General features: G+C 71.0%; 184 protein-coding genes, 4 pseudogenes and 1 riboswitch (1 of these 189 cut by a window edge). Of the genes and pseudogenes, 100 read left to right on the top strand and 88 right to left on the bottom strand.

Translation table 11 applies throughout. The annotated features are described in order from the left end of the window. A protein-coding gene (locus OG538_RS33545; protein WP_406099307.1) for a phytanoyl-CoA dioxygenase family protein crosses the window boundary here: on the bottom strand, window positions 1-530 show its 5' portion. 322 nt of this gene lie to the left of the window's left edge; 530 of the gene's 852 nt are visible here — the first part of the coding sequence; it begins with the start codon at window positions 528-530; its stop codon lies beyond the left edge, outside the window. Window positions 531-641: 111 nt separating this feature from the next. Between OG538_RS33545 and OG538_RS33550 the strand changes: the two genes are divergently transcribed. The 6 genes from OG538_RS33550 to OG538_RS33575 all read left to right on the top strand — a co-directional run bounded on the left by OG538_RS33550 (window position 642) and on the right by OG538_RS33575 (window position 8,187). Next, the gene (locus OG538_RS33550; protein ID WP_406099309.1) at window positions 642-1,670 is read left to right on the top strand and encodes a LacI family DNA-binding transcriptional regulator; all 1,029 of its coding nucleotides are present in this window, start codon (window positions 642-644) and stop codon (window positions 1,668-1,670) included. Window positions 1,671-1,823: 153 nt separating this feature from the next. Then, on the top strand, window positions 1,824-1,958 hold the full coding sequence (locus OG538_RS33555) for a hypothetical protein (protein ID WP_406099311.1): 135 nt from the start codon (window positions 1,824-1,826) through the stop codon (window positions 1,956-1,958). Between the two features lie 541 nt (window positions 1,959-2,499). Continuing rightward, the gene (locus OG538_RS33560; RefSeq protein ID WP_406099312.1) at window positions 2,500-3,930 is read left to right on the top strand and encodes a non-reducing end alpha-L-arabinofuranosidase family hydrolase; all 1,431 of its coding nucleotides are present in this window, start codon (window positions 2,500-2,502) and stop codon (window positions 3,928-3,930) included. Between the two features lie 1,034 nt (window positions 3,931-4,964). After that, entirely contained in the window at window positions 4,965-6,257 is a 1,293-nt protein-coding gene (locus tag OG538_RS33565) for an extracellular solute-binding protein (protein ID WP_406099313.1), read from the top strand. A gap of 11 nt (window positions 6,258-6,268) precedes the next feature. Further along, on the top strand, window positions 6,269-7,291 hold the full coding sequence (locus OG538_RS33570; RefSeq protein ID WP_406099315.1) for a carbohydrate ABC transporter permease: 1,023 nt from the start codon (window positions 6,269-6,271) through the stop codon (window positions 7,289-7,291). Next, window positions 7,291-8,187, top strand: coding sequence for a carbohydrate ABC transporter permease (locus OG538_RS33575; RefSeq protein WP_406099317.1), 897 nt, complete (start codon window positions 7,291-7,293; stop codon window positions 8,185-8,187). The genes OG538_RS33570 and OG538_RS33575 overlap by 1 nt, the downstream gene beginning before the upstream one ends. Window positions 8,188-8,340: 153 nt before the next feature. On the opposite strand, the gene OG538_RS33580 is transcribed toward OG538_RS33575, so the two are convergent. The 3 genes from OG538_RS33580 to OG538_RS33590 all read right to left on the bottom strand — a co-directional run bounded on the left by OG538_RS33580 (window position 8,341) and on the right by OG538_RS33590 (window position 10,513). Next, a complete protein-coding gene (locus tag OG538_RS33580; RefSeq protein WP_406099318.1) occupies window positions 8,341-8,955 on the bottom strand; it encodes a class F sortase in 615 nt (204 codons plus the stop codon). Between the two features lie 73 nt (window positions 8,956-9,028). Beyond that, a complete protein-coding gene (locus tag OG538_RS33585; RefSeq protein WP_406099319.1) occupies window positions 9,029-9,709 on the bottom strand; it encodes a hypothetical protein in 681 nt (226 codons plus the stop codon). A 612-nt stretch (window positions 9,710-10,321) separates the two neighbouring features. After that, entirely contained in the window at window positions 10,322-10,513 is a 192-nt protein-coding gene (locus tag OG538_RS33590; protein ID WP_406099320.1) for a hypothetical protein, read from the bottom strand. A gap of 206 nt (window positions 10,514-10,719) precedes the next feature. Here OG538_RS33590 and OG538_RS33595 point away from each other — a divergent pair, with 206 nt between their 5' ends. Next, window positions 10,720-11,673 carry a LuxR C-terminal-related transcriptional regulator gene (locus OG538_RS33595; protein WP_406099322.1) on the top strand — a complete coding sequence of 318 codons (954 nt, stop codon included), beginning with the start codon at window positions 10,720-10,722 and terminating at the stop codon, window positions 11,671-11,673. Window positions 11,674-11,846: 173 nt separating this feature from the next. Here OG538_RS33595 and OG538_RS33600 read toward each other — a convergent pair whose 3' ends face one another. Continuing rightward, window positions 11,847-13,739: a BTAD domain-containing putative transcriptional regulator gene (locus OG538_RS33600; protein ID WP_406099323.1), complete on the bottom strand. Its 1,893-nt coding sequence runs from the start codon at window positions 13,737-13,739 to the stop codon at window positions 11,847-11,849. Window positions 13,740-14,144: 405 nt separating this feature from the next. On the opposite strand from OG538_RS33600, the gene OG538_RS33605 reads away from it, so the two are divergent. The 6 genes from OG538_RS33605 to OG538_RS33630 all read left to right on the top strand — a co-directional run bounded on the left by OG538_RS33605 (window position 14,145) and on the right by OG538_RS33630 (window position 20,705). Further along, on the top strand, window positions 14,145-15,188 hold the full coding sequence (locus tag OG538_RS33605; protein WP_406099325.1) for a radical SAM protein: 1,044 nt from the start codon (window positions 14,145-14,147) through the stop codon (window positions 15,186-15,188). Beyond that, the gene (locus OG538_RS33610; RefSeq protein WP_406099326.1) at window positions 15,185-15,877 is read left to right on the top strand and encodes an iron-containing redox enzyme family protein; all 693 of its coding nucleotides are present in this window, start codon (window positions 15,185-15,187) and stop codon (window positions 15,875-15,877) included. Before OG538_RS33605 ends, OG538_RS33610 begins: the two co-directional genes overlap by 4 nt. Further along, a complete protein-coding gene (locus OG538_RS33615) occupies window positions 15,870-16,079 on the top strand; it encodes an aroma-sacti cluster domain-containing protein (protein WP_406099328.1) in 210 nt (69 codons plus the stop codon). The genes OG538_RS33610 and OG538_RS33615 overlap by 8 nt, the downstream gene beginning before the upstream one ends. An 89-nt stretch (window positions 16,080-16,168) precedes the next feature. Further along, window positions 16,169-19,240 carry an AAA family ATPase gene (locus OG538_RS33620; RefSeq protein ID WP_406099329.1) on the top strand — a complete coding sequence of 1,024 codons (3,072 nt, stop codon included), beginning with the start codon at window positions 16,169-16,171 and terminating at the stop codon, window positions 19,238-19,240. After that, window positions 19,237-20,097, top strand: coding sequence for a S8 family peptidase (locus OG538_RS33625; RefSeq protein ID WP_406099331.1), 861 nt, complete (start codon window positions 19,237-19,239; stop codon window positions 20,095-20,097). The genes OG538_RS33620 and OG538_RS33625 overlap by 4 nt, the downstream gene beginning before the upstream one ends. Next, a complete protein-coding gene (locus tag OG538_RS33630) occupies window positions 20,094-20,705 on the top strand; it encodes a GAF domain-containing protein (protein ID WP_406099333.1) in 612 nt (203 codons plus the stop codon). Before OG538_RS33625 ends, OG538_RS33630 begins: the two co-directional genes overlap by 4 nt. 52 nt (window positions 20,706-20,757) lie before the next feature. Here the strand turns inward: OG538_RS33630 and OG538_RS33635 are convergent. From OG538_RS33635 to OG538_RS33675, 9 genes and pseudogenes are all read right to left on the bottom strand, one after another. Next, window positions 20,758-20,976 (bottom strand): annotated as a pseudogene (locus OG538_RS33635) (MerR family transcriptional regulator); the annotation flags it as partial. Between the two features lie 67 nt (window positions 20,977-21,043). Further along, a complete protein-coding gene (locus OG538_RS33640; RefSeq protein ID WP_406099335.1) occupies window positions 21,044-22,423 on the bottom strand; it encodes an MFS transporter in 1,380 nt (459 codons plus the stop codon). Then, the gene (locus OG538_RS33645) at window positions 22,420-23,319 is read right to left on the bottom strand and encodes a DUF6895 family protein (protein ID WP_406099337.1); all 900 of its coding nucleotides are present in this window, start codon (window positions 23,317-23,319) and stop codon (window positions 22,420-22,422) included. Before OG538_RS33645 ends, OG538_RS33640 begins: the two co-directional genes overlap by 4 nt. Window positions 23,320-23,321: 2 nt before the next feature. Continuing rightward, entirely contained in the window at window positions 23,322-24,509 is a 1,188-nt protein-coding gene (locus OG538_RS33650; RefSeq protein ID WP_406099338.1) for a radical SAM protein, read from the bottom strand. After that, window positions 24,506-25,468, bottom strand: a complete 963-nt coding sequence (locus OG538_RS33655; RefSeq protein WP_406099339.1) for a DUF6895 family protein — start codon at window positions 25,466-25,468, stop codon at window positions 24,506-24,508. The genes OG538_RS33650 and OG538_RS33655 overlap by 4 nt, the downstream gene beginning before the upstream one ends. Further along, window positions 25,443-26,639 carry a glycosyltransferase gene (locus OG538_RS33660; RefSeq protein ID WP_406099340.1) on the bottom strand — a complete coding sequence of 399 codons (1,197 nt, stop codon included), beginning with the start codon at window positions 26,637-26,639 and terminating at the stop codon, window positions 25,443-25,445. The genes OG538_RS33655 and OG538_RS33660 overlap by 26 nt, the downstream gene beginning before the upstream one ends. A 295-nt stretch (window positions 26,640-26,934) precedes the next feature. Next, window positions 26,935-27,063, bottom strand: coding sequence for a hypothetical protein (locus OG538_RS33665; protein ID WP_406099341.1), 129 nt, complete (start codon window positions 27,061-27,063; stop codon window positions 26,935-26,937). Between the two features lie 408 nt (window positions 27,064-27,471). Next, entirely contained in the window at window positions 27,472-28,854 is a 1,383-nt protein-coding gene (locus tag OG538_RS33670; RefSeq protein WP_406100410.1) for an MFS transporter, read from the bottom strand. 448 nt (window positions 28,855-29,302) lie between these two features. Beyond that, on the bottom strand, window positions 29,303-30,073 hold the full coding sequence (locus tag OG538_RS33675; RefSeq protein ID WP_406099343.1) for a uracil-DNA glycosylase: 771 nt from the start codon (window positions 30,071-30,073) through the stop codon (window positions 29,303-29,305). A gap of 570 nt (window positions 30,074-30,643) precedes the next feature. Here OG538_RS33675 and OG538_RS33680 point away from each other — a divergent pair. The 4 genes from OG538_RS33680 to rhaS all read left to right on the top strand — a co-directional run bounded on the left by OG538_RS33680 (window position 30,644) and on the right by rhaS (window position 35,491). After that, window positions 30,644-32,173: a sugar ABC transporter ATP-binding protein gene (locus tag OG538_RS33680; RefSeq protein WP_406099344.1), complete on the top strand. Its 1,530-nt coding sequence runs from the start codon at window positions 30,644-30,646 to the stop codon at window positions 32,171-32,173. Beyond that, entirely contained in the window at window positions 32,170-33,225 is a 1,056-nt protein-coding gene (locus OG538_RS33685; RefSeq protein ID WP_406099345.1) for an ABC transporter permease, read from the top strand. Before OG538_RS33680 ends, OG538_RS33685 begins: the two co-directional genes overlap by 4 nt. After that, a complete protein-coding gene (locus OG538_RS33690) occupies window positions 33,218-34,267 on the top strand; it encodes an ABC transporter permease (RefSeq protein WP_406099347.1) in 1,050 nt (349 codons plus the stop codon). Before OG538_RS33685 ends, OG538_RS33690 begins: the two co-directional genes overlap by 8 nt. Window positions 34,268-34,402: 135 nt before the next feature. After that, window positions 34,403-35,491 carry a rhamnose ABC transporter substrate-binding protein gene (rhaS, locus tag OG538_RS33695; RefSeq protein ID WP_406099348.1) on the top strand — a complete coding sequence of 363 codons (1,089 nt, stop codon included), beginning with the start codon at window positions 34,403-34,405 and terminating at the stop codon, window positions 35,489-35,491. A 244-nt stretch (window positions 35,492-35,735) separates the two neighbouring features. On the opposite strand, the gene OG538_RS33700 is transcribed toward rhaS, so the two are convergent. Together OG538_RS33700 and OG538_RS33705 are read right to left on the bottom strand one after the other, a co-directional pair. Continuing rightward, window positions 35,736-36,689, bottom strand: a complete 954-nt coding sequence (locus OG538_RS33700; RefSeq protein ID WP_406099349.1) for an aldo/keto reductase — start codon at window positions 36,687-36,689, stop codon at window positions 35,736-35,738. Next, window positions 36,686-38,605, bottom strand: coding sequence for a hypothetical protein (locus tag OG538_RS33705; RefSeq protein ID WP_406099350.1), 1,920 nt, complete (start codon window positions 38,603-38,605; stop codon window positions 36,686-36,688). The genes OG538_RS33700 and OG538_RS33705 overlap by 4 nt, the downstream gene beginning before the upstream one ends. Window positions 38,606-38,661: 56 nt before the next feature. Between OG538_RS33705 and OG538_RS33710 the strand changes: the two genes are divergently transcribed. The 3 genes from OG538_RS33710 (at window position 38,662) to OG538_RS33720 (ending at window position 41,508) form a co-directional block, all read left to right on the top strand. Beyond that, a complete protein-coding gene (locus OG538_RS33710; protein ID WP_406099352.1) occupies window positions 38,662-39,579 on the top strand; it encodes an amidohydrolase family protein in 918 nt (305 codons plus the stop codon). 106 nt (window positions 39,580-39,685) lie between these two features. Further along, window positions 39,686-40,672 carry an acetylxylan esterase gene (locus OG538_RS33715; protein WP_406099353.1) on the top strand — a complete coding sequence of 329 codons (987 nt, stop codon included), beginning with the start codon at window positions 39,686-39,688 and terminating at the stop codon, window positions 40,670-40,672. A 68-nt stretch (window positions 40,673-40,740) separates the two neighbouring features. Further along, window positions 40,741-41,508: a GntR family transcriptional regulator gene (locus OG538_RS33720; RefSeq protein ID WP_406099355.1), complete on the top strand. Its 768-nt coding sequence runs from the start codon at window positions 40,741-40,743 to the stop codon at window positions 41,506-41,508. A gap of 63 nt (window positions 41,509-41,571) precedes the next feature. On the opposite strand, the gene OG538_RS33725 is transcribed toward OG538_RS33720, so the two are convergent. The 5 genes from OG538_RS33725 to OG538_RS33745 form a co-directional block, all read right to left on the bottom strand. Continuing rightward, window positions 41,572-43,563 (bottom strand): right-handed parallel beta-helix repeat-containing protein, encoded by a 1,992-nt coding sequence (locus OG538_RS33725; RefSeq protein ID WP_406099357.1) that lies wholly within the window; start codon window positions 43,561-43,563, stop codon window positions 41,572-41,574. A gap of 56 nt (window positions 43,564-43,619) precedes the next feature. Continuing rightward, window positions 43,620-44,531 carry a carbohydrate ABC transporter permease gene (locus tag OG538_RS33730; RefSeq protein ID WP_406099359.1) on the bottom strand — a complete coding sequence of 304 codons (912 nt, stop codon included), beginning with the start codon at window positions 44,529-44,531 and terminating at the stop codon, window positions 43,620-43,622. A gap of 13 nt (window positions 44,532-44,544) precedes the next feature. Further along, the gene (locus OG538_RS33735; RefSeq protein WP_406099360.1) at window positions 44,545-45,471 is read right to left on the bottom strand and encodes a carbohydrate ABC transporter permease; all 927 of its coding nucleotides are present in this window, start codon (window positions 45,469-45,471) and stop codon (window positions 44,545-44,547) included. Continuing rightward, entirely contained in the window at window positions 45,450-46,694 is a 1,245-nt protein-coding gene (locus tag OG538_RS33740; RefSeq protein WP_406099362.1) for an ABC transporter substrate-binding protein, read from the bottom strand. Before OG538_RS33740 ends, OG538_RS33735 begins: the two co-directional genes overlap by 22 nt. 357 nt (window positions 46,695-47,051) lie before the next feature. Further along, window positions 47,052-48,329, bottom strand: a complete 1,278-nt coding sequence (locus tag OG538_RS33745) for an alpha-L-fucosidase (protein WP_406099364.1) — start codon at window positions 48,327-48,329, stop codon at window positions 47,052-47,054. A 109-nt stretch (window positions 48,330-48,438) separates the two neighbouring features. On the opposite strand from OG538_RS33745, the gene OG538_RS33750 reads away from it, so the two are divergent. Beyond that, window positions 48,439-49,296: a ribonuclease activity regulator RraA gene (locus OG538_RS33750; protein ID WP_406099366.1), complete on the top strand. Its 858-nt coding sequence runs from the start codon at window positions 48,439-48,441 to the stop codon at window positions 49,294-49,296. Between the two features lie 186 nt (window positions 49,297-49,482). Here OG538_RS33750 and OG538_RS33755 read toward each other — a convergent pair. Next, window positions 49,483-49,887 (bottom strand): annotated as a pseudogene (locus OG538_RS33755) (MerR family transcriptional regulator); the annotation flags it as partial. Window positions 49,888-50,299: 412 nt separating this feature from the next. Between OG538_RS33755 and OG538_RS33760 the strand changes: the two are divergent. Then, a complete protein-coding gene (locus OG538_RS33760) occupies window positions 50,300-51,787 on the top strand; it encodes a SulP family inorganic anion transporter (protein WP_406099368.1) in 1,488 nt (495 codons plus the stop codon). A gap of 141 nt (window positions 51,788-51,928) precedes the next feature. Here OG538_RS33760 and OG538_RS33765 read toward each other — a convergent pair whose 3' ends face one another. After that, window positions 51,929-52,714, bottom strand: coding sequence for a VOC family protein (locus OG538_RS33765; RefSeq protein ID WP_406099370.1), 786 nt, complete (start codon window positions 52,712-52,714; stop codon window positions 51,929-51,931). 600 nt (window positions 52,715-53,314) lie between these two features. Here OG538_RS33765 and OG538_RS33770 point away from each other — a divergent pair. Continuing rightward, window positions 53,315-53,791 carry a DUF5133 domain-containing protein gene (locus OG538_RS33770; protein ID WP_406099372.1) on the top strand — a complete coding sequence of 159 codons (477 nt, stop codon included), beginning with the start codon at window positions 53,315-53,317 and terminating at the stop codon, window positions 53,789-53,791. 184 nt (window positions 53,792-53,975) lie between these two features. Here the strand turns inward: OG538_RS33770 and OG538_RS33775 are convergent, their stop codons facing one another. Beyond that, window positions 53,976-55,466 carry an MFS transporter gene (locus tag OG538_RS33775; RefSeq protein ID WP_406099374.1) on the bottom strand — a complete coding sequence of 497 codons (1,491 nt, stop codon included), beginning with the start codon at window positions 55,464-55,466 and terminating at the stop codon, window positions 53,976-53,978. 241 nt (window positions 55,467-55,707) lie between these two features. Further along, window positions 55,708-56,070, bottom strand: coding sequence for a MarR family winged helix-turn-helix transcriptional regulator (locus tag OG538_RS33780; RefSeq protein WP_406099376.1), 363 nt, complete (start codon window positions 56,068-56,070; stop codon window positions 55,708-55,710). A gap of 567 nt (window positions 56,071-56,637) precedes the next feature. Between OG538_RS33780 and OG538_RS33785 the strand changes: the two genes are divergently transcribed. Beyond that, a complete protein-coding gene (locus OG538_RS33785) occupies window positions 56,638-57,471 on the top strand; it encodes a class II glutamine amidotransferase (RefSeq protein WP_406099377.1) in 834 nt (277 codons plus the stop codon). A 128-nt stretch (window positions 57,472-57,599) separates the two neighbouring features. On the opposite strand, the gene OG538_RS33790 is transcribed toward OG538_RS33785, so the two are convergent. Further along, complete coding sequence (locus tag OG538_RS33790; protein WP_406099378.1) at window positions 57,600-58,178, bottom strand: type 1 glutamine amidotransferase domain-containing protein; 579 nt, start codon at window positions 58,176-58,178, stop codon at window positions 57,600-57,602. Between the two features lie 469 nt (window positions 58,179-58,647). On the opposite strand from OG538_RS33790, the gene OG538_RS33795 reads away from it, so the two are divergent. From OG538_RS33795 to OG538_RS33820, 6 genes are all read left to right on the top strand, one after another. Continuing rightward, window positions 58,648-61,137, top strand: coding sequence for a molybdopterin oxidoreductase family protein (locus OG538_RS33795; RefSeq protein WP_406099379.1), 2,490 nt, complete (start codon window positions 58,648-58,650; stop codon window positions 61,135-61,137). Beyond that, a complete protein-coding gene (locus tag OG538_RS33800; protein ID WP_406099380.1) occupies window positions 61,134-61,616 on the top strand; it encodes a hypothetical protein in 483 nt (160 codons plus the stop codon). The genes OG538_RS33795 and OG538_RS33800 overlap by 4 nt, the downstream gene beginning before the upstream one ends. A gap of 69 nt (window positions 61,617-61,685) precedes the next feature. Continuing rightward, window positions 61,686-62,666, top strand: coding sequence for an iron-containing redox enzyme family protein (locus OG538_RS33805; RefSeq protein ID WP_406099381.1), 981 nt, complete (start codon window positions 61,686-61,688; stop codon window positions 62,664-62,666). A gap of 192 nt (window positions 62,667-62,858) precedes the next feature. After that, window positions 62,859-63,962 carry a glutamate--cysteine ligase gene (locus OG538_RS33810; RefSeq protein ID WP_406099382.1) on the top strand — a complete coding sequence of 368 codons (1,104 nt, stop codon included), beginning with the start codon at window positions 62,859-62,861 and terminating at the stop codon, window positions 63,960-63,962. Between the two features lie 121 nt (window positions 63,963-64,083). Next, window positions 64,084-64,620: a cysteine hydrolase family protein gene (locus OG538_RS33815; RefSeq protein WP_406099384.1), complete on the top strand. Its 537-nt coding sequence runs from the start codon at window positions 64,084-64,086 to the stop codon at window positions 64,618-64,620. Window positions 64,621-64,716: 96 nt separating this feature from the next. Then, window positions 64,717-65,685, top strand: a complete 969-nt coding sequence (locus OG538_RS33820; RefSeq protein WP_406099386.1) for an LLM class F420-dependent oxidoreductase — start codon at window positions 64,717-64,719, stop codon at window positions 65,683-65,685. 51 nt (window positions 65,686-65,736) lie between these two features. On the opposite strand, the gene OG538_RS33825 is transcribed toward OG538_RS33820, so the two are convergent. Further along, a complete protein-coding gene (locus tag OG538_RS33825) occupies window positions 65,737-66,063 on the bottom strand; it encodes a plasmid stabilization protein (protein WP_406099387.1) in 327 nt (108 codons plus the stop codon). Between the two features lie 292 nt (window positions 66,064-66,355). Here OG538_RS33825 and OG538_RS33830 point away from each other — a divergent pair, with 292 nt between their 5' ends. The 5 genes from OG538_RS33830 (at window position 66,356) to OG538_RS33850 (ending at window position 73,750) form a co-directional block, all read left to right on the top strand. After that, complete coding sequence (locus OG538_RS33830) at window positions 66,356-66,967, top strand: endonuclease (protein WP_406099388.1); 612 nt, start codon at window positions 66,356-66,358, stop codon at window positions 66,965-66,967. 635 nt (window positions 66,968-67,602) lie between these two features. Next, entirely contained in the window at window positions 67,603-68,544 is a 942-nt protein-coding gene (locus OG538_RS33835) for an ABC transporter ATP-binding protein (RefSeq protein ID WP_406099390.1), read from the top strand. Continuing rightward, window positions 68,541-69,914, top strand: coding sequence for an ABC transporter permease (locus OG538_RS33840; protein WP_406099391.1), 1,374 nt, complete (start codon window positions 68,541-68,543; stop codon window positions 69,912-69,914). The genes OG538_RS33835 and OG538_RS33840 overlap by 4 nt, the downstream gene beginning before the upstream one ends. Before the next feature lie 4 nt (window positions 69,915-69,918). After that, on the top strand, window positions 69,919-72,669 hold the full coding sequence (locus tag OG538_RS33845) for a phosphoesterase (protein WP_406099392.1): 2,751 nt from the start codon (window positions 69,919-69,921) through the stop codon (window positions 72,667-72,669). Window positions 72,670-72,817: 148 nt separating this feature from the next. Then, entirely contained in the window at window positions 72,818-73,750 is a 933-nt protein-coding gene (locus tag OG538_RS33850) for an aminoglycoside phosphotransferase family protein (RefSeq protein WP_406099393.1), read from the top strand. A gap of 64 nt (window positions 73,751-73,814) precedes the next feature. Here OG538_RS33850 and OG538_RS33855 read toward each other — a convergent pair whose 3' ends face one another. Next, window positions 73,815-74,762 (bottom strand): methionyl-tRNA formyltransferase, encoded by a 948-nt coding sequence (locus OG538_RS33855; protein WP_406099394.1) that lies wholly within the window; start codon window positions 74,760-74,762, stop codon window positions 73,815-73,817. A gap of 248 nt (window positions 74,763-75,010) precedes the next feature. Here OG538_RS33855 and OG538_RS33860 point away from each other — a divergent pair, with 248 nt between their 5' ends. The 8 genes from OG538_RS33860 to OG538_RS33895 all read left to right on the top strand — a co-directional run bounded on the left by OG538_RS33860 (window position 75,011) and on the right by OG538_RS33895 (window position 95,021). Further along, on the top strand, window positions 75,011-76,333 hold the full coding sequence (locus OG538_RS33860; RefSeq protein ID WP_406099395.1) for a lysine N(6)-hydroxylase/L-ornithine N(5)-oxygenase family protein: 1,323 nt from the start codon (window positions 75,011-75,013) through the stop codon (window positions 76,331-76,333). Window positions 76,334-76,392: 59 nt separating this feature from the next. Beyond that, on the top strand, window positions 76,393-77,451 hold the full coding sequence (locus OG538_RS33865; RefSeq protein ID WP_406099396.1) for a FecCD family ABC transporter permease: 1,059 nt from the start codon (window positions 76,393-76,395) through the stop codon (window positions 77,449-77,451). Next, the gene (locus OG538_RS33870) at window positions 77,448-78,509 is read left to right on the top strand and encodes a FecCD family ABC transporter permease (protein WP_406099398.1); all 1,062 of its coding nucleotides are present in this window, start codon (window positions 77,448-77,450) and stop codon (window positions 78,507-78,509) included. The genes OG538_RS33865 and OG538_RS33870 overlap by 4 nt, the downstream gene beginning before the upstream one ends. A gap of 39 nt (window positions 78,510-78,548) precedes the next feature. Next, entirely contained in the window at window positions 78,549-79,412 is an 864-nt protein-coding gene (locus OG538_RS33875; RefSeq protein WP_406099399.1) for an ABC transporter ATP-binding protein, read from the top strand. 93 nt (window positions 79,413-79,505) lie between these two features. Beyond that, window positions 79,506-80,567, top strand: coding sequence for an iron-siderophore ABC transporter substrate-binding protein (locus tag OG538_RS33880; protein ID WP_406099400.1), 1,062 nt, complete (start codon window positions 79,506-79,508; stop codon window positions 80,565-80,567). 37 nt (window positions 80,568-80,604) lie between these two features. Continuing rightward, the gene (locus tag OG538_RS33885) at window positions 80,605-82,392 is read left to right on the top strand and encodes an ABC transporter ATP-binding protein (protein WP_406099401.1); all 1,788 of its coding nucleotides are present in this window, start codon (window positions 80,605-80,607) and stop codon (window positions 82,390-82,392) included. A gap of 58 nt (window positions 82,393-82,450) precedes the next feature. After that, on the top strand, window positions 82,451-93,334 hold the full coding sequence (locus OG538_RS33890) for an amino acid adenylation domain-containing protein (RefSeq protein ID WP_406099402.1): 10,884 nt from the start codon (window positions 82,451-82,453) through the stop codon (window positions 93,332-93,334). After that, window positions 93,321-95,021: an ABC transporter ATP-binding protein gene (locus tag OG538_RS33895; protein WP_406099404.1), complete on the top strand. Its 1,701-nt coding sequence runs from the start codon at window positions 93,321-93,323 to the stop codon at window positions 95,019-95,021. Before OG538_RS33890 ends, OG538_RS33895 begins: the two co-directional genes overlap by 14 nt. Before the next feature lie 150 nt (window positions 95,022-95,171). On the opposite strand, the gene OG538_RS33900 is transcribed toward OG538_RS33895, so the two are convergent. Further along, window positions 95,172-96,287 carry an alpha/beta hydrolase-fold protein gene (locus OG538_RS33900; RefSeq protein ID WP_406099405.1) on the bottom strand — a complete coding sequence of 372 codons (1,116 nt, stop codon included), beginning with the start codon at window positions 96,285-96,287 and terminating at the stop codon, window positions 95,172-95,174. A 203-nt stretch (window positions 96,288-96,490) separates the two neighbouring features. Between OG538_RS33900 and OG538_RS33905 the strand changes: the two genes are divergently transcribed. Next, window positions 96,491-96,703, top strand: coding sequence for an MbtH family protein (locus OG538_RS33905; protein ID WP_406099407.1), 213 nt, complete (start codon window positions 96,491-96,493; stop codon window positions 96,701-96,703). Window positions 96,704-96,790: 87 nt separating this feature from the next. Here the strand turns inward: OG538_RS33905 and OG538_RS33910 are convergent. Then, window positions 96,791-97,069, bottom strand: a pseudogene (locus OG538_RS33910) (formate dehydrogenase); the annotation flags it as partial. Between the two features lie 580 nt (window positions 97,070-97,649). On the opposite strand from OG538_RS33910, the gene OG538_RS33915 reads away from it, so the two are divergent. Then, window positions 97,650-98,408, top strand: coding sequence for an IclR family transcriptional regulator (locus OG538_RS33915; protein ID WP_406099408.1), 759 nt, complete (start codon window positions 97,650-97,652; stop codon window positions 98,406-98,408). Window positions 98,409-98,781: 373 nt separating this feature from the next. On the opposite strand, the gene OG538_RS33920 is transcribed toward OG538_RS33915, so the two are convergent. Beyond that, window positions 98,782-99,195 carry an organic hydroperoxide resistance protein gene (locus OG538_RS33920; protein WP_406099409.1) on the bottom strand — a complete coding sequence of 138 codons (414 nt, stop codon included), beginning with the start codon at window positions 99,193-99,195 and terminating at the stop codon, window positions 98,782-98,784. Window positions 99,196-99,312: 117 nt separating this feature from the next. On the opposite strand from OG538_RS33920, the gene OG538_RS33925 reads away from it, so the two are divergent. After that, window positions 99,313-99,810: a MarR family winged helix-turn-helix transcriptional regulator gene (locus OG538_RS33925; RefSeq protein ID WP_406099411.1), complete on the top strand. Its 498-nt coding sequence runs from the start codon at window positions 99,313-99,315 to the stop codon at window positions 99,808-99,810. Window positions 99,811-100,017: 207 nt separating this feature from the next. Here the strand turns inward: OG538_RS33925 and OG538_RS33930 are convergent, their stop codons facing one another. From OG538_RS33930 to OG538_RS33960, 7 genes are all read right to left on the bottom strand, one after another. Beyond that, the gene (locus tag OG538_RS33930) at window positions 100,018-100,698 is read right to left on the bottom strand and encodes a hypothetical protein (protein ID WP_406099412.1); all 681 of its coding nucleotides are present in this window, start codon (window positions 100,696-100,698) and stop codon (window positions 100,018-100,020) included. Between the two features lie 203 nt (window positions 100,699-100,901). Next, complete coding sequence (locus tag OG538_RS33935; protein WP_406099414.1) at window positions 100,902-101,249, bottom strand: DoxX family protein; 348 nt, start codon at window positions 101,247-101,249, stop codon at window positions 100,902-100,904. A 172-nt stretch (window positions 101,250-101,421) separates the two neighbouring features. Beyond that, window positions 101,422-102,054 carry a class I SAM-dependent methyltransferase gene (locus OG538_RS33940; protein ID WP_406099416.1) on the bottom strand — a complete coding sequence of 211 codons (633 nt, stop codon included), beginning with the start codon at window positions 102,052-102,054 and terminating at the stop codon, window positions 101,422-101,424. 30 nt (window positions 102,055-102,084) lie between these two features. Further along, complete coding sequence (locus tag OG538_RS33945; protein WP_406099418.1) at window positions 102,085-102,870, bottom strand: SAM-dependent methyltransferase; 786 nt, start codon at window positions 102,868-102,870, stop codon at window positions 102,085-102,087. A 148-nt stretch (window positions 102,871-103,018) separates the two neighbouring features. Then, window positions 103,019-104,032, bottom strand: coding sequence for an NAD(P)/FAD-dependent oxidoreductase (locus OG538_RS33950; RefSeq protein WP_406099419.1), 1,014 nt, complete (start codon window positions 104,030-104,032; stop codon window positions 103,019-103,021). Then, window positions 104,029-104,550, bottom strand: coding sequence for an isoprenylcysteine carboxyl methyltransferase family protein (locus OG538_RS33955; RefSeq protein WP_406099420.1), 522 nt, complete (start codon window positions 104,548-104,550; stop codon window positions 104,029-104,031). Before OG538_RS33955 ends, OG538_RS33950 begins: the two co-directional genes overlap by 4 nt. A 12-nt stretch (window positions 104,551-104,562) precedes the next feature. Next, window positions 104,563-105,618: a type III polyketide synthase gene (locus tag OG538_RS33960; protein ID WP_406099421.1), complete on the bottom strand. Its 1,056-nt coding sequence runs from the start codon at window positions 105,616-105,618 to the stop codon at window positions 104,563-104,565. Window positions 105,619-105,736: 118 nt separating this feature from the next. On the opposite strand from OG538_RS33960, the gene OG538_RS33965 reads away from it, so the two are divergent. After that, window positions 105,737-106,609: a UbiA family prenyltransferase gene (locus OG538_RS33965; RefSeq protein WP_406099422.1), complete on the top strand. Its 873-nt coding sequence runs from the start codon at window positions 105,737-105,739 to the stop codon at window positions 106,607-106,609. A 16-nt stretch (window positions 106,610-106,625) separates the two neighbouring features. On the opposite strand, the gene OG538_RS33970 is transcribed toward OG538_RS33965, so the two are convergent. The 3 genes from OG538_RS33970 to OG538_RS33980 all read right to left on the bottom strand — a co-directional run bounded on the left by OG538_RS33970 (window position 106,626) and on the right by OG538_RS33980 (window position 108,280). Further along, window positions 106,626-107,144, bottom strand: coding sequence for a hypothetical protein (locus OG538_RS33970; protein WP_406099423.1), 519 nt, complete (start codon window positions 107,142-107,144; stop codon window positions 106,626-106,628). Window positions 107,145-107,166: 22 nt separating this feature from the next. Further along, window positions 107,167-107,901 carry an SDR family NAD(P)-dependent oxidoreductase gene (locus tag OG538_RS33975; protein WP_406099424.1) on the bottom strand — a complete coding sequence of 245 codons (735 nt, stop codon included), beginning with the start codon at window positions 107,899-107,901 and terminating at the stop codon, window positions 107,167-107,169. Window positions 107,902-108,097: 196 nt separating this feature from the next. Next, window positions 108,098-108,280, bottom strand: a complete 183-nt coding sequence (locus tag OG538_RS33980; protein WP_406099425.1) for a DUF6381 family protein — start codon at window positions 108,278-108,280, stop codon at window positions 108,098-108,100. A 192-nt stretch (window positions 108,281-108,472) separates the two neighbouring features. Here OG538_RS33980 and OG538_RS33985 point away from each other — a divergent pair, with 192 nt between their 5' ends. Both OG538_RS33985 and OG538_RS33990 read left to right on the top strand, forming a co-directional pair. Continuing rightward, window positions 108,473-109,159 carry a ribonuclease H gene (locus OG538_RS33985; protein ID WP_406099427.1) on the top strand — a complete coding sequence of 229 codons (687 nt, stop codon included), beginning with the start codon at window positions 108,473-108,475 and terminating at the stop codon, window positions 109,157-109,159. Window positions 109,160-109,318: 159 nt separating this feature from the next. After that, entirely contained in the window at window positions 109,319-110,050 is a 732-nt protein-coding gene (locus tag OG538_RS33990; protein WP_406099428.1) for a CDP-alcohol phosphatidyltransferase family protein, read from the top strand. On the opposite strand, the gene OG538_RS33995 is transcribed toward OG538_RS33990, so the two are convergent. Next, the gene (locus tag OG538_RS33995; protein WP_406099429.1) at window positions 110,019-110,465 is read right to left on the bottom strand and encodes an adenylyltransferase/cytidyltransferase family protein; all 447 of its coding nucleotides are present in this window, start codon (window positions 110,463-110,465) and stop codon (window positions 110,019-110,021) included. The two genes, OG538_RS33990 and OG538_RS33995, sit on opposite strands and share 32 nt — an antisense overlap. Window positions 110,466-110,679: 214 nt before the next feature. On the opposite strand from OG538_RS33995, the gene OG538_RS34000 reads away from it, so the two are divergent. From OG538_RS34000 to OG538_RS34010, 3 genes are read left to right on the top strand one after another with little or no spacing between them, the layout of a single operon-like run. Further along, complete coding sequence (locus OG538_RS34000; RefSeq protein WP_406099431.1) at window positions 110,680-111,942, top strand: glycosyltransferase; 1,263 nt, start codon at window positions 110,680-110,682, stop codon at window positions 111,940-111,942. After that, on the top strand, window positions 111,939-113,678 hold the full coding sequence (locus OG538_RS34005; protein ID WP_406099432.1) for a lipopolysaccharide biosynthesis protein: 1,740 nt from the start codon (window positions 111,939-111,941) through the stop codon (window positions 113,676-113,678). Before OG538_RS34000 ends, OG538_RS34005 begins: the two co-directional genes overlap by 4 nt. After that, window positions 113,675-114,919 carry a hypothetical protein gene (locus tag OG538_RS34010; protein WP_406099433.1) on the top strand — a complete coding sequence of 415 codons (1,245 nt, stop codon included), beginning with the start codon at window positions 113,675-113,677 and terminating at the stop codon, window positions 114,917-114,919. The genes OG538_RS34005 and OG538_RS34010 overlap by 4 nt, the downstream gene beginning before the upstream one ends. Here OG538_RS34010 and OG538_RS34015 read toward each other — a convergent pair. Then, a complete protein-coding gene (locus OG538_RS34015) occupies window positions 114,888-116,405 on the bottom strand; it encodes a hypothetical protein (protein ID WP_406099434.1) in 1,518 nt (505 codons plus the stop codon). The two genes, OG538_RS34010 and OG538_RS34015, sit on opposite strands and share 32 nt — an antisense overlap. A 113-nt stretch (window positions 116,406-116,518) precedes the next feature. Here OG538_RS34015 and OG538_RS34020 point away from each other — a divergent pair, with 113 nt between their 5' ends. After that, on the top strand, window positions 116,519-117,691 hold the full coding sequence (locus OG538_RS34020) for a glycosyltransferase (protein ID WP_406099435.1): 1,173 nt from the start codon (window positions 116,519-116,521) through the stop codon (window positions 117,689-117,691). Here the strand turns inward: OG538_RS34020 and OG538_RS34025 are convergent. The 5 genes from OG538_RS34025 to gmd are packed head-to-tail and all read right to left on the bottom strand — an operon-like array spanning window position 117,680 to window position 125,253. Continuing rightward, window positions 117,680-118,507, bottom strand: a complete 828-nt coding sequence (locus OG538_RS34025) for a glycosyltransferase family 2 protein (RefSeq protein ID WP_406099437.1) — start codon at window positions 118,505-118,507, stop codon at window positions 117,680-117,682. The two genes, OG538_RS34020 and OG538_RS34025, sit on opposite strands and share 12 nt — an antisense overlap. Beyond that, on the bottom strand, window positions 118,504-119,202 hold the full coding sequence (locus tag OG538_RS34030) for a hypothetical protein (RefSeq protein WP_406099438.1): 699 nt from the start codon (window positions 119,200-119,202) through the stop codon (window positions 118,504-118,506). The genes OG538_RS34025 and OG538_RS34030 overlap by 4 nt, the downstream gene beginning before the upstream one ends. Next, on the bottom strand, window positions 119,199-121,457 hold the full coding sequence (locus OG538_RS34035) for a LamG-like jellyroll fold domain-containing protein (protein WP_406099439.1): 2,259 nt from the start codon (window positions 121,455-121,457) through the stop codon (window positions 119,199-119,201). Before OG538_RS34035 ends, OG538_RS34030 begins: the two co-directional genes overlap by 4 nt. After that, the gene (locus tag OG538_RS34040; RefSeq protein WP_406099440.1) at window positions 121,454-124,243 is read right to left on the bottom strand and encodes a LamG-like jellyroll fold domain-containing protein; all 2,790 of its coding nucleotides are present in this window, start codon (window positions 124,241-124,243) and stop codon (window positions 121,454-121,456) included. The genes OG538_RS34035 and OG538_RS34040 overlap by 4 nt, the downstream gene beginning before the upstream one ends. Beyond that, window positions 124,240-125,253, bottom strand: coding sequence for a GDP-mannose 4,6-dehydratase (gene gmd, locus OG538_RS34045; RefSeq protein ID WP_406099441.1), 1,014 nt, complete (start codon window positions 125,251-125,253; stop codon window positions 124,240-124,242). Before gmd ends, OG538_RS34040 begins: the two co-directional genes overlap by 4 nt. 113 nt (window positions 125,254-125,366) lie before the next feature. Between gmd and OG538_RS34050 the strand changes: the two genes are divergently transcribed. Then, on the top strand, window positions 125,367-126,350 hold the full coding sequence (locus OG538_RS34050; protein ID WP_406099442.1) for a GDP-L-fucose synthase family protein: 984 nt from the start codon (window positions 125,367-125,369) through the stop codon (window positions 126,348-126,350). Window positions 126,351-126,450: 100 nt separating this feature from the next. Here the strand turns inward: OG538_RS34050 and OG538_RS34055 are convergent, their stop codons facing one another. Further along, window positions 126,451-127,953, bottom strand: coding sequence for an exopolysaccharide biosynthesis polyprenyl glycosylphosphotransferase (locus OG538_RS34055; RefSeq protein ID WP_406099443.1), 1,503 nt, complete (start codon window positions 127,951-127,953; stop codon window positions 126,451-126,453). Window positions 127,954-128,371: 418 nt separating this feature from the next. Between OG538_RS34055 and OG538_RS34060 the strand changes: the two genes are divergently transcribed. Beyond that, window positions 128,372-129,631, top strand: a complete 1,260-nt coding sequence (locus OG538_RS34060) for an FAD-binding protein (protein ID WP_406099445.1) — start codon at window positions 128,372-128,374, stop codon at window positions 129,629-129,631. 82 nt (window positions 129,632-129,713) lie between these two features. Here the strand turns inward: OG538_RS34060 and OG538_RS34065 are convergent, their stop codons facing one another. Both OG538_RS34065 and OG538_RS34070 read right to left on the bottom strand, forming a co-directional pair. Continuing rightward, window positions 129,714-130,709 carry an MASE1 domain-containing protein gene (locus OG538_RS34065; protein ID WP_406099446.1) on the bottom strand — a complete coding sequence of 332 codons (996 nt, stop codon included), beginning with the start codon at window positions 130,707-130,709 and terminating at the stop codon, window positions 129,714-129,716. Between the two features lie 63 nt (window positions 130,710-130,772). After that, entirely contained in the window at window positions 130,773-131,603 is an 831-nt protein-coding gene (locus tag OG538_RS34070) for a PP2C family protein-serine/threonine phosphatase (protein ID WP_406099448.1), read from the bottom strand. Between the two features lie 250 nt (window positions 131,604-131,853). On the opposite strand from OG538_RS34070, the gene OG538_RS34075 reads away from it, so the two are divergent. Next, the gene (locus OG538_RS34075; protein ID WP_406099449.1) at window positions 131,854-132,153 is read left to right on the top strand and encodes a DUF1876 domain-containing protein; all 300 of its coding nucleotides are present in this window, start codon (window positions 131,854-131,856) and stop codon (window positions 132,151-132,153) included. A gap of 125 nt (window positions 132,154-132,278) precedes the next feature. On the opposite strand, the gene OG538_RS34080 is transcribed toward OG538_RS34075, so the two are convergent. Next, the gene (locus OG538_RS34080; RefSeq protein ID WP_406099450.1) at window positions 132,279-133,583 is read right to left on the bottom strand and encodes a pectate lyase; all 1,305 of its coding nucleotides are present in this window, start codon (window positions 133,581-133,583) and stop codon (window positions 132,279-132,281) included. Window positions 133,584-133,865: 282 nt separating this feature from the next. Here OG538_RS34080 and OG538_RS34085 point away from each other — a divergent pair, with 282 nt between their 5' ends. Together OG538_RS34085 and OG538_RS34090 are read left to right on the top strand one after the other, a co-directional pair. Beyond that, the gene (locus tag OG538_RS34085; protein WP_406099451.1) at window positions 133,866-134,513 is read left to right on the top strand and encodes a DUF6629 family protein; all 648 of its coding nucleotides are present in this window, start codon (window positions 133,866-133,868) and stop codon (window positions 134,511-134,513) included. A gap of 424 nt (window positions 134,514-134,937) precedes the next feature. Next, complete coding sequence (locus OG538_RS34090; protein WP_406099453.1) at window positions 134,938-135,426, top strand: lamin tail domain-containing protein; 489 nt, start codon at window positions 134,938-134,940, stop codon at window positions 135,424-135,426. 99 nt (window positions 135,427-135,525) lie between these two features. On the opposite strand, the gene OG538_RS34095 is transcribed toward OG538_RS34090, so the two are convergent. Together OG538_RS34095 and OG538_RS34100 are read right to left on the bottom strand one after the other, a co-directional pair. Continuing rightward, the gene (locus OG538_RS34095) at window positions 135,526-137,721 is read right to left on the bottom strand and encodes a hypothetical protein (protein WP_406099454.1); all 2,196 of its coding nucleotides are present in this window, start codon (window positions 137,719-137,721) and stop codon (window positions 135,526-135,528) included. Window positions 137,722-137,786: 65 nt separating this feature from the next. Further along, complete coding sequence (locus OG538_RS34100) at window positions 137,787-139,859, bottom strand: SpoIIE family protein phosphatase (RefSeq protein WP_406099455.1); 2,073 nt, start codon at window positions 139,857-139,859, stop codon at window positions 137,787-137,789. A 203-nt stretch (window positions 139,860-140,062) separates the two neighbouring features. On the opposite strand from OG538_RS34100, the gene OG538_RS34105 reads away from it, so the two are divergent. Continuing rightward, window positions 140,063-141,952 (top strand): rhamnogalacturonan lyase, encoded by a 1,890-nt coding sequence (locus tag OG538_RS34105; RefSeq protein WP_406099456.1) that lies wholly within the window; start codon window positions 140,063-140,065, stop codon window positions 141,950-141,952. Window positions 141,953-142,065: 113 nt separating this feature from the next. Here the strand turns inward: OG538_RS34105 and OG538_RS34110 are convergent, their stop codons facing one another. After that, window positions 142,066-142,737: an alpha/beta fold hydrolase gene (locus tag OG538_RS34110; RefSeq protein WP_406099457.1), complete on the bottom strand. Its 672-nt coding sequence runs from the start codon at window positions 142,735-142,737 to the stop codon at window positions 142,066-142,068. Between the two features lie 182 nt (window positions 142,738-142,919). Between OG538_RS34110 and OG538_RS34115 the strand changes: the two genes are divergently transcribed. Beyond that, window positions 142,920-143,693: an AraC family transcriptional regulator gene (locus OG538_RS34115; protein WP_406099458.1), complete on the top strand. Its 774-nt coding sequence runs from the start codon at window positions 142,920-142,922 to the stop codon at window positions 143,691-143,693. A 226-nt stretch (window positions 143,694-143,919) separates the two neighbouring features. On the opposite strand, the gene OG538_RS34120 is transcribed toward OG538_RS34115, so the two are convergent. After that, on the bottom strand, window positions 143,920-145,227 hold the full coding sequence (locus OG538_RS34120) for a DUF6777 domain-containing protein (protein WP_406099459.1): 1,308 nt from the start codon (window positions 145,225-145,227) through the stop codon (window positions 143,920-143,922). Window positions 145,228-145,525: 298 nt separating this feature from the next. Between OG538_RS34120 and OG538_RS34125 the strand changes: the two genes are divergently transcribed. Beyond that, window positions 145,526-146,812, top strand: coding sequence for a streptophobe family protein (locus tag OG538_RS34125; RefSeq protein WP_406099460.1), 1,287 nt, complete (start codon window positions 145,526-145,528; stop codon window positions 146,810-146,812). Between the two features lie 71 nt (window positions 146,813-146,883). Here the strand turns inward: OG538_RS34125 and OG538_RS34130 are convergent, their stop codons facing one another. The 5 genes from OG538_RS34130 to OG538_RS34150 form a co-directional block, all read right to left on the bottom strand. Beyond that, window positions 146,884-147,894, bottom strand: a complete 1,011-nt coding sequence (locus OG538_RS34130) for a serine/threonine-protein kinase (RefSeq protein ID WP_406099462.1) — start codon at window positions 147,892-147,894, stop codon at window positions 146,884-146,886. After that, window positions 147,894-148,487: a hypothetical protein gene (locus OG538_RS34135; RefSeq protein ID WP_406099463.1), complete on the bottom strand. Its 594-nt coding sequence runs from the start codon at window positions 148,485-148,487 to the stop codon at window positions 147,894-147,896. The genes OG538_RS34130 and OG538_RS34135 overlap by 1 nt, the downstream gene beginning before the upstream one ends. Window positions 148,488-148,496: 9 nt before the next feature. Beyond that, a complete protein-coding gene (locus OG538_RS34140) occupies window positions 148,497-150,848 on the bottom strand; it encodes an FHA domain-containing protein (protein WP_406099464.1) in 2,352 nt (783 codons plus the stop codon). Window positions 150,849-150,960: 112 nt separating this feature from the next. Then, window positions 150,961-152,601 (bottom strand): phosphoglucomutase (alpha-D-glucose-1,6-bisphosphate-dependent), encoded by a 1,641-nt coding sequence (gene pgm, locus OG538_RS34145; RefSeq protein ID WP_406099465.1) that lies wholly within the window; start codon window positions 152,599-152,601, stop codon window positions 150,961-150,963. A gap of 46 nt (window positions 152,602-152,647) precedes the next feature. Further along, window positions 152,648-153,370 (bottom strand): 4'-phosphopantetheinyl transferase family protein, encoded by a 723-nt coding sequence (locus tag OG538_RS34150; RefSeq protein WP_406099466.1) that lies wholly within the window; start codon window positions 153,368-153,370, stop codon window positions 152,648-152,650. 196 nt (window positions 153,371-153,566) lie between these two features. Here OG538_RS34150 and OG538_RS34155 point away from each other — a divergent pair, with 196 nt between their 5' ends. The 9 genes from OG538_RS34155 (at window position 153,567) to OG538_RS34195 (ending at window position 167,334) form a co-directional block, all read left to right on the top strand. Then, window positions 153,567-154,061, top strand: a complete 495-nt coding sequence (locus OG538_RS34155; protein ID WP_406099467.1) for a GNAT family N-acetyltransferase — start codon at window positions 153,567-153,569, stop codon at window positions 154,059-154,061. Window positions 154,062-154,447: 386 nt separating this feature from the next. After that, on the top strand, window positions 154,448-155,599 hold the full coding sequence (locus OG538_RS34160) for a serine hydrolase domain-containing protein (protein WP_406099468.1): 1,152 nt from the start codon (window positions 154,448-154,450) through the stop codon (window positions 155,597-155,599). Window positions 155,600-156,014: 415 nt separating this feature from the next. Next, on the top strand, window positions 156,015-156,425 hold the full coding sequence (locus OG538_RS34165) for a VOC family protein (RefSeq protein WP_406099470.1): 411 nt from the start codon (window positions 156,015-156,017) through the stop codon (window positions 156,423-156,425). A 615-nt stretch (window positions 156,426-157,040) separates the two neighbouring features. After that, window positions 157,041-161,327 (top strand): discoidin domain-containing protein, encoded by a 4,287-nt coding sequence (locus tag OG538_RS34170; protein ID WP_406099471.1) that lies wholly within the window; start codon window positions 157,041-157,043, stop codon window positions 161,325-161,327. A gap of 213 nt (window positions 161,328-161,540) precedes the next feature. Continuing rightward, complete coding sequence (locus tag OG538_RS34175) at window positions 161,541-162,965, top strand: extracellular solute-binding protein (RefSeq protein WP_406099473.1); 1,425 nt, start codon at window positions 161,541-161,543, stop codon at window positions 162,963-162,965. Between the two features lie 79 nt (window positions 162,966-163,044). Continuing rightward, window positions 163,045-164,004: a carbohydrate ABC transporter permease gene (locus OG538_RS34180; protein ID WP_406099474.1), complete on the top strand. Its 960-nt coding sequence runs from the start codon at window positions 163,045-163,047 to the stop codon at window positions 164,002-164,004. Between the two features lie 15 nt (window positions 164,005-164,019). Beyond that, complete coding sequence (locus OG538_RS34185; protein WP_406099476.1) at window positions 164,020-164,979, top strand: carbohydrate ABC transporter permease; 960 nt, start codon at window positions 164,020-164,022, stop codon at window positions 164,977-164,979. Window positions 164,980-165,279: 300 nt separating this feature from the next. After that, window positions 165,280-166,905, top strand: coding sequence for a glycoside hydrolase family 13 protein (locus OG538_RS34190; RefSeq protein WP_406099477.1), 1,626 nt, complete (start codon window positions 165,280-165,282; stop codon window positions 166,903-166,905). A 102-nt stretch (window positions 166,906-167,007) separates the two neighbouring features. Next, window positions 167,008-167,334: a cupin gene (locus OG538_RS34195; protein WP_406099478.1), complete on the top strand. Its 327-nt coding sequence runs from the start codon at window positions 167,008-167,010 to the stop codon at window positions 167,332-167,334. Between the two features lie 42 nt (window positions 167,335-167,376). Here OG538_RS34195 and OG538_RS34200 read toward each other — a convergent pair whose 3' ends face one another. Both OG538_RS34200 and OG538_RS34205 read right to left on the bottom strand, forming a co-directional pair. After that, a complete protein-coding gene (locus OG538_RS34200) occupies window positions 167,377-168,636 on the bottom strand; it encodes an RNA polymerase sigma factor (RefSeq protein ID WP_406099479.1) in 1,260 nt (419 codons plus the stop codon). Continuing rightward, window positions 168,636-168,992, bottom strand: coding sequence for a YciI family protein (locus OG538_RS34205; protein WP_406099480.1), 357 nt, complete (start codon window positions 168,990-168,992; stop codon window positions 168,636-168,638). The genes OG538_RS34200 and OG538_RS34205 overlap by 1 nt, the downstream gene beginning before the upstream one ends. Window positions 168,993-169,147: 155 nt before the next feature. Here OG538_RS34205 and OG538_RS34210 point away from each other — a divergent pair, with 155 nt between their 5' ends. The 3 genes from OG538_RS34210 (at window position 169,148) to OG538_RS34220 (ending at window position 171,831) form a co-directional block, all read left to right on the top strand. Next, window positions 169,148-169,774, top strand: a complete 627-nt coding sequence (locus OG538_RS34210) for a GNAT family N-acetyltransferase (protein ID WP_406099481.1) — start codon at window positions 169,148-169,150, stop codon at window positions 169,772-169,774. Between the two features lie 101 nt (window positions 169,775-169,875). Next, window positions 169,876-170,832, top strand: a complete 957-nt coding sequence (locus tag OG538_RS34215) for an ABC transporter substrate-binding protein (RefSeq protein WP_406099482.1) — start codon at window positions 169,876-169,878, stop codon at window positions 170,830-170,832. A gap of 66 nt (window positions 170,833-170,898) precedes the next feature. Beyond that, a complete protein-coding gene (locus OG538_RS34220) occupies window positions 170,899-171,831 on the top strand; it encodes a carbohydrate kinase (RefSeq protein ID WP_406099483.1) in 933 nt (310 codons plus the stop codon). A gap of 46 nt (window positions 171,832-171,877) precedes the next feature. Here the strand turns inward: OG538_RS34220 and OG538_RS34225 are convergent, their stop codons facing one another. Next, complete coding sequence (locus tag OG538_RS34225) at window positions 171,878-173,170, bottom strand: hypothetical protein (RefSeq protein ID WP_406099485.1); 1,293 nt, start codon at window positions 173,168-173,170, stop codon at window positions 171,878-171,880. 163 nt (window positions 173,171-173,333) lie between these two features. Between OG538_RS34225 and OG538_RS34230 the strand changes: the two genes are divergently transcribed. The 5 genes from OG538_RS34230 to OG538_RS34250 all read left to right on the top strand — a co-directional run bounded on the left by OG538_RS34230 (window position 173,334) and on the right by OG538_RS34250 (window position 178,651). After that, window positions 173,334-175,235: an acyl-CoA dehydrogenase gene (locus OG538_RS34230; RefSeq protein WP_406099486.1), complete on the top strand. Its 1,902-nt coding sequence runs from the start codon at window positions 173,334-173,336 to the stop codon at window positions 175,233-175,235. Next, on the top strand, window positions 175,232-175,384 hold the full coding sequence (locus OG538_RS34235) for a hypothetical protein (protein ID WP_406099487.1): 153 nt from the start codon (window positions 175,232-175,234) through the stop codon (window positions 175,382-175,384). Before OG538_RS34230 ends, OG538_RS34235 begins: the two co-directional genes overlap by 4 nt. A 115-nt stretch (window positions 175,385-175,499) precedes the next feature. Then, window positions 175,500-175,687: riboswitch (cobalamin riboswitch) on the top strand. A gap of 62 nt (window positions 175,688-175,749) precedes the next feature. Then, window positions 175,750-176,790, top strand: a complete 1,041-nt coding sequence (locus tag OG538_RS34240; RefSeq protein WP_406099489.1) for an ABC transporter substrate-binding protein — start codon at window positions 175,750-175,752, stop codon at window positions 176,788-176,790. Continuing rightward, on the top strand, window positions 176,787-177,866 hold the full coding sequence (locus OG538_RS34245; RefSeq protein ID WP_406099491.1) for a FecCD family ABC transporter permease: 1,080 nt from the start codon (window positions 176,787-176,789) through the stop codon (window positions 177,864-177,866). The genes OG538_RS34240 and OG538_RS34245 overlap by 4 nt, the downstream gene beginning before the upstream one ends. Then, window positions 177,863-178,651 carry an ABC transporter ATP-binding protein gene (locus OG538_RS34250; protein WP_406099493.1) on the top strand — a complete coding sequence of 263 codons (789 nt, stop codon included), beginning with the start codon at window positions 177,863-177,865 and terminating at the stop codon, window positions 178,649-178,651. Before OG538_RS34245 ends, OG538_RS34250 begins: the two co-directional genes overlap by 4 nt. A 105-nt stretch (window positions 178,652-178,756) precedes the next feature. Here the strand turns inward: OG538_RS34250 and OG538_RS34255 are convergent, their stop codons facing one another. Further along, window positions 178,757-179,815, bottom strand: coding sequence for a PRC and DUF2382 domain-containing protein (locus OG538_RS34255; RefSeq protein ID WP_406099495.1), 1,059 nt, complete (start codon window positions 179,813-179,815; stop codon window positions 178,757-178,759). Between the two features lie 612 nt (window positions 179,816-180,427). Here OG538_RS34255 and OG538_RS34260 point away from each other — a divergent pair. From OG538_RS34260 to OG538_RS34270, 3 genes are all read left to right on the top strand, one after another. Continuing rightward, a complete protein-coding gene (locus tag OG538_RS34260; RefSeq protein ID WP_406099496.1) occupies window positions 180,428-180,718 on the top strand; it encodes a hypothetical protein in 291 nt (96 codons plus the stop codon). Window positions 180,719-180,869: 151 nt separating this feature from the next. Continuing rightward, entirely contained in the window at window positions 180,870-181,523 is a 654-nt protein-coding gene (locus tag OG538_RS34265; RefSeq protein ID WP_406099497.1) for an adenosylcobinamide amidohydrolase, read from the top strand. A 55-nt stretch (window positions 181,524-181,578) separates the two neighbouring features. Beyond that, window positions 181,579-182,484, top strand: coding sequence for an NAD(P)-dependent oxidoreductase (locus tag OG538_RS34270; protein ID WP_406099498.1), 906 nt, complete (start codon window positions 181,579-181,581; stop codon window positions 182,482-182,484). Window positions 182,485-182,507: 23 nt separating this feature from the next. Here OG538_RS34270 and OG538_RS34275 read toward each other — a convergent pair whose 3' ends face one another. From OG538_RS34275 to OG538_RS34325, 11 genes are all read right to left on the bottom strand, one after another. Next, the gene (locus OG538_RS34275) at window positions 182,508-183,782 is read right to left on the bottom strand and encodes a sulfite oxidase (protein ID WP_406099499.1); all 1,275 of its coding nucleotides are present in this window, start codon (window positions 183,780-183,782) and stop codon (window positions 182,508-182,510) included. Window positions 183,783-183,883: 101 nt separating this feature from the next. After that, window positions 183,884-185,056, bottom strand: coding sequence for a homoserine O-acetyltransferase (locus tag OG538_RS34280; RefSeq protein WP_406100411.1), 1,173 nt, complete (start codon window positions 185,054-185,056; stop codon window positions 183,884-183,886). Beyond that, on the bottom strand, window positions 185,053-186,414 hold the full coding sequence (locus tag OG538_RS34285; protein WP_406099500.1) for a bifunctional o-acetylhomoserine/o-acetylserine sulfhydrylase: 1,362 nt from the start codon (window positions 186,412-186,414) through the stop codon (window positions 185,053-185,055). Before OG538_RS34285 ends, OG538_RS34280 begins: the two co-directional genes overlap by 4 nt. A gap of 132 nt (window positions 186,415-186,546) precedes the next feature. Continuing rightward, window positions 186,547-186,657 (bottom strand): putative leader peptide, encoded by a 111-nt coding sequence (locus OG538_RS34290; RefSeq protein ID WP_406099501.1) that lies wholly within the window; start codon window positions 186,655-186,657, stop codon window positions 186,547-186,549. 285 nt (window positions 186,658-186,942) lie between these two features. Beyond that, window positions 186,943-187,905, bottom strand: coding sequence for an RNA polymerase sigma factor SigF (locus tag OG538_RS34295; protein WP_406099502.1), 963 nt, complete (start codon window positions 187,903-187,905; stop codon window positions 186,943-186,945). A gap of 301 nt (window positions 187,906-188,206) precedes the next feature. Next, window positions 188,207-188,818, bottom strand: coding sequence for a helix-turn-helix domain-containing protein (locus OG538_RS34300; protein ID WP_406099503.1), 612 nt, complete (start codon window positions 188,816-188,818; stop codon window positions 188,207-188,209). 67 nt (window positions 188,819-188,885) lie between these two features. Next, window positions 188,886-190,817 carry an ABC transporter ATP-binding protein gene (locus tag OG538_RS34305; RefSeq protein ID WP_406099504.1) on the bottom strand — a complete coding sequence of 644 codons (1,932 nt, stop codon included), beginning with the start codon at window positions 190,815-190,817 and terminating at the stop codon, window positions 188,886-188,888. Beyond that, on the bottom strand, window positions 190,817-191,629 hold the full coding sequence (locus OG538_RS34310; protein WP_406099505.1) for an ABC transporter permease: 813 nt from the start codon (window positions 191,627-191,629) through the stop codon (window positions 190,817-190,819). The genes OG538_RS34305 and OG538_RS34310 overlap by 1 nt, the downstream gene beginning before the upstream one ends. Window positions 191,630-191,643: 14 nt before the next feature. Next, window positions 191,644-192,696, bottom strand: coding sequence for an ABC transporter permease (locus tag OG538_RS34315; RefSeq protein ID WP_406099506.1), 1,053 nt, complete (start codon window positions 192,694-192,696; stop codon window positions 191,644-191,646). Continuing rightward, window positions 192,693-194,819: an alpha/beta fold hydrolase gene (locus OG538_RS34320; RefSeq protein WP_406099507.1), complete on the bottom strand. Its 2,127-nt coding sequence runs from the start codon at window positions 194,817-194,819 to the stop codon at window positions 192,693-192,695. Before OG538_RS34320 ends, OG538_RS34315 begins: the two co-directional genes overlap by 4 nt. A gap of 41 nt (window positions 194,820-194,860) precedes the next feature. Next, complete coding sequence (locus OG538_RS34325; protein WP_406099508.1) at window positions 194,861-196,513, bottom strand: ABC transporter substrate-binding protein; 1,653 nt, start codon at window positions 196,511-196,513, stop codon at window positions 194,861-194,863. Between the two features lie 280 nt (window positions 196,514-196,793). Between OG538_RS34325 and OG538_RS34330 the strand changes: the two genes are divergently transcribed. The 7 genes from OG538_RS34330 to OG538_RS34360 all read left to right on the top strand — a co-directional run bounded on the left by OG538_RS34330 (window position 196,794) and on the right by OG538_RS34360 (window position 203,443). Next, on the top strand, window positions 196,794-197,531 hold the full coding sequence (locus tag OG538_RS34330; RefSeq protein ID WP_406099509.1) for an SAM-dependent methyltransferase: 738 nt from the start codon (window positions 196,794-196,796) through the stop codon (window positions 197,529-197,531). A 152-nt stretch (window positions 197,532-197,683) separates the two neighbouring features. Continuing rightward, window positions 197,684-198,604, top strand: coding sequence for an NADP-dependent oxidoreductase (locus OG538_RS34335; RefSeq protein ID WP_406099510.1), 921 nt, complete (start codon window positions 197,684-197,686; stop codon window positions 198,602-198,604). After that, window positions 198,601-199,362 (top strand): GNAT family N-acetyltransferase, encoded by a 762-nt coding sequence (locus OG538_RS34340; RefSeq protein WP_406099511.1) that lies wholly within the window; start codon window positions 198,601-198,603, stop codon window positions 199,360-199,362. The genes OG538_RS34335 and OG538_RS34340 overlap by 4 nt, the downstream gene beginning before the upstream one ends. A 225-nt stretch (window positions 199,363-199,587) precedes the next feature. Further along, window positions 199,588-200,796 carry a PP2C family protein-serine/threonine phosphatase gene (locus OG538_RS34345; protein WP_406100412.1) on the top strand — a complete coding sequence of 403 codons (1,209 nt, stop codon included), beginning with the start codon at window positions 199,588-199,590 and terminating at the stop codon, window positions 200,794-200,796. Window positions 200,797-200,898: 102 nt separating this feature from the next. Beyond that, window positions 200,899-201,567, top strand: coding sequence for a TetR family transcriptional regulator (locus tag OG538_RS34350; protein WP_406099512.1), 669 nt, complete (start codon window positions 200,899-200,901; stop codon window positions 201,565-201,567). After that, window positions 201,564-202,337, top strand: a complete 774-nt coding sequence (locus tag OG538_RS34355; protein ID WP_406099513.1) for an SDR family NAD(P)-dependent oxidoreductase — start codon at window positions 201,564-201,566, stop codon at window positions 202,335-202,337. Before OG538_RS34350 ends, OG538_RS34355 begins: the two co-directional genes overlap by 4 nt. Window positions 202,338-202,402: 65 nt before the next feature. Further along, a complete protein-coding gene (locus OG538_RS34360) occupies window positions 202,403-203,443 on the top strand; it encodes an NAD(P)-dependent alcohol dehydrogenase (protein ID WP_406099514.1) in 1,041 nt (346 codons plus the stop codon). Window positions 203,444-203,550: 107 nt separating this feature from the next. Here the strand turns inward: OG538_RS34360 and OG538_RS34365 are convergent, their stop codons facing one another. After that, on the bottom strand, window positions 203,551-204,153 hold the full coding sequence (locus tag OG538_RS34365) for a phosphatase PAP2 family protein (RefSeq protein WP_406099515.1): 603 nt from the start codon (window positions 204,151-204,153) through the stop codon (window positions 203,551-203,553). Continuing rightward, window positions 204,153-204,821 carry a DedA family protein gene (locus OG538_RS34370; RefSeq protein WP_406099516.1) on the bottom strand — a complete coding sequence of 223 codons (669 nt, stop codon included), beginning with the start codon at window positions 204,819-204,821 and terminating at the stop codon, window positions 204,153-204,155. Before OG538_RS34370 ends, OG538_RS34365 begins: the two co-directional genes overlap by 1 nt. A 279-nt stretch (window positions 204,822-205,100) precedes the next feature. Here OG538_RS34370 and OG538_RS34375 point away from each other — a divergent pair, with 279 nt between their 5' ends. From OG538_RS34375 to abc-f, 3 genes are all read left to right on the top strand, one after another. After that, window positions 205,101-205,433, top strand: coding sequence for a BlaI/MecI/CopY family transcriptional regulator (locus tag OG538_RS34375; RefSeq protein WP_406100413.1), 333 nt, complete (start codon window positions 205,101-205,103; stop codon window positions 205,431-205,433). Continuing rightward, on the top strand, window positions 205,430-206,365 hold the full coding sequence (locus OG538_RS34380) for a M48 family metalloprotease (RefSeq protein ID WP_406099517.1): 936 nt from the start codon (window positions 205,430-205,432) through the stop codon (window positions 206,363-206,365). The genes OG538_RS34375 and OG538_RS34380 overlap by 4 nt, the downstream gene beginning before the upstream one ends. A 451-nt stretch (window positions 206,366-206,816) precedes the next feature. Then, window positions 206,817-208,460, top strand: a complete 1,644-nt coding sequence (gene abc-f, locus OG538_RS34385) for a ribosomal protection-like ABC-F family protein (protein WP_406099518.1) — start codon at window positions 206,817-206,819, stop codon at window positions 208,458-208,460. A 33-nt stretch (window positions 208,461-208,493) separates the two neighbouring features. On the opposite strand, the gene OG538_RS34390 is transcribed toward abc-f, so the two are convergent. From OG538_RS34390 to dhaK, 4 genes are all read right to left on the bottom strand, one after another. Continuing rightward, complete coding sequence (locus tag OG538_RS34390) at window positions 208,494-209,006, bottom strand: NUDIX domain-containing protein (protein ID WP_406099519.1); 513 nt, start codon at window positions 209,004-209,006, stop codon at window positions 208,494-208,496. Window positions 209,007-209,418: 412 nt separating this feature from the next. Beyond that, a complete protein-coding gene (locus OG538_RS34395; RefSeq protein WP_406099520.1) occupies window positions 209,419-209,829 on the bottom strand; it encodes a PTS-dependent dihydroxyacetone kinase phosphotransferase subunit DhaM in 411 nt (136 codons plus the stop codon). Next, on the bottom strand, window positions 209,826-210,440 hold the full coding sequence (gene dhaL, locus OG538_RS34400) for a dihydroxyacetone kinase subunit DhaL (protein WP_406099521.1): 615 nt from the start codon (window positions 210,438-210,440) through the stop codon (window positions 209,826-209,828). Before dhaL ends, OG538_RS34395 begins: the two co-directional genes overlap by 4 nt. 54 nt (window positions 210,441-210,494) lie before the next feature. Beyond that, on the bottom strand, window positions 210,495-211,487 hold the full coding sequence (dhaK, locus tag OG538_RS34405) for a dihydroxyacetone kinase subunit DhaK (protein WP_406099522.1): 993 nt from the start codon (window positions 211,485-211,487) through the stop codon (window positions 210,495-210,497). A gap of 178 nt (window positions 211,488-211,665) precedes the next feature. Between dhaK and OG538_RS34410 the strand changes: the two genes are divergently transcribed. Both OG538_RS34410 and OG538_RS34415 read left to right on the top strand, forming a co-directional pair. Then, window positions 211,666-212,961 (top strand): MFS transporter, encoded by a 1,296-nt coding sequence (locus OG538_RS34410; RefSeq protein WP_406099523.1) that lies wholly within the window; start codon window positions 211,666-211,668, stop codon window positions 212,959-212,961. A gap of 132 nt (window positions 212,962-213,093) precedes the next feature. Continuing rightward, window positions 213,094-213,639 (top strand): DUF1697 domain-containing protein, encoded by a 546-nt coding sequence (locus OG538_RS34415; RefSeq protein ID WP_406099524.1) that lies wholly within the window; start codon window positions 213,094-213,096, stop codon window positions 213,637-213,639. 160 nt (window positions 213,640-213,799) lie between these two features. Here the strand turns inward: OG538_RS34415 and OG538_RS34420 are convergent. Beyond that, window positions 213,800-213,986: pseudogene (locus OG538_RS34420) on the bottom strand (winged helix-turn-helix domain-containing protein); the annotation flags it as partial. A gap of 6 nt (window positions 213,987-213,992) precedes the next feature. Next, window positions 213,993-215,930, bottom strand: a complete 1,938-nt coding sequence (locus tag OG538_RS34425) for a discoidin domain-containing protein (protein ID WP_406099526.1) — start codon at window positions 215,928-215,930, stop codon at window positions 213,993-213,995. A gap of 186 nt (window positions 215,931-216,116) precedes the next feature. Here OG538_RS34425 and OG538_RS34430 point away from each other — a divergent pair, with 186 nt between their 5' ends. Then, window positions 216,117-217,130, top strand: coding sequence for a LacI family DNA-binding transcriptional regulator (locus OG538_RS34430; RefSeq protein WP_406099527.1), 1,014 nt, complete (start codon window positions 216,117-216,119; stop codon window positions 217,128-217,130). A 30-nt stretch (window positions 217,131-217,160) separates the two neighbouring features. Here OG538_RS34430 and OG538_RS34435 read toward each other — a convergent pair whose 3' ends face one another. Together OG538_RS34435 and OG538_RS34440 are read right to left on the bottom strand one after the other, a co-directional pair. Then, the gene (locus OG538_RS34435) at window positions 217,161-219,089 is read right to left on the bottom strand and encodes an ABC transporter permease (RefSeq protein ID WP_406099528.1); all 1,929 of its coding nucleotides are present in this window, start codon (window positions 219,087-219,089) and stop codon (window positions 217,161-217,163) included. 79 nt (window positions 219,090-219,168) lie between these two features. Continuing rightward, complete coding sequence (locus OG538_RS34440) at window positions 219,169-219,564, bottom strand: helix-turn-helix transcriptional regulator (protein WP_359142053.1); 396 nt, start codon at window positions 219,562-219,564, stop codon at window positions 219,169-219,171. A 140-nt stretch (window positions 219,565-219,704) separates the two neighbouring features. On the opposite strand from OG538_RS34440, the gene OG538_RS34445 reads away from it, so the two are divergent. Together OG538_RS34445 and OG538_RS34450 are read left to right on the top strand one after the other, a co-directional pair. Then, on the top strand, window positions 219,705-221,210 hold the full coding sequence (locus tag OG538_RS34445) for an MFS transporter (protein WP_406099530.1): 1,506 nt from the start codon (window positions 219,705-219,707) through the stop codon (window positions 221,208-221,210). 9 nt (window positions 221,211-221,219) lie between these two features. After that, window positions 221,220-222,251 (top strand): glutathione S-transferase family protein, encoded by a 1,032-nt coding sequence (locus tag OG538_RS34450; RefSeq protein ID WP_406099532.1) that lies wholly within the window; start codon window positions 221,220-221,222, stop codon window positions 222,249-222,251. Between the two features lie 6 nt (window positions 222,252-222,257). On the opposite strand, the gene OG538_RS34455 is transcribed toward OG538_RS34450, so the two are convergent. Then, a complete protein-coding gene (locus tag OG538_RS34455) occupies window positions 222,258-222,758 on the bottom strand; it encodes a tetratricopeptide repeat protein (RefSeq protein WP_406099533.1) in 501 nt (166 codons plus the stop codon). A 160-nt stretch (window positions 222,759-222,918) separates the two neighbouring features. On the opposite strand from OG538_RS34455, the gene OG538_RS34460 reads away from it, so the two are divergent. The 4 genes from OG538_RS34460 (at window position 222,919) to OG538_RS34475 (ending at window position 229,086) form a co-directional block, all read left to right on the top strand. Continuing rightward, entirely contained in the window at window positions 222,919-225,141 is a 2,223-nt protein-coding gene (locus OG538_RS34460) for an NADP-dependent isocitrate dehydrogenase (RefSeq protein ID WP_406099534.1), read from the top strand. A gap of 341 nt (window positions 225,142-225,482) precedes the next feature. Next, window positions 225,483-227,213 (top strand): cytochrome c oxidase subunit I, encoded by a 1,731-nt coding sequence (gene ctaD / locus OG538_RS34465; RefSeq protein WP_406099535.1) that lies wholly within the window; start codon window positions 225,483-225,485, stop codon window positions 227,211-227,213. Window positions 227,214-227,242: 29 nt separating this feature from the next. After that, window positions 227,243-227,587 carry a hypothetical protein gene (locus OG538_RS34470; protein WP_406099536.1) on the top strand — a complete coding sequence of 115 codons (345 nt, stop codon included), beginning with the start codon at window positions 227,243-227,245 and terminating at the stop codon, window positions 227,585-227,587. 134 nt (window positions 227,588-227,721) lie between these two features. Beyond that, window positions 227,722-229,086, top strand: a complete 1,365-nt coding sequence (locus OG538_RS34475; protein WP_406099538.1) for an NAD(P)/FAD-dependent oxidoreductase — start codon at window positions 227,722-227,724, stop codon at window positions 229,084-229,086. 17 nt (window positions 229,087-229,103) lie between these two features. On the opposite strand, the gene rho is transcribed toward OG538_RS34475, so the two are convergent. Beyond that, window positions 229,104-230,246 carry a transcription termination factor Rho gene (gene rho / locus OG538_RS34480; protein WP_406099540.1) on the bottom strand — a complete coding sequence of 381 codons (1,143 nt, stop codon included), beginning with the start codon at window positions 230,244-230,246 and terminating at the stop codon, window positions 229,104-229,106. Window positions 230,247-230,686 lie beyond the last annotated feature (440 nt).

A 230,686-nucleotide genomic window follows, 5' to 3' on the forward strand; every position in this document is an offset into this window, starting at 1 on the left:
AACATGTCGTGCCCGAACTCCGGGCTGTCGTCCCACTGCGTACCCGGCGCGATCTCGAAGGGGCCCATGTCCGCCTCCGTGTCCACAGCGGTCACGTTGAACGCCAGGGAGGTCAGCCGTCGCTCGGAGCGGGTCTCCTGCGGCATGGGGAAGTCCCGGTGCCACGGCTGGTTGACCGCGCCTTCGAGCGGAACGTCGAAGCCCAGCTCGACGATCCGGTAGCCGGGCCCCAGCGCGGCAGTACAGACGGACCGCACCCAGGGGTGGTCGACCAGTTCCACGAAGCCGCGCAGCTGCTCGGGGTGTATCTCCACGTAGTAGCGGTGCGGGCCACGTCCGACCGCGCCCCCGGGGCGCGCGAACGCTTCGTGGAAGGCCACCTCGATGTCCTCGCGGAGCCGGTCGGCCCACTCGGGGGCGAAGGCGCCCTTACGTGCGGTGATGCCCTCCGCGTACAGAGCCGCGATGTCGGACGACACATCCTGGTCGAGGTCGGCGAGCGAGACTCCGGGGTACGAGTGCGGGTTCATGCATCCTCCTTGCAGTGTGGGGTCACCCGCAATGTTGCATCGTTGATTTCAACGTTGCAATAGCTGTCGGCGACATTCATCCGCCCTGGCACGGCGTGTCACGATGGGCGAATGAGCAGCAGCCTGAAGGATGTGGCGGCCCGCGCCGGGGTCTCGCCGCGAACGGTGTCGAACGTGGTCAACGGATCTGCCCGAGTCGCGGCGCAGACGCGCCAGCGGGTACAGGAAGCGATCGACGAGCTGGGGTATCGCCCCAACCTCGCGGCTCGCAGCCTCCGGGCCGGACGTACCGGAATCATCGGTCTCGCCATCCCGGAGTTCCAGTCGCCTTACTTCGGAGAGCTTGCGGGGCTGCTGGTCGACGAGGCGCGTCGCCGCTCGTGGACAGTGATCATCGAGCAGACGCGGGGAGACGCGGAGGTCGAACGGCGACTGCTGACCGGTGACAGCGGCCGGGTGATGGACGGGCTGATCATCAGCCCGTGGGCGCTGACGGCAGATGAGCTGACTTCCACCGCGCACACTCTGCCCATCGTGCTGCTCGGCGAACGCAGCTCGCAGGGCAAGGCGGATCATGTGGCGGTGGACAGCGTGGCTGCGGCGGACGAGGCGACCGCTCATCTGCTGGGGCTGGGACGTCGCCGCGTCGCGGCGATCGGACTCCAGCCGCATCTGCAGAACGGCACCGCACAGCAGCGAACCGAGGGCTATCGCAGGGCGCTGCGGCGGGCCGGTATCGCGCCCCGGCCGGAGTGGGAGCGAAGCGTGACCTCTCTGCACCGGGAGGACGGTGCCCGGGCCATGGCCGAACTGCTCGACGGTGACTCCGCCCCCGACGCCGTGTTCGCGTTCAGTGACGAACTGGCGCTGGGTGCCATGCACGTGGCGCATCTGAGAGGCATTCGCATGCCCGAGCAGGTGGCTGTCGTCGGTTTCGACGACGTCGAGGACGGTCGTTTCAGTCACCCGGCGCTGACCACCATCTCCCCCGACAAAGAGCAGATCGCCCAGCGTGCTCTGCAGTGCCTGGCAGACCGTATCTACACTCCGCGCAACCGTGTGCCCGCCACCACTCTGACGATCCCGCACCGGCTGCTGGTGCGTGGAAGCACGGTGCCCGAGGCAGAGGTCTCCGGGTAGCTCGCGGGTCGCAACTCGCGGCGGCACCACACCCGTAGGGGGTGCTGTCGCCGACCGGACCGCTTCGCCGGCCCCTCATGCGAGCGGAGCGGGTGGAGGCGGCGGGAGTCCGGCGACCGGGTGAGGGGCGTCCTGGCGGGCGTTGGCGAGGAAGTGAGCGTTCTCGTCCCAGGGTTCATCCCCGAGATCGGCCTGGCGCGGCTGCTGGACGAGACCGGCAGTCGTGATCTGACGGTGGTCGACGTCCGGCCGGCGTCCGTCGTGCCCCGGTTCGGAGCGTCGGGCTGACGGCGACCAGGCGGGATCATGGGCTTGACCTGCGCTTTTCATCCATGGACACCACGAATGTTTCGGCTCTGCTTGCGAATCATGCGAGAAGTGTTGACGCCGTTCACCGGTTCCCTATCATCAAGTTGCTCGACACTTCGACCCTTGTTCGGTATCTCGAACGAGTCGGAGTTGCTCCACTCGCACAGCAGGGCACCGTCGGGGTCATGTCCAGGGCAATGATCGAGCCGCAAGGAGTGCGTTACCTATGCATATGTCATGGACGCATCAATCGTTGCGTGTCGTCGGCCGCCACCCGGCTCCGCGCCGGCGCGGTTGCCCCTGCGAGGGGCCCTCCGTGCATCCGCCGGGTCCGCCCCGGGGCCGGGCCGAGTCGGCCCCGGGGAGCGCGTGAAGGAGGCGCGGCCCCGCCCCGGCGCTCGGGGGACCGGGAAGGTACGAGCAGGCAGCCCGGTGCCACGAACTGACACCCCATCGACAGTCCGGGACCGCCTCAGACAGGGCATACCGGAACCGCTTACCGAAGGATGAGGAAGTCCCCATGCATAGAGGAAGATTCGGCCGAAGGCATCTGTCCGCGGTGGTCGCCGCCGCGGTCGCGGTCCTGGTCACACTGGCGGCGATGCTCGTTGCCAACCCGGCTCAGGCGGCCACCAGCGGTGCCTTGCGCAATGTTGGTTCCGGCCGTTGCCTCGATGTGCCCGACGCCGGCCAGGCCGACGGCACGTACCTGCAGATCTACGACTGCTGGAGCGGGACCAACCAGCAGTGGACGTTGACGGACAGCAACCAGCTGACCGTGTACGGCAACAAGTGTCTGGACGTTCCGGGCCACGCCACCGCGGCCGGGACCCGGGTGCAGATCTGGAGCTGTTCCGGCGGCACGAACCAGCAGTGGCGGGTGAACGCCGACGGCACCGTCGTCGGCATCGAGTCGGGGCTGTGCCTGGAGACCACAGGCACCGGTACGGCCAACGGCACTGCGGTCGAGATCTGGACGTGCAACGGCGGCAGCAACCAGAAGTGGACCGGCCTGGCCGGGACCTCGAACCCGCCGACGGGTGGCACGTGCGCACTTCCGTCCACGTACCGGTGGACATCGACGGGTGTGCTGGCGCAGCCGGCGAACGGGTGGGTCGCGCTCAAGGACTTCACCACCGTGACGTACAACGGCAAGCACCTGGTCTACGCGTCGAACGTGTCGGGATCGTCCTACGGCTCGATGACGTTCAGCCCCTTCACCAACTGGTCGGACATGGCGTCGGCCGGCCAGAACGGCATGAGCCAGGCCGCGGTGGCGCCCACGCTGTTCTACTTCGCGCCCAAGAACATCTGGGTACTGGCATACCAGTGGGGTGCGTCGGCGTTCGTCTACCGCACGTCGAGCGACCCCACCAAGGCCAACGGCTGGTCCGCTCCGCAGCCGCTGTTCACCGGGAGCATCTCCGGTTCCGGCACGGGCCCGATCGACCAGACCCTCATCGCCGACGGCCAGAACATGTACCTGTTCTTCGCCGGTGACAACGGCAAGATCTACCGGGCGAGCATGCCGATCGGGAACTTCCCGGGCAGCTTCGGTTCGTCGTACACGACGGTCATGAGCGACTCGACGAACAACCTGTTCGAGGCGGTGCAGGTCTACAAGGTCCAGGGCCAGAGCCAATACCTCATGATCGTTGAGGCCATAGGCGCGAACGGGCGCTACTTCCGCTCGTTCACGGCCTCCAGCCTGAGCGGCTCGTGGACGCCGCAGGCCGCCAGCGAGGGCAACCCCTTCGCGGGCAAGGCCAACAGCGGTGCCACCTGGACCAACGACATCAGCCACGGTGACCTCGTCCGCAACAACCCCGACCAGACCATGACCATCGACCCCTGCAACCTGCAGCTCCTGTACCAGGGCAAGTCGCCCACCGCCGGGGGCACCTACGACCAGCTGCCGTGGCGGCCGGGCGTCCTCACCCTGCAGCACTGACCCGCCCGACCACGTGACCGCGTGGCGCGGTCTGCCGGCGCGCGGACGAGGGGACCGCGGTGTGGGCAGCCGCGCCAGGTGAGCGGCACTCATCCATCGAGGAACCCCGGCTGCGCTTCGGCCGGGGTTCCTCTCTTACCGCCGCTTTCCTTGCCGAAGCCGGAGTGTCCGCGTATCCGGAAGGCTTCGACGTCCGCGCCGGTGCTGCGGATCGAGCCTCGGCTGTGGGTGATCGACGGCAGCGACGGACGGGTGTGGGGAGCGAGGTCCGCCAGCGGCACGACGCGCTGTCGCCGAGGCCGGACGTGTGAGGGCGTACTGGGCTGAAGGTTCTTGATCCGTGCAGTGCACCTGCGCGTGTGGGCCACGGGCCCGGGTCGGCTCGGCGACCGTCGAACAAGGCGAGTTGTGGCAACAGTTGCTGGGGGCAGCGGAGCTGAGAGGTTCGGGCGAGTGGCTCCAAGGGGTGATCGCACATGCGCGGGAATGCGGAGCGCACCAGTCGGTCCCGCGCGGTTTTCCCCTCTTCTCAGTCCCGGTTCACTGTGGATCTGCTGGTGGCCGGCCTGCCCCAAGTGGCGACACGGCTGCAAATGTTTTCGCGACCGTAAGGTCCGACTGGCGAGACGTCAAGGGGTCGCGCAGTGCGCACTGAATCCGGTCGGGTGCGATTGGCAGAGCCGAAATATTTCGGCGGGCACCCCTGAGCGTCCTTTATAAGTTTCGGTGAACTTTCGGAAATGATTCATTGACTGCCGCTCTGCGCCGAGCGCATACTCTCCACCGATCGGCACCTCCCCGTAACGGACACGACTCCATACGGTCACACCCGTCCACCTGGCACGTCCACACGCGCATGCCCGGAGCCGGAAGCAGGGGTGGCGGTGATCGTCACTACTTCGCGTACGTACCCGACCCTCACTGCTGCCACGGTCGGCCTGCCGCTCGAACGCCCTACCCGCGCCAACAGGCCATCACCTTGCTCGAACCACTTGCATCACTTGTGTCAATGACGACAGATCAGGGATTTCACGATGATGAGGAAGACACGCAGCGCGACGGCTGTCGCGATCGGCTTGGGCATCGCGCTCGCTGCCACCGGCTGCGCAGGCGACGCCACTGACGGCGGCGGTGCGTCCAACGGCAAGGTCACGGTGACCTTGTGGGAGAACGCGACGCCCGGACCGGGCGCGGAGTACTGGAAGGTCGCCGCGAAGACGTACCACTCGCTGCACCCGAACGTCACGATCAAGGTCCAGACGGTTCAGAACGAGGACTTCGACGGCAAGCTGCAGACCGCGCTCAACTCGAACTCCGCGCCGGACATCTTCCTGCAGCGAGGCGGCGGCAAGATGCAGGCCATGGTCGACGCCGACCAGATCCAGGCGTTGGACCTCACCGCCGCCGACAAGACGAATGCGGGCGCGGCGGGCATCGCAGGCTATTCGATCGACGGCAAGGTCTACGCGATGCCGGTCGACACACAGCCCGAGGGCATCTACTACAGCAAGGACCTGTTCAAGCAGGCCGGCATCACCGCGACGCCGACGACGATGGACGAGCTCGAGGCCGCAGTCGCGAAGCTGAAGGCGATCAAGGTCGCGCCGATCGCCGTCGGCGCCAAGGATGCCTGGCCGGCTGCGCACTGGTACTACAACCTGGCCCTGCGCGCGTGCAGCCAGGACACCATGAAGAATTCCGCCAAGTCGCTCAAGTTCACCGATCCGTGCTGGACGAAGGCCGGTGACGACCTGGCCTCGTTCCTCAAGGTCGAGCCGTTCCAGAAGGGATTCCTGACGAACTCGTCGCAGCAGGGCGCCGGATCCTCGGCGGGCATGCTGGCGAACCACAAGGCGGCCATGGAACTCATGGGCAACTGGGACCCCGGTGTGATCGCCAACTTGACCCCGAACAAGAAGCAGCTCCCTGACCTGGGCTGGTTCCCGTTCCCTGCCGTGGCCGGTGGCCAGGGTGACCCGTCCGCCATCATGGGCGGCCTCGACGGATTCTCGCTGTCCAAGCACGCGCCGAAGGAGGCCGTCGGCTTCCTTCAGTTCCTCGTGACCAAGGAACAGCAGGAGCTCTATTCCAAGGCCTTCTACACGATCCCGGTGAACAAGGAAGCCCAGGGGGTCGTCACCGACTCCTACAACATCTCGGCACTCCAGGCCTTCAACAAGGCCGCCTACTCGATGATGTTCCTCGACACCGAGTACGGCCAGAACGTCGGCAACGCCATGAACACCGCCGTGGTGAACCTGATGGCCGGCAAGGGCAGCGGCGCAGACATAGCCAAGGACACCAACGCTGCCGCCGCGAAGGGCTGAGTAAGCAGAAAATGAGCAACACCCTGGGTACTGACACGGCCACCGGCCGCCAGTCGCAGGGCACGCCCGGAGCCGGGGGCGCGGCCGAGTCCGCGCTCCCGACTCCGCCGCGAGCGGCTGCGCGCCGCCGCGGCCGTGTCAAGATGCGACTCGAGATCGCGCTCCTTTCCGGACCTGCGATCATCATCTTCCTGGCGTTCGTGATCTTCCCGGTCGCGCTCGCCGCGTTCTACGGCTTCTACCGCTGGCACGGCTACGGGGCGCCCACCGACTGGGTCGGCCTGAACAACTACAAACTGATCCTCACCGACCCCGCGTTCCAGCAGGTTCTGTGGCACAGCGGCCTGATCATGGTGCTCTCACTGGTCATCCAGGGGCCGCTCGCGATCACCCTCGCTCTCCTGCTCAACCAGAAGATCCGCGGCCGCTCGGTCATCCGCATCCTGATCTTCGTGCCGTACGTCGTCTCCGAGGTCATCGTCGGCACCGGATGGAGCCTGATGCTCCAGAGCAACGGCGCCGTCAACGACCTGCTGTCGCACATCGGCCTGGGCTCCCTGCAGGCCGAGTGGCTTTCCGACCCGAATCTGGCCCTCTGGACGCTGATGGGCATCATCTCGTGGAAGTACATCGGCTTCGCGGTGATTCTGATGCTCGCCGGCCTGCAGTCGATCCCCACCGAGCTGTTCGAGGCCGCTCAGATCGACGGCGCGTCCTACTGGCAGGTGCAGCGTCGCATCACGCTGCCGCTGCTGGGGCCGACGATCCGCATCTGGGCGTTCCTTTCGATCATCGGCTCGCTGCAGCTGTTCGATCTCGTCTACATCATCTGGGGTCAGTACGTCGCGGGAACTGCGGGCACCTCGACCATGGCGATCTACATGGTCGCGCAGGGTCGCAGCGCGGGGAACTACGGCTACGGCAGTGCCGTCGCGGTCGTGATGTTCCTGATCTCGCTCGTTGTCGCGCTGATCTACCAGCGCTTCGTCCTGCGCCGTGACCTCCGGGGCGCCGTCACCGAAGGAGCCAACTGATGAGCGCGACGACCGCCGACTCCTGGCGTTCCTCCGCTGTGGAGCCGGATACCCCAGTCCGCGGTAATCGTGACAAGCCGCAGAAGTGGGGAAATCCCTTCACCTACTTCGTCGCGCTGCTCTTCATCGGGGTCTGCATCGCACCGATGCTCTACATCGTGCTGGGTGGATTCCGCACCAACTCGCAGATCACCACGAGTCCGGCCGCGCCACCGCACCCCTGGGTCCTCGGCAACTACGTCAGCGTCCTGAGGTCGACGACGTTCTGGGGCGAATTCGCCAACTCGCTCATCGTCGGTCTCGCGAGCACTGTGGGCATCGTGGTTCTGGGCCTGATGGTGAGCTTCGTACTCGCGCGCTATGACTTCAAGCTCAAGGGCGCGATGTATTCCCTGTTCGCCGCCGGTCTGATGTTCCCGATGGTCATCGCGATCACCCCCCTGTACATCGTCATCAAGGAACTCGGCCTCGTCGACAACCTGTTCGGCGTGATCGTCCCGCAGATCGCCTTCGGCCTGCCGACGACCGTCATCATCCTGGTGCCCTTCCTCAGGGCCATTCCGCATGAGATCGAGGAGGCCGCCGCGATCGACGGTGCAAGCCGACTGGGATTCTTCTTCCGCATGGTGATTCCGCTGTCGCTGCCCGGAGTGGTGACCGTCAGTATCCTCGCGTTCATCGGCAGCTGGAACAACTACGTACTGCCCCTGTACATCCTCAACTCGCAGGCGAACTTCACCCTTCCGCTCGGCGTCCAGGCGTTCTCCTCGCAGTACTCCCTGGACACCGCGAAGGTTCTCGCGTTCACCTCACTCGCCATGCTGCCCGCATTGATCTTCTTCTCGATCTTCGAGAAGCGGATAGTCGGCGGTCTCACCGGCGCCGTGAAGGGCTGAAACCGGACAGCTCCGGGGCCGTGTCACGCCTGCCACTGCCCTGCCTGCGGGAGGCGCGTGCGCTGCCGGGGCCCGGAGTGGGACGTGGGAGAAACATGGCGGCCGGTACCTCGCCCCCGAGGTACCGGCCGTTCCCTGTACTGCTGACAGCCTTCAGGCCGTCTGCTTCTTCAGTGACGTCAGGTGGGCGAAGACGACAACATTGGCCGAGTAGCCGTTCTTCTTGTTGAAGCGTCCGCCGCACGTCATGAGCCTGAGCTCCGGACGGCCGGTGTTCCCGTAGACCTTGTCATCCGGGAACTCGTCCTTCGTGTAGGTCTTGACCTCATCGACGGTGAAGACTGCCGTGAGCCGGTCGGCCCGGGCGACCTTCACCGTGTCGCCCCGGTGCAGGGCGTTGAGGTTGAGGAAGATCGCCGGCCCCGTCTCGGTGTCGCGGTGACCGACGATCAGAGACGTTCCCGCGTCACCGGGTGACGGGCCGTTCCGGAACCAGCCCACCACCTTCGGCTTGCTCATCGGCGGGGCGCCGAGGTGACCCTTCCTGTCGAGCTCGAGACCCGTGACCGGCGCCTGGATGAAGATGGCGGGCACCGTGATCTTCACCGGTCGGGAGCGCGACAGGGGCGCGTGCGGGACTCGCTGGGCCGGCAGATCGCCGCCGCCCGCGGCGTCACCGCCGTGGGCGGCGACGGCCGGGTCGTCGGACGAGCCCGAGCCCGCCCGGACGACGCCGGTCACCAGCAAGGAGAGCACGCACAGAGTCATGGTGAGACGGCACGCGCGACTCGGTCCCCGTCGCCGTCGCCGTGGCCGTGGCCGTGGCCGTCGGGTGCGGGCGTTATGCCTCGTTGCGGGCACGACGGCGTGCGGCTCGGCGGACCATGATCAGCCCTGCGGCTCCGGCCGCGCCGGCAGCCAGCGCGGCGGTGGTCCCGACGTTCCAGTCGCTCTCGGAGCTGAGGTTCTCCACGTCCGGGACGCCACCGCCGCCGGCGGGCACGGCACCGGACGGCTTCTCGTAGCTCGACTCGGCGCCCGCCGCGGCACCCGACGCGGACGAGTCCCTGCTGCTGTCCTCCGCCCGGCCACCGCCATTGGCGGGCTTGGAGCAGTCGACACGGAAGGTCTTCTGCCTCGGGGCCGTCGGGGTGATCCACACCAGCTGGTACGTGCCCTTCGGGAGCAGGTACTCCTGGCTGCGCGCCGAGCCGTTCACGAGCGGCAGCGTGCTCTGCAGGGTGTCGCCCGCGGGATCGGTCGGGGGCTGCGCGGTGATCGTCCAGGGGACGGCCTTGAGCGACTCGAAGTTGCTGGCGACGAGGACGAACTTGCAGACCTCGCCTCCGTCACCGCCGTGCGAGTTCCAGCCGCCCGAGCGAATGTCGATGTCGCCGCTGTCGCCGTCAAGAGCGTAGGAGGTGGACGCGCCCGCGAGCGTGACTCCGGCCATGGCGACCGCGGCAGCTACGGCGGCACCCGCACGGGCACTACGGGAACGGACTGAAGCGGAAATACGCATGCTGAACTCCTTCGAGCCGGGATGATTGTCGTACTGATCAAGTGATCGCCTAAGAGATGGCATGGATTGCCGGAGAAACGTGGCGTAACGCTCCGAAAACGCCGACAAATACCCTGAGTAGCCGATAGCGCACCGTGATGAGGGGGGTGGACGAGCCAAGGGCTGAGTGCTCGGAGCGGAGCGGGGGGAGCGGGGGACTGCTCCACCGGTGTGCATCTGCGCCCGCGGTTGCGCGCGGCGTCGTGCTCCTGGGCGCCTGTGGGGTGGGCCCGCGTCAGCCCGCGCTGCTCTCACGGGTGACGGGCAAGTCAACGACCATGCAGAGAAGCGGAGAATCACGCCTCACCGAATTCGGCGAGCGGATGGAATGGGCGAAGACGAAGGCTCCGGGTGTGCCCCCGCCGTCCCCAGCGCGAGCCGGTAGGCCGCATCAGGCGGTGGCTGTGGCGCGGCGGAACCGCTGTCTGCGGGCAGCCCGCCGCTGACGGCGGGCTCGGCTCCCGCTGCTCAGCCGCTACGACTGGGCGATCTCCTCGGATGTGCCGAGGCGGCTGCCGGCCCGGCCGGTTGCCATAGGTCTCGGCGTGGCCGATCGGCGGTGGCCCTTGCGGGTCACCAGTGCGGTGTCGGTACGGCGGGCGTGTCGTCATCGTCGCCGCGCACCGGTCGCGGAGGCTGGTTGAGGACCTCGCGCGCGGTGCCCCCCTCGCCGTCGGCGGTGCGCCGCCGGGCGCGATCTCGTCCGCCGAGGAGAAAGGTGACGATTCCCAGGAGCAGAGTGAGTGCCCCTTTGGTCCGTTCCACGGTGATTCCTTCCAGGGGGTCTGGGAATATCCACCGCGCATCTGAACAATAGACATCAGTACGGGTTGGCGGAGCCATCTGGCTGATGAGGGGGTTGGGTGGGCGGCATCGGTGAGGACGGTCAGTTACCGGGTCTTCGCGAGGCGGCTGACAGGACGGCGTCCTACAGGCAGTTGTCCGAGGACGCCGTCCGGGTGTTCCGCTGGGTGAGCAACCAGGGATCGTGCGACGGGAGGACACTGGGCGCGACTTTGGGACTGCCGGAGAGCTGCGCGGCCTCGGCGGTGGCGACCCTGACCGAACTGCTGCTGCTGCGGCGCCTGCCCGAGGACCCTGACAGGCTGGTGCCGGTCGCGCCTGACGCGGCCATTGCCGCGCTCGTCGCGCCGAAGGAGGCGGGGCTGCGTCGGCAGCTGGCCGAGATCGATCAACTCCGCGGCGAGATGGCCCTCCTGACGCCGCTCTATGCGGAGGGGCAACGTCGGTGGCAGGGGCGGGCGCCGCTGACGGAGGTCACGGACCTGAAGACGGTCATAGGCATGATCACCGAGGCGACCATGCGGTGCCGGCAGGAGGTCCGTACCTGCCACCCCGGCGGAGGCCGTTCTCCCACGCTGCTGGAGCAGGCGTTCATTCAGGACCGGGACATGCTGCGCCGGGGCGTGCGGATGCGCACGCTGTACCAGCACACGGCCCGCTATCACCTGCCCACGCAGGAGTACGCGCGGCGGATGACCGACGAGGGGGCCGAGATCAGGACGCTGAGCGAACTGTTCGGCCGCATGGTGGCTTTCGACGGGGAGACGGTGTTCATCCCGCACCAGGACGACCTGGACGCGGCCATCGTCATCCAGGAGCCGTCCACCGTGGCGTACCTGTGCTCGACCTTCGACCACGCCTGGTCGCTGGCCGAGCCCTATCACCCGGCCTGGACGGAGAGTTCGGCGCGGGACGAGGTGAAGCAAGCCATCGTGCGGCTGCTGGCGGAGGGCATGAAGGACGAGATGGTGGCCCGGCGACTGGGCATGTCGCTGCGCACCTGCCGTAAGCACATCGCCGAGATCATGGAGCAGTTGGGGGCGGCCAGTCGATTCCAGGCCGGCTATCTGGCCCGGGTGCAGTCGTCCGCGCCGGCCCCGGCAGCCCCGGGCGGCGTCTGAGCACCGCACCGGGGGGTGCCCGCGGTGGCGGCGGCCAGTCCGTGCCCGACCGGGCGCATACGGCCCCGGCTCACCCGTTGCGGCTCGGGCCGGAGGCGGCCGGGAGGAGCCCTCGGCGGGAGCCTGCGCGGGCGGGGGAGGAGGCCCGGGTGCCGAGCCGCCAGGGACAGCCCTCAGCATCGCGTCTCCGGCGCGGCCGCCTGTTCGCGCGCGAACAGCAGGGTCAGCCATGGGAGTTCGTAGCGCTCGGCCGCCGCGCCCGCAGCTCTGTGCGCGGTCACGTCCGGACAGGAGGGCGGGGTCAGGACACCGACGTCGATCAGGCCCTCCAGAGCGCGCTGCGTGCCCCGTCCGTCCAGGCCCAGGGCGCGGGCGGCGGTGGGGAGGGAGAAGGCCGGGTCCGGCAGCGCGGCAAGGGCGTGGAGGGTCTCGCGGGCGGCGCCGGGCAGCCGGGCCCAGGCTCCGGCGAGACGGGCGCGGACCCCGAGGCCGCCCGCCGCGAGTTCGTCCAGGGCCTCCAGTGGGTGTTCGAGACGGTCCGCGTACTGTCCGAGCGGCATGTGGCGCAGCACGGACAGGCGGTTCCCGGCCGCCCGCAGAGCGAACGGCAGCAGCCCGGTGGCGGTGACGATGCGTTCGGCGGCGCCGTACTCGGCCGCCAGCCGGGCCCGGCCGATCATGGTGCCGAGCAGGTCCACGGCCTCCTCGGCGGAGAGTGGCGGGAGTTCGGTCCGGTGCGCGGATTCCAGACAGGGCAGTCGGCTCCGGGAGGTGACCAGCGCGGCGGTGGGGCCCGACGGTGGCAGGAGCGGACCGAGGGCGTCGGCGTCAGGTGCGTCGTCCAGCAGCAGCAGGATCCGGCGCCCGGACAGCCAGGAGCGCCAGGCGGTGGCGGCGTCCTCCCGGTCGGCGGGCAGCCGCTGGGTCCAGCCCAGGGAACGGGCCAGCTCCGACATCACCGACCCCCAGGGACGTGTGGAGCCGTCCTCGGCGCACAGTCGGGTGGCGACCACGCCGTCGGGGTAGCGCGCGGCGAGGCGGTGCGCGGCGTGCACGGCAAGGGCCGTCTTGCCGACGCCGGCCGGGCCGGTGAGCATCACCGGAGGGCCACCTTCTCGGCCCAACTGTGTGATGACGTCGTTCAGTTCGCGGTCCCGGCCGGTGAAGTCCGCCAGTTCCGGCGGGAGCAGTCGTGCCCCGGTGCCGCCGCCTCGCGGCCGGGGTGTGGTCACGTCGTCCAACAAGGAGCGGTAGGCGCACTGCAGTGCCGCGCCGGGCTCCAGGCCGAGCTCCCGGGAGAGCTGTTGTCGGCAGTCGTCGTAGGCGGCCAGTGCCTCCGTTCTTCGGCCGACCCGGTGCAGCGCGGTGAGTTGGGCGGCGCGCAGTCGTTCACGCAGCGGGTGGCGGCTCACCATCTCGTCCACGGTGTCGGCGACCGCGGCGGGCTCACCGGTCTCCAACTGCGCCTCCGCCCATGCCTCGTACACGGCGAGCCGGCGTGCGTGCTGCCGCTCGACGGCGGCGCGCAGCACATCGGCTCGGGCCGCGAGGTCGCTGAAGGGGTCATGCCGCCACAGGTCCAGTGCCTGGCGGTACAGCAGGGCAGCGCGGCTCATCGCACCCGCGCGCGCCTCGCCGTCGCCGAGCCGGGCCAGTTCCTCGAACCGCAGGCTGTCGCACTCGTCCGCGGTGAGTTGCAGGACGTAGCCGCCGGGGCCGTGGTGCAGCCGGCCGAGGTCCTCCGGGTCGAGCACCCGGCGGAGCGTCGAGACGTACACCTGAAGGTTCTTGCGAGCGGTCCGCGGCGGGTCGTCGGGCCAGACGGCGTCGGTCAGTTCCTCCATGGACACCGGAGTGTTCGGGCGGGTGAGCAGGACCGCCAGCACGAGGCGCTGCTTCAACGGGCCCAGTGGCAGCGGCAGACCGTTGCGGGAGGCTCGCAGCGGTCCGAGGAGGGTCAGCCGCAGAACGGTGCCGGTGCCGGGGAAAGCACTGGCGTCGGCGCGCTCCTGCGGAATCCGGGAATCCGCTGCCCTGCGGCGGCTTTCGGTGAAAGTATCGGTCATTTTCCCTCAGCCCCTTCCCCAGCCGGTGTCGTCGGAGTTCCGGGAGAAGAGAACAATTCCGTGCACGAAAGCCTCCGGGAGCGGTCGGGGGGGTGGGCGAATCCGCGAGGAACCGTGAATGCGTCGGGAATTCGATGGAATTCCTTCGGTTCTTCACAGCATGGTCACAAGCGGGGGGCGGTGCCATGGGCGTGAGGATGGCTCAAGGTGCATGCAGCAACACACCCGCCGGGATAGAGCGGAAACAGGCGTGCATAACGTGGCGAAACGTCCGTCAGTGTTCGGACGCCCGCACAGTCGGACGTCCTGCGCCGCGTACCGGCACCGAACCGGGCCCCAACCGCGACCGAACCGGTGGCTCGCACGCTGGCACCGCATGTCCATGTGACCGACGGAGGTGGCGCGATGCGACTGGCGGAGCTCATCGAGCTGCGTCCGGTGCCGGCCGCCGGGCTGCTGGCCACGCTCACCAGGCGGTGCCCGCTGAGCTGTGCCCACTGCTCCACTTCGTCGGGGTCACGGGGTGAGGACACTCCGGCCGAGGCGCTGCGCCGCTTCGTCGGCGGCTTCACCTCAGGGGACCGTCCGGAGGTCCTCATGCTCACGGGCGGTGAACCGCTGCTGCGGCCCGCTCTCGTGGGTGAACTCGCGGTGCTGGCCGCGTCGGCCGGGACGCGGACGGCGGTGCTCAGTGGCATGTTCTTCGCGGCCGACGGGCGGATACCCGCTCGCATCATGCGCGCCCTTCGGCTCGTCGACCATTTCTCGGCGAGCATCGACATATTCCACGAACGCGAGGTACCGCGTGCGGCAGTTTTCCGCGCGGTGCACCTCATCATGGAAACCGGAATCGACGTGAGTTTTCACGTGGTGGGCGATTCGGTGGACGATCCGTATCTCGCGGACATCACCGCTTCCATTCGGTCCGAGTTCCGGGACCGGGCAGCCGTACTGGCCAATCACGTGCGGCCGGTGGGGCGGGCGGCGGGCTGGGCGGCCGCGCGGAACGTCTCGGCCGAAGGGGCCGAGGGGCCGCCGGTACCCTGCGCTGTGGCGGCCTGGCCGGTGGTGGCCTTCGACGGCACCGTCACGGCCTGCTGCAACCAGCGCGTGGTGGATGCCCGCCCCGTGCCGGAGCACCTGCGCCTGGGGGACATCGCCGTGGACGACTGGCCGCGGATACGGCGCCGCTGCCAGGAATCACCCGTGCTGCGTACCATCCGTACCGCCGGCGTGGCGTCCTGTGCGAACTGCCGCGGGCTGGCGCGGCGTCCCGAGGCACTGGCCGCGGCCGAACGGGCCGGGTCCCGCCCGGCGGCCGGCGCCATGGACGCGCTCGGCGCCCGGCTCCAACGCGATGCGGGGGCCTCCGCGTTGTTGCGGCGGTACGGAAGTGAGCGCTACGCGCCGCTCGTACTGCTCGGCGGGGACGAGGAGGGTCCCGGATGAGCCTGTCGGCCGGCGCGAGCCTGCGATTCGAACTGTCCCTGGTGCAACCCGTACTGCGGGCCGCGGCCGCCCGGATGTGGCGCTCCGACGCAGGGCTCCCCGGCCGATACCGGCACTACCTGCGCGCCATGCACCAGGTGATCCGCGCATCCGTCCCTCTGATGGAGCGGGCCGCCGCGCGATGCGAGGCGCTCCCGCGGGACCCGGTGGCACCGCCCCTCGCGCGGTACCTCCGGGCGCACGCCGAGCAGGAGCGGGGTCACGACGACTGGCTGCTCACCGACGCCGCCGCGACCGGGGCGGCGCCGGGCGAACTGGCCGGAGCCGCCCCGCCGGCCCACGTCGCCGCCCTGGTCGGAGCGCAGTACTACTGGATCGAGCACAGCCATCCGGTGGTCCTGCTCGGCTATATCGCGGTCCTGGAGGGCAACGCACCGGCGCCGGGCCTGGCCGGCCGACTGGCGAGTGAAACCGGTCTGCCGCAGGCCGCCTTCGAGACCCTACGCCTCCATGCGGACCTCGACGACGGGCACAGCGCGGACCTGGACCGTCTGATCGACCGCCTGCCGCTGGACCCCGCCCAGCGCTCACTCGTCGCCGTGAGCGCACTGCACACGATCGCCGCCCTCGCCGAGCTGTTCGACCGCATCGCCACGGCACCCCACGTATCGGAGAGCGCTCATGACTGACCACGCGCACGATCGCGACCGCCTCCGCACGCTGGAGGACGCCGGCTTCCCGCTGCACAGCCTTTCCCCCGAGCAGCGGGAGGTGCTCCAGGAACTCAGCTCCGAGGAACTGGCACTGCTGCTGAGCCTGAAGGAGCGGCTGGACGCGGCCGAGCCGGAGGTGCAGGCGCACAGCGAGATCGCCGGCGGGGCGCTGTTCTGATGACCGGGACCGTGCGGACGACCTGCCCTCGGTGTCCGGAGCCGCCTCCGGACGGTGCGGCGTTCTGCCCCCGGTGCGGAACCCCCTGCGTGGCCGCGACCGGTGCCGACGTGCCCGAAGAACGCCGGGTGGTGACGGTCGTCTTCTGCGACCTCGTCGGGTCCACGGCCCTGTCCGGACGACTCGACGCGGAGACCCTGCGTACGGTGACCCTCCGGTACTTCGCGCTGATGCGGGCCCGGATCGAGGAACACGGCGGCACGGTGGAGAAGTTCATCGGGGACGCCGTGATGGCGGTCTTCGGGGTTCCCGCACGCCACGAGGACGACGCCCGCCGGGCCCTGGCCGCCGCCCGGGGGATGGTCACCGGCCTCGACGGGCTCAACGCCGAGCTGGAACGGGAGCACGGGGTGCGGCTCGCCGTCCGCATCGGTGTGAACACGGGCGAGGTCGTGGTGAGCGTCGACCCCGCCGCCCGGCAGGCCCTGGTCTCCGGCGAAGTGGTCAACATCGGCGCACGCCTCGAGCAGCACGCCGGCCCGGGCGAGATCCTGATCGGTCCTGCCACGCTGCGCGCCGCCGGGCCCTCGGCGGTCACCGAGTCCGCCGGATCGCTGTCCCTCAAGGGCGTCGGTGCCCCCGTCCCCGCCCGTCGCCTGGTCGCACTGCACGAGGACGCCCCCGAAAGGGTCCGCCGCTTCGACACCCCGTTCATCGGGCGTGAGCAGGAGCTGGCCGAACTCCACCTGCTGCTGCGCAAACTGGCGGCCGACCCCCGTTCGTACCTGGTGACCGTCTACGGCGAGGCCGGTCTCGGCAAGACGCGCCTTCTGCGCGAGTGGCTGAGGGGCTGCCCGGCGTACGGAGCGGGCCGGTGCCGTCCGTACGGCGAGACCGGCACCCTCTCGCCGCTCGCCGAAGCGGTACGGCAGGTGCTCGCGGCCGTCGGAGGGGTGGCCGGGCTTGCGGGGCTGCCCGCCCACGAGCGGACGGAGGCGGAGCAGGCGCTGGGTCTGCTGCGGACGGGTCTGCTCGCGGACGGCACGCCCAGCCCCTCGGCCGACGACACACTCATGGCGCTGGCCTGCCTGCTGGACGGGCTGTCCCGTGAGCGGCCCGTGGTGCTCGTACTGGACGACTGCCACTGGGCGTCCGCGCCGCTGCTCGACATGGCGGACCGGCTGCTGGACGAACTCGACCGTTCCCCTGTCGCCCTGGTGTGCGCGGCGCGCCCGGAGCTGCTGGAGACCCACCCCGGCTGGGGCAGCGGCCGGATGCGTTCCGCGTCGCTCATGCTCACGCCGCTCACGCGGGAGGAGTCGCTCGCTCTGGCCGGTGAGCTGGTCGAGGTGGCAGCCCACCGGCAGGACGTGCTGGAGGGCTCCCTCGACCGTGCCGAGGGCAATCCGCTGTACCTGGAGCACCTGACGGCCATGGCAGCCGAATGCGATGACCTGCCCCTCACCGTGCACGCCCTGCTCGGCGCCCGTATCGACGCGCTGCCTGCCGAGGAGCGGTCCCTGCTGCAACTGGCCGCCGTCCTGGGACGCGAGTTCCGCCGTGGCGACCTGACCGAACTGGCCACCGCCGAGCGCTCCGGCCCGGCGGAGTCCGCCGCCGGTCTGCTGCGCGGCCTCATCCGGCGCCGGCTCATCGAGCCAGGGGGCCTCACGTCGGCCGCACGCTCCGAGCTCCGGTTCGGCAGCGCCCTGGTGCAGGAGACCGCCTACCGCGGGATGGCCAAGAAGGTACGTGCCCGGCGCCACGAGCACGCCGCCCGGGTCCTCGTCCGGCACGAGGCGGGCGACGCGGCCGTCGGCAACCATCTGGCCCGCGCCCACCGCCTGCTCACCGAACTGGGGGTGCGCGACGACGACACCGATGTGCTGCGTGCGCGTGCCGCGGGCCTGCTCACACGGGCCGGGACGGCCGCCCTGGCCCGTTCCGACCTGCAGTGGGCCGACGACCTCCTCACCCAGGCCATGGACCTGGCCGCCCCCGGCGAGCCGGCCGCCGCCGAGGCCGCCCGCCGCCTCGGTGAGACGAAGGTCGCCCTCGGCGAGCCGGTGCGTGGCCGGGAGCTGCTGGCGGGCGCCCTCGACACGGCGGACCGGTCCGGTGACCGACTGGGCGCCGCGCATGCGCGGCTCGCACTGACCGCCCTCGACCCCCGGCACGGGGCCGCGGCCGACGTGGCGGAGGAAGCCCTGGCGCTCTTCACGGTGGCGGGCGACGACCAGGGCATCGCCCGCGCCTGCGTCCGCATCGCCCAGGACCGTCAGCGGCGCGGCCGGCACGCCGAGGCCGAGGCCCTGCTGAGCCGGTCCCTGGACCACGCCGGTCGTGCCGACGCCGAACCCGAACGAGCCCTGGCGCTCGGCGCGGTCGGCATCTCCCTGTGGCGGGGGCCCACCCCGGTGGCCCGCGCAGTGGCCCGTTGCGAGGAACTGCTGACGGCCCACGGAGCGGGCCGGCCGACTGTCCGGGCCACCCTCGCCTGCCCGCTGGCCGTGCTCCTGGCCCTGCAGGGGCGCCACGACGAGGCGCACGAGCGGCTGGCCGAAGCGGCACGGCTCGCCGGCGGCCTCGGCTACGCCGAGAGCGCGCTGTTCGTCCCGCTGTTCGCCGCCGAGGTGGAAGCCCTGACAGGGACGCCCGAGCGCAGGCTCGCCCTGCTGGACGAGGCCGCCCGCGCAGGCCGTGAACTCGGCGCCACGGGCGCGCTGCCCGGTATCGACCGCGAGCGGGCCCGGATCCTGCTGGACCGGGGGGAGCCGGCCCAGGCGCTGGCCCTGCCGGACCCCCAGGGAGAGGGCCTGCCGCCGGCGGAGTCCGCCGACGCCGACGGACTGCGGGCCCGCGCCCTCGCACTCACCGGAGAGCCGGCCGCCGCCCGTGCCTGCGCGGACCGGGCGACCGCAGCGGCCGGCGACACGGACTCCCCGGTCGTCCGCGGCACCGCCGCCCTGGACCGCGCGCACACCCTGCGCACGCTGGCGCGGCACGGCGAGGCGGCACGGGAGGCACGCACAGCGCAACGGCACTTCGCCGCCAAGGGACACCGGCTCGGCGCGGACCGCGCGGCCGCCTTCGCCGACGACAGCACGGCCGCGGACCGGAGCACGGACCGCCCGGCCGGACAGGAAGGGGAGACCGTATGACCACCGGGACGGCAGGAGGGCTCACCTGGAGCCTGCGCGACCGTACTCCCGAGGACCTCACGATGCTCGCGGACACGGTGCCCGCCCTGTCCGCCGACCCGTCGACGTGGTCGGACGGTGAAGGAGTACGCGTCTGTGTGGTCGACACCGGCGTGGAGTGCGGTCACCCCTCGGTCGGGACCGTCGAGGGTTCCTACGAGGTGGCCCCGGCCCCCGACGGGACCCTGCACGTCGTCGACAGTGGTCCGCTGCCCGAGGGCTCCGGCGACGGCTGCGGGCACGGAACGGCGTGTGCCGGGATCGTCCGGCGCGTGGCGCCGGGCTGTTCCCTGTACAGCGTGCGGGTATTGGGCGAGGGCTTCACCGGGAGCGGCGACGCGCTGCTGACCGGTCTGCGCTGGGCCGTGGACCAGGGTTTCGACGTGGTCAACCTCAGCCTGTCCACGACCCGCCCGAAGTTCCTCGAAACCCTGCGGTCACTGGCCGACCAGGCCTTCTTCACCGGCACCACGCTGGTGGCATCGGCCCACAACACACCGGTGGAGAGCTTCCCCTGGCGGTTCTCCTCGGTCATCTCGGTCGGTACACACCGGGAGGACGACTCCGGGCTCTTCCTCTACAACCCCGCACCACCGGTGGAGTTCTTCGCACCCGGCCAGAACGTGCAGGTTGCCTGGACGGGCGGCAAAACCATCCGCACCACGGGAAACAGCTTCGCCACCCCGTTCATCAGCGGGATGTGCGCACGGCTGCTCGGCAGCCGTCCGAAGCTGACGCCCTTCCAGATCAAGCACGCGCTCTACCTCTCCGCCGCGAACGTACGAATCGGCGCACCAGGAACCCGAGGTGAATCATGAGCCAGTCCCACGGCCTCGTCCCCGCCACCGGCGTGGGCCCCGCGACACGGGCCGGCAGCGCCGAGCGCGATCTGCTGCAGTCCGTCGTCGAGACCGCGCGGGCCATCTTCGGCGCGGCGGCCAGCTCCGTCCTCCTGCACGACGAAGACGCCGACGAGCTGGTCTTCCAGGCGGTGGCCGGGGAGGGGGAGGAGTCCCTCGTGGGCTCCCGGTTCCCCGCCGGCCGGGGGCTGGCAGGCTGGGTGCTCGTCTCGGGGGAGCCGATGATCGCGGACGACCTGCGCAAGCAGGGCATGTTCGCCCGGGACGTCGCGAAGTCGACGGGGTACGTGCCGGACGCGCTGATGGCGGCGCCCCTCGCCCACCGCGACCGGGTTCTGGGGGTGCTCGAAGTGCTCGATCCCGTCGAGCAGTCCCGGTCGAGCCTTTCCGAACTCGACCTGCTCGCCCTCTTCGCCCGCCAGGCCGCCGCGGCACTCGCGGTGGTCACCGAGCGGCGGCGCGACGAGGCACCGGCGGAGATTCGACTGAAGAGCCTGGCGCTGGTGGACGCGCTGCGGGACGTGCTGCTCGACGGAATGCCGCCGCAGGCCCCGCGCGGCGGCTGAGGCGTCGGCGGGCGGCGTGCCGCCGACGCCACGGCGCCGGCGGGCCTGAGGCGAAGCCGAGTGGCTTCATGCGGCGGACGAGCATGAGCCGTTGGACCTCACCGCCGGCATGGAGCCGGAAGCCACCTGGGAGCGGGCGGAAGGAACGACGAGCTCCGTCTCCGTCATGGCGGATGGCGCGCAGTGACAGTCCGGTCCGCGCGGCGACCCGGCCGTCTGCGTGTTCTCGTCGTCCACGCCCCCTCGGTCTCCTCGTCGTGGCAGGAGGCATCCGCACGACGGCCCCGGCCTCTACTCCCGCGCCAGGTCGGAGATGGCGGCCGTGAGGGCGGCCTCGGTCACTGGGCGCTCCCTCGAGGTGCGGCGGGCAGCGAGTCGCCCGGTGCGGCGGCCGGCCCGGCGTCGGCCTCCCCGGGGGTGTCCCCGCGCGGGAGAGCGGTCCAGGCGTAGACGCCGGACAGGACGACGAGCGCGCCGGACATCGAGAACACGGTGTCGACGGGGCCGAACCGGACACCGGCGATGGAGCCCCCGACGTCTCGCAACGCGGAGCTGGCGAGCCAGCCGGACAGCACGGCGGAGAGCATCGACGCCAGCCGCGTCACCGGGTAGAACACGGAAACCACGCGGCCCCGGTACTCGGCAGGCGCGGCGTCGAGCAGGAGCGGTGCCATCGCCGTGTTCAGCATGGTGAGGGGAACGGTGAAGACGAAGAGCAGCACGACGCCTCCGACGAAACCGGTCTGCCGGGAGTAGGCGAACAGCAGGAGGCCGCTCACGATCAGGCCCGCCCAGGTGGTGCGGCTCGCCCCGATCCACTGCACCACACGCCCGGCGCACAGCGCGCCGACGATGCCGCCCAGCCCCATGGCCGTACCGATGTAGCCGTAGAGGTGGACGGGCATGTGGAGGTTGTCGGTCGCGAAGAAGACGTTGAGGGTGCTCAGGGCGCCGGTCCCGAACTGGCCGATGACGGCGAGCACGGTCAGCGCGACCAGGAATCTACTGCGCCGGTAGAAGCGGATACCTTCCGCGAACTCCCGCAGCAGGCTGCTGGGTTGGGCGGCAGATCCGCTGCCGGGCTTCTCGGGTCCGTCGGCTCGGCGGTCCGCCCCGATGGAGCGGATCACGACGTACGACACCGCGTACGACAGTGCGTTGAGGAGCAGCGCCCACTGGAGGCCGGCGGTGAAGAGCAGCGGCGCGGCAAGGGGTGGCCCGATGATCCAGGAGGTCTGGGCGGTGGCCTGGGCGATGCCGGCCGCCCGGGCACGGTCCGCTTCCCCGGTCACCAGATCACCGATGACCGAGAAGCGGGCCGGGGTGAAGAACTGGCTGGCCGCGTTGAGCGTCAGGACGGTCGCGTAGACGATCGCCAGCCAGACCCAGACCGGGAGGGCGTCGAGCGGCAGGAAGGACAGGGCGGTCAGCACGGCCACCAGGCCGCCGCGGACCACCTCGGTGCGGAGCATCGTGCGGCGCTTGGCCCAGCGGTCGACGAACACGCCCGCGAGCGGACCGATGATCAGGACGGAGACGCCCGTCGCCAGCAGGATGCCGCTGACCGCCATCGGGGCCCAGCTCTGGTCCTTCGCCAGCACGGTGGCCACCCACAGCACCAGGGTGGTGCTGAAGACGGCGTCCCCGACGGACGAGACCGCCTGCCCGAACCAGAGACGGGTGTAGTCGTGGTTGATGAGTACCAGACGTGGTGTCATGGCGTCCTCCCCGACGAGACGATCAGGGCCATCAGGGCGGTTACCAGGGTCGTGTGGTAGGCCTTGCTGAAGAATTCCCCTGCCGTGTCCGACCCCGTCGCCCTGAGCGCGGCCGACCGGCCGGGTATCGAGCCGTCGGACGACTGGGCCCGCACCAGGCACTCCACGGCTGCGGCTCCCGAAGGCGTGCGCAGCGGATCGGCGCCCAGGATGAACTCCGTGAGGAGGAGTTCCGCCGCCAGGTCCCACCGGTCGTGCGTGACGCAGTGGTTCAGCATGCGGCGCACCAGGCCCATCGCGTGCGCCGAGACGTCGCCGGTCAGTCCGGGGTCGGTCCGGCCGAAGTCGCTGAGATAGAAGGCGGTGTGCGTCAGGGCGTACGCCTGCGGGGCTTCGAGCGGCTCCGTGCGGTCAGGGTCCGGGGCCGGGCGTGCGACGAGCGGGCTGAGCGGGACGAGGTCGGCGTACGGCTCGATCCCGTGGCGGACACCGGCCTTGTCCGCGTAGTAGCGGATCTCGATGCGCTGGTACGCGGACTTCCCGTGCGGTGAGAGGAAGCCAGGGTTCAGCCGCATCGGCGTGCCGTCGGTCCCGGCGGGGGCGAGTGCCGTGTAGATCAGCCAGTACGAGGACGCGTGCCCGGGGTGGACGTCGAAGAGGTCCGGGAAGTCCGGACGCCGCCAGAGTGCCCGGATCAGGCCGGCAGCCCCCGTCAGCGAGTCGGGGACGCTGTCCAGGCGCGCCGCGCAGTGGCAGAGCAGCGCCAGTTCCAGTGCCGCCTTGGCCTTCGTGTGCGTTGCCGACGGGGCGCTCGACGAGTACGGGTCGAAGTGGTCCAGGCTTCCCGCCAGCCAGTCGAGCGCGCCGTCGGAGAGCCGGTCGAGTGGGGAGGTCACGGTCACAGGCGCCCCGTCTCGTCCAGGTGGTCGAGGAGCGCCGTGTCGACGGTGTCACGGAACTCCGCGAGTGCCCGTGCGCCCTCGTCGTAGCGGTAGAGATCCTCACAGGCGATCCAGCGGTCGTCGGCCTTCGCGCCGGACACGTATCCATCGGCGACCGTGCCGACTTCCCAGTCGGACTTGCCCGCGGTCTCCCAGCAGCTGGAGAGGGTTCCGTCCGCACTCACCACCGCCCCGTAGCGTCCGCCGGAGTGACCGCAGGTGGCGCAGGGCCGACGGGCACCGGGGCGGGTCACGGTGAAGCCGAGGCCGAGGGCACGGCGCTGCCACCGGACGAAGGCGGCCGAGAGCTCGCCCGTCTGCAGGTCGTTGGCGTAGCCGATGCCGACGTCGCCGACCCGGGCGAAGTACAGCGTGCACCGGGCGGGGTCGAGCGCGGCAGCGAGCCGGTCGATCAGGGCGTCGATCCCGTGGATGTTCTCCTGGGATACGTTGACCCGCAGGGTCCACCGGACCGGTGCGGCCTCGGAGGCCCCGACGATGTTGCCGATGATCGTGTCGAAGGTCCCGCCGCCGTCCGCCCTGCCGGTCCGGATCCGGTCGTGGTCGGGTCGGTCGCCGTCGAAGGTGACCTGGACGGAATCGAGTCCGAGTTCGGTGAGCTGCCGCGCCAGCCGCGGGGTGAGCAGCGTGGCGTTGGAGATCATCCAGGCGGACGTCTGCCCGATGTCCGCGGCGCGTTCCAGCAGTTCCAGACAGCCGCGCGGGTTGAGCAGGGGCTCCCCGCCGAAGAGGAGGATCCTCAGCCTCTCCAGTTCGGCGGCAGCCATCTGCCGTCGGGTGAAGTCGAGGACCGAGGTGATCGTCTGCGAGGTGAGCCGGCTCCGGGCGATCCGGGGCGGGCGCCCGCCGCCCGCCGGGTCCTGGGCGGTGTTCTGGAAGCAGTATCCGCAGCCCAGGTTGCAGTGGGTGCTGGTGAGGACGGTCAGCGCGTACGCACGGACCGGACTGGCGGCGAACAGGCCCTTCTCGTCCAGCCAGCGCTCCGTCTCGGGCAGCAGCGCCCCGTCGGCGGTGAGGTGCCGGGAGCCGAGGCGGGCGATGCCACCGGCACCGAGGAACCACCAGTTCCGCTTGCCTCGCAAGAGGCGCTCGCCCCCGGTACGGGTTACTTGGTCCAGGCTCATCGCACACTCCCCATCGCTGATGTGCCCGCTGTCGAAAGTCCGCGGGACCGGCCACCCGTGACGATCAGCATCGCCAGGGCCGTACCGAGGGTCGACTGGTAGGCACGCCGGAAGAACTCCACGGGCGTCGCGGTCGGCGCGGCACGCTCGGTCACACATTTGCCCGGTATCGCGCCGTCGGGCGACAGCGCATCCGCCAGCATCCGGATGCCGGCCCCTCCCGAAGGTGTACTCAGCGGATCGGCACCCAGGCAGTACTGGGCGAGCACGAGCTTCGCGGTGAAGTCCCACGCCCCCTGCCGTACGCAGTGCTCCGTGAGGCTTTCCACGACGTGCACCGCCCGTTTCCGCTCGCCATGGGTCAGCCCGGGATCCCGGAACCCGAAATCGCTGAGGTGGAAGACGGTGTGCGTGATCTCGCAGACGTCCAGCTCCGCCACCGGCAGCGCGGAGGCCCGAGCCAGCAGACTGCACGCGTACAGCTCCCGGTAGGAAGCCAACCGGTGTTCCACGCCCGCCAGATCGGCATAGAACCTGGTCTCCAGGTGGAGGTACGGAGACGCGCGGCGCGGGGCCAGAAATCCGTCGTCCTCCAGCCGGGCCGGCCCGATGCGGTGCGCGTCCGCAACGGCCCCGGCCGGTGCCAGTGCCGCGTACATCAGCTGGAACTGCCGCGCGTACCTCGGGTCGGCGGTGACCAGACGGGGAAAGTCAGCACGCCGCCAGGCGCGTTCCACCACCGAGGCCGGCACGAGGAGGTCGACGTCCGTCGGTGCGATCCTGCCCCAGACACGACAGAGCAGCGCGAGTTGCAGCAGCGCCTTCACATGCGGGGTCGTCGGCAGCTCGGCGTGGGCGGCCGGTGAACCGAGGTAGCCGGCGTGACGCCCCATCCATTGCCGTGTGCCCGCGGACAGACGTTTCGCGGCCTCCTCAAGGCCGGCTGATCGCGTACCCATGATCCTCCTTCGGTGTGGCGGAGGCCTGGGCCGTCCGCTCGACGATGTCGGCCGCACGGGCCGCGCCGTCCATCGCGGCCAGTCGGCCGGCGAGGGCGCGCGCACGGGTCCGCAGGCCCTCGTCCTCCCACACCGACTCCAGCGGCGCGGACGGCTCCTCGGACGGGGTGTTCGGGATGTGCGCCGCCACACCGGCCCGCAGGCAGGCCCCCGCCAGCAGTGGCTGCTCGGCGCCGTTGGGTGAGACCGCGAGGGGCCGGCCGCGCAGCAGGGCGCCCAGGGCCGGGGCAGAGGTGCAGTTGGTCAGCACCAGACCGGCCAGGTCGATGAGCGGACCCATCCACGGCTTGCGTACGAGGAGGAGATCGGCCTCCGGCGCGGGCTGCGGGTCCGTGGACCGGCCCTGCTCGACCACGGCCTGGAACCGGCCGCCGGTGAAGGCCGCGTTGAGCAGGGGCCACAGGCTCCTGCCCCCGAAGAAGCGCCCCAGGTGTACGTAGACGACGGGTTTGCCGGACCGTTCCAGGTGGTCCCTGACCCTCGCGACCTCGGCCAGGTCGGCGGCCGGTTCCCAGGCCAGCGGTCCCACATGGCGTACCCGCTCGGGCAGTTCGGCGCCCGGGTGCTCCAGCGCCGGGTCGCCGCGGAGCAGCAACGCGTCACCGAGCAGCGGGCTGTCCCCCCAGCGGGAGGCGCGTGCGGACTCACCCGCCTGCTCCCGCACCTCGGCGTACAGCCGCAGTCCTTCGCCGGTGCGGCTCTCGCGGGTCCTGCCCAGCTGCGGTTCCCCGTCTCCACCCGACCGGTAGTCCCACAGATGGACCGAGAGGCCGACCACCACGACGGGAATGTCCAGCACCTCGGCGGCGAGCAGGGCGCCGTTGCACAGGACGGAGGTGACCAGCAGATCGGCTCCTGTCTCCCGGACGGCACGCACGGTCGCCAGGTACTGCGCCTTGCCGGTCGTTCCCCACCAGGCGGCCGAGAACGCCCGCAGGCCCCCGTAGTCCTCCGCCGTCATGAAGGAGAGTCCGGCCTCGGCGGCCACGGGGGCGGCGCTCGACCGGCCCAGGACACTGACGCGGTGACCCCGGCGCGTCAGCTCGCGCCCCGCAGCGATCACCGGGTAGAGGTAGCCGCCGTCGCTGAGCGGGCAGAGCAGAATCCTCACGACGCCGCCCGGCCGGGACGGCCGCGGTCAGATGCCGTGGGGCCCGGCCGTCCGGTCAAGAGGGCGAGACACTCGGGGAGTTCGTGTACGCGGCCCTGCCGGACCGTGCGGGGGTGCCGGTGCGGTGCCGGAGTACGGGCGACGGAAGTCATTCGGCGCTCCCTCATGGCGTGGCCGGAGACGGGCGAGCCCGGTGCCGTGGCCTCGGGGCGGACGCAGGCGCGGGCTGCCCGGTTCGCGGCACGAAGCCGAGAGCCGAGTAGCCCGCCCAGTGCTCAGGACTCGATGAACCGGGTCAGAGTGCGCTGCTGCCGTTGACGATGCAGCCGGGCACCTCCGGCTCGAACCCGTCGTTCTCGCTGTGCGCGACGACCTCGGCCTCGGTGTCGTCCTGCTCCTGCTCCGGGTTCGTGTTCTCGGACATCCGGTCCTCCTTGATGGACGGCGACTGCTGCGCCGGCTGAGACAGAACGTACGAGCCCCCGGTATGGGAACGCCTGGACCCAGGTTCGGCGCCGGTACACGCTCGGAGCTCCGGGCGCGGGCTGGGCAACGCAGCCCGCCCGCCAGGCGGCAGCCAGGTCGCAGGCCGGACGCCCCGAGCGGAGATCGGAGCCGATCACGCCGGAGGTGGTGCCGTCCGCCGCCGGTTCGGCCTCGACATCCTTCCCGCCGGCCTCGGCGCCCGGGCCGAACTCCTGGGGGCGCTCAGGCTCGCGACGACGCTTGCGACGTCCTGAGGCCGTGCGCCGACGCGGGTACGGAAGCCGTGCCCGCCCCGAGGGGGAGGACAGCGAGGGCGCCGGGCCAGGGACAGCATGGGGAGCAGCTCCTACCCCGGGGTCCCGGCATCCCCCGTCTGGGAAAGCGGCCTCGCGATGTCCTCCAGGGAGCGCTGCTCGGCGTCGACCGCGAGGAAGGCGGCCACCACACCTGCCGCGCACATCAGCCCGGCGCCGATACAGAAGGCGAGGGCCGTATCGCCGGGGACGCCCGACTCGGTGAGATCCGCGAAGATGAGGGGGCCGCTGATCCCGCCGACCGCCGTACCGATCGCGTAGAAGAAGGCGATGGCCATGGCCCTCGTCTCCATCGGGAAGACCTCGGAGACGGTCAGGTAGGCGCTGCTCGCCCCGGCCGAGGCGAAGAACAGGACGACGCACCAGCAAGCGGTCAGGGTGTTGGCGTTGAGAGAACCCCGGTCGAAGAGCCAGGCCGTGATGAACAGCAGGATGCCCGGCACGATGTACGTGGCCGCGATCATGATGCGCCGCCCGATGGTGTCGAACAGCTTGCCCAGTACGAGTGGTCCGATGAAGTTGCCGGCCGCGATCACCGCGAAGTAGTAGCCGGTCTGGCCGGTCTGGACGTCGAAGAACGTGGTGAGGATCGCGCCGAAGCCGAAGGTGATCGCGTTGTAGAGGAAGGCCTGGCCGATGAACAGGGAGAGCCCGAGTACCGCACGCTTCGGATAGTTGCGGAAGACGGTCCTGGCGATGAGCCCGAAGCCGATGCTCTTGCGCTCGTGGATCCTGATCTCACCGGCCGGCGGCGGCAGCTTCTCGTGATGCTCTTCCTCGATCTCCCGCTCGACGGAACCGACGAGCTTGTCGGCTTCCTCGCCGTGTCCGTGGATGAACTGCCACCTCGGACTTTCCGGCACGTGCCGCCGTACGAGCAGGATCACGAGGCCCAGGACGACACCCAGGGCGAAGGTGAGCCGCCAGCCCAGGTCCTTGGGGAAGTAGTCCGTGTTCAGCATGACGATCGACAACAGCGCCCCGCCGACCGCTCCGAGCCAGTAGCTGCCGTTGATGATGAGATCGACCCGGCCCCGGTACTTCGAGGGGATCAGTTCGTCGATCGCCGAGTTGATGGCCGCGTACTCGCCACCGATGCCGAAACCGGTGAGGAAGCGGAAGAGGAAGAACCACCAGGCGCTGAAGGACAGGGCCGTCATCGCGGTCGCGGCGAGGTAGACCGCGAGCGTCACCATGAACAGCTTCTTGCGGCCGTACCGGTCGGTGAGCCAGCCGAAGAAGAGCGCCCCCGAGCAGGCCCCCGCCACGTAGAGGGCCGCGGCCATGCCGGTGACCTGTGCAGAGGTGATGGCCAGTCCCGAACCCTCCTCGGACAGCCGGCCCGCGATGTTGCCGACCGTCGTCACTTCGAGTCCGTCGAGGATCCACACCGTGCCGAGGCCGATGACGATCATCCAGTGCCAGCGCGACCACGGCAGTCGGTCCAGCCGCGCCGGTACGGCCGTAGTGATCACACCGAGACCGGAATCGCCCGGCGCGGTCGCGTCGTGCGGATCGCGGCCCCGGTCCTCGCCCCTCCGGCGCCGGCCGTGGCCCCCACCGACGCTGCCTCCGGGCTTCTCCGATGCGCCGCTGTCTGTCACAGCACGTGTCTCCTCGTCCGAGCGGGTGCACACTGCGTGACCGCAGTGCATCCAATATCGACCAGGTGCCCGGACGTCGCGGCCGCACACGCGACGAGGCTCGCCCACACGAGGTGCGGGCCTGCGGCAGACGGGCTCCGCCGGGGGCGTGCGCCCGCACGCCGCGAGGGAGCGGGGCGACGCTCGGCACGCAGGACTGCTGGTCGGCCCCCATAGGCAGGCGATGCGCTCCGCGCTCCGCCGGTCGAACCGGGTCCGGTCACCCCGTCCCTGGCCGTGCGACGGGGAGCCCGGCAGCCTCTGCGGCCCCGGCCAGAACCTCGCGCAGCATGGCCGGGGTGAGGCGGCCGGTGGACACGTTGCGCCGGCTGACGTGGTAACAGCCGAAGACCGTCAGCGCGCCCGTGGGTCCGTCCGCCGGCGACAACGTCGTCCGTACGCCGTGGCCGAACGAGGGACGCGGGCGCGGCAGGTCCCAGCCTGCCCGGGCCAGTGCCGGCAGGGCGGCCTGCCAGCCGAAACCGCCCAACACGACGACGGAGCGCACCGTCGGGCGCAGCAGCTGCAACTCGCGCGTCAGCCAGGGGCGGCAGGTGTCGCGCTCTCCGGTTGTGGGGTGATTGGCGGGCGGCGCGCAGTGTACGGGCGAGGTGACCCTGACCCCGTAGAGCTCCAGGCCGTCCTCCCGGTGCGTCGCGGTGGGCCGGGAGGCGAGACCCAATGCGTGCAGTGTCGCGAACAGCAGGTCGCCGGCCTGGTCACCGGTGAACATCCGGCCGGTCCGGTTCGCACCGTGCGCGGCGGGGGCCAGCCCTGTGATCAACATGGCCGCGTCGGCCGGCCCGAACCCGGGCACCGGGCGCCCCCAGTACTCCCAGTCGCGATAGGCGGCACGTTTGACGAGAGCGGCCTCCTCGCGCCAGGCGACGAGGCGCGGGCAGGCATGACATGCGACCACCCGCGTGTCGAGATCGGTCAGCGTGCGGGCGTCGGCGGCAGCCGAAACGGGGTATTCCTCGGGACGGCACATGAATGACCCCATTTCGCAGGCGTGGGCGGCGCCGGTCTGCCGCGTGGGGGAGGCTACGCCGGACGGGAGGCGGCGACACGGTCCGACTCGGCCACCGGGGGGCCGGGCGTTCGTACCTTCGCGGTCGCGGTGTGCGGCGACGCATGCCCCGTGGTCCTGGCCCTTGGCGTGTTGCGCTCATCCGCTTGCGCATGCGCATGCGCCTGCGTGGACACGGGGCCGGGCGGCAAGGGGAGGGCGGTACGGGCACCGGAGGCATCCGAAGGTAGGTGAATCGATTCACCGAGTGCGGTGAATCTAACGGCCCGCACATGCATCGTCAAGGCTTTCCGCCGGGCGATGTGCGCGTTACCCGATCGTGTCGTCGTCGAGGTCGAGGGCTGTCACTGCGGTCTCGCGCTCGCAGCCCAGCGGCGCATGACAACGTTCTCTCCGGCTCGGCGCCGGTTCTCCGCACCCGGCCCGCAACGCCCCCTTGACGTGTTCATGGAAGCGGGGCTAGCTTCCGGAAACTCCACTGAAACATTTCATGCCAGGCCCTCTTTTCGGTACAAGCACGGGAGAATGCCCATGACGCACCCCGAACCGGAGACGACCCCGGTACTCGCGCTGGAGGGGGTGAGCAAGTCCTTCGGTGCCGTCCGGGCGTTGCGCGACGTATCCCTGCGGTTGTACGCCGGAGAGGCCCACGCCCTTGCCGGCGAGAACGGCGCCGGAAAGTCGACCCTGATCAAGGCGCTCGCCGGTGTGCACCGCCCCGATACGGGCACGGTCCTGCTGGACGGCAAGCCCGTCGAGTTCCACGGCCCGGCCGATGCCCGCGATGCGGGTGTCGCCGTGATCTATCAGGAGCCGACGCTCTTCCCGGACCTGTCCGTCGCGGAGAACATCTTCGTGGGCCGCCGGCCGAGGCGCTCCCTCGGCCGGGTGGACCACCGTGCCATCACGCGGGCCGCGGCTGATCTGTTCGAGCGCCTCGGCGTCGCCCTCGGCCCCGACCAGCCGGCGCGTGGACTGTCGATCGCCGACCAGCAGTTGGTCGAGATCGCCAAGGCGCTCTCCTTCGACGCCCGCGTCCTGATCATGGACGAGCCGACCGCCGCGCTCACCGGCGCCGAGGTCGCCCGCCTGTTCGGCGTCGTCAGGGCACTGCGTGCGCAGGGGGCGGCAGTGCTGTTCATCTCGCACCGCCTGGAGGAGATCTTCGCTCTGTGCCGACGTGTCACCACCTTGCGCGACGGGGCCCTGATCTCCAGCGAGCCCCTCGACCAGCTGAGCGAGGACGACCTCGTACGGCGCATGGTCGGCCGCGACCTGGGGGAGCTGTACCCGAAGCAGGGCGCGGATATCGGCGAAGTTGCCCTCGACGTGCGTCGGTTGACCCGTGAAGGTGTCTTCACGGACGTCTCCTTCGACGTCCGACGCGGCGAGATCGTCGGGCTCGCGGGCCTGGTCGGAGCCGGCCGCAGCGAAGTGGCCCGCGCCGTGTTCGGCGTCGACCGGCCCGACGGGGGTGAAGTCGAAGTCCTCGGCCAGAAGCTGCGACCCGGGGCCCCGAGCGTGGCGATGGCCGCCGGCCTCGCCCTCGTACCCGAGGACCGCCGGGCCCAGGGCCTGGTGATGGACATGTCCATCGAGCGGAACATCGGCCTCACCGGCTTCGCCACGGCCACACGCGGCGGCCTGATGAATCGCGCCGCCGAACGAAGTCGCGCGGTGGACTGGGCGGTCAGACTCCAGGTCAAGTACGCCAGGCTCGCGGACGTCGTCGGCACGCTCTCCGGTGGCAATCAGCAAAAGGTGGTCCTTGCGAAGTGGCTGGCGACCTCCCCGCAGGTGCTGATCGTCGACGAGCCGACCCGCGGGATCGACGTCGGCACCAAGGCTGAAGTGCACCGGCTTCTGTCCTCGCTGGCCGCGGAGGGGGTCGCGGTGTTGATGATCTCCTCCGACCTACCGGAGATCCTCGGCATGGCCGACCGGGTGCTCGTGATGCACGAAGGAAGGCTGGCCGCCGAGATACCCCGGTCCGAGGCGACCGAGGAGACGGTGATGGCGGCGGCGACCGGCCGTGCCGGCCGAGGGAGGAGCGCGGCATGACCATGACCGCTGACCCGGTGCGGCCAAAACCCGCACCCGAGTCCGTCACCTCGCGACGACTCGTCGACACGGTGTTCAAGGCCCGCGAACTGGCCGTGGCCCTCGTTCTCGTCGTGATGCTCGGCGCGACCCAGCTCTCCAACTCCCAGTTCCTGTCCGAGCAGGGCATCAAGGACCTGCTGCTGAACGCGACCATTCTGGTCCTGGTCGCGGTCGGCCAGGCGGTGGTGGTGATCACCCGCAACGTGGACCTCTCGGTCGGCTCCGTCCTCGGGATCTCCGCCTTCGCTGCCGGGATCTACCTCCGGGACGGCGGGAACCCCCTGATCGCGCTTCTGCTCGCCGTCGGCCTCGGTGCGCTCTTCGGTGTTCTCAACGGAGCCCTGGTGAGCCTGGGCAAGGTCCCCGCACTCGTCGTCACCCTCGGAACGCTCTACATCGTCCGCGGCATCGACTCCATCTGGGTCGGCTCCCGTCAGATCACGGCCGACGCGCTGCCCGCCTCCTTCGTCGACTTCGGCCATGACGGAATCCGGGTACTTCCCTACCTCGCCCTGCTCGCCCTCGCCGTCCTGGCTGCTGTCGCCTACTACCTGCGCAGTTACCCCAGCGGACGCGACCTCTACGCCCTCGGCTCCAGCCCCGAAGCCGCCCGCCTCGCGGGCATTTCCGTCCGGGCCCGGATCATGACGGCCTACGTGCTCTGCGGTGCCCTCGCCGGACTCGCCGGAGCCCTCTACCTCGCCCGCTTCGGCAACGTCGACTCCGCCACCGGCAGCGGATACGAACTCACGGTGGTCAGCGCCGTCGTCGTCGGCGGCGTCGCCTTCACGGGAGGCTCCGGAACCGTGTACGGCGCCGCCCTCGGCGCCCTCCTGCTCACTTCCATCAACAGTGTGCTCCCGGCCATCGGCGTCAGCTCCGTCTGGGTCACCGCGATCAACGGCGTCCTGCTGCTGCTCGCCATCGCCGCCGACCGGGTCCTGGCCCTGCGGGTGGCCGCGGCGCTGCGCAAGAAGGCCGCACGGATGAGGAGCGCCCGCCATGCCTGACATCACCGAGCCGACGTCCCCCGCTGCTCAGCCACCGGCCCTCGCCCGCCTCGCGGGAGCGATCCGCTGGGACACCGCAGTCGGCGCTCTGCTGCTGACCCTCCTGATCTGTTCGTTCTCCTTCGTCGACAACTTCGGCAACGCGCTGAACCTCTCTTTCCTGATCGGCAACACCCTGCCGATCGCCCTGATCGCCCTGCCCATGACCATGCTGGTGGTCTGCGGAGAGGTCGACCTCTCCGTCGGCTCCACGGCCGGACTGTCCGGAGCGGTGATGGGCGCGCTGTGGAACGCCGGCATGACCATCGAGACGATCATCCCGCTGTGCCTGCTGCTCGGCGTGGTCTGCGGACTGATCAACGGACTGCTCGTCACCCGACTCGGACTGCCCTCGCTCGCCGTGACCATCGGCACCATGGCCGCCTACCGCGGCATCGCGCAGATCGTCCTCGGCTCCGACTCCGTCACCGACTTCCCCGCCCAGTACCTCGACTTCGGCGCAGGGCGCATCGGCGACACCTTCATCCCGTACGCGGTCATCCCCTTCACCGTGCTGCTGGCCGTGGCCGGCGTGGTGCTCCACGCCACACGGATCGGCCGCTCCCTGTTCGCCATCGGCGCCGGCGAGGAGACGGCCCGGTTCTCGGGCATTCGCGTCAAGCGGCTCAAGCTCTCCGTGTTCGTGACCACCGGCGTGATCTCCGCACTCGCCGGCGTCCTCTGGGCACTGCACTACGCGAGTGCCCGCTACGACAATGCCACCGGCCTCGAACTGGCCGTCATCGCCGCGGTGCTGCTGGGTGGCATCGACTTCGACGGAGGCAAGGGAACCCTGGGCGGAGCCGTCGCGGGCGTGCTGCTGCTGGGCACCCTGCAGAACGTCATGAGCCTGGTCAATGTGTCCGCCCAGTCCCAGATCGTGGTCACCGGTGTCCTGCTGGTGATCTCGGTCCTCGTTCCCCGCGTCGGCCGGCAGCTCGGCGGAGCCCGGGCCCGGAGGAGAACCTCCGCCGGGGCCTCGCCGCAGACCGACTCCTACTGACGCCCTGCCGTCACCCGGCCCGCCCACTCCCCACGCGGCATCACGTGGAGCCGCACCCACCCTGCGCCCCTTCCGTCACCGTCCGGGCATCCGCCCGCCAGCCCCTGCCGTCCCCGGCAGCGAAAGGAATTCGTCATGTTCGGCTCCACCGCCCGAAGCGTCCGGCCAACCGCAGCCCTCGCAGTCACCGCCGTCCTCGCCCTCGGCGCCACCGCCTGCTCGGGCACCACCAAGGACTCCGCGAACAAGGCGGCCGGCCCGGCCACCGCCACCGGCAAGGCCGACCCGGACAAGGCCACCAAGAAGGGCCTCACGGTCGCCTTCCTGCCCAAGCAGGTCAACAACCCCTACTTCACCACGTCGGACAACGGGGGTAAGAAGGCCCTGGGACAGCTCGGCTCCACGTACAAGGAGGTCGGTACCAGCAGCGGCACCGACACGTCCGGGCAGGTCTCGTACGTCAACACCCTCACCCAGCAGCGGGTCGACGCCATCGCCGTCTCCGCGCAGGACCCGGGCGCCCTGTGCACGTCGCTGAAGCAGGCGATGAAGAACGGCGTCAGCGTCGTCACGTACGACTCGGACACGCAGAGGGACTGCCGCCAGGTCTTCGTCTCCCAGGCCAGTGCCGAGGACCTCGGCCGCACCCAGATCCAGCTGCTGTCGAAGCAGATCGGGGGCAAGGGCGAGATCGCGATCCTCTCGGCGGCCCAGACGGCCACCAACCAGAACACCTGGATCGACTTCATGAAGGACGAGCTGAGGAAGCCCGCGTACAAGGACATCAAGCTCGTCAAGACCGCATACGGCGACGACGACGCCCAGAAGTCCTTCCAGCAAACGCAGGGCCTGCTTCAGGAACACCCCGACCTGAAGGGGATCGTCTCCCCGACCACCGTCGGCATCAAGGCGGCCGCCCAGTACCTGTCCGGCTCCAAGTACAAGGGCAAGGTCAGGCTGACCGGTCTCGGAACCCCGAACGACATGCGTGCCTACGTCAAGAACGGGACCGTCGAGTCCTTCGAGCTGTGGGACCCGGCCAAGCTCGGCGCCCTCGCCGCCCACACCGCCGTCGCGCTGGAATCCGGTCAGATCAGCGGCGCCGAGGGGGAGACCTTCGAGGCCGGCGGCCTGGGGTCCTTCACCATCGGCAAGGACGGTGTCGTCTCGCTCGGCAAGCCGACCGTCTTCGACGGGGCGAACATCGATCAGTTCAGGTTCTGAGTCCCACGAACACGGGAGGCGCCGCGTAGCGGCGAGGCTTCCATGGGTGCCGTCGGGGACCGGCCGGTCCCGCCCGGAACCGCACCGATCTCCTTATGGCCGGAATCCTGGGCGCCCTCCGGCGCGCGGCCACGCCCCCTCGTACCGAGCAGGCCTAGCGACCACCCTCCGCGTCGGACCGGACCTGCGGCAGGAGCCGTCGAAAGGCCACGGCCTGCATGCAGACCGCGGCCTTCCGGCGTCATCAGGCGCGGGCGTCCAGCAACTGCTCGGGCACGAACCCGGCCTTCGCGAGTCGCTGCCAGAGCTCGTCCGGGATCGGGAAGCGGGCGGCGGCCGCGTTCGCCTTCACCTCGGCCGCGGAGCGACAGCCGAGGACGACCGAGTCGACGGCCCGGTGCAGCAGAGGGAACTGGATCGCGGCGGCGTGGATCGGAACCTCGTACGCGTCGCACAGGGCCCGGCACTGCCGGGCCCGCTCCAGCACCTCCACAGGAGCCGGACGGTAATGGAACATGGAGCCGGGGGACGGGTCGGCCAGCAGGCCGGTGTTGAAGACACCGCCGACGACCACCGAGGTACCCGTCCTGGCGCACAGCGGCAGCAGGGCGGTGAGCGCCTCGTGATCGAGGAGGGTGAGGCGGCCCGCGATCAGTACGACGTCGACCTCGAACTCCGCCACGTACGAGGCGAGCGGCCCGCTGTGGTTCATCCCGAACCCGATGGATCTGATCAGACCTTCGTCGCGCAGCCGGCGCACCGCGGGATATGCCGTGCGCCGGATCTCGTCCGGGTAGTCGTCCGGGTCGTGCAGATACAGGATGTCGACGCAGGAGCGGCCCAGCCGGGTCAGGCTCGACTCCAGGGACTCCCGGATGCCGCGCTCCGTCCAGTCGGTGATCACCTCACCGGGGGAGCCGTCCGGCCGGGGGCGCAGCAGCCAGCCCGTCTTGGTGGAGACCACGGGGGCGGTGGCACCGGAGGGAGCCAGGAGACGGCCCAGGCGCTGCTCGGCGAGACCGTGCCCGTAGCGGGGCGCGGTGTCGAAGTACGTCATCCCGGCCTCGGTCGCCGCCTTGAGGGTCGAGGCGGCGTCCTCGTCGCTGACGGCCTCGAAGAGCCCGCCCAGCGGAGCCGTGCCCAGACCGAGACGGGGCAGGGTGAAGGGCAGCCGGTTCGCTGCCGGTCGGTCGGTCATGCCGTCTCCCACGGTGAGGCACAGACCGCCCGGCCCGCGCGCAGCGTCATGGTCAGGGTGAGCCGGATCCGCGAGTGCCCGGGAAGGCCGACGCGGCAGTACGGTCCGTCGACCGGATGCTCGGGGCCGTCGTCCACGCGGACGGTGCCGACGTGGTGCTCGGCGAAGGAACCTGCCTGCACCAGCAGGGAGCGTGCGGTGCCGCCGAGGTTGACCAGCTCCACCACCGTGTGGTCCGGGCGGATGTCCGAGACGAGCGCGGCAACGTCCGGCGGCAGGCCGGGACGGCGGGCATCCGCGTCGTGGTAGCGCACGTGCAGGTGGACGAGTCCGCCGTTGTACAGGACCTGCGGGGAACCGGTGGTCAGCTGCAACAGGGCTTCCGTCACCACGGGATTGAGGTGTTGCCAGTGGTGGATGTCCAGCGCATCCGGGCCGGTCGACGGATCGAGGGCGTCGCTCTCGATGGCCGCCACCCGCTCCGCGCAGCTGGCCAGGGCGCTGCGCAGGATCCGCTCGGGGTACTGCGGGTTCCGCCCCTGGAGGAACTCGTACCAGGGCTCCTCATGGCCTGCCTCGTCCTTGATGCGCTGGGTGTGCACGGCGGCCCAGTCCCACCGGGACGCGGAGCGCAGCCGCTCGATCCGGTCACGGTCGGCCTCGTCGCGGCTGAAGTGCCAGAGTGAGACGGGGAGTTGTCCGGGCATCACGGTGAAGTCGAACCACCCGGAGTCGTTGTGCCGCTGCGGGACCATGAGTGTGCGCTCCGCCGTCATCGCGCGCAGGTGCGGCTCCCAGCGTTCACCGAGCGTTCCCATCTCGCCGGCGCCGCGCTGTTCCGCGTGGGACAGTACGGCGTCGAGGGGGTTGCGGGCGAGGTCCAGGAAGCCCTGGTCCCCGGTGAGAAGGGTGGCGTTGGCCGCGCCGATGATGGCGGCACTGCCGACGGGGGACAGGCCGTGGGGCCAGGACCAACCGTAGTGGCCGCCGTACCAGCGGCCGTCCAGGTACTCGCCCACCACGCCGCTCAGGCCCGCGTTGTCGGGTACGACATCGCGCCCCGCGAGCCGCTCCTGCCACACGCCGACGTACTCGGCTACCCAGTCCGCGTAGCGCTGCTCACCGCTGAGGAGGAAGGCCTGGGCCGCGAGGCCGGTGGCGGCCAGGTTCGCGATCGTGTCGCCGCGCCCCATCCGGTCCCACATCGCACGGCCGTAGGCGCGCGCTCGGTCGGGTGATGCCGCCAGGTCGTCGAACGACGCGAGGTCGTCGACCCCGTCCAGTGGCATGCCGTACGGACGCAGGGCCAGGCTCCACGGGAAGTACGGCTCCTCGTCGCTGAAGCCGAAACGCGGCCCCTGCGACCCGTTGTGCGGAGCTCGCACGACCCGGTGCTCGGGGTCGTAGTTGGGACCGCCGGGAAGGTAGAAGTCGGCGAAACGGAGGGCGAGTTCGCGCAGCTCCTTGTCGTCCGGATCCGCGAGGCACAGGCCGTAGAAGAGCAGCAGGCCCTCGCCCTGGTGGAACCAGTCGTAGCCACGCTCCAGACCGTCGGTGAGCATGCCCATCTCGGTGAGTTGCGCGGTGACCCCGCCCCAGTGCCGCCGGGCGGCTGTCAGCAGGTCCGCACTGCCTCCGAGCAGATACAGCGTCGGCCAGTTGAAGAAGGGTTCGTAGAAGTCGTCCACGCCGTCCCGGCCGTCCAGCCCCCGCCCGAGCGTGTCGCGGAAGACGAGGCGGCCGTCCCCTTCCGTGTAGCGGTCGGCGAACAGCCGCCACGCCTCGTTCTGGACGGCGAACAACTGCCTCTCCAGAGCCGCCCACCGGGGGACATCGGTGCCGCTCCGGGTCGCGGTCAGTAGAGGTCCGTGGGCCTCGGCCCCTGTGTGTGTGCCGGTCCGCTCAGGCCTGAGCATCGAGAACACCTGCTCCCTCGTGACGTAAGTATTGAATAATCGCCCATCGATAGCCGATGGTTAGACTCACCGGCGGAGAGCCGACGTGTCAATACTCGGAAGCCGCCCCGCACGCCCCGAGAAGGAGCCCCGCCGTGATCGACTGCCACGTCCACCTGTGGGATCCCGCTCAGGGATTCCCGTGGATCAGGCCCGGGAGTGAACATCATCACGCCTTTGGCGAAGCGGAGTTGGAACAGGCAGGCGAGGGAATGGAGTTGAGTGGCGCGGTGCTGGTCGAGGCGTCGCGCGGTGACGTCGGCGAGACACGGGCCCTGCGCGAACTGCGCTTGCGCCGCCCGGACCTGATCGCCGGGTACGTGGCCAATCTGCACGTCCACGGGGAGGACGGGCCGGACGTGTTCCGGGCTCTCCTGGACGAGTGGGGCGGCTCGCGCCCTCACGGGATGCGGATCGGCGGAACCTCGTGGACGGCCACGCCCGCGCCGGCCCGCGCTCTCGTCCCCGTACTCGCCGAAACGGGTCTGGCGCTCGATCTCAACCTGCACCGGGGGGCGTTGACGGCGGCGGCCCACATCGGGCAAAGGCACCCCGGGCTGGCCGTCGTCGTGGATCACCTGGGTAATCCTCCGGACCCCCGCACGCCGGCGGCGGGGGAGTGGTATCGCGATGTCGAGAGCGCCGCGGCCCGTCCGAACGTGGTGGTGAAGGTCTCCGGGCTGCTCACCCAGCAGTACGGGACCCCGCAGCGGCGCATCGCACACATGGTGAGACATGTGGTGGACACGCTCGGCCCGGACCGCTGCCTCGTCGGCTCCGACTGGCCGATCTGCCTGCCCCGCGGCTCGCGTGCCGACTCGCTCGCGGCGTCCCGGGCGGGACTGGAGCACCTGACGGCCGGCCAGCGCGAACGCGTTCTGCACTCGACCGCGGTCCGTGTGTACGGACTCGGACGTGACCGCCCTCGTGGTTGACAGTGCTCGAACGCCCCTGCTTCGATTCCCTCGATGATCGATAGGCGATGATCAGCGACCGACTCCACCTCGCCGAGAGTCGGTCCCGACCTCCGCGGAGATGCTCATGGCACAATTCGACTTTCCCCTGGACGAACTGGAGCGCTATCGCCCGGCTCTCCCCGAGCCGGATGACTTCGACGCCTTCTGGCGGGAGACGCTTGCGCAGCAGGAGGGCTTCGGCCTCGCCGCCAGGTTCGAGCCCGTACCCAACGGACTCGTCACGATCGACACCTTCGACGTGACCTTCGCCGGATACGGCGGCCACCCCGTGCGCGGCTGGTTCCACCTGCCGGTGACCCGCACCGGACCACTGCCGGTCGTGGTCGAGTACCTGGGCTACGGCACCGGCCGGGGGGCGCCGCACGAAGTGCGGCTGTGGGCGGACGCGGGCTACGCGCACTTCGTCATGGACACCCGCGGGCAGGGCGCGGAGACTCCCGACCCCGACCCGGCGACGGGCGACATCGCGTCCCCGGGCTTCCTCACCCGCGGCGTGCTCGATCCGCGACGCTACTACTACCGGCGCCTGTACACCGACGCGGTGCGTGCCGTAGCCGCCGTGCGCACCCACCCGGACGTCGATGCGACCCGCGTCGTGGTCACCGGCACCAGCCAGGGAGGAGGCATCGCGCTGGCCGCAGCGGGACTCGTCCCCGACCTCGTGGCCGTCATGCCGGACGTGCCGTTCCTGTGCCACTTCCCGCGCGCGACGACGATCACCGACATGCCGCCGTACGACGAGGTCACCAGGTTCGTGAAGCGGCACCGGGAGCACGCGGGCACGGTGACCCGCACCATGTCCTACTTCGACGGTGCCACTCTGGCCCGGCGGGCGAATGCGCCGACGCTGTTCTCGGTCGCGCTGATGGACCGCATCTGCCCGCCGTCCACGGTGTACGCGGCGTTCAACCACTACGGCGGCCGACAGGATGAGGCTCGGTCCGACAAGCAGATACGGGTCTATCCGTTTAATGACCACGAAGGCGGCGGGCCCGCTCATGAGGTAGTCAAATTGAAGTGGCTGGCCGATCAGCTGCAAACCGCGGTGTGACTCCACCGAGAGAAGACGGGCGCGTATTATGTCGCAACTGACGTGCCCCAATGCAGGATTGGGAATTCATGGCATCAAATGCGTCCGGTGGGTTCGTCTCCACGCTGGCCACCAACAAGGACCGGTTCCGCAAGACCCTGATCTCGGACCAGGTGTACGAGCTGCTCCGCCAGGCGGTCGTCGAGGGTGACCTGGCGCCGAACGACCGCGTGGTCGAATCCGAGATCGCGCGGCGGCTCGGCGTGAGCCAGGCCCCGGTGCGCGAGGCGGTCAAGAGGCTGGCCCGTGAGGGCCTGTTCATGCACGTACCGCGACGCGGCCACTTCGTCGTCGAGATCTCCTCGCAGGACGCGGAGTACGCCCGGCAGGTGCGCGAGCCGCTGGAGAGCCTGGCCGCGCAACTGGCTGCGGAGCACATCACGGAGGAGCAGCTCGCCGAGCTCGACGCGCAGGTCGAGCGGATGCACCAGGCGGTCGGGACGAACGACGTCAGCAGTTTCCGCGACGCCGACATCGAGTTCCATACGCTCGTCAGCCAGTTCGCCGGGAATCCCTTCCTCGCCCGCATGTGGGAGGTCATCGAGCCGAGTCTGCGCACGCTGCGCGCCATCTCCGACCCGCTGTTCGACGGTGACCGGCGCGCGATGGCTGACGAACACGGGCGCCTGGTCGGTCTGTTGCGATCCAGGGAGCCCGCCAAAGCGGCCCAGGCGTTCGCCGACCACGCCGCCGGGCGCGGGCCCGTTCCCGATGCCCGGGAGACGAAGCAGCCGCGCAAGAAGGCCGCCGCGGCGAAACGGACGACTTCCAGGAAGACTGCGCCGACATCGGACTGAGCACATGATCCTGGGCCCGATCCGGAGCATCCGGATCGGGCCCAGGGTTGTGTCGCGTGCGCTCTACCGGCGGGCGCCCGCTGCCCACCGGGGTGCGCCGAACTGGTAGGCGCCCAGGCTGGGGGCCGCATCCGTGGAGCCGTCGTTGATCCCCGGCAGCGCGATCGCCTGATTGCGTGCGGGGGAGCCGGCAGTGAGCCGGTAGTCGTGGTTCGTCGCGTCGACGAACAGCGGATCGGTCTCCGCGGGGAGGTTGTTGGAGATGACGAGTCCACCGTCGGTGGCCCCGCTCAGGCCCCGGATCATTCCGAGGTTGTTGTAGATCCTGGTTCCGGTGGACTGTCCCGGTTCCTTCACGTAGAACAGCGTCATTCCGCCGGTGTTGTTGTAGACGCCGTTGTCGTGCGATCCGGTCCCCAGGCCGTTGAGCATCACCGTCCCCTCGCGGTTGCCCCAGCCCACGTTGTTCGCGATCACGAGATCGCTCTGGCCGTTGTCCGCGTAGACCCCCGAGATGCCGAACGTGGTGGAGACCGTGGCCGGCGCCGGGTCGTGCAGCACGTTGTGGTCGATGGACGTGCCCATCATCCAGGCGCTGCAACAGGTGTAGATCGCGGCGACGTCGAGGCTCAGCCGGGCGTACCCGGAGATGTCGTTGTACGCGATCAGGTCCTTGCCCGGGGTGAGGCCGGCGACCTCGTTCCACTGCAGGTTGATACCGCTGCGGCCGACCCGGGAGATCGTGTTGTGCGTGACCGTCTGGCTGTTGCCCTGTACGGCGACGCCCGCCGCGTAGGTGCCCATGTAGTCGACGTCGTGGATCACGTTGTCCGTAGCGGTGTTGTTCTGTCCGCGCAGCGCGATGCCGTTTCCGGCGCTCAGTGAGAGGTCGCTGTTCACGACCTTGTTGGAGGTGCCGTCGAGGACGATGCCGCTGTCGCCGACACCCCGCGTCACCGTACTGCCGCAGTCGGTCGCGCCCCGGGTGATGTCCGTGTAGTGCGAGAGGTACTGGCCGTTGATGCCGTCCAGAGTGACGCCCGTGCTGGAGGGGCCCGTCGTGATGGTGGTGGCGAACAGACCGATACCGTCGATCGTCGTGTGGGAGGCGTTGGTCAGGTCGAAGCCGAGGGTGCGCCGCTTCGCCTCGACGGTGTGGGTGCCCGGGTCGTCGGTGCCGTACACGTACAGGCGCTTTGCGGCCGGATCGTAGAACCACTCGCCCGGGTGGGCGAGTTCGCCGATCTTCCCGGAGAGGGCGTAGCGGGTCTCCTTCGGCACGACCTTGTGGACGCACGGCGGTGCCGCGTCCAGCGTCACCGAGCCGACGGCGGAGCTCTTGACCGTGGTGGTGGCCGAGACGTACCAGTAACCGGTGAGGGCGCGCGCGCCGTCCCAGTACCCGGCCGGGCGGGTCAGATCCGCGTCGGCGACGGTGGCGTCCGCACTGCCCCCACCGGCGTACTGGAGTGTGGGTGCGAGGAGGTCGAGCCCGGGATAGGGCCACTGGGCCTCGACGCCCATCCTCTTGTCCGTGAACACCTGCACGGTGGTCACGTCCTGGCCGAGGTCGACGTTCGCGCTGTATATGTGCCCGTCGGCCACCGCCTGGCTGAACTGTGAGTCCGCGGCGAACGGGTCGGTCGCGGCGATCTCGGTGACGTCGTCGGCGGTGACCGGCGCGAAGCCGCCGATCCTCGACGCACCGCTCACCGTCACCGTCGCGCCCGGCGCGGCGCGGTAGGTGATGGGCAGTTCGGCGTTGCCGGAACGTGCCGGCACCACGGTCTCCTCGTAAGTGCCGGACAGGACCAGGCATGTATCGCCCGGCACCATCACGTCGGCGCACTTCTGGATGTGCCGGAACGGGGACTTGTCGCTCTTCCCGTCCGCCTGGTCATGGCCGGACGGAGCCACGTAATAGGTCGTTCCAGCCTGTGACTTGACGGGATGAGCGGCGGCGGGGTGGCCGACCGCCACCATGGCCAACGACGCGAGCAGGGCGGCTGCGGACCACGGTCCCGTGCGGGACCGTGGTTTGCGACTTCTCAGCACTCGGTGGTCCTTTCTCTACTCCCGGCTCTGTGCCGGACGGGGAATGACGAGCCCGGTCAGCCCTTCACGGCGCCCACGGTGAGACCGCTGATGATGTGGCGCTGCATGTAGATGAAGAAGATGACGACGGGCGCGATGGCGAGCAGAAGGTTGGGGAACACCTTCGTCAGGTCGGTCGAGTACTGGCTGATGCCGGCGTAGACCGCCGTGGTGACCGTGTAGTGCCCGGAGGACGGGCTGAGCAGGATTTGCGGGGAGATGAAGTCGTTCCAGATGCCGATCGAGTTGAGGATGAGCACGGTGACGACCGCGGGACGCATCAGCGGGAAGATGATGGACCAGAACGTCCGGTAGCGGCCCGCGCCGTCGATCGTCGCCGCGTTGTCGATGTCCACCGGGATGGTGCGGATGAAGCCGACGAACAGGAAGATGCTCACCGGCAGCGTGGAGGCCACATCGTGCGCGACCAGGCCGGTCACGGTGTTGGCCAGGCCGATCTCGCGCAGCACGTAGATCACCGGGATGATCACCGCGGCGCCGGGGATGAAGGTGCCGGCCAGGAAGTACAGCAGGACCAGCTGCGTACGCCGCTTGAGGCTGCGCGCGATCGCGTACGCGGCGGGACCCGCGAGCAGGATGCACAGCACGTCGACGAGCACGACGAGGAACAGCGTGAAGCCGTAACCGTCGATGACGTTGAACTGCGGGCTGCTGATCGCGGCTGACATGTGCTCGAACGTCAGACCGCCCAGCGGGATGGAGAAGGGGTTGTCGAGGATGTCCTGCTGCGACTTGAAGGCGTTCACCACGAGCAGGTACATCGGCACGATCATGACGAAGAAGAGCACACCGAGCAGGGCCCACCGCACAGGCGATCGGCGCTCCTTGCGCTCCGGGTCGCGCGGTTCGCCACGCTTGGCCGGCGCGGTCTTCGACCTGTCGCGGACCTCTGCTTCCAGTACGACCACCAACGGCTCCTGACTAACGTGTCGCTGCTTGGTCCTGGCGGTTGCGCAGCGCGGTCACCAGGAGGGCGAGCACTGCGGACACCACCATCAGGAACACCGCCTGCGCGGTCGCGTATCCGACCTTGGTGCCCTCGAAGGACCGGGCGAGAATGAGGTAGGTGAATGTCTGCGTCGACCCGGCCGGACCGCCGCCGGTGAGGCTGACCACGATGTCGTAGGCCCGGATGAGGCCCACGAGGTTCAGCACCGTCGCCACGGTCACCACGGGAGCGATCATGGGGATCACGATGCGCAGATTGATCTGCCGTGTGGAGGCGCCATCGATCGCCGCAGCCTCGAGCAGCTCGGCGGGGACCGTCTGCAGGGCGGCCACGAACAGGACGACGTTGAAGCCGAACCCGGCCCACACGATCACGGCGATCAGCGAGACCAGCGCGAACTGCTCGTCGAAGAGGAACCCGAGGGGCTCGACTCCGAACTTGGCGAGTGTGTTGTTGATGGCGCCGTTGGTACCCAGGATCGCGGCCCACAGGTACCCGAGGATCAGAGCGCTGATGACGTGCGGAAAATAGGCGACGGCCCGGAAGAAGGAGTTCGCACGCGAACGGCCCTTGAGCGCAAGTGCGTACACGAGTCCCAGGCCCACCATGAGAACCGTGCCGGCCGCCGCGACCAGTGCGGTCACATACCAGGCGTCCGACGAACTCGGGTCGTCGAAAAGGTGCTTGTAGTTGTCGAGACCGGTGAACGTGGCGGTGGAGAAGCCGTCCCAGTCGGTCAGGCTGAGATAGACCGCGACTCCCACCGGCACGACGGTCATCACCGTATAGAGGAGGACGGCAGGCCCCATCATTCCGAGGGAAACGGCCGACTCCCACAGCCGGGCCCGGCGCCGCGCCCGATGGTTCAGCCCCGCCTTCAACTCTGCGAGTTCCACCACTTGTCCAATCCGTCGGCTGCGTCCGCGGGGGACGAGCCTGTGTACAGGGACTGGATCTGCTTGTTGAGCTCGTCGCTGAAGCCTGCGATCGGCTGGCTCGCACCGGACTTCACGAGCACCGACGGCGCCTTGTCCAGAATCTGCTGCACGGAGGTGCCGAGACTGGACATCGGGTACGTGAAGCCCTCGCGCAGGTTGCCGTCGGAGGCGAGCTGGCTCTTGATGGCCTCCGGGTCGGTGGTGGCCCACTTCACGAACTTGATCGCCTCGGCCTTGTGGCGCGACTTGTTGACCACGACGTACGGGTTCGAGATGTTGCCGAACTGGCCCGACGGGTGGGCGCCGTCGGTCGGCATGGTGAACACACCGATGTCGTCGCTCTTCTTGGCGGCGTCGGCAGCGGGAACGAAGAACGATCCCATGATGTACATCGCGGACTTGCCGTTCAGGAAGGCCGTCTGGCCGTCCGCGTACGTGAGACCGAGGGCGCTCTTCTCCAGGTAGCCCTCGTCGATCCAGCTCTTGTAGCGGTTGAGGTAGGGCAGGTAGCCGCTCTTCGCGAAGGAGGCCTTGCCGCTGGTGCGCTTGACCGTCCACTCGGGGTCGGCGGTCAGCACACCCGCATCGGCCATCATCGAGAACTGCGCCCCCGTGACCCACTGACCTGCAGTCTGCAGCGGCTCGTAGCCCGCCTTCTTCAACTGTGCCATGGCAGAAGTGAACTGATCCATCGTCCGTATCTCTGCCGGGTCGAGTCCTGCCTTCTCGAAGGCGGCCTTGTTGTAGAAGACGAGCGACTGGATCTGCTCACCCACACCGACCACGTAGTGCTTGCCGTCGATGGCGTACTGGTCGGTCAGCGGGGTCTTGGCGGTCCAGGGCTGATCGGACAGGTCGGTGAAGAGTGAAGCGGTCTCGGCGGTGGGCGTGATCTGCTGGGCGACATCCGGCGGATCGCCGGCTGCCAGGTCCTGCCTCAGCTTCGCGTCCGCCGAGATGGTGCCGGTCAGTTCGAGCTTGACCGTCACGCCGGGGTGAGCTTTCTCGTACGCGGCGAAGAGATCGTTCCAGTACTTCTCCGTCAGGTTCGGGGTGATGTTCACGATGACGCGGAGGGTCGTGCCCTCCGAGGCCTGGTCGGACCCGCCCCCGCAGGCGACGGCCGATGCCATCACCAGGGGAGCCACGGCGAGCCCGCAGGTGCGGCGCCACATTGCTTTCATCGGGACACGCTCCGTTGCGTAGTCGTGAATAATCGATAGCTGTTCGTCGGCCCGCGGCGTTCCTGGGGGAGCGGTGGCGGGAGGGGGCTGCGGGCGGTCGAGGTGCCTGCCGCCCGCAGGAGTGTGTGAGGTGATGGAGGCGGGGCGGGGCCTTCGCCTCCATCACACCTATCGTCTATCGATTGTTGATGCTAAAGCCGGCTCGTTGCTTCTTCAAGGGTGCTGCCGCAACAACCTCAGCGTTCTGGCCGTCGCGTTCGGTCCGGCTGCGCCCTCCGGTGGCGGTGTTCATCTCGGTTGCACCGGGCCGGAGTTCGTGGAGCGCGTCCCGGTACCGGCCCCACCTCCCTGCGAGGTTCACTCCTCCTCGACCAGCTCCAGTTCGATCACCGGGAGCAGTACATCGGGCCGGGCGATCGGCAGGGTCAGGGTCAGGGTCCCCGCCGGCTGGCTCGGCGGCGCGAGGTTGTTGTGTTCGTGACGCGCGCCGTCCGCCTCGTGGAAGCGGATCTCGGAACCGTCATGCAGGAGCTGGGCGTAGTGCACGCGCCCGGCCAGGCCGGGAAGGTGAAGGTGTGTGAGCGGCCACGCCGGCAGGTGCAGATAGAGGCGGTTGCCGGACTGGGTGTACAGGCCCTGCGAGGGCGGCTCGAACGTGCTGGGCCCCGCGTCGCGCACGGATCGCGCGTGCAGGTCGGTCCACTCACCGATCGCCCGGAGCGTGGAGTGGGCTGTGGGGTCCAGGGCGCCGCGGCCGTTGGGCCCGACGTTCAGGATGAGGTTGCCGCCGCATGCGACGGACTGCACCAGCATCCGGACGAGGAGCGCGGGGTCCTTGTAGTCGTGGTTGTCGCGGTCGTACCCCCACGAGCCGTTGAGCGTGTGGCAGGCCTCCCACACCACCCGCTCGCCACCGCGCTCCAGCGGCCGGTCGGGCTGGTACTGCTCGGGTGTGACGTAGTCGCCGGGTATGCCGAGCCGGTCGTTGACGAGGATGTCCGGCTGCAGCTCCTTCACGACGGCCAGGAGCCGCTCCGCCCCCCAGGCCTCGGGGCCCTTCTCCGGATAGGTGAAGTCGAAGAAGAGGGTGTCGATCCGGCCGTACTCCGTCAGGAGTTCGCGTATCTGCCCCTCCATGTAAGCCCGGTAGCGCTCCATGTCGCGGGTCTTCCGCTGCGCCTCGGTTCCTCGCAGGGGGTGGTGCTCGTCGAGCGTGAAGTCGGGATGCTGCCAGTCGAGCAGTGAGTAGTACAGCCCGACACGCAGCCCCTCTGCGCGCATCGCGTCCACGAACTCGCGGACCAGGTCGCGGCCTGTCGCACGCACCGAGGTGTAGTCGGTCAGCGCCGAGTCGAACAGGCAGAAGCCGTCGTGGTGCTTGGCCGTCAGGACCGCGTACCGCATGCCCGACTCCCGTGTTGTGCACGCGAGTTGACGGGCATCGAACAGGTCGGGATCGAAGCGGTGCAGGTAACGGTCGTATTCCTGCTGGGACATGGCCTCCCGGCTCCGTACCCACTCGTGACGCGCAGCGAGGCTGTACAGGCCGAAGTGGACGAAGAGTCCGAAGCGTGCCGCCTCGAACCATCCGGTGGAGTCGGTGGTGTCGGCGGAATCTGTAGCGGCACCACTCATGGAAGCCTCCTGACGCATTGACAGCACTAATCGATTGGCTGTTATCTACCATCGATAGGCGATGATGTCACTGGCGTTGCGTGCGACGAGCGCGCGGAGAGGCACGTGCATGCACCCGATTGCGGACCAGGAAGCGGCGTCGGCGGAGGGGACCCTCATCAAGTCGACAGGGGACTGCCGCATCAGCGGGACGGAGGCGAGTCCGGCCTACGAAGCGGTGCGAGCCCCGGTCCACACCTCCACCTACCTACGGCCAACCCCGCAGATGGTGGACGCGCTCAAGGATGTGAGCGCGGCGACGGCCTGCGCGAAGCTGCATCAGGTGGGCATCACCCGGACGTTCATCGACGGTCCGGTGCCGCTGCACCGCGAGCCGGACGTCAAGGTCACCGGCGGCGCCGTGACGCTGCAGTTCCTGCCGCAGCGGGAAGACGTCTTCAACGGCGCGGAGCAGGAGGACATCGAGCGCAAGACCCCGCTGTGGGGGGTCCTCGAATCCATCCGGCCCGGTGACGTGCTGGTCATCTCGGCCCATGGCAGTCACTTCACCGGTTGCCTCGGCGACATGCTCGTGCGCTATTTCAAACTGCGCGGCGGAGCCGGGATCGTGGTGGACGGACGGGTGCGGGACGCGGCCCGGGTGCGCGCGCTCGGGGTGCCCATCTGGTGCACCGGCGTCACCCCGCACTATGCCTCGCAGACCGACCTGTTCCCGTCGGCCTTCAACGTGCCTGTCGGTGTCGGCGGCACTCTGGTGACGCCCGGCGACCTGATCGTCGCCGACGAGGACGGCGCCGTCGTCGTACCGCAGCGGAACGCGATCCCGCTCGCTGAGGACTCCCTCCTCCATCAGGACAGGGAGGCGTTCGCCCGCCGCCGCCTCGACGAGGGCGGGCTGCTGTCGGACTACTACCCGCTCACCGGTGAGAGCATGACGGAGTACCTGGCGAGCCGGTCCGCCACCTGAACCGCGGAACCGACATGTCCGCGGCGGACCGGCTGGACGGCGCCCCGGACGCGAGCGGCTTCCACGGCTCACGCCGGCCGGTCCATGTCACGTCCCGAGCTCGCAGTCGGCCGGACGGTCGCCGGCGGTGCGCCGGTCGCTGGCCTGGGAGCTCTCACCCGTGGTCGGGCGTTGCCGCGTCGAAGGCGAGGGCGGGGTCTCCCGGGGCAGGCGCGCACGCAGGGCGCCCACGAGGTCCTCGGCCCGGGAGAGCTGGATGCGGAGCCTGGTGACCTGTTCCGCGGCGGCGTGCTCGTACTCCCGTACGCGGTCCAGCAGGCCCTGGCGTTCGCCGGCGTCCAGGTCCTCGCCCGCGTCGAGCCGGTCCGTCGCATCGAGCAGGTCACGCATCTGATCAAGGGTGAAACCGAGCGGCTTCATCCGGCGGATGACCATGAGCCGCTGGACATCGCTCTCGGTATAGAGCCGAAAGCCTCCCTGGGAGCGGGCGGAAGGGACGACGAGCCCCGTCTCCTCGTAATGGCGAATGGTGCGCAGGGACAGCTCGGTCCGCGCGGCGACCTCGCCGATCTGCATGTGCTTGTCGTCCACGCCCGGTAGCCCTGTGTCCTTCTCCTCGTGGCGGGCCGCATGCTGCCCGATGGCGACCCACACCTCTACTCTAACGTTAGGGTAGAGTTGCCGTTGGTGGGGGCGGCCTGTCTGCCCATGCCTTCCGTTCCGGGGCCGATGGCGCCCCCGGCGAAGATCCGATGTCCTGCAGGAGCGAGCGTGCGTGAGCCCGCGGTGCTGACGGCCGCCACCTGCCCGCCGTGACTTCTCGCCCCCGGACGTGAGCTTCCCGGCCCCGTGCCCGCGCTCCGTCCCTGCCCCTCTGGCTCCGGCCCGTCGGGGCCGCCCGCGGGGTGCCGGCCCGGCCCTCCGCGCCTTTTCCGCATGCCCCCGGCCTGTCAGCGGGGTCTGCCCGACACGACAGGTACTCACCTCCTTGTCTTCTTCCGTCATGACGCCCGCCGCTGCTCTGCGCGGTATGAAGCCCGACTGGCTGTCCGACCCGAAGGTCTGGCGTACCGAGGCTCTGGCCGGTCTCGTGGTCGGCCTCGCGCTGATCCCCGAGGCCATCTCGTTCTCGATCATCGCGGGCGTCGATCCGGCGATCGGCCTGTTCGCCTCGTTCACCATGGCTGTGGTCATCTCGGTCGTGGGGGGCCGTCGTGCCATGATCTCGGCCGCCACGGGTGCCGTCGCACTCGTGATCGCACCGTTGAACCGGGAACACGGCCTGGGTTACCTGGTCGCCGCTGTCATCCTGGCCGGGATCTTCCAGGTCGCGCTCGGCGCGCTGGGCGTGGCGAAGCTCATGCGGTTCGTGCCCCGATCGGTGATGGTCGGCTTCGTCAACGCTCTGGCGATCCTGATCTTCATGGCGCAGGTGCCCGAGATGCACGACGTCCCCTGGGCGGTGTACCCGATGATCATCGGCGGCCTGGCACTGATGGTGTTCTTCCCGAGGATCACCAGGGTCATCCCGGCCCCGTTGGTCTCCATCGTCATCCTCACCGTCATCACGGTTGCGGCGGGGATCGCGGTGCCGACCGTGGGCGACAAGGGCGCTCTCCCGTCGTCGCTGCCGGTGCCCGGCCTGCCGGACGTTCCGTTCACCCTGGACACCCTGACCACGATCGCCCCCTACGCACTCGCGATGGCGCTGGTCGGGCTGATGGAGTCGCTGATGACCGCCAAACTGGTCGACGAGATCACCGACACCCATTCGTCCAAGACCCGTGAGTCCATCGGTCAGGGCGTCGCCAACATCGTCACCGGGTTCTTCGGCGGCATGGGCGGCTGCGCGATGATCGGCCAGACGATGATCAACGTGAAGGTCTCCGGCGCCCGCACCCGCCTTTCCACGTTCCTCGCCGGTTCCTTCCTGATGGTGCTGTGCATCGTCTTCGGGCCGGTGGTCTCCGACATCCCCATGGCAGCCCTGGTCGCCGTCATGGTCATGGTGTCGTTCGCGACCTTCGACTGGCACTCCATCGCCCCCAAGACCCTCAAGCGGATGCCCGCGGGTGAGATCGCCGTCATGGTCGTCACCGTGGCTGTGGTGGTCGCCACGCACAATCTCGCCATCGGTGTCGTCGTCGGTTCCCTCACCGCGATGGTCATCTTCGCCAAGCGCGTCGCCCGCCTCGCCGACGTCACCGCGGTCACCGACCCCGACGGCGCCGGCGTGGTGTACTCCGTGCACGGCGAGCTGTTCTTCGCCTCTTCCAACGACCTCGTCGGCAGGTTCGACTACGCCGGCGACCCCCACCGGGTGGTCATCGACCTGTCTGCCGCCCACATCTGGGACGCTTCTTCCGTGGCCGCCCTCGATGCCATCGAGACCAAGTACGCCCAGCGCGGCAAGACCGTCGAGATCATCGGCCTCAACGCGCCCAGTGCCGATCTCCACGGAAAGCTCACCGGAGAACTCACCAGCCACTGACCCCCCGCCCGGGGCTGTCCCGTCGCTGGGGCGAGGCGGGGCCGGCGGCCGTCGCCGCGCCCAGCGCCGCGCTGCGACGAGCATGGGAGCCGCCGGAGCCCTTCGCCTGCCGCGGGTGAGGTGCAGCCGGGAGCCGCGGCGTCACGGCCCGCCGGGGCGGCCCGAGACGGTGAAGAGCGCGCCACTGGGGTCACGGATGATGTAGGCGTCCTTCGAACAGCCCGGTGGCGGAGGGGAGGGCGAGGCCTCGCCTCCCGCCACGACAGCCGCCGCCGCGGTGGCCCGGCTGTCCGCCACGTGGAAGTCCACTACCCACCTCGGCCGCATCTTCGGGTCCGGGGCGGATTCGACGCTTCCACCCCACAAGGTGGCGACGGTGTGTCCGGCCACCTGGACCACGACGTGGTCCTGTGCGTAGTCCACCGTGCAGCCCCCGCTCGGCTTCGTCCAGTCGAAGACCTCGGCGTAGAAGATCGCCGCTTCGAAGGCATGACGCGTCATGAGATCCAGACGAGCGGGCGCGCTGCCCTGTCCCACCGCCCAGGCGAGGGCCGGCCCCTCCCAGAAGCCGAAAGCGGCTCCGTCGCGGTCTGCGGCGAGGGCGGCACGCCCTCCCCCCAGCCGCGCGGGCCCGACAGCGAGGGTTGCCCCGCGCTCCCTCACACGGTCGGCCGTCTCGTCGGCGTCGGCCACGGCGAAGTACGGCGTCCAGCGCGAGGCCAGGCCACTGTCGTGGCAGTACCCCAACCCTGCGACGGGTTCGCCGTCCGCCACGGCGAGCGAGAAGTCGCTTCCGAGGGAGCTGTCGAGGAATTCCCACCCCATCACCTGCGCGTAGAACGACCGGGCCGCGTGAGGATCGGGCGTCACAAGGCTCACCCAGCAGGGTGCGCCGGTCACCGGCATTGTCGTTCCGAGGGCCGGCATCGAGAACTCCTCATGGTGGAAGGTGACATCCGGCTATCCGGCTGCGACCCGTCGGCCGCTCGGCGGTGGCGTCGCGGCCGAGCCGGAATGTCCTCGGCGCCACGTCCGCGCATGGAGCGTGCGGACCGAGCCAACCAGTCCCAGGTGTACCCGGGCGGACGCCTTGCGCGGCACCGGACCCGGTTCTCACCTTCCCGGCCCAATGACAGCGGCAGGGGCGGAGGCGGCGCACTGAGGGCCCCCGGGCCGTCCTCGCCTTCGTTGCCGCAGCGGCCCGACCGCCTCCTGTCCACTTCAACTGTGCACATGGCCGCAGGGCTGCGCACCCAGGCCGCGCCCCGGACACCGCACATTCCTCATGCGGGGCACGAAGCGGCGCCGGGATGTCCGGTGCCGGACCGGGGCGGTCACCCGAGCGGCTTGGCCCAGGGGCGCACTTGCGTTCCGGATGTCATGTTTCGGATGAGCACACGGGGGTGGGCGAAGACCGGCATGTGCCTGACGGTCGTCGCCGAATTCCCTTCGTCGTCTTGTCGAGAAATGGCCCTGATGATGTCTGCTCGCGTTCCCCGCACCTCTGAGACCGGCGACACAAGCCCCTTGCCCGAGACTGAGCTCTCCGCTGCACAGCCCCCCATCGACGAGCCCAGGGCGGCATGGGCGGTCGGCACGGTCATGGCGGTGACTCCGTGCTCGGCTCGGGATGCCCGGCGGGTACTGGCGGCCGCGGCGAAGGCGGCGGGCATCACGTCGGCCGAGGTGGCTGCGGCCATGGCCGCCGACTCACGCGGCGTCCCGATGCCGACGCGCGTGGAGCGAGCGCTGCACCGGGCCGTCGCCACGGCCCGCACCGTGTCGCCCCGCACCGCCTGCATCGGACTGATGCCGAGCCATGCCCGGACCGCGGAGGTTCTGGCGGAGTTCCGTGACTGCCAGTCCCGGCTGACCGCTGCGCCGTCCGACATGCGGGCGAGGCAGGCACTGGACGACGCCGCGTACACGTTGTGCGTGCTGCTGGGCAGAACCGGCGTGCACGATGCGGTGCTGGCGGCGGAACAGCACCTCACCAGTCCTTAGCCGGTTCGGCGGACCAGGGGCAGTCCTTGGTGGATCACCGCTCCGGCCCGCCCTCGGCCGCCGCGCCCGCGGAAGGGGCGAGCCGTCGCACAGGGCCGCGAGCTCCGTTCTGCCGGCGATCCGCAGAGACCGGCCCCGGGCAGTCACCCCTCCCACCCCCGCGTCGTACTGGTGTGATGCGTACCTACGTGTCGGCTGCCCTTTTCCGGTCTTGCCCGGTCCGCCCCTCCGGTGAGCCGGATCTGCCCTGGCTCGGCGCGCCGGTCGCGGCTGCGGTCGGGTTGTTCTCGGCCGAGCGTTGGCGGGCGAGGGCGAGGCCGGTCATCGTCGTGATCGCCATCGCGGCGACGCCGACCAGCGCTGCCGTGGTGTAGGCGCCGTCGCTCGGGAAGAGGTGGCCGGTCTTCGTGCCCGCGGCCAGGACCAGGCCGCCGATGGCACTGCCCAGGGAGTACCCGACGCTGCGGACGACGTAGTTGAAGCTCATGGCACTCGACGTCTCACTCTTGGGGGTGGCGGCCAGGATGACGCCGGGCATGGCTGCCGAGAAGCTGCCGACACCGAAGCCCAGCACGCCCATGGCCACGAACAGTTCGGCGAGGTTCGACCGGGCCGCCGCGAAGAGGACGAATCCGCAGCCGACGACCACGGCGCTGCCGGCCAGGAGCGAGGGCGCGGCGATCCGCATCCGAATCCGGGGCGTGAGCTTGCCGGCGACGAACCCCAGCACGGAGAACGGAACGAGGACCAACCCCGCGACCAAGGTGGTCAGCCCGAAGCCGTAGCCGGCGCTGCGCGGCGTCTGCGCATACCGGGTGATCAGCGTAAGCAGGAGGTACATGCCGATCCCGCCCACGAACATGGCGATGTTCGCCCCGGCGACCGCCGGATGCCGCACTGCCCGGACATCGATCAGCGGCGTCCTGCTGCGCAGCTCGAAGGCGGTCCAGGCGCAGAGCAGGAGCACGGCGGCGATGGCGAGACCCGCCGCCACGGCGAGATGATGGCTCCAGAGACTCGTCTCGCTTGCGAGGAACAGGACGAGGAACAGTCCACCCGCCAGGACGAGCGCGCCCGCCACGTCCACGTGGCCGGAGCGGCCTTCCGGAGCTTCGGGTATGGAGCGCCACGCGGTCAGGAAGGCGCCAGTGGTGACGCACAGACCGAGGCCGTAGGCGGCCCGCACTCCGCCGTACTGGGCGAGCAGCCCGGCGATCGGGTACCCGACGCCGGCCCCGATGACCGAGACCACCGATATCAGGGCGATCGTGGCCGCGCTGCGGTCCTCGGGAAGATGGTCGCGGGCCACGCCCATCATCAGCGGGGTCAGACCGAGCCCGACGCCCTGTGCCGCCCTGCCGATCAGCAGCCAGCCGAACGGCAGCGGGAGCACGGTGAGCGCACTGCCGGCGACAACGACCGCCAGCGTGGCGAGAATCGTGGCCCGGCGGTGTGGACCGGCTCCGAGCCGGCCGAGCACGGGTGTGGCGACGGCACCGCTCAGCAGCGCGATGGTCAGCGTCCACTGCGCGCTGTCGAGTGAGACGTGGAACGTCGTCGCCACGCTGGTGATGAGCGGCGTCCCGAGACTGGCGACGGCCGCCACGACGAGGGCGACGAACATCAGGGAGGGGACCAGCAGCTTCGCCTCCGAGCGCTCCCGGTTCGTGGTCATCGGCTGGTCCCGGCCGTGACCCGCTCGAACAGGCAAGGACGTATGCCAGTCCGGACCGTTCGCGCCCACGGCTCGTCCGGCTCCGCGACCTGAAGCGCGGGGCTGTTGCCGAGCAGCATCCCGAAGGCCGGTAACGCCTTGATCGTCACCGGGGCGGGCCCGGTGGTCCCGACGGCCGTCTCCCGCATCCGGGCGGAGCCACCGTCGGAGTGCGCAGCGGCCCCGTCGAGTGAGTACCCCGTCACTGCTTCGGCCCTTCTCGATCTTGGCTGTCGAGCGCTGCCAGATGCCTCAGCGCCGGAAGCGCCGCCACCAGGGCCTCGGCCTCGTCGTCGGTGAGTTCGTCGATCAACCCCGCATAGGCGCGGACGCCCGCCCGGCGTCGGGCCCGGACGTAAGACGCGCCGGCCTCGGTCAGGCACACCAGAGTGACCCGCTTGTCGGACGCGTCGCCTCTCCGCTCGACCAGCCCTGATTCCTCCATCACCCGGACCAGGACGGTCATCGCGGGCTGGGTGACACCCTCGATCGCGGCCAGATCGGTGACCCGGCGCGGGCCGGTGCTGTCCAGGGTGGCCAGGGTGGCAGCGGACGTGAGGCTCATGTCCCGCGGAAGACGCCTCACGGCCCTGGTGGCCAGCCCGTAGAGGGCTGACCCGATCGCAGTGGAAGCGCCACGAGCGGCGCCTTGACGGCTCATACCAAAAGCATACAGCGTTTATATGAATGTTTTATGTAACTCTGCGAACCCGAGCTCCGCACTCGTCACTGCAGGGACCCGGCGTGTTTGAGGGTCGTCCGGTTCAGTTCTCTCCGGCTCGGCGCCGTCCGACAGCCGGTCGGGCCGACGTCGTCCGGGAATGAGTACTGACCTCTGCCCGCCCACGACTCCCCTGCCTCATGAACACACCTGGCGGCATGGACGGATGGCTGTGTCGCGCCGGGAACACCGGGCGGCATGGACGGAGGGCTGTCGCGCCAGGAACACCGGGATGCGAGCTCGCTCGACGGCGAGGGGCACGCCTTCCGAGCGGTCGGCAGCCGCGCGACTGCTGTACCGAGTCGGTAGCGTGGTCAGAACAACGACAGCCGGACGCGCGGAGGCCGATTACGCGGCCTCGGTGCGCCGGGAACGTCGCTGCACGCCCATCATCGGGAAGGGGCGCCGCTCATGTGCAGATGGCTGGCCTATTCCGGCACCAGTGTCGTGCTCGCTGATCTTCTCTACAAGCCGGAGCACTCGCTCATCGATCAGAGCCTGCACTCGCGCATGGGTGTGGAGACGACCAACGGTGACGGATACGGCGTAGGGTGGTACGGCTCCGAGAGGGACACACCGGCGGTCATCCGGGACACTGGCCCAGCCTGGAACGACCGCAATCTGCGGGAGCTCGCCGACCACATACGCTCGCCGCTGTTCTTCGCGCATGTGCGGGCGTCCACGGGCTCGGCGATTCAGCAGACCAACTGCCACCCCTTCCGGCGCGGGCGCTGGATGTGGATGCACAACGGAGCCGTGACCGACTTCCACCGCCTGCGGCGCTCCCTCTCGCTCGCCGTGGACCCGGCGTTGTTCGCCGCGCTGGAGGGATCCACGGACTCGGAGGTGATGTTCTACCTCGCGATCACCTTCGGTCTCGACCAGGACGTGCCGGGCGCCGTGGCGCGCATGGCCGGATTGATCGAACGCCTCGGGCACGAGGCAGGAGTGGAGTATCCGCTCCAGATGACGGTGGCGGTTTCCGACGGCGAACGGCTCTGGGCCTTCCGCTACTCGAGTCTGCGCGCGTCCAGATCGCTGTACTGCAGCGCGGGGGCCGAGACCGTACGGGCCCTGCACCCGGGCCAGGAGTTCCTGAGGGGGGTGTCCGAGGGCACCCGGCTGGTGGTCTCGGAGCCGCTGGGCGGCCTGCCCGGTGAGTGGGACGAGGTGCCGGAGAGCAGCTACGGAGTCATCCAGCCGGGCACGGACGACTTCCTGCCGTTCGTGCCCGAACCCGTCTAGGGCCTGTTCCGAAAGTAGCGCCGTCCGCTCGGAGGGCAGGCGGGATTTTCGAAACACGCCCCAGCGCCCGACCCCCAGGAGAGTTCGGGTCGGCGCGCGCCGCCGAACCGCGCACGTCGTCCCCCGTATCAGGTGCCGGACAGGCCGGGGACGGCGAGTGCCGCGTCGATCTCCCGGACGAACGGCTCCAGATCGTCCGGGTTCCGGGAGGTGATGAGCGTCCAGCCGCCCGCATCGTCCGTGACGACCGGCTGATCGGTCCAATCGCCACCCGCGTTCCGGATGTCGGTCCGGAGCGAGGCGTAGGAGGTGAGCCGTTTGCCCGCGACCGCTCCGGCCTCCACCAGGACCCAGGGCCCGTGGCAGATGGCCGCGACGGGGCGGCCGGATGAGGTGAAAGCGCGCACGATGCGGCTCGCGGAGCTCTGCGTGCGCAGCGTGTCGGCGTTCAGCGTCCCTCCCGGGACGAGCAGAAGGTCGTACCCGGCCGGATCGACGTCGTCCAGCTTGAGGTCCGGGTGCAGGGACCTGCCGGGTTCCTTGTCGCCGACGAGGGTCTCGACCGCGTCCGTCGTCACGGCTGCCACATCCACCTGGGCACCCCACCCTCGCAGGTGGTCGAGCGGGACGACCAGCTCGTCCTGCTCCACTCCGTAGTTGGTGACGATGGCCAGTACCTTCCGCTTGCTCACGTCGTGGTCGCTCATCAGCTGTCGTCCGTCCTGTCTGTGCGCTGCGCGCCCGGTCCCGCTGCTCGGGGACCGCGGCCTCTGGTTCCCCCCGCTGCTCCGATCCAGCTCTTCCGGGCCCGCAGCCTCTGCTTCCCCTCGTGGCAACGGTCAATCCCACGGCCCGTCCGGTCCCCCGGCAGCCTGCGGCCGTCCCGGGGTGCGCGCAACTGCGCATCACTCGGACGGCGCAACGGCGTGGCGGGAGAGCGGGGGCGGAGCGTCCCGCACGGTGGCGACGCGCGATCTGGCCGGGCGACGCCGCGCGGGTGGACCCTTCACCCGCCTGCCCGTCCCGACGGGCTGCACCGCCCTCGGCAGTGTGCGCCCATGGTGGGAGGAGTCACGGCGCGCCGGCGGCGGGCACCGGCTGATTGATGTGCCGAGCCCGGGGTAACCGGGGGCGGTCGAGGAACCAGGCCATTCAGGTGCCGGCGGGAGGCCAGAAGTGAACGCACGGGCGGACCGGATCGCGGAGCCGTGGGGCAGCCGCGCCCCGTACCCCCGGCACGGGACGTGGCCGGGGCAGGTGGACATGTTCCTGGAGGAGGGCGTCGACGTCGACAGCGTCCAGCGATGGGTGCAGGCCGCCTCGATCCTGCATTCCGACGGGGACGCCATGGACATCGCCGTCGTCGAGGGCCGGATGGTCGGCGTACGGGGGCGCGCGGTCGACCGGGTCAATCACGGCCGGCTCGGCCCGAAGGATCTGTTCGGCTGGCAGGCCAACGCCTCCGCGGACCGCCTGACCCGGCCGCTGGTCCGGGAGGGCGGCCGGCTCGTCGAGACCGACTGGGAGACGGCCATGAGCCGCATCGTCGGCCGGTCCCGTACCCTGCTCGACGAACACGGGCCGGGCTCCGTCGGCTTCTACACCAGCGGGCAGCTGTTCCTCGAGGAGTACTACACGCTCGCCGTTCTGGCGAGGGCCGGGATCGGCACCCCGCACCTGGACGGGAACACCCGCCTGTGCACCGCGACAGCCGCCGAGGCGTTGAAGGAGACCTTCGGCTGCGACGGCCAGCCCGCGACTTACGACGACATCGACCACGCCGACGTCATCGCCCTGTTCGGCCACAACATCGCCGAGACCCAGCCGGTCCAGTGGATGCGCATCCTGGACCGGATGGAAGGCCCCGAACCGCCGCGGCTGCTCTGCGTCGACCCCCGGCCGACCCGGGTCGCCCGGATGGCCGCCGTGCACCTGGCACCCCGGACCGGAACCAACGTGGCATTGCTCAACGCCCTCAGCCACCAGCTGATCAGGGCAGGCCACATCGACCGTACGTACATCGCCGACCGCACCGTCGGGTACGACGAACTGGCACGACGCGTGCAGGACTGCACGCCCGCATGGGCCGCGGGCATCTGCGACGTCCCGGCGGCACGCATCGAGGAAGCGGCGGAGCTGCTCGGGCAGGCCGACCGGCTGCTGTCCACCGTGCTCCAGGGCGTCTACCAGTCCCACCAGGCGACCGCCGCCGCGGTGCAGGTCAACAACCTGCACCTGCTGCGCGGCATGCTGGGCCGGCCCGGCGCCGGGGTGCTCCAGATGAACGGGCAGCCCACCGCCCAGAACACCCGGGAGTGCGGTGCCAACGGCGACCTGCCGGGATTCAGGAACTGGCAGAACGACGAACACGTCGCCGACCTGGCCCGCGTGTGGAACGTCGAGCCTCGGACGATCCCGCACTACGGACCTCCCACCCACGCCATGCAGATGTTCCGCTACGCCGAGCAGGGGTCGCTGCGCATGCTCTGGGTCAGCGGGACCAACCCCGCCGTCTCCCTGCCCGAGCTGCGCAGGATCCGGTCGATCCTCTCCCGGGAGAGCCTGTTCGTCGTGGCGCAGGACCTGTTCCTCACCGAGACGGCGCAACTGGCGGACGTGGTGCTGCCCGCGGCCACCTGGGGGGAGAAGACCGGCACCTTCACCAATGCCGACCGCACCGTGCACCTGTCGGACAAGGCCGTCGAACCGCCCGGCACGGCCAAACCGGACCTGGACATCTTCCTGGACTACGCGACTCGCATGGGATTCCGCGACAAGGACGGCGAACCCCTCGTCACCTGGCACGATCCCGAGTCGGCGTTCGAGGCGTGGAAGAGGTGCAGCGAGGGCCGGCCCTGCGACTACACGGGTCTCAGCTATGACCTGCTGCGTGGCGGCAGCGGGGTGCAATGGCCCTGCAACGCCCAGGCGCCGGAGGGCACGGCACGCCTCTACACCGACGGCATCAGCTGGGCCGGTGCCGACACCTGTGAGTCGTACGGCAAGGACCTCGTCACCGGGGCCGCCGAGGGAGAGCAGGAGTACCGCTCCGCCAATCCCGACGGCAAAGCCATGTTCAAGGCGGCGGACTACCGGCCTCCGCACGAACTGCCCAGTGAGGACTACCCGTTCCGGCTCACCACGGGCAGGACGCTCTACCACTTCCACACGCGCACCAAGACCGCACGGGCACCGCAGCTCGACGCGGCCGCGCCCGATGTGTGGGTGGAGGCCTCGACGTCCGACGCGGCCGCGCTGGGGCTCGGCGAAGGCGACCTCGTCGAGGTCAGGACGGAGCGGGGCGCCCTGCAGGGCCGCCTGCGGGTCACGGACATCCGGTCCGGAACCCTGTTCGTACCGTTTCACTACGGCTACTGGGACACCGGGACGCCCGCCGGTCCGACGGGCGGCCGGCCCGGTCGTGCCGCGAACGAGACCACCGTCACCGACTGGGACCCCGCCTCCAAACAACCGCTGTTCAAGTCCGGCGCCGCGGCCATGACGCTCGTCAGGCGAGCGGACGGCCGGAGCGCCCCGGCGCCCACCACCACGGCCTCCGCCCCGGCGGCAGCCGGCACGGCTCCCCTCACCGAGGGCGGGCGGACCGCACGGGCCACCCGCGTGAGCGATGCGACGTGGGACAGCACCGAAAGGGGATCCGCATGACGGGCACCGACCTCGTTCTCGCGGCGCTCGCCCGCGGCGAACGCGGGCTCGCCGAGGCACTGGAAGATGTGGCGGACCGGCATCGCGCCGAGCACGAAGTCCACTTCGTCGCCAAGGACCTCGCCCGCTGGTCGCGGGACCACGTCCGGCGTCTGTCCGAAGCGGCGGACGAGCGGCGCGCCTCGCCGGCGGACACGGCCCAGGTTCTCTGGACGGGCGAGCAGTTCTCACCGCCCGCGGACACGGGCGGTCCCGCCGGCGGCCAGGGGCTGACACTGCTCCGTGATCTGCAGGCTCTGTACCTCTGCGCGGTGGCCAATTCGCTGTGCTGGGAGATGCTGGCGCACGCGGCGCAGGCGACGGGGAGCGAACGGCTGCTGAGCCTCGCCTCCGCCTGCCATCCGGAGACACTGCGGCAGATGAAATGGACCGACACGATGCTCAAGAACCTCTCACCGCAGCTGCTGACCCAGCAGTAGACCGGCGCTTCGAGAACCGCCCGCCCCCACGGCGGCGGGCGGCCGCACAGGCTTTCCAGGAGGGAAAACATGGCTGTCCGGACGGGTGAACCCGCACTTCCGCGGGGGCGCGGTGATCTTTCCGAGGGTGTTCTCGCCTACCTGCGGGGGAGCGGCGAACTGCCGGCCCTTGCTTTGGCGGACGAGGCCGATCCCTACGGCGAGGACCTGCACCTGGCGCTGTACGTCTGCTACGAACTGCACTACCGCGGCTTCGGGGAAGTGGCTCCGGAACGCGAATGGGACCCGGCACTGCTGGAGGTCCGCGCTGCGCTGGAGCGTCGTTTCGAGACGGCTCTGCGGAGCGATGCGCCACCCGACGCGGACCTGACCGCGACCCTCGACGCGCTGCTCGTCGAGCCCGTGCGAGGCACGGGGGTCTCACACTTCCTCCAGGAGAGCGGCACGTTGGAGCAGCTGCGCGCGTACGCCGTCCAGCGCTCCCTCTACCACCTGAAGGAAGCCGATCCTCACGCATGGGTGCTTCCGCGCCTCAGCGGGCGCGCCAAGGCCGGCATGGCCGCGGTCGAGTACGACGAGTTCGGCGCCGGCCGGGCGGAACGGGTGCACGCCCGGCTGTTCGCGGATCTCATGGCGGATCTGGGGCTGGAGACGGCGTACGGCCACTACGTGGACGAGGGCCACGCCGAGATGCTGGCCCTGGTCAACCTCATGTCCCTCTTCGGCCTGCACCGGCGGCTTCGTGGCGCCCTGGTCGGACACTTCGCCGCGGTGGAGATCACGTCGTCGCCCTCGTCACGGCGCCTGGCCCTCGCGATGAAGCGGGCGGAGGCGGGGCCGGCCGCGGAGCACTTCTACACCGAGCACGTGGAGGCGGACGCCGTCCACGAACAGATCGTCCGGCACGACGTCATCCGCGGGCTGCTGGACGAGGAACCGTCTCTTGAGGCCGACGTCGTGTTCGGGATCGACGCGACAGGCTGCCTGGAGGACCGGCTTGGCGAACGGCTGCTCTCCGACTGGCGCCGTTCTTCATCCGTCGACAGCTGATGAACGGGTACGGCTCGCCCAGTCGTCGCGCAAGGGTCCGGGAGGTGCCGCAGTGCGTTGTGGGGGAAGGTTGAAGGAGACCAGGGAGATGAGTCAGGAGCCGGGCGGGCGCGGTTCCCGGACGTGCGGCACGGGAGCGGCCCGGCGGCGCATGACCGGGTGTGGCTGAGGGTGTCCGGCTTGGAGAACGCGATGGTGCGGACCGTAGGTGTCGAGGAGGAACTGCTGCTCGTCGATCAGCAGAGTGGTGAGCCCCGGGCGCTGTCGACAGCCGTGCTGGCCCTCGCGGAAGGCCGTGCGGAAGGCCGTGCGGAGGAGGACTCGGCCTTCGAGTCGGAACTCCACCTCCAGCAGCTGGAGTTCGGCACCGAGCCGCGCCGTGACATGCGTGAACTCGCCGACGAGATCATCCGCTGTCGGGCCGAGGCCGCGGAGAGCGCCGCCCGGGCCGGGGCCGATGTGGTCGCCCTTGCGACTGCCCCGCTGCCCGTCAGTCCCTCGATCGGGGCCGGGGAGCGCTACCGCTGGCTGGCCGAGAGGTTCGGCCTGACCACGCAGGAGCAGCTCACCTGCGGATGCCACGTACACGTCTCCGTGGACTCGGACGAGGAGGGCGTCGGGGTGCTGGACCGTGTACGCCCATGGCTTCCGGTCGTGCTCGCGATGAGCGCCAATTCGCCCTTCTGGCAGGGCCAGGACACCGCCTACGGCAGCTACCGGAGCAGGGTCTGGGGGCGCTGGCCCTCGGCCGGGCCCGTCGAGACGTTCGGCTCCGCGCACCGCTATCACGAACAGGTCCAGGCGCTGGTCGACACGGGCGTCCTGCGCGACAAGGGGATGATCTACTTCGACGCCCGGCTCTCCCACCGATATCCGACCGTCGAGGTCAGGGTCGCGGACGTGTGCCTGGATCCGGCCGACGCCGTGCTGCTCGCCACGCTGGTGCGCGGCCTGGTCGAGACGGCGGCCCGCAGCTGGAGTGCGGGGGAGCCTCCCGACCCGGTAGGGGTGGGCCTCCTGCGCATGGCCGCCTGGCAGGCCGGCCGCGCCGGGCTGGAGGGAGAACTGCTTCACCCGGCGACCATGCGTCCCGAGCCCGCACCGGATGTGGTGGCTGCGCTGCTCGCGCATGTGCACGACGCGTTGGAGGACAGCGGTGACCTCGCAGCGGCCCAGGAGGCGGTCGGGCGCGTACTGGCTCGGGGGACGGGGGCGCGGACACAGCGGGAGGTGTTCGCGAGCACGGGCAGCCTGCACGCCGTGGTGGCCGAGTGCGTGTCGAGGACGCGGGGCTGACCCCGTGGCGCACCCGGCCCGTGATGACGCTTCACCGGCCGTCTTTCCGCGAGCGCGGGTCGTACGAGCACGGGAGCGGTCTGCGCAGGCTGCCGGGATCGATGACTGCCACCATGGGAGCATGGCACGCAAGGCGCTGATCGTCATCGACATGATCAACCCCTACGACCACGAGGATGCCGAGCGGCTCCTGCCGTCGGCGGAGCTGGCGGTGCCCGTCATCGCGGGGCTGCTGGAGAATGCTCGGGCGAACGGCACCCCGGTGATCTACGCCAACGACAACTTCGGGGACTGGCGCTCGCACCACGGCGAGATCGTCGAAGCGGCCATGGCAGGAGCCCGGCCGGATCTCGTCAAACCGCTGCAGCCCGACGGGACATCACTTTTCGTCGTCAAGGCCCGGCATTCGATCTTCTATGAGACGCCTCTGCCCTTTCTGCTCCGGCAGCTGGACGCCGACCACCTCATCCTCTGCGGTCAGGTGACGGAGCAGTGCATCCTCTACTCCGCGCTGGACGCGCACATCCGTCATATGCGTCTGACGATTCCGGAGGACGGCGTAGCCCATATTCATCCGGACCTCGCTCAGGCCGCACTGCGGATGATGGAGCGCAACATGGGTGCCCGCGTGTGCGCGGCCGGGGAGGTCGCGTGCTGACCCGGTCCGCGGCGACGCCGCGGACCGGTCGCAGCTCACTGACGCTTCGTTCCGACGCGTAGGTTTCGCCTCCCAAAGAACGGAGAACCATTTCATATGGTGCAATTCGGATACACGATGATGACCGAGCAGTCAGGGCCGCGGGCCCTCGTGGACGACCTGGTGTCGGCCGAGGAAGCGGGATTCGACTTCTCGGTGACGTCCGACCACTACTTTCCGTGGCTGGAGTCCCAGGGGCATGCCCCCTACGCCTGGAGCGTGCTGGGAGCGGCCGCGCAGGCCACCTCCCGCATCCGGCTGATGACGTACGTGACCTGTCCTACGACGCGCTACCACCCCGCCGTGGTGGCGCAGAAGGCCGCGACACTGCAGTTGCTGTCCGACGGGCGGTTCCGCCTCGGACTGGGGTCCGGTGAGAACCTCAACGAGCACGTGGTCGGCGCGGGATGGCCGACGGCCCAGGTGCGGCTGGAGATGCTCGAAGAAGCGGTGGAGATCATCCGCGCGCTGTTCGACGGCGGGTACGTGAACCACCACGGCACCCACTTCGACGTGGACAACGCCAAGCTGTGGGACGTACCGGAGGTCCGTGTCCCCATCGGTATCGCCGTCTCGGGAGACCGGTCCTGTGCGCTCGCGGGCCGTCTGGGTGACCTCGTCATCGCCACGGAGCCCAAGCAGGAGCTGCTCGCGGGTTTCGACCGCCACGGCGGAGGCGGAAAGCCGCGGGTGGGCCAGCTGCCCGTCTGCTACGACCGCGACCGGGACGCGGCCGTCGAGCGCGCGCATGACCAGTTCCGCTGGTCCGTCGGCGGCTGGAAGGTGAACTCCGAACTGCCGGGCCCCTCCGCGTTCGACCAGGCCACCCAGTACGTCCGCCCCGAGGACGTCGCACAGTCGGTGCCGTGTGGTGACGACGTCGAGGAGTTCGTCGAAGCGGTGCGCACGTTCGTCGATGCGGGATTCACCGAGGTCGCCCTCGTGCAGATCGGCGGTGCGCACCAGCAGCCCTTCATCCGATGGGCGCGCGAACAGCTCCTGCCCGCTCTGCGCGCCATCAGCTGAACGGCCGCAGGACCGTCGAGGCCCTGCGGCCGACGGGCGGCAGCCGCTGGTTCAGCTGCTCACCGCTTTGCGGAGCTGCTCCTTGTTCATCGTGGAGCGGCCCTCGACGTTCTTCCTCTTGGCCTCTTCGTACAGCTGGTCCCTGGTGCGGCCCTGCGCACCCTTGTGCGACCGCTCCCCACCGCGCTGGGAGGCCGACTTCGGGTCGCTCGTGGACGTCTTGCTCGACGTCTTCGACTCGCCCGAGCGCGCGCGTTCCTTGTTGACGGTGCGCGCGGCGATCTCCTTCGCGCGCTTCTCCGACTCACCGCGGTTCTCGGCGCTCTCCTTGACGTGCTCGTACTGACGCTCTCGCTTGCGGCTGGATCCTGCCGGCATGGCCTTCTCCTCCTGGTACTCGTGGGGTCTCTGCCCAGGGGCACGCGGCCCGCACCGGCAACAGTGATGCGGCACCGCCGTTACAGTCGGCTTACCACTGGGCCACGTCCGAAACATGGCACCGCCGCCACGAGTGCGCCCATCGGGCCGCGCGCTCGGGTGACCCTGTGCCATGGCTGGTACCGCGCGTCCTTGGGGTTCGCGGAAGGCCGGGGAATCACCCGCACGAGTAGAATGAAGGCCGGTCGGCGACCCGGTGGCACAACACAGCACGCTTCAGGGGAGGTGCTTCATGTCCCGGCCGACAACAGCCGAGGGCCTGCTGGACGAGTACGGGCGTACCTACGCCGAGGAAGCCGGGATCCGGCTCCGGAACACACCCTCGCCGCTGTACCGGCTGCTCACGCTCTGCGTACTCCTGTCGGTGCGGATCAAGGCCGGCATCGCGGTGGCCGCGGCCCGGGAGCTGTCCGCGGCGGGGATGCGCACACCTCGGGCGATGGCGGGAGCCTCCTGGCAGGACCGGGTGGATGCGCTGGGCCGCGCGCACTATCGCCGTTACGACGAAAGCACGGCCACCGCGCTCGGGGACGGGGCGCAATTCGTCATCGACCGGTATCGGGGTGACCTGCGCCGGCTGCGCGAGGAGGCCGCCGGGGATCCGGAGCGGATCCGCGGGCTGCTGCGGGAGTTCCCTCGGATCGGGCCCGTGGGGGCGGACATCTTCAGCCGAGAGGCGCAGGGCGTGTGGCCCGAGCTGCGCCCGGCGTTCGACCGGCGGGCCCGCGACGCCGCTGCCGGACTGGGGCTCCCCGAGACGCCCGAAGGGCTGGCCCGCCTCGTCGAAGCCGAGGACCTGCCGAGACTGGCGGCCGCGCTGGTCCGGGTCGGACTGGCCAACTAGGGGCGTCCTGGTCGGACTGGCCAAATAGGGGCGGCCCCGGCGCGGGTGACCATCTGACGACCACGTAGCGGAGTCGGGTCCACCCGGCGTGCCGCTACGGTCTCGGGCACGAGTTGCCCCCTGCGCTCCGCGGATGGTGACACCGGCGCCGATGCGGCCTCGCACGGCACCGAAGCAGCGGGCGCCCGGCTCGCGGAGGCGGAAACCGTCGGACGCCCGGCACGGGACGTCCGCCGTCGGCGCACCGGTCGAAGAGCATGCAGTCGCCGGGCCCCGGCCCTGGGCAGGATCATCACCGGTGAGGTAGCCGCCGGACAGGGCCGCAGACGCTGAGCGCCTTTCCCGTCGCCGGACTCCTTGCGAAAACGCCTCACTCCGCCTGCGGATCTGTGCGCGGATCTGTGCGCGGACTCTCCCTTTCCGGCCGCCTGTGCGGCCGACGCCTCTGCCCCCTTCATGAGCGGCCCGGCGTCCTCGCCCGGCCGAGCGGATGGTCATGAACAGGACGAAAAGAGAGAAGTCGCAGGCGCGTCCGGCACCGGCCGCCCTTCGTTTCCCGATCGTTCAACTCGCCTTCTCCGGGCCGGATGTGTGCCGCCCCTAGTGTCCCTCGTGGTCATTCCAGGAAGGGACTCATGGACACTCTCCCCGCTATCCGGGCTCGCGGGATCGCCAAACGCTTCGGCGAGGTCATCGCGCTCGACGGCGTCGATCTGGATGTGACGCAGGGGCGGATCCACGGCTTGGCCGGACCCAACGGCGCCGGAAAGACGACCCTGCTCGGCCTCCTGCTGGGGCTGGCCGTCGCCGACGGCGGCCGGCTCGAGATCCTGGGTGCAGCGGTCGGGCGTGCCCTCGTCGCGCCCGGCGGAGTCGCCGGGTTCGTGGACGGGCCGGGACTCTATCCCTCGCTCACCGCTCGGCAGAACCTGGCCGCCATGGCCGCCCTGCGTGGCCGCGACGTGCCGACCGCGGGGATCGACGACGTGCTCGGCCAGGTAGGGCTCACGGACGTCGCCGACGACCGGACCCGCGGCTTCTCCCTCGGCATGCGTCAGCGCCTCGGTCTCGCCGCCGCCCTCCTGACCAAGCCCCGGCTTCTCGTGCTCGACGAGCCCTCGAACGGCCTCGACCCCGCCGGGAAGAGGTGCATACACGGGGTCCTCGGCCGGCTCGCGGCGGAGGGAACCGCGGTCGTGCTCTCAAGTCACCGCATGGACGACCTGGAGGCACTGTGTTCCGAGGTCACCATCCTCTCCACCGGGCGGGTCGTCTTCTCCGGTCCGCTGAGCCGACTGGCCGCCGAGAACCGTGAGCTCGAATACCGGGTGCTCACCTCCGACCCGCAGGCGGCCCGCGCGCTCGCCGCCGGTACGCCCGGGATCCAGGTCGCCGACGAGGGCACGTCGCCTCCGGACGCGGAGGTGCTCGTCGTGCGCTCCCTGGTGCCCGCCCTCGACGAACTGGTGGTGCAGTTCGTCCACGCGGGCATCGCCCTGCGGGAGCTCGCCCCTGTGGTGTCGCCGCTCGAAGCCGCGTTCCTTGCCCTGACGGAGCAGCAGGAGGACGGCCGATGACCGTCACAGACACGCCCACCGCGCCCGCGGCCCCTGTCCGCGAGGCCGCCGCCCGCCCCGTCCCGGTGACGCGGGCCTATCGCTTCGAGTTGCTCAAGCTCCTCTCGCAATGGCGGATCCGCCTGGTGATCCTTGCCTGCTGGCTCGCACCGGCGCTCTTCGTCGCCGCGGTGAGCCGGCAGAGCTCCCTCCCGGTCGACACCCTGTTCGGCCGGGGGATGCACGCCACGGGGTGGGCCGGACCACTCGTGGTGCTCGGTTTCGCGGGCATCTGGGCGCTGCCGCTGCTGACCTCGCTCGTGGCCGGCGACGTGTTCGCCTCCGAGGACCGCCTCGGGACCTGGCGCCACTTGCTCGTGGCGGTGCGGTCTCCTCGACGGATCTTCGCCGCCAAGGCACTGGCCAGTCTCACCGTCATCCTCCTGCTCGTGGCCGGGCTGGCCTGCTCCAGCGCAGCCGGCGGAGTCCTGGCGGTCGGCAACCGGCCGTTGACCGGCCTGGACGGTCACCTGTTGACCCCGACGGGCGCCGCGCTGCGGGTGCTGCTCGCCTGGGTCTGCGTCCTCGCACCGACGCTTGCCCTCGCAGCCGTGGGGCTTCTCGGTTCCGTCACGCTGGGCCGCTCCCCGATGGGGCTGCTGCTGCCCGCACTTGTCGCGCTCGCGACGCAACTCCTCCAGATGCTGCCCCTGCCCGTCGCCGTGCGTCTTGCGCTGCCCGGCTACGCGTTCATCGCGTGGAACGGTCTGTTCGCGAGCCCCATGCAACTCGGCCCACTCGTGATCGGCACAGCGGTCGGCCTCGTGTGGGCGGTGACCGCTACGGCTCTGGCGTACGTCCGGTTCATGCGGCGCGACTTCACCAACCCCACCGACGGCGACTCGCCCCGCCTCGCGATCACCGCCGGCGCCCTGCCGCTGGTCGCACTCCTCGCCGTGACGGTCGCAGGGGTCGCCGTGACGACCACGGCCGAGGGCTCCGGGATCGAGCAGATCAAGATGGAACGCTCGGTCGCCACGGAATTCGCGCACCTGTACCGCCAACAGACGGGACAGCTCCACCGGCCCGACGTCACCGAGGGGCAGTTGCGGGCCACCGCCGCCTGCACCAAGGGCGACCTCGCGGACGAGGCGCACGGGCCGGGCAACGACTGGCGCTGCGTCGTTTCCTGGCACCTCCCCGGCATCGAGGCCACCGGGACGGCGGTCTACCAACTCGATGTGACCCCGGACGGCCGGTTCATGGCCGACGGTGACGGCCCCAAGGAAGTGAACGGCTACTTCCTGGTGCGGACCCCGGCCGGGGACACGCCGAACCCGCTCTGGCAGTTCGACGGCAATGTCGAGCTGCTCGGCACGACGAAGGGATGACTCCATGCAGGTAACACGCCGCAGGCGTGCCGAGAAGGTCCGCTCGGGCCCTCCCGGCAGACGCATCGGCCGGATCCCTCTGGTGACGGCGGGCCTCACCGCCCTCGCGGTCGCCGCCGCCGGAACGGCCTTCGCCAGGACGCAGCAGTTCGGCACCGACCAGGTCGGCCAGGTCACCCGTCAGGGCCAGGTCGTCTCCAGCGACCAGTACATCGCTCCGTACGGCGAGCGCCTGGTCATCAACAACGGCAAGATCATGTCGTCCGCGGTCAGCCCGGACGGCACCCACCTCGCGGCCTCGGTCACCGACGGTGGTGCCGCCCTGTCCATCGTGGACCTGAAGAGCTGGAAGGTGCAGCAGCTGGTCAGCAGCGCCGCGTCGTCGACCCCGCGCCTCGGCAGCAACGCCGTGGGGCAGGAAGGCCCCACGTACTCGCCCGACGGCACCCAGCTGTGGCTCGGCCAGCCCGACGGATACACCCGCTTCCGTGTGAACCCGGACGGAAGCGTCACCGGCCCGACGTCCGTCACGATCCCGGCGGACGGCCCCCGGCACGCCCTGGCGGGCGAGGCGGTGTTCTCGCCGGACGGCGCCACCGTGTACAGCGCGGTCAACGGACAGAACCGGGTGGTCGCCATCGACGCGGCGACCGGGGCCAACGAGCGGAGCTGGCAGGTCGGCAACGCGCCGCGCGACATGGTCGAGGTCGGCGGAAAGCTCTACGTCAGCAACGAGGGTGGACGTACGGCGCGAGCCGGTGACACCACGATCAACTCGTACAACACGCAGGTGCCGGCCGACCCGGTCACCGCGGCCACCACCACCGGCACGGTCAGCGTCATCGACCTGGAGGAGCCGGAGGCCGCAGTCCGGAGCATCGGCGTCGGACTGCACCCGACCGCCATGTACGCCAAGAAGGGGGCCCTGTTCGTCACCAACACGGCCACCAACGACGTGTCGGTCATCAGGACCGCCGACGACAAGGTCGTGCAGACCATCGCCACCCGCCCGTGGCCGGAGGCGTCCGTGGGTTACGAGCCCGACGCCGTGACGCTCACCGACGACGGCCACCTGCTGGTCACGCTCGGCCGCGCGAACGCGGTCGCCGTCTACCGGTACACGAGCCCCCAGGAACCGGTGAGTTACGTCGGCCTGCTCCCGACGGACTACTTCCCGGCGGAGATCGCCACCGTGGGCGACCAGGTACTCGTCTCCCACACCCGCGGCATCGACGCCCGCCGGCCCACCACCGGCGCCGGGCACGCCACCCACGACACGACGTCGAGCCTGACGCGGTTCGCGCTGCCCAGCGACAGGACCATCAAGTCCGAGACGGCCAAGGTCTTCAAGCAGAACGGCTGGACCAGAGGTTCCGTCAAGGTCGCCGAGGGCAGGAGCAACGCCAGACCGGTACCGGTGCCCGCTCGGCTCGGCGACCCTTCGCCGATCAAGCACATCTTCATGATCGTCAAGGAGAACCGGACCTACGACCAGGTCCTCGGCGACATACCCGAAGGCAACGGCGACCCGTCGCTGACCCAGTTCGGCGAGAACGTCACACCGAACCAGCACGCGCTCGCCAAGCAGTTCGGGCTGTACGACAACACGTACGACATCGGCACGAACTCCGCCGAGGGACACAACTGGCTGATGCAGGCGGACAACCCCGAGTACACGGAGTCCTCGGCCGGAGAGTACCTCCGCAGCTACGACACCGAGGACGACGCCCTCGGCCACCAGCGGACGGGCTTCATCTGGACCGGCGCGCAGGCGGCAGGCAAGTCGGTGCGGAACTTCGGTGAGTTCCAGCAGTTCCTCACCAAACCGGCGGGCGCGAGCTGGCAGAACCTGTACTGCGACAGCAAGAACATGGAGGCGACCGGCCAGGACACCGCCTACCCCCTGATCTCGTCCTCGCCGATCCCGTCGCTCAACGACGTGTCGGTCCACGGCTTCCCGAAGTTCGACACCAGTGTCCCGGACGTCTACCGGTACGGGATCTGGAAGCGCGACTTCGAGAAGAACGGGCCCGCGAACCTGAACATGTTCTGGCTCTCCAGCGACCACACCGGCGGCCCGGCCAACGCGGCCGCCCAGGTGGCCGACAACGATCTCGCGGTCGGCAGGATGGTCGACGAGATCTCGCACAGCGCGTACTGGAAGGACTCCGCGATCTTCGTCGTCGAGGACGACTCCCAGGCAGGACTCGACCACGTCGACGGCCACCGGGCCCCCATCCAGATCATCAGCCCCTACGCCCGGCGGGGAGTCGTCGACAGCCGCTACTACACCCAGATCACGATGATCCGCACCATCGAGCAGATCCTCGGGATCCACCCGATGAACCAGAAGGACAGCGCGGCCACCCCGATGACCGGGGCGTTCACCAGGAAGGCGGACTTCACTCCGTTCGACTCCCTCGCCAACCGGACGCCGCTGACCGACGGACTGGCGACCCCACCCGCCTGCGGCCTCGACACCCCGGCACCCCAGAATCCCCGGGCGGCGGCCGTCCCGTCGGCGAAGGTGCCTGCGGCCATGCGGCCGCTCGCGTCACAGTGGGACGACTGGAAGTCCCGGCAGCGGCTGACCGGCCCCCACGCCGTACCCGACTATGCGAACCCCGCTCAGATGAACCACTTCACGTGGTACGAGACGCACAACTGGAAGCAGCCGTACCCCGGGGAGAAGAAGATCTTCGCTCCCGCGGACGTACCCGGCGCCTTCATCCCGTCGCCGGAGTCCGACGGCTGATCGGGAGGAGCTGACCGGAGAACAGGGACCTGCGGGGCCGGCCGGCGAGACCGGCCGGCCCCGCAGACGCTGTCCGACAGCCACTGTCGCGAACGGGCCTCGGCGTCGGGCGGAGGACCGGCGGCTGGTCCCGCTACGGTTGGTCCGCATGACGCACTCCGACACCACCACCACCGACATCGAGATGACTGCCGAGCTGGTACGGGAACTGCTGCGCGACCAGCATCCCGATCTGGCCGATCGGCCGGTGCGGTTCGGGGCGCGCGGCTGGGACAACCAGCTGTGGCGGCTCGGCGACGACCTTGCCGTACGGCTGCCATGGGCCACGCAGTCAGCGGACGAGCTGCTGCGTGAGGAGCACACCTGGCTGCCGGTCCTCGCCCCGGGCCTTCCGTTGCAGATCCCCGTCCCCCAGCGGCTCGGCGAGCCCTCCGAACGGTTTCCGCGGCCCTGGATCGTCACCACCTGGGTGCCGGGCGAACCCGCCGACCGAGCCCCGGCTACCAGGGCCACGGATGCGGCCGACGCCCTGGCCCGCTTCCTGACGGCACTTCATCAACCAGCCGCCGACACGGCACCCCTCGGCCGTTTCGGCCGTGGCGGGCCGTTGTCCGGCCTCTCCGAAGACCTGCTCAGGGCACTCGACTCCGCGGCCGACCGAGGGCTGGTCCCGGACCCGGACGCCGTCCGCGCGGTCTGGGAGGACGCCGTTGCCGCTCCCGGGTGGAACGGCCCCGCGCTGTGGCTCCACGGTGACCTGCACCCGGCCAACGTCCTCACCGCGGACGGCACCATCTGCGGCGTGATCGACTTCGGCGATCTCTGTTCGGGGGATCCTGCCTGCGACCTCGCCGCTGCCTGGGTGCTGCTGCCCGACGACGCGGTCGGCCGCTTCCACGACACCTACCGGCCGGCCGCCGACGACGCCACCCTGCGCCGGGCGCGCGGCTGGGCCGTCCGCCAGGCTGTCGCCGGAATCCTCATCGCGGACGCCGGCGTCCACGGCCGCCCCGGTGGCAAGGTCACCTGGGGCCCACCCGCCGAGGCCGCTCTGCGGCGCCTCGTAGCGACAGTCCGCTGAGCGGTCGGCCGGGCCGTGCCCATCATGTGAGGGTGCGCTCCCGGCACCGCAGGATCCCGGTGCTTCAGGGGCGGCTGGTCAGGTAGCCGCCCATCGAGGTGAAGTACTCCGCCGCGGGCATCTCCCGGCCGTCCTCGGTGCGGACGCGGGTGAGGGCCAGGCCGTGGTTGCGTCCGGTGCGTGCGTCCGCACCGGCGACGATCACCACGCCTTCTCCCTCGCGGTAGAAGACGCGTCCGGGTGTCCCGCCGTACCGGCCCTGGGACACCACGGCGGCGAGGACCTCCAGGCGTTTGCCCCGGTGGAAGGCGAAGGCGCTGGGGTAGGGCTCGGACTGGGCGCGCACCAGGCGTTCGAGGTCCTGAGCGGGCCAGGTCCAGTCGATGCGGATGTCCTCGGCGGAACGCTTGTGGAAGAAGCTCGCCCGGGAGCGGTCCTGCTTGGTGAACTCCGTCTGCCCGCCGGCGATGAGGTCGAGTGCACCGGTGGTGACCGGGGCGATGAGGTCGACGGTCTTGTGGAAGAGGTCGGTGGCGGTGTCCTCCGGTCCGACCGGAACGGCTTCCTGCCGGACGATGTCGCCGGCGTCGAGCTCGTCGTTCATCATGTGCGCGGTGACACCCACTTCGCGCTCGCCGTTGATCAGGGCCCAGATCAGCGGCGAGAAGCCTGCGTACTTCGGCAGCAGCGAGTCATGGATGTTCAGCGTGCCGCGGCGGGGGAGGGCGAAGACGCGGGGAGGGATCCAGGTCCGCCAGTTGTTGGCCACGATGATGTCCGGGTCGGCCTCCTTGAGGCGCTCGAACAACTCCTCGTCGTCGGGGCGGTTGCGGATCAGCACCGGGACGCCGTGCTCTTCGGCGAGGTCGGCGACGGAGTCGCTCCAGATCTTCTCGTACGCGTGGTCGCTCCTGGGGTGGGTCACGACCAGCACCACGTCGTGCTCGGAGTCCAGAAGGGCTTGCAGGGTGCGGTGCCCCCAGGTCTGGTAACCGAACATGACGACCCGCATAGGGGTTCCTCCTCAGCGTAGGGATGGAGCGACGCCAGTAAAGCAAGGCTTACCTAATCTGGCAACGCATGCACGGAGTGCCGCAGTTGGCCGATCGGGGTGACCTCGACCGGCCGGTTCTGGCCTATCGACAGCATCGCACGATTAGCTTAGGCTCACCTAAGTTCATCGGGTCGCTCCATCGGCGTGCCCGTCTCTCGCGCTTTCCCCACACCTGACAGGCGGCTTCCCCGCACGATGGGAGTGACATGTCACAGGTTCGTCCTGGCGACGCAGTACCGGTCCACGACCTCATTGGCATCGGCTTCGGGCCGTCCAATGTGGCCATGGCGATCGCGATCAGTGAGCACAACGCAGGCGGCGGGACCCAGGAGGCGGTCAGTGCCCGCTTCTTCGAGCAGCAGCCGCGATTCGGCTGGCACCGCGGCATGCTCATCGACGACGCGACCATGCAGGTCTCCTTCCTCAAGGACCTGGTGACGCTCCGGAATCCGGCCAGCGAGTTCAGCTTCCTCTGCTACCTGCAGAGCAAGGGGCGGCTGGTCGACTTCATCAACCACAAGAACCTCTTCCCGCTCCGGGTGGAGTTCCACGACTACTTCGAGTGGGCCGCGGCGCAGGTCGACGGCATGGTCTCCTACGACCACGAGGTCGTCGGCGTCACTCCCGTCCTCCATGACGGCGCCGTCGAGTGCATGGATGTGACGGTCCGGTCGGGCGACGGGCTCACCGTGCACCGGGCCCGCAACCTCGTCATCGGCACCGGGCTGCGTCCCCTCATGCCGGAGGGGGTGGAGCGGGGCGACCGCGTCTGGCACAACTCCGAACTGCTGGCGAAGGTCGACGGGCTGGAGGGAACGTCCCCGTCGCGGTTCGTCGTCGTGGGCGCCGGTCAGAGCGCCGCCGAGAACGTCGCCTATCTGCACCGCCGCTTCCCTGACGCGGAGGTCTGCGCGGTCTTCTCCCGCTACGGGTACAGCCCCGCCGACGACAGCAGCTTCGCCAACAAGATCTTCGACCCCGGGGCCGTCGACGAATACTTCGCCGCACCCGAAGGCGTCAAGCGCAGACTGATGGACTACCACGGCAATACCAACTACTCCGTGGTGGACATCGACCTGATCGACGACCTGTACCGCCAGATGTACCAGGAGAAGGTGCTCGGCGCCGAACGGCTGCGCTTCCTCAACGTGTCCCGGCTCGAAGAGGTCAAGGAGACGCCGGAGCACGTGCGCGCCACCGTGAGGTCCCTCGTCACGGGCGAGGAGACGCTCCTGGACGCCGACGTCGTGGTGCTCGCCACCGGGTACAGCCCCGCCGACCCGCTCGGTCTGCTGGGCGACGTCGCGGACCGCTGTCTGCGGGACGAGCAGGGCCGTGTCCGCGTCGAACGCGACTACCGCCTCGCGACCGATTCCGGCCTGCGCTGCGGTATCTACCTCCAGGGCGGCACCGAGCACACGCACGGCATCACGTCGGCGCTGCTGTCCAACACCGCGATCCGGGTCGGCGAGATCCTGGATTCGCTGCTCGCCCGGGGTGCCGAACCTGCGGGCGCCGGCAAGTCCTGAGGGCTGTCCCGCAGGTCCTCTCGTCGGACCATTGGATCAAAGAGAAGACATACGCCGACATGAGCGCGACTGTAGTGGAGCGCCCCCTGCCCGGGGGCACAACGAGGGCCCGACGAGGGCGGGTTGTGGGGCTGGGCGCGCTCCTGGCGATCCTTGTGATCGCGGGAGGGGTCTCGCTCGCCGTGGGTGCTCGCGCGTTGAGTCCCGCAGAGGTGTGGCACGGGTTGTTCGCGGCGCCGGGGTCCGATCAGAGGCTCACCGGGATCCGGCTCATCGTGCAGACCGTGCGAGTGCCCCGGACGGTCCTCGCCGTCGTGGCGGGCATCGCCCTGGGGGTCGGCGGCTCACTGATCCAGGGCTACACGCGCAACCCGATCGCGGACACGGGTCTGCTGGGGGTGAACGCGGGCGCCTCGTTCGCCGTCGTGTCGGTGATCGCCGTGTTCGGGCTCAGCGATCCGTTCCAGTACGTCTGGTTCGCGTTCCTGGGGGCGGCAGCGGCCGGTGTCGTCGTGTTCGCACTGGCGAGCATCGGCAGGGGCGCCGGCAATCCGCTGACGCTCGCCCTGGCCGGTCAGGGGATCACCGTGTTCCTCGCGGCCATGACCACCGCGGTCGCACTCTCGGACCAGAAGACACTGAATGCGCTGAGGTTTTGGAACGCGGGCTCCGTGGCGGGCGTCGGCTTCGAGGTCATCTGGCCGGTGACCGGGTTCGTGGTCGTCGGGCTGGTGCTGGCCCTCACCGTGCTGCCTTCCCTCAACCTGCTGAACCTGGGTGACGACCTGGCGCGGGGGCTGGGTGTGAACATCGCGCTGAGCCGGACGGTCGGCATCCTCGCCATCACGCTCCTGGCGGGCGCGGCGACGGCGGCCTGCGGCCCCATCGCGTTCCTCGGTCTCATGGTCGCTCACCTGGCCCGCCACCTGACCGGTCCGGACTATCGCTGGCTGGTGCCGTACGCGGGTCTGCTCGGCGCCGTGATCCTCCTGGTCTGCGACATCGTGGGCCGACTGGTGGTGCGGCCGGGCGAGTTGGACGCGGGCGTCGTCGTCTCCCTCCTCGGTGCCCCGTTCTTCGCGGCGCTGGTCCGGCGTGGAAAGTTCAGGAGCGCATGAACATGCCGGAGACGAAGCCTTCATTGGTGCCGGGCGTGCGGTTCGGCCAGGTCTCGTTCGTATGGCGGCCCTGGACCGTGCTGGTCACGCTGGTGCTGGCCGCCGCGGCGTTCCTGATGTTCTGCCTCTCCATGGCCATCGGGGACTTCCCCATCGGCCTGTCCCGCGTGATCGCCACGGTCTTCGGCCGGGGCGAGCAGGTCGACGAGTTCGTCATCATGGATCTGCGCATGCCTCGTGCGCTGGCCGGGCTCGTGGTGGGGACAGCGCTCGGGGTGTCCGGGGCGATCACCCAGTCCGTCGCGCGCAACCCTCTGGCCAGCCCGGACGTACTCGGGATCACCGGGGGCGCAAGCATGGTCGCGGTGTTCCTGGTGACGGTGTCGGGCGGGACCGCCGGGGCGGTCATCAGCACGGCGGGCCTGCCGGCGGCGGCGCTCGCGGGCGGTCTCGGGGCGGGGCTGCTGGTGTACTTCCTGGCGTGGCGGCGCGGGATCGACGGATTCCGCCTCATCCTCATCGGTATTTCGGTGAGCGCCATGACGGAGGCGGTCACGACCTGGCTGCTGGTCTCGGCGGACATCAGGGATGTGGCGCGGGCCCAGGCGTGGCTGGTCGGCTCGCTGGACAACCGGGAGTGGGACGACGTCCGGGTGGCGTTGTGGTGCTCGCTCGTCCTGATGGCCGTCGTGGCCTGCGTCGCGTTCCAGTTCAAGCCGATGCATCTCGGTGACGAGGTCGCCGCGGGGCTCGGCGTTCGGTACGCGAGGGTGCGGGCCGTCCTGCTGCTGTGCGCGGTCCTGCTGGCCGCGGTCGCGGTGAGCGCGGCCGGCCCCGTCCCTTTCGTCGCGCTGGTCGCCCCGCAGGTGGCGATGCGGCTGGCGAGGTGCCCGACACCTCCGATGGTGGCCTCCGGGCTGACCGGCGCACTGCTGCTGATCGGATCCGACCTGGTGGCGCGCACCGCGCTGCCGATCGGCCTGCCGGTCGGGGTGATCACCGCCGCGATCGGCGGACCGTTCCTGGTGTATCTGCTGGTGCGGGCGAACCTTCGATAGATGACAGACGAGTTGGACTACCCGAGCAGAGGGGGGCCAGTGGCCGTTCACCGATCCACCACCGAGGTCGCGTCGGTCGGCAGGGACGCTTCGCGGCTGGCGGCCAGGGGCGTCACGGTCGGGTACGGCGGCCGGACCGTCATCGACGATCTGGACGTGGCGATCCCGCCAGGCGTGATCACCACGATCATCGGCCCCAACGGATGTGGGAAATCAACCCTGTTGCGCACGCTCACCCGCCTGCTCAAGCCGGCCAGGGGCGCGGTCGTACTGGACGGGGAGGACATCGCCGGGCTCAGGACCCGGGACGTGGCGAAGAAGCTCGGCCTGCTTCCGCAGGCGCCCGTCGCCCCGGAGGGGCTGACGGTGGCCGACCTGGTCGCGAGAGGGCGTCATCCGCACCAGGGCTGGCTGCGGCAGTGGTCATCGGACGACGCCGGCATCGTGGCGGCCGCGCTGGCCATGACAGGCGTGTCCGAACTGGCGGACCGTCCCGTCGACTCGCTGTCCGGTGGACAGCGTCAACGCGTCTGGATATCGATGACCCTGGCTCAGGGCACCGACCTGCTGCTGCTGGACGAGCCGACCACCTACCTCGACCTGGCACACGCGATCGATGTGCTCGACCTGGTGGACGACCTGCACGAGTCGGGACGCACGGTGGTCATGGTGCTGCACGACCTCAATCTGGCGACGCGGTACAGCGACAACCTCGTCGTGATGCGGCACGGGGCGATCCTGGCGCAGGGGCACCCGCGCGACGTCATCACCGCCGAGCTGCTGCACGAGGCGTTCGGGCTGCGGGCCGTGGTGATCGATGATCCGGTCGGTGACCGCCCGCTCATCGTGCCCATCGGCCGGACCCACGCCTTGTCAACTGCGTCTCGAAACAAGGAAGTATGACAGTAAGGCTAGGCTACCCTCATTTCATCGGGGTAAGGTTTGCCTGCCCTTATTTATGGGTTCAGTGGACAGCGCGAAAGCAAGGGAATCCGGATGCTCCTCCATAGAACGATGCTCACGAAGCCCTGGCGGCGGCCGGCGGCGACCGTGTCGGCCGCGATCCTCGGCATCGGCCTCCTGGCGGGCTGCGGTTCCGACTCGACGGACAGCGCTGACAAGGGAAGCGACAAGGCACCCGCTGCGGCCGCAGGTGCGTTCCCGGTCACCGTGGAGCACGCGTTCGGATCCACGGAGATCACGAAGGCGCCCGAGCGGGTCGTCTCGGTCGGCTACACGGACGACCAGACCATCCTGGCCTTCGGCATCAAGCCGGTCGGCATGGTCGATCAGTACCCGAACCCCGCGGGCAAGACCCCCGACATCAACACCCAGTGGCCCTGGGTGAAGGACAAGTGGGGGGACGCCCGCCCGGAGGTCATCATGAAGAACGGTGACGCGGGCCCCAACTACGAGAAGATCGCCGCCCTCAGGCCGGACCTGATCGTCGCGGTCTACTCCGAGGTCGACCAGGCCGCGTACGGCAAGCTGTCGAAGATCGCTCCGACGGTGGGACGCACCAAGGCCGAGAAGGAGCCCTTCAGCGCGCCGTGGCAGGACAACGCGGTCCACATCGCCAAGGCGCTCGGCAAGGAGGCCGAAGGCGCCGCCATGGTGAAGGGGATCCAGGCGAAGCTCGACGCCGCAGCCGAGGCCCACCCCGAGTTCGCGACGCAGACCGGTGTCGCGCTGTCCTGGTACGAGAAGTCCGTGGCGCCGTTCACCACCACGGACGTACGCGGACGCCTGGTGACGGGCATCGGCTACCAGGGTGCGACGGAGATCGACAAGATCGCCGGCGGCAAGTTCTACACCGTGCTCTCGCCCGAGCGCATGGACCTCGTCGACGTCGACCGCATCTTCGTCATCAACGACAAGGCCGACCAGGACGCTCTGAAGAAGTCCGAGCTGTTCAACAACCTGAAGGCGGTCAAGGACGGCCGGGTGTCGTACCTGCTCGACAGCGAGGGGCCGGCGGTCGGGGCGGCCATCTCCCAGGGCACCCTGCTGTCGCTGCCGTACGCGATCGACGAGCTCGTCAAGTCGGCCGACCAGTGACCTCGCGGAGAACTCCCGCCCCCGCCCCGGTCCTCGTGTGAGCGCCACCGGCACCCGCGCCGCCCCGGCCGCCCTGCGCACGGCCACGGGAGGCGAGGCCATCCGGTGGATCACGGCCCACTGCCGCGAGTTGCCGTGGCTGACGGCCGCCACGGTGCTCACCACGGTGGGCGGGGCGGCGCTCCAGGTGCTGCCGGTTCTCCTGCTCGGCCAAGTGGTCGACGGGGTGGTCGAGGGCGAACCGCGTGCGCTCCTCGTCCGGATCGGGACGCTGATAGTGGCCGCCGCCCTGCTCGGAGCGGCGGCCGCCGCGGCATCGACGTATCTGATCGGGCGGCTGGGCGCGGATCTGCTCGCCCGGCTGCGCGAAGGCGCCGTCCGCGCGGTGCTGGGGATGCCCAGCGCACGGATCGAGCAGGTCGGCCGGGGAGACGTGCTCTCCCGGGTGGGCGACGACGTGGCCGTGCTGTCCCGGGGGATCCGGTCGGCCATTCCCACGGTGTTCACGGCTGGGGTGCTCGTCGCCATCGCGACAGCGGGCATGTTCGGGCTGGACTGGCGACTCGGCCTGGCCGGCGCAGGCGCGCTCCCCGCCTACGCACTGGCTCTGCGCTGGTACCTTCCCCGGTCCGCGCCGCTCTACCGGAAACAGCGGGCGGCGCAGGCCGACCGGGCCCAGGCGCTGATCAGCGGTCTGAACGGGATCGACACGGTCCGGGCGTACCGCCTGGAGGAGGCGTTCCGCGAGAAGGTCACGAGCGAGTCGTGGCGGGTGCGCGAGCTCGGCATCGAAGTGTTCCGCTTCTTCGGCCGCTTCGTCGGCAGGGAGAACCGTGCCGAGTTCATCGGCCTGGTCCTGATCCTCCTGGTCGGGTACGCCCTGCTGGAAGGCGACGCGGCCACTCTCGGCGAGGTGTCCGCCGCCCCGCTGATGTTCCACCGGCTGTTCACGCCGCTCGGCGCCATCATGTTCACGTTCGACGAGGCGCAGAAGTCGGGTGCAAGCCTGGCCCGGCTGGTCGGGGTGCTGGGGGAGGACGCGGAGGACCGCCTGGTGGGCGATTCCACCGTGACGCCCGCGGCCGCGGCCCCGTACCGAGTGACGGTCGAGGGGCTGTCGTTCAGCTATCCCGATGCCGAGGAGCCGGTCCTGAGGGAGGTCAGTCTGACGATCCCGGCTGGGAGCGCACTCGCTCTCGTCGGAGCGACGGGTGCGGGCAAGTCCACTCTCGCCGCTCTGATCGCGGGCATCGGGACACCACAGGCCGGCTCGGTGCGGATCGGGCCGCATGATCTCGCGGATCTTGACGAGGCGGGGGCGCGGGTTCTCGTCAGCATTCTGACGCAGGAGACGCACGTGTTCTCCGGTCCGCTGGCCGACGATCTGCGGCTGGCAGCACCGGAGGCGAGCGACGCGGAGTTGACGGACGCGCTGCGGACGGTCGGTGCGGGAGCGTGGGCCGACGCGCTGCCGGACGGGCTTCGGACTCCGGTCGGTGAGGGCGGCGAGCGTCTGGACGTCACCAAGGTCGCCCAGATCGCCCTGGCCCGGCTGGTGCTGGCCCGGTCGCCGGTGGTGGTCCTCGACGAGTCGACGGCGGAGGCCGGCAGCGAGGGCGCGGCCGAACTGGAACGGGGCGTGCTTGCCGCATGTGCGGGCCGGACCACGCTGTTCGTGGCGCACCGCCTCACCCAGGCGATGGCCGCGGACCGGATCGCCGTGCTCGACGAGGGGCGGGTCGTGGAGCAGGGGACGCACGAGGAGCTGGTGGCTCTGGGGGGTCGGTACGCGCGACTGTGGCGGGCCTGGCGAGAAAGTAGTTAGGTAAACCTTGGTTAGGCTAGGCTAAGTTGAACACCTCGGATGGGAAGCGGAGTCTTCGATGATGGAACCGGGCGCTCGTCTCGTACTGCTTTCCGAAACGGGTCGGGCCGGGCTGCGCCGGCGTACCGGTGATCACAGCGACCGCACCCTGGCCACCGCGTGCGCCATCGGTCTGGCCCACTGGGCGTCGGGACGGAGTCCCGACGGAACGGACCTCACGCCCGGCACTCCGTTCACCGATGTCCTCGGGTGGGTCGGCAACGGCGGTTCCGGGGTCGTCGGTTGGGAGCCCGGTGCGGACGGCCTCAGCATCGCCGTCCCCGAGGGGGTCTCCGTGGCCGATGCCCAACTCGCCCTGGACGACCTCGTCGACTTCCCCGACCGGCCCCTCGGGACCATCGGCCCCTCCGGCGTCGCGGCAAGGATCGAAGCCCTCACCCGGTGGAACGACACCGAGGTGGGCCGGGCCCGCCCGACCGTTGTGGAGATGTTCCACGAGCAGGCGCGGACGCGCCCCGACGCGATCGCGATCGTGGATGGACGCCGCTCTCTGACGTATGGCCAAGTCGCCCGCTACGCGAGTCAGCTGGCTCACCATCTGGTCGAGCGCGGGCTCGCGGCCGAGCAGGTGGTGGGAATCTCCCTGGGTCGTAGCGCCGACATGGTCATCGGGCTGCTCGGAGTGCTCCAGGCGGGATGTGCGTTCGTACCGCTCGATCCGCTGTGGCCCGCCGCACGCCGGGCCGTCGTCATCGAGGACGCCCGGGTCGTGCTCCAGCTCAACGGCTCGGGGGAGCAGACCCCTGGTGAGCCGGAAGCCGAGGCCGTCGATCTCGGGGACTGGCGGTTCGCCGCACATCCCGCCCAGGGACCTGAGGTCACCGTCCCCGGACCTGCCCTGGCCTACGTGATCTTCACGTCCGGGTCGACAGGCCGCCCCAAGGGCGCGATGATCCGGCACGAGGCCATCAGCGAGCGGTTGTTGTGGCAGGCCGACGAGATCCTGCACTTCGGCCACGACGACGCGTCCCTGTTCAAGGCCCCGCTCTCCTTCGACATCTCCATCAACGAGATCTTCCTGCCACTGGTGTGCGGCGGCCGCCTGGTGATCCTGCGGCCCGGCGGTGAACGGGACCCGCACCACCTGTTGAGCGTGATCGCCGAGCAGCGCGTCACCTTCACCTACCTGGTGTCGTCCATGCTGGACGTGCTGCTGGAGATCGCGGGGGACTCGGGACGGCTGGACAGCCTGCGCCATGTGTGGTGCGGCGGCGAGGTGCTGACCCCCGAGCTCTACGAGCGCTTCCGCACCCGCCTCGACATCCCCATGTACCACGGCTACGGCCCCGCCGAGACGACCATCGGCGTCTCGCACGTCATCTACCGGGGCGCGGCCGAACGCCTGTCGACATCGATCGGCAGGGCGAACCCCAACACCCAGTTGTACGTACTGGACGATGAACTGCGTCCGGTCCCGGTCGGAGCCGGCGGCGAACTGTACGTCGGCGGCTTCCTCCTGGGGCGCGGATACGTCAACGCGCCGGGCCTGACCGCGTCCCGGTTCGTGGCGAACCCGTTCGCGACCGACGGTTCCCGGCTGTACCGCACGGGCGACCTCGCCCGGTTCGCCCCGGACGGCTCACTGGACTTCCTCGGCCGGGCCGACAACCAGGTCAAGATCCGGGGGATGCGCCTGGAGATCGAGGACGTCGAGGCCGGTCTCGCCGAGCACCCCGGCGTACGGCACAGCTGCGTCGTCGCGAAGAGGAACACCGTGGGCGGCACCTGTCTGGTGGGGTACGTGATCCCGGCGGCCGGGAGCGAGGACCTGCGTGCCGACGATGTCAGGGCGTGGGCCGTCGCGCACATGGTCGAGTACATGGTGCCCGCCCACACCGTCGTGATGAAGGAGTTCCCCCTCACCGCCAACGGCAAGCTCGACCGGGCCGCGCTGCCGGAACCAGTGACGTCGGCCGGGCCGGTCGTCGCGCCCGCCACCGACAATGAGCGCGCGGTCTGCGCGGCTGTCGCGGCGGTGCTGCGGCTGGACGAGGTCGGCGTCGACCAGGACTTCTTCCGGCTCGGCGGGGACAGCATTCTGGCGATCTCCCTGTTGAGCGCGCTCCGGGACGTGGGTCTCCACGTCACGGCACGGCAGGTCTTCACGCACGGCGTCGTGGGCGCCCTGGCCGCGGTCGCGAGCCGTGACGACGTGTCCACCGTGGCGGACGACGACGTGGCGACCGGGCCCGTTGTGGGGCCGCCCATCGTCCAGTGGCTCGGGGAGACCACGGACGCCGTCGACGGCTTCGTGCAGTCGGTGGTGCTGAACACCCCGTCGGATCTGACGGCCGATGCCCTGCAGGAGATCCTCACCGCCGTGGTCCGCCGGCACGACATGCTGCGGGCCAGGCTGGTGCGCGGCGACCGCTGGAGCTTCGAGATCCCGGGCGCGGACGAGGCTGTCGCGGGGTGGCAGGAGAGCGGCCGGCCGCTCGACGCGTGCGTCGCACTCGCGACGGACGGGCTCGACCCGGACAACGGGGTCATGCTGCGCGCCGTCTGGCGCCGTGCCGCTCGGCAACTGGTCCTGGTCGTCCACCACGTGGTAGTCGACGGCGTCTCATGGCGCGTCCTGATGGAGGACCTGGCCACGGCATGGCGGCAGTCCACCTCGGGATCACCGGTCGAACTGCCCCCCGTGGGAACGTCGTTCCGACGCTGGACCGAGCTGCTCGGGCGTACCGCGTTCGACGAGGACCGTGCCCACTTCGGCCGCCCCCTGCCGGGCGTGGACGGGCCGCTGGGCCGGCGTGCGCCGTCCGAGTCCGACACCGTGGCCCATGAGCGGGAGCGGACCGTATCGGTGGGCGCCGCGATCACGTCGGCGCTGCTCGGCGAGATCCCCGCGAAGTTCCACGCGGGAGTCAACGACGTGCTGCTCACGGCGCTCGCCGTAGCTCTCGCCCGGTGGCGCCGCGACCTGGGTCAGGACCAGACGTTCGCACACATCGAGCTGGAGGGCCACGGCCGCGAAGGACGGTTCGTCGCGGACACCACCGGCTTCGAACCGGAACTCTCCCGGACCGTCGGCTGGTTCACCACCCTCTTCCCGGTGACCGTCGACCCCGGCGCCGCCGCCTCGTTCACCTCACCCGAGTACCTGTCCGCCGCATTGAAGGCGGTCAAGGAGGACCTCGCCCGCGTCCCGAGCAACGGCCTCTCCTACGGCGCCCTGCGGTACCTGTCCGGGGCCCGGTTCGACGCGCCCGCTCCCCAAGTCCTCTTCAACTACCTCGGCCGCTTCGACTCGGACTCCTCGGGCGACTGGCAGCTCGCGGGAACCACGGGACAACTGGGCGAGAGGCGCGACCCGAGGATGCGCCTGCCGCGCGCCCTGGAGTTCAACCTCATCGCCGAACCGGCCGTCTCCGGGGGGTACGAACTCGTCACCACCATCTCGTGGCCCGACGGTATGTTCACGGACGAGGACATCGACGTCGTCGGTGAGTACCTGCGGGAGGCTCTGGCCGGGCTGGCCACGCTCGACCGGAGCGGCCACTCGCCCAGCGACTTCGGCCCGCTGCCGCTCACCCAGTCCGATGTCGACGCCCTGGACGGCCCCGGCCTCTACGACATCCTGCCGTTGACCCCGTTGCAGGAGGGCCTGTACTTCCACTCGGTCTTCGACGACGACTCCGCGGGCAGCTACGTGGAGCAGCAACTGCTGACGCTCGACGGCGAGGTGGACGCCGGACGGCTCGCCGCGGCGGCCACCCGGCTGCTGACGCTGTACCCGAACCTGGCCGCCCGGTTCGTGGCCCTGGCCGACGGCCGCGTGGTCTCCGTACTGGAGAGCGGCGTCGAGGCACCCTTCACCACGCTGGACCGCCCCGGCATCACCGACGCAGAGATCCGCGAGTACGCCGAGCAGGACCGCCGCGCCGGATTCGACCTGGCCACCGGGCCGCTGATGCGCTACACGCTCGTGCGCGGCGGGCCCGGCCCTCACGTGCTGGTGCAGACCGTGCACCACATCATCGCCGACGGCTGGTCGGTGCCGCCGATGCTCCGCACACTGCTGGCCGAGTACCACCGGCCGGGGGCCGCGTACAGGACCGGCGGCTTCCCCGACTACGTGCACTGGCTCGCCGGCCGCGACGGCGGCGAGAGCGACCGCGTCTGGCGCGAGCAGCTGGCAGGCCTGCCCGGCCCCTCACTGGTCGCGGACGGGCACACCCCGTCCGACCGGTTCGCGGACACGGCCGTGGAGCCGGCTGACGACATCGACGCTGCCGCCCGGGCGGCCGGTGTGCCCCTGAGCGTCGCCGTGCACAGCGCCTGGGCAGTGACCCTCGGCGGCATCCTGCACAGCACGGACGTGGTGTTCGGCTCCACCGTGTCCGGGCGTGACGCGGATGTGCCCGGCATCGCCGACATGGTGGGCCTGTTCATCAACACGATCCCGGTACGGGCGCGTTGGACCGCGACCACGACGGCGTCGGGCCTCCTCGCCGCGGTGCGGGAGCACCAGAGCGCCGTGCTGCCGCACCAGCACGTCTCGCTGGCGAGGATCGCCAGGCCGGCCGGCGCCCGTGCCCGCTTCGACACCCTGGTCGTGTTCGACGTCCCGACCGACGTGGACGCTCTGCGCGGACCCGACGACGAACTGGCCATCACCGGCATCGTGAACGAGGGAGCACCGCACTACCCGCTGACGCTGGTGGTGGAACGCGCACCCGGCGGCCGGCCTCGCTTCAACCTGATCCACGACGGCGCGCTGCTCCGGGAATCGAGCGCCGCGGCGATCCTGCGTACGTTCACCCGCACGCTGACCGGCCTGCTCACCAGGCCGGACTCGCTCGTCGAGGGCCTGGCGCCCGAGGAGGACCGGCGCCCCGTACCGGTCACCCCGACGACTCTGGACGCACTGTTCGACGCCGCCGCACTCCGTGACCCGGCCGCCCGCGCCGTCACCCAGTGCGCCCTCGACGGCGGCTCCCGGTCCCTCACCTACGGAGAACTGGCCACGGCGAAGGCCGGGTTGGCCTCGGCCCTGAGGGCTGCGGCTGTCGGACCGGGCGGACGCGTCGCCGTCGCCGTCCCGCGTTCGCTGGAACAGGTCGTCGCCCTGGTCGCGATCGTCACCGCGGGCGGCGCCTACGTACCGCTGGACCTGGCCTACCCGGACGAACGGCTGGAGTACATCCTCGCCGACGCCGCACCGCAGGCCGTGCTCGTGGACCGTGACCAGCGCGAGCGCTTCGCGGCACTGCTGACCAGGGCAGGCGTAGCGGCCCGGGTGCTCGTGCTCGGGGACGAACTGCCGCAGGCGGACGGGCCGGTGCCGGAGCACGCGGGACCCGGCCCGGACGACCCCGCGTACGTGATCTACACGTCCGGGTCCACCGGGCGCCCCAAGGGCGTCGTGGTGCCGCACTCCTGCGTGGTGGCGCTGCTCGCGAACACCCGGTCCGACATGGACTTCGGTCCCCGCGACGTGTGGGTCCAGTTCCACTCGTACTCCTTCGACTTCGCCGTCTGGGAGCTGTGGGGCGCACTGGCACACGGAGGTGAGCTGCTCGTACCGGACTATGCGCTGACCCGTTCCCCGATGGACTTCCACCGGCTGGTCCGCGAGCGCGGAGTCACCGTGCTCAACCAGACCCCGTCGGCGTTCCACCGGTTCGTCGAGGCCGACCGGCACGCCGGTGAACCGGTCACCGCACTGCGGCGGATCATCTTCGGGGGCGAGGCGCTCGATCCCGCGCGGCTGCGCTCCTGGGTCGAGCGGTACGGCACGGGCTCGCCCGGCCTGGTCAACATGTACGGCATCACCGAGACCACCGTCCATGTCACCCACCGGGTACTGACGGACGAGGACTTCGGCGTGGGCGTCAGCCCGATCGGCGGTCCGGTCCCCGGTCTGGAGACCCATCTCCTCGACGACCGGCTCCGGCCGGTGCCGCCCGGCCGGGTGGGCGCCATCTACGTCGCGGGCGACCAGGTGGCCCTCGGCTACCTCGGCAGGCCGGGGCTCACCGCGGGCCGGTTCGTGGCGAACCCGTTCGCGGGCGACGGCTCCCGCATGTACCACACGGGCGACCTCGCCCGGCGCACGCTCGACGGGGAGCTGGAGTTCGTCGGCCGCGCCGACGACCAGGTCCAGCTCAGGGGGTTCCGGATCGAGCTCGGCGAGGTGGAGTCGGCGATCAGGGAACTCGACGGCGTGGTCGACGTGGCCGTCACCGTGGCGGACAGCGGGGACCACCTGGTCGCGCATGTCGTGGGCCCGGTGCCCGGTGACCTCACCGGCCTCCTGAGCGCCAAGCTGCCCGTGCACATGGTGCCGGGCCGGGTGCGATGCGTGGACGCGCTGCCGCTGACGGTCAACGGCAAGCTGGACCGCAAGGCACTGACCGCGGATGCCGGGGCGGACACCCTCCCCGGGGCCGCGACGGGCTCCGCGCTCGCCGCCCTGGTCGGCGTCTTCGGCGACACGCTTCCCGGCTCCGCCGTGGACGCCGACACCGACTTCTTCATGGCCGGCGGCGACAGCATCCTCGCCATCACCGTGATCAACCGGGCCCGGGCCCTCGGACTGCCGATCGCGCCCCGCGACGTCTTCCTCCTCAAGACCCCACGCGCACTCGCCGCAGAACTGCGATCGCGTGCCCCGCAGACCGCGGCTGTCGGGCCGGTCCCTCGGGAGGACGGCCCACTGCTCCCGACACCGATCATCCTGCGGCAGCGGGAACTGGGCGGTTCGCTCGCCCGGTTCGCCCAGGCCAGATCCCTGGTGGTGCCCGAGGGGGCGGGCCTCGCCGATCTCGCCCGCGCCGCGAACGCTGTCGTGGCCGCGCACCCCGCCCTCCGGTTGCGGCTGCACATCGAGCACGGCGTGTGGGCCCTTCGCACCGAACCTCACCGGGGGATCACCGTCGTCCGGGCGGAGACGACGGATGCGACGACTGCCGCGAACGAAGCCGCCGAGCGCCTCGACCCCGAGTCCGGGGACGTCATCGCCTTCTCCTGGCTGCCGGCGGCCCGCACCCTCGTGGTCACCGCGCACCACCTCGCCGTCGACGCGGTGTCCTGGCTGATCCTGCTCGACGACCTGACCACCGCCCTGAGCGGGGCGGCCCTCGCGCCGCCGACCACCTCCTACGCCGAGTACGCCGAAGCGATGAGCCTTCGGCCCACCCGAATGTCCGCCTTGGGGGACTGGCGCACCACACTCGGAGCGCCCGCGCTGCTGCCCTTCGTCGAGGGCCTGCGCGAGACCACCGTCGTGCTCGCGCCCGAAGTGAGCGACCAGGTCACGCGTACCGCGCCCGCCGCACTCGGCATCGGTCTCACCGAGCTGCTGTGCGGTGCACTGCGCGCCGCGTTGACCCGGGTCCAGCCGATGCCGACCGACCTCGCGATCGATCTGGAGCGCCACGGCAGGGTCCCCGTGCTGGAGCACCACGACTACACCCGTACGGTCGGCTGGTTCACCGCCATCGCACCCGTCCGGCTCACGGCGCACACCGACCCCGTGGCGGCGGCGCGTGAAGTCGCCGAACGCCGGCCGGATGAGGACGGGCACGTCGCGTACGGCCGGCTCAGGTACCTGGACCCGCAGACGGCCCCCCTGCTCACCGCCCGCCCGCAGGTGCTGTTCAACTACCTCGGCCGTGGCAGCGAGTCCCGGGCCCTGCACATCACCGGCGGGGACGAGGTCAGTCCGTACGCCGTCGAGGTCAACGCCTGGACCGACGACACCACCGGAAGCCTGCACGCGGTCTTCACCCTCGCCGACGGCATCCCGGACGAAGTCACCGGGCACTGGGGCACCGCCCTGGAGCGCATTGCCGCCGCTTCCACGACGGCCGAGCGCACCGCACCGGTCACCCCGCTCCAGCGCGGCCTGTACTTCCAGGCACAGATGGCGGGCACGGCCGGACACTACGTCGCGCAGAGCTACTTCACCTTCGACCGGCGCCTGGACACCGACGCGCTCGCCGAGGCGATGGCGTACGTGATCGCCCGGCACCCGGTCGTGGGCGCCGGCTTCACCACCGACGACCGCGGAAACCCGGTCCAGGTCCTCAGAGCGGGCCGTCGAGTCGGCGTCCGCACCGTCACCCTCGCGACGGAGGCCGAGGCCGAGGCTCTGCGGGCCCGTGACCGCGACACCGGGTTCGATCCGGGTGAGCCGCCGCTGGTCCGGCTGACCGTGGTGCGGTTGCCGGACGGCCGCGACGCCCTGCTGCTGAGCTACCACCTCCTGCTGTGGGACGGCTGGTCGCGCGAGATCCTGCTGCGGGACCTGTTCGACGCCTACCGGGCCGTCCTGGCGGGCGAACTCCCGACCGCGGCCCCGCTGACGCCGGGCTTCGAGGACTACGCCCGCACGCTCGCCGCCAAGGACCCCGCCGTCGCGGAACGCTTCTGGGCGGACCACCTGGACGGTCTCACCGGACCGACCCTGCTCGCAGGGCCCCGGCCGGCCCTGACGGACGAACTGCCGCGCGCGCTCGTGCACACGATGTCCGCGGCACTGTCGGACCTGCTGCGAAAGGCGGCCAAGGCACACGGCGTCACGCTCAACTCGGTGCTGACCGGCGCGTTCGGCCTCATGCTCGGCGCGCACACCGGCCGCGGCGACGCGGTGTTCGGTGTGACCGTCTCCGGCCGGGAGGGCGAGGGGCTCTCGGACATCGTCGGCGTGCTGCTCAACACCGTGCCCATGTGGACGCGGGCCCGGCCGGACGACACCGTCGCCGCATACCTGACGGCCGTTCAGGAGGCCCGGGTCGCGGCGATGGAGCACGAGCACCTGGGCCTCGGCGAGATCCAGCGGGCCAGTGGACACGACACCCTCTTCGACAACCTGTTCGTGCTCCAGAACTTCCTGGACCTGGACGCGCTCGGCCGGATGAACGCCAGGCACGGCATCACCTCGGTGCGGGCCGACGACTCGACCCACTACCCGTTCACCTGGGTCGTCACGCCCGGCGACCGGCTCACCGTGAAGCTGGAGCACCGCGACGACGACACCGCAGGCGCCCGCCGCCTCCTCGACGACTACCTCCGCGTCCTGGAGGACCTCGCCCGCTCCACCGGGCCGGTCGGAGCCCTGCGCGGGGCCGGCACGCTGCCCGAACCCGCCACCCGTACGGATGTCGGCACGGACACCGTGGTCGACCGCTTCGACCGGGCGGCCGACCGGCACCCGCAGCGGGTCGCCCTCGTCGCCCACGGCTCGGCCCTGACCTTCGCCCAGCTCCGGGACCGCAGCCGCGCGATGGCGGGGGTGCTGGCCGGTCGCGGCATCGGACCGGAGCGGGCCGTGGCCCTCGCGATCCCGCGCTCCCTCGAATCGATCGTGGCCCTGTTCGCCGTGTTGCGCGTCGGTGCCGCTTACGTGCCGCTGGAGCTCGACCACCCTGACGAGCGGATCGCCACGATCGTCGACGCCGCCCGTCCGGATGTGATCCTCACGGTGAGCGCTGTGTCGCCCCGGCTGACCGGTGACCTGATCGAACTCGACCGTCCGCTGCCCGAGGCCGAACCGTACCGGACGTTCGCGCCCGACGATCCGGACCGCCTGCGGCACCCCGCGTACACGATCTTCACCTCCGGATCGACCGGAAGGCCCAAGGGCGTGGTGACCGAGTACGCAGGTCTCACCAACATGCTGATCAACCATCAGCGGCGCATCTTCGAGCCGGTGCTGGCGCAGCACGGCCACCGGGTCTTCAGGATCGCGCACACCGTGTCGTTCGCCTTCGACATGTCGTGGGAGGAGCTGCTGTGGCTCGCCGACGGCCACGAGGTGCACATCTGCGACGAAGAACTGCGGCGCGACGCACCCCGGCTGGTGGCGTACTGCCTGGAGCACGGGATCGACGTCATCAACGTCACCCCGACCTACGCGCAACAACTGGTGGCCGAGGGGCTGCTCGACGACCCCGAACGGCGGTCGGCGCTGGTGCTGTTGGGCGGGGAGGCCGTCACCCCGGCACTGTGGCGGCGGCTCACCGAGACCGAGGGCACGGCCGGCTACAACCTGTACGGACCCACCGAGTACACCATCAACACCCTCGGTGTCGGCACCTTCGAGTGCGCGGAGCCGGTCGTCGGCGTCGCGATCGACAACACCGAGGTGTACGTGCTGGACCCGTGGCTGCGCCCCCTGCCGGTCGGCGTGCCCGGCGAGCTGTACGTGTCGGGCGTCGGCATCGCACGCGGCTATCTCGGCCGACCCGCGCAGACGGCGCACCGGTTCGTCGCCTGCCCGTTCGGTGCCCCCGGCGAGCGGATGTACCGCACCGGGGACCTGGTGCTCCGGCGGCCCGACGGGAACCTCATGTACCTGGGCCGCACCGACCAGCAGGTAAAGATCCGCGGGCACCGCGTCGAACCGGGCGAGGTCGAGGCCGCGTTCACCGCGCACCGGGCGGTGCGCTTCGCCGCCGCGGTCGCCCAGCCGGACCCGCAGGTCGACGGAGCGTACCGGCTGGCCGCCTACCTGGTGCTCGACGGCTCCGACCTTGCGTCCGTCGCCGCCGAAGTGGGCGCCGCGCTCCCCGACTTCCTGCGCCCCACACACTATGCGCAGGTCGACCGCATCCCGCTGACCGTGAACGGGAAGGCCGACACCAAGGCGCTGCCGGAGGCCAAGCCACTGGGTGTGCTGACGACGGTCGCCGAACGCGCACCGGAGACCGGAACCGAGATCACGGTGTGCGCGTACTTCGCCGAGGCACTGGACGTGGACGACGGCGAGGTCAGCGCGGTCAGCGACTTCGTGTCCCTGGGCGGGCACTCCATGCTGGCGGTGCGTCTGATCGGGCTGCTCCGGCGGGAGTACGGCCCAGTGATCACGATCCGCGACCTGCTCACCCTGCGAACCCCCGAAGCGATTGCCGGTCACCTCGATGCGAACTCCTGAAACACGCAGGCCCCTTCAGGGAGCCGGCATCCTGCGGACCGCCCTGCGCCGCAACACGGGCGCCATGGTCCGGGGCACCGTCCTCATGGGCCTGTACCAGGCCGGCGAGACCGCCTTTCCCATCGCGCTCGGCCTGATCGTCGAGCACACGCTGCAGGACCGGAGCCCCGGCTCCCTCGGGGTGTCGATCGGCGCGCTGGCCGTGATCATCACGACCGTGTCCCTGTCGTGGCGGTTCGGCATGCGCATCCTGCAGAAGGCCAACACGACCGAGGCGCACCGCTGGCGGGTGGAGGTCGCGGCGTGCGGGCTCCAGCCGGTGGACAGGGACATCGGCCTGAAGTCCGGTGAGGTGCTGACCATCGCCACCGAGGACGCCGACTCCACCGCCGACATCGTCGAGGTGGTGCCCCTGCTGATCAGCTCGCTGGTCGCGGTTCTGGTCGCGGCAGTCGCCCTGGGCCTGGCGGACGTCCGGCTCGGACTGCTGGTGATCGTGGGCACCGTCGTGATCCTGACGATCCTCAGCGTGATGTCCAGGCGGATCGGCACCAGTACCCGGGAACAGCAGGCCCGGGTGGCGCGGGCGGGTGCCAAGGTCGCCGACCTGATCACCGGCCTGCGCCCGCTGCACGGATTCGGCGGAAATCACGCGGCGTTCGTCTCCTACCGGAAAGTCAGTACGGAGGCGAGGCAGCAGGCGATCACCGTCGCCAGGGTGAACGGCGCCTACGCCGGCGCCGCACAGGCCCTCAACGCGTTCCTCGCCGCCGCAGTGACGCTGACGGCCGGGTGGCTGGCGCTCGACGGGCGGATCAGCATCGGGGAACTCGTCATGGCGGTCGGCCTCGCCCAGTTCGTCATGGAGCCTCTGAAGATGTTCTCGGAGATGCCGAAGTACGTGATGATGGCACGCGCCTCGGCCGAGCGGATGGCGCTGGTCCTGTCCGCACCGCCGGTGGCCGTGCCGGGCCCGCGACGCCCGCCCACCGGAGGGGACCTGGAGATCGACGGCGTCAGGTACGGGACACTGCGCGGGCTGAAGCTGCGGGTGGCGGCGGGCGAGTTCGTGGCACTCACCGCCTACCTCCCCCGTGCGGCTGCCGACTTCGCCTCGGTCCTGGCCGTGAACGTCCCGCCGCACGCCTACGAGGGAGCGGTACGGATCAGCGGGCGGGACATCGCCGACCTGTCCGTCGAGGCGGTCCGGGAGCACATGCTGGTGAACCCGTACGACGCGGAGATCTTCGCGGGCACCCTCCGTGCGAACATCGATCCGTCGGGCACCAGCCGGATGGTGCCCGAGGCCGTCGAGGCGTCCATGCTGACCGACGTCGTCGCCCTGCACCGCGCAGGACTCGACCACGGCGTCCGCGACCGTGGCGCGAACCTGTCCGGCGGACAGCGCCAACGGCTGTCCCTGGCGCGCGCCCTGGCCGCCGACACCGACGTACTGGTGCTGCGGGACCCGACCACGGCCGTCGACGCGGTCACCGAACAGCTGATCGCGCGCAACCTCGTGAAGCTGCGCCGGGGCCGTACCACCGTCGTGATCACCAGCAGTCCGGCCGTCCTGGACGCCGCCGACCGGGTTCTCGTCCTGGACGACGGTGTCATCACCGCGGAGGACACCCACCGCAACCTCCTCGCCACCGACGAGGCCTACTGCCTGGCGGTGACGAGGTGAGCGGTCAAGGGCACGGCCCGTCGTCCCTGCTGGATCGGCGCGCGGCGTCAGTTGGGGTGGGTCGCAGGGCGCGGGGAGGCCCGCCTCCTCGGCGTTCGACAGCGCGGCGAAGTGCCGTAGGCGTCGTCGTGCCGGGAGTGCGGGACAGTCTCAGGGGCTCTCGTCGAGGGCCCAGGCGACATCCCTGAGCAGCGCGTGCCGCCAGCCGGCCCGGTCGTGACCGGAAGCCGACCGTGAGACCCGTACCGTCGCGCCCGCCTCCTTGGCCAGGGCCTCGACCCGCTCGCAGTGGGGCAGCATCCGCGGCTCGTGCTCACCGGCGTCGAACGCGACCCGCAGCCCGGTCAGGCCGGGGCGCTCCCGCAGACGGGCGGCCACGGCGCCGCCGGGAGGGCCGTCCAAGGGGTCAGCAGGTTCCTTCGCGTCGGGCGCCCACCAGAACGACCCCGACTGGCAGGCGACCCGGGACACGAGCTCCGGAAACTCCAGGGCCGCGTTCAGCGCGCTCATCCCGCCGAGGCTCTGCCCGACGACCACCAGCCGGTCCACGTCCGCGCTCACTCCGGACTCCGAGACCAGCGGCAGCAGTTCGTCCCGTACCGCCTCCCACAGTCCGGATCCGGCCCCGAACTCCGCGGCCCGGTCCTTGGCCGGAAGGAAGACGAGTGTCACGGGCGGCATCGCGCCACCGGCGACGGCCGAGTCGAAGGCGGCCATGGCGGGATGCAGGTACAGCCAGTCGTCCCCGTCCAGCAGCAGGACCACGGGCCCGCCGCCCCCCACCGGGTGGACGCCCACGGTGCGCCGCCCGCCGAGCCGTGCGCTGTTCCAGCGGAGCCGGGTGCCCGGGACGGGGAGTACGTCCTCGGCGCCGACGACGGGCCAGTGCGGCTGGGCGGGGGCGTCCGGTGTCGCGGCGATGGACCGGTCGATGCCGGCGCCGACCGGGTTGAACGGGTCGGCGTACGCGGCGTCGTCCACCATGAACTGATAGGTCACCCGCAGCCGTTCGGGCATGGGCACTACGGCGTACCAGCAGTCGGTATCGCGCCACCTGCGCAGGGGGACCGGCTCCGACCAGCTCTCGAAACCGAGGTGTGCCGGGGAGCCGCGCCAGAGGAACAGGGTCGTCCAGCCGCCGTCGACGGCGGGCACCGGCGCGGGCGTCCGCGCCGCCCTCCAGAACTCGTCGGTGCCGGGTGTGCCGGGCAGTCCGAAGCCGGCGAAGCCGTTCTCGGTGTGGATCCGTTCGGGCACCGACGGCATGAACGTCTCCTTGTGAGGGGGAAGGGGATACGGCTAAGCTCGCATCAATTAGGGGAGCCTAACCTAAGCTCTGCTTCCCTTTCCATCCCGATCACGTATCCGAACCAGCCCTGCAGGCCCGCCCCCGGGGAGTCGCCGGCCGGGCGCATGCACACGTCCGACGCGCTGCCACCGGCCGGCCGGACCCGAGGAGGCACTGCCACATGAGCACCAACCCGTTCGACGACCCCGACGGCCGGTTCCTGGTCCTGGTGAACAGCGAGGGCCAGCACTCGTTGTGGCCCTCCTTCGTGGAGGTGCCCGGAGGCTGGACGGTCGCTCTCGACGAGAACTCCCGGCAGGCGTGCCTGGACTTCGTCGAGGCCAACTGGACCGATCTGCGGCCGCGGTCCCTCGCGACGCCCGCCAAGGGCTGACTGGTTCTGCAGGGCCCCTCCGCCCGGCCGGCAGTCGCGCCACCACGGCTCCTGTCCGGCCGGCCGGCCCCGCCGCCTTCCCTTCGCTCAGGCGGCGGGGCCGATGGTGACCTTGACGTGCTTCATGATCGGCTGATCGCTCTGGGTGCTGTAGTCGCCGAGCGCGCACAGGACGTTCATCTCCGGCATGTAGCCGGCCGCGCAGCCGCGGGGGATGTCGTAGGGGATCGCGAGGTAACCGTTGAGGGACCGCAGGCTGCCGTCCTTCGCGGTACTCGTGATGTCGACGGGGCCGAGGTCGGCGATGCCGCGCTCGCGCATGTCAGCACGGTTCATGAAGACGAGCGTCCGCAGGGGCGTGGCCCCGCACGCCGCCCGGTACTCCTCGAAGCCGGCGGTGTGACGGTCGATGAACTCCTGGTCCAGCGCCTTGGGGTCGGTCGCGGACTGCTCCAGGATCGCCTTGGACATGCCACGCAACAGCGCCATGTCGCCGCCGATACGCGGCTGCAGGTTCAGGCTGCTGGTCCGGGTGGATTTGACCCGGCGTTCTCATGGTTCATCCTCATGATCGCCCGCGGGCCGTCCACGAGCGCGCCCTCACGTACCAGAAGGCGGCTCACGCCCTTGGCCGCGCCTCAGCCCGCCGCGGGGTGGTGGTAGGGGTGAAACCCGGGCTTCGCCTCCGGGGCCGAGCCGCTTCCGTGCACCCGGGGTTGTCGGCCGTCACCGTTGGCGCTCACGTTCCTCGACCCTTCAACTCAACCATGTGGGGTGGCTGACAAAACGACGCTTTCGGGCAGGGTATGCGCGGTGGGCCACGTCCGCCATCCGGCAGCGAAGGCCCTGCCGCACCGGATTCCGGCCCGCGGCAGTGGCCCGGCCCCGGCCCCGCCCGTGCGGGGACGCGTTGCCGCTCCCGGTTTCCGGGGTGATGCTTGGGTGCATGTCTGATGAAGCGGACCCTGAGCCTGTCGCGGCTGTCAGGCGTGCGCTCCGCTTGCTGGAGGCCGCCGGTGCACACGCGGGCGGAGCCGCCGCCGAGCAGCTGGCACGGGAGGCGGGACTTCCCCTGGCCGAGGTCAGGGAGATGCTGCCCGCACTGGTCAGGGACGGGTACGTGACGGAGGTGGCTGAAGGCACCTTCGTCCTTGCCGAGACGGGTGCCGGATCGGGCGCGGCGCGTGAAGGGCAGCCCCTGCTGGAGCGCGTCCGCCCCGTTCTCACCGCGCTCCGGAACGATCTGTCGGCCGCCGTCTACCTGACTCTGTACGAGGACGGCGAAATCCGGGTCATGGAAATAGTGGACAGTGCCCGTACCCCGCGCGTGGACCTCTGGGTCGGTTTCGAGGACGCCGGGCACGCCACCGCCCTGGGGAAGAGCGTGTTGCGGGAACTCGACGCGGAGGCCCGCGCCGAGTATCTGTCCCGGCACTCGCTGACCGGCCTCACACCCCGGACCATCACCCGCCGTGAGGAACTCATCCGCCATCTCGACACCCCGACGGCCGCGCCGCTGATCATGGACCGGGAGGAGTACAGCCGCGGCACCACCTGCATTGCCGTGCCCGTGTACAGCGGTGATCAGGTCGGGTCGCTCGGGATCTCGTTCCGGTCGGACCGGATGTACCGGTCCACCCACGTCCGGGACGGACTGCTGTCCTCCGCGATCCGGGTGTCCAGGGGGCTCTCTCTCCCCGACTGAGACCGACCCGCACGGGGGCGGTCCGAACCCGGCCGGGGCGGCTCGGCATCCGAGCCGTGGCGCGGGCATGCCTCGTCCGTCCGAGCGTCCCGGGTCCTCTTGGTCCGGATCGGGGCGGGCCCGCGGGGGCCGGCCCGCACACCTGCGGCACATCGACGAGGACTTCCGGCGTCACTTCGGTGAACGCGGCGTCGACGCGATACCGGTGGGGACGGCCGGGGTGACCGGACCGTCGTGATCTACCGCGTCGAGGGCGGGCCATCGGATTGCACGTCCGTCGTCTGCGACGGCTTCCACACCTGACGCAGGCCCCGCCCGTAGGCGGGCGGGGCCTGCGTCGACGCGGTCGCGAATCCGCTGCCCGACGGTGTGGTCACTCGATGACGAGCTCGACCGGGATGTTGCCTCGGGTCGCGTTCGAGTACGGGCAGACCTGGTGGGCCTGCTCGACCAGCTTGCGGCCGGTCGCCTCGTCGACGGAGTCGGGCAGTTCCACACGCAGCGTGACCGCGAGGCCGAAGCCCTCGCCCTGCTTGCCTATGCCGACCTCACCCGTCACGGCGGCGTCGGTGACATCGATCTTGGCCTGACGGCCCACGAGCCCCAGGGCGCTCGCGAAGCACGCGGCGTACCCGGCGGCGAACAGCTGCTCCGGGTTCGTCCCCTGGCCGTTTCCGCCCATCTCCACCGGGATGGCCAGCTGCAGATCCAGAGTGCCGTCGGAGCTGATTGCGCGGCCGTCACGGCCGTGGGTGGCGGTGGCGACGGCGGTGTAGATCGATTCCATGGAAACCGTTCCTCTCGAAGGCATGTTCCGCGGCGGTGTCCGGCCGCTACCCCTGAAGTGAAGCACACAATTTAGTTGTGCACAATCAAATGGGGTGTCCGGCGTTATGCTGAATCCATGACCGCCACGCCCAGCCCCGCCCACCAGGCCCCGCCGGAGACCGACTACCTCCGTCTCGATCAGCAGATCTGCTTCTCCCTGAACGCCGCCTCGCGCGCCTTCGGAGGCGTCTACCGGGTGCTTCTGAAGGACTTGGGGCTCACCTACCCCCAGTACCTGGTGATGCTGGTGCTCTGGGAGCACGGCGAGCTGCCGGTGAAGGCGCTGGGCCGGCACCTGCGGCTGGACTCCGGCACGCTGTCGCCGTTGCTGAAACGACTGGAGGCGGCGGGCCTCGTGCGGCGCGAGCGCAGCGCGAAGGACGAGCGATCCGTGCACGCCCACCTCACGGACGAGGGCACGGCGCTGCGTGAGCGGGCGCTGCTGGTGCCCCGCCGGATCGCCGCCGCGACGGGCTTCGAGCTCGCTGAGATCGGCGAACTGCGCGATCGCCTCGACCGGCTCACGGTCGCCCTGGACGCGGCGGCGCTGACGGAGGGGCGGGACGGCCCCTAAGGCGTCCCGCCTGCTCGGCGGCGTCTGGCACGCACGCTCGCCGCGTTGTCGGGATCACCCCGATGCACCCAGTATCGGGGCGACCCTCCGCCTTGCGATCGCACGCACCGGACGCCGCCGAGCCCGCCCTCCGGGCGGACGGCGTTACTTTCGAAACAGGCCCTAGTGCCCGCAAGCGCCCCTCCGCGAGACGATGCGCCCGTCCGGTCAGGCGGCGTACGCGCTGATCGCCAGCGTTGCGGACAGCACTTTCCACAGCGCCCAGGCCCCCGCGCGGCTCGCCGTCGCGCATACGACGTGCTCGGTGCAGCGGGTCGCCCGGTCCTGCCAGGCGCTCACGACCAGGTAGTGGAACCCGAAGGTGCGGCTGAACGCGAAACGGATGTGCAGGCCGCTACCCAGGTCGTGGCCGGGCAGGGTCGCGATCTGCAGGTCGCTGTCCCCGACGGCCTCCACCCGGACCGGGTTGCCACCCAGCAGATCGCACTCGTCGGCCTGCCGGATGCGGGTCGGACACGCACCGCTCACCGGGAACAGCCAGAAGTTGTCGGTGAGCTGGCGGCGTACGTCGTGCGGGTCGGTGAAAGGGTGCAGCCCCATTGAGTAGCTGTACCGGTACAGCCACTCCACGCCGCCGTGGCACGATGCGGGCCCCTCGTCGCACCCCTCGGGGGCGGGGTCACGGCTGCCTGCCGAGGTGATGGCGGGCGAGCCGGCGTGCGCGGGCGCTGCGGCGAGGACGAGAGAAACCGCGAGCAGGACGGCCGACGCGCAGTGCCTCACCGTGCGGGTGAACGCCGCTCCGGACTGCGGAGCACCTCCTCGAAGGGTTTTGCCCCCACCGGACACGCGGGAGGCGGGACGCCGGGCGCGATCCGTCTTCCGCATCAGCACCTCCCGAAGTGCGGTACGAGCCACATGGACCGTATGTCCTCGGGCCGGGCTCGGCATCTCAGCGACGGGCCACCCCGGGACGCCTCTCCTCCTGCTGAGGGCGTGGCGTCCGCGACGCCGACGGCGTCGGGATCACCGTGAACCGGGCGGCCTGCGCGGTCGGTGCACCGGCGGCCGCCCCACGGTCCGGGGTGGGTTCAGGCCGCGAGCCCCAGCACCATGGCTCCGACGACCGGCGCCGCGTACACCAGCGGGTAGGGGATGTGCGTGTACCAGCGGGCCCGGATCACCGTGACGACGGCCCCGGCGAAGTACAGCACCAGGCCCGTCCCTGCCAGGATCCCGATGACCGGTACGAACAGCCCGGCGACCAGGCCCACCGCGCCGGCGGCCTTGGCCGCACCGAGCAACGTCCACCAGGAACGGGGGACGCTGTAGTCGGTCAGGGCCTGGACGACCCACTGGGCCCGGAAGAGGAGGGCGCCGGCCGAGTAACCGGCCATGGCGGCAGCGAAGAGAGTGACGACGACGTGGGCGACGGACATGGTGAATGCTCCTCATCGGGCGTGTGCCGGTGTGCTCTCGCCGGCCTCGGTGGCCGGTCCGGCACTGCACTGAAACGCCCCGCAGGGGAAACGTGACACGTCCGCGAAGATTTCTTCGAATTCCGTCCGTGCGGCCCTGCGGGGGCGACACCGCCCCCGCAGCGTCACTCCGTCAGGTCCGCCGCGCCAGCAGGAACAGGTGCGGTTCCGGTACGGCCGCCGGGTGGTCCGGGGTGAACAGGATGCTCTCCCTTTCCAGGACCGTGAATCCGGCCGCCGCCACCAGCGCGGTGAACGCCTCCTCGCCGAAACTCGTCACCTGCACCGGCTGGTCCATGAACGTGCCGCTCACCCCCTCCACGTCCAGCGGAACCGTCGCCACGGCCAGATGGCCGCCGGGGCGCAGCACCCGGGCCGTCAGATCCAGCACGTCCGTCTGCTCGGCGCGCGACAGCTGAAGGAGCGAGAAGTACACGCAGACCGCGTCAAAACTCTCGTCCTCCAGAGGCAGGTCGCGGACATCGGCGCAGCGGAACTCGGCCCTCGGCACCTGCCGGGACGCGATGTCCACCATGACGGGGGAGACGTCGACGCCGAGCACCTCGTGGCCGGCTTCGGCCAGGGTCTGCGCGGCCGGCCGCCCCGTGCCGCTGCCGACGTCCAGCACCCGACTGCCCGGAGTGAGCCGCTCCAGCAGGAGCTCCAACGAGGCGTGATGCGCGGCCGATCCGGCGAACGCCCGCTCGTATTCGACACCGAGAGCGTCGAACACCGACGCGGCGGTGGAGTGCTGAGCCGAGTCCATGGTGGAATCCCTTCGTCTCCTGCTGTTCCGTTACGGTACGCGGGCGACGGCCACGTACAGTCCGCTGTGCTCGGGATCCGGCGCAGGCGTGCCGCGGAACCACTCGGGTGCCGTCACCAGGCCCGGCTCGGCGATGTCCAGCCCGTCGAGGAAGAAGGCGAACTCGGCGCGGGTACGCAGCGCCAGCCGGATGCCGCCCTTGTCGTACTCGTCGGCCCCCTGCCGTCCCCGCTCCGGGTTGACGTCGGAGGCGCCCTGGGACAGCACCACATAGCTGCCCGGAGCCATTGCGCCCGTGAGTGTGCGGATGATGCCGACCGGGTCCACGTCGTCGGGCAGGAAGTGGAGCAGGCCGAGCATGGAGAGAGCGACCGGGCGCCGGAAGTCCAGGACCTTGTGGGCGGCCTCGAGGATGGTGTCCGGTTCGCGGACGTCCGCCGGGACGTAGTCGGTGGCGCCCTCGGGCCGGCTGATCAGCAGCGCCTCGGCGTGGCGCAGGACGATCGGGTCGTTGTCGCAGTAGACGACACGCGAGGCCGGGTTGATCTTCTGGGCTATCTGGTGCAGGTTCGGCGCGGTGGGAATGCCGGTGCCGATGTCGAGGAACTGGTCGACGCCCTCCCCGGCCAGCCAGGCCGTGGCCCGGTTCATGAACGCGCGGTTCTGATGGGCACCGATCTTCGCTTCGACGGGCAGCTGTTCCGCCACCGCCTGGTCGACGGGGTAGTTGTCCTTGCCTCCGAGGAGCGCGTCGTAGACGCGCGCCGACTGCGGCCTGCTGGTGTCTATCGGGGGCTGGGACATCCCTGTCGTCATGGCGAACTCCGTTGCAGATGAGGTGAAACCGCTCCTGCGGCGAAGTCTGCCACAGCAACTCCGGCATGATCACGAGGTGTTGTGGGGCGCCCTGCCGCCCGCCGGTGCGACGGCCCGCACCGGCCGGTAACGCGTTACGGCACGGCCGCTATTGCAGTGCGCGCACCGCCGCGCCGAAGAGGGCCGGAGCCCGGTGAGCGGCGGGGACGATCAGCCGTGCCGTGGCGGGACGCCGGGCCAGCGACAACAGCCCCTCGGTGAGCAGACGGTGACGCCTCGTGGCCCTGGCCCACCGGGCGGGGTAGTCCTGCGGACGGCCGGTGGCGAGCGAGTCCACCGCCGCACCGGCCGTCGCGACGGCCAGCGCGACTCCTTCGCCGGTGAGCGCGTCCACGTAGCCCGCCGCGTCACCGACCAGCAGCACCCGTCCCGCGCGCTGGGCCCGCGCCCGCTGGCGCAGGGGACCGGCGCCGCGTACGGCACCGGCTTCCCGGCCGAGGAGCGTGGCGGCCAGACGGGGGAAGGCCGCCAGCTGGCTCTCGTACGCAAGGCGACCGCCGCTGAGCACGGCCACGCCCAGCAGTCCGTCCCCGAGCGGCGTCACGTACGCCTCACCGTGCCGGGACCAGTGGACCTCCACGAATTCCGTCCACGGGGTGAGGCGGTAGTGCCGTCGAAGTCCGTACCGGCGCACCGCCGTTCCGGGCCCGTCCAGACCGAGCCCGCGGCGGACGGGGGAGTGCAGCCCGTCGGCCGCGATGAGCCAACGGGCGGTCAGCCCGCCGGCACGGACGCGGTCGTGGTCCTGCCGCACGTCCGTGACCTTCCCCGCCACGATCCGGACGCCGAGCTCCACCGCCCGCGTGTGCAACGCGGTGTGCAGTGCGGTCCGCCGCACGCCCAGCCCGGTGCGGCCGCGGAACGCCGCCGCGGCACTCCGCGCGCCCTGCACGTACCGGATTCCGCGCAGGGGATGGCCGGACACCTCGACGCCCAGGCCGCGCAGTGCCGCCACTCCGCTGGGCATGATGCCCTCGCCGCACGCCTTGTCGACGGGGGCGGCCCGGGGTTCGACGACGACGGCCTCCATGCCGAGCGAGGCCGCCCGGATCGCCGCCGCGAGTCCGGCCGGGCCGCCGCCCGCGATCAGGAGATCAATCACGCCGGGACGCCCCCGGCGGAGGCAAGTGCCGCCTCCTCGCAGCTGACCCGTACGGCCATGAGCCCCGCATTGAGTACGGTGAAGAGCAGCGCGGTCACCCACGCGCCGTGCACGAGCGGCAGCGCGATCCCCTCGGCGGCGACGGCGACGTAGTTGGGGTGGCGCAGCAGACGGTACGGTCCGCCCGTCACCAGCGGCAGCCCCGGCACCACGATGACGCGGGTGTTCCACCGGTGGCCGAGCGTACGGATGCACCACCAGCGCAGGGCTTGTGCGGCCACCACCACGGCCACCATCGTCCAGCCGAACAGCGGCAGGAACGGCCGGCCCCCCGGACCTGCCTCGGCCAGACACCCCGCCAGCAGCGCGGTGTGCAGGGCGACCATCGCCGGATAGTGACCGCGGCCCGACTCGGTTCCGCCCCTGGCCAGCGCCCAGCGAGTGTTGCGCAGGGCGACGGCGAGTTCGGCGAGGCGCTCACCCGCCACGGCCAGCACGAGTGCCGTGTACCAGATCATGTCTCCTCCGACCTACCAGCGCAGCAGCACCAGTTCGCAGCAGAATCCGGGGCCCATGGCCATGAGCAGACCGGGAGAACCCCGCTCGGGGCGTCGCTGCTCCAGCGTGTCCCGCAGTACGTGGAGAACGGAGGACGAGGAGAGGTTCCCCACCTCGGCCAGCGAACGCCAGGTGACGTCGAGGGCGCCGTCGGGGAGCGAGAGGACGTCGGAGACGGCCTCCAGGACCTTGGGGCCGCCCGGGTGGCACACCCAGTGGGCCACGTCCTTCGGCTTGAGGCCGTGCTCCGCGAGGAAGTCGCGTACGTCGTCCGCCAGATGGCGACGCACGACATCGGGGACGCCCGGATCGAGCACCACCTTGAAGCCCGAGTCGCCGATGTCCCAGCCCATGATGTGTTCGGTGTCCGGGTACATACGGCTGCGGGTGGCCACCACCTCGGGGCCCGTATCCGGGGTCCTGCCCTCGCCGCGCGCCACCACGGCCGCGGCCCCGTCACCGAACAGGGCGGTCGCCACCAGGTTGGCGGGCGACGCGTCGCCGCGCTGGAAGGTGAGGGAGCACAGCTCGACCGAGAGCAGCACCGCCACGTCGTCGGGCCGGCCGAGCAGGTAGTCGTGGAGCCGGGCGATCCCGGCGGCCCCGGCCACGCAGCCGAGCCCGAACACCGGCAGCCGTTTCACGTCCGGTCGCAGGCCGAGCCGTCCCACGAGCCGGGCGTCCACGGAGGGAGCGGCCACGCCGGTGACCGAGGTGAACATCAGCAGGTCCACGTCGGTGGGGCGCAGCCCCGCCCTGCGCAGCGCCCCGCGCAGCGCCGCGGCGCCCAGATCCACGGCTGCCCCGATGAACACGTCGTTGGCGTCCCCGAAGCCGTCCAGTTCCGCGTAGCGCTCCAGCGGCAGCACCATGTTCCGGGTGCGCACCCGCGCGTTCTCGTGCAGCCGGTCCAGGACGCGGCGGTCCGCCCCCGACGGCAGGCAGGTGCGGGCCACCATGTCGGTGACCTCGCGCTGGGTGTGGCGGTACGGGGCGAGGGCGCCGTGCACGGCGGCGATCCGGGTCATCCCCGGCCCTGCTTCTCAGGCGTCATGGCCCATCCCTGCCCCGCGTGAGAGACAAAACACCGCAAACAACCCGTGCGGCTGTCAGGCCGGCCGTGTCAGGAGTCCCTACGATCGCGGGATGGGCACCCCGGACCCGTCGCACCCGTACACCGCGGCCGCGTGGCCGCTCCGCCGTGCGGTGACGGGGCTGGCCCGCTCCTGCCACCCGGGGCCGGTGGTCGCGGTGACCGCGATCGCGGGCCTCCTCGGCGCGGGCGTGGGCCTCGACGCCCTCCGCGGCGCGCTCCTGGTGGCCGCCGTGCTGAGCGGGCAGCTCTCCGTGGGCTGGTGCAACGACGCGTTCGACGCCCGGCGGGACGCCGCCGCCGGACGCGCGGGCAAGCCGGTGGCCGACGGATCGGTGAGCCGCAGGACGGTCTGGGTGGCGGCATTCACCGCCGCCCTGCTGAGCGTTCCGCTCTCCCTGGCGTGCGGCCCGCTCGCGGGCGCGGTCCATCTGACGGCGGTGGCGGCCGCCTGGGCGTACAACCTGAAGCTCAAGGCCACGGTCCTGTCCTGGCTTCCCTACGCCATCGGGTTCGGCACCCTGCCCGCCGTGGCCGCGCTGACCCTGCCGGGCCGCTCCGGGCCGGCCTGGTGGGCTGTGACCGCGGGTGCGCTGTTGGGGGTGGCGGCCCACCTGGGTGATGTCCTGCCCGACATCGAGGGCGATCTGCGCGAGGGCGTGGCCGGTCTTCCCCAGCGGATGGGAGCCACCGCTACGGGGATGTTGCTGCCGGTTCCCCTCGTGGCGGCCTCCGCGGTCCTGGCCCTCGGCCCGGCCGGGCCGGCCGGGCCGTGGGGCGCCGCGACGCTCGCCGTCGCGGCGCCGGCGGCACTCGCCGGGCTTATGTTCGCCCGGACCTGGCGCAAGGCCCCGCTCGCGGCGGCGGCCGTGGTCGCGGCGGCGGACGTGATGCTCCTGCTGGTCCGCGGGACCGCCCCGCTGTGACCCAGGGCCGCGGCCGTCACAGGGTGCGCAGCCAGCCGTCGATCAGCCGGAGGTCGGATTCGGTGAGGCCCAGCCCGGGATCGACACGATGGAGCAGGGCGGGCCCGTCGTGGTGTGCGGCGACCCAGCGCCCGTCCCGCTCGGTGATCTCGTCGTCCACCCATGCGAAGGCCCTCCCCGCCGCCCAGTCGACGAGGGGGCGTGTCTTCCAGTGCAACCCGGCTCGCACGTCCCGCTCCTCCTCGGCCGAAGGGGCGGGCCAGGTGACCACCGGGAGCTCCGGCAGCCCGAGCCGGGGGGCGAGGACCGTGTTCGCCTCGTCCTCCCACGTCGTCGCCCAGACCGGTTCGCACGCGAGGGCGGCAAGCCGCGGCCCGAGCGCCGGGTCGATCCTGTCGAGGAGCGGATTGCCCCCCGTTCCCGTCGGATGGGGTCCCGCCGGATACACCGGGCGCACGCCGGGGCGCGGGCCGAACGGGATCAGGGGGCCGTCGACATCGAGGAAGAGCAGCGGGAGCCCGCCGGTACCGGTCACCGCCGCACCGTACAGCCGGAGGTCAGCGACCGCCCGCCACCCGCAGGATCGCTCCCGTGGCGTACGAGGCGTCGTCCGAGAGCAGCCAGGCGACCGCGCCGGCGATCTCCTCGGGCTGCCCCGGGCGGCCGAGCGGGATCCCGGCGGCTGCCTTGTCGGGGCGCTCCGGGTCGGCGTGGAAGCCGGTCCGGATGATGCCGGGGGCCACCGCGTTGACGCGGATGCCGGCCGCCCCGACCTCCTTCGACAGTCCGACGGTCATCGTGTCCACGGCTGCCTTGGCCGCCGCGTAGTGCACGTACTCGCCCGGACTGCCGAGCGTGGCCGCGGCCGACGACATGTTCACGATGGCCCCGCCGCCTGACCGGCTCATGTCGCGCACGGCGCGCCGGGCACAGAGCAGATAGCCGATGACATTGACGTCCAGGGCGCGCCGGATGCCGGCCGCGTCCGCATCGGCGAGCGGTCCGGTCGGGCCGCTCACCCCGGCGTTGTTGACCAGACCGGTGACCGGGCCCAGCTCGGCGACGGCCGTGTCGAACAGCAGGTCGACGCCGGCCTCGTCGGTCGTGTCCACTCGCACCGCGACACAGCGCCGGCCCCTCTCCCGCACGGCCGCGGCGACGCCCTCCGCCGCTCCCGCGTCGGAGTGGTAGCCCAACGCGATGTCATGGCCGTCGGACGCCAGACGTATGCAGACCGCGGCTCCGATGCCTCGGCTGCCTCCGGTGACGACGGTGACCGGATGACGGCTCATACGTGGCCCCTCACTGCTGTGCGACGACGGTGACGTCCGCGGGGAGCCCCCATCGTAAGGAACGATGATCAGCTGTCCTCCGTCCCCGCCCTCCAGGCCCACGAGCGAGGTGGCGCCCGGCCGCGCGCACGCCGATGGGCTGCCACCCCCTCATGGAAGGGTGGCAGCCCATCGTTCGCGAGTGCGCCGCGGGTGACTACAGGGGGCGGTCGCTGCCGCCCCGGCCGGCCGGCTGCTCGCTCTGCTCATGCAGCTTCCGGGCCTTCTCCTGGAGCCGTCGCCGCTGCTCCGGGTCGTTCGTGCGCTCCGCGGCCTCGGTCATGTGCTTGGCCTTCTCGCGCATCTGCTGGGCTCGGCCGGTTTCTCCTGCAACGCTCATCATCGCTCCTTGAACGGTAGGGAAGAGCGGGCCCCTTCAGGGAAGCAGCGCTGCGTGAGCATCGCATTCCGAACCGTTACGTACGGTGAAAGCACCAGGTGGAGAGGGTGTGGGGGCCGGACCGGCACGGTTCGGGCGCCCGCTGCGGAACCGGCGTGATCCGGGCGGTCCGGCGCTGGCATGATCAGGGGTATGAACGAGCGCATGATCGCCGGGTGTGACGGGGCGTCGAAGGGTAATCCGGGGCCGGCCGCCTGGGCCTACGTGGTGGCCGACGCGGACGGCAGGCCGGTGCGGTGGGAGGCCGGGCCGCTGGGCACCGCGACCAACAACGTGGCCGAGCTCACCGCCCTGCAGGAGCTGCTGGAATCGGTCGACCCGGCCGTGGCGCTCGAAGTCCGGATGGACTCGCAGTACGCGATGAACGCCGTGACCAAGTGGCTGCCGGGCTGGAAGCGCAACGGCTGGAAGACATCGGCCGGCAAACCCGTAGCCAATCGCGACCTGGTGACCCGTATCGACGCCCTGCTCAGCGGCCGGGCCGTGAACTTCGTCTATGTGCCCGCCCATCAGGTGGACGGTGACCCGCTGAACGCACTGGCCGACCAGGCCGCGAGCGAAGTGGCCGTGGCCCAGCGTGCGGCGGGCACCTCGCAGGGCTCCGCGGAGCCCGTCCCCGCCCCCTCCCGGGCCACCGAAGGGCGGCGGGCCGGGGGAGCGGTGAAGAAGGCGGCGAGCACGGCCCGTTCCGGCGGCGCGACCATCCGCGCCAAGTTCGCCGGCCGGTGCCACTGCGGAAAGCCGTACGCGGCCAAGGACATGATCGCCAAGAACGACCACGGCTGGGGCCACCCGGAGTGCCGGACCGCCACTGCCTGAGCGGTGGGCGCACGTGCGGGGCCTCCGCGCGGCGCGCCACCCGGCCCGACGGTGGTGTTCCCTCCCGCGCGGGGTGGTGCGCATGCCATGATGCGGCTCCGGCGGTGCGGGCTGAATCGCCGTCGGGGCTGTGGGCAACGGCGACACGCTGGGGGGCGTATGGAGAGCACGGTTGCGGTACTTCGTGAGCTGCGCGGGGCACAGAAGCCGGCCAAGGGGGTGTCGCTCTACTCGCGGTACGTGAACCGGCCGGCCGGCCGGATCTTCGCGGCAGCCGCCTACCGCCTCGGAATGACGCCCAATCAGGTCACGCTGGTGAGCGCGGCGTTCACGTTCGCGGCCCTCGCCTCGGTGGCGCTGGTGCGCCCCGGCTGGGGACTGGCGGTGCTCGTCTATCTGGGGCTCGCCGTGGGGTTCGCCCTCGATTCGGCGGACGGACAGCTCGCCCGGCTGACCGGCCGCGGCGGTCCCGACGGCGAGTGGCTGGACCACGTCGTCGACTGCGCGAAGATGATCCTGGTCCACACCGTCGTGCTGATCTCGTTCCACCGCTACTTCGGTCCGGGCTCCGACGGCTGGCTGCTGCTGCCGCTCGGCTTCCTGTTCGTCGCGGTGCTCACCTTCTGCGCAGGACTGCTGCGCGAGCAACTGGGCAAGGCCGCGGCCCGTGCCGCGTCGACGGGCGGGGTGCCGGCAGCTCCAGCCTCCCGGCTCCGGGCCGTGGTCCTGCTGCCGGCCGACTACGGCGTGTTCTGTCTGGTCTTCCTGCTGCTCGGCGACGAGACGGCGTTCCACATCGGATACGCCGCACTCGCTGCCGTGCACGCACTGTTCCTCGTGGCGTTCCTGGGCAAGTGGTTCAGGGAGCTGAGAGCGCTCCGGGCAGACTGACGAGCGTGTCCAGCGCCCGGCGCAGCTGGGTGCTGGACGTGTGCACGGTGTACGGGAAGTAGATGACCTCCACGCCGACCGCGGCGAAGTCGCGTTCCAGCCGCTTGCCCTTCTCCGTGTCGCGCCAGTCGTCTCCCTTGAAGATGACGTCGAACCTGACCTGTTGCCAGGTCTCGACCTTGTCCGGGACGGTCTCGACGAACGCCGCGTCCACGTACCGGACGCTGCGGACGATCTCCAGTCGTTCCGGCAGCGGAATGACGGGCTTGTGGCCCTTGGCGAGGGCGGCCATCTCGTCCGAGACGACCCCCGCGACCAGGTAGTCGCACTGACTGCGGGCATGCCGCAGGATGTTGAGGTGACCTACGTGGAACAGGTCGTAGACCCCCGGCGCGTAGCCGACCCTGTGCACCATCCGTTCTCTCCCCCCACGGTGTGAACGTGACGTCCGTGTCCCGCCGGCAGGTGTCCGGACATGGCATCCGGTGCGGTGGGATATCGGTATCGGTGTTGATGGTGCAATGACCTTACTGTGAAGACCACTTGCTCATCTCGTGAACGGATAAGCTCACTTTTGGGGCTGTTCCTTGGGGGAACACAGGTGGCTCCGGGGGGAAGGCGATCGTCCGATGCCAGAATCAGAGCACCACAAGCCGCTCGACGGCCGCCGCTTGCTGGTGGTCTCCACGAACTACGCACCCGAGCTCACCGGCATCGGTCCGTATGCCGCGCAGCTCGCCGAGCACTGGGCCCGCTCGGGCGCCGACACCCATGTTCTGACCGGCATGCCGCACTACCCGGCCTGGCGGACCGAAGCGGCCTACCGGGGGGTGTGGCGGGCCGAGGAGCAGCGCTCGGGCGTCACCGTCCACCGGCGAAGACACTATGTGCCGCCCCGTCAGAGCGCCCTGCGCAGAGCCGCCTTCGAGGCGAGTGTGCTCGCGCACGGCCTCGTCGCCCCGCCCGCGCTGCGCCCCGACGCGGTGATCTCCCAGCTGCCGAGCCTCGCCGGCGGCGTCATCGGCGCCAGGCTCGCCCGCCGCCACCGGGTCCCCTACATACCCGTCGTGCAGGACCTGATGGGTGCCGCCGCCGCGCAGAGCGGCATCCGGGGCGGCGGAAGGGCGGCGGCCCTGGCGTCCCGGGCCGAGCGGTACGCGCTGGAGGCCGCGACGCTGGTCGGCGTCATCCACGAGAGCTTCGTCCCCCGGGTCACCGCCTACGGAGTGGACCCGGACCGTATCCGTCTGGTCCCCAACTGGAGCCACGTCCGGGCGCCTTCGGCCGACCGCGCCGCGACCAGGGCCCGCCTCGGCTGGCCGGAGGGCACCCCCGTGGTCCTGCACTCCGGCAACATGGGACTCAAGCAGGGGCTGGAGGTCCTCGTCGACGCGGCGCGGCTCGCCCCCGAGATACGCATCGTCCTGATGGGGGACGGCAACCAGCGCGACGCCCTGGCGGCCCGAGCGTCCGGCCTGCCCAACCTCGATCTCCTGCCGCCCGCCGACGCGGACGAGTTCACCGACATCCTGGCCGCCGCGGACGTACTCGCCGTGACCCAGCGCGCGTCCGTGCTCGACATGAGCGTGCCCTCCAAGCTCACCTCGTACTTCGTCTCGGGCCGCCCCGTCATCGCCTCCGTGGCCGACGGGGGCGGGACCGCCCAGGAGGTTCAGCGTTCGGGTGCCGGACTCCTTGTCGCACCCGAGGACCCGGCCGCGGTGCTCGCCGCGGTCCGCAAACTCGTCGAGGAGCCCGCGGCCGCCGCCGAACTCGGCTCCAACGGACCGCTCTACGTGGCCCGCCATCTCAGCAGGGAAGCCGGTCTCGCCCGCTTCGACGCACTGCTCACCGAGGTCCTTCAGGACGCCGAAGGGAGACACCGCCGATGACCCACCCGATCCGCGCCCTGGAGGACCAGGACGAACCCGCGCTGCTGCGGGACCAGTTCCGCCAGCTCCTGCGTTACCGCGCCCTGCTCGCCGCGGGCGTCGTCGTCGGACTGCTCGGCGCCGGCTGGCTGGCCCTCAGCGGCGAGGACACCTACACCTCCACCGGCGAGGTGTCCGTACGCTCCGCCACCTCGGACCCCTTCGCCGCGGGCGCCTCGGCCGACAAGGGCATCAACATCGGCTCCGAGCGCCAGACCGCCGTCAGCGACGCCGTGGGCACCGTGGCCAGCGCCTCTCTGGCCAAGTCCGGGGACGCCGTGGACGTGGGACCGCTGCTCTCCGGTCTCCAGGTCACCAACCCGCCCAACACCCTCGTCCTCAGGTTCTCCTACACCGGTCCCAGCCCCGAACAGGCCAAGGCCCGCGCTCAGGCCCTTGCCGAGGCGTACCTGGAGATACGCCGGGAACGCACGGAGAACAGCATCGACAACATGGTCGACGGCTACCGCGCCCAGCTGAAACCGCTCACCGAACAACGCGACCGGCTCGCCGAGCAGGAGACCGGCACCGTCGGCAACGACGTCACCAGCGCGCGGGCCAACCTCATCGTCTCCATCTCCGAACTGAGCCAGAAGATCTCGGAGTTGCGCGCCCTCGACACGACACCCGGCTATCTGAACAAGAACCCCGTCGTGCCCGAGACACCCAGCGGCGCGGGGCTGCCCCTGCTCCTCGGACTCGGCGGCGTCGTCGGTCTCGCGCTCGGCCTGCTGCTGTCCTGGGTGCGACTCGTCTTCGATCCCGCCGTCCGCTCCACCAGGGAACTCAGCCGCTCCCTCGGCGCCCCGCTGCTCGGCACCCTGCCCAGGGAACGAGCGGCGGCCGGAACGCTGCTGGCGATCGGGCGCGGCGGCAGCAGACTGGCCGAGGAGTACCGGGCAGTAGCCTTCCGGCTCGCCTACGACCCCTCCTTCACCGAGCGCCGGCGGCTCCTGGTCACGGCTCCCCGCGGCGACAACGACATGGCGACCGCCGCGGCGGCCAACCTCGCGGCGGCCTTCGCCGAGATGGGGCGCGACGTCCTGCTGGTCGAGGCCGATCTGAGGGCCCCGTCGCTGGCCAAGGAACTGGGCGCGGCGGGCCGCGGCGCCCGGCCCAGCTGGGCCGCCGAAGGGGACGGGCGAACCTGGCCGTCGGACAGCCGTATCAACGTGGACGTGCCCGGGTCGGGAGCCTTCACCCTGATCGCCGGCCGCCGCACGGACAACGTGCCGCGCGCCCTGACCTCCGCGCCTGTCGGCCGCATCCTCGCCGAGGGCGGCCGGCCGGGAGCCGTCGTCATCGTGCTGGCCCCGCCCGTGCTCTCGTACGCCGACGCCGTCGCGCTCATCGACCGCGTCGAAGGCGTCGTGGTGGTCTGCGACCCGCGCGAGGTGCACCGCAGCGACCTGGAGCGCATTCGCGAGGTCATCGGCGCCGCGGGCGGCTCCGTCCTCGGCACTCTGCTGCACCCCGGCCACGGGCGCCTGGAGCGCCGGGCCCGCCGCAAGGCCGCCAAACGCCGGGGCCGCCCGGTACCCCCGCACGGCAACGACGGCCCGCAGGCGGGCGGTCCCGACCGGGCCGACGCCGGCGGGCATGCAGGCGACCCCACCGAGACACTCGGCCTGCGCACGCTGGACGGGGGCAGCGGACGCGGCGGCAGCGACCACAGCAGCACCGCAGGGCACAGATGAGGGCGCGCACCGCGGTCGTCTGCTCGGTCGCCGACCAGGGGGTGGCGGCACTCACCAACATATTGGTCCTGGTGGTGGCCGCCAGGCTCTCCACCGTCGCCGACTTCGCACGCTTCTCCGCCGTCTACCTCGTCTTCACCGTGCTCCTCGGAGTGTCCGGCGCCTACACCGGCCAGCCGTTGGTGCTCCGTCGCGGGGCGAGCGACGGGACGCGCGGTGCCTGCCGCTCCGCGATCGGCTTCACCCTGCTCGTCTCCGCCGCCGTCGGCGGCCTGCTCGCCGCAGTCTGCGCGGTCCTGCCGGGGGAGACGGCCCGCGCCCTGACCGTGCTCGGGCTCGTCCTGCCGGTCGTCCTCGCACAGGACACGGCCCGCTACGCCTTCGCGACGCTCCACGCACAGCACATGGCTCTGGCCGCCGACACGCTCCGGCTGGCCTGCGTCCTCGGCGCACTCGCCGTACAGCCGCACGGCGCCCCCGCCGCCCGGCTGGTCATGGTCTGGGGCCTCTCCGCCTTGCCCGCGCTCGTGCTGTCCGCGATCGCTCTGCACCGCCGGACGGCCGGCACCCCGGTGCTGCTGAGACCCCTCCTGGCGAAGGGGCACCTCGGCCGACGGTTCGTCGTCGAGTTCGGCGTGGGCAACGCGACCAGTCAGCTCTCCGTGCTGGGGCTCGGTGCTGTCGGCAACCCCCTCGTCGTCGGCGCCCTGAGAGGCGCCACCACCCTCTTCGGGCCCCTGAACGTGCTGTTCACCTCGGCCACCGGATTCGGCCCCCCGCTCCTGGGACGGCTGGCCACCGACCGGCTCCGGGTGCGGGCCACCGCGGCCCTGGGCGCCCTCCTGGCACTGGCCGCGGCCGGCTGGGCCACCGTCCTCGCCCTGCTTCCCGGCTCGGTCGGACGCCATCTCCTGGGCGATACGTGGCCGACGGCGGCGGCGCTGCTCCCGGCGACGGGCAGCCAGTACGCGGCGATGGCCGTCGGCACCTGCGGGCTGCTCGCGCTGAGGCTGCTCGATCCCCGCGCCACGCTCTCCATCCAGGTGGTCTTCTCGGTCGCCGCGGTCGCCTTCCTCGTCGGCGGCTACCTGTTCGCAGGGGTGATGGGCGCCGCCTGGGGCCTGTGCCTGGGGTCGGTCTGCAAAGCGGTCGCGACCTGGACCCGGGTGGCCCGGCTCACCCGCCGGAGCACGTCCGGGCAGGCCCCGGTCAGTGCGAGCGCCGTCGGTTCCGGTCCGTGAAACTCGTGACGAGCATCAGGCACAGCGCCGCGATGGCGAGCTTTCCGACAGCCTGGAGCAGCGGACCGCGCAACAGGATGAAGGTGTATCCGGCGATCAGCGGCGCCGTGATCGCCAGAACGCTGCCGGGCCCAGGACCGTCCCGCGTAACCGCCCGGGCATAGCGGCGGTCGGTGCGCGCAGCCGCGTAACCGATCAGGGCCAGCCCGCCGATCAGGCCCGGAGCCCCGAAGTCCACCCACAGTTCGGTCCACAGCGGCGCGGAGAGGTTCGTCATGTTCATCCCCATCCACTGCCCGACGCGCACGCCGGTGTCCTCCGGCTTCCCGCTCCAGGCAGCCCGAGGTACGAAGAAGAAGGCAGATCCCGCCAGTTGGCGGCCGTAGGTGTGGCCGCGGGTGTCGACCCAGGAGATGGTGTTGGCGAACATCACCGTCTGGTCGTAGTCCTTGGTGGCCAGCGGCTCGAACACCGACGACGACTGGACCGGCCGGTACCCCGAGTCGTCGTAGCGGAACCTGTCCGCGTACGGGAACAGCACCAGGGCGCCGATCACCCCCATGGCCAGGACCGACCGGTACATCGCCGCGCTGCTGGGGAACGCCGTGAACAACAGAGAGACCAGCACCGTCAGGAACCAGTAACGCGCATTGGATATGGGGTTGTTCACCACGAGGTTCACCGCTGCCAGTGCGATCCACACCAGGACGGTGGACGGGGAGCGTCGGGCCCGGCGCGAGGTCACCAGCCGCCGGGTGTGGAACAGCAGCGCCAGCAGGGCCGGGACGGTTCCGAAGCCCTTCAGGAACGCCGAGCCCACATTGGACTCCCCGGACGCGACGCCGCTCTGCGCGACCGAGGCGCTGATCTCCTGCCTGCTGGAGAAGAACACGGCGGGCCCGCCGACCTTCAGGACGTAGTACCCGCTCGCCGCGAACGCGAGCAGCACCAGCAGCCGCAGCCTGACCGGATGCGTCAAGGCGGGACCGCCGCCACCGCCGCGGGACGTGGTACGCCGCCGCAGCGGACGCCGGGAAGCCAGCAGCGCCCCCAGGTCGAAGGCGGCGCACCCCACCAGGATCAGGGCGATCGCCGTGACCAGATCGGAGCGCGGCCCGACCATCGGCGTGGGCGTCTGACCGATGACCGCCTGAGCGAACGGCGCCACCCCCATCGCGATGTACACGAACATCCAGAAGACGCCCTGCAGCAGCCGGCGCCGGGTGGACAGGATCATCGTGGCGAGCCGGGCTCCGGCATAGCAAGTGAGCACGAGCTGCAGCCAGTACGCCGTGTCCCGCGACCCGGTTCCGGGCTGGGCCGCGATCAGCGCCGGCAGGAAGCAGACCAGCCCCAGGATGAGCGGCACGGCCATCGCCCGCGACAGCATCGCCCACGACATCGGTTTCGCGAGCGGTTCGACGGGAGGGCGAGGGCCTTCCTCCCGAACGGGCGCGGACGGCGGCGCCTCGTGCACGGACGTCATCGTTCCCCCGTTCCATGGCCCTGCGAGCCTGTGAACACCTTAACGAATCAGCCCACTTGAGGTGATGTGATGACTAGTCTGTGAACAGTCGGCCGAGGGTGAGGGGAACCCTGGTGAAGATCCTGCACATCGTCACACTGCACACCCCGGACCACGCCTTCGGCGGTCCGACCCGGGTGGCCCTGAACCTTTCGAAGGTCCAGCGCGCCGGGGGTGACGACGCCCGGATCATGGCCCTGGGCGACGGCTTCGACGGCCCGCTGCCCGGGGAGGTGGAGGGCGTGCCCGTCCACCTCTTCCAGGCTCGCCACCTGCTGCCGATGTTCGAGGTCAGCGGCATCACCTCCGGCCCCCTGCTGCTTGCCGCTCGACGCATGATGCGCGGCGCCGACCTCGTCCACGTCCATCTGATGCGCGACCTGGTGACACTGCCTGCCGCGCTGCTCGCGCTGGCCACCCGCACCCCGCTCGTCGTCCAGACGCACGGCATGGTGGACCCCACCGAGAAGCGGGTGGCGCAACTGACCGACCTGCTGGGCGTACGAACGGTCCTGCGCGGCGCGGACGCGGTGCTCCACCTGACCGAGGCCGAACGGCTCGACGTGAACGCCGTCGCGGCTCCCGTCGCGCTCACCAGGACCGTGCGCCTGGTCAACGGTGTACGCCCGCAGGAGCTCAAGCCCGCCCGCGACCCGGCCCGCCCGCCGACCGTGCTCTTCCTCGCCCGGATCCAGGAGCGCAAGCGGCCGGAGGACTTCGTGGCCGCGATGCCCGCGGTCCTCGCCAAGCACCCGGATGCGCGCTTCGTCCTGGCAGGGCCCGACACCGGCGCACTCCCCGGCACGCTGCGACTGGCCCGCAGCCTGGGTGTGCTGGACTCGCTCGACCACGTCGGCCCGCTGGACCATGAAGAGGTGCTGGCCGCGGGACGGCAGGCCGATGTGTACGTCCTGCCGTCGATCGAGGAACCCCTGGGTGTCTCGGTCCTCGAAGCGATGTCCGTCGGCACACCCGTGGTCATCACCCGCACCTGCGGACTGGGCCCCGACGTCGCGCGGGCCGGAGCGGGCCGGGTGATCGACAGCCGCCCCGGCGAGGACGAGGCCAATGCGGGGAAGGTCGCACAGGCGGTCCTGGAACTGCTGGAGCCCGCGGCCAACGCCGAAGCGGGGCGGGCCGCCTGGGAGCTGGTCAACGAGGACTTCACCATCGACGTCGTGACCCGGACACTCCGGCGGACCTACGAGGACGTGGTCCGCCGGAAGCGCCGGAGCTCAGGAGGCTGACGGTTCGCGCGACTTGAGCGCGATCTGCCACCGGTAGAAGCTCATCGCCAACGCGAAGTCGAACCCGGCCCGCCCGTCCAGGAACCCGCGCCGGTACACGTACATGTAGGCGAAGGACACCAGCGGCTTGAACGGCGCCTTGTGGAACAGCTGTCCCTGCCGGGACTTGACCCGGCGCACCTGCTCCTTGACGTCGGGGTGGTGTTCCAGCCACGCCTCCCAGTCCGAGTAGCGGTTGTGCCGCTCGAACCAGGCGGTCACCGGGTCGAGATCCTGGTGCTCGATCGGGTTGCGGAGCGCTCCCGCGCTCTCCGCGACCGGCTGGTAGTGCCCCTCCACCTCGCCGATGCCCGGTGCGTCGAGATCCCCCACCTCCGGGTAGTGGCTGCGGGTGCGGTCGGTCAACGAGCGCTTGCGGATGGTGTATCCGTGGCGCAGCCGCTTTCCCGAGAACCAGTACCCCAGCGGGATGTCGTACGCCGCCGGCCGGGGCGCGTCCGGGTCGGCGAAGACCTGCCGCAGCTCGGCCAGCAGGCCGGGACTCAGCCGTTCGTCCCCGTCGAGCAGCAGGATCCAGTCCAGATCGGTGCGGACGTGGTCCAGGCACCACTGCTTCTTCCTGGGGTGCCCGCCGTCCCAGGTGTACATGACGACCTCCGCCCCGCACTCTGCAGCGATCTTCGCGGTGTCGTCGGTGCTGTGCGAGTCGACGACGACGACCGCCTCGAAGTGGCCGAGGACCGACTTCACCGCCTCGGCGATGTTGAGCCCCTCGTTCTTCGTGGGGATCGCCACGGCTATCGGCAGCTTGTTCATCCGTTGTCTCCTTCGGGCAGCCAGGCGTAGCAGCCTGTGGAGGTGAAGGCGCGGGCGGCCTCCGGGATCGTGATCGCGGTCCGTTCTCCGTCGTCGGACGAGCCCGACACCAGGTTCTTGCCGTTCGCCCCGGTGACCTGCCAGTTGCAGGTCCTGGTCGGGGTGACGTCCCGGTACTTCCCCGGTCGCAGCTGCTTGCCCTGGTGCGTGCCGTCGGCGTACCCCCGGGACGCCCGCTCCACCAAGTCCCTGTGCTGGATGCACAGGTGCTCGACCGCGGGCTTCGCGTCGGCGATCTCACCGGTGACGATCGCGCCGACGGCCGTGTCCCGATCCACCTTGACGAGGTACGTCAACCGGGCGCAGGTCTCCTGTCCGGTCTGGAGCACGGCTGCGGGGTCCATGCCCTTGGGCACGCGATCGACGAGGTACTCCTTCTGCTTCTTCGTGAACGAGCCGGTGGCCGGAGTGAGTTCTTGGGTGGGAATCTTCGGGGGCTCGCTGGTGGGGGATGCCTTCGGGCCGGCGGGGGCCGGGCTCCCCGGCCCGGACTCCGGGCCCGCGGCGGGGCCCGACGAGGCTGCCGGACCGGCCCCGGACGCCTTCTGTCCTCCTCCGTCGGAGGACGAGCCGCAGGCGGCCAGCGCCGCCGTCATCATGACGACGGCGGCGCCGGCCAGGAACGGATACCTCATCCACCCGTCCTCAGCGCGTAGTGGGCAGCGACCTGCGAGCTGCTCAGCGCGGTCGGATAGACCGCTGTCTCGTCGATCTGCCCGGCGAAGAAGTTGCTCGTCGGGCGGTTCGGCCAGTTGGCCAGGTTGTCCCCGCCGACCCGCCAGTAGCCCTGGTAGCTCTCGCTGCCGGTGTACAGCGGGTTGGCGGCACGGAGCTGCCCGTCGACGTACAGTGCCATGCCGCCGGGCCCCTGGGTCGCGACCACGTGGTGCCAGGCACCGTCGTTGTACGCGGCAGGAGTGGTCACGGTCCGGGTGCCACCGCTGTAGACCCCGAACATCAGCCGCCCGTCGTTGCGCATGTAGACGTGCTTGTCGTACTGGCCGCTGTTCTGCATCGTCAGGTTCCCGAAGCCGATGATCTTCCCTCCCCTGACGGTCGTGGTCTTGATCCACGTCTCCGTGGAGAACCTGGTCGGCTGGGCGTGCCGCCTGTTGCTGTACGCGTACTCGTCCGTCCCGTTGAAGCCCATCGCGGTCGACGGGCCGGCGATCGCCGCCGGAGTCTGCCGGTACGAGGGCGCGTTGCGCAGGAAGCCGTTGTCCAGGCCGCCCGAGGCATCGCCCGCGAACGTCGAAGTGGCCTCGTCGTAGCGCCAGTACAGCGAGGCGCCGTCCGAGATCACCCTGGCGGGGTACGCCTCCGCCGCGGACGCCACGACCGCCGTCACCGCCGGTGACTTGGCGCTGGTGTTCGTGCCGTCGCTCGCACTGATCCGGTACGTGTGCGTCTCACCCGGCACCACGTCCTGATCCGTCCAGGTCAGCTGCGGGCGGTCCCAGAACAGTGAGGAGCCGGTGACGGTGTGCACGGGAGCACTCGCCCCGTCCTTGTAGATCCGGTAGGTCAGCTCCCCGTCGTCGGTGTCGAAACTGGTCTGCCAGTTCACGTCCACCTCGCCCGCGCGGACCGTGGAGACACTGGCGTTGGGCACCCAGGGCGCCCCCGTGTCCGGGCCGTCGGCGAACCGGGTCAGCCCCTGCTGCGCCGAGCCGTTGACCGTCGTGAACTCGCCGCCCACCCACAGGTAGTGGTGACCGCCCTTGTCCGTCTGTGCCATCACCCGCGGACCGACCGGCTCCCCGATGCCGTCATTGGTGTCAGGGAACCACGGCAGCAGTTTCGGGTCGTCGACCGCCTGCGCCAGCAGGTGTTTGCGCGGCTGGTCGGGGAACTCGCCCATGGACGCGCAGTCATGGGCGTGACTGCCGCTGTACAGAACCCCGTTGTGCACCAGCAGGGCCTGCGTGGCACCCAGGCAGGTGTCGCGCCAGACCTGGGAGAAGGTGGTCAGGTCGAGCGCGATCCGGCCGTCGAAGACACCGCCTCCGGTACCTTCGTTGGCCGTGTAGAACTGGGTGGCGTCCGAGGTCAGGTCCTGCACTGTCGAGGTGTTCGGAATGAATCCCGGATAGCTTTTGTCCAGGGCGCCCGTCGTGGCGTCCACCACGGCCAGCGCGTGCGAGTTGGTGCCGTTGACGGTGAAGAAGTCGCCACCGATCACCACGTGCTGTCCGTCGGGGGTGACTTCGACGGCCCGGCCGACCTCGTCCGTGTTCGCGGTGAACGGCTTGAGCTGGGCCCCGGTGGTCACGGCGGCGAACTTGTTGCGGGTCTGCCCCGCAACGCTGTTGAAGTCGCCGCCGAGATACACCGTGTCGTCGGTGACGGCGAGCGCACGCACGGTGGCCGACACCGCTACCTTGAAGTCCTCGCGCGGGGTGCACGTGGCCGTGTCGACGGCCGCGATGTTGCTGACCCCGACCCCGTTGACCGCCCCGAACTGGCCCCCCGCGTAGAGGGTGTCACCGTCCGGGGACAGTACGAGGGACCGCACGGTCGCCGTCCCGGACGAGAGGGTGAACGACAGGTTGCAGCCCGTCGGCGCGCCCGTCGCGGCGTCGAACGCGGCGAAGTTCACCGCAGGCTGTTCCGACGTTCCGGCCGCGGCGTCCGGCGGCCGGACCGTGGAGAAGGTGCCGCCCGCGTAGACGACCCCGTCGGCCGACGCGGCCATCGACCAGACGATGCCGTTGGTCTGCCAGGTGGACAGATCGTCCGCGGTGAGTGACACCGGCGGGGTGAGAGCCACCGCCGGGGAGCCCCCGGCAGCGGCGGCGCTCAGGGCCCCGGCGAGCAGGCAGAGCGCGGCGGCCACGGCACGCGTGCGGCCCCGGGCGCCGGGTCTGCGCCCCGTACTTGCGTTCATCATTCAGCTCCGAAGGTGAGAACGAGCTGCGGCCGGTAGGCCGCGGTTGCGACTTCGCTGGACCAGATGCGGAGGCTGTCCGTTCCGCTGTTGGTGAGAGCGAATGAGTAGGCGGAGCCCAGGGCCCCACCCAGTACCGGCGCGTTCAGCTCCACGGAGTAGTCGGTGGAGACGGCGGTCGCGCCGGAGATGGTCCCCAGCACCGTCGGGGCGAGCGACGGGCGGGTGCTGTAGGTGACCGCCGACTCGGTCCACGCGCCGGTGACCGGCACGAGCGTGTGGGATTCGGCCGAGCCCGCCGTGGAGTCCGACGAGGTACGGAACATGAGCCGGGCGCTCTTGAGCTCCTGCCCGGCCGGCGCGGCCGGCAGGGCGAAACGCACGTAGCCGAGGTAGGGCGTGCTGCCCCGGGAGGCGAGCTGGCTGTCGTTGTAGGTGGTGTTCGCGGCGACCCCGTTGACGTACGCGTCCTCCGTCGGTGTCAGCGTGAGCGTCGTGTCCCCGGGGCCGGACGGGGTGTCCGCCAGATCGTGGTGGGCGGCCACCCGGGCGGCGCTCAGCGCCGACGGGTAGACCGCCGTCTCGTCGACCTGCCCCGCGAAGTAGGTGCTGGTCGGACGGTTGGGCCAGGCGGTGGACATGGCGTCCCCGCCGACCCTCCAGTAGCCGTTGTACGAGCGGTTGCCGGCAGTGGGGTTGGTGCCGACCTGAGCGCCGTCCACGTACAGCCGCATGCCGGACGGGCCCTGGGTGGCGACCGCGTGGTGCCAGGCGTTGTCGTTGTAGGACGCGGCCGAGGTGATCGTCGGCCGGCTGCTGGAACTGCCGACCTGGACACCGAAGGCGAGGCGTCCGTTGTCGGTGAGGTACAGGACCTTGTCGGAGATGCCGCTGGTGTGACCCTGGGCGGTGCCGATGTTGCTGCCGTACCCGACGATCCGCCCGCCGCGGGTCGTGCTCGTACGGAACCACGTCTCGATGGAGTACGGGGACGGCGAGACGTAGTGGTGCAGCCGATCGCTGTAGACGTACTCGTCCGTGCCGTTGAGGGTGAGCGCCGTGGAACCGGTCACGGCGGACGGCGTCGAACGGTACGAGGGCGCGTTCATGTACACCCCGCCGTCGTCGTTGTCGGAGGCGTCGGAGGCGAACGCGCCGCCCGCCTCGTCGTAACGCCAGTACAGATCCGCCCCGTCGGCGAGCACGCGTTCCGCGTAAGGGCTTGCCGAACCTGCCGCGGTGACGGAGACGTTGGCGGAGAGGGCGCTGGTGTTGGTGCCGTCGCTCGCGGTGATCCGGTAGGCGTAACTGCGGCCGGCCACCACGTCGGTGTCGGTGAAGGTCAGCTGCGGCCGACTGAAGAACAGCGAGGAACCCGTCGCCGTGTGAACGGGAGTCGTGCCGCCGTTGCGGTACACCCGGTAGGTGAGCCGACTGTCGTCCAGGTCCAGGCTCGAACGCCAGCTCACTCGTACCTCGCCGGCCCGCGGCGCGGAGAGACTGACCACCGGTGCGGAAGGCGCCCCCGTGTCAGGGGAGTCGGCGAACCGGGTCAGCGCCTGCTGCGCGACACCGTTGACGGTGGTGAACTCGCCGCCCACCCACAGGAAATCGCGTCCGTCGCGGGACGCGACGGTCAGCGCTCGCGGCCCCACCGGTTCACCGATGCCGTCATTGGTGTCCGGCAGCCAGCCGAGCATCGCCGGATCGTCGACGGACTGCGCGGTCAGGTGCTTGCGGACCTGGTTGGGGAAGCCGCCCATGGTGGAGCAGTCGTGGACGTGACTGCCCGCGTACAGCACTCCACGGTAGACCCGGAGTGCCTGCGTGGCGCCCTGGCAGGTGTCCCGCCACCGCTGGTCGAACGTGGTGAGGTCCATGGCGAGCCGACCGTCGAACGAGGCCCCGCCGGCCCCCTCGCCGCCCACGTACCAGCCGCTGGACCCTGTGTCGGTGACGATGTCCTTGATCACGGCGGACGCCGGGATGAAGTTGTTCGCGTACGCGCGGGTCAGCACGCCCGTGCCGGCAGCGGTCACGGCGAGCGCGTGGGAGTTCGCGCCGCCCACGGTGAAGAAGTCCCCGCCGATCAGCACGCTCTGCCCGTCGGGGGTGACCTTCAGCGTTCGTCCGGGCTCGTCGGCATCCGGATTCCAGGCAGTCAGCGCACCTGCGGCCGTGACCGCGCCGAAGAAGCGGCGAGTCTGGCCGTTGATGCTCTGGAAGTCGCCGCCGGCGTAGACCGTTCCGTTCGCTGCCACGTCGAGCGCCCGTACCGCCGCCCCGAAGCCCGGAGTGAAACCAGAACGCAAGGTGCAGGTAGCGGTGTTGATCGCGACCAGGCCGTTGGCAGCGGTCCCGTTGACCGCATTGAAGTAGCCACCCGCGTACAGCGTGGACCGGTCGGGGGAGACCGCGAGCGCTCGCACGGTCGCGGTGCCGCTGGAGCGTGTGAAGGAGAGCGAGCAGCCGGTGGGCGCCCCGGTCGCCGCGTTGAACGCTGCGAAGTTGACAGCGGAAGTGGTGTTGCTGCCGGCGGGGGAGCCGGCCGGACGGACGTTGGTGAAGGTGCCGCCCGCGTAGACGGTTCCGTTCGCCTCGGCGAGCGACCAGACGATCCCGTTCGTCTGGTACGTGGCGAGGTTGTCGGCGGTGAAGCCGACCGGCGGGGTCAGCGCGGTGGCCGGGGGAGCGGTCACCGCGGAGGCGGTCAGGACTCCGGCCGCAAGGGCCAGGACGGCGGCGAACACCCCGCTGCGGCTGCGTCCGGGACGTCGCGGGCCCCTCACCGGTCCACCCGCACGGCAGCTCCGGTGAGCTGATCGGCAAGCTGCCGGACATCGGCGTCGACCATGATCCGGGCCAGCTCCCGCGACTTCACGGCGGGCTTCCAGCCCAGCAGCTCCGCCGCCTTGGAGGCGTCCCCGATCAGCGCGTCGACCTCGCTGGGACGCTCGTACTTCGCGTCGTAGCGGACGTGCTCGCGCCAGTCCAGACCGGCGTGCTCGAAGGCGTACTCCAGGAACTGCCGGACGCTGACGCCCTCCCCGGTGGCCACCACGTAGTCGTCCGGCGTCTCGCACTGGAGCATCCGCCACATCGCGTCGACGTACTCGGGGGCGTATCCCCAGTCGCGCACCGCATCCAGGTTCCCCAGATGCAGATGTGTCTGCAGGCCCGCCTTGATCCGGGCCACCCCGCGGGTGATCTTCCGGGTCACGAACGTCTCCCCCCGGCGCGGGGACTCGTGGTTGAACAGGATCCCGTTGACCGCGAACATTCCGTAGGCCTCACGGTAGTTGACGGTCGCCCAGTACGAGTACACCTTGGCGACGCTGTACGGGCTGCGTGGGTGGAACGGGGTCTGCTCGTTCTGCGGCGGCGGGTTGGCGCCGAACATCTCCGAGGAGGACGCCTGGTACACACGGGTGTCGATGCCGCTGGCACGCACGGCCTCCAGCAGCCGGATCGTGCCGAGCCCGGTGATGTCCCCCGTGTACAGCGGCGCGTCGAAGGAGACCCGCACATGCGACTGCGCGCCGAGGTTGTAGACCTCGTCGGGCTGGATGTCGCGCAGAAGGTTCACCAGGGCGACGCCGTCGGCCAGGTCGGCGTGGTGCAGGACGAACGAGCGGTTCTCCTCCTCCGGCCCCTGGTAGATGTGGTCGATCCGCTCGGTGTTGAAACTCGACGAGCGGCGTATGAGGCCGTGGACCGTGTATCCCTTCTGGAGCAGCAGCTCGGACAGGTACGAACCGTCCTGTCCGGTCACGCCGGTGATGAGCGCGGTCTTCGCCACGTCTCCCCCTTCTGTGGTCGCCTGAAAGGCGGTCGGTCAACCGAAATTTCAGAATTTGAGCGATCTGCGGCAAAGCGTCACCGCGTCATGGAGCGGCTGGCACAATCCGAGCCATGACGACTGATCTCCCCGGCCCTCCCCAGGAATCCGTCCCGTCCCTGCTACGCCCCGGCGCCCGGGTGTTCGTCGCCGGCCACCGCGGTCTGGTGGGCTCGGCGCTGGTGCGCCGCCTGGCCGCCGACGGCCACGAAGTGATCACCCGCGGGCGCGACCGCCTCGATCTGCGTGATGCCGAGCGGACCGGAGCCTTTCTGCTCGACGCGCGTCCCGACGCCGTGGTGCTGGCCGCCGCCAAGGTGGGCGGGATCATGGCCAACAGCACGTACCCCGTGCAGTTCATCGAGGACAACCTGCGCATCCAGCTGAGCGTGATAGCCGGCGCGCACGCCGCCGGGACCGAGCGGCTGCTCTTCCTCGGCTCGTCCTGCATCTATCCCAAACTGGCCCCGCAGCCCATCCACGAGACCGCGCTGCTCACCGGCCCGCTGGAGCCGACCAACGAGGCCTACGCCCTGGCGAAGATCGCCGGGATCGTGCAGATCCAGTCCTACCGCCGCCAGTTCGGTGCCCCGTACATCAGCGCCATGCCCACCAACCTCTACGGACCGGGTGACAACTTCGACCTGGAGACCTCGCACGTGCTGCCCGCACTGATCCGCCGCTTTCACGAGGCACGCCGGAGCGGTGCCCCCGCCGTCACGCTCTGGGGCTCCGGCAGTCCCCGCCGCGAGTTCCTGCACGTCGACGACCTGGCTGCCGCGTGTGTGCTGTTGCTGCAGCGGTACGACGGTGACGCACCCGTCAACGTGGGCTCGGGTGAGGACCTGACGATCCGTGAACTCGCTGCGCATATAGCCGATGTGACGTCCTATCAGGGTCATGTCGACTGGGACACGACCAAGCCGGACGGCACGCCTCGCAAGCTCCTGGACGTGTCCCGGTTGTCCTCCCTCGGCTTCAAGCCGCAGATCCCGCTGCGCGACGGCATCGCCCGGACCTACGCGTGGTGGCTGGAACAGCAGGGCGTACAGGTCTGACCGGTTTCCCGGACCGGGCCCTTCGGCCGGGTGGACGACCGCGGCGGCGCGACCCTCCACCCGGCCCGCTTTCATTGCCCTCATCCGATCCCGTCCGCTCTCAGTACGCCCCGCGACCGTCGGTGACGGCGCGCAGCGTACGGGCCATGAGTCCTACGTCCGTGGCCACCGACCAGTTGTCGACGTACCACAGGTCGAGCGACACGGTCTCCTGCCAGGAGAGGTCGGATCGCCCGCTGACCTGCCAGAGGCCTGTCAGTCCCGGTCTGACGGCGAGCCGCCTCAGCTCGCGCTCGTCGTACCGGGAGACCTCGTCCGGCAACGGCGGCCGGGGGCCGACCAGGGACATGTCACCCCGTAGCACGTTGAAGAGCTGAGGCAGCTCGTCGAGGGACGAGCGGCGCAGCAGCCGGCCGATGCGGGTCACCCGGGGATCCCGGCGCATCTTGAACATCGGGCCGTCGTTCTCGTTCGACGTCACCAGCTGCGCCTTGTGCTGCTCGGCGTCCACCACCATCGAGCGGAACTTCCACATCGTGAAGGGCCGGTTGTGCTGTCCCTGACGGATCTGCCGGTGGAAGACCGGCCCGGCCGAGGTGAGCCGGACCGCGGCGGCGACCAGCAGCAACAGCGGTGCCAGCACGATGAGGCCGAGGGCCGCTCCGGTGCGGTCCACCGCCGCCTTGAGTGCCGGCTGCGGGCCGCGCCGTAGAGGCGGCACGATGTGCAGCAGGGTCAGTCCGGCCGCGGAAGAGGGGCGTATCCGGCTCTCGGCGATCTCCGAGAGGTGCGACAGCACGGACAGGTCGAGCCCGCCGTCGTGCAGCCCCCACGACAGCCGTCGCAGCCGTTCCTCGGCGAGCTGCGGCCCCGGCACCACCAGTGCCAGGTCCGCTTCGTGGGCGTAGGCCGCACCCAGCACCGTCGAGGCGTCGTCGTCCGCGGGCTGCGGCGCGAGCCGCCCGGGCACCGGAGCCTCGCAGGTCAGCGCCGTCGTCCCGACCGGTACGGCGGCCACCACGAGATAGCCGTGATCCGCGCGGGAGGCGAGCAGTCGCACTGCCCGGTCCACCCCCGCGGCCTCACCGACCACCAGCACGCGGCGGACCGCCCGGCGTCGCGCGGACCACGGCAGCCGCCGCGCTCCACAGGCGACCGACGTCGCCACCAGGCCCGGGATCAGCGCCACGACGGCCGTCGCCGGGTCGATGGTGCCGTCGACCACGGTCCAGAGCACCGCCATCAGCCCGATGAGCAGCAGCCAGTCCCCGGTGGCGGTCAGGACGCCGGGCGGTCGGCCCGCGCCCCGTACCGTGTACCGGCCGCGCGCTGCCCGTACGCCGGACCACACCATCGCGGCCGCTGCCGCACCGGCCAGGGCCCTGGGCTGTCCGTCGGTGCGCAGGACGAGCCAGGCGGGAATCCCCAGGCCGAAGAGGTCGAAGGCGATGGCGAGTGCCAGGTACCGGCCGGGTCTGCTCTTCGGCCCGGGCCGGTCGAAACGGTCGCGCTGTACGGTCGGGCCCTGCCGCAGCCGGTCGAACTCCTGGCTGCGGGGGCGGCTCGAAGCAGTCCGTGGACGTGGCGCCCCCGCCAGCCCCACGGGTCCTGATATTTCGGATTCGGGTAGCTCGACATGCCCCATGAACCCCCCAGTCACAGTTGCATCTCCACAAACGGGACGCATCCGCCGATCCCGTGGACTGACGGATGCGCCCTCGCTCGGTGCACGATATCCACACACGTGCCATTTCGCTGGAGTTCCGGTGAAGTTCAGACAGGCGAAGTGGCCAAGAACTCGTCCCGATCCGTACTGGATCTCAGGTTCTGTGGCTGGCTGTTGGTATTTGGGGCCCACGGGAATCGGACCGTGTGCGGATATGTACCACCGCGACTCCAACTGCGTTGCTTCGCCTCGGGATTGACCGTTGCGGCCGGCTCGCCGGCCTGGCCCCGCCGTGGTCTGGGAGAATGCGGTGCCGGGGGACAGCGCCCGGCCATGAGTGAAAGAGGAACGCACGGTGACTCCCGCGGAGACGAACTGGGCCGGCAACATCACCTTCGGGGCGAGGCGGTTGTGTGTACCCCGTACGGAGGCCGAACTGCAGGAGACGGTCGCGGCCTCCAGCGCGGTGCGGGCCCTGGGCACCCGGCACTCCTTCAACACGGTGGCCGACACCGTCGGGGATCTCGTCTCCGTGGCCGGACTGCCGCGGGTGGTCGACATCGACCCGGCCGCGCGGACGGTCACGGTCGGCGCGGGGCTCCGCTTCGGGGAGTTCGCCGGTGAGCTGCACGAGAGCGGGTTCGCGCTGCACAACCTGGGCTCGCTGCCGCACATCTCGGTGGCCGGTGCCTGTGCGACCGGCACTCACGGCTCCGGCGTCGGAAACCGCTCCCTGGCGGGGGCTGTCCGGGCCCTGCACATGGTGACCGCGGACGGCGCGGCTGTCACCCTGCGGCGCGGTGACGCGGACTTCCCGGGAGCGGTCGTGTCCATGGGAGCCATCGGGGTGGTGACCCGGCTGACGCTGGACCTGGTGCCCGCCTTCGATGTCCAGCAGTGGGTCTACGAGGAGCTTGCGGAGTCCGTGCTGACCGCCGGGTTCGACGAGGTGATGTCGGCCGCGTACAGCGTCAGCGTCTTCACCGACTGGCGGCCGGGCCCGGTGGGCCAGGTGTGGCTCAAGGAGCGAGTGGGGGACGGGGGCCCACGGCAGGCCCCGGCCGAGTGGCTCGGCGCCCGGCTCGCCGACGGCCCGCGCCACCCGATCCCCGGCGTGCCCGCCGGGAACTGCACCCGCCAGCAGGGAGTGCCCGGAGCGTGGCACCGACGGCTGCCGCACTTCCGGCTGGAGTTCACCCCCAGCAACGGTGACGAACTGCAGTCCGAGTACTTCGTGGCGCGGGAGGACGCCGCGGCCGCGTACGAGGCCGTGGGCCGGCTCCGGGACCGGATCGCACCGCTCCTGCAGATCTCCGAGATCCGTACCGTGGCGGCCGACGACCTGTGGCTGAGCCCCGCGTCCGGACGGGACTCCGTGGCGTTCCACTTCACCTGGGTGCCCGACGGTGAGGCCGTCGCACCGGTGCTCGCGGAGATCGAGGCGGCGCTGGCGCCGTTCGGTGCCCGCCCGCACTGGGGCAAGGTCTTCGGCACAGGTCCCGACGTCCTGCGCACCCTGTACGGGCGGTACGGGGACTTCGAGAAGCTGATGGCCCGCTACGACCCGGCAGGCACCTTCCGCAACGACTTCCTGGACCGGCATTTCGCACGGTGACCGCTCGCGCGCGACTGCGGGGGGTTCCGGCGCTTCCCGCAAGGGCTCCGCAGGGGGGCTGCCCCTGCCCGTCCCGGCAGGATCAGCGGCTCTCGCGCTCGTCCTCCGCGCGGGACGGCCAGGCGGCCGCCGACCTGCCCGGGGCGAGCTGGTCCACCAGGTCGGCCAGCTCCTCGCAGGCACGTTCGATCCGGTGCCGGACGCTCTGTTGTTCGGCGACCAGGGCGGCCAGCAGGAGCGCGGTGAGCGCGACGGCCCCGTTCAGGACCGTGAGATTGACCATGACCTCCAGCATGGTGTGGCCGACGAACGGGCCCACCCTGTCCGATCCCGCGACGATCGCCATCACGGACATCAGTAACGCGCACGGCGCGCTGCCCGCGAGCCGGAAACGCAGCGCCGCCCAGATGAGGATCGGGAACACCAGATAGAGCATTGACAGCGAGCTGCGGGTGGCGACCAGCGTGCCCACCACCGCGACGACCAGCAGCGCACCCCCCTCCACCCACCGGTCGGTGAGCCGCGGCATCCGCAGCCTGCGCAGTACGAGCAGCAGGGGGGTGACCACCAGGACGCCCATGACGTCTCCGGCCCACCACGCCGCCCAGACCGGCCAGTACCCACTGGCCGGCAGTTTGCCGTCGAACAGCAGCACCGCCGTCCCCGTGGTCGCGCTGACGACCATGCCGGCCATCGCGCCCAGGAAGACCAGGACGACTCCGTCGCGCAGCCGGTCCAGCTCCGGACGGAAGCCGAAGCTGCGCAGCAGCAGGAAGGCGCAGACGGGCGCGACCGTGTTGCCCGCCACCACGAGGACGGTGGACGGCGACACCGATCCGGTGAGCGTGGTGATGACGAGGAGAGAGCCCAGCGCGATCCCGGGCCATACGCGCAACCCCAGATACAGCAGGGCGCCGAGCGCGATGCCGGTCGGTGGCCACAGCGGGGTGACCACCGACCCGTGGACCGTCACCTGCCGGAGCAGGCCCAGGTCCGCAGCCGCGTAGTAGGCACCGGCGACGGCCAGGATGCGCAGTGAAGCGATCGCCCTGCGCCGGTTCTTCTCGCTGCTGATCACGGTTCTCATGAGACACCGGCCGTGACGGGAGGCTGCTGCGTGACACGCGTCGGCCCCATGGCCTCATCCGGGGGCGGGGAACGCCTGGTGCCGCAGGACGAGTACCGCGGCATCGTCCTCGTGCCCGGTACGCTCAGCCGTCCCCATGATCGCGTCCGCCAGTTCGTCCGCGTCGTCGCCGACGTGGGAGCGGACCAGCCGCACGACGGCGTTCAGTCCGTCGTCGATGGGGTACGACGGCCCTTCGATCACGCCGTCCGTGAGGAGAACGAAGGCCCCGTCGGCGGTGAGCGGCCGAGTGGTGACCGGGTACTCCTCGCCGCTCTGGATCCCCAGCGGCAGGCCGCCGTCGTCCTCGGTGACGCCCGAGCGGCCGTCGGCCGTGGCCCATACCGCTCCCACGTGTCCGGCCCGGGCACTCTGCAGCTCCCGGGTCCGCGGATCGAGCCGGACGAAGGTGCAGGTGGCCAGGAGACCGGAGTCCACGGCCAGCAGCAGGTCATTGGTCCGGCCCACCACCTCGCCCGGATCGGTCGCCGTGGCCGCGACCGCGCGCATCGCGATCCGGATCTGGCCCATGAAGGCCGCCGCCTCGACGTCGTGGCCCTGCACGTCACCGATGGCGAAGGCCAGCGAACCGTCCGGCAGCGGGAATCCGTCGTACCAGTCACCGCCGATGTCCAGGCCGCTGCGCGCAGGGGCGTAGCGGGCAGCGGTCCGCAGACCCGGCAGGGACGGCAGCGCGGAGGGGAGCATCCCGCGCTGCAGTGCCTCGGCCAGCTCCACCCGGGCCTGATGCAGTTCCACCTCCCGGCGCGCCCGCGAAGTGAGGTCGTGGAGGGTGGTCAGCAGCTCCTCGGCACTGGCCGGGCGGGTAGGACGACGCCGGTTCATGGGCCGCTCCGCAGGGCAGGTGGTGGCCATCCGCACCACGGGTACCGTCGTGGCGGGTCGACGCCGGTGAAACCGGCGGGAAAGGGCCGCGGCTCGGCTGCTGCGGGCCGTGGTCCCTGCATCCTATTTCGGTCCGGGTATTCGCGCAGGCCGAGCCGGAACGGGCGTGCGGGGCCGGTTGGGTGGATGCTGGAAAAGGACCCGTACGGCGGCGGGCGCCCGCCTGCCGGTGCGGCCCGGGAGGTGCGCGATGAATCGCACGATGGAGTGGACGGTCCGTGTCGATCTGTCGGAGGACGACGGAACGACGAAGGCGGAGGCGGTGCTGGACACCGGAACGGCGAAACTCACCGGCCACGGGGTCGCCCGATGCAGCCCGCAGGACCCGGACGTGCCCACCATCGGTGACGAACTGGCGGCGAGCCGCGCGATGCGCGATGTCGCGGGTCAGCTGATGAGTGTGGCCGACCGTGAGCTGGGCAAGGCCGGTGCCGGACCCGGGGACGGGCCCGTGCCGCCGCCGTACGCATGGTCGGACGCGACGGCCTGAGTCCCCCCGCTCCGGCGGGGCCCGTCCGCTGGAGCGAGCCCGCCGGCGGGTGGGGGCACGGAGACCAGCGCGGGCCCGCCCGCCCCGGTGCGCCGGAACGGGCGGGCCCGGCATGTCACCGGTGATCAGTCGACATAGGTGATGTCGGAGGTGGCGTACAGGCAGTTCGTGCTGTCGGGGCCGGTGCCCGTCTTGCTGGGCTCGCCGCTCGTCACACCCTTGTACTTGGTGCAGACGTCGATGTCACGGTCGCCGTCGTCGTAGATCGTCACGCCGGAGAGGCGGGCCGTGTCACCGTAGTTGGGATTGATCCCGACGAGACCGTCGCCCGGCGCGGTGACCCAGACGTTCTGTACCTGGACGTGCCGGCCGTACTGGGTCGAGCAGTTGCCGCACGAGCGGTAGAGCTTGCCGAAGTCCTTGACCTGGAAGTTCTTGATGATCAGGGTGCCTCCGCCGTTGTGCTGGAACACCTTGTCGTCCGCCAGCTTCGCGCCGCCGCCGTCGATGGTGCGCACCAGCGAGGAGGAGCTGCCGAGGAACGTGGCGGCGTCCTCGCCCACGTCCTCCCACCACACGTTCTTCAGTGTGCAGGCGCCCAGGCAGTGCACACCGTCGGCGGCCGGGGAGCCGAGGATGGCGTTCTGCAGCGTGGCGCCGTCGGCCAGTTCGATCAGCGCCGGCTGGTCCTCGTCCTGGCCGTCACTGCCCAGGTCGCCACTCCCGTAGAAGCGCTTCAAACCGCCGTCGTAAGTGCCCGAGACCTTCATCGTCGAGGACAGGGCCTGGCTGCTGGTGGCCGTGGGCCAGGCGGGCGGGGAGCCGGGGTCCGTCGGCGGGTCGGTCGGCGGGTCGGTCGGCGGGTCGGTCGGGGTCGACCCGGCCGCGGTGAACGTCCAGCGCTTGCTGGTCACCGAGTCGCAGGAGTTCTGCTGGACCAGGGCGCCGGCCGCGGTCGAACTGTCCTTCACGTTCAGGCACTTGCCGCCGTTGGCATTGACCACCTGGTAGATGCTGCCGCTGACCTGGGAGAGCGTCCACACCTGGCCGGCGCCGCCGGTGCAGCCCTGCTGCTCCACGGCCTTGCCCGCGCTCGTCGATGCGTCACGGACCCCGGCGCACTTGGCGCTGTGCGCGGCGGTCAGGGTGTAGCCGCTGCCGGAGGTCTTGAGCTGCCACGTCTGGTTCGCGGCGCCGCTGCAGGACCGCTGGCCGAGCTGGGTGCCGTCGGAGGTTCCCGCGCCGGGGACCTCCAGGCACAGTCCGCTAGCGGCGTTCGTCAGGCTGTACGAGCCGACTGCGGGGGCCGCCGTCGCGGAACCGGTCGCGAAGAGAGCAGTGAGCCCCGCGAGAACGAGCGAGGCTATCGCGACGAACGAGGCGGCTGCCCGGCCGCCTCTGCGTCTGGCATGCTGATTTCTGGTACGCACTGGGTATTCCTTTCACCGCCTGCGGTGTCCTCCGCAGGCACCAATGAGTGGTTTGGTGCGGTGGTAGGCAATCCCTCGACCATCGGAACGACGTCCCGTGATGTTCCGTATGGTGAACCGAGTTCTTGTATGAGAACAGCGGTGACGGTACGTCAACGGCATGGACCGGTCAAGAAGTGGGAGTGTCATGGTTCGGCTCCCGCGGGGGCGGACCGTAGCGTGAACGGGGAGCGGCCGCGGCGCGGACCGGCCGTCACGGACGAGAAACCCCAGGGTGACGCCATGTGCTGGAGTGCGACCGCCGATCTCGTCGCGGGTACGGCGATCGCGGCGATCGGCGCGGCATCCGTGGCCCGCACCCGCCGCGTCCGGGACCTCCCGCTCGCGGCGCTGCCGCTGCTGCTGGGCGCCCATCAGATCGTCGAGTCCGTGGTCTGGCGGGCGGACGGCGGTACCGGTCCGGCCACTGTGGCCTGGGCGGTCATCGCCCTGCCGGTCCTGGCGCTCTGGGTTCCGCTGAGTGTCCTGTGCGCCGCCCCGGCGAGGGCCCGGCGCCGGCTCGCGCTGCCGCTGGCGGCGGGGGTGGCGGCCTCGGCCGCCCTCGCGTACAGCCTGGCGACCCGGCCGGTGACGGCGCAGATCCGTGGGCACACCCTCGGGTACTCGCTCGACCTGCCGCGCCCCGGGCTGCTGGTGGCGGCCTACCTGCTGGCAACCGTCGGAGCGTTGCTCCTGTCCGGCGACCGGCTGCTCGTGTGGCTCGGGCTGCTGGTCGCGGGCGGGGCCGCCGTCTGCGCCGCGCTGTGGCGCCTGGAGTTCATCTCCACCTGGTGCGCGTTCGCCGCCGTCTGCTCGGTGGTCCTGCTCGGCTGGTCCGGGAGGCCCCGGTCCGATTTCGACGACGACCACGCCCGGCCTGCCCGAGCGTGACGGCCAGGGTGGACGGCGTGGTGGCGCCGCCTGTCCTCGGCCGCCGTTCGAAAGAACCTTTGTGCTGCGTTCCCCGGGTAACCGCACGGACGTTCAGGTCCGGCCGTGCCGTTGCTGTTACGGGTCCCAGGGCGCCCGGTGAGGGGATCGGGCGGGGGCGCGACGGGCGAGCGGCAGTGCGTCGCGCTTCCGTCAACCCGGTGCCACGGGGGTGGGTGCAGCGGGCAGTGATTGACAGGTACCCGGAGGTTTCGGTGGATGTCGCGTACAACCGCGTGTGACGGAAATGTCTGCATCCTGTAACACGCTCCGAGGTGGTGTACCGGACCCGAGGCAACCGGGTCAAAGTATGCCTTCCCGGCACGACGCCGGGGCCGAACAACGCCTGGACCACTCGGCCCGGGCCTGCACTTGAGGGGTCTTCATGTCCCGTTCCGCACGACGGATCACCGCTGCTGTTCTCGCCTCCGGCGCGCTGGTCGCCGCCGCCGCACTCCCGGCGGTCGCCGACGGTCACGGCCACGGCCACGACCACGGCCACGGACGCGGTCACGCCCACTCGGCCGTCGTTCTCGGCAAGATCCAGTACAACAGCCCCGGCCGTGACTTCGGTTCGAACCGGAGCCTGAACGGCGAGTGGGTCACCGTCACCAACACGGGCCGACACTCGGTCAACCTGCGCGGCTGGACCCTCCGCGACGAGAGCCACCGCACCTACCGCTTCGACCTGCGTCTGCCCGGCCGCTCCTCGGTGCGTGTGCACACCGGCGTCGGCCGCGACACCCGCACCGACGTCTACCAGGACCTCCGCCGCTACGTGTGGGACAACAGCGACACGGCGACCCTGCGGGACGCGAACGGCCACAAGGTCGACTCCAAGTCCTGGGGCCACCGTTACGGCGGCCGCCGCTGACCCGTCGGCAGCCGCCCAATGAACCCTGGGCGGCTGCCGGCGTCCTGAACGCGGCGCACCACGGCCCGACCACCGTGGTGCGCCGCACCCGCGTTCGCGTCAGGAGGCGTCGGCAGCCTTCACCCGCTCCTCGTTGAGCGCCGCCACCGCCCCGCGGACATCCCCGATCGTCGTGTAGTCGACGGCGACGAAGTTCACCGGGCTGCCCCGTTCCCGCTCGCATCGGTGGGCCCGCTCCAGTACCCAGTCCCGGGCGTTGACCTTCCCGGCGTCCAGACGGCTGCCGCCCGCCACCGTGATGAAGTGGTTCAGCAGGAACAGCCGCTTGCCGGTGTCGCCGCGTTGCGGGACGCAGTTCATTTCGGCGGGGGAGCGGAACGCGAACGGCGTCTCCATTCCGTACCGGTAGAAGTTGCGGTACCAGGGCGCCGGCCCGTCGGCCGCCTCGGCGAAGACCACGAGCCGCCGGCCGCTGTCGACCATCTCGCCCAGCGTCGGCCACGCCTTGTGCGGATCGGGGTCCGGGGTGTGGAGCAGGTCATCGAGTCCCGCCTGCCGGAAGGCCTGTTCGGTCTCCTCGCCACTGATCGCGTCCTGCACGATCAGCGTGACCACCTCACTCGGATGCTCGCGCATCCAGGTGCCCAGCGCGGTGAGCGTGGGCACCAGCTCGATCGCCCCCGCCCGGCACACGGCGTGGCACAGCCACAGGCCCTTCCGCGGCGGATTGAGCCGGTCGATCGCCGAGGCGATGAGCCGCCGCTGCTCCGGGGAGAAGTCGGGGCTGTCCAGCCGCTGCGTGATCTCCTGCGACGTCTCCCAGTGGTAGGTGTCGATCTGCAGCGCCCGCGCCCCCGCGTCGAGCTGCGCCGTGATGCCGGGGTCCTGCAGTGGTCCGATGAACCGGTCGTACGTCGTCGAGTTGGCGTTGTGCGAGGTCACGTAGGCCACCTCGTCGTACCGCATCTGACACAGCCGGGCGCTGCCCTGGCATGCGCGCGCAACGGTCTGGTTCACGCCCAGGGGTACGAGCAGCACCCCCGCCATCGCGGCGCAGCCGGCCCCCGCGGCCACCCCGCGGACCCGGGGTGCGGTGAACGACGGCCGGGGCCGCGCCACGACGGCCCACCCCGCTGCGACCAGCAGTGCTCCGATCGCGAGCGGGACCAGTGCGGTGGTCAGCGCGGTGACGGCGATCCGGTCGAAGGCGGCACGCTGGAGATCGTCCACCAGTGCGGTCACGCTCGCCGGCCAGGAGGCCGGCGGGGTCACCACCCGGCCGCCGGTGAGCAGGCGCGCGATCAGCACCACGAGACCGGTGAGGGCCGCGCCCGACGCAAGGGCCCAGCCCATGGCCGTCAGCCGTCTGCCGGGACCGGCCGCGGATGCGAACCACAGCACGACGAGGGACGCCACACCCAGCACGGTGGCGATGGCTTCCACCAGCCCGAGGCCCTCGTGCGTCACCGCACGCGCCCGGTGGACGGTGTCCAGCTCGTTCCCCGAAGCGGCGAGCACCTGCGTCACGTCCCAGGTGCCGTCACCGACCGCGGCCCGCAGGCCGGCCGCCGAGGCCCGGGTCCGTTCCGACACCGCTGCCGGGGCCACGGCAGCCAGGGCCGTGGCCACATCGCCCTCGGCCAGGGCGACCGAGACCTCCGGGCGCAGCGCCGCCCGGCTGCCGGCCGGCACTGACCGCAGCAGTGCGTCCGTCGCCTGCTCGGCCTGTCCTGGAGAGAGCGGCAGCGCCGGCAGACCGTCCGGGACCCGCCCGGCAACCAAATCCTCCAGCGCCCGGTCGAGATCGGCCGAGAACGCGGCGAAGTCGGGGTCGGCCCGGTTCTGCAGCGAGGCGACGAGATCACCGAAGTAGATCTGGGTGAGGGCGCCGAGGTTGTCGGCGATCGGCCGCAGGTCCACGGTCAGCCGCAGTGTGCCGAGGTCGCCGCGCAGGTAGCCGACCACGCTGTCGATCTGCTGGTGGGTCAGGTCCCGGACCTTCTCCGGCGGCAGCACCACCTTGATGTTCGAGGTGATGATCGCTTCCGGAACCGGCAGTCGCGCGAGGAGGTCCCTGGTGACACCCGACGCATCGGGATCGACGAGGACCTCGTCGTACAACCGGTCGTACGCCTCTTGGCCGTCGAGGACCGACTGGTAGAAGGAGGGGGAGACCAGGGTGCTGCGCGCAGTCGCGGTGAGGGCCATCACCAGCGTGCACAGGGCGGCCAGCACGAAGGCGACGGCACGCAGGGGGTGCGGCTCACCGCTGAACGTCTCCCTGCCCGTGCCCATGCCCTCATGCTCCGTCTCCCTGGGCGATGCTGCGAGCGGGAGCGGCCCCCGCCGGCGCCGGCCCGTCAGGAGCGGTCGTGCGCCGAGACCTCCTGCTCGGTCCACAGGGCCTTTCCGGCGGTGCTGTACCGGGTGCCCCAGTGCGTGGCGAGCTGGGAGACGATGAACAGGCCGCGGCCGCCCTCGTCCACCGTGCGGGCGTGGCGCAGGTGCGGCGCCACCGGGCTGGTGTCATGGACCTCGCAGGTGAGGGTGCGGTCCAGCAGGAGCCGCAGATGGAGCGGCGGGGTTCCGTAGCGGACCGCGTTGGTGATCAGCTCGCTCACGATCAGCTCGGTCGCCTCGATCGTCTCCTCGCCGAGGTTCCAGCCTTCGAGCCGGTCGCGGACCAGGGTGCGGGCGATGGCGGGAGTGGACCGGTCGTGGGCCAGCTCCCAGGTCGCGACCCTGTCGGGCGGGACCACGCCCGTCCTGGCGAGCATGAGTGCGGCGCCGTCCGGGTGGGCTTCGGCGGGGAGGTTGTAGACGATGGCGTCGCACAGCTCCTGCAGACGGCGCTCCGGATGGGCGAGGGCGTCCTGCACCGTGGTCACGGACCGGTCGGCGGGCAGCAGCGATGTGGTGAGGAAGGCCAGCAGACTGCCTTCGTCGAGTTCGACGGTCGCGGTGGCGAACGGGGCGCTGTCGTCGGAGAACAGCGGCGGCCCCTCGGGCACGTCGAGGACGAGCGGGCGACCGTCCGGAGCGACCGCGACCGGCGCCGGATGCCCCGCCCGCGCCATCGTGCAGGTCCGGGTGAACGGATCGTAGACCGCGTACAGGCAGGTCGCCTTCAGCGACTGGCGGTGCAGCGAGTCGCCGGGCGGCAGGGACCGCCGCTCGATGGCGAGCCGGTCGGCCGTGTCGTTCAGACGGGCCAGTACCTCGTCGGGATCCAGGTCGAGGCCTGCCAGCGCGTGGATGACCGTGCGGAGCTGCCCCATGGTGATCGCGGTCTGGAGTCCGTGCCCCTCGACGTTGCCGATGATCAGCGCCGTCCGCGCACCGGACAGCCCGATGGTGTCGAACCAGCAGCCGCTGTTGCGTCCCGGAAGCAGCACATGCGCGGTCTCGATGGCGATCCGGGCACCGTCGTGCTGGGGCAGCAGTCTGCGCTGGACGATCGACGCGACCACATGCTCGCGGGCGTAGCGGAGCGCGTTCTCGATACTCAGGGCCGCGTGGGCGGCGGCGGTCACTGCGAGGGTGAGGTCGTACGCGTCGTACGGTTCGGAGTCCCCCTGCCGGTACAGACTCACCAGACCGAGCACCGCGCCGTGCAGTTTCAGCGGCGCGACGATCAGCGAGTGGGCTCCGGTCGTCTCGATCAGTCGCGCCGTGGCGCGATCCGAGTCGAGCCAGGAGACGTGTTCGTCGAGTGCGACGAGGCGCGGGCGAAGGTCGGTGACAGCGAGCGCGAACGGGGTGTTCTCAGGCAGCCGTCGCAACTCGCCGACCACGTCGTCGGAGTCTGTTCCCCGCACCGCTGCGCGGCGCAGGGGGACGTCACCTTTCAGCGGGCTGATCGGCGGGTCCGTCCCGCGCAGGACCTCGTCCACCACCTCGACGACGGCGAAGTCGGCGAACTGCGGCACCAGGGCAGCGACAAGCCCCTCGCAGGTCGCAGCCACATCCAGTGAGCGACCGACCTCCCTGCGCACGGACACCAGGCACTCCGCCCGGGCTTGGGCCTTGACCCGTTCGTTCACGTCCACCACCGCAGCCAGCAGTCCGAGCGGCCGCCCGGAGGGATCGTCCAGGCGGTGGACGGTCACGGTCAGACTGTGGCTGGGGCCGGGCGCGGCCATGAGCCGCCCGCGGATCACCTGGTTGAGGACCGGCGTTCCGGTGTCCAGCACCCCACGCAGCAGCAGCTCCGCCTCCTCGGGGTCGTCGAGCCAGTACGCCTGGGTGAAGTGGAGCCCTACGATCTGCTCGGGGGCCACCGCGTCCGACAGCGCGTTGACGTATTCCACCCGCAGTTCCGTGTCCAGGACGTGAAGTCCCACCGCGGACTGGCTGAACAGCGCGTCCAGGAGCGCGCCCGCCATCTCGTCGGCCGCCGGCGTTCCTGGGACCGGTGCACCGGTGTCCGGCACCTCGCACCCCCATCTGGCTCCGCCACCCCTGTGAATCGGCAGCTCTGCCGACAGCCTGCGCACACTCGGTCCGGCCCGCCACCGCGCTGCGGCAAACGGGTGACGCCGCCCCGCCGAGGATCGGGTACGCACGCACGGCAACCTTTCCGGCGCCGGCGGGCACTGAGGTGTACCCGACACCCCCACTCCGGAAGGCACGCACCGTGGCTCCTGAGCATCCTCGTTCCCCCCGCAGACGCCGTACCACCCGGACCCGCACCGTGCTCGGTGCCGTCACGGCGGGTCTGCTGGCCGCCGCGGGACTGGTCGTCACCGGCCAGACCTCACAGGCAGCGACCGCCCGCCAGGCGGAGGCGCTGGACCGCGGCGTCGTCAGCGTCCACACCGACGCGGGCAATCTGATCAGCTGGCGCTGGCTCGCCACCGACGCCGACAACGTGTCCTTCAACGTCTACCGGGCCGGTACCAAGGTCAACGCCTCACCCGTCACCGGCTCGACGAACTACTTCCACGCCGGCGCCCCCAACTCGGCGGACTACACGGTGCGCGCGATCGTCGGCGGCGTCGAGCAGAGCGACTCCGTGCACGCGATCCAGTTCCGCAGCGGATACAAGGACGTGCCACTCAGCCCGCCCGCCGGCGGCACGACCCCCGACGGCGTCGCCTACACCTACGAGGCCAACGACGCGTCCGTCGGCGACCTCGACGGCGACGGCGCCCTCGACTTCGTACTGAAGTGGCAGCCGACCAACGCCAAGGACAACTCCCAGTCGGGCTACACGGGCAACACGATCGTCGACGGGATCAAACTCGACGGCACCCGGCTGTGGCGCGTCGATATGGGCCGCAACATCCGTTCGGGCGCGCACTACACGCAGTTCCAGGTGTACGACTACGACGGCGACGGCAGGGCCGAGGTCGCGATGAAGACCGCGGACGGCAGCGTCGACGGCAGGGGGGCGGTGATCGGCAGCTCATCGGCCGACCACCGCAACTCCTCCGGCTACGTCCTGTCCGGCCCGGAGTACCTGACCATGTTCAACGGGCAGACGGGCGCCGCCATGGGCACCGTCGACTACGTCCCCGCGCGCGGCACCGTCTCCTCCTGGGGCGACAGCTACGGCAACCGGGTCGACCGCTTCCTCGCAGGCACCGCCTACCTCGACGGTTCCCGGCCCTCGCTGATCATGGCCCGCGGCTACTACACGCGTACGGTGATCGCCGCGTGGGACTGGCGGAACGGGGCGTTCACCCGGCGCTGGACCTTCGACACCAACAGCTCGACCAACTCCGGCAAGGGGTACGACGGCCAGGGCAACCACCAGTTGTCGGTCGCGGACGTCGACGCGGACGGCAAGGACGAGATCGTCTACGGATCGATGGCCGTCGACGACAACGGCAACGCCCTGTGGACCACGAAGAACGGCCACGGCGACGCCATGCACGTCGGTGACCTGGACCCGTCCCGGCCGGGACTGGAGGAGTTCAAGGTCGACGAGGACGGTTCGAAGCCCTCGTCGTGGATGGCGGACGCGAGGACGGGCCAGATCATCTGGTCGACTCCCGCCGACGGCGACAACGGACGTGGTGTCAGCGACGACATCTGGTCCGGCAGCGCCGGCGCCGAGTCCTGGTCGTCGGCGGCCGACGGGCTGCGCAACCCCAAGGGCACCGTCGTCGCGAGCCGCAAGCCGTCCAGCGCCAACTTTCTGTCCTGGTGGGACGGCGACACCACCCGAGAACTCCTCGACGGTACCCACATCGACAAGTACGGCACCTCCGGCGACACCCGGCAGCTGACCGGGGCGTCGGTCCATTCGAACAACGGGACCAAGGCCACCCCCGCGATCTCGGGCGACCTGTTCGGCGACTGGCGCGAGGAAGTGGTCTGGGCGACCACGGACAACACCGCTCTGCGGATCTACTCCACGCCGTACGAGACCGGTACGAAGATCACCACCCTGCTGCACGACACGACCTACCGCACGGCCCTGGCTTGGCAGAACACTGCCTACAACCAGCCGCCGCACCCGAGCTTCTACATCGGGAGCGGAATGGCGACGGCCCCCCGACCGGCCGTGTCCACGCACTGAGGGGTGCTGAGGCACTGCGTCCGGCGCCCATGAGAAGGCGGCTGCGGGTGACTCACCCGAAGCCGCCGACCGGCCCTCGACGGGGGCCCTCGTCGATGGGCCGGCCGATCCGTTCACGACCGGCCGAGCAGCAGGGCCGCGACCGCCTCCGGGGCCTCATGCATGGCGTCGTGACCGGTCGGGAGGTCGTGGACCCGCCACTGCGGATCGGCTCGGAGCCGGGCGCGGAGCTCAGTGAACGGCGTCCGCTCCTCCCATCCCGAGCAGTAGACGAACTCCCGGCGGGGGACGTGGGCGAGGGCCCCCGTGAGCCGGACCGTCTGCAGGAAGGAGGCGAGGGGATGGGGCCGACGGCGGGGGTCGCCGCCGGCCGGCGGTCGTACGGCGTAACCGGTCTCCGCGGCACCGGCGGCGAACACGTCCCGGAAGTGCTCGTTCGTCGAGGTCCAGCACGACTCGCCGTCGAGAGGTACGTAGGCGTCCAGATGCACCAGTCGCGAGATCCGGCCGCCGGCGCGGTCGGCGGCGGCGGCGATCACCATCCCGGCGTAGCTGTGGCCGACCAACGTCGCGTCGGTGATGTGGGCGCGATCGAGGAGGCCCAGTACGTCGTGGGCGTGCGTGTCGAGGTTGGCGGTCGCGAGTGTCGCATCGTCGTCGTCCGGCCGCAGACCGGTCAGAGTCAGGGCGTGAACGGCATGACCGGCTCGCTCCAGCAGCGGAACCACCGCCTCGTACGACCAGGAGCCCTTCCAAGCGCCGGGCACAAGCACGAACGTCGCCATCTGTCTCTCCTTCTCTCGGGTGCGGCATCGAGCCGTGCTGCCTCCATGGCACCTGGTCCGGTAGGACCCTTGCGTGACCCAGGACCACCGCATGTATGAGTCTCACCGGATCGAGAGGCGGCCTGCTACCGCTAAAGTGCCAACTGATGCCTGTTCGCCGCCAACCTCGCCCGATCACCGGTGTGACGTCACATGTATGGCCGTCCGGCGGGCGCCACAGCTGGCCGTCCGGCGAAGCAAGCGCAGCGCAGTCGCACGCCCGGGGACACCTGGTCTACGCGGCCGGCGGGGTCCTGGCAGTTCACACCGAGCGCGGCACGTCGATTGTTCCCGCCAACCGGGTCGCCTGGACGCCCGCCGGGTTCACGCACTACCACCGCGCCCACGGCGATACCGACATGCGGATCGTCTTTCTCGCACCCTCCCTGGCCCGGCTCGTCCCGGACCGTCCCGCCGTGTTCCTGGCCTCCGGCCTCGCCCGGGAGGTCCTGCTCGCTCTGACAGGCCCCTCCCGCAACGACGACGCGCCGCACTACAGCCGCCCCGCACGCAGTCGCCTCCTTCGGGTCCTTGTCGATGAACTCCACGAATCGGACGAACAGCCACTGCACCTGCCCGAGCCACGGGACGACCGACTGCAGGCCATCGCCCGACTGCTCCACGAGACCCCGGCGGACAACTCCACGCTGGCGGAACTCGGGAAGGCCACCGGAGCCGGCGCCCGCACCCTCAGCCGACTGTTCCGCAACGAACTCGGCATGACCTTCTACGAGTGGCGCACACAACTGCGCGTCTACCACGCGCTCGTGCTCCTCGCCGACGGCCACGACACCACCCGAACCGCCTCCGCCTGCGGATGGGCCAACCCCAGCAGCTTCATCGCAGCGTTCACCGGCATCATCGGGACGACCCCGGGCCGCTACCGCACGAGTCGCCGCGACGCTGCCCACACCTGAGGCGAACGGGGTCCATGAAGTGAAGTGCCGGGCAGCCCGATCAGGATGGCGCGGTCCTCCTCGACGATGGGCGCCGACACCCGGCGATCTCGCATGATCCGGCAGCCGCCGATGCATGACGTCTTCGGCGGCAGCCCGACGGTACGGCGCCCCCCGGCCCGCGATGGCGACGCCCCCGTGGTGCACGGCCATGGTGCACGGCCCGCGGGCGGGGCGGTGCCGAGCCCTACGCCGTCCTGCCCGCCGTGTCGTTCCCCGAGCCCGGCGGCGCGGGCGGTGGTGCCTGCGACTCCGCGGTCTGCGGCGTCACGGGTTCGGGGGCCGATTCCGATGTCGGGGGCGCCTCGGAGGAGGGCGGCGGTGACGGGGGCGGCTCCTCGGACGAGGGAGGCGGCGAGGGTGGTTGCGGGGACGGCTCGCCGGACTTCGTCGCGGGTGACGAGGGTTCATCCGACGCGGGAGAACGCGAGGAGGAGTCCTTGGGGCAGGGCTCCGCCGAACCACCGCCGGAGCGCGGCGGACACGGTGCGGTGCTCGCGTCGGCGGGCGTTTCGGTCTTCTTGTCGCCGCCACCCGTGTCACCCGCGTCCCGCTTGAACCAGCCCTTGGTCCTGGGGTCGAACATGATGAACACGTCCACCGGCTGCGCGGCCGGCTCCACCACCACGACGTTCCCGGCCCGGTACCCCGGCCAGGGGTCGCCCTTCTGTTCGGGCGTCCCCTTCAGCGCGACCGGCGGCAGCAGCGGGTTGCCGCAGGCGCACCGGACCCTGGGCACCCCGCGGTTGTCGATCATCACCGCCGTTCCGGCCTGGAGGACTGCCTGGTAGCTCGTGGCCGCGCCGTTCTGATAGCCGTGGTTGGTCACACGGGTGTCGAGCCGCAGCTGAACGGGTGTGAGCGCACGCAGATACGCGGGGACACGGGAGGGGGCGATGCCCTCGACCGAGGCGAAGGCCTTGTTCTTCGCCGGTTGGTCCGTGAGGGCGGTGATCTGTTTCTCCACGTCACAGGCGGCGACCTTGCGCGTGCCGCCGTACAGACCCGGGGCCGAACCGTCCACGCCCTGCGTGACGTGGGACGACTGTGTCCGGGTGGGGCTCGCCACCGGGCTCGGTGCGTCCGTCGGCGTCGTGTCGCCCGCGCTGCTGCGCGCGGTCGAGCCGGTGAACGGGTCGGGGCCGGTCGAGCCGGCCGCCTGGAGGAAGACCTCACCGCCCGCCTTGTCCGACCCGCCCGGCCGGGTGAGGACGACGGTCAGCACCACTGCCGCCACCAGGGCGATGGCGATCGTCGCCACCTTGGGGACCGACCGCCACCAAGGGGTGCGGGGGCCCCGTCCGGGGCCCTGCGGGGTCTCACCGGGGCCGCCGGGACCGGCGGGCCCGCCGTGGCCGCCTCCGGAGGGCGGGCCGGACGGCGGGCCGGACGGCCGCTCGGGAGGCGGAGGAACGGGCCCTTCCTGCGAAGGACCAGAAAGAGGTCCTGACGGCGGCCCCGTGGGGCGGCCGGACGACGGCGGCTGGTCACTCACGGCTCTTCTTTCCCACGCCAGGGTCGTAACCGAATTATTTCGATATCAGCCATTGTGTGCCCGCTACCCGCGCGGCCCGCAAGCCGACGCGGGCGGCCGACCCGAGCCCCTCACCCTTGTCTTGAGGGCTGTCCCGCGATGCCTGGCGGGCGCACGACGACAGCTACGGCACCTCGCCGCGTGGTCGAAACGCCCGAACACATCCCGTATGCGGGCGCCTCTCCGCCTTGTGATGCACCGCGGCTGACGCCGCGCGCTGATCCACCAGGAATCGCGGGACAGCCCTTAGCGTGGGCCCGTGAGTACACAGGGATCGGACGGCCGGAACCGCACGGGAGCCCGCGCCGCACACGGCTGGGGCGACGGCCTCCTGACCGTTCTCGCCGGACTCCTGGTCATGGGCGTCACCGCTGCCCTCGGCCTGTGGGCCGCGGGCGCCGCGGAACTGCCCGGTGGTTCCTTCCCCCGCGTGGTCGCGGCGGTGGTCGTCATGGCGGCGGGCGGATCGGTCGCCCTGTCGGGGAACGCGGGGGAACTCGCCAGGACGCACGCCGACATCTCGGCGCTGCCGCTCTCGGTCACCCTCGTGGGCGCGCTCGTCCTCGCCGCCGGATTCCTCCGCCCGCTGCGGCACCGGGCCGTCGCCACCACACGCGAACTGGCCGGATGGGCCGCCCGCATCGCGGCGTTGTGGGCCCTGGTGCTCATCGGCCTGTCGCTCCTGGCGCGGCAGACCTTCGAGATCCCCGGCGCCGACCCGACGGGCGGTGTCATCGGCGACGTACTCGACGCCTCACCCCGGGCCGGATTCCGCGCCGAGATCCCGCTCACCCTTGTCCTGGGCCTGCTCTGGCTGGCCGGCGTCCTCGTCCTGGCCCTGATCGTCTCGCGCGGCGCGCCGCTTCCCGCGCGGCTGGTGCGTTTCCAGGAATCGGTGCGCCCGGCCGCGTACGCGATGGTGGCGCTGCTGCTCGCCCATGTGGTGGTGGGTCTGGTCATCGCCCTGGTCGTCGTGGTGACCGGCGGGCACCCCGCCGAGACGTTCGCGGTGATCCTGCTCGGACTGCCCAACCTCGTCTGGCTGGTGTTCACCCTGGGCCTCGGGGCGTCGTGGGAAGGGAAGGTGGACGGGCCTTTCGGCCTGCCGATGCCACAGGTACTGGACTCCGTACTGCGGACACCGGACCTCTCCACCCTGAACGTCGGCACGCTCGCCGAACAGGACGGCCGCGTCTGGTGGTGCGTCGTCGCGGCCGCACTGTTCACCCTGTCGGCCGGATTCCTGGCCGCCGCCCGCTCCCCGGCCCGCATGCGCCCCTGGCAGCATGCCGTCCACATGGCCGTGGCGCTCGCCCTCACCGTGCTCGCCGTGTGCCTGCTCGTCCGGATCTCCGCGCACTACGGACTGTCCCTGCTCGGGCTCGGCGACCTCGGAGGGGGGCTGGGGGGCGAGGTGTTGCTGCGAGCGCGGTTGTGGGGCGCGCTCGGACTCGCCCTGGTGTGGGGGCTCGTGACCGGGTTCCTCGGTGGGCTGCTCGCCGCCCGCGTCGGCCGACGCGGCGAGGTGGAGCCGGACACCCCCTGACGCGTGTTCCGGAAGTCCCGCCCGCTCCGAGGATCCCGCCCTCCGGGGGCGGTGCCGCTTCGGCACACGTCCTATCCGCGGAACACCGGCAGTGCCCACCGCGGCGGCGCGGGTGGCGGTTCGGGCCCGGACCGCCACCCGTCGATCCGCCGGTCCACCTGCGTGGGCGGATGCCCGCCCCGCGCCTCGCCCCGTGCGGCGGCACGCAGTGCTGCCACGAACTGGAGGCAGGAGTCGTACCGGTCCTCCGGGCTCTTGGACAGCGCCTTCGCCAGCACCGTGTCGATGCCCGCCGGAAGGTCCGGACGCAGTCCTCTCAGCGCCGGCGGAGGATCGAACTGGTGGGCCCACAGCAGCGCCATGTCGTCGTCCCGCTGGAAGGGAGGTGCCCCGGCCATCGTCTCGTACACGACACAGGCGAGACTGTAGACGTCACAGCGCCCGTCCACCGGGCGGCCCGAGATCTGTTCGGGCGCCACGTAGTCGAGCGTTCCGACGAACTGACCGACGGACGTGAACCCGGTCAGTGACAACGACTTCTTCGTCAGACCGAAGTCCGTCAGGTACACATGCTCCGGATGGTCGCTGTCCGTGCCTGCCGCCACCAGGATGTTGCCCGGCTTGACGTCCCGGTGCACCAGATCGTGATCGTGGGCGGCATCGAGGGCGGACGCCACCTGAGCCGCGATCCGGACCGCGGTTCCCAGGGGGAGGGGCCCCTGCCGGTCGATGAGGGCCCGCAGATCCTGCCCGGCCACGTAACGCATGGCGATGTAGAGGATGCCCTCCGTCTCACCCGCCTCGAAGACGGGCACGATGTGCGGGTGGTCGATCGCGGCCGCCACCCTCGACTCGTGCGTGAAGCGCTTGCGGAAGGTGTCGTTGCGCGCGAGTTCGGGGGCGAGCAGCTTGAGCGCGACCGTGCGGTCCAGGCGCAGGTCCTTGGCCCGGTAGACGACCGCCATACCGCCGCGCCCGATCTCACCCTCCACCAGGTAGTCGGCGATCTGTCTGCCGATCAGGTCGGAGGGCCGTGCGGCGGGCAGTGAGGCGTCGTCCGGGGAGCCGGGGGCGGGGGCCATCACGCATCACCCGGCCGGGTCGGCGGATGCGTGGCAGGGTCGACGAGCCGGGTCGCTTCCGGCCCGGACCCGGGCTGAGGGCCGCTGCCGCTCGCCGGGGCGCTGCTCGGGCGGCCGGGGCCCGACTGCGCCGCGTACGTCGTCAGCCGGGTCCCGTCGGTGTACACCCAGCGCTCGTGCTCGGCGTCGAACAGCCACACGGCTTCGCCGTCGACGACCACTCCGGCCCGCAGCCCCTGGGTGCGGTGGCGGAAGGTCTCGCCGTCGATGCGGCCCTCGACGAGTTCCTCGGAGGCCCGGTGGAAGCGGTCCAGCGACTCCTGGACCCGTGCCATCAGCGGCCGCGGGTCCGCCGTGCGGGCCATCGGCTGTCCGGCCTGCGGCGGATCGTGCGGTACGGAGACGAGCAGCCGTCCGTCGACCCAGGCCGACCAGCCGTTGGCGCACAGGACCTGGCCCCAGTCGCCGCGCCGGTCGAGCAACTGGACGGGGAGCAGCGGGTCGAGCGGTTCGGTGGGCCGGGACACGTCGGGCGCCTCCCAGGCGGGCAGCCCGTCCTGGGGGACGACATGGGTGGGCCGGAAGTCCTCCATGCACCGCTCCTACTTCCGCATGATGGCGGGCTCGTGCCGGCGCAGGAGCCTGGCCACCGCGAATCCGAAGACGGCGGACAGCACCACCAGCATCCCCATGTTGAGGAGCCATATCCCGGCGGAGTGCTCGAACAGCGGGTCCGCCGTCAACTTCCCGGGCACGATCCTCGACAGACCGATCGTCCCCGCCATGGCGCCCAGAGCCCAGCGCGAGGGGACCAGCCAGGCCAGTTGCTCGATGCCGGGCACCCCGTGCAGCTTCAGCAGCGCGCCGCAGAAGACGACCTGGACGATCGCGAGCAGTACCAGGAGGGGCATGGTGACCTCCTCCTTGCGTACGAGGGCGGACACCAGAAGGCCCAGCATCATCGCAGTGAAGGACAACAACGCCACGGTGAGGGTGATTTCGGCCAGTGGTGGCAGGAGTACCCCTTGTCCGCCCGGGGCGTTGAGGTCGACACCCACGAGACCCACGAGGGTCAGCACGACGGCCTGGAGCACCGTGATGGTGCCCAGCACCACGACCTTGGACATCAGGTACGCGGATCTGGACAGACCGACGGCTCGTTCCCGCTGGTAGATCACCCGTTCCTTGACCAGTTCCCGGACCGCGTTGGCGGCGCCGGTCAGGACACCGCCGACGCACAGGATGAGCAGCGCGTTCATCGCGGTCTCCTGCGTCAGCCGGCTTCCGGCGAGGGCCCGTGTCATGGCGCCCATCACGAACGGCAGCGCGATCATGATGGCGAGGAACGTCCGGTCGGCGCTGAGCGCGGCCGCGTACCGTCTCACGAGGGTCCGCAGTTGCGCACCCCAGCTGCGGGTCTTCGGCGGCGGGGCGACCGCCGCGGCCGCGGCGTGCGGCAGCCGGGGCTGGGCACTTGCGTTGGTGATGTACTGCCGGTGGAACGGGGAAGCGGTGAACTCCTCGGCCCAGGGCCGGTCGCGGTCGTTCTCGAACGCCTCGAACGCCTCCGGCCACTCGGCGAACCCGAAGAAGGCCAGCGCGTCCCCGGGCGGACCGTAGTAGGCGATCTTCCCGCCGGGCGCGAGCACCAGCAGCCGGTCGCACACGTCGAGACTCAGCACACTGTGCGTCACGACGATGACCGTGCGCCCGTCGTCGGCCAGGCCGCGCAGCATGTGCATGACCGAGCGGTCCATGCCGGGGTCGAGGCCGGAGGTCGGTTCGTCGAGAAAGAGCAGCGACGGCTTCGTCAACAGCTCCAACGCCACACTCACCCGCTTGCGCTGGCCACCGGAGAGGCTGTGGATCGGCTGGCCGGCCCGCTGTTCGAGTCCGAGCTCGCGCACCACCTCGGCGACCCGCTCCTGTCGCTCCGACTTGGCGGTGTCCTGCGGGAAGCGGAGTTCTGCCGCGTATCCGAGCGCTCTGCGTACGGTCAACTGGGCGTGCAGGATGTCGTCCTGGGGGACGAGCCCGATGCGCTGACGCAGCTCCGCGTAGTCGTGGTAGAGATCGCGGCCGTCGTAGAGGACGGTCCCCTCGTCGGCAGGGCGCAGTCCGGTCAGCGCGTTCAGCAGGGTCGACTTGCCCGCGCCGCTGGGCCCCACCACGCCCAGCAGGCACTTCTCGCCCACCGGGAAGGCGACGTGGTCGAGCAGGGTCTTCCGCCCTTTGTCGACGGTGACAGCCAGGTCCTGGACGTCGAGTGACACCTCACCGGTGTCGACGAATTCCTGCAGCGTGTCCCCGACCAGGCAGAAGGCGGAGTGCCCGATGCCGACGATGTCTCCGGGGGCGACCGGTGCACGGTCGGCCGGCTGGCCGTTGAGGAAGGTGCCGTTGTGCGAGCCGAGGTCGACGATCTCGTACGTGCCGTCCGCATGGGCCAGCAGCTCGGCGTGGCGGCGTGAGACGCCCAGATCGTCGACGACCAGGTCGTTCCCGCTCCCGCGGCCGATCCGTACGGTGCGGGACGGCAGCGGCCGTACGGTGGTCGGCTGCCGGAACGTGCCGGTCGCGGCGGGCATGGAGACGGCCGACGGGCGGTCCGGCGGATGCACCGGAGCCGGAGCGGACCGCACCTTCAGGACGGCCTGCGGTCCGTCCTCCGGATGGCCGAAGCGGATGAGGGTGCCGGGCCCGACGTCGGACTCATGGATCCGCCGGCCCCCGGTGTAGGTGCCGTTCGTGCTGTCCTCGTCCTCGATCGACCAGTGTCCGTCCAGCGTCCTGAGAACTGCGTGGTGCCAGGAGACACGGACGTCATCGATGACGATGTCGCTCAAGGGGTCGCGTCCGACGTGGTACTCCCGGCCCGGACTCATCACCGTGGGTCCTGCGTCGGTTTCGAGTACGAGGTCGGGCGCAGTTGGCGCGACAGGCCGCTCTCCCATGACCGAATTCTATCGAGCGGTACGGTTATGTGCCCGGCCAGTCGACTGGGTGCAGGGCCCACGCGCCGACGTCTCCCCCCGCACCGCACCGCGCGGGGGGAGACGCGTTCCGTCAGGCGTCCAGGGCCGCGGAGACGACTGCCTTGGCCTCCTCCTGGACGCGGGCCAGGTGCTCGGCGCCCCGGAAGGACTCCGCGTAGACCTTGTAGACGTCCTCGGTGCCCGACGGGCGCGCCGCGAACCACGCGTTCTCCGTGGTCACCTTGATTCCGCCGATCGCGGCCCCGTTGCCCGGCGCCGAGGTGAGGACGGCGGTGACCGGTTCGCCCGCCAGGGTGTCGGCGCTGACCTGCTCGGGGGAGAGGCGCGCCAGCACGGCCTTCTGCCCGCGGTCCGCGGGGGCGTCGATCCGCGCATAGGCCGGCTCGCCGAACCGCGAGGTCAGCGCGGCGTAGTGCTCGGACGGGGAATCGCCCGTGACGGCCAGGATCTCGGAGGCGAGCAGGGCCAGCAGGATGCCGTCCTTGTCGGTCGTCCAGACCGATCCGTCCCGGCGCAGGAACGAGGCCCCGGCCGATTCCTCGCCGCCGAATCCGATCGACCCGTCGGCCAGGCCGTCCACGAACCACTTGAAGCCCACCGGTACCTCCACCAGCTCCCGGCCGAGATCGGCGGCGACGCGGTCGATCATGCCGGACGACACCAGCGTCTTGCCGATCCCCGCGCCCTTCGGCCAGCGGTCCCGGTGCGCGTAAAGGTAGTTGATGGCCACGGCGAGATAGTGGTTCGGGTTCATCAGCCCCCCGTCCGGGGTGACGATGCCGTGCCGGTCCGCATCGGCGTCGTTGCCGGTGGCGATCGAAAAGAGGTCGCGCTGTTCGATCAGCGAAGCCATCGCGTAGGGCGAGGAGCAGTCCATCCGGATCTTGCCGTCCCAGTCCAGCGTCATGAACCGCCAGGTGGGATCGGTCAGCGGATTGACCACGGTCAGGTCGAGCCGGTGCTGCTCGGCGATACGGCCCCAGTAGGCCACCGACGCCCCGCCCAGCGGGTCGGCACCGATCCGCACACCGGCCGCGCGCACCGCGTCCAGGTCCAGCACGGAGGGCAGGTCCGCCACGTAGCTGCCCAGGAAGTCGTACGTCCCGGTCGAGGGCGCCGCCAGAGCCCGGACGTACGGCATGCGGCGCACGTCCTTGAGACCACCGGTGATGATCTCGTTCGCCCGGTCCTGGATCCAGCCGGTCGCCTCCGACCCGGCCGGACCGCCGTTCGGCGGGTTGTACTTGAACCCGCCGTCGCCCGGCGGGTTGTGGGACGGGGTGACCACGACCCCGTCGGCGAGCCCCGAGGTACGGCCGCGGTTGTACGTGAGGATGGCGTGCGAGACCGCGGGCGTCGGGGTGTAGCCGTCGGCCGGGTCGATGAGCACACTCACGTCATTGGCGGCGAACACCTCCAGGGCGGTGACCCGGGCGGGCTCGGACAGGGCGTGGGTGTCGGCCCCGAGGAAGAGCGGTCCGTCCGTTCCCCGCTGCGCCCGGTACTCGCTGATCGCCTGGCTCGTCGCCGCGATGTGGTCCTCGTTGAAAGCGGTGGCGGTCGACGACCCCCGATGGCCCGAGGTGCCGAACGCGACCCGCTGGGCCGGCTCGGAGGGATCGGGATGCAGCGTGTAATACGCCGTCACCAGCCGCGCCACATCGGTCAGGTCCTCCGGGCGTGCCTGCTGCCCGGCTCGTGTCTGCGGCATCTGCCACTCCTCCGTATCGGTCGGTCGGTACGTTCTGCCCGCCCCGTCATTTTCTCCGGTCACTGCCATGGGTGGGCGGCTGCCCCGCCGCGCGGACAGCCACCGCCCCCGCATATCCCGCGGGGACCTCGACGTCGGTGACCCTCCAGCCGGCCGGGCCCGGCCCGGGCCGGGGGCCGGTGCCCACGTGTTCGGCCGCGAGGCCGCCGGCCAGGCCGATGCCCTCGCCCTTCAGATAGGCCTCCTTGCGGGTCCAGACCCGGCTGAAGGCGGCCGGCCGCTGGTCCTCGGGAAACTCCGCCAGTTCGCGGGTCTCCGCGGGATGCAGCTGACCGGCGATCTCGGACACGGTCGCGAGCTTGGGCACGAGCTCGACATCCACCCCCACGGGTGCCTCCGCGAACGCCAGGAGGGCCACCCCGCGGCTGTGCGACAGGGAGAAGTGCACACCGCCGTCGGTCGCGGGCCGGCCGTGCGGGCCACCACAGGACGGGCACGGCTCCCGAGTCAGGCGCACGGCGTCCGGTGCGACCGTCAGCTGCGCCCCGAGCAGCAGCCGCAGAGCCACGTGGGCGGCGACGTAACAGCTGCGGTCGGCCGCGACGACCAGGCGGGCCGCCCTGCCGAGTTCGTCGGCATCAAGGATCCCCGCGGCCATCCGCTGCGCACGCCCTCCGTGCCGCACCGCGTCCACCAGCCACAGCGACGGGGCGCCGGACGGAAAACCGAGGGGCGTGACCCGGTGGCCGTCCTCGGGAAATGCGAACACGTCGGGCTGATACACCGTTACGTCGTTTCCTTTTGCGGGGGTGCCGTGAGGGCGTGTCACGGCGGAGCTCACCGATATCCTATGGAGATCCGGGCCGGGCCCGACGTACGTTCGATCACAGGGTGGCCAGTTCACCGCGCTCCCGAGGCCCGGCGGACTTTCCGGTCGCCCGGCCCCTTCGGACAGGAGACCCCGGATGTCAGCCGACAGCCACCCTCACTCAGGCGCGGTACTGCTGCGTGAGGCCCGAGTCGAGGACGCCGACCGCCTCACCCGGCTCTTCCTCGATTCCCGCGCCGCCGCCATGCCGTACCTGCCGAGAGTCCACAGCGACGAGGCGACGCTCGGCTGGATGACACACGTCGTGCTGCCCGGCACGGACGTCTGGGTGGCAGAGCTCAGGGAGGACGGGGGAGCGGCGGAGCCGGTCGGCTTCGTCTCGGTAGACGGCGAGGAGCTCGAACACCTCTATCTGCGCCCCGACGTGCGGCGCCGTGGAATCGGCACACTTCTGTTGGCCAAGGCCAGGGAGCGCAGTCCGGAGGGACTCGCCCTGCACGCCTTCCAGCGCAACTCCGGAGCGCGGGCCTTCTACGAGCAGCACGGTTTCACCGCCGTCGCGTTCGACGACGGCAGCCGCAACGAGGAGAACGAGCCGGACGTCAGGTACCGCTGGAGTCCGTCGGACTGATCCGTCGGGCGCCCGGACCGGGACCGGCGGGCGCGGTCCGCGGCTGTGGGCCCGCTCGTCGTCGGATGAGCGGGCCCTCGACCGGGGCCGGACGAGGCCGGGTGTGCGTGCCGCCGCGCGGGCTGCGGCACGCACACCCGGAGCCGATGGTGGAGGCTCGCCCGGGTGGTGACCGGGTGGGGCAAACCTCAGTGTGCCCACGGGGGCCACCCCGAGCACCGCCCTGAGGACAGCGCACCGGTGCGTCAGGGGGCACGCCGGATGGGCCGATCCCTCTGGCGTTGATGGGATGGGGCCGACCACCGGCTCCCGGAGAGGGAGAGCCGCGGCCACAGCCTGGGCGGTCTCCTGAGCGCCCGGACCATCCGTACAGAATTGGGGCCATCGTGCACGTGTTACGAAGGGGCCGGCGAAGCCTGCTCGTCCTGACCAGCCTGGTCGCGGCCCTTGCCGCCGCGTCGAGTGGACTGCCGGCGGCGGCGAAGGCGGAGCCGACCGACCCGCTGCAACAGCAGGTGGACGCGATCCACGCCACCGGGGCCGTCGGCGTGTCTGCTCAGGTGACGTCACGGGGCACACGGGACAGCGCACACGCCGGGACGGCCGAGAGCGGTACGAGACGGCCGATGCCGCAGAACGGCAGGTTCCGGATCGGCAGCGCCACGAAGACCTTCACCGCCGCCGTCGTGCTGCAACTCGTGGGTGAAGGGCGGATGTCCCTGGAGGACACCGTCGAGCAGCGACTGCCGGGAGTGGTCCAGGGCAACGGCAACGACGGCAGCCGGATCACGGTGCGGCAGCTGTTGCAGCACACCAGCGGCATCCGTGACGTCCTCCCGGAGATACCCGCGCTGAACAGCGCGGACGGCTATCGACGCGAACGGTTGCGCACCTACACCCCGCAGGAGCTGGTGGGCATGGCGATGCGGCTCCCTCCCAAGGAGTTCACGCCCGGCACCGAGCTGTCGTACTCCAACACCAACTACATTCTCGCCGCCATGATCATCCAGGAGGTCACCGGCCGGAGCTGGGCACAGGAGGTGAACGACCGGATCATCCGCCCGCTGGGGCTGAAGGACACCAGTACGCCCGGCGCCTTCCCGTTCGTCCTGGGCTCCCACGCCCGGGCCTACGCCGCGTTCGGTACCGACACCGGCATCGACGTCACGGCGCTCAATTCCACGATGGCGGTCGGTTCCGGATCGATCGTCAGCACCACCCGCGACCTGAACCGGTTCTACGCCGCACTCCTGGGTGGTGGTCTGCTGCCTCCGGCGCAGCTCCACGAGATGACGACCACCATGCTCGCGCCCGAGTTGGGCGTGCGGTACGGGCTCGGCCTGGGGGAGATCGAGTTGTCGTGCGGCGGCAGCTACTTCGGTCACCCGGGCAATCTGCTCGGCTATCACGCCTGGGGCGGTGCCACCCGGGACGGGACCCGGACCGCCGTCGTGTACGTCACCAGCGACGGGGGGCCGGAAACCCAGCGGGCCATGATCGCACTCGTGGACCGCGAACTGTGCCGGACCCGCAACTGAGGGGCATGCGGTAACCCCGCCCGGCGCAGGACGACAGCCACCTGGCCGCGTTGTCGGAACACCCGAATATGCTGAACGCGGACGTCCTTCGGCGAGCCGCCCCGGGGCGACGCTGTCCTTGAGAGGCTCCGGGGTGTCCTCGTCCGCGAAGGCCGCACCGCCGTCGAGCTCGAACCCGGCGGCGCAGAAAGCCGGGTTGCGTGCGGCGGACTCGACGGTGGTGCGGGCGAGAGCGGTGGCCGGGGTGCAAAGCCCGGCGGCGGTCAGGGAAGCCGCCGCCTCCGCGCGTTGCAGCAACGTGTCACCGGCGTTGAGTGCGGCCCGACGACGGCCACGTCCACCGCGCCTTGTCGAGGCTCAACGGACGGCCGACCATAGGAGGCGTCACCCCAGCACCCGCCTGAAGGGCAATTCCATGGTCACCACGGTTCGCGTCAAAGCATTCGACCACCTGGTCCTCAACGTCGCCGATGTCGAACGGTCCCTCCACTTCTACACCGACCTGCTCGGCCTGGAACCGATGGGCGTAGCGGAATGGCGGGCCGGCGAACTCCCGTTCCCGTCGGTGCGGATCACCCCGGAGACCATCATCGATCTGGTCGCCGGCCCGCGCGGCGAGACCAACGTCGACCACTTCTGCCTCACCGTGCAGCCGGTCGACTGGGACGCGGTCATCAGGTCGGGCACCTTCACCGTCCTGGAGGGCCCCGTCCAGCGCTCCGGTGCACGCGGCACCGCCACCTCCATCTACGTCCAGGACCCGGACGGCAACACCCTCGAACTCCGCTGGTATCCCGAGGACGCGGGCCCCGGCGACACCCACTGACCCCTGACCGTCTGTCGGGTCGTGATCAGCACAAGGCGGCGCCCGCTGACTGATCAGGACCCGGAGCTCCCCCGGGGACAGTGCCCCGCGGCGTCGTCGGCGCGGAGTGCCTGATGAAGGACGAAGACCTCCGGTGCGGTCGGACTGCCGGCCACCGCTCGGAGGTCTTCGCGGCCCTGCCGTCCTGCCGGGCGACGGCAGGGGTCTCTCGGGTGGTGTGCCGGGTGCGGGAAAGGGTTCCCCGCTCTGCGGGCGGACCTCGCCCGGACGGCCTGACCGCCCGGCGTCCCGGTCACTCCGCCTCCCCCTCCGAACTGGCAGCTTTCAGCGCCTTTCATCTGGGCGCAAATTTCTTGCGTCAACGGGGCGGCGGTGTCCGACTGGTTGGTGGCTAGGTAAATGCCGTGATTGTCGCCCTAGTTGGAGCGGCATGGCAGAGTCCGGTTGCTCTTGCTCTTCTGTCGCAACGATGGACTAGCTCTCATTCCTCTGCAATTCTCTGACCGCGATACGCAAAAGCCCATCCCGTCAGTGCAGAAACTCATGCCCGGCGGGTTACGCAGTCAGAGCCGCGCCTTGGCCGTGCCCTGCGCCGAGGCCGAAGATCGGGGACATATGAGAACGCAACGCCAGCGATGGCGGGTCCTCTCCGCCACCCTTGCCGGCCTGCTGATGACCGGCTGGCCGGCGCTCAACGCGTCGGCGGCCGGAGGCCCGGACATCGCCGCCGGTCACAGGACGGCGGCGAGCAGTGCCGGCAGCGGGAGAGTCGCAGCGAACATCACGGACGGAGACCCGTCGACGTATTGGCAAGGGTCGGGAGGCGCCCTGCCCCAATGGGTGCAGAGCGACCTGGGTGAGGTCACCCGCATCGACCAGGTCACCCTGAAACTGCCCGCTGACTGGAAGAGCCGCCGCCAGACGCTGTCGCTCCAGGGCAGCGCAGACGGCACGAGCTTCACCACACTGAAGACCTCGGCCACCTACACCTTCGCCCCGGGGAGCTCCAACACGGTGACCGTCGGCGTCCCGGCGACCCGGGCGCGGTTCGTACGGGCGAACATCACCGCCAACAGCGTGTCGGCCAACGGCCAGCTCGCCGAGCTGGAGGTCCGGGCGGCTGCCGAGTCGTCGCTGAACCTGGCCGCCGGCCGCACCCTCACGGCCAGCAGTTACACCCAGACGTACATCGCCGCCCAGGCCAACGACGGTAACGCGGCCAGCTACTGGGAGAGCCGCAACAACGAGCTGCCACAGTGGATCCAGGCCGACCTCGGTACCTCGGTCCGGGTCGACCGGGTGGTGCTGCGCCTGCCGGACGGGTGGGAGACCCGCAGCCAGACACTGAAGATCCAGGGCAGCGCCAACGGTACGGACTTCAGTGACCTGACGCAGTCCGCCGCCTACACCTTCAGCCCGACGGCCGGAGAGTCGGCGACCATCTCCTTCGACGCCACGACCACGCGTTATGTCCGCGTGCTCGTGAGCGCCAACTCCGTACAGCCGGGCGCCCAGGTCTCGGAGCTGGAGATCTACGGACCGGCATCAGGTGACACCCAGGCGCCGAGCGCACCGTCGCAGCTGGCGTACACCGAACCGGCCACCGGGCAGATCAAGCTCACCTGGAAGGCATCGGCGGACGACACCGCAGTCACCGCTTACGACCTCTATGCCGACAACACGCTGCTGACAAGCGTGGCCGGTGACGTCACCACGTTCACCGACACCCGTCCGTCCGGCGCCACCGTCTCGTACTACGTGCGGGCCAGGGACGCGGCGGGCAACACCTCGGCGAACAGCAACACCGTGACCCGGGCCGGAAGCACCGGCGACACCCAGGCCCCCACCGCCCCGGCGAACCTGAGCTACACCGAACCGGCCGCCGGGCAGATCAAGCTGATCTGGCAGGCGTCCACGGACAACAAGGCAGTCACCGGTTACGACATCTACGCCAACAACGTCCTGCGCAAGAGCGTCGCGGGTGATGTCACCACCTACACCGACACCCAGTCAGCCGGGACCACCGTCTCCTACACCGTCCGGGCCAAGGATGCGGCGGGCAACGTATCGGGAGCCAGTAACACCGTCACCCGCAACGGCAGCACGGGCGCCGCGTCCAACCTGGCGATCGGCAAGCCCATCACCGGCTCGTCCGTGGTCCACACGTTCGTTGCGGAGAACGCCAACGACAACCAGTTGAGCACGTACTGGGAGGGCGCCGGAGGCAGCTACCCCAACACCCTCACGGTGAAGCTCGGTGCCAACGCCGACACGGAGAACGTCGTCGTCAAACTCAACCCGGACAGCAGTTGGGGCGCCAGGACCCAGAACATCCAGGTCCTCGGCCGTGAGCAGAGCGCCGCGTCGTTCACCGGGCTGGTCGCCGCGAAGGACTACGCGTTCAGCCCGGGCAGCGGCAACTCGGTGACGATCCCGGTCAGTGCGCGGATCGCGGACGTCCAGCTGAGATTCACCTCCAACACCGGCGCGCCCGCCGGTCAGGTCGCGGAGTTCCAGGTCCTGGGCGCCCCGGCACCCAACCCGAACCTCCAGGTCAGCTCGGTGACGGCGGCCCCGGCCTCGCCGGTCGAGTCGGACCCGGTCACCCTCACCGCGACGGTGCTCAACAGTGGTTCGGTCGCGGCGCCGGCCGGCAAGCTCGAGTTCCGGCTCGGCGGCTCCAAGGCCGCCACGGTGACCGTGGGCGCGCTGGCGGCCGGGGCCTCCACCCAGGTCAGCGCCGAGATCGGCCCGCGCGACGCGGGCACGTACGCACTCGGTGCCGCCGTCGACCCGGCCAACGAGATCATCGAGCAGAACGAAACGGACAACGTTCATACGAGCTCGACCGGGCTGACCGTGAAGCCGGTCTCCAGCTCGGACCTGGTCTCCACCGGTGTCAGCACCTCACCGTCCGCTCCCGCGAGCGGTGACAACGTCACCTTCTCCGTCGCGGTCAGGAACCAGGGCACGGTGGCGTCCGCCGGTGGCGGCCACGCCATCACGCTCACTCTGACCGACTCCACGGGCGCCACGGTGAAGACCCTCACCGGCACCTACACCGGAGCGATAGCCGCCGGTGCGACCAGCACTCCGGTGAACCTCGGCAGCTGGACGGCGGCCAACGGCACCTACTCCGTGAGGACGGTCATCGCGGACGACGTCAACGAACTGCCGGTGAAGCGCACGAACAACACCGCCACCAGCTCGCTCTTCGTCGGGCGGGGCGCCGCCATGCCGTACGACACCTATGAGGCGGAGGACGCGGTCACCGGCGGTGGCGCTCAGGTCGTCGGGCCGAACCGGACTGTCGGAGACGTCGCGGGAGAGGCCTCGGGCCGCAAAGCCGTCACGCTCAACAACACCGGAAACTATGTGGAGTTCACCGCGCGGGCCAGCACCAACACGCTGGTCACCCGCTACTCGATCCCCGACTCCGCGGGCGGCGGTGGCATCGATTCCAAGCTGAACATCTACGTCGACGGCACCTTCCTCAAGGCCATCGACCTCACCTCGAAGTACGCCTGGCTGTACGGAGCCGAGACCGGCCCCGGAAACTCCCCGGGTGCGGGCTCGCCGCGGCACATCTACGACGAGGCGAACGTGATGCTGGGCAGGACCGTCCCGGCGGGCAGCAAGATCCGGCTGCAGAAGGACACGGCCAACACCAGCACCTACGCCATCGACTTCGTCAGCCTGGAGCAGGTCACGCAGATCGCCAACCCGGACCCTGCCGCCTACGCCGTCCCGGCCGGCTTCACCCACCAGGACGTCCAGAACGCCCTGGACAAGGTGCGGATGGACACCACGGGCAAGCTGGTGGGCGTCTATCTGCCGGCCGGTGACTACGAGACCGCGAGCAAGTTCCAGGTCTACGGCAAGGCCGTCAAGGTCATCGGAGCGGGGCCCTGGTACACCAGGTTCCACGCGCCCTCGACCCAGGAGAACACCGACATCGGCTTCCGGGCCGAGGCCGGCGCCAAGGGATCGACGTTCGCGAACTTCGCGTACTTCGGGAACTACACCTCGCGCATCGACGGACCGGGCAAGGTGTTCGACTTCTCCAACCTCTCGGACATGCTCATCGACAACGTCTGGAACGAACACACGGTCTGCCTCTACTGGGGCGCCAACACCGACAACATCACCATCAAGAACTCCCGCATCCGCGACACGTTCGCCGACGGCATCAACATGACCAACGGGTCGACGGACAACCACGTCGTCAACAACGAGTCCCGGGCCACGGGGGACGACAGCTTCGCGCTGTTCTCGGCGATCGACTCCGGCGGCGCGGACATGAAGAACAACGTCTACGAGAACCTCACGTCCCTCCTGACCTGGCGTGCGGCGGGCGTCGCCGTCTACGGCGGCTACAACAACACCTTCCGTAACATCCGCATCGCGGACACCCTGGTGTACTCCGGTATCACCGTCAGCTCGCTGGACTTCGGCTACCCGATGAACGGCTTCGGGACCGAGCCGACGACGGTCGAGAACGTCTCCGTAGTCCGCTCGGGAGGCCATTTCTGGGGGACGCAGACCTTCCCCGGCATCTGGCTGTTCTCCGCGTCCAAGGTCTTCCAGGGCATCCGTATCAATCATGTGGACATCGTCGACCCGACGTACAGCGGCATCATGTTGCAGACCAACTACGTAGGAGGACAGCCCCAGTTCCCCATCAAGGACACGATCCTGACCGACATCTCGATCTCCGGCGCCCGCAAGAGCGGCGACGCCTTCGACGCCAAGTCCGGATTCGGGCTGTGGGCCAACGAGATGCCGGAGTCCGGCCAGGGCCCGGCGGTCGGTGAGGTCACCTTCAACGGGCTGAGGCTCGCCAACAACGCCCAGGACGTGAGGAACACGACGTCCACCATGAAGATCAACATCAACCCGTAGCCACCACCGCACCCAGGGCGCCGTCCGGTCCGCCGGGCGGCGCTCCGTGCTGCGCGCACGTCGGGTGCCGCACGCCGCGTGCGAAGCGCTGTCAAACTTTTACGAAAACTGCGCGAGATATTGCGTTCACATGTCGCCGCTGGTTGAGTGTGGCTCGCCCCGGCAGAGAGTCGGCCGAGGGCCATCCACGCTCATGCCCAAAGGGGACCATCGATGAGAAGTGCTGGGTTGCGCCGCACACGCCGTATCAGCCGTGCCTCCGCGGCTGCCCTTGTCACCGCCCTTGCCCTGACCTCGCTCGCCTCCTGCGGCACGAGCAGCAGCAAGGACGGGGACTCGAACAGTGCGTCCAAGGGATCGTCCGACCCTTCGGCCCCGCTCGACCCGAAGGCGAAGGTGACGATCTCGATCGACTGCATGCCCCCGGCGGCCAAGGCCGCGGAGCTGCGCGAGTGGAACGAGGACATCAAGACGTTCAACGCGACCTACCCGAACGTCAAGATCAACGGGAAGTCCACGCCCGGACAGTGCAACGAGCCGCCCCGCTTCACCGCCATGCTGAAGGGGAAGTCGCAACCCGACGTCTTCTACGCGTACTTCACCGACCTCCAGCAGGTGCTGGACAACGACGGGGCCGAGGACATCTCCGCCTACGTCAACGACAAGTCGGTGCCCGCGCTCAAGGACATCCAGCCCCAGGTCATCGATGTGGCCCGCAAGGACGGCAAGCTCTACGCCCTGCCGACCAGCAACTACACCATGGGCCTGATGATCAACCGGAAGCTGTTCACGCAGGCCGGCCTCGATCCGAACACCCCGCCCGCCACCTGGGAAGAGGTCCGCACCGCTGCCAAGAAGATCGCGGGCCTCGGCAAGGGCATCGCCGGCTTCGGCGAGTACAGCGCCGGCAACAACGGCGGCTGGCACTTCGCCGCCACCCAGTACGGCCTCGGAGGGGACGTCGTCGACGCCTCGGGCAAGAAGGCCGCCTTCAACGACGCCGCCGGCAAGCAGGTCCTCCAGCAGCTGCACGACATGCGCTGGAAGGACGACAGCATGGGCAAGACCCAGCTGCTGAAGTGGGGCGATCTGCAGAAGCAGATATCGAGCGACAAGCTGGGCATGTTCCTCGCCGCCCCCGATGACATCGCGTACATGGTGCAGCAACTCGGCGCCCAGTACGAGACCTTCGGCCTGGGCCCGATCCCCGGCGCCAAGGGCACCCTGTTCGGCGGCAACAACTACATGATCAAGAAGGGCAGCTCGCCCGACCAGATCAAGGCCGCCGTCGCCTGGCTGAACTTCAAGAACCTCACCCCGGGCAAGGGCCAGTTCGACTGGGCCCGCACCAAGGCCGACAAGCTCCCCGTCGGCCTTCCGCAGCCGAACTTCTTCCTCGGCGACAGCAAGACCAAGGACGACGCCTCACGCACCGCCAACGCGTCGATGCCCATCGAGAACTTCAAGGCCTTCATGGACAACCCCGTCCAGGGAAAGGCCGAGCCGCCGAAGGCGCAGGAGATCTACAAGATCCTCGACAACGCCATGTCCGGTGTGCTGACCAACGAGGACGCCGACATCGACAAGCTGCTCTCCACCGCCGAGCAGCAGGTCAACCAGGTTCTGGCGAACCAGTAACGGACGCGTGGGACCGGGTCGCTGCGGACCCGGTCCCGCCCGACTGCGCTCGAAGTTCACCGGCACCGAGGAGACAACCATGTCGGCCCCTACCCTGTCCTCCCGCAAGGCGACCAGGCCCGGCCCAGGACATCCGGGCCCCTTCCGCCCGGACTCCACCCGCGGGGAGTTCCTGCGCGCAGTGCGACGCAACATCTCGGCGCACGGCTTCCTGATCGGAGCGGTGCTCTGCTTCTCGCTCTTCTCCTGGTATCCGATGGTCAGGGAATTCGTCCTGGCCTTCCAGAAGACCGAGGACGGCAGGACCACCTGGGCCGGCTGGTCCAACCTGACCTACGTCTTCAACGACCCGGCGTTCTGGCAGGCCTGGCGCAACACCCTGCTGTTCACCGTGCTGGCGCTGCTGCTCGGCTTCGTCGTCCCGTTCGTCGTCGCCGTCGTGCTCAACGAGTTCCGGCACGGCCAGGGGTATCTGCGACTGCTGGTCTACCTCCCGGTGATGCTGCCCCCGGTCGCCTCCGTCCTGCTCTTCAAGTACTTCTACGACCCCGGATACGGACTCTTCAACCGCATCCTGGACCTCTTCCACCTCCCCGCCCAGCAGTGGCTCCAGGACACCGACACCGCCATGCTCTCGGTCGTCATCGCGGCGACCTGGATGAACATGGGCGGCGCGACCCTGATCTACCTGGCCGCGCTCCAGGGCATCCCGGGGGAGCTGTACGAGGCGGCGGAACTCGACGGCGCAGGGCTGCTGCGCAAGATCTGGCACGTCACCATCCCGCAGACCCGGCTCATCCTCTCGCTGCTCCTGCTCATGCAGGTCATCGCCACGATGCAGGTCTTCACCGAGCCGTTCCTGCTCACCAACGGCGCCGGCCCGGAGGGCTCGACCACCACCGTCGTCTACCTCATCTACCAGTACGCCTTCAACTTCAACAACTACGGCAGCGCGGCGGCACTCGGCCTCGTCCTGCTCGTCGTCCTCGCGGGATTCTCCGCGGTGTACGTACGACTGAGCCGCAGCAGCGAAGACTAGGACGGGAGCACGACCATGGCATCGAACACGCTGGTCTCCCGGCGCGGGAGCGAGGGGCGCGGAGCGGGCCGGCGCAGAGCCGGACGCACGGCCGACCTCGGGCGTCAGCGGACCCTGATCTCACCGGCCCAGCTCGGCAGACCCCGCGGGAAGGCTCTCTACTGGATCGTCTTCGCCCTCGTGGTCATCCTGTTCACGGTCGCCTTCCTCGGGCCCCTGTACTGGATGGTCACTGGTGGTCTCAAGACCACCCAGGAAGTGGTGCAGAGCCCGCCCACCGCCTTCCCCAGCTCCCTCCACACCGAGAACTACAGCCAGGCCTGGACCGTGATGGACCTGTCCAAGCTGCTCTTCAACACCCTCTACTACGCCTTCGGCGCGCTCGCCTTCCAGCTGGTCTTCGACGTCGCGGCCGCGTACTCGCTGTCCAAGCTGCGCCCGGTGTTCGGCAAGGTCATTCTCGCGATGATGCTGGCCACCCTGATGATCCCGGCCACGGTGCTCGTCGTGCCGCAGTACCTCACCGTCCTGGACGTCCCGGTGTTCCAGCGCAATCTGGTGAACTCGCCGTGGGTGATCTGGCTTCCGTCGGTCACCAACGCCTTCAACATCTTCCTGCTGAAGCGGTTCTTCGACTCCATCCCGCGCGAACTGCTCGACGCCGCCGCGATCGACGGAGCATCGCCGCTCCGCACCCTCCGGTCGATCGTCCTGCCGATCTCCCGGCCGATCCTCGGTGTCGTCTCCATCTTCGCCGTCGTCGGGGTGTGGAAGGACTTCCTCTGGCCGATGCTCACCCTGCCCGACCCCAGCAAGCAGACCCTGAATGTGGGCATCTACTCGCTGGCCAGCGGCGTACCGGAGAACGTGCTCATCGCCGCGCTCACCATCGCGTCGATCCCGACGCTGCTCATCTTCCTGCTGTTCCAGCGCAACATCATGAGCGGTCTGACCGCGGGCGGCCTCAAGGGCTAGGACCTCTCGTCCGGATCAGGCCGGGCTCGCGGGGCCCGGCACGTACCTGCGGCGTTGTCGTCGGTCACCCGTGCTCCGCGGTGGCTCCCACCTCCGCCTCGCAGCCGCGCACACCGGACCCCGCCGCCTGATCCGGCCCGGTCCCGACGAAAGGCCACAGCCCCCTCCTCCAGGACCGCGCCCCGCCCGACCGGGCCCGTGTCCGGCCGCCTTCCCCTCAGCACTCCGCCGCCGGCTCTCCCATCCTGCCCCGCTCGCCGGGCCGGCGGCGGAGTACCACCTGCCCGAAAGGAACGTCACGTGGCAGCCAACCGTCCGTCCGAGGCCACCGCGAACTGGTGGCGGGACGCCGCCATCTACCAGATCTACGTACGCAGCTTCGCCGACGGCGACGGCGACGGCACCGGCGACCTCGCGGGGGTCCGGGCCAAGCTGCCCTACCTCGTCGAACTGGGCGTGGACGCCCTCTGGTTCACCCCCTGGTACCTCTCACCGCTTGCCGACGGCGGCTACGACGTGGCCGACTACCGCACGATCGATCCCGCGTTCGGCACCCTCGCCGAGGCCGAGAAGCTGATCGCCGAGGCCCGCGAGCTGGGCATCCGCACCATCATCGACATCGTGCCCAACCACGTGTCCGACCAGCACGCATGGTTCCGCGCCGCGCTCGAAGCGGGCTCCGGCAGCCCCGAGAGGGACCTCTTCCACTTCCGCACCGGGCGCGGCGCCGACGGGGAGATCCCGCCCAACGACTGGGTCTCCGAATTCGGCGGTACGCCCTGGACCCGGCTGGACGACGGTGAGTGGTACCTGCATCTCTTCGCCACCCAGCAGCCCGACCTCAACTGGGCCCACCCGGCGGTCCGCCGGGAGCACGAGGAAGTGCTGCGCTTCTGGTTCGAGCGCGGCGTCTCCGGCGTGAGGATCGACTCGGCCGCCCTGCTGGCGAAGGACCCCGCGCTGCCCGATTTCATCCCGGGCCGCGACCCGCACCCCTTCGTCGACCGTGACGAACTGCACGACATCTACCGCTCCTGGCGCGCCATAGCCGACGAGTACGACGGCGTCTTCGTCGGCGAGGTGTGGCTTCCGGACACCGAGCGGTTCGCCCGCTACCTGCGCCCCGACGAACTGCACACCGCCTTCAACTTCAACTTCCTGGCCTGCCCGTGGGACCCCGCACTGCTGCGGACCGCCATCGACGACACACTCGCCGAGCACGCGTCGGTCGGCGCGCCGGCCACCTGGGTCCTGTGCAACCACGACGTCACCCGCACCGTCACCCGCTACGGGCGGGCGGAGACCGGGTTCGACTTCGCCGCGAAAACCTTCGGCACCCCCACCGACCTGGCCCTCGGCACCCGGCGGGCCCGCGCCGCGGCCCTCCTCTCGCTGGCCCTGCCCGGCGCGGCCTACCTCTACCAGGGGGAAGAGCTGGGACTGCCGGAAGCCGACATCCCACTGGACCGCATCCAGGACCCCATGCACTTCCGCAAGGGCGGCACCGACCCGGGACGCGACGGCTGCCGGGTCCCGTTGCCCTGGTCGGCGCTCGAACCGTACGCCGGATTCGGCGCCACCACCGCACCATGGCTGCCACAGCCGGCCGGCTGGTCCGGATACTCCGCCGACCTCCAGAGCGGCGACCCCGACTCGATGCTCAGCCTGTACCGCGAGGCCCTGCGCCTGCGCCGTAGCGAACCGGGGTTCGGCACGGCGGGCGAGCCCGGGGTGCGCCGGCTGACCTGGCTGGACGCGGCGCCCGGGGTGCTCGCCTTCGCCCGGACCGACGGGCTCGTCTGCGTCGTCAACCTGGCCCCCGAGCCCGCCGAGCCGCCCCCGCACACCAGGATCCTTCTGGCCAGCGGCCCTCTCGACCCTGCGGGGAGGCTGCCCCAGGACACCTCGGTCTGGCTGCGCGTCTGAGCGTCCGGCCGGGGCCCCACCTGTCGACGGACCCGGCCGGGCACGGCACGGCCGGGTCCGGCAGGATCGCGGGGGAGCGAGGGCTGCGGCACAGTGGGGCATATGGACGCACCCAATGATCTGAATGCCCTGGCCGACGAGCACCTGGCCGTAGCCCGCACATCCCCGCACGGCCGCAGCGCCCACCTCCTGCTCCGTGAGGAGCCGCTGCGCCAGACCGTCATCGCGCTGGTCTCGGGCCGCTCCCTCGACGAGCACAACGCCCCGCCCGCCGCATCCCTTCAGGTGCTGCACGGCGCGGTGCGGCTCACCGCGGCGTCCGGCGACGTGGAACTGGCCGCCGGACAGCTGCACCCGATCCCCCAGGAACGGCACGGAATGCTCGCTCTGGAGGACGCCGTGGTGCTGCTGACGGCCGTCAACGACTGACGGGCCGTTCAGGCGGTGGCGCCATCGAGATGCCGTACCGGGTCACCGGCCGGGGAGCGTGTCGCGGCGGTGCCGCAGGAAGTCCCGTTCGGCCCCGTTGGCGGTGAGCTCGGCAGCCGCCTCGTACGCGGCCGCCGCCTCGGCAACGCGGCCCAGTCTGCGCAGCAGATCGGCCCGTACGGCGTGGAACACGTAGTAGCCGTCGAGCTCCAGCCGCCCGAGGAGCGCGAGCGCCTCCCGCGGGCCGGCCACCTCGGCCACCGCCACCGCACGGTTCAGCGCCACCACCGGGCTCGGGGTCATCGCCAGCAACTGGTCGTACAGCCGCAGGATCTGCTGCCAGTCGGTGTCCGCCGCGATCGCCGCGTCGCTGTGCACCGCGTTCACCGCGGCCTGGATCTGATACGGGCCGGGGCGGCCCCTTCGCAGGCACTGCCGGACGAGCGCCTGCCCCTCGGCGATCAGCTCGCGGTCCCACAGGCCGCGGTCCTGAGCGTCCAGCGGCACCAGTTCGCCCTCCGGCCCGCAGCGGGCGGGACGGCGCGACTCGGTGAGCAGCATGAGGGCGAGCAACCCCACCGCCTCCGGTTCGTCGGGCATCAGTCCCACCAGCAGCCTGCCGAGGCGGACGGCCTCCGCGCACAGTTCCTCCCGCACCAGCAGGTCGCCCGAACTTGCCGCGTATCCCTCGTTGAAGACGAGGTAGACCACGGCCAGGACCGAGCGGACGCGTGCGGGCAGATCGGCGTCCGCCGGCACTCGGTAGGGGATCCGCGCATCGCGGATCTTGGCCTTGGCCCGCACCAGCCGCTGCGCCATCGTCGGTTCCGGAACCAGGAACGCGCGCGCCAGTTCGGCTGTGGTGAGACCGCCCAACAGCCGCAGGGTCAGGGCGACCTGGGCGTTGGTGGAGAGCGCGGGATGGCAGCAGGTGAACATCAGGCGGAGCCGGTCGTCGTGCACGGGGCCCTCCTCGGCCGGTTCGTCCCGGGCGTTCAGGAGCGCGGCCTGGGCGTGCCGGCCGGGGCGCGAGGTCTCGCGGCGCAGCCGGTCGACGGCCCGGTTGCGGGCGGTGGTGATGATCCACCCGGCCGGTGCGGGCGGCACCCCGGTCTCCGGCCAGCGGGCGAGGGCGGTGGCGAACGCCTCCTGGACCGCCTCCTCGGCGATGTCGATGTCACCGAAGGTGCCGACGAGCACGGCGACGCACCGTCCGTACTCGTCGCGGAAGCAACGCTCGATCGCCGAGGCGGACACGGCTGCCGCGTTCGGTCCGCCGTGCTGGGCGGACGGGCCGGACATCAGCCCTCCACTTCACCCTCGAACGGCCGGACCTCGATGGGCAGTCCGATGGCCAGCGCGGCCTTGCGGCCCCAGTCCAGCGCGGCGTCGAGATCGGGCGCCCTGACGATGCTGAGCCCGCCGAGATACTCCTTGCCCTCGATGTAGGGCCCGTCGGTGAGCACGGTGTCGCCGTCCTTCGCCCGCACGACGGTGGCGGTGTCCGGCGCGCTCAGGCCACCGTCGAAGACCCAGGCCCCCGCCTCTTCGAGCTCGCGGTGGAAGCCTCCGACCCTCCGCATGATCTGTTCCAGTTCCTCGGGGGCCGGCGGGATTCCGTCGGTGGGTGTGACCACGCTGAGCAGGTAGTGCTTCATGGGGTGCCTCCTTGGGTGCGAAGCCGGCGCCGTGCCGGTCTCTCACCCTCTATACGAACGGCTGCGGCCCGGATCGACACGGAACACGGGCGTGTTCGACGAAATCTTTCCCACCACGCTTGTGGGAGCGCTCCCAGAGGCGCCAGGATGAGCCGGTGACCCAGCTTCCCGGCCTGCGGGCCTATCAGTCCGGCGACCGTACCGCCCTCGCCGACATCTGTGTGCGGACGGCCGACAACGGCGGCGACTCCCGCCACCTGTATCCGGATCCCGAACTGATGCCGTCGATCTTCGCCGCGCCCTACGCCTTCCTCGAACCCGATCTCGCCTTCGTCGTCGACGACGGGACGGGCCGGGCGGTCGGGTACATCCTGGGCACGGCCGACACGCCGGGCTTCGTGGCGGAGTTCCGCAAGCGGTGGCTGCCACTGGTCGAGGACCGCTACCCGCGGCCGGACGCAGCACCTCGGAGCCCCAGCGACGAGATGATCGGACTCCTCCACAACCCGGAGCGCATGGTCCTGCCCGAACTCGCCGCCCACCCGGCCCACTTGCACATCGACCTACTGCCCGGATGGCAGCGCAAGGGGTACGGCAGGCAGCTGATGCGCACCTTCCTCGCGGCCCTCCAGGCCAAGGGGGTCGAGGGCGTGCACCTGTCCATGCTCACGGCCAACACCCCGGCCAGGGCGTTCTACGACCGACTCGGATTCGCCGAGATCGAGGTCCCGGATCCCGGGCCCGTCACCTACCTCGTGCGCTCCACGGCGGCGGACCTGTAGTCCGGCACCGGAGCCGTGGGTGCCACGCGCGTTCGCTGGGCAGGTAGTCCTGGACGAGACCGCTACGGGGGGCGGGCGACCGGTGGCGAGAGGTGTGTGACGTGAGCGAGCGGACCGTGTGGGAATTCGCCGACGACCGTGGTCAGGTGTCGACTGCCGGGAGGCGGCCGACGCGGGTTCTCGCCTACGTCCAGGCCGGGGCGACCCTATGGGACCACGGCATCCGCCCGAGCGGGATATTCGGCTCGGGGCACGACGACCCCACGGTGCCGGACCCGGCGAAGACGGGCTCGCTTCCGTCGGCCGACGTGCCGTACGTCGGGGCGGGCGGCGGCTTGGACGCCGACACCCTGCTGTCCGGTGAACCGGACCTCGTGGTGGCCGTCAGCTACGGCGGCGGCCAGGTCTACGGCCTCGATCCCGCGACGGCCAAGCACGTCGAGGGGCACGTCCCGGTCGTCGTCATCGACGTGGGCCAGGCACGCACGCTCGCGGAGATCGGTGAACGGTTCGCCGACCTGGCCCGGTCGCTCGGAGCCGAGGAGCCTGCCGCGGCCACCCAGGAGCTGGAGGCGGCCCGGGACAGACTGCGGGTGCTCACCTCGGGCCCGGACAGGGCGAGGGTGCTCGCCCTGTCCGCGGCGGGCCGGGAGCAGGCGCATCTGGCCCGCCCTCGTATGTGGCCCGAACTACGGGCGCTGACCGAGCTCGGCGTCGGCCTGGTGGAACCCGCCGCGGGGCCCGGAGCGAACTGGTCGACGGTCGGCTGGGCCCGGACCGCCGCGCTGCGACCGGATGTCGTGCTCGCCGACATCCGAGCCCACGCCACCCCCCTCGACGAGCTCCGGAGCGACGGGCCGTGGTCCTCGGTCGAGCGCTCCGTGCGGGTGGTGCCCTGGAATCCCGAGCCGGTGTGCAGCGCGCGGGCCCACGCGCGGTTCCTGGCGCTCGTCGCCGATGCGCTGGAGCCGTGGACGGGCCCGCCCGGGGAGGCCACAGGGCAGGCCGGGCGACCTGGTGCCGGCCGGAACGGGCCGCACACGGCAGGATCGGGCTGACGCGTCCGCGGGCAGTGCCTTCTGCCAGGATGCCTACGCCCTCGCACAACGGGAGACATCACCCTCATGCTCGACGGACTCGACCTGCTGGTCATCGGCGAATGCGTCGCAGACATCGTCCGGCTGCCGGATGCGGCGGACCGGGTCCACCCGGGCGGCAGCCCGGCCAACGTCGCCTACGGCCTGGCGAGACTGGGCCACGACGCGACACTGCTCACCCAGCTCGGACCGGACGAGAACGGGCGGTTGATCCGCGACCATCTGACCGGATCCGGCGTCGACGTCATCACGGACGGTTCCACCGCACCCACCCCGTCCGCGGCTGTGGCCCTGGACGGCGCGGGCCGGGCCACGTACACCTTCGAGATCGCCTGGACGCTCGGCCCGGTCTCCCTGGAGCGGCCACCCTCGCACGTGCACACCGGCTCGATCGCGACGGTCACGGAACCGGGTGCGGCCGCGGTCGTCGCAGCCGTCGAATCGCTGCGTGCCGCCGCGACCGTCAGCTACGACCCCAACGTCCGGCCGGCGCTGATGGGGGACCACGAGGCGGCCGTACGCAGGGCCGAGCTCTGCGTGGCGCTCAGCGATGTGGTGAAGGCGAGCGACGAGGACCTGGAGTGGCTGTACCCGGGCGAGGACCCGGTGAAGGTCGCCGGGCGGTGGCTCGCCACCGGGCCGGCCGTCGTCCTCGTCACACGGGGCGGCGACGGAGCGTTCGCGGTCCTGGCCGAGGGGCCGGTGACGGTCGACGCACTGCCGGTTGCGGTCGTCGACACGGTGGGGGCGGGGGACGCCTTCATGTCCGGCACCCTGCACGCACTCGCCCTGCACGGGCTGCTCGGACCGGCCGGCCGGGAACGGCTACGGGCACTGGACAAGGGCACGGTCATGGACGTCCTGCGCCGCGCCTCGGCTTCGGCGGCCGTCACGGTCGCCCGGGCAGGCGCCAACCCGCCAGGCCTGGCGGAACTGGACGCGGCACTCGGCCGCATGTGAACGGACTGTCCGCCGGGGCGAGAACATCCGGCAGGTCACGCCGGTGCTACTCCGTGGCCGCCAGATGCGGAGTGCTGTCGTCGTCGAGGAACTCGACGACCGCCAACACGAACAGGGCGCACAGCGCGATCCACACCGTGACCAGGCCCGTCGGCCGGTCCCACGCCAGGAGCACCGCGACGGCCACCACGACCACCGTCCAGTTCAGCGGCCGCCGGGCCCGGTGCACCCACCTGCCGACCGGGCCGCCGGTGAAACCGGCCGCATCGCGTACGGCTCCGATGCCGCCGCTCCACATCGCCATGACCCGGGTGGCCGCACGGCCCGGCCCCGTGAGCCAGGCCGCGAGCGCCACCACCACGCCCACGGTCACCACCAGCCGGATCCCGGCACGCAGATAGCCGGCCAGCGTGTCGAACACCGCCCCCGCCGCCGGCTGCGAGACATCCGAGGGGAGGCTGTCGAGATAGAACGCGCGTCCCGCCCACAGCCCGAGCCCCAGCAGCGCCGCACCCACCGCGACCGCCAGAGCCGCGGTGACCAGAGCCCGCCGGCGGCGTACGGCCAGGAGCACCCCGCCCGCAGCCACCACCAGTGTGAACACGGGAAGCCAGAAGCCCAGCAGTTCGAGCGCTCTGAATCCCTTTTTCGCCTTGCCCACCGAGTCGGAGGTGAGGATGGTGAAGTCGGTGTGGATCTCGGGAATCTTCCCGGCGACCGTGAGACCGCGGTCGACGAGGCGCTGCTTCACCCGGTCGATGACAGGGGCGAGATCCAGGGTGACGGTGTCGCCGTTCAGCTTGACCGCGCCGCCGCCCTCGCCGGTCAGGGCCTTCACCACGGAGGCGTGGGCCTGCCGGTTGAGGTTGCTCCACACCCGCTCGAACGCGTCGCTGCTCACGAACCGCTCCACGGTGCCGTGCACGAAGTTCGTGACACCCGTGGTGAGTGGACCGCCGAGCTTCTGCAGCGCCTTGTCCACTACGGGCCGGTCGGCGGGCGCGACGTCTGCCAGCAGTGCGTCGATGTCCAGATGGCTCATGACGGCATCGGTGACGCGTCTGGTCACCGCAGCCTGCACATCGGGGTCCGCGGCCAGCGGCTCCATCATGTCCACGTAGCGGTCCGTGTCCCCGGCGACGTCACTCGCCCAGCTCGACAGGATGCTCAGTGGGGTGAGCACGGCCGCCACCAGGATCAGCAGGACCGCGAAGAACGAACGCAGGCGCGGCCGGGAGCGGGCCGGGGCGCGGGTCTCCAGCTGTGCCACACGGGCGCGCAGGGTTTCCAGTTCGGCGTGCTCCGTCTGTGCAGCCGACTCGTCAGGGTGCCGTTCCATGCCCCAAGGGGATGTCCTGGCCGCCGCCACAGCGCGGCGAATTGCTGCATACAGGTGACGGAGGGCGGCCGGGCCGCCGGGTGCCGCCGCTCGCCGGGCGAGGGGAAAGCCTGGACGACGGCTGCGGGGGTGTCCTGGACGTTTCCTGATCGTTCCCGCTTTTATGAACGCCATTTTCGACAGCACCGGCCCCTCGGGAGCCGGGACCGGGCCGGTCGCCGAAGTGCTCAGCACCGTGCTGTTCGGCCCGGACGCCCGCCGAGAGCACGGCTTCTGGCGCCGGCTCGTCGCCACCGAGCCGTTCCGCCGGCCGCTCTGGCCGCCTCCCGGACCCACCCCCGACGAGCGCCTCGCCCTCGCCCACGCACGGTTGCGCGCGCTCAACAACGCACTGGACAGCGCGGCCCGGCCGGCCGCGGACCCCCGCGCCCTGGCGGCCCTGCACGAATGGCTCGCCCCGGTCGACCCTGCGCTCACCACCGTCGCGGGCATTCACTACAACCTCTTCCTCGGCAGCCTCCTGGACCACGACACCGAGACCCCCCGCGATCTCTCGGACTTCCTCCGGCTGCGACGCATCGGCACCTTCCTCTGTACGGAAGTGGCGCACGGCAACGACGCGGCAGCCGTCGAGACGACCGCCACCTACGACGCCGGCCGGGACGGATTCGTTCTGCACACCCCGCACGCCGGCGCACAGAAGTTCATGCCCAACACCAGCCCGGCGGGGGGCCCCAAGTCGGGGCTCGTCGCCGCCCGGCTGATCGTCGGCGGCGTCGACCAAGGGGTCTTCCTGCTGCTGGTGCCGCTCACGGACGCGTCCCGAGCCCTCCCCGGTATCAGGGTGCGCCGGCTCCCCGCACGCATGGGCAGCCCCGTCGACCACTGCCTCACCTCCTTCGACCAGGTATTTGTCGGCCGCGCCGCGCTGCTCGGCGGCGCGCAGGGGCGGGTCGGCGACGACGGGGTCTTCCGCAGCGACACCGAGGGGCACAGGCGCCGCTTCCTCGCCTCGATCGGGCGGGTCACCACGGGCCGCATCTGCATGAGCGCCAGCGCGGTGGGCTCCGCACGCACCACGCTGGCCCTCGCCGTGCGCTACGGAGGCCACCGTTTCGTCTCCGGAGGCCGTGCGTCGCCTCCGGTGCCGGTCATCGCCCACCGCAGCCACCACGGCCCGCTCGCGGAGGCCATGGCCACCGTCTTCGCGATGAGCCTGCTGCACCGGCGCGTACTCGACCGGTGGGAGAAGGCGGCGGCGGGCCCGCCCGCGGAACGCGAGGCCGCCGAGCGGATGGTCGACATCGCCAAGGGATGGATCACCTGGCAGGCCCGGTCGGTGATCGTCGAGTGCCGGGAACGGTGCGGCGCCCAGGGTCTCCTGGAGAGCAACGGGATGACCGAGCTCGTCACCGGGATCGAGGGCGCGATCACGGCCGAGGGCGACAACCTGGCCATCCACTCCCGGGCGGCCGCCGGACTGCTCTTCGACGCCGCCCAGGTCCCGCAGGACGATCCGGCCGGCGACCCGCCGGACGGCGATCTCGCTGACCTGCGGTTCCTTGGCCGGCTCCTGGGCCAGGTGGAGCGCATCCGGTTCGCCCGGGCGGCCGCGCGGATGGCCCAGGTCCCTCACGGCGGCCCGCTGGAGCGCTGGAACGCGGCGTCCGGACCCGCGCTGCGGGGAGTCGAGGCCCACGCGTACCGGCAGGCGGCCCACGCGTACGAGAACGCGCTCGCAGCTCTGCCCGGTGGCGAGGCCCGCGAGCGGCTGGGCGAACTCGCCCGGCTGTTCGCGCTGCGCTGGGTCGCGGACAACAGCGGGGACCTGCTCGCCGCGGGCCACCTGACCGCCGGTCAGGTCGAAGGGCTGACCGATGCCACCGAACAACTCGTCGCCGCGGTGAGCCGCCATCTCCCGGAGCTGGCGGAATCCTTCGCACTGCCCGGGGAACTGCTCGCCGACTGGCCCATCGCCGGTCCCCACTACACCCACGCCTACGACGACCCGGGCGCCTCCTGGCACACCACCGCGGCCAGGCAACCTGCCGGGGGCGCGCGATGACGGGCACCTCGCACCGGGCGGCGGACGCGGTCCGGCGGCTGGGTCTCCGTGTCGTCCTGCTGGCCTTCTGGGGTACCTCGGCCGCGCTCTCGCGGCGGTGCGCGGGGCCGCGCATCCCCGGTGGCGAATCGGTTCGCCGCAAGGCGTAACCGGACTGGGGCCGCCCGGGTACTCCGGGACCGGGGCGGTGCGCCGGCACACCGCCCCGGCCGACCCACCACCCGCGCCACCGGGCACACCGCCGCTGAGCTGGGCGGAGGCCCGTGGTAGCGTGCCGGAGCCAGTCGAACTCCACGTAGGGGTCAGGGAATCCGGTGAGAATCCGGAACTGACGCGCAGCGGTGAGGGGGACGGGCGGGGCCACGGCCACTGGGAGACCCACGGTTTCCCGGGAAGGCGTCCCGTCCGTATGAACCCGAGTCCGAAGACCTGCTGGCACCCGCGGCCCGGTACCGGGCCACGGAACTCCGTACAGCGGGCCCCGCGCATGGGCCCAGAGACGCCGAGGTACTCCGTGCCGCCCATAGCCGGCCCCGCCCGCTCCGCCGCCCTGTTCACCGCGGCACTGATCCTGCTGACGGCCTGCGGCGGCGGCAAGGACAGCACCGCCGCCAAGTCCGGGGAAGCCGAAGGCTATCCGGTCACCTTGAAGAACTGCGGACGGACCGTCACCGTGGACGCGGCGCCGAAGCGCGCCGTGCCGGTCGACCAGGGGTCGACCGAGATCCTGCTCTCGCTCGGCCTCGCCGACCGGCTCGCCGCCACGGCCACGTGGACCGACCCGGTACTGAAGGGACTGGAGAAGGCCAACGCGGGCGTCCCGAGGATCTCCGACAACCGTCCCTCGTCGGAGAAGGTCCTGGACCAGGAGCCCGACTTCGTCAGCGCGTCCTTCGAGTCGACCCTCGCCAAGGGCGGTGTGGCTCCCCGCGAGCAGTTCGAGAAGCTCGGCGTCCCCACCTACGTCTCGCCCGCCGACTGCACCGCCAAGGACAACAGCAAGGACGGCGACGGGGTCCGCACCGGTGCCCTGACCATGGAAAGCGTCTACGCCGAAGTCCGCGACCTGGCCGCGGTGTTCGGAGTTCCCGGGCGCGGCGAGAAGCTCGTCACCGAGCTGCGCGCCCGGGTGCGGAAGGCGGCCGAGGGCATCGACGCCTCCGGCACCTCCCTGATGTACTGGTTCGCCAACTCCGAAGCTCCCTACCTGGCGGGCTGCTGCGGTGCGCCCGGCATCATCACCCGGGAACTCGGCGCGAAGAACGCCTTCGACGACACGCACGAGGAATGGCCGCAGATCAACTGGGAGACCGTCGCCGATCGCAACCCGGACGTGCTGGTCATCGGCGACCTGACCCGCAAGTCCCAGACCGCCGAGAGCGCCGCGAAGAAGATCGCTTTCCTGGAGTCCAACCCCGTCACGAAGAACATGGACGCCGTCCGGGACAAGCACTACGTGCTGCTCAGCGGACAGTCGATGAACCCCACCATCCGGACCGTCGAGGGCGTGGAGCGCGTTGCCGCCGGGCTGCGCACCTTCGGGCTCGCGGGGTGACGGACACCGAACGGGCCGCGGCGCCGCGCGAGGACGCGGGTCCGCACGCCACGACGGGCCGGCGCGGCATCCGCGACGGACTCCTGTGGGCCTCCGGGCTCCTGCTGCTCGCCCTGTCCGTCGCGCTCGCCGTCACCATCGGCCCGGCCCGGATCTCCGTCGCCGACGTCTGGTCCACGGTCGCCGCCCATCTCGGCGCCGGTGAGCCGCGGCTCAGCCCGATCCGGGACGGGATCATCTGGAACCTGCGCATGCCGCGCACCCTGCTCGCAGCCGTCTGCGGCGCCGGACTCGCGGTCTGCGGCACCGTCATGCAGTCACTGCTGCGCAACCCGCTCGCCGACCCCTTCGTCCTCGGTGTCTCCTCCGGGGCCTCGACCGGTGCGGTCGTGGTGGTGGTGCTCGGTGTCGGCGGGGGAGCGGTATCGCTGTCGGCCGGGGCGTTCATCGGGGCGCTGTGCTCCTTCGCCCTGGTCATGCTGCTCAGCCACACCCTCGGCGGCAGCACCGACCGGGTCGTTCTGTCCGGGGTCGCGGCCATGCAGCTCTTCTCCGCGCTCACCTCCTTCGTCGTGATGACCGCCGCCGACGCCGAGCAGACCCGCGGGGTGCTGTTCTGGCTGCTGGGCTCACTCGGCGGGGTCGGCTGGAACGATGTCTGGATCTGCTGCGCCGTGCTCGTCGCGACACTGCTGGTCTGCCTCGGCCACGCCCGTACGCTCGATGCCTTCGCGTTCGGCCAGGACGCGGCGGCCACGCTCGGCGTCCACGTCGGCCGCACCCGGATCGTCCTGCTGTGCACGACCGCGCTGCTGACCGCCGCCCTCGTGAGCTCGGCCGGTGCCATCGGGTTCGTCGGACTGGTGCTGCCGCACGCGGCCCGCGCGCTCACCGGCTCCGGGCACCGCAGGCTCCTTCCGGTCACCGCACTCGCCGGGGCCGTTTTCCTGGTGTGGGTGGACACCCTCGCCCGGACCGTACTCGACCCGCAGGAGGTTCCAGTGGGAGTCGTCACCGCGCTGATCGGGGTCCCGGCCTTCGTGCTGGTCCTCTACCGCACCCGGCGGGCCCCGTGACCAGGGCCACCCCCAGCGGACTGCGGGCCGACCGGGTCAGCCGGGAGGCGGGTGGCCGCCTCATCCTGGACGGGGTCTCGATCGCTCCGCCGCCGGGCGCCACCCTCGGCCTGATCGGCCCGAACGGCTCCGGGAAGTCCACCCTGCTGCGGATACTCGCCGGAGTCCTGGCCCCGGACGCTGGTCTGGTCACCCTCGACGACGATCCACTGGCCGCCATCGGCCGCCGCACCGTCGCCGGACGCGTCGCGGTGGTCGACCAGCACGCCGTCACCCAGGTGGAGCTGAGCGTCGTGGACGTCGTACGTCTGGGACGCATCCCGCACCGCCGCGCCTGGTCGGCACCGACGGCGGCGGACGAGACGGCGGTACGTGAGGCCCTGGAGCGGACCGGACTGACCGAGCGCCGCGACCAGTCCTGGCACACGCTCTCCGGCGGTGAGCGCCAGCGCGTCCAGATCGCCCGCGCGCTCGCCCAGCAGCCGCGTGAACTCCTGCTGGACGAACCGACCAACCACCTGGACATCCAGCACCAGCTCGAACTTCTGTCGCTGGTCACCTCGTTGCCGCTGACCGCCGTCGTCGCGCTGCACGACCTCAATCTGGCCGCGATGTTCTGCGACCGCATCGTGGTGATGAACGAGGGGAGGGTGGTCGCGGGCGGCACTCCCGCGCAGGTGATCACCGAGGCGCTCATCTCCGACGTCTACCGGGTGCGGGCCGTCGTGACACCGGACGGCCCGCAGGGGCGGCCCTCGGTGCGCTTTCGTCCGGATCGGCCCTGACGCTCACGGGCGGAGTCCCGGCGCCGTGAACGCAAGGGGCGGGCCCCTGCGCGGAGCCCGCCCCTCGCCGGTGCGGTACGGCTGTCCGGCGTGGTGAGCCGGGCGTCAGCGGCGTCGCCCCTGACCGAACTCGCCGCCCATGTCCTTGCCGCCCATGTCCTTGCCACCCATGTCCGTGCCGCTCTTGGTGGTGCCGTCCGCGTAGTCGATCTGCTCCTTGCGCAGTTCGGCGGAGACTTCCTTCTGCTCGGTCACCTTCTTCGTTTCCATCCGCACCCGCTCGACCGGCACGGTCTCCTTGCGCATCGTGGCGCGTTCGGCGTGCAGGGTGACCTCCACGTCCTGTTCGGTGATGTCGGACCGGCCGGCCGCCTTGTCGCCCGGACGGAGCGGTTCGCGGACCACCCGCACCTCCTCGTGCGTCACGGGCACGGTCCTGGTGACGTTCTCCGTGACGACGTACTTGTGGAGGCGGGCCTTACCGCTCTCGTACTCCTCGGTGCCGATGTGCAGCTGCTCCTCGGAGCGGATCATCTCCTCCTTGCCGCCGAGGTCGGCGCCGGAACGTTCGGCGCCCGCGCCGGCACCCACCAGCGGACGGGCCGTGCCCGAGGTTTCGGTGTCTCGGTGCCTGCCGGTCCCGGAGCCCGCACCGGCCATGCCGGCCGACGTGGTCCGGTCGGTCGTGCGGCCCGTGCCCGCGGCTCCGGCCCCGGCTGCCGCTCCGGCTCCGGCTGCCGCTCCGGCTCCGGCTCCGGCCGCGCCCATGGTGCCCGTGCCGGTCGTGGTCGGTGCGTCGGCGCCCGATGTGCCGCCCCGTTCGCCGAGGTTGGCCTTGGTGTTCCTGCTCAGGCCGTAGTGCCGGTAGAGCTCTTCCTCCTCGGAGACGGACAGATGGGCGTCCGCGTCCACCCTGGGGGCTTCCTTCACCCGGTCCTTCGGATGTGAGATGTGCAGGTCGGAGCCCACGCGACGGGCTCCGGCGAGAGGCACGAAACTCTCCTTCATGCCGAACAGGCCGGTCTTCACCGTGATCCAGTCCGGTCGGCCGGTGCTGTCGTCGACATACACCCGCCCCACGTTGCCGATCTTCTCGCCCTCGGTGTCGTACACCGTCAGGCCGTCGAGCTCTCCGGAATCCGTGAAACCGTCAGCGGCTCCCATGTCCGATTCCTCCTCGCCCGGGCGCGTCCTGTAGGTGGGTCCAGCAGGGGAGGCGCGTCCGGATTCCATCGCGCCTCACCCGGATGGACGCTGCAACCGCCCGGCCGCCGGAGGCCGGGCACCGTATCCGCCCCAGGTGGGTGCAGGCCCCGTGCGATGCCGGTGCGGGGCTGTCGGCCCGGTTAGGCCAATCGAGTGAAGGCGGAAGGGGAGACCCCCTGGCCCCGCCCGCCGATGGGCAGGGCGGCAAGGCAGGAACGCGGGGTGCCCGTACCGGGCGGCTCGCCTCGCGTCCGGCACCGGCCGAGCCGCGCGCACGGGGCTCGTCCGTCACCGCCTCCGAACTGGCCGTTCCCGCCGTGCAGCGAATTTCCGGGAGTCCCTTGACCCCCGCTGGGCCCGCCCGCACCCTTTCGCCGGAAATCGCCACGGTGGTGCGATTCCCGCACCGACAGCTGGACGACGTGAAGGCGCCGGTCGCGCTCCTGGAGGCCGCCGGCGAGGTCCGGATCGCCTCCGCCAACGGCACCGACCTCATCGGCCGCAACGGCGACCGGCCGATCAGTCTGCGCGGCAAGCCCGCCGGGAAGCCCGGTGCGACCGTGTTGACCGGTGGAGATGGTCTGCCCCTGGCAGTTCGAGCAGGACCCCGCCCTCGTGCCGCTGCGCGCCGCCGCCGAGGCGCTCGCCACCCGTACCGACCGGCGGGACCTCTACGACCTCGACCGGCTGTCGGCCAAGGAGGTCCCCGTCGTCGCCGCGGTCCACCACGACGACATGTACGTCCACCGGGAACACGCACCGGCCCCACCGGTGCCGTACGCGGGCTGCGCCGCACCCGGGTCACCGTCGCCTTTGCCCACGACGGCGTCCGGACCGACGCCGCCGTGCTGGACCGTCTGATCGCCATGGCCCGCGGCCGGGCCCGACCTCTCGGCAACGGGCAGGGCGCCCCCGGCGGAGCCCTGCCCGGCACTTATGATCGACGGGTCCCGCACCGACCACCGTCCTGCCGCACCACCGGGGGTATCCCATCCGTTCCGTACGCATCCGGTTGCCCGAACAGCGCGGTGAACTGTCGGCCCGGCACGAGGACGGCCTGGAGCTGCATCACCTCGTGTGGCGGCTGGGGCCGGGTTGGAGGGTGTGCAGCAGCGCGGTACTCGGCGGCGGCATCGGGCCGCGTGACTGGATCCTCAACGCCCAGGTGCCCGGCGGCTATCCGCGCATGGACCCCGACCGCCACCTCGTCGAGATCGCCGCCGCCGAACACCTCACCGGGCCCGGCATCGGACTGATGACGGCCGCCGACGTCACCGCGTACACCGTCGCGACCGACGAGGGCGTCACCGCGACCGCCACCTGTGGTCTCGGCGTACGCGGCTGGGCGGCTACAGCGGCCGAGGGAGGCGGGGGACCTCAGGAGCCGGGGACGGTCAACATCGTCGTCGTGCTGCCCGTTCCGCTCACCGACGCCGCACTCGTCAACGCCGTCGCCACCGCCACCGAGGCCAAGGTGCAGGCACTGCTGGACGCCGGACTCGACTGCTCCGGTACCCCCACCGACTCCGTCTGCATCGCCGCGCCCGCGTCCTCCCCGGACGCCGGGCCCGGTGAACCGTTCGCGGGGCCCCGCTCGCGCTGGGGCGCACGACTGGCCAGGGCCGTGCACGCTGCGGTCCTCGAAGGCGCCGCGCGGCGATCCTGACCAACCCAAGCGCCGCGAGAGGCCTTCTTCGCGGCCGACGAAGGGAAGAGCCCTCATGACCTCAGCAGCCCACGCCGTCCGGGAGCGCCCGGCCGTCGCCGTGCTCGGCACCGGAATCATGGGTTCCGGCATGGCCCGCAGCCTGCTCAGGGCAGGTCTCGACGTCCGTGTCTGGAACCGTACTTACGACAAGGCGGCACCGCTCGCCGCCGACGGCGCCATCGTCGCGGACACCGCGGCCGAAGCCGTACGCGGCGCCGACGTCATCCTCACCGTGCTCAACGACAGCACCGCCGTCGCCGCCGCGCTCGCTGCCGCATCCGACGGGGTCCACCGCGGCCAGGTGCTCCTGCAGAGCTCCACCGTCGGGCCCGACGCCACCGCCGAACTGGCCCAGCGCGCAGTGGACCTCGGCCTCGTCTACCTCGATGCCCCGGTCTCCGGCACCCGGCAGCCCGCGGAACAGGGCGCGCTGACCGTCTTCGTCTCCGGGCCGTCCGCCGCCCGCAAGGTGACCGGGCCGGTGCTCGACGCGATCGGGCAGCGCACCGTCTGGGTGGCGGAGGAGCCGGGAGCCGCCTCCCGGCTCAAGCTCGTGGTCAACGCCTGGGTGATCAACATGGTGGGCGGCGTCGCGGAATGCCTGAACCTCGCCGAGGGACTCGGTGTGGACCCGCAGACGTTCCTCGACGTCATGAGGGGCGGGCCGCTCGATTCCGCCTACCTGCACGGCAAGTCCACCGCCGTCCTGACCGGCGACCTCACCCCGAGCTTCGCTCTGTCCACGGCCCTCAAGGACACCCGGCTCATCCTCGAAGCCGCCGCGCACTCGGGCGTCCGGCTGGACCTGACGGAGGCGTCGGCCGCCCGCTTCGAACGCGCCGAGGCGGCCGGGCACGGCGGCGACGACATGATCGCCACCTACTACGCAGGGCGGCCCGCGGAAAAGGACAGCGACTGATCCCCGGTCCGCCCTGCGTCCCGTCAGACCACCTGCACCTCGTGCCGGACCACCGCGTCGAACAGATAGCCCTGCGTGTTGTGCACGGCGACGTCCGGCTGGGTGCGGCCCGACCGGTCCGTCGCCCGTGCCAGCAGGACGGCAGGCCCACGGACCCCGGGCACCCAGTCGGCCGACCAGCGCACCCAGCTCCCGTCCCGCGGCTCCTCGTGCAGCCGCGCGCGGCGCCACCGCGCACCCCCGTCGGTGCTGACCTCGACCGTGCGCACAGGAGCACCGCCCGACCACGAGCGCCCGGTCAGCACGTGGCGCCGATGGGCGGGGAGCGCCGCACCCGGCGCCAGCTCGAAGGCACTCTTCAGCGTCTGCCGGGCCAGCGGCGCACTGCCCTCGGCCGGGTAGCCGGGGCCGAACAGCCGGTAGAGACCGGTGTTCCACGGCGAGACCAGCGGCTGCGCGCTCACCTCGATGTCGCCGACCCATTTGATGTTCGCGATCCCGATCCAGGACGGCACGATCAGCCGTACCGGATGCCCGTGGTCGGGCGGCAGCGGTTCGCCGTTCATCTCGTAGGCGAGGAGCACGTCGTCCAGCGCCTTCGCCACCGGCAGCGGCCGGCGTACATGCCCGAGATTGATCCCGTCGCTGACCACTTCGTCGTCCAGGCCCCGCGGCAGCACGTCGACCGCGTGCCGGGTGATGCCCGCGCGGTGCAGTACATCGGCGAGCCGCACCCCGCGCCAGCGGGCCGTGCCGATCGCCCCCAGAGTCCAGGCGGTCCCGCTGACCTGCTGGCCCTGCTGTGTGGCGTAGTAGCTGCGGGCGTTGCCCGCGCACTCGACGAACGAGGTGCGGGTCACCGACGGCAGCGCGCGCAGCGAGTCGTACGTGAACTCCGCCTCCGGGCCCTTCAGCCCGTCGCCCCACACCTTCAGCCGCCAGTCGGCCGCCTCGATCCGCGGGGTGACCGTGTGGTTGCGTACGAAGAAGCGCTCGGCCGGTGTGAGCAGCCCGGTCCCGCGCAGCGCCGCGAAGTTCGTCTCCGCATTGGTGCCCCGCACCGTGAACACCTCGGGAGGCAGCGGCTTCACGATCCCCGGGGCGGCGGACGCGGTCTCGGCCGCGGCCGCCGGTCGCGCGGGAGCGGCGAGCCCGGCCAGTGGGGCGGCCACCGAGGCCGCCGCGACCAGCCGCAGCAGATCACGGCGCTCGATCCCCGCGGAGCGCGCGGCACCGCGCGACCACTGGCGCAGCCGCATCCCGTCGTAGGCGGCCTCGGACGGCGGAACGGATCTCATGGCGACTCCAGGGAGAGGAGGGGGCGGGAGCGGCGGCAGCGGGTGCGGGGGACGGGCCCGACGGCGGCGTGCCCGTCCCGGGGTCGGTAGAGCGGCAGCGGTCAGCGGCCCGGGTCCGGACGGCCCGGCAGCAACTCCTGCACGAGCGAGCCGACCTGGTCGGTCTCGGTCAGGAACCCGTCGTGGCCGTGGGGCGACTCCACGGTCCTGAGCCGGTCGGCTCCGGGCAGTAGCGCGGCGAGTTCCGCCTGCTGCGCGGGCGGGTAGAGCCGGTCCGAGTCGATCGCGGCGACGAGCGCAGGCATCCGGGCCCGGCGCAGCGCCTGCGCCACACCACCCCGCCCGCGCCCGACATCGTGCCCGTTCATCGCGCCGGTCAGCGTCACGTAGCTGCCCGCGTCGAAACGGTGCACCAACTTGGCCGCGTGGTGGTCGAGATAGGACTCCACCCGGTACCGCCCGCCGTGCCACGGATCCTCGCCCGGCTGCGAAGCGCCGCCGAAGCGCGCGGCGAGCTCCGGTTCGCTGCGATAGGTGACGTGGGCGATGCTGCGTGCCAGGCCGAGGCCCCGGTGCGGGCCTTCGCCCGGTGCCGCGTCGTGGTAGTGGCCGTCGCGCCAGCCCGGGTCGGAGCGGATCGCGGAGATCTGCAGCGATCCCCAGGCGATCTGCTCCGCCGATGCGGCAGCGGACGCGGCCAGTACCAGGAGCGCTCCGGTGCGCTCCGGCCGGCCCACCGCCCATTCGAGTGCGCGCATACCGCCCATCGACCCGCCGATCACGGCCGCCCACCGCCCGATGCCGAGCGCGTCGGCCAGCTCCGCCTCCGCGGCCACCTGGTCACGCACCGTCAGATACGGGAAGTCGCCGCCCCACCGGGCTCCTCCGGCCCTGCGGGAAGCCGGGCCGGTACTGCCCTGGCAGCCGCCGAGCACATTCGGCGCGACGACGAACCACCGGTCGGTGTCCAACGCCCTGCCGGGGCCGACCAGCGCGTCCCACCAGCCGGCCGTCGGGTGCCCGGGCTCCGCCGGACCGGCCACATGGCTGTCCCCGGTCAGGGCATGGAGCACCAGGACCGCGTTGGATCCGTCGGGAGCCATCTGCCCCCACTTCTCGTAGGCCAGTTGCACACCCGGCAGCGTGCCGCCGGACTCCAGCGGCAACGGCGCGTGCGCCCGCACCCAGGAGCGGCGGCCGGGATGATCCCCCTCCCGCCGGCCTCCGGTGGCCGGCGGGAGGGGAAGCGCGGGCGAGAGGGCCGTCCGGTTCAGGACGCGGCCTTCGCGGCGCGGAACCCGGCCTCCAGGTCGGCCTTGAGATCGTCCACGTTCTCCAGCCCGACGGAGAGGCGGACCAGCCCCACGGTGGCCCCGGTCGCGGTCAGCTGCTCCTCGGTCAGCTGGCTGTGCGTGGTCGACGCGGGATGGATGATCAGGCTCCGTACGTCACCGATGTTGGCGAGGTGACTGAAGAGCCCGACCGCGTCCACGAACCGCTTGCCCGCCTCGGCCCCGTCGCGCAGTTCGAAGGAGAGCACAGCGCCGGCGCCGCGGGGCAGATAGCGGCGCCCCGCCTCGTACCACTTGCTCGATGTGAGGCCCGCGTAGTGGACGGCCGACACCTCGTCGCGCCCCTCCAGCCACTGGGCCAGCTCCAGGGCGTTGGCGGTGTGCCGCTCCAGTCGCAGGCTCAGCGTCTCCACGCCCTGGAGCAGCAGGAAGGCGGAGTGGGGAGAGAGCGCCGGGCCGAGGTCGCGCAGCAGTTGGACCCGCAGCTTGACGGCGAAGGCGCTGGGCCCGAGATCCGGCCAGTAGCGCAGACCGTGGTAGCTCGGGTCGGGGGAGCTGAAGTCCGGGAACCGCTCGGGGTGCGCCCCGAAGTCGAACGTACCGCCGTCGACCACCACCCCGCCGATCGTGGTGCCGTGCCCGCCGAGGAACTTCGTCGCCGAGTGGATGACGACGTCCGCGCCGTGCTCGATCGGGCGCAGCAGATACGGGGTCGGGACGGTGTTGTCGACGATCAGCGGAACCCCGGCGGCGTGTGCCGCGTCGGCGACCGCCCGGATGTCGAGGACGTCCCCGCGGGGGTTGCCCAGTGTCTCCGCGAACAGCGCCTTGGTGTGGGGCCGGATCGCCGCCGTCCATGCGTCGATGTCGTCCGGGTCGTCGACGAACGACACCTCGATGCCGAACCGGGGGAGGGTGTGGCGCAGCAGGTTGTACGTACCGCCGTACAGCGAGGTGGAGGAGACGATGTGGTCGCCCGCTCCCGCCACGGTCAGCAGGGCAAGGGTCTCGGCCGCCTGCCCGGAGGCGAGCGCCACCGCGGCGACTCCGCCCTCCAGAGCGGCGATCCGCTGCTCCAGGACGTCCTGGGTGGGGTTGTGGATCCGGGTGTAGATGTTGCCGGGCTCGGCGAGCGAGAACAGGTCCGCGGCGTGCTGGGTGTCGCGGAAGACGAACGACGTCGTCTGGTAGATGGGCACCGCCCGGGCGCCCGTCGCCGGATCGGGGGCGGCTCCGGAGTGGATCTGCATGGTCTCGAAGGACCAGGCGGCACCGGGTTCCTGACGATCGACGTGCTCGGGGGTGTGGCCTGCGGTGACGGAGTCGACGGGCTGGCTCATGGTGGTTCCTCTGAGGTTCTCGGTGCGGAGCGGGGCCGGGCGGCGACCGGGCGGCCCGGGATCCGGGGCCGGATCCCGTACGGGCCTCAAGGCCGGGGCGCGGAATCGTCACAGCGTCGGAGCCGGGCAGTGTCAGCCGGTCGACGGCGCGGTGGCGGAGCGAAGACCGCGGCGACACGCGGCGGACGCGAGGCGTCCCAGATCGACGTGGCGCCGCGAGAAGAGAACCGGAATCGCGGGCATGCGGCAGAGCGTGCCAGCGGCCCTGGAGGGCGTCAACAAGGTCACCGTGCCGCCGACGGGCCTGTCGGGGACACGGGAGGGCCGGGCAGGCCGCCCTGCGCGGCCCCGCTCTCCTGCCCGTTGACCTGCACGTACGTCCCGCTTGCGGGGGAGCGTGCCGTGCCGCGGGGCGGGAGCCCGGCAGGGCTCCGGCCCGGCGCCGATTTCATCGGGCCGCAATGTACGGGCACCGGGAAACGACGAAGGGGCTCCCGGCCTCCGTGGCCGGGAGCCCCCTCGCTCCGCTCACTCCTCGACGAACATCCCGTCACGGAGCCTGCGCAGAATCCGGCTGATCAGCCGGGAGACGTGCATTTGCGAGATGCCGAGCTCCGCGCCGATCTGCGACTGCGTCATCTCCTGGCCGAACCGCATGTCGATGATGCGACGCTCACGCTCGTCGAGATCGCCCAGCAGCGGCGCCAGGGCGTGCAGGTTCTCGACCGTCTCCATGGCCGGATCCGGGCTGCCCAGCACATCGGCGAAGGTCCGGCCCGAGGTACCGTGCTGCCCCGAGTCGGTCGTGGCGGCGGGCATGTCCAGCGAGCCCGCGGTGTATCCGTTGGCCGCGACGATGCCTTCGGTGACCTCCTCCTCGCTCAGACCGAGATGCTCGGCGAGCTCGGCGACGGTGGGGTCCCGGTCCAGATCGCCGGCCAGGGACTCCTTGGTCTTGGCGATGTCGACCCGCAACTCCTGGAGGCGGCGAGGGACATGGACCGCCCAGCTGGTGTCACGGAAGAACCGCTTGATCTCCCCGGTGATGTACGGGACCGCGAAGGAGGTGAACTCGACCTCGCGGGACAGGTCGAACCGGTCGATGGCCTTGATCAGCCCGATAGTGCCGACCTGGACGATGTCCTCCATGTCGCCGCTGCCCCGGTTCCGGAACCGGCCGGCTGCGAACCGGACGAGGGAGAGGTTCATCTCGATGAGGGTGTTACGCGCGTACTGATGGGCGGCTGTCCCCTCCTCCAGGTCCTGGAGCCGGTCGAAGAACAGCCGGGACAGCTCCCGCGCGTCGGTGGGCGCGACCTTGCCCGCATCCTCGATCCACGGCAGCTCACCGAGGTCACCGGGGGCAGGCCCGGTGCCCGTGAATGCGCCCTGCCCGATGACAGCCGTCGGGGCTCCTCCGTTGTCGGCCGGCACCGACCGTGCACTCTCCGCTCGCTCCGCACCGGCAGTCCGCGCAGTGTGCGCCGTCATCTCGTCACGCTCCCTGGTGGTAGGCCATGAGGTGTAGACGCCTGCCCCGTCAAAACGCTCTCATGCACACAAACGGAAGTTGGCCGGTTGCCGTGGCGTCAACGGCGGGGACGCGCAGCCATCCCTCCGACGCGGCGGAGCCCGAACGGGCCGGGGCGCGGAACCGCCCCACCGGTACGGGGGAGCCCGGTGGGGCGGTCGTCACCAGAGTGCCACAGCCGCAGCCGCCGCCGGGGCATGCCGACGTATATCCGGCGGTAGTTGAGTCGAAATCGACGGTGGCCGGGCCTGTCACACGTGCTCAGTCGCGCGGGTAGCCGACGACCGTGTGGGTGACCGCGGGCGAGTCCTCGGTGGTGTAGTAGTGACTGCACTGGGCCGAGAAGCGGGCTGTGTCACCCGCCTCCAGCAGGTACGGAACGTCGTTCACCACCAGCGTCACCTGACCGGACATCACGAGCACGTACTCCACGGAGTCCGTGCCGTGCGAGCTGACCTGGCTCTGCGCGTGCGGGTGGAGCCTGGTCCGGTAGATCTCCACGCGGCCCTGTTCGTGGCCGGAGTACAACAGGCTGACCGACGTCTCGTCCTCGGGTTCCTCCAGCGAGGAGGCGCGGATGATCTCCGGCTCCAGCAGCGGCTGGCGCAGCAGATCCGTGCAGTTGGTGCCCAGCACGTCGGCGATCCGCACCAGCACGTCGACGGTCGGATTGGCTTCGGCCCGCTCTATCTGGGACAGCAGCCCCTTGCTGACGCCGGTCGCCGCCGACAGCTCGCGCAGGCTCCAACCGCGCGCAAGACGACGGCGGTTGAGGTTACCGGCCAGGGAGGCCCGGACACCGGAGGCGGACTGCCCGGCCTCGGGCGCACGCGCGGCCGGGGGCGGTTCGCCGGCGGTGGTCGGTTCGGACACCGTTCGTCCTCGCTCTCGTGGTACGCGCAGGTCAGCGGCACACTCTACCCGCGTGGGCGCGGACCCGTCAGGTGTGGCGGCCTACGTCCGCGGCCGAGGGCAGGGCATCGATCATGCGGCGGGTCCAGGGGTGTTGAGGCGCGTCCAGGACCTCGGTGGCGAGGCCCTGTTCGACGATCCGCCCCCGGTGCATCACCGCCACCAGGTCGGCGATCTGCCGCACCACTCCCAGGTCGTGGGTGATGAACAGCACCGCGAAGCCCTCCTCGCGCTGGAGCGTGACAAGCAGGTTGAGGAGCTGGGCCTGGACCGACACGTCGAGCGCCGCCACCGCTTCGTCGCAGATCAGCAGCCTGGGCCGGGCTGCCAGGGCGCGCGCCAGGGCCACCCGTTGACGCTCGCCGCCGGAGAGCGCGGCCGGACGGCGCGAGGCGTACGACCCGGGCAGACCCACCTGGGCGAGAAGGGACTCCACCCCGGCTGCGTCGCCCCGCCCGCGCCCGCCGGAAGCGGCGGAGAGGGCCTCGCGGAGCGTCGCGCCCACGGTGCGCAGCGGGTTGAGCGAGGAGTACGGGTCCTGGAACACGATCTGTACCTGTTCCGCCAGGCGTCGCCGGTCCCCGGTCGTGGGGCGGCGCCCGGCGGGCAGGTCGATCCCGCCCACGGACACCGCACCGCCGGCGAACGTCTCCAGGCCGACCGCGATCCTGGCGAGTGTCGTCTTGCCCGAACCGGATTCGCCGACCAGTGCGACGACCGTGTTCCGCGGCACCGTCAGGCTCACGTCGAGCAGTGCGGCGTGGTCCCCGGCCGACGATCGGAACGTGCGGCCGACGGACGTGGCCACCAGCGCCGCATCCCGGGCAGGTTCCACTCCGGACCCCTGACCGGGCGCCGTCGCCGGCTCCGCGACCGTGCGCAGCGACGCCGCGACGAGCGCGCCCCCGATCTCCGCGATCCGCACACAGGCCGACAGCCGGTCCGTAACGTCTGACCGATCCCCTGCTTTCACGGGCGGCAGCAGCTCGACCGGCTCGCTGCGGCACACCGGGGCCGCGTGGGCGCAGCGGTCGGCGAACGGGCAGCCCGGCCCCCGGGAACCCGGGGCGGGAACGGAGCCGGGAATGGCCGGAAGCTCCGCGAACCGCCGGCGCACGGACGGCTCGGAGGCCAGCAGACCCGCGGTGTACGGATGCAGCGGGCCGGACTCCAACTCCTGCGAGCGGCCGTGCTCCAGCACCTGGCCCGCGTACAGGACGTACACCCGGTCGCAGGCGGAGAACGCCACCCGCAGATCGTGTGTGATGAGGACCAGACCCATGTCACGGCTCCGCTGCAGGCCGCGCAGCAGGTCCAGCACGGCGCGCCGGCTGGCGGCGTCCAAGGCCGTGGTCGGTTCGTCCGCGATCAGCAGTTCGGGATCACCGGCGAGCGCCGCGGCAGCCGCCACGCGCTGCCGCATCCCTCCCGACAGCTCGTGCGGATAGCGGTCGGCGACGTCGGGGCCGAGGCCGACCTCGGCGAGCCGCCGCTCCACCTCCGCGCGCCGGACGGCCTTCGTCCCGCGCCGGATGCGCCCGCCGTCCAGGTCGCGCAGGCCGTCGGCTATCTGGCGTCCGCAGGTGAGCTGAGGGTGCAGCATGGTGAAGGGGTCCTGCATCAGCAGCGTGACACGCCGGCCGCGCAGCGCGTGGCGTTCGCGCGGCGGGAGATCGAGGACCTCCTGGCCATGGATGCGTACGGAACCTCCCGTCACCCCGGTCCCGGGCGGCAGCAGTCCCGCCACGGCCCGCATGGCGAGGGACTTGCCGCTGCCGGACTCGCCGACGATGCCGATGCACTCGCCGCCGCCCACCTCCAGCGAGATGCCGTCCAGGATCGGGACCGGGCCGCCCGGCGCGGCCGTCGCCGCCACCCGCAGACCCTCGACGGCCAGCAGCGGCCCGGTGGCCGGTGTGGCGGGGGCGGTGCGGCTGTCCGTCGCCGGATGCGCTGCCATCAGGACCTCCCACGGTCGGAGAACGCCTCGAACAGCCGGTCGCCGAGGAGGTTGAGCGCCACGGCCGCCGCGATGATGAGTACGGCCGGCGCGAGGGCCGCGGACGGGTTGTCGTACAGCAGGGTGCGGTTCTCGGAGAGCATCCGGCCCCAGTCCGGGGCGCCCGGCGGCACACCGAGGCCGAGGAAGGACAGGGAGCTCAGCGCGACGATCGCCCCGGCGAAGTTCAGCAGGGTGTTGGCGACCACGACGGGCAGCACATTGGGCCAGATGTGCCGCGTCATCACCGTGAAGCGGGAGAGACCGAGGGTCTCCGCCGCCTCGACGTAGGCGCGGTGCCGCTGCTCCAGGACGGCGGACCGCACCAGCCGGATGTCGGCGGGCGACGTCAGCACGACGAGTACGCCGACGGCCAGCGCGTAGCCGCCACCGCCGATGCCGGCGACGACGATCGTCACCAGGAGGGCGGGCAGCGCCAGCAGCAGATCGGCCCAGCGCCGCACGACGGCGTCGATCCAGCCGCCCCGGTAGCCGGCGAGGAGGCCCAGGACGTTGCCGATGAGCATCGACCCGAGCGCGACCATCGCCGCACCGGCCAGGGTGCTCCGTGCGCCGGCGACCACCATCCGGGCGATGTCGCGGCCGAGTTCGTCGGTGCCGAGCAGATGCCCACCGCCCGGCATGGCGGCGCCGGTCGCGAGATCCTGCGCGTCCCAGCCCGGCAGGATCACCCGGCCGACGGCCGCGGCCAGCGCGAACAGCACCAGGATCACCGTGCAGCACACGGTGAGCGGGGAGAACCTTCTGGGCATACGGGTACGGGACTTCATCCGTTCTCCACCTCACGGGCGCCGGACGGCAGCGCCTCGGCCGACGCCTTGGCCGTGGGCCGGGCGGCGGGCGCGGTCCGCAGCTGCGGATCCAGCAGCGGCTGGACGAGATCGGTGACGAGGCCGGCCAGACAGACGAGCGCGGCGATGAGCAGTGCCTCCGCCTGGACGACCGGCACGTCCCGGAAGGTGACCGAGTCGACGAGCAGGGAACCGAGCCCCGGCAGCGCGAAGACCTGCTCCACCATGACCGTTCCCGCCAGCAGGTAGGCGAGGACCAGACCGATGCCCGTGAGGACGGGGACGACGGCGCCGCGCAGCACGTACCGCAGCAGGATGTCCCGCTCCCGCACTCCCCGGGCGCGGGCGAACGTGACGTGTTCCCGGCCGAGCTCCCGGATCACCGCCGCACGGGTCAGTTTCAGCAGGACGGCGGTGACGGCGAGTCCGAGCGCCAGGGCCGGCAGCACCAGATGCATCAGCCGGTCCGTGCCCGGGCCTTCGCCGGGTCCGTACGCGGGGAACCAGCCGAGCATCAGCGAGAACACGTAGACGAGCAGCAGCCCGCCCGCGAACGCCGGGGTCGACAGCGCCACCACCCCGAGGCTCTGCACGGCCCGGTCGGTGACGCGCCGGTTGCGCAGGCCTGCCAGCACGCCCAGCGGAACCCCGAGGAGCAGCGCCACGGCGAAGCCCAGACCGACCAACTGCCCGGTGAGCACCAGCCGGTCACCCAGCGCGGCGGCGACGCTCTCGCCGGTGCGGATCGACGTACCGAGATCGAGGTGGACGGCGTCGCTCAACCAGTACCAGTACTGGACGGCCATCGGGCTGTCGAGGTGATAGCGCGTGCGGACGGCGGCCAGTGCCTCGGGGGTGGCGCTGCGCGGGCCCAGCAGCGTCTGCGCCGGGTCGCCGGGAGCGGCCTGGAGCAGCGCGAACACGGCGACGGACAGGACGACGAGGAGGCCCAGCGTGCCGACGAGCCGGCGCACCACGAGCCCGGCGGGGAGCGCGGCACTCAGCCGCGACCGGGTGGTGGCCGTCATCCCCGGCCTCCCGCAGGGCCGGCGGAGGCCGGGAGGGGGGTGGCAGGGCCGGACGGTGTAGAGGGGGTGCCGTCGTCCGGCCCTGCCGGGGGAGCCGTGCCGGGGATCGGCTCGGGGGAAGCGTCCCCCGGCACGGCGGTCTGTGGGGCTGCCGCGGGGCGCGGCGCCAGGTGAGTGGCGAGCCACTGCTCGACCCGGGCAGCGGCATCGAGGAGATGGCCGCCGTCGGTGAACTCGTGCCCCTCGTCCGGGTACACGTACAGCTCGACGGGCGCTCGGCCGGCCCGCAGCAGTGACCGGTACAGCTCGTGTGCCTGGCCGACCGGGGTGACCCGGTCCGCGGAGCCGTGCACGATGAGCGTCGGGGTGGCGCTGCCGCCGCGGGCGAAGACCGGCGAGCGCCGGATCAGCTCCAGCGGGGCGTCCGGGCCGCCGATCCCGTACGTGCGGTCGTATCCCCCGCCGATGTTGCTGGTGTGAGTGAAGCTCAGCCAGTCGGTCGGCGCCGAGACGACGACCGCGGCCCGGAACACGTCGGTGCGCGCCGCGGCCTGGGCCGCGAGGAAGCCGCCGTAGCTGTGGCCGAGGACGGCGGTGCGGTCCGGGTCGGCAAGCCCGGCGCCGACCAGGTGGCGCACGCCGGACAGCACGTCGTCCAGATCGGCGCCGCCGACGTCGCCGACCACGGCACGGGCGTGTTCGAGGCCCCGGCCGTTGCTGCCCCGCGGGTTGGGGAGCAGCACCAGGTATCCGGCGGCGGCCAGCGCGGGCGCCAGTCCCAGGACGTCGCTCGGTGCGTATCCGGTGGACCAGAGCCAGGCCGGGCCGCCGTGCACGAGGACGGCGAGGGGGCGTGGCCCGGTGTGCGCACCGCTGGTGAGGACGAGCCCTTGCACGGTGCGGCCGTCGGGCGCGGACCAGAGGGTCTGCTCGGTGCGGACACCGGCGAGCTCGGGGTCCGCGGGTTCGTTGAGGGCGGTGACAGGGGTCCAGTTCCAGGCGTCGGGACCTCCGGTGCGGGCGACCACGGCCTCGGGGGGCCGGCCCGGTGCGTCGAGCACGGTCACGGCCAGCCGCCCGTCGCCGCTGAGCGACAGTCCGGGCTGATAGCCGGCCCCGCCGAGGGTGACCGGGCCCGACCAGCGGGTGCCGGCGTCGTGTCCGGTGTGTCCCAGGCGGGAGCCTGTACCGTCCCAGCCCGCGAACCAGAGGGCGCCGGGTACGTCGTCGTCGAAACGCAGCCAGGTCGCGTCCTCGATGCCGGGTACCACCGAGGTTTCCCCGGTCGCCAGACCGACCACGACCGGGCGCCCGGCGACGATGGAGATGCCTTCGCAGACCGCCGCGGACCGCCCGTCGGCGGCGAGCGCGGGGGCGCCGAGCTGCCCCTGGGGCGTGTACACGGTCCTGGCGGTACGGGCATCGAGGTCCAGGGATGCGAACCGGGCGCCGTAGTACCCGGAGGGCAGCGTGTCCTCGCAGACCGTCGCGACGGCGGTCGTCCCGCCTCGCCAGGCGACGTTCCACACCGTGAGCCCCGACGGCCCGGCCTCCCGCACCGAGCCGTCGGCGAGGTCGACGAGATGCAGCGAGCGGCGACCGGCACCGCGGGCGAAGCGCTCAGGTGCCGGTACGGCTCCGAGTCGCACCGGAAGACCGAGATGCATGCCGTCCTGCTCGGCGCCGTCCGCCGCACAGAGCAGCAGCGCCTGACTCCCGTCGTCGGAGACCAGCAGCTCCTCCACGGCGCCGGGTGCCCGGACCACGGTGCGTACGGTCCCGGAGCGTGTGTCCAGGGCGGCGAGGCGCACCTCCGTCCCGGACGCGCCCTCGCTCTCGGCTATGTGCAGCAGGGTCAGGGAGTCCGGCAGCCAGCGCGGGCTGTGCCGGTCCGTCGATGCTGCCGGCCCCGTTGGTGCGTGGAGGGCGGGGGCCGGTGCGTCCGGGCTCTGGACGATCGTCGCGGCGGGGACCGGCGCGAGGACGAGTTCGGCCCGCTCGGGGCCGGCCGCCGCCACGGCGACCGCGCGGCCGTCCGGGCTGATCCGGGCCTCTACCGGGTGGACCAGGCGCAGCATCGCCTCGCGCACGCGCCGCACGACGGTCGCGGCGTCACGGGTCATGGGTGTCCGTTCCTTGGAGGTGAGGGCGAAGGGGTGGGAGATCAGGCGGACTTGCGGATCCGGGTAGCCCACGGACCGATGAACGCGAACGGCCCCTGGTCCAGCAGCACGAACTCCTGGGAGAACGCCGACGCGGTCTGTGCCCACCACAGCGGGAGGTACGGCAGATCCTCGCCGGCTGTCTGCACGGCCTTCATCAGCTCCTGGGCGCGGACGTCCTTGTCCGTGGCGGACTTCGCCGTGTCCAGCGAGGTGTTGACGGTGTCGTTGTCGTAGTGCGCGATGTCCGTCGTCGTGGCCGCCGCGTTGAGGTACGGGTCGGCCAGTTCGGCCGGGTCGCCGGTGACGGGGAAGTACCACAGGAACTGCAGGGGCTGCTTTCCGGAGCCGAGCTCCGCCACCCACTGCTCCAGGGTGATCTCCTTGACGTCCAGCGTGATGCCGATCTTCTTGAGCGAAGCGGCGAGCGCGAGCGCCGCCTTGCCCAGCTGGGGACCGCTGTTGGGGTAGTGCAGTTCGGCCGAGAAGCCGCCCTTCGCCGACGACTTGTCAAGCTCTGCCCGCGCGGCGTCCAGGTCGAAGGACAGGGCGGGGATCGCGTCGTAGCCCGAGCGGACCTTGTCCGCCGGCATCAGGTCGCCCCACATCTCGCGGGAGGGGAGCGCCCGGGCGACCTCGGCCCGGCCGTGCAGAATGCCCTGCACCATGCCTTCACGGTCGGTGGCGTGGGCGATGGCACGGCGCACGTGGAGGTCGTCGAACGGTGCTTGGGCGGTGTCGAACGCCAGCGACACCACGGAACGGTCGCCGGTGTACGTGACGCGCGCGCTCGACTCCCAGCCGCGCGCCTCGTCCGACGCCAGGCCCAGGGCGCCGTCCACCGCACCGGACTTCATCGCGACCAGCCGCGTACCCGCGTCGGGCACGAAGGCGAGCTTCAGCTTCCGCACCGCGGGCTTCTCGCCCCACCATGCGTCGTTGCGCTCCAGCAGGACGTTGTCGTCGGCCGCGAACTCGGTGATCCGGTACGGGCCGGTGCCGAGCAGCAGCGTCTTCGCCGTCCCGATCCGGCCCTTGTTGCGGGCGAGGAAGGCGCGGCTGCTGACGAGGAGCCCGCCGGCGGTCGTCGTCCAGGCGAACATGGCGTCCGGGGCCTTCAGCCGGATGGTGACCTCGTGGTCGCCGGTGGACTTCACGGACTCGACACCTGCGTACGCGTATCCGAGGGCGGAGCCGTTCTTCGGGTCCCGTATCGCCTCGATGGACGCCACCACGTCGTCCGCGGTGAACGAGGCGCCGTCGGTGAACGTGACGCCGCGCCGCAGTGTGTACACGTACGTCCTGGCGTCGGGCTGCTTCCAGGACGACGCGAGCCCCGGGCCCAGCTTTCCGGACGGGTCGACCGAGAGCAGGGATTCCTGGGCCAGCACCGCGACCAGGTAGTTGAGGACGCCGGACTCACGACCCACATCGAGGCTGGAGAGGGAGGAGGGCAGAGCGAGGGTGAGCGTATCGATCGGCACGTTCGCGCCCTGTGCACCGGTGCCCGAGCCCGACGTGCCGTCACCGGAGCCCTTCGCCGTCGGAGGCGCACACGCGGCGAGAACACCGGACGCGGCGAGGACACCCATGCCTGCGCCGGCGAGGCTCAGCAGTCGGCGTCGGCTGAGGTTGCCACCGGGTTCCGAGCTCATAGGGAACCATCCATTTCGATTTGTCCACTGTCGCTGCCCAACTGGGCGTGGACAGTATCCGATCACTTGGGGTGCGTCAAAGGGGGCTCATGTCCGTCCAGGGGGTGGACGCCCGAAAGGTTTTTATGCCGTGAAGCGGTATGAACCACATGGGTGTGCCCCTATGGGCGGATGCCTCTGCCGGGGACGCGATCCGACGGGGCGGTCAGAATGCCCACCGGCCCTTGGGCGCGACGAAAAACCACGTGCGCACGATCGACGGCACTGACAGGCTGCGCCGGTGAACCGTGACCAGATCTCAGCCCTCGCCCATGCCGGCCACCCGATCAAGGCGCCGCTCCACGACGACTCGGTGAGGGCCCTCCTGGACCATGCCGTCCCGCCCGGCAGCGCGAGAGCGCTCGACCTGGGCTGTGGGGGAGGGGAATGGCTGCTGCGCGCCCTCACCGGCCATCCCGGCCTGCGGGCCGAAGGCGTGGACATCTCCGAGGGCTCCCTCCACCAGGCCGGTGAAGCGGCGGATCGCCTCGGCGTGCGCGAGCGCCTGGCGCTGCACCGGCAGGACGGCGCCGCCTTCACATCCGCGGAACCGTTCGACCTCGTGCTCAGCGTCGGAGCCGCCCACGTCTTCGGGGGGCTCCTGCCGACCCTCGCGGCCGCTCGCAAGCACCTCGCCCCCGGCGGCCGCGTCCTGATCGGTGACGGTTTCTGGGAACGCGAGCCTTCGTCGGAGGCCATCGACATGCTCGGCGACTTCGCCGACCTGGCGACGACCCTGGACCAGGTCACCGCGGACGGCTGGACACCCGTGCACGGACACGTCAGCTCCCGCGCCGAACTTGACGCGTACGAGTGGTCCTGCTGGGGCTCGCTGGCCTCCTGGGCCCTGGACAACCCCGCCGACCCCGAGAGCGCGGAGGTGCTGGAGACCGCGGCGACCCGCCGTACCGAATGGCTGCGGGTCTACCGGGAGACCTGGGGCTTCGTGACGTTGGTCCTGCGGCCCACCGCCGGCTGACCTCGCCGGCGGCTCCGCCGCTCCCCGCCGATTCATTGCGGCCCCGTGAACACACCGGTCCCCGGGAATACGTGCGGGGCGAACGGACTTCCTGCTCGTGGGGCGACCGGCTTCCGGCCCGGGCGCCCGTGCGAGGAACGGAGAGGGAGCCGATGTCCAAGGCGTACGTGTTCACCCGCAACGGTGGGCCGGAGGTGGAGGCTCTCGTCGACCGGGACATGCCGACGCCCGGGCCCGGGGAACTGCTCGTGGCCGTCCGGGCGGCCGGGGTCAACCCGGTGGACTGGAAGCTGCGCAAGGGGTACACCCGGCCCGGCAGCGTGCCGCAGCCGTTTCCCACCGTCTTCGGCAGCGAGGCCGCCGGGGTCGTGGAGGCGATCGGCCCGGGCGTCGGGGGATTCGCGATCGGGGACGAGGTCTTCGGTAATCCGGTGGCCGGTGGATACGCCGAGCACACCCTGCTGCCCGTGGCCGTGACCGCCCACAAGCCTGCCGGGATCTCGTTCGCCGACGCGGCGGTACTGCCGGTCGCGGCTGCCACGGCCTACGACGGAGTGCGCCAGCTGGGCCTCGCCCCGGGCGCAACACTGCTGGTCACGGGGGCGGGTGGCGGGGTGGGAAGCGCCGCGGTGCAGCTCGCACAGCACGCGGGCGTCCGTGTCATCGGCGTCGCGAGCGCGTCGAAGAAGGCGTTCGTCGAGTCCCTCGGCGCGGTGCACGTGGAGCCCGGCGGGGGACTCGCCGACCGGGTACGGGCGCTGGCCCCCGGTGGCATCGACGCGGTCTTCGACCTGGCCGGGGGCGACACACTGCGTGAAGCGGCCCTACTGCTCGCGGACCCCGCCGCGCTGATCAGCGCGGGCGACAAGCAGCTCGTGGCCGAGCTCGGCGGGGCGCCCGTCGAACGGGCCCGCACCGCCGCGGTGCTCGTCGCGGTGGCGGGCCTCGTCGTCGCGGGCGCCCTGCGCACGCACGTCACCGGGACCTACCCGCTCAGCGCGGCGGGCGAGGCGCTGCGCGCGGTGGAGGACGGCCATGCCCTCGGCAAGACCGTGATCGAGGTGACCGTATGAGCGGGGTCCGGACTCCCGGCGGCGACGTGCACCCCCTCGACGACCCGGTGGGCGCCTCGCTGCGAGGGCCCCATGCCCACTTCGCCGAGGCCCGCGGCCGCATCCTGCGCTATCCGCCGCACGTCACCCCCTGGGTCGCCCTCCCGGCGAGGCCGGAGGCTGCCGACTGGGCCGATGCCGCCGCGCTCGCCGGACCTGGCGGCGTCGTCACCGTCACCGCCTTCCGTGATCCGCCGCCGGACGACTGGGAGGTCGTCTTCCACGCGGAGGGCGTGCAACTCGTCGACGCGGGGGTCGAGGCGGCACCGTACCCGGAGGCCGTGCGGCTCGGTGCGGCCGACGTGCCGGACATGCTGGACCTGGTCGCCCGCACCCGGCCGGGCCCGTTCGAGGCCCGCACGGTCGAACTCGGCACCTACCTCGGTGTTCGGCGTGACGGGGTGCTCGTCGCCATGGCCGGTGAACGCCTGCACCCGCCCGGCTGGAGCGAGATCAGCGGCGTGTGCACGGACGAGTCGGTACGCGGGCAGGGGCTCGCCGGCCGGCTGGTGAGGGCCGTGGCCCACGAGATCAGGGGACGTGGCGAGACTCCCTTCCTTCATGCCGCCGCCTCCAACACCAACGCCGTCCGCCTCTACGAGTCGTTGGGCTTCGCACTCCGCCGCCACACGCCCTTCCTCTCGGCGCTCGCCCCGGAGCACCCGCCGATACGGGTCGGCACGGTCCGGGGCGACGTCCGTGAGCCGGCCCCGCGCTGACCCCCGGACCGCCGGGATCTCGGGAGCACCGGGACTTCGGGCCCGGACGGGCCCCTTCGTCTTCGGCCCGCGCGCTGCGGGCCGAAGGCTCCCGCCGACGCTGCTTCCGGGACCTTCGGCGCGGGGTGTGAGGCCGTAAGCCTCGTGTGCCACCCGTCGCGACTCGGGTGCACTGGTAGGGAACGCCGGCGCCGGGCCGGCAGACCCCGGGAGGAGACGGCCGTGATCGGGCTCCAGCACCTGTCGACAGCGCGTGGAGCAGGGCTCACGGGTACGGACGCGGGCGAGGCGTCCGCGCGGGCGCCGAGGGTCGGCAACGGGGCGCTGTTCGGCGGCCTGGCACTGGTGACCGCCGTGATCGTCCTCCTCGACCTGTGGTCCGGCGACGAACTGCGCCTCGTGCCGCTGCTGGTCGTCGTCCCCGCCCTCGTCTCGGTCTTCGGTACGATCCGCCAGACAGTGGGCGTGGCCTCCTGGATCATGGTCGTGGCCGTCACCTCGCGCCTCGTGACGGGCGGGTCGTTCTGGGACATCACCAGCAGCGTCATCTTCACGGTGCTGGCTTCCTTCCTCGGCGTCGGCGCCTGTGCGCTGCGCATCCGTCACGCCACCGAGATAGCCCGTCTGCGCTCCGCCGCCGTAGCTCTCCAGCGCCAGATCCTGCGCCCCCTTCCCATCGTGACCGACCAGGTCGTCGCCCACGGCACCTATGCGCCGATCGAGGAGGACCGTCTGGTCGGCGGTGACATCTACGAGGTCGTGTCGTCGCCCTACGGGACCCGGGTGATCATCGGGGACGTCCAGGGCAAGGGGCTCGCCGCGATCGGAGCGGGCTTCGCCGTACTCGGCGCGTTCCGTGAAGCGGCGATCCGCGAACCCTCCCTGACCGGGGTCGTCGACGCGCTGGAGGACGCGGTGGCCCGGCACAACGCCTTCTCCGCCCAGACCGGCGAGATCGAACGCTTCGTCACCGCTCTGGTGCTCGGCTTCGACGGCGACGGACGCGTCCAGGCCGTCAACTGCGGGCATCTGCCGCCCCGCATGCTGCACGAGCACGTGGCCAGTCCGGTTCCGCTGCGCCGTACGTCGGTTCCCCTGGGGATGGCCGAGCTCAGCAGTGAGGCCCGTGTCACGGAATGGCTGGACTTCCCGGCCGGTGCGACGCTGCTGATGTTCACCGATGGAGTGACGGAGGCTCGTGACGCGGCCGGAAGCTTCTACCCGCTGGACTCCCGGCTGGGCCGTTGGCCGGACCTCGGCCCCCGGGAACTGCTCGACGCGCTCCACCGTGACCTGGAGGAGTTCTCCGGCGGCGTACGGCGTGACGACATCGCCGTGCTCGCCGTGCGACGGACACCGTCCGCCGGGCCCCGCCTGCCTGAGCCCCCGGGCCATGGCGCGAGGCGCGCGGCAGAGGCGTTCAGCGCGCGGTAGCGGCCACACCCCGTACCACCGGCCTGGGAAGACGCAGCAAGCCTTGAATGTCCCGACGAGACTTTTGTCGCGTCGGGACATTTTTAGGTGTACGGTGCAGATATGAACCGGGAACGGAAGACCCCGGAGAGGCGGAGCCGCAAGGCGCGCCGGACCCGGGACACACTGGCCCAGGCCGCGTTCGAGCTCGTGCTCGACCGGGGGCTGAGGGAGGTCACGGTCGAAGAGATCGCGGAACGCGCCGACGTCGACCGCCGCACCTTCAGCCGGTACTTCACGAGCAAGGAGGCCGCCGTCCTGAACTCGGTCCGGGGCGACGGCGACCGGATCAACGACGCGCTGCGGGCCCGCCCCGCCGGCGAACCCCCGCTGACCGCGTATCGCCGGGCCGTCCTGGACTGGCTGGCCGACCCCGAAGCGCAGGCGTGGCACCGCCGCCCGAGGATCTTCGAACTGCTGGTCCTCGCCGAGGAGGAGCCGACCCTCTACGCCGCTTTCCACCACATCCGGGTGGACGCCCAGGAGGACTCGGTCGCCATCGTCGCCGAACGGCTCGGGGTCGACCCGCGGCAGGACATCCGCCCCGCCGTCACGGTTGCCGCCGGAGCCGGCGCGCTGCTCGCCGCCCAGGCCGCCTGGGTGCGCGGGGGCTGCCCCGAAGAGTTGCCCCGACTCGTCGAGCGGGCATTCGACGCCCTTTCGGGCGAGCTCGTCCAGGAGCCCGCCGAACCGGCGTCACACAGCACCACGGAAGGAAACGGAACATCATGAGCACCACGCCCACCCCCGCCGACCAGGAGTTCGCCGGCCGCACCGCCCTCATCACCGGAGGTGCCTCCGGTATCGGCCTGGCCCTGGCCCGCCGGCTCGCAGCCTCCGGCGCGTCCGTCGTCGTGGCCGACTACGACGAGAAGAGTGCCCGCAAGGCGGTCGCCGATCTGGAGGGTGCCGGCGCCAAGGCAGCCGCCGTGGCCATGGACGTCACCGACCCCGCCTCCGTCGAAGCGGGTGTGCGGTTCGCCGTCGACACCTTCGGCGCCCTGCACCTCGCCGTGAACAACGCCGGGATCGGCGGACCGAGCACCCCGACCGGCGAGTACGCCGTCGAGGACTGGAACCGGGTCGTCGCCACCAACCTGAGCGGCGTCTTCTACTCCATGCGCTACGAACTCCCCGCCATCGTCGCCGCGGGCGGCGGCGCCATCGTCAACATGTCGTCGATCCTCGGCACCAACGGTTTCGCCGGCTCGCCCGCGTACGTCGCCGCCAAGCACGGCGTGGTCGGCCTCACCAAGACGGCAGCCCTCGAATACGCCGCACAGAACGTCCGCGTCAACGCCGTGGGTCCCGGCTTCATCGACACCCCGCTGCTGCGCAACACCGAAGGCCCCGCCCGTGACCACCTGATCTCGCTGCACCCGGCCGGGCGTCTGGGCACGTCGGAAGAAGTGGCCGAGCTTGCGGCCTTCCTGCTCTCCGACCGCGCGTCCTTCATCCATGGCAGCTACCACCTGGTGGACGGTGGTTACTCCGCCTCCTGAGCGGCGGACGGGGGCACGGGGGAAAAGGGGCGGGGACCGGAGCACAACGAGGTCAAGGAGGACCCATGAAAGCCGTTCAGTACCGAGAGGTCGGCGCCGCACCCGAGGTCGTCACCGTGCCCGACCCGGAGCCAGGCCCCGGGCAGGTGCTGCTGAAGGTCACCGCCGCAGGCGTCTGCCACTCGGACATCGCGGTGATGAGCTGGCCGGCGGACCAGTTCCCCTATCCGCTGCCGCTCACCCTCGGCCACGAGGGCGTCGGCACCGTCGCCGCCCTGGGCGACGGCGTCAGCGGTCTCACGGTCGGCGCGTCGGTAGCGGTCTACGGCCCCTGGGGCTGCGGAACATGCATCAAGTGCGCGGAGGGCAAGGAGAACTACTGTCTGCGCGCACAGGAACTCGGCATCAACCCGCCAGGGCTGGGTTCGCCCGGTGCCATGGCCGAGTACATGATCGTCGACGACCCCCGTCATCTGGTCCCCCTCGGCGACCTCGACCCGGTGCAGGCCGTCCCGCTCACCGACGCCGGCCTCACCCCGTACCACGCGATCAAGCGCTCCCTGCCGAAGCTGGTGCCCGGCGCGACCGCCGTGGTCATCGGTACCGGCGGCCTCGGCCACGTCGCCATCCAGCTGCTGCGTGCCATGACGGCGGTCCGGGTCATCGCCCTCGATGTCACGGAGGACAAGCTCGCCCTGGCCCGCACGGTCGGGGCGCACGAGACCGTCCTGTCCGACCAGCATGCCGCGGACCGGATCCGCGAACTGACCGGCGGCATCGGCGCCCAGGCCGTCCTCGACTTCGTCGGAGCCCCTGCGACCGTCGCCACGGCCGGTGCCGCGGCTGCCATCGACTCCGACGTCACGATCGTCGGCATCGGCGGCGGAAGCCTGCCGGTGGGATTCGGCTCCCTGCCCTTCAGCACGACGGTGACCGCACCCTACTGGGGATCGCGTTCCGAGCTGGCCGAAGTCCTCGACCTGGCCCACTCGGGGGCGGTGAAGGTCCATGTCGAGACGTACTCGCTGGACGAGGCGCCGCTGGCGTACGAGAGGCTGCACGCCGGCAGCATCAATGGTCGCGCGGTCATCCTTCCCAACGGCTGACGACCGAGCCCCTTCTCACGACCCTGCGGGCCGTCGCACTACGCGTCGGCCCGCATCGTCATACCCGCGGCTGATGTGCGCCGCACCGCTCCGGACGGTGGCGTGGCTCATCCCGCCGCGACCAGCGGCCGCAGCCGGCTGTCGCGCAGTCGCACCACCGCCGGTGCGCAGCGGCGGGCCGCCACCGTCAGCGGCCAGGCGACCAGGACGCCGGCCAGCAGCCCGATCAGTACATCGTGCGGATAGTGCGCTCCGATCCAGACCCGGGAGGCGCCCATCAGCAGTGCGGCGACAAGTGCGACCCAGCCGAACCGGCGGTCGGTCAGCCAGATCGCCGTCGCCGCGGCCGCCGCGATGGCTGCGTGATTGCTGGGGAAGGACCAGTCGCCGAGCGCAGGACATGCCTCCACCGTGACGACGTGCAGGGTCCGGCAGGGCCGTTGTTCGTGGAAGACCGACTTGACCAGGTCGTTGACGAGGTACGAGGCCACCACGACGAGCGGGGTGCACAGGGCCATCGCCGTACGTGCCGGATCCGCCTGGCGGGAACGCCACCAGGCCACGAGCATCAACAGGGCGAACAGAGCCAGCCCGTAGTCCGACCAGATGCGGATGGTGGAGTCCAGTGGGGCGGGGGAGCGCCGGGCCAGCTCGGTGACCCAGGTGTAGAGGCCCCCGTCGATCGAGGAGGCGGCGGAGGCGAGCGGCATCAAGGGGTATCTCCTTCGGCGGTGCGCCGGGCGCGGGAGCGGATCAGTTCGACGGCGAGCGGAATGAGGGAGACGGCGACCACCACGGCGACGATCGGCAGCAGATACCGGTCGACGTTGGGCACCGAGGACCCCAGGCCGTACCCGGCGAGAACCAGTCCGACGGTCCACACCACGCCGCCGGCGGTCTGCCACAGGACGAACGACCGCGGCGGGACGCCGAGCGCCCCGGCCAGAGGGTTGAGCACGGTGCGCACCACGGGGATGAAGCGGGCCAGCACGATGGCGCGGCCGTGGCCGTATCTGGCGAGCAGTTCCTCGGCGCGCGCTGCGCCCTCGTGGAGCCGTCCGGTGCCGTTACGGGCGAGCAGCGCCCGGCCGGCGCGCCTGCCGATCCAGTAGCCCGTCTGTGCGCCGAGGAGCGCACCGGCAACCGCCGCCATCAGCACCTGCGGCAACGACAGCTGGACCGGCCCGTGTGCGCCGGACACGCAGAGGAGGCCCGCTGTGAACAGCAGGGAGTCGCCGGGGAGGAAGAAGCCGACGAGCAGCCCCGTCTCGGCGAAGAGCACGGCGGCGATGCCGAGCGCGCCGAACGTGCCGAGCAGTGAACCGGCGTCGAGCAGGTTGACCGCTTGAGGCAGGGGCGCCGTCGAAAGTACGGACACGGTGGCGGGTCTCCCATAATGGTGAGCGGGCGGCCCGGCGGGAGCGCCCGACTGACTACAGTGATGTAGACGGTCTGCATCACTGTAGACGCCCGAACGGGGAGGAGAGTTCCCATGTCCCAGGTGAACGGGATATCCGGCGGAGAATCCGCCCACCGCCCTGACGGCGCCCCTGCCTCCGAACCGCTGCGGCCGGTCGCACCCGGGCCCGGGGACCCGGCCGGATCCGCGTCCGGCCCCGTCGACCGCGCCGCCGCCGAGCGACGCCCCTCCGGTGAACTGGAATCCACGATCCTGGCGGCCCTCTGGACGGCCGGAACGCCGCTCACCCCCGGCCAGGTACAGAGCGCCGTCGCAACTGAGCTCGCCCGCACCACGGTCACCACGATCCTGTCGCGCCTCTACGAGAAGGGCTCGGTCACCCGCAGCAGGGCCGGGCGCGGATTCGCGTACACGCCGACCGAGGACGCGGCCGGACTGACCGCCCGCCGGATGCACAGCGAACTGGGCAAGGAGCAGGACCGCAGCACGGTACTGGCCCGGTTCGTCTCCCAGCTCACGGATGAGGACGAGCGGTTGCTCCGCGATCTCCTCGACGGGGGCACCCGGTGATCTACGCCGTGTGGATTCCGCTGCTGGTGCCCTTCGTCGTCTTTCCCGCCGCCCGCAGGCTGGCCGACGCCCTGGCCCCGGCACAGGCCGTGAGACTCCTCGCCGCGACCGGCGTGGGCCTCGCGCTGAGCACCGTGCTCGCCCTGACGCTGCTGGTGGTACCCGGTGCCGGCCGGCTGTCCGTCGTCGCCGCAGCGGGGGAGTTCGCCCACCCGCTGGCCGCCGCCGTGCCGGGCACGGCCGTCCCGCTCGCGGCCGCCGCGCTGATGCTGATCGCGGGCTGCGCCGCTGCCGTGACGCGGGCGGTGCGCGGCCACTGGGCCCAGCTCCACCGGGCCCGCCCGGACCGGAGCGAGGGGGAGGAGCTGTCGGTCCTGCGCGACAGCCGTCCGGACGCGTACGCGCTTCCAGGGCGGCCGGGCAGCCCCGGCCGGATCGTCGTCACCACCGGCATGCTGCACGCCCTCGACCCCGTCGAGCGGGAGGCGCTGCTCGCCCACGAACGCGCCCACCTCGCCGGCCACCACCACCTGTACCTCGCCGCCGCCGAACTGGCCGCCCGCTGCCATCCCGCCCTGCGCGCCCTGCGCGCTCCCATGGGATACGCGCTGGAGCGCTGCGCCGACGAGGCCGCCGCGCACGCCGTCGGGGACCGCAGGGTCGCGGCCCGTGCGATCGGGCGCGCAGCACTCGCGGCCCGGGCCGCCGGAGAGCCGCCGGCGCCCCGCCCGGCAGCGGCGCTCCCGGCTGCCGCGGGGCCCGTCCCGCGCCGCGTCGCCGCCCTGCTCGGCCGGGCCGCCGCGCGCCCCCGCGTAGGCCGGGCAGCTGCCGCGACCCTGTTGGCCTGCCTGGCCGTGTCGGGTGCCGCCGCCCTCGATGCCACGTACGACCTGCACAGCAGCATCGAGATCGCGCAGGGCGAGAACCCCTGAGGGCTGACCCTCGATTCCTGGGGGGCGCACGATGACAGCCACGGCACCTCGCCACGTTGTCGAAACGCCCGAATACGTCCAGGGTGCGGGCGCCTCTCCGCCCTTGCGATGCACCGCATCCGACGCCGCCCGCTGATCCACCAGGAATTGCGGGACAGCACGCAGGTCCCGCGGTCCGGCTTCCGCGAGGACCGATGACCAGGAGACCTGGACCGCGGTCCGGGGGCCAAAGACCTGGAAGCCCCCCGGCCGTCACGGCTACACTCACCCCATGGGTTCGTACTACTTCTTCCGCTGAGTCCTGGCAGGGACGCTGCCGCATCCCACCGAGTCGTCGCCGACCGGCGCTCAGGTGACGCCGCGTGCCGTCCCCCTCGGACCGTCCGGAAGCCACGCCCGCGCCGTGCCCCTCAGGGGCCGCCGAGGCACGTAACCCCCAGGGAACGCCACCATGCCCCTCCCGCACGACCGCGCCCAGCTGACCATGAAGGACGTCTCCAAGGCATACGGGGACCGCGCCGTCCTCGACCAGGTCTCGCTCACCGTCCGGCCCGGCGACCACGTCGGTGTCATCGGCGAGAACGGATCCGGCAAGTCCACCCTCCTGCGACTGCTCGCCGGTGCCGAGACACCGGACAGCGGCGAGATCACCGCCCGCTTCCACGGCGGCACCGGCTACCTCTCCCAGACGCTCGCCCTCGACCCCGCCCGCACCGTCCAGGACGCCATCGATGCCGCCCTCGCCGAACTGCGTGAACTGGAGCGGCGGATCCGGGCCGCCGAAGCGGCACTCGCCGCTCCCGGAGGGGCCGACGACACACAACTCGGCATGTACGGCGACCTGCTGACGGAGTTCGGGGAACGCGGCGGATACCAGGCCGATGCGCGCACGGACGCGGCGCTGCACGGCCTCGGACTCGCGCACCTCACCCGGGAGCGCACCCTGGGCACCCTCTCCGGGGGCGAACAGTCCAGGCTCGCGCTCGCCTGCGTCCTGGCATCCGGCCCCGAACTGCTCCTCCTCGACGAGCCGACCAACCACCTCGACCTCCGGGCCGTCACCTGGCTGGAGGACCAGCTGCGTGCCCACCGCGGCACCCTCGTCGTGATCACCCACGACCGTGCGTTCCTCGAACGGACCACCACCGTCATCGTCGAGGTCGACCGGGATCTGCGCAGCGTCGTCCGCTACGGGGACGGCTGGGACGGCTACCGCACGGCGAAGGCCGCGGCACGCCGCCGCTGGGCGCAGGACCACCAGGAGTGGCGGGACGAGGTGGCCCGTACCGAAGCACTCGTGAACGCCGCGGGGCAGCGGCTCGCCGCCACCGGCAAGGACCCCGGAGAGGGCTGGGGCAAGCATCGGCGCTCGCACGAGGCGAAGTTGTCCGGACAGGTCAGGGCGGCCAGGACGCGGCTGCAGGGGTTGCGCAGGGCGCCCGTGCCGGCTCCGCCCCAGCCGTTGCGGTTCTCCGCCGGACTGACCCTGGCCTCCGACGACGACACATTCCCCGGGCCACTGGTGGAGCTGGTGGCAGTCTCGGTGGGCGACCGGCTGAACATGCCGGCGCTCCGGGTGGAGGGCGGGCAGCGCCTGCTGGTCAGCGGGCCCAACGGGGCAGGGAAGTCCACTCTCCTGAGGGTCATGGCGGGCGACCTCGTCCCCGACACGGGCACGGTGCGCCGCCGGGCCCGGATCGGCTATCTCCCGCAGGAACTCCCCGCCCGGCCCACCCGCCGCACCCTGCTGGCGACGTTCGCGGCGGGACGGCCCGGTCACGCCGACGAGTACGCCGACATGCTCCTGGCGCTCGGCCTCTTCCGACCGGACGACCTCTCCGTCCCGGTCGCCGCGCTCTCCACCGGGCAGCAGCGCAGACTCGCGCTCGCCCGGCTGGCCACCCGGCCCGCCGATCTGCTGATCCTGGACGAGCCGACCAACCACATCGCGCCGGCCCTGGTGGAGGAAGTGGAGGCGGCGCTGGCGGCGTACGAGGGAGCCGTCGTGGTCGTCTCGCACGACCGCAGCTTCCGCAGCCGCTTCACCGGCGACCAGCTGGAACTCCACGCGGGCAGGCCTGTCATCCGCACCTGACCGGGGCGGCGCGCGGCGACGGGGGTCGTAGAGTCAGGCCCCGTCGCCGTGTGCGGCGGGGCCCCGCCCACCCGTCAGCCGGTCACGCAGCCGGTCCACGAAGACCCGCTGCCCCTTGACGAGCCGCTCGGCCGCGAGCTCCGGGGTGCACCAGGCGAACCGGTCGATCTCCGGGAACTCCCGCTGCGCACCGGACCCCCGAGGCCACTCCATCGTGAACGTTCCCGGAACCGCCGCCGCCGGATCGAGGTCGGCCTCCACGGCCCACACCGTCACCGTCTTGCCGCCGCTCTGACGCGACTCGCCCAGCGCCACCCAGGTGCCGTCCGGCACCGGATGGCCGAACTCCTCCTCGAACTCCCGCCGCGCCGCCGCCCGCGCTTCCTCCTCGGGCTCGTACTCGCCCTTGGGCACCGACCACGCCGCACTCTCGCGGCGCGCCCAGAACGGACCGCCCATATGCCCGATGAGGACCTCGAAACCGGTGCCGCGCCGGCGGAACAGGAGAAGACCGGCGCTGCGCCTGGCGGTCGTGTGGGGTGCCATGCCGTCAAGTGTGGGCACCGCGAACCGGGAAGGCCGGACGACAGGCCGTTCGGGGCCTCTCGGTTGGATCATGCCGGGCTCGCGGGGCCCGGAACCCTCCTGCGGCTTGTCGTCGGTCGCCCCTGCTCCGCAGTGGCTCCCTCGCCGGCCTTGCAACTCCACGCACCGGATCCCGCTCACTGATCCGGCCTGATCCAGACGGAAGACCCTGAGGGCTGTCCCGCGATTCCTGGTTGCCGGATCACGGGACAGACTCCGAGCCCACAACTCCTGGCGGGCGCACGACGACAGCTACGGCACCTCGCCGCGGTGCCGAAACGCCCGAAGACATCCCGTATGCGGGCGCCTCTTCGCCCTGCGATGCACCGCATCCGACGCCGCGCGCTGATCCACCAGGAATGCGGGACCGCCCTCAGTCCTTGCGGTAGTCGTACGCCTCCGAGGCAGCGGCCACCACCGCGTCGAGATCGCCGCCGGCCGACGCCGTGACCACCGCGGCCACCGCGCCCTCCACGAAGGGCGCGTCCACCAGGCGTGCTCCCTCCGGTAGTTCGTCGCCCTCGGCCAGCATCGCCTTCACCGTCAGCACCGCGCTGCCCAGGTCGACGAGAACCGCGACTCCCACACCGCCGTCGACGGACCGGGCCGCCTCCGCGATGAGCTCCGCGCTGGTCCCGAGACCGCCCGCGGGCGTGCCGCCGGCTGCGGCCACCGGAGCCGTCGCACCGCCGGCCGCGAGCCCCCTCGCCAGGTCGGCCACCGCCTCGGCCACCGGACCGCTGTGCGACACCAGCACGATCCCGACCTGCTCGTCCCCGCTCACGCGCCACCCCCGGTCGCCGCGGCCGTCTCCGCGAGCGCGGCGATCAGCAGCGCGGCCGACGTCGCCCCCGGATCCTGGTGCCCGATGCTCCGCTCGCCCAGATAACTCGCACGGCCCTTGCGCGCCTGCAGGGGGATGGTCGCCAGCGCGCCCGCCCTCGCCGCGCCGGCTCCCGCCTCGAACGACGTCGCGAGTGCCTCGACCGCCGGCAGCAGTGCATCGAGCATCGTCTTGTCACCGGCCTGCGCCCCGCCCAGCTGGGCCACCGCGGCCACACCCTCCCCGAGCGCATGCGCCAACTGCTCCTCGGAGACGGCCGGTGCATCGCCCAGAGCCGTGCCCGTCCGCCGCAGCAGTGTCCCGTACAGCGGCCCCGATGCCCCGCCGACGGTTGAGATCAACTGCCTTCCGGCCAGTATCAGTACGGCGCCCGGTGTCTGCGGCGGCTCCTTCTCCAGGGCGGCCGAGACAGCGGTGAACCCGCGTTGCATATTGCTGCCGTGGTCGGCGTCCCCGATCGCGGAGTCGAGTTCGGTCAGATGGGCCGCCTCACGGTCGACCCGGCCGGTGGTCGTGGACATCCAGCGGTGGAAGAAATCGGCGTCGAGCACGTGCGCTCCTCGGTGCGTCGGAGGAAGGGGGTTGTCGCGAGGGGGACGGGCAGGTCAACGACCCCAGCGCAGTGCGGGTGTCTGCACCGGCGCGTCCCAGAGCCGTACCAACTCCTCGTCCACCTGGCACAGCGTCACCGAGCAGCCCGCCATGTCGAGCGAGGTCACATAGCTGCCCACGAGCGTACGGGCCACCACCACGCCGCGCTCCGAGAGCACCCTCTGCACCTCGGCGTTGAATCCGTACAGCTCCAGCAACGGTGTCGCGCCCATCCCGTTGACGAGCGCGATGACCGGCCCCCGCGGTCGCAGGTCCTCCAGCACCGCGTCCACCGCGAAGTCGGCGATCTCCCGTGAGGTCATCATCGGACGGCGCTCCCGCCCGGGTTCACCGTGGATCCCGATGCCGAGTTCGAGTTCGCCGGGCGGCAGATCGAATGTGGGCGAGCCCTTTGCGGGGGTGGTGACCGAGGTGAGCGCCACTCCGAAACTCCGCGACGCTTCGTTGACCTGCCGCGCGAGGGCCGTCACCCGGTCCAGCGGCGCGCCCTCCTCCGCGGCGGCGCCGGCGATCTTCTCGACGAAGAGAGTCGCTCCCGTGCCACGCCGCCCCGCGGTGAAGAGGCTGTCGGTCACCGCCACGTCGTCATTGACGAGCACCTGGGTGACCTGCACGCCCTCCTCGTCGGCGAGTTCGGCAGCCATCTCGAAGTTGAGCACGTCACCGGTGTAGTTCTTCACGACGAACAGCACGCCCGCACCGCTGTCGACGGCGGCGGCTGCCCGCAGCATCTGATCCGGAACGGGCGAGGTGAACACCTCGCCCGGGCACGCCGCCGACAGCATGCCGGGGCCGACGAACCCGGCATGGAGCGGTTCGTGCCCGGACCCGCCGCCGGAGACCAGGGCGACCTTTCCGGCCACGGGCGCGTCGCGCCGTACGACGACGCGGTTCTCGACGTCCACGGTCAGCTCGGGATGGGCGGCGGCCATCCCGCGCAGCCCGTCGGCGACCACGGTTTCAGGGACGTTGATCAGCATGCGCAACGGAATCTCCCAGGAAGGCTGTCGGCGGTGGACCACCACCGTAGGACGCCGGAGGTCCCGTGCGAAGAACCGCACGGGTTCCCTCGTGCGCGATGTCCCCGGGGCGGCCGGAAAATGACAGGCCCTCCCGGCGCCCGGACGCATACCGTCGGGGCCGGGCCGATCGAGGAGCGCGCGCATGGCTGCAGGTGAACCGTCGGAATCGGCGGAGAAGGGGACGACGACGGGCGAAGGGGAGCCCGCCGCCCTTTCGCTCCGGAGAAACCCCGCGTACCGCGTGTTCCTGGTGATCCAGGCTCTGTCGGCCCTCGGGGACTCCTTCTCGTACGTCGCCATTCCGCTCCTCGTGCTGCACAGCACCGGGTCGGTGGTGCAGATGGGGATCGTCACCGGACTCACGGGAGTCGCCTCGATCGTCACGGGGGTGTTCGCCGGTGTGATCGCGGACCGGTTCGACCGCCGGCGGCTCCTGATGATCAGCGACGGTGCCCGCTGTCTGCTCTACGCACTCATCCCGTTGGTCTGGCTGTTCGCGACTCCGATCTGGCTCGTCTGCACGATCGTGCCGGTCGTGGGCGTCTTCTCCATGCTCTTCCAGGTCACCTATGTGACCGTTGTCCCGGCCATCGTGGCGCCGGACCAGATCGCCAGAGCCAACGGGCATCTCTTCGCCACCTTCGCCGTCGCCGGAGTCGCCGGCCCGGCACTCGCGGGCTTCGTGGCCGCGGCCGCCGGTCCGGCCGCGGCCATCGGCATCGACTCGGTCACCTTCGCGGTCTCCGCCATCGGTGTTCTGTTCGTCAGGATCCGCACGACTGTGTGCGTCGACGCGGACAGGGCCGGACGCGGCGCGGTGCGGCGGGAGTTCCTGGCCGGAGCACGGTTCCTCTGGGCTCATCCGGTGCTCCGTCCCCTGACCGTGCTGCTGTCGTTGCTGACCTTCCTCACGTACGGGATGACGGATCTCGTCATCTATTTGCTGAAGCACGACCTCGGCCACCGTGACTCCACGGTCGGCTACGTGCTGGCGGCCGGCACGGTCGGCACGTTCATCGCCTCCGCCGTGGTCGCCCGGGTCCGGGCGCGGATGGGGTTCGGGGCCAGCTGGATCGCGGCCTTCGCGCTGGCCGGCGTGGCAGTCGCCTGCATGGGGCTGTCGCGGAGCGTGCCGGTGATCGCCGTCCTGATGACCGTCAACGTCCTGTGCACCGGTGTCGCGGGCATCTCCTCCATGTCGCTCCGTCAGGAGGTGACGCCCAGCCGGCTGCTGGGAAGGGTGACAGCGACGTTCTGGACCATCCACTCGGCCCTCGGTCCGCTGGGCGCGGCCGCTGCCACGGCGGCCGCGGCGGGTTTCGGGGTCACCCCCGTCTTCGTCGGCGTGGGCGTCGCGGTGCTGTGCATCGCGTTGGCGGGCACGGCCACCGGCATCGCGCAGTCGTCGCCCGAGCGGCCGCTCGGGAGTGCGGCGTGACCCGGCCGCGAATCCGCCGGACGGCGCGCGGGCCTGCCGCCTCCCCGCCGAACGGCGCGCGGGCTACGCTGGCGGGCGCCGACGGAGGCGCCCCTCCTCCTGCTGACAGCTTTTGCGGACAGGTGATCTGATTTGCTGTACATCGCGTTCCTGCGCGGAATGAACGTGCCGGGCCGTTCGGTGAAGATGGAGTACCTGCGCAGTCTGTTCACCGACATGGGGCTCGACTCCGTACGCAGCTACATCCAGAGCGGAAACGTCTTCTTCGAGTCCGACGAGACGGACCGGGCCGTGCTCGGTGCCCGGATCGGCGGCCATCTTGCCCAGGCGCTCGGTTACGAGGTCGCGGTCTGCCTGCGTACGGTGCCGGAGCTGGAGGCGCTGATCGCGCTCGACCCGTTCAAGGGCGTCACGGTCACCGACGACCTGCGCTGCTGTGTGGTGTTCACGACCGAGCGGATCGATCCGGATCTCGTGCTGCCGATGCTCTCTCCGAAGAAGGACATGGAGATCATCGGGCACACCGGGTACGACGCCTTCGTCGTCTGGTACCTCATCAAGGGCAAGGCGCCCGCCGCCAAGGGCTTTCAGGAGCGCGTCCTGGGCCACGACGCGACGACGCGCTTCTTCCACACGGTCGTGAAGATTCTCGACGCGGCCAAGAAGGGCGCGACCTGACGGGCGGGCGTCGTCAGGACGTGGTGTCCGGGCGGTTTTCCGCGAGCCGTGACGACCGCCCTGACAGTCGTGGAGGGTGTGCCCTGCCCCGGCTCCCCGGCCCGGAGGGGCGTTCGGGGAGCCGGGACAGGGCCCTTCCGGGGAAGGTCCCTTCGCGACGTCAGGTGCGCAGGCCGAGCGGGTCGGACATGGCGGCCACGACGAGCGGGGCGACCTGGTGGTGGACCCCGCGCCCCCGCGCCGTTCGAAGATCATCAGGCCGGCCTCGCCCAGCCCCTTCAGGTGCGGGGACACCGTCGGCCGGGAGACGCCGACGTCGCGGAGGTCCCCACGCATGCCTCGCCACCCGGGGATCAGCGATACAGACGCACGTCCGCGAGACTCCACCAGCTGTCGGAGGTGCCCGTCTGGGTCACGCGCAGGTAGCGGGCGCTGGTGCGCGGCAGGTCGACGGTGGTGAGCTGGCCGGTTCCCGCGCCGCTTCCCACGGTCCGCCAGTGCCTGCCGTCGTCGCTGACCGACAGCTGCCAGCCACGCGCGAAGTCGCCTGGATTGTCCCCGCTGTCGATCGCCACCCGGCGGAACGTGGTGCGACGGGCGAGGTCGAGCTGCACGTACTGCCCGGGGGCCTGTGCCGTACCGGCGCTCCACCGGGTGGAGCCGTCGGCGTCGGTGGCGAGCCCGGCCGCGCCCTCACCGGCGGGCTGCGCCGTGGCGGTGGCGTGGTCCAGCGGTACGGAGTGCAGGAGGCCGCGGGGCGCCACCGACTTGGGCCAGGTGAACGTCGCCAGAGCTCCACCCGGCAGGGTGTAGTCGAACGACTGGTCGCCGACCGCCACGGTGAAGGAGCGCGGGGCGTCGTTCTCGTTGTGCACGACCAGGGCGGTGGACCCGTCCGGGTTGCGGAACGCGACATCGGTCAGCTGCCCGTTCCAGCCCGTGGTGCCGTAGTTGGTGCTGGCGATGCGAGTGGCTCCGGGCTTCACGAACTTCGACAGATGGCCAATGGTGAACAGCTCGGCGTTGGGGGTCACGGTGCCGTCGGGCTGGACGGTGAGCAGTGCGGTGCAGGTGTCGCAACCGCCGTTGTGCGGACCGCCGTCGGCCTCCAGTACGAGATTCCAGTCGGCGACGGACCTGGCCCAGTTGCGGGTGGTGCCGACCGTGATCGTGCGGGCGTGCCAGGTGAGTGTGGAGCGGAAGAACTGGGCGGGCGTGTCGGCTGCGCCGTGCGAGCCCGAGCACTCGGTGAACCAGATGCCCTTGTCCGGATGCGCCTCGTGCAGCGCGGTCTGCGCGCTGGGGTCCCCGGAGTAGCAGTGATACGCGGTACCCGCGATCCACCGGGCGGCGGGGTCGTCGAGCAGTTGGTACGGGTAGTCGGTCTCCGGGTCCTCGCCCAGCCGGTCGGCCGTGGCGATGTCGTCCGGGTGGGTGCTCCAGTTGTGGTCGTACGCGAGGATCTTGGTTCGCGGGCTGGCCCGGTGCAGCAGGGGACCGAGCGCCTCGATGATCCGTGCCTCCTGCCGGACGGGCATGTCGGTACCGGGGTAGGCGCTGGGGGCGCGGTTCTGCGGCTCGTTCTGCACGGTCAGATAGTCGACGGGCACGCCTGCCGCGGCGTAGGCCTGCACGAACTTCACCAGGTAACGGGCGTACGCGCGGTAGACAGCGGGATCGTCCTTGAGGTGCCCGCCCACCAGTGAGCCGTTGTCCTTCATCCATGCCGGGGGACTCCACGGCGTGGCCATCACGGTCAGCTGCGGATTCAGCTTGCGCGCCTGCCGGAGCAGGGGCAGGACCTGCTGCTCGTCGTGGGCGATGCTGAAGTGCTTCAAGGCGAAGTCGCTCTGCCCCGCGGGCATGTCGTCGTACGTGTAGTGGCCGGGCGAGGCCGTGAAGTCGGAGGAGCCGACGGGCTGGCGCAGGAAGCTCACGCCGATGCCCTGCTCCGGATCGAAGAGCTGCCGCATGGCGGCGTCCCGGTCCTTGGCCGGAAGCTTGCTCAGCACCGCGGCCGAGGAGTCGGTGAGCGCGCCGCCGAACCCGTCCATCCGCTGGTAGTTCTGCGTCGGGTCGACGGTGATGGTGGTCCGGTCCGAGCCGCCGGGGTGGAAGGCGACCGGAGTCCGCCGCCGCATGTGCTCGGCGCCGTCGGCCGAGGTCACCCATACCTGCGCCTGCGGATCAGGGTGCCGGGAGGGGGCGTGGGCCGGCGACGCGGTGGCCGGCAGACAGGTCAGGCAGAGTGCGGCGGCCGTGACGGCCGACGCGCCGAGGGCGCGTCTCATGGTGGTTCTCCTCGCTGACGTTCGTTGACGGCTGCGCCGGAACCCACCATTCATGAAACAGAATGAAACGTGCGAGTAACGCGGCGCCTCACAGGAAAGCCCTGCCCTCGGGGGTTGTCAAGGCTTCGGTTCCGCACAGTCAAGGGGCGCGATAGGCTGCGTAGATGAAACGGAACTCTGTAACAAGTGGCTAGGCCGGCGGGGTCCCAGGTGACGGTGCGGATGATCGCCGCCGAGGCGGGCGTCTCGATCGCGACCGTGTCGCGCGTGATGAGCGGGCAGGCCCGGGTGACGCCCGGCACGCAGGAGCGCGTCCGGGCGGCGGCGGAACGGCTGGGGGCCGCGCCGCCGACGCGGCGCGGCAGTGCGGAGGGTGCCGTCTTCGTGCGGTGCCCCTATCTGCTCACCGACTACTTCGGTGTGATCGTCTCCTCGATCGCCGAGGCCCTGGACGTACACGGCAGGCGGATGGTGCTCAGCGCGGGCGATGCCGCCCGGGAGCGATCGGTGATCCCCGGCCTGGCGGCCGACCCGGCCGTGGCCGGTGCCCTGCTGATCCTGCCGCCGGAGCCCGGCACCGAGCTGGAGGAACTGCGCGGGCAGGGCCTGCCGTTCGTGGTGGTGGATCCCCGCACCACGCTGCCCGGCGACATCGCCTCCGTCTCCGCGGCTCATCTGGCCGGAGCCAGGGACGTGACCGCGCACCTGGCCGGTCTCGGGCACCGGCGCATCGGGTTCATCGGCGGCCCGGCCGAATGGCTGGCCTGCCAGGCGCGTCTCGCGGGTCACCGCTCGGCGCTGGCCGACGTCGGCGTGCTGCCCGACCCGGAGCTGCTGCGCAGCATCGAGCCCACCGCCGACTGGGGGTACGTGGCGGCGCGCGAACTGCTCGGTCTGCCCGAGCGCCCGTCCGCGCTCGTCGCGTTCAACGACAAGGCGGCGGTCGGGGCGCTGCGAGCGGCTTACGAGCGCGGGCTACGGGTGCCGGACGACCTGTCGATCACCGGCTTCGACGACACCGACCTGGGCCGCAGCACGGTCCCCCGGCTCACGACGGTCCGTCAGCCGGTCCAGGAGATGGGACGGATGGCGGTGTCCCTGCTGATCCGGCTGCTGGACGGGCACGCGGTGGATGCCCCGCACGTGGAACTGGCCACCCAGCTGGTGGTGCGGGACTCCACAGGGCCGGCTCCGGCCTGACCGCGGGCACCACTTCCGGCCCGCCCCCACTCACAGCGGGACGACGGTCGCCTCGGTGGCCTTGACGCCGGTCCACACCGACACCCCGTCGGCGAGGCCGAGTTCGGCGGCGGCCTGCGGAGTGATCTCCGCGACGAGGTCCGGAGCCTGTTCCGAGGTGACCAGGACCCGCAGCCGGCTGCCGCTGGAGGTGATCTCCCGGACCGTTCCGGGCCAGACGTTACGGGGGCTGCCGCCGGGCTTCTCGCGATGGACGGAGACGGCCTCCGGCGCGATCACCGCGAGCGCGGGGGCGCCGGCGGGCAGGGGCTCCGCCACGACGAGCCGGCCGCCGCCGGCCAGGTCGAGCCCTTCCGAGGTGGTCGTGCCCTGCCAGGCGTTGCGGCCCAGCATCCGGGCGACCCACGGGGAGCGGGGATGACGGGTCACCTCGGCCGGCGGCCCGTCCTGCAGGGCGCGGCCGTCGTCGAGGACGAGGACGCGGTCGGCGAGGGACACCGCCTCCACGGGGTCGTGGGTGACGATCAGACAGACACCCCCGAAGCCGTCGAGGTGGGTGCGCAGGGTGTGCCGCACCTGACCGCGGGTGGTCTGGTCGAGTGCGGCCAGGGGCTCGTCCAGGAGCAGCAGCCGGGGCCGGGCGGCGAGAGCCCGGGCAAGGGCGATGCGCTGCGCCTGGCCGCCGGAGACCTGGGACGGACGGCGCGCGGCGAGGTGGCCGACACCGAGCCGGTCGAGCCACTCCTGGGCGCTGCTGCGGGCCTCGCGGCGCGGCACCCCTCGGGCACGGAGCCCGTAGGCGGTGTTGCCGAGGGCCGAGAGGTGGGGGAAGAGCGCGCCGTCCTGCGGCACCCAGGCGACCCCGCGGCGGTGCGGGGGGAGGTCGCCGACGTCGATGTCCCCGAGGCGCAGCCGGGCCCGGGAGCGCGGGGTGAGGCCGAGCAGTGCCCGCAGGAGCGTGGTCTTGCCCGCACCGTTGGGTCCGACGACGGCGATGGTGGTGCCGGGTCCGGCGGTGAGCGTCAGGTGGTTGAAGCCGGTGACTTCGGTGTGCAGCGGCCACTCCTCCCGCACCGCAGCCTCGTGGGGGCCCGCCGGCACAGTGACCGGCTCCGGCTCCTCGGCGGTGGGCTCCGGGGGGCGGACGCGACGGGCCGGGGTCCCCGTCCAGCGGCCGCGCAGTGCGATCAGCACCACCATCGCGATGGCGAGCAGCAGCAGTGAGACGGAGGTGGCGGCCTCCGGGGACTCCTGGAGGAGCAGATACACCTGGAGTGGCAGGGTCTGGGTGGTCCCCGGGAGGTTGCCCGCGAAGGTGATGGTCGCACCGAACTCGCCGAGTGCCCGGGCCCAGGTCAGTGCGGCTCCGGCGGCGAGCCCCGGCGCGACCATGGGCAGGGTGACCGTGAGGAACACCCGCAACGGCGAGGCGCCGAGGGAGGCGGCCGTCTCCTCGTACCGGGAGTGCAGCCCGCCCAGCGCTCCTTCGAGGCTGATGATCAGGAACGGCATGGCGACGAACGTCGCCGCGAGGACCGTACCGGAGGTGTGGAACGGGAAGGTGAGACCGAAGGTGTCCTCCAGCCACGGGCCGAGGAGCCCGCGGCGGCCGAAGGCCAGCAGGAGGGCGACACCGCCCACGGTCGGTGGCAGCACCATCGGCAGGAGCACGAGCGAACGGACGAACGCCTTGCCGGGGAAGTCCGTCCTGGCCAGCAGCCAGGCCAGCGGAACACCGAGGACGAGGGAGAGGCCCAGCGACCAGAACGAGACGACGAGGGAGAGCCTCAGCGCCTCGGTCGTGCCCGGACTGCCGAGATGGCTCCTCACGTCGCCCCAGGAAGTACGGGCGAGGATCCCGATCAGCGGCATCATCAGGAACGCGATGGCGAGCAGCGCGGGGATCGCCAGGGCGATGGGGGTACGAGGGCCCGCCGGGCGGCCGCGGAGACGTTTCATCGTGGGTTCCTGGGCTTCTTCGGTGAACGGGCCGCCGGTGACGCACGCACGATGCCGGGCGCGCGGACGGGAGAGCGGGTCAGGTGCGGTCGATGTGCACGCTGGTCGACTTCACGCGCGCGGTTGCCGTCATGCCGACCTCCAGCCCGAGCTCCTCGACCGCCTCCCGGGTCAGCAGCGACACGAGCCGGTGCGGACCGGCCTGGATCTCGACCTGGGCCGCCACGTCCCCGAGCTTGACCGCGGTGACGATGCCCGGGAAGGCGTTGCGTGCCGAGGTGTACGAGACCTCCTCCTCGCCCGTGCCGTTCTGGGCGACCTCGACGGAGAACGCGGCCAGGTCACGGCCGTCGATGAGGCGGCGGCCGCCCTCCTCGCGATGGGTGGCGACACGGCCGGCATCCGCCCAGCGCCGCGCGGTGTCCGGGCTGACGCCGAGCAGACGGGCGGCCTGACCGATGGTGTAGGACTGCATATGCCGCACTCTAGGTCAAATAAAGTTGCATATGCAAGCTTTTCTCGGGTAGTGAGCGTCGCCGCGCAGCAGGGCCATCCGGTGGGCCGGGTGGCCCTGCCCGGATGAGGAATCGAGGCGTGCGCCCTAGGGTGCGAGCCATGGCAGACAGCGCGGGGAATCGGGGTCCGGCGGGGCGGGAAGCGGGTTCCGCCGCCGGACCGGACACCCCCGACCCCCGGCGGTGGCAGGCGCTCGCGGTCTGTCTGGTCGCGGGCTTCATGACCCTCCTGGACGTGTCCATCGTCAACGTGGCCCTGCCCTCCATCAAGGAAGGGCTGCACACCCCGGAGTCCGACCTGCAGTGGGTGCTCTCGGGGTACTCCCTCGCCTTCGGTCTCTTCCTGATCCCCGCCGGGCGCCTCGGTGACGCCCGAGGGCGCCGCGAGGTCTTCATGACCGGGCTGGTGCTCTTCACCCTGTCGTCCGCCGCCTGCGGCGCCGCCCAGTCCAGCACCTGGCTGGTGGTCGCCCGACTGGTCCAAGGGCTGGCCGGCGGTATGGTCTCGCCGCAGATCTCCGCCCTCATCCAGCAGATGTTCTCCGGGCGCGAGCGGGGCCGGGCCTTCGGCATGTTCGGCACGGTGGTCGGCATCTCCACCGCCGTCGGCCCGTTGCTGGGCGGACTGCTCATCCAGGCGGCCGGGGCCGAGGAGGGCTGGCGGTGGGTCTTCTACGTCAACCTGCCGCTCGGGTTCGTCTGCCTCCTGCTGGCGCGGCGGCTGCTGCCGGACACCCCCTCCGCGGGCCCGGTGCGGCTGCGAGACCTCGACCCCCTCGGGGTCCTGCTGCTGGGCGCGGGGGTGCTCGCCCTGCTGCTGCCGTTCGTCCAGGCCCACCAGTGGCCGGGCAACGGGAAGTGGCTGCTCCTGTTGGTCGCCGCCGCACTGCTCGCCGCGTTCGTCGCCTGGGAGTCCCGGTGCGGACGCCGCGGCACCCAGCCGGTCGTCGACCTCAGACTCTTCCGTGTCCGCTCCTACTGGCTGGGCTGTCTGCTCATCCTGCTGTACTTCGCCGGATTCACCTCGATCTTCTTCATCACCACCCTCTACCTCCAGAGCGGGCTGCACTACACCGCCCTGCAGGCGGGCCTGGCGATCACCCCGTTCGCCCTCGGATCCGCCGTCGCCGCGGGCCCCGGCGGCAGGCTCGTCGGCCGGTACGGACGCCCCCTCGTCGTCGTGGGGATGTCCACCGTGGCGGTCGGCCTGGCCGCCACCGCACTCGCCGTCCACCTGGTGCCCGGCAGGGGTGCGGGCTGGGCGATGGCCGCCCCTCTGCTGCTGGCCGGCCTGGGGAGCGGACTGGTCATCGCCCCCAACCAGACGCTGACCCTGTCGCAGGTGCCGGTGGCCACGGCGGGAAGCGCCGGCGGCACCCTGCAGACCGGGCAGCGCGTCGGCTCCGCGATCGGGATCGCCGCGGTGGGCTCGGTGTTCTTCGCCCAGGTCGGCTCCGGGGCCTGGTCCACCGCCTACGACCACGGGCTCATCGTCTCCGTCGCCTTCGTGCTGGCCGGACTCCTCGTGGCGCTGGCCGACGTGGGCGGGTCCCGGCGGGGCAGAAGCCGTACACAGCAGTCCGCACCCTCACCGGCGGACCCCTAAGGAGATGCGATGAACGACGCCGACGGCACCGCACGGGACGGCAACAGTTCGTACGGACACAAACCCTTCAAACGCTCCCGCAGCCACTTCGCCGACCGCATCACCGCCGACGGGCGCGACGGCTGGCCCGTGGAGGCCGGCCGCTACCGCCTCGTCGTCAGCCGCGCCTGCCCCTGGGCGAGCCGCGCCCTGGTCTCCCGCAGGCTGCTGGGCCTGGAGGGCGCCCTCTCCCTCGCCGTCGCCGACCCGCTCCAGGACGACCGCAGCTGGCGCTTCACCCTGGACCCGGACGGCCGGGACCCGGTGCTCGGCATCCGCTATCTGAGCGAGGCGTACGACGCCAGGGAGCGCGGCTACCCCGGCGGCGTCAGCGTCCCCGCGATCGTCGACGTCCCCACCGGCAGGCTCGTCACCAACGACTACCAGCAGATCACCCTGGACCTCGCCACCGAATGGGCCGCGCTGCACCGCCCCGGCGCGCCCGACCTCTACCCGGAGCCGTTGCGCGAGGAGATCGACGAGGTGATGGAAGGGATCTACCGCGACGTCAACAACGGCGTCTACCGGGCCGGGTTCGCCGACGAGCAGAGCACGTACGAGAGTGCCTACGAGACGCTCTTCCGCCGCCTCGACCAGGTGTCGGAACGACTGACGGACCGGCGCTACCTGGTCGGCGACACCATCACCGAGGCCGACATCCGCCTCTTCACCACACTGGTGCGCTTCGACGCCGTCTACCACGGCCACTTCAAGTGCAACAGGTCCAAACTGGCCGAGGACCCGGTCCTGTGGGCCTACCTCAGGGACCTCTACCAGACCCCCGGATTCGGGGACACCGTCGACTTCCACCACATCAAGCAGCACTACTACCGCGTCCACACCGGTATCAATCCCACCGGCATCGTGCCCGTCGGGCCCGATCTGTCGGGGTTCCTGACCCCGCACCACCGCGAGGAGCTGGGTGGCCGGCCGTTCGGTGACGGCACCCCGCCCGGCCCCGTACCGGCGGGGGAACACGTCCCCCCGCGGCACCGGCCCTGAGCGTGGCTACTCCGTCTCGTCCAGGTGATCGGCATAGTGCTCGATCGCCGGGCGGTACGCCCGGATCCGGGAGTCCGCGGCGGTGGCCGCCGTGACCTTGAGCAGTGTGCTCACCGCCTCCCGCGCCTCGCCGAGGTTGTACAGCGTCATGGCGAGGAAGGTGCGCAGGGCGGCATCGTCCGTGAACTCCGCCAGTCCGCGGCGCAGCACGGCGCCCGCCTCCTCGTACCGGCCCAGGACGCGCAAGGTGCTGCCGAGTCCCAGGAAGGCCCCGTGCCGGTCCTCGTCCGTGAGTCCCGTGCCGTCCAGTGCCCGCTCGTAGAACGGCACCGCCTGCGCCTCCAGGCCGAGCGAGTCATGTGCCCACGCCGTCTGGTAGGCGATTCCGGCGTGGCCGGTATGGCCGGCGGCCAGGCTCAGCAGCCGTTCGTGCGCCTGCGGCGTCCGCGCTTCGCGCAGCCGCACGGCCTCTGCCAGTGCCTCGTCGTGCTCGCTGTCCGTGCCCATGCCGCCGCACGCTGCCAGGCCTGTGCGGGAACCGCAAATTCGCCGTGCGGGGGCGGTACGGCCGGTTCCGGGCTGGACGGGGCGGGGCCCTGTCGAGACAGTGGCGATCACGAGATATCTTGATGTCAAGCAATGTTGCAGACGTGGAGCGGAGCACAGGGTGACTGACTCGACCATCATCTATACACACACCGACGAGGCCCCGGCCCTGGCGACGTATTCGTTCCTGCCCGTGGTCGAGGCCTATGCCTCGAAGGCCGGGGTCACCGTGGAGAGCCGGGACATCTCCCTGGCGGGCCGGATCATCGCCAGTTTCCCCGACCGCCTCCAGGAGAACCAGCGCATCGACGACGCTCTCGCCGAGCTGGGCGCGCTGGCCACCACACCCGGCGCGAACATCATCAAGCTGCCGAACATCTCGGCCTCCATCCCGCAGCTGAAGGCCGCGATCGCCGAGCTCCAGGAGCAGGGCTACGCGCTTCCTGACTACCCGGACGACCCGCAGAGCGACGAGGACAAGGACGTCCGCGCCCGCTACGACAAGGTCAAGGGCAGCGCGGTCAACCCCGTCCTGCGTGAGGGCAACTCCGACCGCCGCGCCCCCGCGTCGGTCAAGAACTACGCCAAGACCCACCCGCACCGCATGGGCGCCTGGACGGCCGACTCGAAGACGAACGTCGCCACCATGGGCGTCGACGACTTCCGCTCCACCGAGAAGTCCGCCGTGATCGCCGAGCCCGGCTCGCTGCGCATCGAGCTGGTGGGCGACGACGGCACCACCACGGTGCTGCGTGAGTCCGTACCCGTGCTCGCCGGTGAGGTCGTGGACGCGGCCGTCATGCGCGTCGCCGCTCTGCGTGAGTTCTTCACCGCGCAGATCGCCCGGGCCAAGTCCGAGGGCGTTCTGTTCTCCGTCCACCTCAAGGCCACGATGATGAAGGTCTCCGACCCGATCATCTTCGGCCACGTGGTCCGGGCCTTCTTCCCGAACACCTTCGCCAAGTACGGCGACGTCCTCGCCGCCGCGGGCCTCACCCCGAACGACGGCCTCGGCGGCATCCTCAAGGGCCTCGACTCGGTGCCCCACGTCGGCGCCGAGATCAAGGCGTCCTTCGAGGCCGAGCTCGCCGAGGGCCCCGCCCTGGCGATGGTCGACTCCGACAAGGGCATCACCAACCTGCACGTCCCCAGCGACGTCATCGTCGACGCCTCCATGCCGGCCATGATCCGCACGTCCGGCCACATGTGGGGCCCGGACGGCCAGGAGGCCGACACCGTCGCCGTCCTGCCGGACAGCAGCTACGCCGGTGTCTACCAGGTCGTGATCGACGACTGCCGTGCGCACGGCGCCTTCGACCCGTCGACCATGGGCTCGGTGCCCAACGTCGGTCTGATGGCGCAGAAGGCCGAGGAGTACGGCAGCCACGACAAGACCTTCGAGATCCCCGCCACGGGCACGGTGCGAGTCGTCGACACTGCCGGCAACACCGTCCTGGAGCAGGCCGTGGGCGCCGGTGACATCTTCCGGATGTGCCAGACCAAGGACCTGCCGATCCAGGACTGGGTCAAGCTTGCCGTCACCCGCGCCCGCGCGACCGGCAACCCGGCCGTCTTCTGGCTCGACGAGGGCCGCGCCCACGACGCGCAGCTCATCGCCAAGGTCAAGACCTACCTGGCCGACCACGACACCGACGGTCTGCAGATCGAGATCATGACGCCGGAGGAGGCCACCGCCTTCTCCCTGGAGCGCATCCGCCGCGGCGAGGACACCATCTCGGTGACCGGCAACGTGCTGCGTGACTACCTCACCGACCTGTTCCCGATCCTGGAACTCGGCACCAGCGCGAAGATGCTCTCCGTCGTGCCGCTGATGAACGGTGGCGGTCTGTTCGAGACGGGCGCCGGCGGCTCCGCGCCCAAGCACGTCCAGCAGCTCGTCAAGGAGGACTACCTGCGCTGGGACAGCCTGGGCGAGTTCCTCGCCCTCGCGGTCAGCTTCGAGCACCTCGCGCAGACCACGGACAACGCGCGCGCCCAGGTCCTCGCCGACACGCTGGACCGTGCGACCGCCACGTTCCTGAACGAGGACAAGTCGCCCAGCCGCAAGCTCGGCGGCATCGACAACCGCGGCAGCCACTTCTACCTGTCCCTGTACTGGGCGCAGGAGCTGGCGCAGCAGAGCACCGACGCGGAGCTCGCGACGGCGTTCGCCCCGCTCGCCAAGACGCTGGCCGAGCAGGAGCAGACCATCGTCGGCGAACTGATCGCGGTCCAGGGCAAGCCCGCCGACATCGGTGGCTACTACCAGCCCGACCCGGCCAAGGCCGCAGCCGTCATGCGTCCGTCGGCCACGTTCAACCAGGCGATCGCGAGCCTCGCCTGATGTGACACGGCGCGGACGGGCAGGGGGCCGTACCTCTTCCCGGTCCGTTCGCCACTGACGACTCCGCCCCGGCCCGACGTTCCGTCGAGCCGGGGCGGAGTCGTTTTCGGCACGGTTCCCCCGCGGCCGGTTTCACCCGGCCGCCGATGGACCGGGGGACGCCCTGACGAGTGAAAGTGACGCCGAGGCGGGCGCCGGGCCACCCTCGGTGGGCCCGTGGCTGGTTTGCTGCAACCGGAAACACGCGCGACGCGCGGGGAGGGCCGTTCGGCCGACCCGCTGGAGCGGCGCCACGCCGGGTGCGCAGCCCACCCGCGGATGACAACCGAAGGAGCGTCCCAGTGACGACGACGGGCACAGCAGAGCCGACGGACGAAGAGGAGTTTTACGCCAACGAGCTTCCGGTACGCAGCAAGGAGCCGGGTAACGTCGTCGTCAAGTGGCTGACCACCACCGACCACAAGACGATCGGTTCGCTGTACCTGGTCACTTCGTTCGCGTTCTTCATCGTCGGCGGTCTGCTCGCGCTCGTGATGCGAGCCGAGCTGGCCCGCCCGGGCACGCAGATCGTCTCGAACGAGCAGTTCAACCAGGCGTTCACCATCCACGGCACCATCATGCTGCTGATGTTCGCCACGCCACTGTTCGCCGGGTTCACCAACTGGATCATGCCGCTGCAGATCGGCGCGCCCGACGTGGCGTTCCCGCGGCTGAACATGTTCGCGTACTGGCTGTACCTCTTCGGCTCGCTCCTCGTGGTGGCCGGCTTCCTCACCCCGAACGGCGCGGCCGACTTCGGCTGGTTCGCCTACAGCCCGCTGACGGACGCGGTCCGTTCGCCGGGTATCGGCGGCGACATGTGGATCATGGGTCTGGCCTTCTCCGGCTTCGGCACGATCCTCGGTTCGGTCAACTTCATCACCACGATCATCTGCATGCGCGCACCCGGCATGACGATGTTCCGCATGCCGATCTTCGTCTGGAACGTCCTGCTGACCGGTGTCCTGGTCCTGCTGGCCTTCCCGGTGCTCGCGGCGGCGCTCCTGGCGCTGGAGGCGGACCGGAAGTTCGGCGCACGCGTCTTCGACGCGTCCAACGGCGGCGCGCTGCTCTGGCAACACCTCTTCTGGTTCTTCGGTCACCCGGAGGTGTACATCATCGCGCTCCCGTTCTTCGGGATCGTCAGCGAGATCATCCCCGTCTTCAGCCGCAAACCGATCTTCGGTTACATCGGCCTCGTGGCCGCGACGATCTCCATCGCAGGCCTCTCCGCGACCGTGTGGGCGCACCACATGTATGTCACCGGGGGCGTACTCCTGCCGTTCTTCTCCTTCATGACGTTCCTCATCGCGGTCCCCACCGGGGTGAAGTTCTTCAACTGGATCGGCACGATGTGGAAGGGCTCGCTGTCCTTCGAGACACCGATGCTCTGGTCCATCGGCTTCCTCGTCACGTTTCTCTTCGGTGGTCTGACCGGTGTCATCCTGGCCTCGCCGCCCATGGACTTCCACGTCTCGGACTCGTACTTCGTGGTCGCGCACTTCCACTACGTCGTCTTCGGCACCGTGGTGTTCGCGATGTTCGCCGGATTCCACTTCTGGTGGCCGAAGTTCACCGGCAAGATGCTCGACGAGCGGCTCGGGAAGATCACCTTCTGGACGCTCTTCGTCGGCTTCCACGGCACGTTCCTGGTGCAGCACTGGCTGGGCGCCGAGGGCATGCCGCGTCGTTACGCGGACTACCTGGCCTCGGACGGTTTCACCGCGCTGAACACGATCTCGACGATCTCCTCGTTCCTGCTCGGCCTGTCGATGCTCCCGTTCTTCTACAACGTCTGGAAGACCGCCAAGTACGGCAAGGAGATCGAGGTCGACGACCCGTGGGGCTACGGCCGGTCGCTGGAGTGGGCGACCTCCTGCCCGCCGCCGCGGCACAACTTCGTGACCCTGCCCCGGATCCGTTCCGAATCCCCGGCGTTCGACCTGCACCATCCCTCCGTACGCGATCTCGACGAGGCCGCGAACCGTGGTGACCGCTCCGCGACGGTGGCGCCGGGGGACAGGCAGAGGTGAGGAGGAGCGCCGAGGGAGAGGAGAGACGCATGGGTCACGATCCCGAGAAGGACAGCGCGCGCGGCCTGGCCCAGATGGAGGGCTATCTGCTGTGGAACGCCGAGGTCGAGGCGGCGCGCCGCTGTGCCCGCCGCTTCACGGACGAGCTGCCGTGGCTGACGACGGCCCAGCGCGAGGACGTGGAACGGGTGTACGTGGCCGACCGGGCCGCCGCCTCGCGGGCGATGCTCGTACGCGTGTCGATCCGCGCCGCCGAACTGCGCGGCGAGTACAGCGAGCGCTATCGCCGGCTCAGGGCGCGCTGCGTCGCCGCCGCGGTGGTCGCGAGCACGGCAGGAGGCGCCTGCACCGCCTGGACGTACCTGGCCAGATGAGCCGCCCGAGATCGTCCGTTCTGCCCGCCCAGCAGGCGGACCCGCGCCCGTGTCGTAAAGATGAGAGGTGACGGACGCGTGTGACGGGGCAGGCGAACGGACGACCGTGCAGACCCCGAGAAGGGACGAACACTGTGGCACGACCCAGGATTCTCGTTGTCGGAGCCGGATTTGCCGGGGTCGAGTGCGTACGCCGTCTGGAGCGCGGGCTCCGCCCGGGCGAAGCGGACGTCGCGCTCGTCGCCCCGTTCTCGTACCAGCTCTACCTGCCCCTGCTGCCGCAGGTCGCTTCCGGCGTCCTCACCCCGCAGTCGGTCGCGGTGTCACTGCGACGGAGCAGCCGCCACCGCACGCGCATCATTCCCGGCGGGGCCATCGGAGTGGACCCCAAGGCGAAGGTCTGCGTCATCCGCAAGATCACCGACGAGGTGGTCTACGAGCCGTACGACTACATCGTGCTCAGTCCGGGCAGCGTGACTCGCACCTTCGACATCCCCGGCCTGCTCGACAACGCCCGCGGGATGAAGACGCTGGCCGAAGCGGCGTACGTACGTGACCACGTGATCGCGCAGCTCGACCTCGCGGACGCCAGCAGCGACGAGGAGGAGCGGGCCTCCCGGCTGCAGTTCGTCGTCGTCGGAGGCGGGTACGCGGGAACCGAGACGGCGGCTTGCCTCCAACGCCTCACCAGCAGCGCGGTGAAGCACTATCCGCGGCTCGACCCGAAGCTGATCAAGTGGCATCTGATCGACATCGCCCCGAAGCTGATGCCCGAGCTGGGCGACAAGCTCGGCGAGAGCGCGCTGAAGGTGCTGCGTGAACGCGGCATCGAGGTGTCGCTGGGGGTCTCCATCGCCGAGGCGGGCGTCGACAAGGTGACGTTCACCGACGGCCGGGTACTGCCCTGCCGCACGCTGATCTGGACGGCGGGTGTCACCGCGAGCCCGATCGTCACCACCTTCGACGCCGAGACGGTGCGCGGCAGGCTGGCGGTGACTCCGGAGATGAGCCTGCCCGGTTTCGACGGCATGTTCGCCCTCGGGGACGTGGCTGCCGTGCCGGACCTGGCGAAGGGCGACGGCGCGGTCTGCCCGCCCACCGCCCAGCACGCCATGCGCCAGGGACGCCTGCTCGCCGACAACCTGCTGGCCACTCTGCGGCATCAGCCGCTGCGGCCGTACGTCCACAAGGATCTCGGGCTCGTCGTGGACCTCGGCGGCAAGGACGCGGTCTCCAAGCCGCTCGGCATCGAGATGCACGGGATCACGGCCCAGGCCGTGGCCCGTGGCTACCACTGGTCGGCGCTGCGGACCAATGTCGCCAAGGCGCGTGTCATGGCCAACTGGCTGATCAACGCAGCGGCGGGCGACGACTTCGTCCGTACGGGCTTCCAGTCCCGCAAGCCCGCGACCTTGCGGGACTTCGAGTACACGGACAGCTATCTCACCCCGGAGCAGGTCCGTGAGCACACCGCCTCGCTGAACGCCCGGATGAAGTGAACCGGCGCCCGGGCCCGTCAGGCCGACGGCACGGTGGTGCGGATCAGGCGGAGGAAGGCGGTGTTGTCCTCGGTGTGCCGCATCCGGTCCAGCAGGGTCTCCAGGGAGGTCTGGGCGTCCCGGGAGTGCAGGGCTCGGCGCAGCTGCCGCACAGCCGTCAACTCCTCTGCCGACACGAGGAGTTCGTCGCGGCGGGTACCGGAAGCGGCGATGTTCACCGCCGGGTGGATGCGCTTCTCGGCCAGTGAGCGGTCGAGCCGGAGTTCCATGTTGCCGGTGCCCTTCAGCTCTTCGAAGAAGTACTCGTCGGCCCGGGAGCCGGTCTCGACGAGTGCGGTGGCCAGAATGGTCAGGGAACCGGCCTCCTCGGTGAGGCGGGCGGCTCCGAAGAGTCGCTTGGGGCCTATCAGGGCCGCGGCGTCCACCCCGCCGCTGAGGGTGCGCCCGCCGTTGCCGGCGGCGTTGTTGTGCGCACGGCACAGCCGTGTGAGCGAGTCCAGCAGGATGACGACGTCGCGGCCCTGTTCGACGAGCCGTTTGGCACGTTCCAGAGCGAGATCCGCGAGGGCGATGTGCTCCTTGGCGGCCCGGTCGAAGGTGGAGGCGTAGACCTCGCCGCGCACCGAGCGGCGCATGTCGGTGACCTCCTCGGGACGCTCGTCGAGGAGAACGACCATCAGAGGGGAATCGGGGTGGTTCTCGGACACGGCGGCCGCGATCTGCTGGAGCAGGACAGTCTTTCCCGTCCTGGGCGGTGCGACGATCAGCCCGCGCTGACCCTTGCCGATCGGCGCGACGAGATCGACGATGCGCGTCGAGTGGCCGCCGGACGACGTCTCCAGGCGCAGCCGCTGCCGGGGGTGGAGCGGGGTGAGGTCACGGAAGTGCGGACGGCCGCGCAGAGACTGCGGGAGCAGTCCGTTCACGCGGGCGACGGTGCTCAGGGCGCGGGGCCGGTCGCAGACACCCTCGACGGCATCGCCCCTGCGCAGGCCGTACCGGCGGATGAGCGCTACGGGGACGTGTACGTCGGCGGGGGCGGGGTGGCCGCCCGCGGAGCGCAGGGAGCCGTGCCCCTGCTGCGCGATGTCGAGGATGCCGGCGGCGGCGGTGGGCGCGGGCCGGGTGGTGGATACGGGGTGTTCGAGCGTGGTGGTCATGCGGGGTGGTCCTTTCGCGGACATGCGAATGAAGGGCCCGGCAGAGACAGGGGCGGAGAGTTCACGCCCCGGACGACGGGCAGGAAAGGCCGGTGGGAGTACCCGAATCGGCCGAAGGAGACCATGCGATGACGCTGGATCGCCGGTCGGAAACGACGGGCGCATCAGCGTGGGGATGGTGAATCGGTACTGGAGCCTGAATGGGCGGCATACACAGGTACCGATGGCAATGTAGCACGGCCGCGCGGCTCCGGTGGCCGACACGGTGCGACCGGTGACCTCACCCCCGCGGCGGACCCCGTGGCGGTGGGGGAGGGGGCGCCCTCCGGGCTCTTCCCCCTCCGGAGCCACCTATCGGCATCTCGTGACCCCGGCCCGTCCCCGCCGAGGCCCGGCGACGACCCCGCGTGCCCTGCGGCCGAGGGGGCGACGGCACACGC

The organism is Streptomyces sp. NBC_01013, assembly GCF_045162765.1.
Lineage (GTDB): Bacteria > Actinomycetota > Actinomycetes > Streptomycetales > Streptomycetaceae > Streptomyces.

Coding starts and splice junctions, on each gene's coding strand:
- OG538_RS33560 (WP_406099312.1), top strand. CDS start 2,500: ATGCATAGAGGAAGATTCGGCCGAAGGCATCTGTCCGCGGTGGTCGCC.
- OG538_RS33880 (WP_406099400.1), top strand. CDS start 79,506: ATGCTCCTCCATAGAACGATGCTCACGAAGCCCTGGCGGCGGCCGGCG.
- OG538_RS34255 (WP_406099495.1), bottom strand. CDS start 179,815: ATGGGAGCCGCTGACGGTTTCACGGATTCCGGAGAGCTCGACGGCCTG.
- abc-f (WP_406099518.1), top strand. CDS start 206,817: ATGCCCCTCCCGCACGACCGCGCCCAGCTGACCATGAAGGACGTCTCC.
- OG538_RS33650 (WP_406099338.1), bottom strand. CDS start 24,509: ATGAGCCTGGACCAAGTAACCCGTACCGGGGGCGAGCGCCTCTTGCGA.
- OG538_RS34090 (WP_406099453.1), top strand. CDS start 134,938: ATGTCCCGTTCCGCACGACGGATCACCGCTGCTGTTCTCGCCTCCGGC.
- OG538_RS34340 (WP_406099511.1), top strand. CDS start 198,601: ATGAGCGGGGTCCGGACTCCCGGCGGCGACGTGCACCCCCTCGACGAC.
- OG538_RS34015 (WP_406099434.1), bottom strand. CDS start 116,405: ATGACGTCCGTGCACGAGGCGCCGCCGTCCGCGCCCGTTCGGGAGGAA.
- OG538_RS34135 (WP_406099463.1), bottom strand. CDS start 148,487: ATGGAGGACTTCCGGCCCACCCATGTCGTCCCCCAGGACGGGCTGCCC.
- OG538_RS33685 (WP_406099345.1), top strand. CDS start 32,170: ATGACCATGACCGCTGACCCGGTGCGGCCAAAACCCGCACCCGAGTCC.
- OG538_RS33840 (WP_406099391.1), top strand. CDS start 68,541: ATGACCGTCACAGACACGCCCACCGCGCCCGCGGCCCCTGTCCGCGAG.
- OG538_RS34320 (WP_406099507.1), bottom strand. CDS start 194,819: ATGACCCGTGACGCCGCGACCGTCGTGCGGCGCGTGCGCGAGGCGATG.
- OG538_RS33935 (WP_406099414.1), bottom strand. CDS start 101,249: ATGTCCGTCGCCCACGTCGTCGTCACTCTCTTCGCTGCCGCCATGGCC.
- OG538_RS34200 (WP_406099479.1), bottom strand. CDS start 168,636: ATGTCCGGCCCGTCCGCCCAGCACGGCGGACCGAACGCGGCAGCCGTG.
- OG538_RS33740 (WP_406099362.1), bottom strand. CDS start 46,694: ATGAAAGCAATGTGGCGCCGCACCTGCGGGCTCGCCGTGGCTCCCCTG.
- OG538_RS33985 (WP_406099427.1), top strand. CDS start 108,473: ATGAACGAGCGCATGATCGCCGGGTGTGACGGGGCGTCGAAGGGTAAT.
- OG538_RS34315 (WP_406099506.1), bottom strand. CDS start 192,696: ATGACGGCCACCACCCGGTCGCGGCTGAGTGCCGCGCTCCCCGCCGGG.
- OG538_RS34455 (WP_406099533.1), bottom strand. CDS start 222,758: ATGGGCACGGACAGCGAGCACGACGAGGCACTGGCAGAGGCCGTGCGG.
- OG538_RS34325 (WP_406099508.1), bottom strand. CDS start 196,513: ATGAGCTCGGAACCCGGTGGCAACCTCAGCCGACGCCGACTGCTGAGC.
- OG538_RS33790 (WP_406099378.1), bottom strand. CDS start 58,178: ATGAGCGACCACGACGTGAGCAAGCGGAAGGTACTGGCCATCGTCACC.
- OG538_RS33945 (WP_406099418.1), bottom strand. CDS start 102,870: ATGACGACAGGGATGTCCCAGCCCCCGATAGACACCAGCAGGCCGCAG.
- OG538_RS33630 (WP_406099333.1), top strand. CDS start 20,094: ATGAGCCAGTCCCACGGCCTCGTCCCCGCCACCGGCGTGGGCCCCGCG.
- OG538_RS33565 (WP_406099313.1), top strand. CDS start 4,965: ATGATGAGGAAGACACGCAGCGCGACGGCTGTCGCGATCGGCTTGGGC.
- rhaS (WP_406099348.1), top strand. CDS start 34,403: ATGTTCGGCTCCACCGCCCGAAGCGTCCGGCCAACCGCAGCCCTCGCA.
- OG538_RS34350 (WP_406099512.1), top strand. CDS start 200,899: ATGAACCGGGAACGGAAGACCCCGGAGAGGCGGAGCCGCAAGGCGCGC.
- OG538_RS34175 (WP_406099473.1), top strand. CDS start 161,541: ATGAGAAGTGCTGGGTTGCGCCGCACACGCCGTATCAGCCGTGCCTCC.
- OG538_RS33810 (WP_406099382.1), top strand. CDS start 62,859: ATGGTGCGGACCGTAGGTGTCGAGGAGGAACTGCTGCTCGTCGATCAG.
- OG538_RS34095 (WP_406099454.1), bottom strand. CDS start 137,721: ATGGGCACGGGCAGGGAGACGTTCAGCGGTGAGCCGCACCCCCTGCGT.
- OG538_RS33870 (WP_406099398.1), top strand. CDS start 77,448: ATGAACATGCCGGAGACGAAGCCTTCATTGGTGCCGGGCGTGCGGTTC.
- OG538_RS33965 (WP_406099422.1), top strand. CDS start 105,737: ATGGGCACCCCGGACCCGTCGCACCCGTACACCGCGGCCGCGTGGCCG.
- OG538_RS34195 (WP_406099478.1), top strand. CDS start 167,008: ATGGACGCACCCAATGATCTGAATGCCCTGGCCGACGAGCACCTGGCC.
- OG538_RS34390 (WP_406099519.1), bottom strand. CDS start 209,006: ATGGCACCCCACACGACCGCCAGGCGCAGCGCCGGTCTTCTCCTGTTC.
- OG538_RS33835 (WP_406099390.1), top strand. CDS start 67,603: ATGGACACTCTCCCCGCTATCCGGGCTCGCGGGATCGCCAAACGCTTC.
- OG538_RS33805 (WP_406099381.1), top strand. CDS start 61,686: ATGGCTGTCCGGACGGGTGAACCCGCACTTCCGCGGGGGCGCGGTGAT.
- OG538_RS33640 (WP_406099335.1), bottom strand. CDS start 22,423: ATGACACCACGTCTGGTACTCATCAACCACGACTACACCCGTCTCTGG.
- OG538_RS34140 (WP_406099464.1), bottom strand. CDS start 150,848: ATGGGAGAGCGGCCTGTCGCGCCAACTGCGCCCGACCTCGTACTCGAA.
- OG538_RS34005 (WP_406099432.1), top strand. CDS start 111,939: ATGACCCACCCGATCCGCGCCCTGGAGGACCAGGACGAACCCGCGCTG.
- OG538_RS33855 (WP_406099394.1), bottom strand. CDS start 74,762: ATGCGGGTCGTCATGTTCGGTTACCAGACCTGGGGGCACCGCACCCTG.
- OG538_RS34435 (WP_406099528.1), bottom strand. CDS start 219,089: ATGAAACGTCTCCGCGGCCGCCCGGCGGGCCCTCGTACCCCCATCGCC.
- OG538_RS33925 (WP_406099411.1), top strand. CDS start 99,313: ATGACCGCCACGCCCAGCCCCGCCCACCAGGCCCCGCCGGAGACCGAC.
- OG538_RS33975 (WP_406099424.1), bottom strand. CDS start 107,901: ATGAGCCGTCATCCGGTCACCGTCGTCACCGGAGGCAGCCGAGGCATC.
- OG538_RS33920 (WP_406099409.1), bottom strand. CDS start 99,195: ATGGAATCGATCTACACCGCCGTCGCCACCGCCACCCACGGCCGTGAC.
- OG538_RS34365 (WP_406099515.1), bottom strand. CDS start 204,153: ATGCCGCTCGCCTCCGCCGCCTCCTCGATCGACGGGGGCCTCTACACC.
- OG538_RS34355 (WP_406099513.1), top strand. CDS start 201,564: ATGAGCACCACGCCCACCCCCGCCGACCAGGAGTTCGCCGGCCGCACC.
- OG538_RS34220 (WP_406099483.1), top strand. CDS start 170,899: ATGCTCGACGGACTCGACCTGCTGGTCATCGGCGAATGCGTCGCAGAC.
- OG538_RS33675 (WP_406099343.1), bottom strand. CDS start 30,073: ATGTGCCGTCCCGAGGAATACCCCGTTTCGGCTGCCGCCGACGCCCGC.
- OG538_RS33710 (WP_406099352.1), top strand. CDS start 38,662: ATGGTTAGACTCACCGGCGGAGAGCCGACGTGTCAATACTCGGAAGCC.
- OG538_RS34155 (WP_406099467.1), top strand. CDS start 153,567: ATGTCAGCCGACAGCCACCCTCACTCAGGCGCGGTACTGCTGCGTGAG.
- OG538_RS33900 (WP_406099405.1), bottom strand. CDS start 96,287: ATGCCGTCGGTGCCCGAACGGATCCACACCGAGAACGGCTTCGCCGGC.
- OG538_RS33850 (WP_406099393.1), top strand. CDS start 72,818: ATGACGCACTCCGACACCACCACCACCGACATCGAGATGACTGCCGAG.
- OG538_RS34070 (WP_406099448.1), bottom strand. CDS start 131,603: ATGAACCGGCGTCGTCCTACCCGCCCGGCCAGTGCCGAGGAGCTGCTG.
- OG538_RS33980 (WP_406099425.1), bottom strand. CDS start 108,280: ATGAGCGTTGCAGGAGAAACCGGCCGAGCCCAGCAGATGCGCGAGAAG.
- OG538_RS33890 (WP_406099402.1), top strand. CDS start 82,451: ATGATGGAACCGGGCGCTCGTCTCGTACTGCTTTCCGAAACGGGTCGG.
- OG538_RS33575 (WP_406099317.1), top strand. CDS start 7,291: ATGAGCGCGACGACCGCCGACTCCTGGCGTTCCTCCGCTGTGGAGCCG.
- OG538_RS34450 (WP_406099532.1), top strand. CDS start 221,220: ATGAACGACGCCGACGGCACCGCACGGGACGGCAACAGTTCGTACGGA.
- OG538_RS34335 (WP_406099510.1), top strand. CDS start 197,684: ATGTCCAAGGCGTACGTGTTCACCCGCAACGGTGGGCCGGAGGTGGAG.
- OG538_RS34410 (WP_406099523.1), top strand. CDS start 211,666: ATGGCTGCAGGTGAACCGTCGGAATCGGCGGAGAAGGGGACGACGACG.
- OG538_RS33680 (WP_406099344.1), top strand. CDS start 30,644: ATGACGCACCCCGAACCGGAGACGACCCCGGTACTCGCGCTGGAGGGG.
- OG538_RS33830 (WP_406099388.1), top strand. CDS start 66,356: ATGTCCCGGCCGACAACAGCCGAGGGCCTGCTGGACGAGTACGGGCGT.
- OG538_RS33865 (WP_406099396.1), top strand. CDS start 76,393: ATGAGCGCGACTGTAGTGGAGCGCCCCCTGCCCGGGGGCACAACGAGG.
- OG538_RS33960 (WP_406099421.1), bottom strand. CDS start 105,618: ATGACCCGGATCGCCGCCGTGCACGGCGCCCTCGCCCCGTACCGCCAC.
- OG538_RS33775 (WP_406099374.1), bottom strand. CDS start 55,466: ATGACCACGAACCGGGAGCGCTCGGAGGCGAAGCTGCTGGTCCCCTCC.
- OG538_RS33785 (WP_406099377.1), top strand. CDS start 56,638: ATGTGCAGATGGCTGGCCTATTCCGGCACCAGTGTCGTGCTCGCTGAT.
- OG538_RS34270 (WP_406099498.1), top strand. CDS start 181,579: ATGACCTCAGCAGCCCACGCCGTCCGGGAGCGCCCGGCCGTCGCCGTG.
- OG538_RS34130 (WP_406099462.1), bottom strand. CDS start 147,894: ATGGCCCCCGCCCCCGGCTCCCCGGACGACGCCTCACTGCCCGCCGCA.
- OG538_RS33765 (WP_406099370.1), bottom strand. CDS start 52,714: ATGCCGGCCCTCGGAACGACAATGCCGGTGACCGGCGCACCCTGCTGG.
- OG538_RS34290 (WP_406099501.1), bottom strand. CDS start 186,657: ATGCCCGCGATTCCGGTTCTCTTCTCGCGGCGCCACGTCGATCTGGGA.
- OG538_RS33570 (WP_406099315.1), top strand. CDS start 6,269: ATGAGCAACACCCTGGGTACTGACACGGCCACCGGCCGCCAGTCGCAG.
- OG538_RS33745 (WP_406099364.1), bottom strand. CDS start 48,329: ATGAGTGGTGCCGCTACAGATTCCGCCGACACCACCGACTCCACCGGA.
- OG538_RS33615 (WP_406099328.1), top strand. CDS start 15,870: ATGACTGACCACGCGCACGATCGCGACCGCCTCCGCACGCTGGAGGAC.
- OG538_RS33720 (WP_406099355.1), top strand. CDS start 40,741: ATGGCATCAAATGCGTCCGGTGGGTTCGTCTCCACGCTGGCCACCAAC.
- OG538_RS34030 (WP_406099438.1), bottom strand. CDS start 119,202: ATGAGGTATCCGTTCCTGGCCGGCGCCGCCGTCGTCATGATGACGGCG.
- OG538_RS33915 (WP_406099408.1), top strand. CDS start 97,650: ATGTCTGATGAAGCGGACCCTGAGCCTGTCGCGGCTGTCAGGCGTGCG.
- OG538_RS33905 (WP_406099407.1), top strand. CDS start 96,491: ATGAGCACCAACCCGTTCGACGACCCCGACGGCCGGTTCCTGGTCCTG.
- OG538_RS34470 (WP_406099536.1), top strand. CDS start 227,243: ATGGGTCACGATCCCGAGAAGGACAGCGCGCGCGGCCTGGCCCAGATG.
- OG538_RS33955 (WP_406099420.1), bottom strand. CDS start 104,550: ATGATCTGGTACACGGCACTCGTGCTGGCCGTGGCGGGTGAGCGCCTC.
- OG538_RS34305 (WP_406099504.1), bottom strand. CDS start 190,817: ATGGCAGCGCATCCGGCGACGGACAGCCGCACCGCCCCCGCCACACCG.
- OG538_RS34285 (WP_406099500.1), bottom strand. CDS start 186,414: ATGAGCCAGCCCGTCGACTCCGTCACCGCAGGCCACACCCCCGAGCAC.
- OG538_RS33655 (WP_406099339.1), bottom strand. CDS start 25,468: ATGGGTACGCGATCAGCCGGCCTTGAGGAGGCCGCGAAACGTCTGTCC.
- OG538_RS33625 (WP_406099331.1), top strand. CDS start 19,237: ATGACCACCGGGACGGCAGGAGGGCTCACCTGGAGCCTGCGCGACCGT.
- OG538_RS33670 (WP_406100410.1), bottom strand. CDS start 28,854: ATGATCGTCATCGGCCTCGGCACGGTGTGGATCCTCGACGGACTCGAA.
- rho (WP_406099540.1), bottom strand. CDS start 230,246: ATGACCACCACGCTCGAACACCCCGTATCCACCACCCGGCCCGCGCCC.
- OG538_RS34180 (WP_406099474.1), top strand. CDS start 163,045: ATGTCGGCCCCTACCCTGTCCTCCCGCAAGGCGACCAGGCCCGGCCCA.
- OG538_RS34310 (WP_406099505.1), bottom strand. CDS start 191,629: ATGCCCAGAAGGTTCTCCCCGCTCACCGTGTGCTGCACGGTGATCCTG.
- OG538_RS33690 (WP_406099347.1), top strand. CDS start 33,218: ATGCCTGACATCACCGAGCCGACGTCCCCCGCTGCTCAGCCACCGGCC.
- OG538_RS34010 (WP_406099433.1), top strand. CDS start 113,675: ATGAGGGCGCGCACCGCGGTCGTCTGCTCGGTCGCCGACCAGGGGGTG.
- OG538_RS33845 (WP_406099392.1), top strand. CDS start 69,919: ATGCAGGTAACACGCCGCAGGCGTGCCGAGAAGGTCCGCTCGGGCCCT.
- OG538_RS34235 (WP_406099487.1), top strand. CDS start 175,232: ATGACGGGCACCTCGCACCGGGCGGCGGACGCGGTCCGGCGGCTGGGT.
- OG538_RS33550 (WP_406099309.1), top strand. CDS start 642: ATGAGCAGCAGCCTGAAGGATGTGGCGGCCCGCGCCGGGGTCTCGCCG.
- OG538_RS34205 (WP_406099480.1), bottom strand. CDS start 168,992: ATGAAGCACTACCTGCTCAGCGTGGTCACACCCACCGACGGAATCCCG.
- OG538_RS34050 (WP_406099442.1), top strand. CDS start 125,367: ATGACGACTGATCTCCCCGGCCCTCCCCAGGAATCCGTCCCGTCCCTG.
- OG538_RS33940 (WP_406099416.1), bottom strand. CDS start 102,054: ATGGACTCGGCTCAGCACTCCACCGCCGCGTCGGTGTTCGACGCTCTC.
- OG538_RS34085 (WP_406099451.1), top strand. CDS start 133,866: ATGTGCTGGAGTGCGACCGCCGATCTCGTCGCGGGTACGGCGATCGCG.
- OG538_RS33715 (WP_406099353.1), top strand. CDS start 39,686: ATGGCACAATTCGACTTTCCCCTGGACGAACTGGAGCGCTATCGCCCG.
- OG538_RS33665 (WP_406099341.1), bottom strand. CDS start 27,063: ATGTCCGAGAACACGAACCCGGAGCAGGAGCAGGACGACACCGAGGCC.
- OG538_RS33860 (WP_406099395.1), top strand. CDS start 75,011: ATGTCACAGGTTCGTCCTGGCGACGCAGTACCGGTCCACGACCTCATT.
- OG538_RS33895 (WP_406099404.1), top strand. CDS start 93,321: ATGCGAACTCCTGAAACACGCAGGCCCCTTCAGGGAGCCGGCATCCTG.
- OG538_RS33990 (WP_406099428.1), top strand. CDS start 109,319: ATGGAGAGCACGGTTGCGGTACTTCGTGAGCTGCGCGGGGCACAGAAG.
- OG538_RS33580 (WP_406099318.1), bottom strand. CDS start 8,955: ATGACTCTGTGCGTGCTCTCCTTGCTGGTGACCGGCGTCGTCCGGGCG.
- OG538_RS33600 (WP_406099323.1), bottom strand. CDS start 13,739: ATGACCGATACTTTCACCGAAAGCCGCCGCAGGGCAGCGGATTCCCGG.
- OG538_RS33760 (WP_406099368.1), top strand. CDS start 50,300: ATGACGCCCGCCGCTGCTCTGCGCGGTATGAAGCCCGACTGGCTGTCC.
- OG538_RS34000 (WP_406099431.1), top strand. CDS start 110,680: ATGCCAGAATCAGAGCACCACAAGCCGCTCGACGGCCGCCGCTTGCTG.
- OG538_RS34445 (WP_406099530.1), top strand. CDS start 219,705: ATGGCAGACAGCGCGGGGAATCGGGGTCCGGCGGGGCGGGAAGCGGGT.
- OG538_RS34295 (WP_406099502.1), bottom strand. CDS start 187,905: ATGACGGCGCACACTGCGCGGACTGCCGGTGCGGAGCGAGCGGAGAGT.
- OG538_RS34035 (WP_406099439.1), bottom strand. CDS start 121,457: ATGATGAACGCAAGTACGGGGCGCAGACCCGGCGCCCGGGGCCGCACG.
- OG538_RS34025 (WP_406099437.1), bottom strand. CDS start 118,507: ATGAACAAGCTGCCGATAGCCGTGGCGATCCCCACGAAGAACGAGGGG.
- OG538_RS34165 (WP_406099470.1), top strand. CDS start 156,015: ATGGTCACCACGGTTCGCGTCAAAGCATTCGACCACCTGGTCCTCAAC.
- OG538_RS33700 (WP_406099349.1), bottom strand. CDS start 36,689: ATGACCGACCGACCGGCAGCGAACCGGCTGCCCTTCACCCTGCCCCGT.
- OG538_RS34185 (WP_406099476.1), top strand. CDS start 164,020: ATGGCATCGAACACGCTGGTCTCCCGGCGCGGGAGCGAGGGGCGCGGA.
- OG538_RS34225 (WP_406099485.1), bottom strand. CDS start 173,170: ATGGAACGGCACCCTGACGAGTCGGCTGCACAGACGGAGCACGCCGAA.
- OG538_RS34230 (WP_406099486.1), top strand. CDS start 173,334: ATGAACGCCATTTTCGACAGCACCGGCCCCTCGGGAGCCGGGACCGGG.
- OG538_RS33820 (WP_406099386.1), top strand. CDS start 64,717: ATGGTGCAATTCGGATACACGATGATGACCGAGCAGTCAGGGCCGCGG.
- OG538_RS33585 (WP_406099319.1), bottom strand. CDS start 9,709: ATGCGTATTTCCGCTTCAGTCCGTTCCCGTAGTGCCCGTGCGGGTGCC.
- OG538_RS33815 (WP_406099384.1), top strand. CDS start 64,084: ATGGCACGCAAGGCGCTGATCGTCATCGACATGATCAACCCCTACGAC.
- OG538_RS33610 (WP_406099326.1), top strand. CDS start 15,185: ATGAGCCTGTCGGCCGGCGCGAGCCTGCGATTCGAACTGTCCCTGGTG.
- OG538_RS34425 (WP_406099526.1), bottom strand. CDS start 215,930: ATGAGACGCGCCCTCGGCGCGTCGGCCGTCACGGCCGCCGCACTCTGC.
- OG538_RS34275 (WP_406099499.1), bottom strand. CDS start 183,782: ATGAGATCCGTTCCGCCGTCCGAGGCCGCCTACGACGGGATGCGGCTG.
- OG538_RS34170 (WP_406099471.1), top strand. CDS start 157,041: ATGAGAACGCAACGCCAGCGATGGCGGGTCCTCTCCGCCACCCTTGCC.
- OG538_RS34110 (WP_406099457.1), bottom strand. CDS start 142,737: ATGGCGACGTTCGTGCTTGTGCCCGGCGCTTGGAAGGGCTCCTGGTCG.
- OG538_RS33995 (WP_406099429.1), bottom strand. CDS start 110,465: ATGGTGCACAGGGTCGGCTACGCGCCGGGGGTCTACGACCTGTTCCAC.
- OG538_RS33705 (WP_406099350.1), bottom strand. CDS start 38,605: ATGCTCAGGCCTGAGCGGACCGGCACACACACAGGGGCCGAGGCCCAC.
- OG538_RS33800 (WP_406099380.1), top strand. CDS start 61,134: ATGACGGGCACCGACCTCGTTCTCGCGGCGCTCGCCCGCGGCGAACGC.
- pgm (WP_406099465.1), bottom strand. CDS start 152,601: ATGCCGCAGACACGAGCCGGGCAGCAGGCACGCCCGGAGGACCTGACC.
- OG538_RS33930 (WP_406099412.1), bottom strand. CDS start 100,698: ATGCGGAAGACGGATCGCGCCCGGCGTCCCGCCTCCCGCGTGTCCGGT.
- OG538_RS34440 (WP_359142053.1), bottom strand. CDS start 219,564: ATGCAGTCCTACACCATCGGTCAGGCCGCCCGTCTGCTCGGCGTCAGC.
- OG538_RS33750 (WP_406099366.1), top strand. CDS start 48,439: ATGCACCCGATTGCGGACCAGGAAGCGGCGTCGGCGGAGGGGACCCTC.
- OG538_RS33825 (WP_406099387.1), bottom strand. CDS start 66,063: ATGCCGGCAGGATCCAGCCGCAAGCGAGAGCGTCAGTACGAGCACGTC.
- OG538_RS33605 (WP_406099325.1), top strand. CDS start 14,145: ATGCGACTGGCGGAGCTCATCGAGCTGCGTCCGGTGCCGGCCGCCGGG.
- OG538_RS33780 (WP_406099376.1), bottom strand. CDS start 56,070: ATGAGCCTCACGTCCGCTGCCACCCTGGCCACCCTGGACAGCACCGGC.
- OG538_RS34360 (WP_406099514.1), top strand. CDS start 202,403: ATGAAAGCCGTTCAGTACCGAGAGGTCGGCGCCGCACCCGAGGTCGTC.
- OG538_RS34075 (WP_406099449.1), top strand. CDS start 131,854: ATGAATCGCACGATGGAGTGGACGGTCCGTGTCGATCTGTCGGAGGAC.